This is a genomic window from Kitasatospora hibisci (assembly GCF_043950205.1).
In the GTDB taxonomy this organism is placed as follows: domain Bacteria; phylum Actinomycetota; class Actinomycetes; order Streptomycetales; family Streptomycetaceae; genus Kitasatospora; species Kitasatospora hibisci.
Genome location: NZ_CP171642.1, coordinates 4,541,082 through 4,765,685 on the forward strand (window position 1 = coordinate 4,541,082; position 224,604 = coordinate 4,765,685).

At 72.7% G+C, this 224,604-nt stretch carries 213 protein-coding genes, 3 tRNA genes and 4 pseudogenes (2 of these 220 running past the window's edge); 153 read left to right on the plus strand and 67 right to left on the minus strand.

The genetic code is table 11. From position 1 onward, the window contains the following. The 11 genes and pseudogenes from ACF9IK_RS19650 to ACF9IK_RS19695 all read left to right on the plus strand — a co-directional run. A protein-coding gene (locus ACF9IK_RS19650) for an ABC transporter ATP-binding protein (protein ID WP_395295486.1) crosses the window boundary here: on the plus strand, positions 1-180 show its 3' end. It extends 1,617 nt beyond the left edge of the window; 180 of the gene's 1,797 nt are visible here — the last part of the coding sequence; its start codon lies off the left edge, out of view; it ends in the stop codon at positions 178-180. 214 nt (positions 181-394) lie between these two features. Further along, positions 395-1,309, plus strand: coding sequence for a chlorinating enzyme (locus ACF9IK_RS19655; protein WP_395295487.1), 915 nt, complete (start codon positions 395-397; stop codon positions 1,307-1,309). Next, positions 1,309-1,590 (plus strand): hypothetical protein, encoded by a 282-nt coding sequence (locus ACF9IK_RS19660; protein ID WP_395295488.1) that lies wholly within the window; start codon positions 1,309-1,311, stop codon positions 1,588-1,590. The genes ACF9IK_RS19655 and ACF9IK_RS19660 overlap by 1 nt, the downstream gene beginning before the upstream one ends. A gap of 61 nt (positions 1,591-1,651) precedes the next feature. Continuing rightward, the gene (locus ACF9IK_RS19665; protein ID WP_395295489.1) at positions 1,652-2,584 is read left to right on the plus strand and encodes a hypothetical protein; all 933 of its coding nucleotides are present in this window, start codon (positions 1,652-1,654) and stop codon (positions 2,582-2,584) included. Further along, positions 2,581-4,899 carry a non-ribosomal peptide synthetase gene (locus ACF9IK_RS19670; protein WP_395295490.1) on the plus strand — a complete coding sequence of 773 codons (2,319 nt, stop codon included), beginning with the start codon at positions 2,581-2,583 and terminating at the stop codon, positions 4,897-4,899. Before ACF9IK_RS19665 ends, ACF9IK_RS19670 begins: the two co-directional genes overlap by 4 nt. Before the next feature lie 17 nt (positions 4,900-4,916). Beyond that, positions 4,917-6,323 (plus strand): FAD-binding oxidoreductase, encoded by a 1,407-nt coding sequence (locus ACF9IK_RS19675; RefSeq protein WP_395295491.1) that lies wholly within the window; start codon positions 4,917-4,919, stop codon positions 6,321-6,323. Continuing rightward, entirely contained in the window at positions 6,320-7,210 is an 891-nt protein-coding gene (locus tag ACF9IK_RS19680; protein WP_395295492.1) for an LLM class flavin-dependent oxidoreductase, read from the plus strand. The genes ACF9IK_RS19675 and ACF9IK_RS19680 overlap by 4 nt, the downstream gene beginning before the upstream one ends. 70 nt (positions 7,211-7,280) lie before the next feature. Then, positions 7,281-8,138 (plus strand): aspartyl/asparaginyl beta-hydroxylase domain-containing protein, encoded by an 858-nt coding sequence (locus ACF9IK_RS19685; protein ID WP_395295493.1) that lies wholly within the window; start codon positions 7,281-7,283, stop codon positions 8,136-8,138. 178 nt (positions 8,139-8,316) lie between these two features. Continuing rightward, positions 8,317-8,856, plus strand: coding sequence for a hypothetical protein (locus ACF9IK_RS19690; protein WP_395295494.1), 540 nt, complete (start codon positions 8,317-8,319; stop codon positions 8,854-8,856). Positions 8,857-9,021: 165 nt separating this feature from the next. Then, a pseudogene (locus tag ACF9IK_RS37055) lies at positions 9,022-9,245 on the plus strand (IS630 family transposase); the annotation flags it as partial. 87 nt (positions 9,246-9,332) lie between these two features. After that, positions 9,333-11,009, plus strand: coding sequence for an Eco57I restriction-modification methylase domain-containing protein (locus tag ACF9IK_RS19695; protein WP_395295495.1), 1,677 nt, complete (start codon positions 9,333-9,335; stop codon positions 11,007-11,009). Positions 11,010-11,113: 104 nt separating this feature from the next. On the opposite strand, the gene ACF9IK_RS19700 is transcribed toward ACF9IK_RS19695, so the two are convergent. Beyond that, positions 11,114-11,788, minus strand: coding sequence for a PaeR7I family type II restriction endonuclease (locus tag ACF9IK_RS19700; protein ID WP_395295496.1), 675 nt, complete (start codon positions 11,786-11,788; stop codon positions 11,114-11,116). 247 nt (positions 11,789-12,035) lie between these two features. Between ACF9IK_RS19700 and ACF9IK_RS19705 the strand changes: the two genes are divergently transcribed. Beyond that, complete coding sequence (locus tag ACF9IK_RS19705; RefSeq protein ID WP_395295497.1) at positions 12,036-12,800, plus strand: thioesterase II family protein; 765 nt, start codon at positions 12,036-12,038, stop codon at positions 12,798-12,800. Positions 12,801-12,897: 97 nt separating this feature from the next. Here the strand turns inward: ACF9IK_RS19705 and ACF9IK_RS19710 are convergent, their stop codons facing one another. Further along, positions 12,898-14,412: an MFS transporter gene (locus tag ACF9IK_RS19710; RefSeq protein WP_395295498.1), complete on the minus strand. Its 1,515-nt coding sequence runs from the start codon at positions 14,410-14,412 to the stop codon at positions 12,898-12,900. Between the two features lie 127 nt (positions 14,413-14,539). Here ACF9IK_RS19710 and ACF9IK_RS19715 point away from each other — a divergent pair, with 127 nt between their 5' ends. The 6 genes from ACF9IK_RS19715 (at position 14,540) to ACF9IK_RS19740 (ending at position 30,633) form a co-directional block, all read left to right on the plus strand. Further along, a complete protein-coding gene (locus tag ACF9IK_RS19715) occupies positions 14,540-15,559 on the plus strand; it encodes an Lrp/AsnC family transcriptional regulator (RefSeq protein WP_395295499.1) in 1,020 nt (339 codons plus the stop codon). 235 nt (positions 15,560-15,794) lie between these two features. After that, positions 15,795-16,604, plus strand: a complete 810-nt coding sequence (locus ACF9IK_RS19720; RefSeq protein ID WP_395298619.1) for a sterol desaturase family protein — start codon at positions 15,795-15,797, stop codon at positions 16,602-16,604. Positions 16,605-16,867: 263 nt separating this feature from the next. Next, positions 16,868-26,497 (plus strand): amino acid adenylation domain-containing protein, encoded by a 9,630-nt coding sequence (locus ACF9IK_RS19725; RefSeq protein WP_395295500.1) that lies wholly within the window; start codon positions 16,868-16,870, stop codon positions 26,495-26,497. After that, a complete protein-coding gene (locus ACF9IK_RS19730) occupies positions 26,487-27,770 on the plus strand; it encodes a cytochrome P450 (RefSeq protein WP_395295501.1) in 1,284 nt (427 codons plus the stop codon). Before ACF9IK_RS19725 ends, ACF9IK_RS19730 begins: the two co-directional genes overlap by 11 nt. A 101-nt stretch (positions 27,771-27,871) precedes the next feature. Beyond that, positions 27,872-29,578 (plus strand): phytoene desaturase family protein, encoded by a 1,707-nt coding sequence (locus ACF9IK_RS19735; RefSeq protein ID WP_395295502.1) that lies wholly within the window; start codon positions 27,872-27,874, stop codon positions 29,576-29,578. After that, positions 29,575-30,633, plus strand: coding sequence for an MDR family NADP-dependent oxidoreductase (locus ACF9IK_RS19740; protein WP_395295503.1), 1,059 nt, complete (start codon positions 29,575-29,577; stop codon positions 30,631-30,633). Before ACF9IK_RS19735 ends, ACF9IK_RS19740 begins: the two co-directional genes overlap by 4 nt. A 163-nt stretch (positions 30,634-30,796) precedes the next feature. Here the strand turns inward: ACF9IK_RS19740 and ACF9IK_RS19745 are convergent, their stop codons facing one another. Together ACF9IK_RS19745 and ACF9IK_RS19750 are read right to left on the minus strand one after the other, a co-directional pair. After that, the gene (locus tag ACF9IK_RS19745) at positions 30,797-31,372 is read right to left on the minus strand and encodes a TrmH family RNA methyltransferase (RefSeq protein ID WP_395295504.1); all 576 of its coding nucleotides are present in this window, start codon (positions 31,370-31,372) and stop codon (positions 30,797-30,799) included. Next, a complete protein-coding gene (locus tag ACF9IK_RS19750) occupies positions 31,369-32,010 on the minus strand; it encodes a class I SAM-dependent methyltransferase (protein WP_395295505.1) in 642 nt (213 codons plus the stop codon). The genes ACF9IK_RS19745 and ACF9IK_RS19750 overlap by 4 nt, the downstream gene beginning before the upstream one ends. A 248-nt stretch (positions 32,011-32,258) precedes the next feature. Between ACF9IK_RS19750 and ACF9IK_RS19755 the strand changes: the two genes are divergently transcribed. After that, positions 32,259-32,453, plus strand: a complete 195-nt coding sequence (locus tag ACF9IK_RS19755; RefSeq protein ID WP_395295506.1) for a hypothetical protein — start codon at positions 32,259-32,261, stop codon at positions 32,451-32,453. Between the two features lie 65 nt (positions 32,454-32,518). Here the strand turns inward: ACF9IK_RS19755 and ACF9IK_RS19760 are convergent, their stop codons facing one another. Both ACF9IK_RS19760 and ACF9IK_RS19765 read right to left on the minus strand, forming a co-directional pair. Further along, complete coding sequence (locus tag ACF9IK_RS19760) at positions 32,519-35,041, minus strand: lysylphosphatidylglycerol synthase domain-containing protein (RefSeq protein WP_395295507.1); 2,523 nt, start codon at positions 35,039-35,041, stop codon at positions 32,519-32,521. 99 nt (positions 35,042-35,140) lie between these two features. Further along, on the minus strand, positions 35,141-35,902 hold the full coding sequence (locus ACF9IK_RS19765) for an SDR family oxidoreductase (protein ID WP_395295508.1): 762 nt from the start codon (positions 35,900-35,902) through the stop codon (positions 35,141-35,143). 251 nt (positions 35,903-36,153) lie between these two features. Here ACF9IK_RS19765 and ACF9IK_RS19770 point away from each other — a divergent pair. The 4 genes and pseudogenes from ACF9IK_RS19770 to ACF9IK_RS19785 all read left to right on the plus strand — a co-directional run. Further along, positions 36,154-36,294: pseudogene (locus ACF9IK_RS19770) on the plus strand (transcriptional regulator); the annotation flags it as partial. A 193-nt stretch (positions 36,295-36,487) separates the two neighbouring features. Beyond that, positions 36,488-36,754, plus strand: coding sequence for a UBP-type zinc finger domain-containing protein (locus ACF9IK_RS19775; protein WP_395295509.1), 267 nt, complete (start codon positions 36,488-36,490; stop codon positions 36,752-36,754). 116 nt (positions 36,755-36,870) lie between these two features. Beyond that, positions 36,871-37,137 (plus strand): hypothetical protein, encoded by a 267-nt coding sequence (locus tag ACF9IK_RS19780; protein ID WP_395295510.1) that lies wholly within the window; start codon positions 36,871-36,873, stop codon positions 37,135-37,137. A 671-nt stretch (positions 37,138-37,808) separates the two neighbouring features. After that, a complete protein-coding gene (locus ACF9IK_RS19785) occupies positions 37,809-38,792 on the plus strand; it encodes a sigma-70 family RNA polymerase sigma factor (protein ID WP_395295511.1) in 984 nt (327 codons plus the stop codon). Here ACF9IK_RS19785 and ACF9IK_RS19790 read toward each other — a convergent pair. Next, the gene (locus tag ACF9IK_RS19790) at positions 38,700-39,161 is read right to left on the minus strand and encodes a hypothetical protein (protein ID WP_395295512.1); all 462 of its coding nucleotides are present in this window, start codon (positions 39,159-39,161) and stop codon (positions 38,700-38,702) included. The two genes, ACF9IK_RS19785 and ACF9IK_RS19790, sit on opposite strands and share 93 nt — an antisense overlap. Before the next feature lie 148 nt (positions 39,162-39,309). Between ACF9IK_RS19790 and ACF9IK_RS19795 the strand changes: the two genes are divergently transcribed. The 4 genes from ACF9IK_RS19795 to ACF9IK_RS19810 all read left to right on the plus strand — a co-directional run bounded on the left by ACF9IK_RS19795 (position 39,310) and on the right by ACF9IK_RS19810 (position 41,638). Beyond that, complete coding sequence (locus ACF9IK_RS19795; protein ID WP_395295513.1) at positions 39,310-39,747, plus strand: SRPBCC family protein; 438 nt, start codon at positions 39,310-39,312, stop codon at positions 39,745-39,747. A gap of 122 nt (positions 39,748-39,869) precedes the next feature. After that, positions 39,870-40,367, plus strand: a complete 498-nt coding sequence (locus ACF9IK_RS19800; RefSeq protein WP_395295514.1) for a MarR family winged helix-turn-helix transcriptional regulator — start codon at positions 39,870-39,872, stop codon at positions 40,365-40,367. A gap of 125 nt (positions 40,368-40,492) precedes the next feature. Then, positions 40,493-40,948: a hypothetical protein gene (locus tag ACF9IK_RS19805; RefSeq protein WP_395295515.1), complete on the plus strand. Its 456-nt coding sequence runs from the start codon at positions 40,493-40,495 to the stop codon at positions 40,946-40,948. A gap of 198 nt (positions 40,949-41,146) precedes the next feature. Continuing rightward, positions 41,147-41,638 carry an NUDIX domain-containing protein gene (locus ACF9IK_RS19810; RefSeq protein ID WP_395295516.1) on the plus strand — a complete coding sequence of 164 codons (492 nt, stop codon included), beginning with the start codon at positions 41,147-41,149 and terminating at the stop codon, positions 41,636-41,638. Between the two features lie 62 nt (positions 41,639-41,700). Here ACF9IK_RS19810 and ACF9IK_RS19815 read toward each other — a convergent pair whose 3' ends face one another. From ACF9IK_RS19815 to ACF9IK_RS19825, 3 genes are all read right to left on the minus strand, one after another. Then, positions 41,701-42,438, minus strand: coding sequence for a tyrosine-protein phosphatase (locus tag ACF9IK_RS19815; protein WP_395295517.1), 738 nt, complete (start codon positions 42,436-42,438; stop codon positions 41,701-41,703). 159 nt (positions 42,439-42,597) lie between these two features. Continuing rightward, positions 42,598-43,317, minus strand: a complete 720-nt coding sequence (locus tag ACF9IK_RS19820; protein WP_395295518.1) for a VC0807 family protein — start codon at positions 43,315-43,317, stop codon at positions 42,598-42,600. Between the two features lie 261 nt (positions 43,318-43,578). Further along, complete coding sequence (locus ACF9IK_RS19825; protein ID WP_395295519.1) at positions 43,579-44,274, minus strand: hypothetical protein; 696 nt, start codon at positions 44,272-44,274, stop codon at positions 43,579-43,581. 433 nt (positions 44,275-44,707) lie between these two features. On the opposite strand from ACF9IK_RS19825, the gene ACF9IK_RS19830 reads away from it, so the two are divergent. The 5 genes from ACF9IK_RS19830 to ACF9IK_RS19850 all read left to right on the plus strand — a co-directional run bounded on the left by ACF9IK_RS19830 (position 44,708) and on the right by ACF9IK_RS19850 (position 51,654). Continuing rightward, positions 44,708-45,604, plus strand: coding sequence for an RNA polymerase sigma factor (locus ACF9IK_RS19830; RefSeq protein ID WP_395298620.1), 897 nt, complete (start codon positions 44,708-44,710; stop codon positions 45,602-45,604). Further along, on the plus strand, positions 45,601-46,695 hold the full coding sequence (locus ACF9IK_RS19835) for a hypothetical protein (RefSeq protein WP_395295520.1): 1,095 nt from the start codon (positions 45,601-45,603) through the stop codon (positions 46,693-46,695). The genes ACF9IK_RS19830 and ACF9IK_RS19835 overlap by 4 nt, the downstream gene beginning before the upstream one ends. A gap of 310 nt (positions 46,696-47,005) precedes the next feature. Next, a complete protein-coding gene (locus tag ACF9IK_RS19840) occupies positions 47,006-47,611 on the plus strand; it encodes a hypothetical protein (RefSeq protein WP_395295521.1) in 606 nt (201 codons plus the stop codon). Positions 47,612-47,731: 120 nt separating this feature from the next. Further along, entirely contained in the window at positions 47,732-50,032 is a 2,301-nt protein-coding gene (locus ACF9IK_RS19845; protein WP_395295522.1) for a bifunctional polysaccharide deacetylase/glycosyltransferase family 2 protein, read from the plus strand. A 14-nt stretch (positions 50,033-50,046) separates the two neighbouring features. After that, on the plus strand, positions 50,047-51,654 hold the full coding sequence (locus ACF9IK_RS19850) for a protein kinase domain-containing protein (RefSeq protein WP_395295523.1): 1,608 nt from the start codon (positions 50,047-50,049) through the stop codon (positions 51,652-51,654). A 40-nt stretch (positions 51,655-51,694) separates the two neighbouring features. On the opposite strand, the gene ACF9IK_RS19855 is transcribed toward ACF9IK_RS19850, so the two are convergent. Then, complete coding sequence (locus ACF9IK_RS19855; protein ID WP_395295524.1) at positions 51,695-52,240, minus strand: potassium channel family protein; 546 nt, start codon at positions 52,238-52,240, stop codon at positions 51,695-51,697. 209 nt (positions 52,241-52,449) lie between these two features. Further along, positions 52,450-52,749, minus strand: a complete 300-nt coding sequence (gene tatA / locus ACF9IK_RS19860) for a Sec-independent protein translocase subunit TatA (RefSeq protein ID WP_395298621.1) — start codon at positions 52,747-52,749, stop codon at positions 52,450-52,452. A 269-nt stretch (positions 52,750-53,018) separates the two neighbouring features. On the opposite strand from tatA, the gene ACF9IK_RS19865 reads away from it, so the two are divergent. After that, on the plus strand, positions 53,019-53,873 hold the full coding sequence (locus ACF9IK_RS19865; protein ID WP_395295525.1) for a DUF3626 domain-containing protein: 855 nt from the start codon (positions 53,019-53,021) through the stop codon (positions 53,871-53,873). Here the strand turns inward: ACF9IK_RS19865 and ACF9IK_RS19870 are convergent. Together ACF9IK_RS19870 and ACF9IK_RS19875 are read right to left on the minus strand one after the other, a co-directional pair. Then, on the minus strand, positions 53,870-54,508 hold the full coding sequence (locus ACF9IK_RS19870; protein ID WP_395295526.1) for a class I SAM-dependent methyltransferase: 639 nt from the start codon (positions 54,506-54,508) through the stop codon (positions 53,870-53,872). The genes ACF9IK_RS19865 and ACF9IK_RS19870 overlap by 4 nt on opposite strands. A 148-nt stretch (positions 54,509-54,656) precedes the next feature. Next, on the minus strand, positions 54,657-56,237 hold the full coding sequence (locus ACF9IK_RS19875; protein WP_395295527.1) for an MFS transporter: 1,581 nt from the start codon (positions 56,235-56,237) through the stop codon (positions 54,657-54,659). 109 nt (positions 56,238-56,346) lie between these two features. On the opposite strand from ACF9IK_RS19875, the gene ACF9IK_RS19880 reads away from it, so the two are divergent. After that, positions 56,347-56,937, plus strand: coding sequence for a TetR/AcrR family transcriptional regulator (locus tag ACF9IK_RS19880; RefSeq protein ID WP_395295528.1), 591 nt, complete (start codon positions 56,347-56,349; stop codon positions 56,935-56,937). On the opposite strand, the gene ACF9IK_RS19885 is transcribed toward ACF9IK_RS19880, so the two are convergent. Beyond that, on the minus strand, positions 56,927-57,244 hold the full coding sequence (locus ACF9IK_RS19885; protein WP_395295529.1) for a cupin: 318 nt from the start codon (positions 57,242-57,244) through the stop codon (positions 56,927-56,929). The genes ACF9IK_RS19880 and ACF9IK_RS19885 overlap by 11 nt on opposite strands. A gap of 127 nt (positions 57,245-57,371) precedes the next feature. Between ACF9IK_RS19885 and ACF9IK_RS19890 the strand changes: the two genes are divergently transcribed. Continuing rightward, complete coding sequence (locus ACF9IK_RS19890) at positions 57,372-57,641, plus strand: hypothetical protein (protein ID WP_395295530.1); 270 nt, start codon at positions 57,372-57,374, stop codon at positions 57,639-57,641. 164 nt (positions 57,642-57,805) lie between these two features. Here ACF9IK_RS19890 and ACF9IK_RS19895 read toward each other — a convergent pair whose 3' ends face one another. Continuing rightward, positions 57,806-58,963 (minus strand): acyl-CoA dehydrogenase family protein, encoded by a 1,158-nt coding sequence (locus ACF9IK_RS19895; RefSeq protein WP_395295531.1) that lies wholly within the window; start codon positions 58,961-58,963, stop codon positions 57,806-57,808. A gap of 264 nt (positions 58,964-59,227) precedes the next feature. Between ACF9IK_RS19895 and ACF9IK_RS19900 the strand changes: the two genes are divergently transcribed. Continuing rightward, positions 59,228-60,427, plus strand: coding sequence for a TetR/AcrR family transcriptional regulator (locus ACF9IK_RS19900; protein ID WP_395295532.1), 1,200 nt, complete (start codon positions 59,228-59,230; stop codon positions 60,425-60,427). 86 nt (positions 60,428-60,513) lie between these two features. Here the strand turns inward: ACF9IK_RS19900 and ACF9IK_RS19905 are convergent, their stop codons facing one another. After that, positions 60,514-60,834, minus strand: coding sequence for a hypothetical protein (locus tag ACF9IK_RS19905; RefSeq protein WP_395295533.1), 321 nt, complete (start codon positions 60,832-60,834; stop codon positions 60,514-60,516). A 342-nt stretch (positions 60,835-61,176) separates the two neighbouring features. On the opposite strand from ACF9IK_RS19905, the gene ACF9IK_RS19910 reads away from it, so the two are divergent. From ACF9IK_RS19910 to ACF9IK_RS19940, 7 genes and pseudogenes are all read left to right on the plus strand, one after another. Continuing rightward, a complete protein-coding gene (locus ACF9IK_RS19910; protein ID WP_395295534.1) occupies positions 61,177-63,141 on the plus strand; it encodes an ATP-binding protein in 1,965 nt (654 codons plus the stop codon). Between the two features lie 104 nt (positions 63,142-63,245). Beyond that, positions 63,246-65,603: a hypothetical protein gene (locus ACF9IK_RS19915; protein ID WP_395295535.1), complete on the plus strand. Its 2,358-nt coding sequence runs from the start codon at positions 63,246-63,248 to the stop codon at positions 65,601-65,603. Positions 65,604-65,608: 5 nt separating this feature from the next. Next, positions 65,609-65,857: pseudogene (locus tag ACF9IK_RS19920) on the plus strand (hypothetical protein); the annotation flags it as partial. Between the two features lie 158 nt (positions 65,858-66,015). Further along, positions 66,016-67,914 carry a threonine/serine ThrE exporter family protein gene (locus ACF9IK_RS19925; RefSeq protein ID WP_395295536.1) on the plus strand — a complete coding sequence of 633 codons (1,899 nt, stop codon included), beginning with the start codon at positions 66,016-66,018 and terminating at the stop codon, positions 67,912-67,914. Positions 67,915-68,011: 97 nt separating this feature from the next. Continuing rightward, complete coding sequence (locus ACF9IK_RS19930) at positions 68,012-69,112, plus strand: hypothetical protein (protein WP_395295537.1); 1,101 nt, start codon at positions 68,012-68,014, stop codon at positions 69,110-69,112. Between the two features lie 303 nt (positions 69,113-69,415). Then, positions 69,416-70,735, plus strand: a complete 1,320-nt coding sequence (locus ACF9IK_RS19935; protein ID WP_395295538.1) for a C40 family peptidase — start codon at positions 69,416-69,418, stop codon at positions 70,733-70,735. A 164-nt stretch (positions 70,736-70,899) separates the two neighbouring features. Then, the gene (locus ACF9IK_RS19940) at positions 70,900-72,204 is read left to right on the plus strand and encodes a GNAT family N-acetyltransferase (RefSeq protein WP_395295539.1); all 1,305 of its coding nucleotides are present in this window, start codon (positions 70,900-70,902) and stop codon (positions 72,202-72,204) included. Between the two features lie 123 nt (positions 72,205-72,327). Here the strand turns inward: ACF9IK_RS19940 and ACF9IK_RS19945 are convergent, their stop codons facing one another. After that, complete coding sequence (locus tag ACF9IK_RS19945) at positions 72,328-72,834, minus strand: TetR family transcriptional regulator C-terminal domain-containing protein (RefSeq protein ID WP_395295540.1); 507 nt, start codon at positions 72,832-72,834, stop codon at positions 72,328-72,330. 67 nt (positions 72,835-72,901) lie between these two features. On the opposite strand from ACF9IK_RS19945, the gene ACF9IK_RS19950 reads away from it, so the two are divergent. From ACF9IK_RS19950 to ACF9IK_RS20170, 45 genes are all read left to right on the plus strand, one after another. Continuing rightward, entirely contained in the window at positions 72,902-74,803 is a 1,902-nt protein-coding gene (locus tag ACF9IK_RS19950; RefSeq protein WP_395295541.1) for a recombinase family protein, read from the plus strand. Positions 74,804-75,253: 450 nt separating this feature from the next. Next, positions 75,254-75,325 (plus strand) — tRNA-Glu (locus ACF9IK_RS19955). Between the two features lie 29 nt (positions 75,326-75,354). Next, positions 75,355-75,429 (plus strand) — tRNA-Leu (locus tag ACF9IK_RS19960). Positions 75,430-75,581: 152 nt separating this feature from the next. Next, a complete protein-coding gene (locus ACF9IK_RS19965; protein WP_395295542.1) occupies positions 75,582-75,713 on the plus strand; it encodes a hypothetical protein in 132 nt (43 codons plus the stop codon). A gap of 610 nt (positions 75,714-76,323) precedes the next feature. After that, positions 76,324-76,770, plus strand: coding sequence for a hypothetical protein (locus ACF9IK_RS19970; protein ID WP_051741654.1), 447 nt, complete (start codon positions 76,324-76,326; stop codon positions 76,768-76,770). Continuing rightward, positions 76,770-78,407 (plus strand): terminase, encoded by a 1,638-nt coding sequence (locus tag ACF9IK_RS19975; protein ID WP_395295543.1) that lies wholly within the window; start codon positions 76,770-76,772, stop codon positions 78,405-78,407. Before ACF9IK_RS19970 ends, ACF9IK_RS19975 begins: the two co-directional genes overlap by 1 nt. 31 nt (positions 78,408-78,438) lie before the next feature. After that, positions 78,439-79,815: a phage portal protein gene (locus ACF9IK_RS19980; RefSeq protein ID WP_395295544.1), complete on the plus strand. Its 1,377-nt coding sequence runs from the start codon at positions 78,439-78,441 to the stop codon at positions 79,813-79,815. Then, positions 79,812-80,597: a hypothetical protein gene (locus ACF9IK_RS19985; protein ID WP_395295545.1), complete on the plus strand. Its 786-nt coding sequence runs from the start codon at positions 79,812-79,814 to the stop codon at positions 80,595-80,597. The genes ACF9IK_RS19980 and ACF9IK_RS19985 overlap by 4 nt, the downstream gene beginning before the upstream one ends. Continuing rightward, a complete protein-coding gene (locus ACF9IK_RS19990; protein WP_395295546.1) occupies positions 80,575-81,090 on the plus strand; it encodes a capsid assembly scaffolding protein Gp46 family protein in 516 nt (171 codons plus the stop codon). The genes ACF9IK_RS19985 and ACF9IK_RS19990 overlap by 23 nt, the downstream gene beginning before the upstream one ends. 18 nt (positions 81,091-81,108) lie before the next feature. After that, on the plus strand, positions 81,109-81,993 hold the full coding sequence (locus ACF9IK_RS19995; RefSeq protein WP_395295547.1) for a P22 phage major capsid protein family protein: 885 nt from the start codon (positions 81,109-81,111) through the stop codon (positions 81,991-81,993). Between the two features lie 81 nt (positions 81,994-82,074). Beyond that, positions 82,075-82,452, plus strand: coding sequence for a hypothetical protein (locus tag ACF9IK_RS20000; protein ID WP_395295548.1), 378 nt, complete (start codon positions 82,075-82,077; stop codon positions 82,450-82,452). Further along, the gene (locus tag ACF9IK_RS20005; protein WP_395295549.1) at positions 82,440-82,796 is read left to right on the plus strand and encodes a hypothetical protein; all 357 of its coding nucleotides are present in this window, start codon (positions 82,440-82,442) and stop codon (positions 82,794-82,796) included. The genes ACF9IK_RS20000 and ACF9IK_RS20005 overlap by 13 nt, the downstream gene beginning before the upstream one ends. Then, complete coding sequence (locus tag ACF9IK_RS20010; protein WP_395295550.1) at positions 82,789-83,097, plus strand: hypothetical protein; 309 nt, start codon at positions 82,789-82,791, stop codon at positions 83,095-83,097. The genes ACF9IK_RS20005 and ACF9IK_RS20010 overlap by 8 nt, the downstream gene beginning before the upstream one ends. Beyond that, the gene (locus ACF9IK_RS20015; protein ID WP_395295551.1) at positions 83,098-83,478 is read left to right on the plus strand and encodes a hypothetical protein; all 381 of its coding nucleotides are present in this window, start codon (positions 83,098-83,100) and stop codon (positions 83,476-83,478) included. Positions 83,479-83,500: 22 nt separating this feature from the next. Next, on the plus strand, positions 83,501-84,076 hold the full coding sequence (locus ACF9IK_RS20020; protein WP_073924556.1) for a hypothetical protein: 576 nt from the start codon (positions 83,501-83,503) through the stop codon (positions 84,074-84,076). 120 nt (positions 84,077-84,196) lie between these two features. Next, positions 84,197-84,499 carry a hypothetical protein gene (locus tag ACF9IK_RS20025; protein ID WP_395295552.1) on the plus strand — a complete coding sequence of 101 codons (303 nt, stop codon included), beginning with the start codon at positions 84,197-84,199 and terminating at the stop codon, positions 84,497-84,499. A gap of 497 nt (positions 84,500-84,996) precedes the next feature. After that, positions 84,997-87,489, plus strand: a complete 2,493-nt coding sequence (locus ACF9IK_RS20030; protein ID WP_395295553.1) for a phage tail tape measure protein — start codon at positions 84,997-84,999, stop codon at positions 87,487-87,489. A 10-nt stretch (positions 87,490-87,499) separates the two neighbouring features. Beyond that, positions 87,500-88,711, plus strand: a complete 1,212-nt coding sequence (locus ACF9IK_RS20035; RefSeq protein ID WP_395298622.1) for a phage distal tail protein — start codon at positions 87,500-87,502, stop codon at positions 88,709-88,711. A gap of 13 nt (positions 88,712-88,724) precedes the next feature. After that, positions 88,725-89,828: a hypothetical protein gene (locus ACF9IK_RS20040; RefSeq protein ID WP_395295554.1), complete on the plus strand. Its 1,104-nt coding sequence runs from the start codon at positions 88,725-88,727 to the stop codon at positions 89,826-89,828. A 7-nt stretch (positions 89,829-89,835) separates the two neighbouring features. Beyond that, a complete protein-coding gene (locus tag ACF9IK_RS20045; protein WP_395295555.1) occupies positions 89,836-90,942 on the plus strand; it encodes a hypothetical protein in 1,107 nt (368 codons plus the stop codon). Beyond that, entirely contained in the window at positions 90,929-91,429 is a 501-nt protein-coding gene (locus ACF9IK_RS20050) for a hypothetical protein (protein WP_395295556.1), read from the plus strand. The genes ACF9IK_RS20045 and ACF9IK_RS20050 overlap by 14 nt, the downstream gene beginning before the upstream one ends. Before the next feature lie 9 nt (positions 91,430-91,438). Next, positions 91,439-91,717, plus strand: a complete 279-nt coding sequence (locus tag ACF9IK_RS20055) for a hypothetical protein (RefSeq protein ID WP_395295557.1) — start codon at positions 91,439-91,441, stop codon at positions 91,715-91,717. A 91-nt stretch (positions 91,718-91,808) separates the two neighbouring features. Then, positions 91,809-92,801: a LysM peptidoglycan-binding domain-containing protein gene (locus tag ACF9IK_RS20060; RefSeq protein ID WP_395295558.1), complete on the plus strand. Its 993-nt coding sequence runs from the start codon at positions 91,809-91,811 to the stop codon at positions 92,799-92,801. Between the two features lie 12 nt (positions 92,802-92,813). After that, entirely contained in the window at positions 92,814-93,056 is a 243-nt protein-coding gene (locus ACF9IK_RS20065) for a hypothetical protein (RefSeq protein ID WP_395295559.1), read from the plus strand. A 47-nt stretch (positions 93,057-93,103) separates the two neighbouring features. Continuing rightward, positions 93,104-93,349 (plus strand): hypothetical protein, encoded by a 246-nt coding sequence (locus tag ACF9IK_RS20070; protein WP_395295560.1) that lies wholly within the window; start codon positions 93,104-93,106, stop codon positions 93,347-93,349. Positions 93,350-93,396: 47 nt separating this feature from the next. Then, positions 93,397-93,948: a hypothetical protein gene (locus ACF9IK_RS20075; RefSeq protein ID WP_395295561.1), complete on the plus strand. Its 552-nt coding sequence runs from the start codon at positions 93,397-93,399 to the stop codon at positions 93,946-93,948. A gap of 209 nt (positions 93,949-94,157) precedes the next feature. Beyond that, on the plus strand, positions 94,158-95,648 hold the full coding sequence (locus ACF9IK_RS20080; RefSeq protein ID WP_395295562.1) for a hypothetical protein: 1,491 nt from the start codon (positions 94,158-94,160) through the stop codon (positions 95,646-95,648). A gap of 71 nt (positions 95,649-95,719) precedes the next feature. Continuing rightward, positions 95,720-95,938: a hypothetical protein gene (locus ACF9IK_RS20085; protein WP_395295563.1), complete on the plus strand. Its 219-nt coding sequence runs from the start codon at positions 95,720-95,722 to the stop codon at positions 95,936-95,938. A 201-nt stretch (positions 95,939-96,139) separates the two neighbouring features. After that, entirely contained in the window at positions 96,140-96,931 is a 792-nt protein-coding gene (locus tag ACF9IK_RS20090) for a hypothetical protein (RefSeq protein ID WP_395295564.1), read from the plus strand. Positions 96,932-97,076: 145 nt separating this feature from the next. Then, positions 97,077-97,793, plus strand: coding sequence for a hypothetical protein (locus ACF9IK_RS20095; RefSeq protein WP_073924542.1), 717 nt, complete (start codon positions 97,077-97,079; stop codon positions 97,791-97,793). Positions 97,794-97,882: 89 nt separating this feature from the next. Further along, positions 97,883-98,149 carry a hypothetical protein gene (locus ACF9IK_RS20100; protein WP_043471110.1) on the plus strand — a complete coding sequence of 89 codons (267 nt, stop codon included), beginning with the start codon at positions 97,883-97,885 and terminating at the stop codon, positions 98,147-98,149. Positions 98,150-98,152: 3 nt separating this feature from the next. Continuing rightward, entirely contained in the window at positions 98,153-98,347 is a 195-nt protein-coding gene (locus tag ACF9IK_RS20105) for a hypothetical protein (protein ID WP_395295565.1), read from the plus strand. Continuing rightward, the gene (locus ACF9IK_RS20110) at positions 98,337-98,468 is read left to right on the plus strand and encodes a hypothetical protein (protein ID WP_395295566.1); all 132 of its coding nucleotides are present in this window, start codon (positions 98,337-98,339) and stop codon (positions 98,466-98,468) included. The genes ACF9IK_RS20105 and ACF9IK_RS20110 overlap by 11 nt, the downstream gene beginning before the upstream one ends. After that, a complete protein-coding gene (locus tag ACF9IK_RS20115; RefSeq protein WP_199881513.1) occupies positions 98,465-98,614 on the plus strand; it encodes a hypothetical protein in 150 nt (49 codons plus the stop codon). The genes ACF9IK_RS20110 and ACF9IK_RS20115 overlap by 4 nt, the downstream gene beginning before the upstream one ends. Before the next feature lie 169 nt (positions 98,615-98,783). Beyond that, on the plus strand, positions 98,784-99,008 hold the full coding sequence (locus tag ACF9IK_RS20120; RefSeq protein ID WP_395295567.1) for a hypothetical protein: 225 nt from the start codon (positions 98,784-98,786) through the stop codon (positions 99,006-99,008). A gap of 13 nt (positions 99,009-99,021) precedes the next feature. Continuing rightward, a complete protein-coding gene (locus ACF9IK_RS20125; RefSeq protein WP_395295568.1) occupies positions 99,022-101,505 on the plus strand; it encodes a phage/plasmid primase, P4 family in 2,484 nt (827 codons plus the stop codon). A gap of 14 nt (positions 101,506-101,519) precedes the next feature. Next, the gene (locus ACF9IK_RS20130; RefSeq protein ID WP_395295569.1) at positions 101,520-103,370 is read left to right on the plus strand and encodes a DNA polymerase; all 1,851 of its coding nucleotides are present in this window, start codon (positions 101,520-101,522) and stop codon (positions 103,368-103,370) included. After that, positions 103,367-103,666, plus strand: coding sequence for an HNH endonuclease (locus ACF9IK_RS20135; RefSeq protein WP_395295570.1), 300 nt, complete (start codon positions 103,367-103,369; stop codon positions 103,664-103,666). The genes ACF9IK_RS20130 and ACF9IK_RS20135 overlap by 4 nt, the downstream gene beginning before the upstream one ends. A 254-nt stretch (positions 103,667-103,920) precedes the next feature. Next, positions 103,921-104,379: a hypothetical protein gene (locus ACF9IK_RS20140; RefSeq protein ID WP_395295571.1), complete on the plus strand. Its 459-nt coding sequence runs from the start codon at positions 103,921-103,923 to the stop codon at positions 104,377-104,379. Positions 104,380-104,659: 280 nt separating this feature from the next. Beyond that, positions 104,660-105,598 carry a sigma-70 family RNA polymerase sigma factor gene (locus ACF9IK_RS20145; protein WP_395295572.1) on the plus strand — a complete coding sequence of 313 codons (939 nt, stop codon included), beginning with the start codon at positions 104,660-104,662 and terminating at the stop codon, positions 105,596-105,598. A gap of 29 nt (positions 105,599-105,627) precedes the next feature. After that, entirely contained in the window at positions 105,628-105,756 is a 129-nt protein-coding gene (locus ACF9IK_RS20150; RefSeq protein WP_286158205.1) for a hypothetical protein, read from the plus strand. Between the two features lie 28 nt (positions 105,757-105,784). Next, a complete protein-coding gene (locus tag ACF9IK_RS20155) occupies positions 105,785-106,135 on the plus strand; it encodes a hypothetical protein (protein WP_073924534.1) in 351 nt (116 codons plus the stop codon). A gap of 13 nt (positions 106,136-106,148) precedes the next feature. Further along, positions 106,149-106,616: a hypothetical protein gene (locus ACF9IK_RS20160; protein WP_395295573.1), complete on the plus strand. Its 468-nt coding sequence runs from the start codon at positions 106,149-106,151 to the stop codon at positions 106,614-106,616. 93 nt (positions 106,617-106,709) lie between these two features. Next, entirely contained in the window at positions 106,710-106,907 is a 198-nt protein-coding gene (locus tag ACF9IK_RS20165) for a hypothetical protein (protein ID WP_395295574.1), read from the plus strand. 553 nt (positions 106,908-107,460) lie between these two features. Next, positions 107,461-107,679, plus strand: coding sequence for a hypothetical protein (locus tag ACF9IK_RS20170; protein WP_395295575.1), 219 nt, complete (start codon positions 107,461-107,463; stop codon positions 107,677-107,679). A 64-nt stretch (positions 107,680-107,743) separates the two neighbouring features. On the opposite strand, the gene ACF9IK_RS20175 is transcribed toward ACF9IK_RS20170, so the two are convergent. Both ACF9IK_RS20175 and ACF9IK_RS20180 read right to left on the minus strand, forming a co-directional pair. Next, entirely contained in the window at positions 107,744-107,956 is a 213-nt protein-coding gene (locus ACF9IK_RS20175) for a DUF397 domain-containing protein (protein WP_395295576.1), read from the minus strand. After that, positions 107,953-108,783, minus strand: coding sequence for a helix-turn-helix domain-containing protein (locus tag ACF9IK_RS20180; protein ID WP_395295577.1), 831 nt, complete (start codon positions 108,781-108,783; stop codon positions 107,953-107,955). Before ACF9IK_RS20180 ends, ACF9IK_RS20175 begins: the two co-directional genes overlap by 4 nt. Before the next feature lie 107 nt (positions 108,784-108,890). Here ACF9IK_RS20180 and ACF9IK_RS20185 point away from each other — a divergent pair, with 107 nt between their 5' ends. The 5 genes from ACF9IK_RS20185 (at position 108,891) to ACF9IK_RS20205 (ending at position 112,243) form a co-directional block, all read left to right on the plus strand. Beyond that, the gene (locus ACF9IK_RS20185; RefSeq protein ID WP_395295578.1) at positions 108,891-109,133 is read left to right on the plus strand and encodes a hypothetical protein; all 243 of its coding nucleotides are present in this window, start codon (positions 108,891-108,893) and stop codon (positions 109,131-109,133) included. Positions 109,134-109,364: 231 nt separating this feature from the next. Beyond that, positions 109,365-109,562: a hypothetical protein gene (locus tag ACF9IK_RS20190; protein ID WP_395295579.1), complete on the plus strand. Its 198-nt coding sequence runs from the start codon at positions 109,365-109,367 to the stop codon at positions 109,560-109,562. 535 nt (positions 109,563-110,097) lie between these two features. Beyond that, the gene (locus ACF9IK_RS20195; protein ID WP_395295580.1) at positions 110,098-111,219 is read left to right on the plus strand and encodes a radical SAM protein; all 1,122 of its coding nucleotides are present in this window, start codon (positions 110,098-110,100) and stop codon (positions 111,217-111,219) included. Further along, positions 111,216-111,347: a hypothetical protein gene (locus ACF9IK_RS20200; RefSeq protein ID WP_395295581.1), complete on the plus strand. Its 132-nt coding sequence runs from the start codon at positions 111,216-111,218 to the stop codon at positions 111,345-111,347. Before ACF9IK_RS20195 ends, ACF9IK_RS20200 begins: the two co-directional genes overlap by 4 nt. 92 nt (positions 111,348-111,439) lie before the next feature. After that, on the plus strand, positions 111,440-112,243 hold the full coding sequence (locus tag ACF9IK_RS20205; protein WP_395295582.1) for an aminoglycoside phosphotransferase: 804 nt from the start codon (positions 111,440-111,442) through the stop codon (positions 112,241-112,243). Positions 112,244-112,299: 56 nt separating this feature from the next. On the opposite strand, the gene ACF9IK_RS20210 is transcribed toward ACF9IK_RS20205, so the two are convergent. Together ACF9IK_RS20210 and ACF9IK_RS20215 are read right to left on the minus strand one after the other, a co-directional pair. Further along, positions 112,300-113,046 (minus strand): TetR/AcrR family transcriptional regulator, encoded by a 747-nt coding sequence (locus tag ACF9IK_RS20210; RefSeq protein WP_395295583.1) that lies wholly within the window; start codon positions 113,044-113,046, stop codon positions 112,300-112,302. Positions 113,047-113,327: 281 nt separating this feature from the next. After that, positions 113,328-113,507, minus strand: a pseudogene (locus tag ACF9IK_RS20215) (helix-turn-helix domain-containing protein); the annotation flags it as partial. A 380-nt stretch (positions 113,508-113,887) separates the two neighbouring features. Here ACF9IK_RS20215 and ACF9IK_RS20220 point away from each other — a divergent pair. Continuing rightward, positions 113,888-114,427: a GNAT family N-acetyltransferase gene (locus ACF9IK_RS20220; protein ID WP_395295584.1), complete on the plus strand. Its 540-nt coding sequence runs from the start codon at positions 113,888-113,890 to the stop codon at positions 114,425-114,427. Here ACF9IK_RS20220 and ACF9IK_RS20225 read toward each other — a convergent pair. Then, positions 114,412-114,897, minus strand: coding sequence for an Appr-1-p processing protein (locus ACF9IK_RS20225; RefSeq protein ID WP_395295585.1), 486 nt, complete (start codon positions 114,895-114,897; stop codon positions 114,412-114,414). The genes ACF9IK_RS20220 and ACF9IK_RS20225 overlap by 16 nt on opposite strands. Before the next feature lie 10 nt (positions 114,898-114,907). After that, positions 114,908-116,200: an MFS transporter gene (locus ACF9IK_RS20230; RefSeq protein ID WP_395295586.1), complete on the minus strand. Its 1,293-nt coding sequence runs from the start codon at positions 116,198-116,200 to the stop codon at positions 114,908-114,910. Between the two features lie 112 nt (positions 116,201-116,312). On the opposite strand from ACF9IK_RS20230, the gene ACF9IK_RS20235 reads away from it, so the two are divergent. Next, on the plus strand, positions 116,313-117,278 hold the full coding sequence (locus ACF9IK_RS20235) for a LysR family transcriptional regulator (protein ID WP_395295587.1): 966 nt from the start codon (positions 116,313-116,315) through the stop codon (positions 117,276-117,278). 226 nt (positions 117,279-117,504) lie between these two features. On the opposite strand, the gene ACF9IK_RS20240 is transcribed toward ACF9IK_RS20235, so the two are convergent. After that, on the minus strand, positions 117,505-118,116 hold the full coding sequence (locus tag ACF9IK_RS20240) for a YceI family protein (protein WP_395295588.1): 612 nt from the start codon (positions 118,114-118,116) through the stop codon (positions 117,505-117,507). Between the two features lie 202 nt (positions 118,117-118,318). Here ACF9IK_RS20240 and ACF9IK_RS20245 point away from each other — a divergent pair, with 202 nt between their 5' ends. After that, entirely contained in the window at positions 118,319-119,425 is a 1,107-nt protein-coding gene (locus tag ACF9IK_RS20245) for a MerR family transcriptional regulator (protein WP_395295589.1), read from the plus strand. A 157-nt stretch (positions 119,426-119,582) separates the two neighbouring features. Here ACF9IK_RS20245 and ACF9IK_RS20250 read toward each other — a convergent pair whose 3' ends face one another. From ACF9IK_RS20250 to ACF9IK_RS20260, 3 genes are all read right to left on the minus strand, one after another. Continuing rightward, the gene (locus ACF9IK_RS20250; protein ID WP_395295590.1) at positions 119,583-119,933 is read right to left on the minus strand and encodes a hypothetical protein; all 351 of its coding nucleotides are present in this window, start codon (positions 119,931-119,933) and stop codon (positions 119,583-119,585) included. A 134-nt stretch (positions 119,934-120,067) separates the two neighbouring features. Beyond that, on the minus strand, positions 120,068-120,436 hold the full coding sequence (locus ACF9IK_RS20255; protein WP_395295591.1) for a hypothetical protein: 369 nt from the start codon (positions 120,434-120,436) through the stop codon (positions 120,068-120,070). A 22-nt stretch (positions 120,437-120,458) separates the two neighbouring features. Continuing rightward, positions 120,459-120,920 (minus strand): DUF2199 domain-containing protein, encoded by a 462-nt coding sequence (locus tag ACF9IK_RS20260; protein ID WP_395298623.1) that lies wholly within the window; start codon positions 120,918-120,920, stop codon positions 120,459-120,461. Positions 120,921-121,210: 290 nt separating this feature from the next. Between ACF9IK_RS20260 and ACF9IK_RS20265 the strand changes: the two genes are divergently transcribed. From ACF9IK_RS20265 to ACF9IK_RS20275, 3 genes are all read left to right on the plus strand, one after another. Then, positions 121,211-121,627, plus strand: a complete 417-nt coding sequence (locus ACF9IK_RS20265; RefSeq protein WP_395295592.1) for a helix-turn-helix domain-containing protein — start codon at positions 121,211-121,213, stop codon at positions 121,625-121,627. Between the two features lie 17 nt (positions 121,628-121,644). Further along, on the plus strand, positions 121,645-122,202 hold the full coding sequence (locus ACF9IK_RS20270) for a hypothetical protein (protein ID WP_395295593.1): 558 nt from the start codon (positions 121,645-121,647) through the stop codon (positions 122,200-122,202). 149 nt (positions 122,203-122,351) lie between these two features. Continuing rightward, on the plus strand, positions 122,352-122,687 hold the full coding sequence (locus ACF9IK_RS20275; RefSeq protein WP_395295594.1) for a DUF2516 family protein: 336 nt from the start codon (positions 122,352-122,354) through the stop codon (positions 122,685-122,687). A gap of 160 nt (positions 122,688-122,847) precedes the next feature. Here the strand turns inward: ACF9IK_RS20275 and ACF9IK_RS20280 are convergent, their stop codons facing one another. Then, positions 122,848-124,308, minus strand: coding sequence for a PP2C family protein-serine/threonine phosphatase (locus tag ACF9IK_RS20280; RefSeq protein WP_395295595.1), 1,461 nt, complete (start codon positions 124,306-124,308; stop codon positions 122,848-122,850). 238 nt (positions 124,309-124,546) lie between these two features. On the opposite strand from ACF9IK_RS20280, the gene ACF9IK_RS20285 reads away from it, so the two are divergent. Further along, positions 124,547-125,113, plus strand: coding sequence for an O-acetyl-ADP-ribose deacetylase (locus ACF9IK_RS20285; RefSeq protein WP_395295596.1), 567 nt, complete (start codon positions 124,547-124,549; stop codon positions 125,111-125,113). 192 nt (positions 125,114-125,305) lie between these two features. On the opposite strand, the gene ACF9IK_RS20290 is transcribed toward ACF9IK_RS20285, so the two are convergent. Beyond that, positions 125,306-126,136 carry a class I SAM-dependent methyltransferase gene (locus tag ACF9IK_RS20290; protein ID WP_395295597.1) on the minus strand — a complete coding sequence of 277 codons (831 nt, stop codon included), beginning with the start codon at positions 126,134-126,136 and terminating at the stop codon, positions 125,306-125,308. Between the two features lie 401 nt (positions 126,137-126,537). Here ACF9IK_RS20290 and mshA point away from each other — a divergent pair, with 401 nt between their 5' ends. Continuing rightward, the gene (gene mshA, locus ACF9IK_RS20295; RefSeq protein ID WP_395298624.1) at positions 126,538-127,863 is read left to right on the plus strand and encodes a D-inositol-3-phosphate glycosyltransferase; all 1,326 of its coding nucleotides are present in this window, start codon (positions 126,538-126,540) and stop codon (positions 127,861-127,863) included. A gap of 123 nt (positions 127,864-127,986) precedes the next feature. Then, positions 127,987-128,520 (plus strand): YbjN domain-containing protein, encoded by a 534-nt coding sequence (locus ACF9IK_RS20300; RefSeq protein WP_395295598.1) that lies wholly within the window; start codon positions 127,987-127,989, stop codon positions 128,518-128,520. 34 nt (positions 128,521-128,554) lie between these two features. Here ACF9IK_RS20300 and ACF9IK_RS20305 read toward each other — a convergent pair whose 3' ends face one another. Continuing rightward, entirely contained in the window at positions 128,555-129,865 is a 1,311-nt protein-coding gene (locus ACF9IK_RS20305) for an MDR family MFS transporter (protein ID WP_395295599.1), read from the minus strand. Positions 129,866-130,011: 146 nt separating this feature from the next. Between ACF9IK_RS20305 and ACF9IK_RS20310 the strand changes: the two genes are divergently transcribed. The 3 genes from ACF9IK_RS20310 to ACF9IK_RS20320 all read left to right on the plus strand — a co-directional run bounded on the left by ACF9IK_RS20310 (position 130,012) and on the right by ACF9IK_RS20320 (position 133,069). Beyond that, positions 130,012-130,770: a phosphoglyceromutase gene (locus tag ACF9IK_RS20310; RefSeq protein WP_395295600.1), complete on the plus strand. Its 759-nt coding sequence runs from the start codon at positions 130,012-130,014 to the stop codon at positions 130,768-130,770. A 620-nt stretch (positions 130,771-131,390) separates the two neighbouring features. Further along, complete coding sequence (locus ACF9IK_RS20315) at positions 131,391-132,089, plus strand: DUF1062 domain-containing protein (RefSeq protein WP_395295601.1); 699 nt, start codon at positions 131,391-131,393, stop codon at positions 132,087-132,089. A gap of 392 nt (positions 132,090-132,481) precedes the next feature. Next, complete coding sequence (locus ACF9IK_RS20320) at positions 132,482-133,069, plus strand: lytic polysaccharide monooxygenase (RefSeq protein WP_395295602.1); 588 nt, start codon at positions 132,482-132,484, stop codon at positions 133,067-133,069. Between the two features lie 129 nt (positions 133,070-133,198). Here the strand turns inward: ACF9IK_RS20320 and ACF9IK_RS20325 are convergent, their stop codons facing one another. Together ACF9IK_RS20325 and phoU are read right to left on the minus strand one after the other, a co-directional pair. Then, complete coding sequence (locus ACF9IK_RS20325; RefSeq protein ID WP_238863610.1) at positions 133,199-133,375, minus strand: hypothetical protein; 177 nt, start codon at positions 133,373-133,375, stop codon at positions 133,199-133,201. A gap of 293 nt (positions 133,376-133,668) precedes the next feature. Further along, positions 133,669-134,355, minus strand: a complete 687-nt coding sequence (gene phoU, locus ACF9IK_RS20330) for a phosphate signaling complex protein PhoU (RefSeq protein WP_395295603.1) — start codon at positions 134,353-134,355, stop codon at positions 133,669-133,671. Between the two features lie 306 nt (positions 134,356-134,661). Between phoU and ACF9IK_RS20335 the strand changes: the two genes are divergently transcribed. Next, positions 134,662-135,948 (plus strand): sensor histidine kinase, encoded by a 1,287-nt coding sequence (locus tag ACF9IK_RS20335; protein WP_395295604.1) that lies wholly within the window; start codon positions 134,662-134,664, stop codon positions 135,946-135,948. Positions 135,949-135,950: 2 nt separating this feature from the next. Continuing rightward, entirely contained in the window at positions 135,951-136,643 is a 693-nt protein-coding gene (locus ACF9IK_RS20340; protein WP_395295605.1) for a response regulator, read from the plus strand. A 190-nt stretch (positions 136,644-136,833) separates the two neighbouring features. Here the strand turns inward: ACF9IK_RS20340 and ACF9IK_RS20345 are convergent, their stop codons facing one another. Then, positions 136,834-137,523 carry a DUF461 domain-containing protein gene (locus tag ACF9IK_RS20345; protein ID WP_395295606.1) on the minus strand — a complete coding sequence of 230 codons (690 nt, stop codon included), beginning with the start codon at positions 137,521-137,523 and terminating at the stop codon, positions 136,834-136,836. 414 nt (positions 137,524-137,937) lie between these two features. Here ACF9IK_RS20345 and ACF9IK_RS20350 point away from each other — a divergent pair, with 414 nt between their 5' ends. From ACF9IK_RS20350 to ACF9IK_RS20380, 7 genes are all read left to right on the plus strand, one after another. Continuing rightward, on the plus strand, positions 137,938-138,420 hold the full coding sequence (locus ACF9IK_RS20350; protein ID WP_030244332.1) for a CarD family transcriptional regulator: 483 nt from the start codon (positions 137,938-137,940) through the stop codon (positions 138,418-138,420). A 272-nt stretch (positions 138,421-138,692) separates the two neighbouring features. After that, the gene (ispD, locus tag ACF9IK_RS20355) at positions 138,693-139,442 is read left to right on the plus strand and encodes a 2-C-methyl-D-erythritol 4-phosphate cytidylyltransferase (RefSeq protein WP_395298625.1); all 750 of its coding nucleotides are present in this window, start codon (positions 138,693-138,695) and stop codon (positions 139,440-139,442) included. Further along, the gene (gene ispF, locus ACF9IK_RS20360) at positions 139,432-139,923 is read left to right on the plus strand and encodes a 2-C-methyl-D-erythritol 2,4-cyclodiphosphate synthase (RefSeq protein WP_395295607.1); all 492 of its coding nucleotides are present in this window, start codon (positions 139,432-139,434) and stop codon (positions 139,921-139,923) included. Before ispD ends, ispF begins: the two co-directional genes overlap by 11 nt. Before the next feature lie 157 nt (positions 139,924-140,080). Further along, complete coding sequence (locus tag ACF9IK_RS20365; RefSeq protein WP_395295608.1) at positions 140,081-140,476, plus strand: PPOX class F420-dependent oxidoreductase; 396 nt, start codon at positions 140,081-140,083, stop codon at positions 140,474-140,476. Positions 140,477-140,605: 129 nt separating this feature from the next. Further along, the gene (cysS, locus tag ACF9IK_RS20370) at positions 140,606-142,000 is read left to right on the plus strand and encodes a cysteine--tRNA ligase (RefSeq protein ID WP_395295609.1); all 1,395 of its coding nucleotides are present in this window, start codon (positions 140,606-140,608) and stop codon (positions 141,998-142,000) included. Between the two features lie 147 nt (positions 142,001-142,147). Continuing rightward, entirely contained in the window at positions 142,148-143,143 is a 996-nt protein-coding gene (gene rlmB / locus ACF9IK_RS20375; RefSeq protein WP_395295610.1) for a 23S rRNA (guanosine(2251)-2'-O)-methyltransferase RlmB, read from the plus strand. 186 nt (positions 143,144-143,329) lie between these two features. Beyond that, on the plus strand, positions 143,330-145,072 hold the full coding sequence (locus ACF9IK_RS20380; protein WP_395295611.1) for a DoxX family protein: 1,743 nt from the start codon (positions 143,330-143,332) through the stop codon (positions 145,070-145,072). Positions 145,073-145,330: 258 nt separating this feature from the next. Here the strand turns inward: ACF9IK_RS20380 and ACF9IK_RS20385 are convergent, their stop codons facing one another. The 3 genes from ACF9IK_RS20385 to ACF9IK_RS20395 all read right to left on the minus strand — a co-directional run bounded on the left by ACF9IK_RS20385 (position 145,331) and on the right by ACF9IK_RS20395 (position 147,855). Then, positions 145,331-146,110, minus strand: coding sequence for a nucleotidyltransferase family protein (locus ACF9IK_RS20385; protein WP_395295612.1), 780 nt, complete (start codon positions 146,108-146,110; stop codon positions 145,331-145,333). Positions 146,111-146,146: 36 nt separating this feature from the next. Next, positions 146,147-146,587, minus strand: a complete 441-nt coding sequence (locus ACF9IK_RS20390) for a hypothetical protein (RefSeq protein WP_395295613.1) — start codon at positions 146,585-146,587, stop codon at positions 146,147-146,149. Positions 146,588-146,763: 176 nt separating this feature from the next. Continuing rightward, the gene (locus ACF9IK_RS20395; protein ID WP_395295614.1) at positions 146,764-147,855 is read right to left on the minus strand and encodes an ABC transporter ATP-binding protein; all 1,092 of its coding nucleotides are present in this window, start codon (positions 147,853-147,855) and stop codon (positions 146,764-146,766) included. 292 nt (positions 147,856-148,147) lie between these two features. Between ACF9IK_RS20395 and ACF9IK_RS20400 the strand changes: the two genes are divergently transcribed. From ACF9IK_RS20400 to ACF9IK_RS20420, 5 genes are all read left to right on the plus strand, one after another. Beyond that, positions 148,148-148,221: transfer RNA gene (locus tag ACF9IK_RS20400), tRNA-Thr, on the plus strand. A gap of 193 nt (positions 148,222-148,414) precedes the next feature. Next, positions 148,415-148,789: a type II toxin-antitoxin system RelE/ParE family toxin gene (locus ACF9IK_RS20405; RefSeq protein WP_395295615.1), complete on the plus strand. Its 375-nt coding sequence runs from the start codon at positions 148,415-148,417 to the stop codon at positions 148,787-148,789. Next, on the plus strand, positions 148,786-149,130 hold the full coding sequence (locus ACF9IK_RS20410; RefSeq protein ID WP_395295616.1) for a helix-turn-helix domain-containing protein: 345 nt from the start codon (positions 148,786-148,788) through the stop codon (positions 149,128-149,130). The genes ACF9IK_RS20405 and ACF9IK_RS20410 overlap by 4 nt, the downstream gene beginning before the upstream one ends. 869 nt (positions 149,131-149,999) lie before the next feature. Beyond that, positions 150,000-150,383 (plus strand): transposase, encoded by a 384-nt coding sequence (locus ACF9IK_RS20415; RefSeq protein ID WP_395295430.1) that lies wholly within the window; start codon positions 150,000-150,002, stop codon positions 150,381-150,383. 20 nt (positions 150,384-150,403) lie between these two features. Next, positions 150,404-151,408, plus strand: a complete 1,005-nt coding sequence (locus ACF9IK_RS20420) for an IS3 family transposase (RefSeq protein WP_395292217.1) — start codon at positions 150,404-150,406, stop codon at positions 151,406-151,408. Positions 151,409-151,410: 2 nt separating this feature from the next. Here ACF9IK_RS20420 and ACF9IK_RS20425 read toward each other — a convergent pair whose 3' ends face one another. Further along, positions 151,411-151,779, minus strand: coding sequence for a hypothetical protein (locus ACF9IK_RS20425; RefSeq protein WP_395295617.1), 369 nt, complete (start codon positions 151,777-151,779; stop codon positions 151,411-151,413). A gap of 110 nt (positions 151,780-151,889) precedes the next feature. Here ACF9IK_RS20425 and ACF9IK_RS20430 point away from each other — a divergent pair, with 110 nt between their 5' ends. Next, complete coding sequence (locus tag ACF9IK_RS20430) at positions 151,890-152,318, plus strand: hypothetical protein (protein WP_395295618.1); 429 nt, start codon at positions 151,890-151,892, stop codon at positions 152,316-152,318. Here ACF9IK_RS20430 and ACF9IK_RS20435 read toward each other — a convergent pair. Continuing rightward, entirely contained in the window at positions 152,313-153,317 is a 1,005-nt protein-coding gene (locus ACF9IK_RS20435; RefSeq protein ID WP_395292217.1) for an IS3 family transposase, read from the minus strand. The genes ACF9IK_RS20430 and ACF9IK_RS20435 overlap by 6 nt on opposite strands. Before the next feature lie 20 nt (positions 153,318-153,337). Then, on the minus strand, positions 153,338-153,721 hold the full coding sequence (locus ACF9IK_RS20440) for a transposase (protein ID WP_395295430.1): 384 nt from the start codon (positions 153,719-153,721) through the stop codon (positions 153,338-153,340). A gap of 101 nt (positions 153,722-153,822) precedes the next feature. Here ACF9IK_RS20440 and ACF9IK_RS20445 point away from each other — a divergent pair, with 101 nt between their 5' ends. The 3 genes from ACF9IK_RS20445 to ACF9IK_RS20455 all read left to right on the plus strand — a co-directional run bounded on the left by ACF9IK_RS20445 (position 153,823) and on the right by ACF9IK_RS20455 (position 155,955). Further along, the gene (locus ACF9IK_RS20445; protein ID WP_395295619.1) at positions 153,823-154,794 is read left to right on the plus strand and encodes an MFS transporter; all 972 of its coding nucleotides are present in this window, start codon (positions 153,823-153,825) and stop codon (positions 154,792-154,794) included. A 129-nt stretch (positions 154,795-154,923) separates the two neighbouring features. Continuing rightward, positions 154,924-155,157 (plus strand): hypothetical protein, encoded by a 234-nt coding sequence (locus ACF9IK_RS20450; RefSeq protein ID WP_395295620.1) that lies wholly within the window; start codon positions 154,924-154,926, stop codon positions 155,155-155,157. A 267-nt stretch (positions 155,158-155,424) separates the two neighbouring features. Continuing rightward, positions 155,425-155,955 carry a methylated-DNA--[protein]-cysteine S-methyltransferase gene (locus tag ACF9IK_RS20455; RefSeq protein ID WP_395295621.1) on the plus strand — a complete coding sequence of 177 codons (531 nt, stop codon included), beginning with the start codon at positions 155,425-155,427 and terminating at the stop codon, positions 155,953-155,955. 86 nt (positions 155,956-156,041) lie between these two features. Here ACF9IK_RS20455 and ACF9IK_RS20460 read toward each other — a convergent pair whose 3' ends face one another. Further along, the gene (locus ACF9IK_RS20460; RefSeq protein WP_395295622.1) at positions 156,042-157,106 is read right to left on the minus strand and encodes an ATP-grasp domain-containing protein; all 1,065 of its coding nucleotides are present in this window, start codon (positions 157,104-157,106) and stop codon (positions 156,042-156,044) included. A 395-nt stretch (positions 157,107-157,501) separates the two neighbouring features. Between ACF9IK_RS20460 and ACF9IK_RS20465 the strand changes: the two genes are divergently transcribed. Continuing rightward, positions 157,502-158,923 (plus strand): family 2B encapsulin nanocompartment shell protein, encoded by a 1,422-nt coding sequence (locus tag ACF9IK_RS20465; RefSeq protein WP_395295623.1) that lies wholly within the window; start codon positions 157,502-157,504, stop codon positions 158,921-158,923. Between the two features lie 86 nt (positions 158,924-159,009). Continuing rightward, positions 159,010-160,059, plus strand: coding sequence for a family 2 encapsulin nanocompartment cargo protein polyprenyl transferase (locus tag ACF9IK_RS20470; protein ID WP_395295624.1), 1,050 nt, complete (start codon positions 159,010-159,012; stop codon positions 160,057-160,059). Positions 160,060-160,289: 230 nt separating this feature from the next. Here ACF9IK_RS20470 and ACF9IK_RS20475 read toward each other — a convergent pair whose 3' ends face one another. Next, positions 160,290-161,345, minus strand: coding sequence for an NAD-dependent epimerase/dehydratase family protein (locus tag ACF9IK_RS20475; RefSeq protein ID WP_395295625.1), 1,056 nt, complete (start codon positions 161,343-161,345; stop codon positions 160,290-160,292). Positions 161,346-161,662: 317 nt separating this feature from the next. On the opposite strand from ACF9IK_RS20475, the gene ACF9IK_RS20480 reads away from it, so the two are divergent. Both ACF9IK_RS20480 and ACF9IK_RS20485 read left to right on the plus strand, forming a co-directional pair. Then, positions 161,663-163,051, plus strand: coding sequence for a DUF1254 domain-containing protein (locus ACF9IK_RS20480; protein ID WP_395295626.1), 1,389 nt, complete (start codon positions 161,663-161,665; stop codon positions 163,049-163,051). A gap of 76 nt (positions 163,052-163,127) precedes the next feature. Continuing rightward, on the plus strand, positions 163,128-164,462 hold the full coding sequence (locus ACF9IK_RS20485) for a DUF1254 domain-containing protein (RefSeq protein WP_395295627.1): 1,335 nt from the start codon (positions 163,128-163,130) through the stop codon (positions 164,460-164,462). A gap of 93 nt (positions 164,463-164,555) precedes the next feature. Here the strand turns inward: ACF9IK_RS20485 and ACF9IK_RS20490 are convergent, their stop codons facing one another. After that, positions 164,556-166,601, minus strand: a complete 2,046-nt coding sequence (locus ACF9IK_RS20490) for a BACON domain-containing protein (protein WP_395295628.1) — start codon at positions 166,599-166,601, stop codon at positions 164,556-164,558. A 231-nt stretch (positions 166,602-166,832) separates the two neighbouring features. Here ACF9IK_RS20490 and radA point away from each other — a divergent pair, with 231 nt between their 5' ends. Together radA and disA are read left to right on the plus strand one after the other, a co-directional pair. Then, positions 166,833-168,341 carry a DNA repair protein RadA gene (gene radA, locus ACF9IK_RS20495; protein ID WP_395295629.1) on the plus strand — a complete coding sequence of 503 codons (1,509 nt, stop codon included), beginning with the start codon at positions 166,833-166,835 and terminating at the stop codon, positions 168,339-168,341. Between the two features lie 139 nt (positions 168,342-168,480). After that, complete coding sequence (disA, locus tag ACF9IK_RS20500; protein WP_395295630.1) at positions 168,481-169,587, plus strand: DNA integrity scanning diadenylate cyclase DisA; 1,107 nt, start codon at positions 168,481-168,483, stop codon at positions 169,585-169,587. Positions 169,588-169,800: 213 nt separating this feature from the next. Here disA and ACF9IK_RS20505 read toward each other — a convergent pair whose 3' ends face one another. Further along, positions 169,801-170,709, minus strand: coding sequence for a hypothetical protein (locus ACF9IK_RS20505; protein ID WP_395295631.1), 909 nt, complete (start codon positions 170,707-170,709; stop codon positions 169,801-169,803). A 181-nt stretch (positions 170,710-170,890) separates the two neighbouring features. On the opposite strand from ACF9IK_RS20505, the gene ACF9IK_RS20510 reads away from it, so the two are divergent. Then, positions 170,891-171,853, plus strand: coding sequence for an A/G-specific adenine glycosylase (locus ACF9IK_RS20510; protein WP_395295632.1), 963 nt, complete (start codon positions 170,891-170,893; stop codon positions 171,851-171,853). A gap of 185 nt (positions 171,854-172,038) precedes the next feature. Here ACF9IK_RS20510 and ACF9IK_RS20515 read toward each other — a convergent pair whose 3' ends face one another. Continuing rightward, positions 172,039-173,655: an MDR family MFS transporter gene (locus ACF9IK_RS20515; protein ID WP_395295633.1), complete on the minus strand. Its 1,617-nt coding sequence runs from the start codon at positions 173,653-173,655 to the stop codon at positions 172,039-172,041. A 229-nt stretch (positions 173,656-173,884) separates the two neighbouring features. Between ACF9IK_RS20515 and ACF9IK_RS20520 the strand changes: the two genes are divergently transcribed. After that, positions 173,885-174,514, plus strand: coding sequence for a TetR/AcrR family transcriptional regulator (locus ACF9IK_RS20520; protein ID WP_395295634.1), 630 nt, complete (start codon positions 173,885-173,887; stop codon positions 174,512-174,514). Between the two features lie 123 nt (positions 174,515-174,637). Here ACF9IK_RS20520 and ACF9IK_RS20525 read toward each other — a convergent pair whose 3' ends face one another. Further along, on the minus strand, positions 174,638-175,576 hold the full coding sequence (locus ACF9IK_RS20525; protein ID WP_395295635.1) for a M23 family metallopeptidase: 939 nt from the start codon (positions 175,574-175,576) through the stop codon (positions 174,638-174,640). Between the two features lie 417 nt (positions 175,577-175,993). Between ACF9IK_RS20525 and ACF9IK_RS20530 the strand changes: the two genes are divergently transcribed. Continuing rightward, positions 175,994-177,160 (plus strand): threonine aldolase family protein, encoded by a 1,167-nt coding sequence (locus ACF9IK_RS20530; protein WP_395295636.1) that lies wholly within the window; start codon positions 175,994-175,996, stop codon positions 177,158-177,160. Positions 177,161-177,298: 138 nt separating this feature from the next. Here ACF9IK_RS20530 and ACF9IK_RS20535 read toward each other — a convergent pair whose 3' ends face one another. From ACF9IK_RS20535 to ACF9IK_RS20610, 16 genes are all read right to left on the minus strand, one after another. Next, on the minus strand, positions 177,299-179,650 hold the full coding sequence (locus ACF9IK_RS20535; protein WP_395295637.1) for an immune inhibitor A domain-containing protein: 2,352 nt from the start codon (positions 179,648-179,650) through the stop codon (positions 177,299-177,301). A gap of 352 nt (positions 179,651-180,002) precedes the next feature. Continuing rightward, complete coding sequence (locus ACF9IK_RS20540) at positions 180,003-182,522, minus strand: ATP-dependent Clp protease ATP-binding subunit (RefSeq protein WP_238863651.1); 2,520 nt, start codon at positions 182,520-182,522, stop codon at positions 180,003-180,005. Between the two features lie 683 nt (positions 182,523-183,205). Then, a complete protein-coding gene (locus tag ACF9IK_RS20545; protein ID WP_238863652.1) occupies positions 183,206-183,556 on the minus strand; it encodes a histone-like nucleoid-structuring protein Lsr2 in 351 nt (116 codons plus the stop codon). Positions 183,557-183,648: 92 nt separating this feature from the next. Beyond that, positions 183,649-184,185, minus strand: a complete 537-nt coding sequence (locus tag ACF9IK_RS20550) for an amino-acid N-acetyltransferase (protein WP_395295638.1) — start codon at positions 184,183-184,185, stop codon at positions 183,649-183,651. Between the two features lie 9 nt (positions 184,186-184,194). Further along, positions 184,195-184,635, minus strand: coding sequence for a BlaI/MecI/CopY family transcriptional regulator (locus tag ACF9IK_RS20555; protein ID WP_395295639.1), 441 nt, complete (start codon positions 184,633-184,635; stop codon positions 184,195-184,197). Between the two features lie 120 nt (positions 184,636-184,755). Further along, complete coding sequence (locus ACF9IK_RS20560) at positions 184,756-184,878, minus strand: hypothetical protein (RefSeq protein WP_395295640.1); 123 nt, start codon at positions 184,876-184,878, stop codon at positions 184,756-184,758. Positions 184,879-184,882: 4 nt separating this feature from the next. Then, a complete protein-coding gene (lysX, locus tag ACF9IK_RS20565; RefSeq protein ID WP_428846385.1) occupies positions 184,883-186,391 on the minus strand; it encodes a bifunctional lysylphosphatidylglycerol synthetase/lysine--tRNA ligase LysX in 1,509 nt (502 codons plus the stop codon). A 226-nt stretch (positions 186,392-186,617) separates the two neighbouring features. After that, positions 186,618-187,352: a hypothetical protein gene (locus ACF9IK_RS20570; protein WP_395295642.1), complete on the minus strand. Its 735-nt coding sequence runs from the start codon at positions 187,350-187,352 to the stop codon at positions 186,618-186,620. A 461-nt stretch (positions 187,353-187,813) separates the two neighbouring features. Continuing rightward, entirely contained in the window at positions 187,814-188,599 is a 786-nt protein-coding gene (locus ACF9IK_RS20575) for a type III pantothenate kinase (RefSeq protein WP_238863656.1), read from the minus strand. 35 nt (positions 188,600-188,634) lie between these two features. Then, positions 188,635-189,594 (minus strand): carboxylating nicotinate-nucleotide diphosphorylase, encoded by a 960-nt coding sequence (gene nadC, locus ACF9IK_RS20580; RefSeq protein ID WP_395295643.1) that lies wholly within the window; start codon positions 189,592-189,594, stop codon positions 188,635-188,637. A gap of 4 nt (positions 189,595-189,598) precedes the next feature. Beyond that, a complete protein-coding gene (locus tag ACF9IK_RS20585; RefSeq protein ID WP_395295644.1) occupies positions 189,599-191,272 on the minus strand; it encodes an L-aspartate oxidase in 1,674 nt (557 codons plus the stop codon). 17 nt (positions 191,273-191,289) lie between these two features. Continuing rightward, complete coding sequence (panD, locus tag ACF9IK_RS20590) at positions 191,290-191,736, minus strand: aspartate 1-decarboxylase (protein ID WP_395295645.1); 447 nt, start codon at positions 191,734-191,736, stop codon at positions 191,290-191,292. Positions 191,737-191,857: 121 nt separating this feature from the next. Then, positions 191,858-192,763 (minus strand): pantoate--beta-alanine ligase, encoded by a 906-nt coding sequence (gene panC / locus ACF9IK_RS20595; RefSeq protein WP_395295646.1) that lies wholly within the window; start codon positions 192,761-192,763, stop codon positions 191,858-191,860. Further along, positions 192,763-193,620, minus strand: coding sequence for a Rossmann-like and DUF2520 domain-containing protein (locus ACF9IK_RS20600; protein ID WP_395298626.1), 858 nt, complete (start codon positions 193,618-193,620; stop codon positions 192,763-192,765). The genes panC and ACF9IK_RS20600 overlap by 1 nt, the downstream gene beginning before the upstream one ends. Positions 193,621-193,854: 234 nt before the next feature. Then, on the minus strand, positions 193,855-194,544 hold the full coding sequence (locus tag ACF9IK_RS20605; protein ID WP_395295647.1) for a response regulator: 690 nt from the start codon (positions 194,542-194,544) through the stop codon (positions 193,855-193,857). Between the two features lie 44 nt (positions 194,545-194,588). Then, entirely contained in the window at positions 194,589-195,812 is a 1,224-nt protein-coding gene (locus ACF9IK_RS20610; protein ID WP_428846373.1) for a sensor histidine kinase, read from the minus strand. 138 nt (positions 195,813-195,950) lie between these two features. Between ACF9IK_RS20610 and ACF9IK_RS20615 the strand changes: the two genes are divergently transcribed. Both ACF9IK_RS20615 and ACF9IK_RS20620 read left to right on the plus strand, forming a co-directional pair. Beyond that, a complete protein-coding gene (locus ACF9IK_RS20615; protein WP_395298628.1) occupies positions 195,951-196,958 on the plus strand; it encodes an SAM-dependent methyltransferase in 1,008 nt (335 codons plus the stop codon). Beyond that, a complete protein-coding gene (locus ACF9IK_RS20620) occupies positions 196,955-198,124 on the plus strand; it encodes an NADH-quinone oxidoreductase subunit D (protein WP_395295648.1) in 1,170 nt (389 codons plus the stop codon). Before ACF9IK_RS20615 ends, ACF9IK_RS20620 begins: the two co-directional genes overlap by 4 nt. Positions 198,125-198,169: 45 nt before the next feature. Here ACF9IK_RS20620 and ACF9IK_RS20625 read toward each other — a convergent pair whose 3' ends face one another. Next, the gene (locus ACF9IK_RS20625) at positions 198,170-198,982 is read right to left on the minus strand and encodes a hypothetical protein (RefSeq protein ID WP_395298629.1); all 813 of its coding nucleotides are present in this window, start codon (positions 198,980-198,982) and stop codon (positions 198,170-198,172) included. 257 nt (positions 198,983-199,239) lie between these two features. Here ACF9IK_RS20625 and ACF9IK_RS20630 point away from each other — a divergent pair, with 257 nt between their 5' ends. The 9 genes from ACF9IK_RS20630 to ACF9IK_RS20670 all read left to right on the plus strand — a co-directional run bounded on the left by ACF9IK_RS20630 (position 199,240) and on the right by ACF9IK_RS20670 (position 211,568). Further along, complete coding sequence (locus ACF9IK_RS20630) at positions 199,240-199,641, plus strand: hypothetical protein (RefSeq protein ID WP_395295649.1); 402 nt, start codon at positions 199,240-199,242, stop codon at positions 199,639-199,641. Positions 199,642-199,781: 140 nt separating this feature from the next. Continuing rightward, positions 199,782-202,751, plus strand: a complete 2,970-nt coding sequence (locus tag ACF9IK_RS20635; RefSeq protein ID WP_395295650.1) for a toxin glutamine deamidase domain-containing protein — start codon at positions 199,782-199,784, stop codon at positions 202,749-202,751. A 211-nt stretch (positions 202,752-202,962) separates the two neighbouring features. Next, complete coding sequence (locus ACF9IK_RS20640; RefSeq protein WP_395295651.1) at positions 202,963-204,342, plus strand: SUKH-4 family immunity protein; 1,380 nt, start codon at positions 202,963-202,965, stop codon at positions 204,340-204,342. Positions 204,343-204,579: 237 nt separating this feature from the next. After that, a complete protein-coding gene (locus ACF9IK_RS20645; RefSeq protein ID WP_395295652.1) occupies positions 204,580-205,446 on the plus strand; it encodes a glycerophosphodiester phosphodiesterase in 867 nt (288 codons plus the stop codon). A gap of 105 nt (positions 205,447-205,551) precedes the next feature. After that, on the plus strand, positions 205,552-206,514 hold the full coding sequence (locus ACF9IK_RS20650) for a Ppx/GppA family phosphatase (RefSeq protein WP_395295653.1): 963 nt from the start codon (positions 205,552-205,554) through the stop codon (positions 206,512-206,514). A gap of 773 nt (positions 206,515-207,287) precedes the next feature. After that, a complete protein-coding gene (locus ACF9IK_RS20655) occupies positions 207,288-208,091 on the plus strand; it encodes a sugar phosphate isomerase/epimerase family protein (RefSeq protein ID WP_395298630.1) in 804 nt (267 codons plus the stop codon). Between the two features lie 28 nt (positions 208,092-208,119). Beyond that, positions 208,120-208,890 carry a class I SAM-dependent methyltransferase gene (locus tag ACF9IK_RS20660; RefSeq protein WP_395295654.1) on the plus strand — a complete coding sequence of 257 codons (771 nt, stop codon included), beginning with the start codon at positions 208,120-208,122 and terminating at the stop codon, positions 208,888-208,890. 151 nt (positions 208,891-209,041) lie between these two features. Further along, a complete protein-coding gene (gene ilvD / locus ACF9IK_RS20665) occupies positions 209,042-210,886 on the plus strand; it encodes a dihydroxy-acid dehydratase (protein ID WP_395295655.1) in 1,845 nt (614 codons plus the stop codon). Between the two features lie 154 nt (positions 210,887-211,040). Beyond that, the gene (locus ACF9IK_RS20670) at positions 211,041-211,568 is read left to right on the plus strand and encodes a hypothetical protein (protein WP_395295656.1); all 528 of its coding nucleotides are present in this window, start codon (positions 211,041-211,043) and stop codon (positions 211,566-211,568) included. Between the two features lie 282 nt (positions 211,569-211,850). On the opposite strand, the gene ACF9IK_RS20675 is transcribed toward ACF9IK_RS20670, so the two are convergent. Next, entirely contained in the window at positions 211,851-212,285 is a 435-nt protein-coding gene (locus ACF9IK_RS20675; protein ID WP_345328948.1) for a hypothetical protein, read from the minus strand. A gap of 214 nt (positions 212,286-212,499) precedes the next feature. On the opposite strand from ACF9IK_RS20675, the gene proC reads away from it, so the two are divergent. The 8 genes from proC to ACF9IK_RS20715 all read left to right on the plus strand — a co-directional run bounded on the left by proC (position 212,500) and on the right by ACF9IK_RS20715 (position 219,786). Next, positions 212,500-213,327: a pyrroline-5-carboxylate reductase gene (gene proC / locus ACF9IK_RS20680; protein ID WP_395295657.1), complete on the plus strand. Its 828-nt coding sequence runs from the start codon at positions 212,500-212,502 to the stop codon at positions 213,325-213,327. Positions 213,328-213,336: 9 nt separating this feature from the next. Next, positions 213,337-213,990, plus strand: coding sequence for an HAD family hydrolase (locus ACF9IK_RS20685; protein ID WP_395295658.1), 654 nt, complete (start codon positions 213,337-213,339; stop codon positions 213,988-213,990). 124 nt (positions 213,991-214,114) lie between these two features. Next, positions 214,115-215,344, plus strand: coding sequence for an MFS transporter (locus tag ACF9IK_RS20690; protein ID WP_395295659.1), 1,230 nt, complete (start codon positions 214,115-214,117; stop codon positions 215,342-215,344). 171 nt (positions 215,345-215,515) lie between these two features. Next, positions 215,516-216,712 (plus strand): acetoin utilization protein AcuC, encoded by a 1,197-nt coding sequence (locus ACF9IK_RS20695; RefSeq protein ID WP_395295660.1) that lies wholly within the window; start codon positions 215,516-215,518, stop codon positions 216,710-216,712. Between the two features lie 249 nt (positions 216,713-216,961). Further along, positions 216,962-217,171 (plus strand): helix-turn-helix domain-containing protein, encoded by a 210-nt coding sequence (locus ACF9IK_RS20700; protein WP_148644250.1) that lies wholly within the window; start codon positions 216,962-216,964, stop codon positions 217,169-217,171. Positions 217,172-217,359: 188 nt separating this feature from the next. Continuing rightward, entirely contained in the window at positions 217,360-217,458 is a 99-nt protein-coding gene (locus tag ACF9IK_RS20705) for a 30S ribosomal protein bS22 (protein WP_003948845.1), read from the plus strand. 193 nt (positions 217,459-217,651) lie between these two features. Next, complete coding sequence (locus ACF9IK_RS20710; protein ID WP_395295661.1) at positions 217,652-218,779, plus strand: NAD-dependent epimerase/dehydratase family protein; 1,128 nt, start codon at positions 217,652-217,654, stop codon at positions 218,777-218,779. Then, complete coding sequence (locus ACF9IK_RS20715; protein WP_395295662.1) at positions 218,776-219,786, plus strand: lysophospholipid acyltransferase family protein; 1,011 nt, start codon at positions 218,776-218,778, stop codon at positions 219,784-219,786. Before ACF9IK_RS20710 ends, ACF9IK_RS20715 begins: the two co-directional genes overlap by 4 nt. 120 nt (positions 219,787-219,906) lie before the next feature. On the opposite strand, the gene ACF9IK_RS20720 is transcribed toward ACF9IK_RS20715, so the two are convergent. The 3 genes from ACF9IK_RS20720 to ACF9IK_RS20730 form a co-directional block, all read right to left on the minus strand. Next, positions 219,907-221,229, minus strand: coding sequence for a DUF5667 domain-containing protein (locus ACF9IK_RS20720; protein ID WP_395295663.1), 1,323 nt, complete (start codon positions 221,227-221,229; stop codon positions 219,907-219,909). A gap of 301 nt (positions 221,230-221,530) precedes the next feature. Beyond that, a complete protein-coding gene (locus ACF9IK_RS20725; RefSeq protein ID WP_395298631.1) occupies positions 221,531-222,313 on the minus strand; it encodes an ECF subfamily RNA polymerase sigma factor, BldN family in 783 nt (260 codons plus the stop codon). Positions 222,314-222,946: 633 nt separating this feature from the next. Next, entirely contained in the window at positions 222,947-223,957 is a 1,011-nt protein-coding gene (locus tag ACF9IK_RS20730; RefSeq protein WP_395295664.1) for an HAD family hydrolase, read from the minus strand. Positions 223,958-224,097: 140 nt separating this feature from the next. Between ACF9IK_RS20730 and ACF9IK_RS20735 the strand changes: the two genes are divergently transcribed. Together ACF9IK_RS20735 and ACF9IK_RS20740 are read left to right on the plus strand one after the other, a co-directional pair. Further along, on the plus strand, positions 224,098-224,382 hold the full coding sequence (locus tag ACF9IK_RS20735) for a glutaredoxin family protein (RefSeq protein ID WP_395295665.1): 285 nt from the start codon (positions 224,098-224,100) through the stop codon (positions 224,380-224,382). A gap of 189 nt (positions 224,383-224,571) precedes the next feature. Next, on the plus strand, positions 224,572-224,604 hold the start of the coding sequence (locus ACF9IK_RS20740; RefSeq protein WP_395295666.1) for a 3'-5' exonuclease. It continues 903 nt past the right edge of the window; the window shows 33 of its 936 coding nt (coding positions 1-33); its start codon is at positions 224,572-224,574; its stop codon lies off the right edge, out of view.

Below are 224,604 nucleotides of genomic sequence, written 5' to 3' on the forward strand. Positions count from 1 at the left end.
ACCTCGGTGACCGTCGCGCACCGGCTGGCCGTCGCCGAGCTGGCCGACGAGGTGATGGTGCTCGAGGGCGGCCGGCTGGTGGAGCGTGGCCGGCACGGGGAGCTGCTCGACGCGGGCGGCGTGTACGCCGGGCTCTACCGCAACTGGCGACAGGCCACCATCGACAGCGCCCCCGCCTGACGGCACGTCGGCACGGCTGCACGGCACCCGTCCGCCGGGCGACCGTGCCCGAACAGCCAAGGCCGACGGTGACCTCGGCAACCGCCGCAGACCCCCGTTCTGGTGACAAGACGCGCCGCTCCGGCCCGCATACGGTGGGTCCGATCGGCCCCGCATTCCTCCCTGCTTTCAGGTGGCTCACACCGGCAGGAATCGTTGGCGAAAGGAAAAGAAGGTGGCTGAAAGCACCAGCGGAACGGCAAACCAAGGCTTGACGGCCGAGCAGGTGAAGTTCTTCCAGGAGAACGGTTTCATCGGACCTTTCGACCTCTACGAGGAGGACGAAGCCAAGCTCCTCTGGAACCAGGCCATGATCGAGATGGTCACGTCCCAGAACAAGCCGCACGACTCGGCCATCATCAACTACGACCGCCACCTGGACTGCGACACCCTGTCCCGGCACATCGCCCACCCCACGGTCGTGCACAAGCTGCGCAGCCTGATGGACCAGGACATCATCTGCTGGAAGACGAACATCTTCGAGAAGCAGCCGGGTGAGCAGGGAACCGGGTGGCACCAGGTCGAGGCGTTCACCGTCTTCGAGTCGGAGACGGTCGCCTACCCCTCGCTGCGCTACACCGAGGAGAGCACCGCGGCCACGCAGGAACTGACCGTGTGGACGGCGTTCTCCGACGCGGACGAGGAGCACGGCTGCCTCCGGTTCATCCCGGGCAGCCACAAGCAGTGGTACTACGACGAGACCAAGCCGATGTCGCGGAACGTGGAGAGCAAGTCCCACGACTTCTTCGGGTACGACTACTCGGAGCTGCAGCTCGACAAGGACTGGGACCCGGACGCCGGCGAGATCGTCACCATGCCGATGAAGCCGGGGCAGTTCGTCATCTTCCTGGCCAAGTGCATCCACGGCTCGCTGCCGAACGTCAGCGACTCCAAGCGGCTCGGGCTCGCCACCCGGTACGTGTCGCCGTCCGTCCGGGTCTACGAGCACATCGACAGCCTCAGCGGGTTCGGTGACGCGATCAGCCTCGACTACCACGGCAGCGTCCTGGTCTCCGGCGAGGACCGGTGGGGCCACAACCGCATCCACGCCGAGAACCTGAACGGCTTCCCGTTCCCGAAGGTCGGCTGATGAGCACCGACGAGTACCGCCGCAAGTTCGCCGACTTCCTCGCCACGCAGCCGATGACCAGCGACATCACGTACGAGCAGGTGGCTCGGGCGAAGACGCGCGACGAACTGGGAATCAGCTCGCTCAACATGGTCCTGGTCCTCGTGAACTACATCGAAAAGTTCACGAACAACACCGTGACCATGCGCCCTGAATGGGTCTCCCTGCTGGGCGACGTCGACGGCATCCTCTCCGTGCTCCGTCAGATCGACGCGAGTTCGGTGGTACCGAATCGGGCCTGACGCCCGCGAAGCAGAGGCCGGCGCCGGCATTACCCCATCCGCTCGGTAGATCGAAGGAACCATGATCTCGGATCTCGAAAATGTCGGCATCGGCTCGTTCGCGTGCGCCTTCGGCGACCTGGAGAACAAGCCGGAGAACATACCCGATTTCGACGACCTCTGGCAGACCGTGTCGTTCGGCACGGACTTCACCGAAATGGGCTGCACCACCTACCGGAAGATGTCCGGGCCGGTGCAGGACTACGTCGTGGACGCCGTGCGCCGGACCCTGCGGGACTCCGGCGCCGGCGCCGCGGACGTCGACCATCTCGTCATAGCGACCAGCGACCCGACCCTCGCCCTGTTGCCGTCCGACTTCGCGGAGCGGGTGCTGATCGCCCTGGGGCTGGACGACTGCGTCCCGCACCTCATGTCCTACCAGCGGTGCTGCAGTTCGCTGTCCGCGCTGCGGCACAGCCGGGACCTGTTCGCCGATCCGGACGTGACGCACGTGGTCATGGTCGCCCTGGACTTCGTGCCGGTCGACCGCGACCGGATCCTGCCCTACGCCGTGTTCGGTGACGCGGCGGTCAGCTGCGTGCTGACCCGGAACGAACCCGGGCTGGTGCGGCTGTCCGGCTCCGCCGTCAAGGCGGACCCGGAAGGGCTGCGCGGTCGCGACACGTTCGCCTCCCGCAAGACCGTCGCCGACCGTGCGCTGGCCGCCGTCCTGCGTGACGGCGGGCGGGAGCTCGGGCAGGTGACCAAGGTGTTCGCGGCCAACCTGCACAAGCCGCTGACCATGTTCAACGCGAGCGCGGTCGGCCTGTCGCCGGACCGGCTGCACTTCGCCGAGACGCTCTCCGCCTACGGGCACTGCGGCAACGCCGACTGGATGATCAACCTGGTCGACTACCACGAGCGAGTCGGCATCCGCAGCGGGCAGACGTATCTGGCGCAGTCCCTGGCGCCGGGGTTCTACGCCTGCGCGCTCCTGGAAGGGACCGCGCCGTGACCGGGCTGTTGTCCAGGACGGACTGCATCGGGCCGGTCACCGTGCCGGCCGACGTGACGCGCACTCTGCACTCGCTCTCCACGGCGGCAGGGGTCGACGATTTCGTCGCTCTGTCGATCTGTGCGGGCGTGCTGGCCGAACGGCTGCCGCGCCCCGGCACGGACCTCCGCGTCCGGGTCACCCGGCAGGAACTCGACGCGGTCCTGCCGCGGTCCGGTGCGCCGGACCCGGCGATGAGCTTCCGCGACGCGCTGCGGCAGGCCGCCCGGTCCGAGGCCGCCGCCACGGCGGAGACGGGCGACGCCCCGGCCGCCGTGACGATCCTGATCTCCCGGGACGGCCGGAACCTGTACGTCGAATCCATGACCGATTCGTCCGACGTCCCCTCCACGGAGGCGTGGGCACAGGCGTTCCTGCAGCTGCTCATCGGCATGACGGACGACCCGGACGCACCGATGCTCAGCCATCCGCTGGTCGGCCCGGAGGAACGCGAGCGCATCCGGCAAGGCCTCAACCCGTACCGGGATCCGAAGATCCGGTACCGCACGATGGCGGCGCCGTTCGAGGAGCAGGCCGAATGCACCCCGGACCTGGTCGCCCTGCAGGACGAGGACGGCACCACCGTCACCTACCGCGAGCTGAACGAGCGCGCGAACCGGCTGGCCCATCACCTGCGGGGGCTCGGCGCCCTCCCCGGCACCCGGATCGGGATCTGCCTGCAGCGCGGTATCCACCAGGTCGTCGCGATCTACGCCGCGGTCAAGACCGGCGCCACCTACGTTCCCCTCGACGCCGACCTGCCGGACCAGCGCATCGCTCTGATCCTGGCGGACTCGGAGCCCGGGCTGGTGCTGACCGATGCGGTCTGCCGCGACCACCTGCCCGAGGGCCCGTGGGAGATCCATGACGTGGGCACCGAGCAGGCCGGGTCGGGCCAGCCGGTGACGAATCCCGTCCTCGACGACGGCCCGGGGCTGGTGCACATCCTCTACACCTCGGGGACCACGGGCCGCCCCAAGGGTGTGGTCTCCCGGACGGCCGGCACCCTGGCCAACCTCTTCTGGATGCAGCGGCAGTACCCGTTCCACGCCGCTGAGACGGCGCTGTTCAAGGCATCCCCGGGATTCGACATCTCGATCTGGGAGCTCTTCTGGCCGCTCTACCACGGTGCCCGTCTCGTGATCTGCCGGCCCGGCGGCGAGCGGGACCCCCGGCATCTGGCCCGGCTCGCCCGGGACCACGGCGTGTCGCAGATCTTCCTGGTGCCGACGATGATGACGGCCTTCCTGGAGGAGATGTCCCAGGCCGGTTCCGAGGCACTGAGGTGGGTGGTGTGCGGGGGCGAGCCGATGAGCCCGCGGATCCCCGAGGCGTTCGCCGCAGTGCTGCCCGGCAGCAGCCTGGTCAACGCCTTCGGCCCGACCGAGGCCGGGCCGGTCACCGACAACATCGTTGACCCGGACTCGACCGGAGGGTCCGTTCCGGTGGGCCGGCCCGCCGACAACTTCCGGCTGACCGTGCTGGACGCCAACCTCGATCTCGTGCCGATCGGCACACCCGGTGAGGCGTACATCAGCGGTCAGGTCGGCCTGTCGGACGGGTACTGGCGGCAGCCCGCCCAGACCGCCGAACGATTCGTCGCGGACCCCTACGGGCCACCGGGATCGCGGATGTACCGCACCGGTGACCTCTGCCGCTACCGCGCGGACGGCACACTGGAGCACCTCGGCCGGATCGACCGGCAGGTGAAGATCCGCGGGCTGCGGATCGAGCCGGGGGAGGTCGAGTCGGTGCTGGCCGCGCACCCCGCGGTCGGCGACTGCGCGGTGATCGCGCACGGGCAGCCGCTCCGCCTGCTCGCCTTCGTCGTGCCCGCCGGCCAGGGCTCCGCCACCGACCTGGACCCGGCGGCGGTCCTTGAGCACGCGGCCGGGCTCCTGCCCGCGCAGATGCGGCCGGACCGGGTCGTGCCGGTCGACTACCTCCCGGCGACGGTGAACGGCAAGATCGACCAGGGCGAGCTGATCAGGATCTGGCAGGAGCTGGCCGAGCGGGAACGTCCGGTCGAGCCGCCTGCGGACGCGCTGGAAGCGGCCCTGGTCCAGATCTACCAGCGGGTCCTCGGCCGGTCCCCGATCAGCGTGTTGGACACGTTCCTCCAGGTCGGAGGCCACTCGCTGCTCACCTTCCGGCTGCTCGACGAGTGCAAGGCAACCCTGCGGGCCGAACCCGACATGACCCAGCTGCTGCACGGCACGCTGCGCGACGTCGCCGAGACGATCCGCAAGACGACAATCCCGTCACCTCGGGACTAGGACGGAGGACGAAGGCTTTGGACAGTCTCACGACCGGCGACTCGGAGAAGCTCGCCGACGCGCTGAGCGGCGATCTCATCACCGCCGCCGATCCGCGGTACGACGAGGCCCGCAAGGTCTGGAACGGAGACATCGACCGGCGTCCCCTGCTGATCGCGCGATGCGCGGACGTGGCGGACGTGACCGCGGTCGTCACCTTCGCATCCGAGCGCGGACTGCCCATCGCGGTGCGCGGCGGTGGGCACAGCGTGGCCGGCCAAGGGGTCTGCGACGGCGGCGTGGTCATCGACCTGTCCCGGATGCGCGCGGTCGAGATCGACCCGGAACGCCGGCTGGCCCATGTGCAGGGCGGAGCCCTCTGGCAGGACGTCGACCGGGCCAGCCAGGTGCACGGGCTGGCCACGACCGGCGGCATCGTCAGCGAGACCGGCGTCGGCGGTCTCGCCCTGGGCGGCGGGATCGGCCACCTCATGCGCCGCTGCGGGCTCACCGTGGACAACCTGGTGGAGGCCGACCTGGTGACCGCGGACGGCAACTGCCTCCGGGTGGACGCCACCACCGACCCGGAGCTGCTGTGGGGCCTGCGCGGCGGGGGCGGCAACTTCGGGACCGTGGTGCGGTTCGGCTTCCGGCTGCACGAGATCGGACCGACCGTCCTGGCCGGGATGGTCATCCATCCGCTGGACGTCGCAACGGAGTTCCTGACCGTGTACCGCGACCTGATCGCGGACGCTCCGGACGAGCTCGGGACGATCCTCAACCTCCGGCTGTGCCCGCCGTTGGAGACCGTCCCCGAACGGCTGCACGGTTCTCCGGTCGTGGCCCTCAACGTGTGCTGGTCCGGTGACCTCGAGGAGGGGCTGGCGTTCCTGCGTCCGTTGCGCGAGTTCGGGAGTCCGCTGCTCGACACGGTCGGTCCGATGCCGTACGTCGAACTGCAGCAGACGGTCGACACCACCTCCCCGCCCGGCAAGCACTACTACTGGCGGTCGGTGGACTTCGGGGAGCTCAGCGACCAGGTCATCGCGACCGTCGTCGAGCACGCGTCGCGGATCACCTCGCCGCTGGCGGCCGTGCCGATCTACCACCTCGGCGGGGCGGTCGGCCGGGTGCCGGCCACGGACACCGCCTTCGGTTCCCGGCACGCCGGTCACAACATCAACATGTTCGGCGCGTGGGAGCCCGGTCAGGACGACCGTGAGCGTCACGTCCAGTGGGTCCGGGACTTCAGCGACGCGATGGCGCCGTACGCGGTCGGGCAGTACGTCAACTTCCTCAACGACGAGGGGGGCGACGGCGTACGCGCGGCCTACGGGGAGAGGTGGCGGCGCCTGGTCGCGCTCAAGCGGCGGGTCGACCCGCAGAACCTCTTCCGCTACAACTTCAACATCGATCCCGGCCGTCCGGGCGAGGGGGACGCATGAAATTCGGCATCATGATCGTCCCGGAGGACCGCTGGCAGACGGCGCGGCTGAAGTGGCGCCAGGCCGAGCAGATGGGATTCGATCACGCCTGGACCTACGACCACCTCAACTGGCGTGCGTTCCGCGCCAAGGAGTGGTTCACCATGGTTCCGACGCTGACCGCGGCGGCCGTGGAGACCGAGCGGATCGGGATCGGCGCGCTGGTCTCCTCGCCGAACCTGCGGCACCCGGTGAACCTGGCCAAGGACGTCACCACCATCGACGACATCTCGGGCGGCCGTCTCATCCTCGGCCTCGGCGCCGGCGCGGCGGGTTTCGATTCCACCATGACCCGCCGGAACCCGTGGAGCCGGCGGGAGCGGACCGAGCGGTTCGCCGAGTACGTCGAGCTCACCGACCAGCTCCTGACCCAGCCGGTGACCACGTTCGACGGCCGCTACTACCTGGCGGACGAGGTGCACTCCCAGCCCCTGTGCCGGCAGGAGCCCCGCGTCCCGTTCGCGATCGCCGCGTCCGGGCCCCGTGGCATGCGCGTAGTGGCCCGGCACGCGTCGACCTGGGTCACCACGGGCGAACCCAACCTGTTCGCGAGCGCTCCGTACGAGCAGGCCCTCCCCGTCCTGCGCCGGCAGGTGGAGGCACTGGAAGAGGCATGCGTGGAGATCGGCCGTGACCCGTCCACCCTGTCCCGGCTGCTGGTCACCGGGCCCACCGTCGGCGGCGTCCTCGATTCGCCGGCAGCGTTCTTCGACGCGGCGGGCAGATTTGCCGAGGTCGGAATAACGGACCTCGTCGTGCAATGGCCGCGGCCGGACGAGCCTTTCCAGGGCAAGGTGGAAGTCCTGGAGAAGATCGGGGAGGACCTGGATCGTCACCGGGCCGTGTGACTCCGCCCAGAAGTAGACATCCACCGTTCCAGGGAAATGACGATTTCGACTGAGAAGGGCGCTTGATCCGGTGCGAACCCATTATGTAGGGGACATCCGTCTCGACGAGTCCCGCCTGGCGAAGGATCTTGACCAGATCGACTCCATTCCGTGGTCCGAGGCATACAGTGATTACGTTTTCGGCGGCGCGTGGAAGAGCTGCATGCTCTGGGCGCGGGGCGGGATATCCGGCGACGGTGTGGTCACCCATTACGACCACGATCAGCCCGCGGCCTTCTCCGAGCTCGCCGACAAGCTGCCCTATCTGCGGGAACTGATCGCGAACACGGCCGACCTGGACCGGCTGAACTTCGTGCGCCTGGCGAAGGTGCAGAACAGCGTGATCATCCCGCATCGAGACCTCCTGGAGCTCAGCGAGCTCGCCGACGAGACCCGCAACGCCCACCGGATGCACATCCCCCTTGTCACCAACGAGGACTGCTTCTTCAACGAAGGCGACACCGTTTACCGTATGCGTAAGGGCGAGGTGTGGTTCCTCGACGCTTCGGAGATCCACTCGGTGGCGGTGCTCTCCTCGCAGGAGCGGGTGCACCTGATGTTCGACTTCGTCGACGTGCCGTCCGCGAAGCCGTTGACCACGGTCGAGGGTGCGGGCCCGGACGTCGGCATTCCGGCCGGCCGGACAGTGGAGCGACCGCCGCTCACCGGCGCCGACCGCGCCAACCTGATGGGGCTTGCGGACGTGCTGACGCTGGAGACGGTCAACGAAATCTTCAGCATTGTCATCAAAAAGCATTTCCGGTACGACGGGGGTGTGAATTTCGTCTGGAACACCATGATCGATATTGCGCGCGCCGCCGAGGATCCGGCCGTCCTCTCGCACGTCGAGGAACTCCGTCGCCACTACACCCTGGAACGGTCGGCCTGACGGTCCTCGGCTGTTCGGGGTGGGCCCCTTTGGTCCTGGACAGTTCCAGGTCGGTAGTACGTGGGTTGCCTGGGCGGTGCGGCTGGTGCATCGAGCGGAGCAGCGCGCCTTGCGCACGACGTGTCAGGGCTTGAGAAAGGCGAAGGCGCGTTCGCCGGGGGAAGGAAAGAGGTTGAATATGTCGCCAAAGATCGAACGCAGGTTCCTGGTCCCCGCCGGTTGGCCGGCTGCTGCGGCGCAGCAGACGCTCGAACTGATGCAAGGGTATGTCCCTGTCGAAGGTGCGGACGGAGAGATGCGTGTCCGTGCTTCTGGCGACAGCTATCTTCTCGCTCTCGAAACCGGGCGGGGTCTCGCCCGGGAAGAAGTGGAGATCGGCATAACCGAGGGCGTCTTCCAGGCCCTCTGGGAGCTGACTGGCGGACGGCGAGTGCAGAAGAAGAGGTCCTCCGTCGCCCATGGCGGAGGCGTCATCGAGGTGGACGAGTTCGCGGGAGTTCACGCAGGGCTCACGCTGGCCGAGGTGAGGTTTGCCAGCGAGGCCGACGCGCGAGTCTTCGTCGCACCGTCGTGGTTCGGCCAAGAGGTCACCGACGACGTGCGCTTCAAGAGCGCCTGCCTTGCCGAACACGGGATGGACCTCGTCCGGTCGTATTCCGTGAGCCATCGGTCCGTCGGCTTCGGCGCCGCAAGAGAGGAACGGTTCATGTCCCTGTAGTGGTGCAGCCCGACCATTCCGGTCTCTGCCCTGGGAGTAGATCTCGTCCATGCTGCCTGCGGGTAGGCAGCGGCGGGGGAAGGCGATCCATGCGTCGTGCATCTCGATGCGCACGGCGGTGGTGAGACGTTCGATGACGTCGGGGGCGGGGAGGATCCGGACGACCTCGTCTCCGAGGGTGAAGCCGGGCAGCCGACGAGGCCGCCGCGTGTCCGTGCCAGGACCTGGGGCCGGCTCGGCTGCACCCGGTCGTGCGGGTGCGCGGCCGGGGATCCGGCCGCGACTCCACGGCGGGGCTGAGCTGCTTCAGGCCCGGCCGGCGGTCCCGGATGCTCTACGGCTTCCACGTCCACCGCGGCCGCAAGGGCGAGAAGAAGGGCGTGACCTGGCCGCCGTGAGTTTCTCTGCTGGAAATCGTCGCCACCAGTGAGGCTCGTGCGGGGCGGCCGCCGAGGTGCCCGCTGTAGGGTCAAACCGTGGCAACTCTCGCGCTCTCCGACATCGACAAGCAGACTCTCCCGGAGGTTCCCGGGGAAGCTGTCGAGCACGGCGAGGTCTTCACTCGGCGCTGGGTAGTCGAGCTCATCCTCGATCTGCTCGGGTACACGTCGAACCGAGACCTCGCGGAGCTGAAAGTCGTAGAGCCTGCCTGTGGTGCGGGAGCGTTTCTCGGCGTGATCGCTTCGCGGATCAGTGCCTCATGTCGATCCCACGGTCGCCCTGTCACTGATGCGGTGAACGCGGTCCAGGCCTTCGACCTGCTTGCGCGGAACGTGGCCGAGAGCCGTGCGCTGGTCGAGGAGCAGCTCCGTGATGACGGCTGGGAGCTCCATGACGCTCGGAGAGTCGCTTCGAGTTGGGTGCGGCAGGGCGACTACCTTCTCCAGGCCGACTCCGAGCATCGCGCGGATTTCGTCGTGGGCAATCCCCCCTACATCAGGCTTGAGGATGTACCTGATGACCGGATGGACGCTTACCGCGCTGCCTGCTCCACCATGGGTGGCCGGGCCGACATCTACATCGGCTTCTACGAGGTGGCCCTTCGGAGTCTGCGGGCGGGTGGCCGGCTGGGCTTCATCTGTGCGGACCGCTGGATGAGGAACCAATACGGCCGCAAGCTGCGCCAGCTCGTGACGCGGGAGTTCAGCATGGACCTGGCCTTGGTGATGCACGACGTGGACGCCTTCCAGGAACAGGTCTCGGCCTACCCCGCGATCACGGTCATTTCCCGCCAGGCACAGGCGGGAGCAGTAGCTGCCGACACGACGCGTGCGTTCGGCGAGGCAGAAGCACGCGAGTTCCTTTCCTGGTACGAGTCCGAGGAGCGGCGGCCGGTCGCTGGGGCGGCGTTCCAGGCTGCGCCTCTGCCGCACTGGTTCCCCGGTGAGGACTCCTGGCCGGCGGCCTCACCTGCTCGGCTCGCTGTCCTCGAAGACCTGGGCGACCGGTTTGGCCTGCTGGAGGACGTGACCACGGGCACGCGCGTCGGCATCGGCATCGCCACCGGTGCGGACAAGGTCTTCATTACTGATGATCCCGAACTGGTTGAGCCGGACCGTCTCCTGCCCTTGGCCATGGTCCGAGACACCACGAGCGGATCTATCGACTGGAGCGGTTCCCGCCTGGTCAACCCGTGGAACTCCCGGGGTGAGCTCGTTGACCTCGCTGCCTTCCCGAGGCTCGCAGCCTACCTCCGGCAGCACAGCGGCGCCCTGCGCAAGCGGTACGTGGCGGTCAAGCAGCCGGACCGCTGGTACAAGACCATCGACAAGGTCGACCAGGGACTGGCGAGTCGGCCGAAGCTTCTCCTCCCCGACATGAAACTGACGATCCATCCGGTGCTCGATGAAGGGAAGTTGTACCCTCACCACAACCTGTACTTCATCGTCTCGGACGTCTGGGACATGCGCGTGCTCGGCGGCCTGCTCCTCTCCAAGGTGGCCGAGGCGTTCGTGGAGGCATACGCAGTCAAGATGCGAGGGGGGACCCTCCGCTTCCAGGCGCAGTACCTCCGCAAGATCCGCGTGCCAGACCCGGCAGACATCGCCGAGGAGGACCGAGCTGCCCTGGCAGACGCCTTCCGCAAGAGGGACGTGAAGGCGGCCACCGCGGCCGCGTTGCGCGTCTACGGGCTTACCGAGCTTCCCGATTAGGAGGACCCGGCCTTGACGGTCGGCCTGAGCCGGTCGACAGTCTCGACTGGCGGCACTTCTCGGCTGCCACAAGCGCTCGGATCACCTACCTGCAGGAGCCGGCGCTACTCCTTCAGCATCGCCTTCACTACCTTGACGCGCCCCTCGATGGCTGCGCGAAGGACACTCTCCGTTGCGGTTGCCAGGGGCTCCAGGTAACTGACGTCACCGTCTACACGCTTCGTCGTGATGAACCAGCCTGCATCGTAGACGCGCTCGCCGATGAAGCGCTGGATCATCTCCTGGTACCGCCGGTTGTAGGAAAGCCCCTCGAAGGCGGGGTCGGTCGGGAACAACGCTCGGGTTTCCTTCCCTTCCTTCTCCGTCTCGGCGGTCTCCTGCAGGACGAACACGTAGCCGAGCCACGGTGGTACCTGCCCGAACGGGCTCTGCTCGTTCTTCCGCTGGGCGGCTTCGATGTCGGTGGCACTTCCCAGCGCCTCCTCGAAGCGGTTGTTGAAGTTCTTCCCGACGCTACCGACCTGGGACTTGAACTCGAACGCGGCGACCAGCACGTCCTTGTACTTCACCACCAGGTCCCACTGCTTGCGGACGCGGTAGTAGCCAGGCAGGTAGGGCTGTCCGGTCTTGATGCACTCCTCGGGGATCCCGCAGTCGATGAAGAGGCGCTTCACCAGGGCTTCGAGGGGCTTCATGTGCTTGTTTCCCTGGGTTGACCTCTGGCGGTCCCGCACCGACCAGAAGCCCTCGACCGCGTGCTGGATGTCCTGGACGCCCACGCCGTATCTCTCTTTCGTCAGAAGCGTGGCGGGACCTCCCGCCTGGCGACATTCTGCGCGATGGGTCTGACATCTCGTCTGCAGTTGTGTGCGGGTGGCCGAAGGACGTGGCTCGGGCCTTCGGTGTCTTCGGGTGGGGTGGTTGACGGGTTTGGGGATCTTGCTGTCGGGGGACCGCGGGTGGGGTTTGAATGGGGGCGGGGCGGGGTGCCCCGGACGGTGAGGGGATGGGGGATGGGGGATGGGGATGGAGCGCAGCAGTCTCTGGGTGCGGCGGTTCCAGCCGGCACCGGAGGCCGGGTCGCAGCTGGTGTGCCTGCCGCACGCGGGTGGCTCGGCGGGGTACTTCCTGTCCGTGGCCCGGGCGATGCCGGCTGCGGTGGACGTGCTCGCGGTGCAGTATCCGGGCCGTCAGGACCGGGCGGGGGAGGCGTGCGTCGAGGACGTGCACGAGCTCGCCGACCTGGTGGTGGAGGAGCTGAGGCCCTGGGCGGACCGGCCGTTCACGCTGTTCGGGCACAGCCTGGGGGCGTCGCTGGCGTTCGAGGTGGCGGTGCGGATGGAGCGCGAGGGCATGGGGCTGCTGGGGGTGGTGGCCTCCGGGCGGCGGGCGCCGTCGCGGCCGCGTGCGGCGGAGCGGGACGTGCACCGGCTGGACGACGCGGCGCTGATCCGGGACATGGTGCGGCTGAACGGGACGGACCCGGCGCTGCTGCGGGACCCGGAGATCCTGGCGATGGTGCTGCCGTCGGTGCGCGGCGACTACAAGGCGGCCGAGACGTACCGGAGCCGGCCGGGGAGCGACTCGATCACGCGGCCGATCCTGGCCCTGGTGGGGGACGCGGACCCGCAGGTGACCGAGGAGGAGGCGGCGGCCTGGGCCGGGCACACCACGGGCGGGTTCTCGCTGCGGACCTTCTCCGGTGGGCACTTCTTCCTCGACGAACACGTGTCGTCGGTGATCTGGGCGATCAGCGAGTTCGTCGCCGGTCAGCAGTCGGCGGTCGGGTAGCGGCCGTCGGGTGGGGGGCGGTCGGGTGGGCCGGTAGCCGCGCCGCCCGTCCGCCCCTGAGGGAGGGCGGACGGGCGGCGGGTGGTCCGGTGCGGGCTCAGGCGGTTCGCTGGTGCTCGGCGGCCGCGCCGTTGCGGGCCGGGGCCGGGGCCTGGTGGTTGCCGGTGCGCGGGCGCGGGCGCAGCAGGACGGCCACCAGGGCGGCGCCGGCCAGGGCGGTGAGGGCCGCGGCCAGCAGGGTGTGGTCCAGCGCCGTGGCGAAGGCGGTCCGGACCAGCGCCTCCGGGGTGTCCGCCGGGATCCGGCCGGTGCTCAGGGCCCGGGCGCCGGCCTCGGGGTCCGGGACGGCGGGGGCGTCGGCGAGGCCGCTGCGCAGGCCATGGTGCAGGACCAGACCGAACACCGCGATGCCGAGGGCCTGGCCGAGCTGGCGGAAGGTGTTGAGTGCGCCGCCGGCCATGCCGCCGCGTTCCCGGGGAACGGCTGCCATCGCGCTCGACGCCAGGACCGGGCTGACCGCGCCGACGCCGAGGCCGGCGACCGCCAGACCGGGCAGCAGCGCGCCCCAGCCCGACGAGCCGTCCAGGGTGCACTGGAGCAGCCCGCCGACGCCGATCACGGCCAGGCCGCCGCCGAGCGGCACCGCGGCCGGGAGCGTCGACAGCCGGCGGCCGGCCACCGCGGAGACCGCGAAGGCGACGGCGCTCATCGGCAGCATGACGAGGCCGGCGGCCAGCGGGCCCTGCCCGAGCACCGACTGCAGCCAGAGCGAGCTGTAGGGGAGGCAGGAGAAGGCGGCGGCGGAGTAGAAGAGGCCGCACAGCATGACGCCGGTGAAGGACGGGTTGCGCAGCAGCGCCAGCTCCAGCAGCGGGTGCGCGCTGCGCGCCTCGACCAGGACGAAGGCGGCGAGCGAGACGACGGCGGCCGTGGCAAGCGCGAGGACCGGGGCGGAGGTCCAGCCGTCGGTGCCGCCCCGGATCAGCATCAGGACCAGCGTGCCGGCGGCCGCGGTGAACGTGACGGTGCCGGGCAGGTCGATCCGGCGGGCGTGCGGGTCGCGGGACTCGGGCAGCGTGCGCAGGGCGAGCGCCACGGCGGCGACGCTGACCGGGAGGTTGACCAGGAAGATCGACCGCCAGCCCAGGTACTCGGTCAGCACGCCACCGACCACCGGGCCGGTGGCGGCCGCGGCGCCGCTGACGGCCCCCCAGACGCCGAAGGCCACGCCGCGGTCGCGGCCCTGGTAGGCGAGGTTGAGCAGGGCCATCGCGGTGGCGGACATCGCCGCCCCGCCGCCGGCCTGGACCACCCGGGCGGCGATCAGCACCGCACCGTTCGGCGCCAGGCCGCAGGCCAGCGAGGCGAGGGCGAAGACCGTCAGCCCGGCGATGTAGACGCGGCGGCGGCCGCGCCGGTCGGCCAGTGCGCCGAGGCCCAGCATCAGGGCCGCCAGGGCGAGGGCGTAGCCGTCCAGGACCCATTGGAGCCCGGCGAAGTCCATCCCCAGCCCGGTGCCGATGTCCGGCAGCGCCACGATCACGATGCTGACGTCGGTCAGCAGCATGAAGACCCCCAGGCTGACCGCGACCAGCGGCCACCACTTGCTCATCCCGTACTCCTCCGTCCGATGCCCGGTCCGGACGGCCGAGGCTCCGTCACTTTGCGCCGCGGGCGGGTGGTTGCGCCGCTCGGCGGGATCGATGTGACGGAATCCGACACTGAGTACCATCCTGCTGGTGGATACCCTGACTCTGGACGGGCTGGACCGGGGGCTGCTGCACGCCCTGCACGTGGACGGCCGGGCGCCGTTCCGGCGGATCGCGGAGGTCCTCGGGGTGTCCGACCAGACGGTGGCCCGGCGCTACCACCGGCTGCGTGCCGACGACGGGGTTCGGGTCGTGGGGCGGACCAGGGCCCGGATGCTCGGGGAGGTCGACTGGCTCACGCGGGTCCGCTGCGTGCCGGACGCGGCGGGGGCGATCGCGGAGGCTCTGGCCCGCAGACCGGAGACGTCCTGGGTGAGCCTGCTGTCGGGCGGCGGAGAGATCATCTGCAACACCCGCTCGCCCGCCCGGCCGGACCGGGAGGAGCTGCTGCTGGGGAGGCTGCCGAGGACCCCGCAGGTGCTCTCGGTCAGCGCGCACTACCTGCTGCGGACCTTCGTCGGCGGGACGTCGGCGTGGAGCGGGCGGACCTCGGCGCTGAGCGCCGCGCAGGTGGCCCGGCTGCGGGCCGGGGCGGGGGACGGGCCGGCGGGGTCGGCCGCGTCGGTGCCCGACGCCTCCGTGCCGGCTGGGCGGCCCGCGCCGGTGGTGCTCGACGGGCTGGACCGAGGGCTGCTGGCGGCGCTGGCGGTGGACGGGCGGACGCCGCTGTCCGAGCTCGCCTCCCGGACCGGGGGATCGGAGGCGACGGTGCGACGGCGGCTCGCCGCGCTGACCCGGTCCGGGCTGCTCCACTTCGACGTGGACGTGCAGCCCCGGCTGCTCGGCTTCGAGGTCGAGGCGTTCTGCTGGCTGACCGTGCACCCCGGGCGGCTGACGGCCGTCGCGCAGGCGGTGGCGGACCACCCGGAGGTGGGGTTCGCCGCGGCGACCACCGGGCCGACCAACCTGGCGGCGGGCCTGGTCTGCCGGGACATCGAGGCGTTCTACGACTACCTGACGGACCGGTTGGGCGGGCTGGACGGGGTCGTCACCCTGGAATCGGCGCCGGTGGTCCGCAGCGTGAAACGAGCGGGTCTGCTGATCAGATGATCCGCGAAATTCCCGCGGATTCCGCGCCGACTTGACCGGATGGTTTGTCTACCTATTATCTGACAAGGCTTGCCCCCTTGTATTCCCCTCTCAAATTCCCCGCATCCCTTTCGGGTGCCGTTAGTATCGGAACGATCGCTTTCGGTGATCCGACCGGGCCGCGAAGGGGGCAGCCGTGAGTGGGCAGGTGCAAGCCGTGCTGCGCCATGTCGCATACCCGACCCTGCTGGTCGTCATGGTGTCGATATCGTTCTCCGCACTGCGCTGGCGCTGGGACCTCGGGCGGGTCGCCCAGCTCTTTCTGCTCGGAACCATCGGGTATCTGGTCGTCCTGGAATGGCTGATCCCGTACGAAGTCGACTGGCGTCCGAATCCGGGCGAATGGGGCTGGTACGGGGTCTACTTCCTGCTGACGATGATCGGCGGGGCACTCGCGCAGGTCCCGGTGGCCGCCGCCGTGGCGTGGTTGGCGCCGCCGCGTCCGGCTTTGCCCCTCTGGGCGGAGATCCCGGCCGCTCTGCTGCTGGGTTCGCTGGCCAACTACCTGATGCACCGCTGGAGCCATGCCAACCCGTGGCTCTGGCGCCTGCACGGGGTGCACCACGTACCCGAGAAGGTCAACGTCGCCAACAACGGGGTCAACCACGTCGTCGACGTGCTGGTCACCCAAGGGGCGGTCCAGCTCTCGCTGGCACTTGCGGGCTTCTCGGCCGAGTCGGTGTTCGTGGTGGGGCTGTTCGTCGTCGCCCAGGGCTACTTCGTGCACGCCAACATCGACGTCCGGATCGGTGTGCTCAACCACGTCCTCGCCGGTCCGGAGCAGCACCGGCTGCACCACAGCGTCGACCTGGCAGAGGCCGGCCACTACGGCTCCGACCTCTCGGTCTGGGACCACGTCTTCGGCAGCTTCACCTGGCGCCCGGGCCGTCGGCCGGTCGCGGTGGGGATGCAGGACCCGTCCGACTTCCCCCGGACCGGAGAGGTGATCGCCAGTCACCTCCAGGCCTGGCGGCGGCCGGTGCGGGCCGAGGACTCCCCTGCCTGACCGGTGACCGCTCCGGTGCCCCGTCCGTCCGATGCCGTCCGTCCGATGCCGTCCGTCCGATGCCGTCCCTCCGAAGCCTGACGCTCACGGCCCGACCTGTTCGCCGACCCAGCCCGCCCTCGGCCCGCCCCGGCCTCGGCCTCCCCCCGTGGCCGGCCCGGCTTCCGGTACGCCCGGAACCGGTGCACGGCCGCCGTCCCCATGCCCGCGCGGCCGTCCCACGCCCGTGCCGCGCGCGAACGCAGCGACACAAGGACTCGACCATGACGGATGCACTCCTCGCCGCAGCGCCCGATCCCGCCGATCCCCCCGCCCCGGCAGGCCCTGTCCGCACCGCCTCGGCCACCCACACCTCCACCCGCACCTCCACCCGCACCGCCGGCCACGACCGCCGTGCGCCCTCGACCGCCGACGGTCCGGAGCGGGTGGCGATCATCGGCATCGGCTGCCGCTTCCCGGGCGGCGCCTGCGACCACCGCTCGTTCTGGCAGAACCTGGTCGACGGCAAGGACTGCCTCACGCCCACCCCGCGCAGCCGGTACGACGTGGCCACCCTGGGCAGCCGGGACGCGTCGAAGCCCGGCCGGCTGGTCGGCGGCCGGGGCGGCTACATCGACGGGTTCGACGAGTTCGACCCGGCGTTCTTCGGGATCAGCGGTCGCGAGGCCGACCACATGGACCCCCAGCAGCGGAAGCTGTTGGAGGTGGCCTGGGAGGCGCTGGAGGACGGCGGGCAGAAGCCGGCCGAGCTGGCTGGCCGCGATGTCGGCGTCTACGTGGGCGCGTTCACCCTCGACTACAAGATCACCCAGTTCTCGGACCTCTCGTTCGAGACCCTGGCCGCACACACCGCCACCGGCACGATGATGACGATGGTGTCGAACCGGATCTCGCACTGCTTCGACTTCCGCGGCCCCAGCGTCTCCGTCGACACCGCCTGCAGTTCCTCGCTGGTCGCCGTCCACCTCGCCGTCCAGAGCCTGCTGCGCGGCGAGAGCGACCTCGCGCTGGCGGGCGGCACCCTGTTGCACATCGCGCCGCAGTACACCGTCGCCGAGACCAAGGGCGGCTTCCTCTCCCCGGAGGGGCGCTCGCGCACCTTCGACGCCGCGGCCGACGGCTACGTCCGGGCCGAGGGCGTCGCCGTCGTCGCGCTCAAGCGGCTCTCCGAGGCGCTGCGCGACGGCGACCCGATCCACGCGGTCGTGATCGGCAGCGGGGTCAACCAGGACGGCCGCACCAACGGCATCACTGTGCCGAACCCGGACGCCCAGGTCAGCCTGATCGAGCGGGTCTGCGCCCAGGCCGGCATCGCCCCGGGGAGCCTGCAGTACGTGGAGGCGCACGGCACCTCCACCCCGGTCGGTGACCCGATCGAGGCGAACGCACTGGCCCGGGCGCTCGCCGTCGGCCGCCGCCCCGGCGACACGTGCTACGTGGGCTCGGTCAAGACCAACATCGGGCACACCGAGTCGGCATCCGGGCTGGCCGGGCTGATCAAGACGGCGCTGGCGCTCAAGCACCGGCTGATTCCCCCGCACATCAACCTGGAGCGGCTCAACCCGGCGATCGACCCGGCCGCGCTGCCGTACGAGATCCCGCTCGAACCCACGCCCTGGCCCGAGCACCGGGGCCCGGCCCGGGCGGGCGTGAACTCCTTCGGCTTCGGCGGCACCAACGCCCACGTCCTGCTGGAGGCCGCCCCCGAGCCGGCCTCCACGGCCGGCGTCCCGCTGCCGGCCCAGGCCGTCGCACCGCTCCCCGCCCCGACCGTGCTCCCGCTCACCGCCCGGGAGGCCGCCGCCCTTCCCGAGCTCGCCGCCGGCATCCGGGCCGAGCTGGCCGGCGTCCGCGGTGGCACTCCCGCGAGCCCGGCCGACCTCGGCCACACCCTGGCCCACCGCCGCCAGCACCTGGACGCCCGCCTCTCCGTCGTCTACGACTCCCGGGCCTCCCTGGACGAGGCGCTCGGCGCGTATCTGCGCGGCGAGCCGCACCCCCGGGTGCTGACCGACCGGCGCCGGGAGCCCCGGCACCGCCGGACGGCCTGGGTCTTCACCGGTATGGGCCCGCAGTGGTGGGGGATGGGCCGGCAGCTGTTCGCGACCGAGCCGGTCTACCGCGAGGCGGTCGAGGCCTGCGCCGAGCACCTGGCCGAGCTGACCGGATGGTCCCTGCTGGAGGAGCTGGCCGCCGCCGAGGGACGGTCGCGGATGGCCGAGACCTGGCTCGCCCAGCCCGCCAACTTCGCCGTCCAGGTGGGCCTGGCCGCGCTCTGGCGCAGCCGCGGTCTGCGCCCGGACGCCGTGGTCGGGCACTCCACCGGCGAGGTCGCCGCCTTCCACGAGGCCGGGGTCTACGACCTGGCCGACGCCGTCAAGGTGGTGGTGCACCGCAGCCGGCTCCAGCAGCGACTGGCCGGCACCGGCGGCATGCTCGCCGTCGCCCTCTCCGAGGCCGAGGCGGTCCGCCGGCTCCGCCGGTACGGCGACGCGGTCTCGGTGGCGGCGGTCAACAGCCCGACCTCACTCACCCTCGCGGGGGATGAGGAGGTGCTGGCGGCGCTGGCGGACGGGTTCGCCGCCGAGCAGGTCTTCGTCCGGCGGCTGACCGTCGACGTGCCGTACCACAGCGCCCGGATGGAGCTGATCAAGGACGAGCTGCTGGAGTCGCTGGCCGACCTCAAGGCCCGCCCCGCCCAGGTGCCGCTCCACCTGACCGCCCGTGAGGGCACCGCGCACGGCACCGAGCTGGACGCCGGGTACTGGTGGCACAACGTCCGCGACAGCGTCCGGTTCCAGCAGGCGGTGGAACGGCTGGCCGACGACGGCCTCGGCGTCTTCCTGGAGATCGGCCCGCACCCGGTGCTGGGCCGTGCGATCCAGGAGACGGTGGCGGCCCGGACCGCGCCGCCGGCGGCCCGCGCGGCCCCGGAGACGGCGGTGGACCGCCCGGCCGGGGCCGACCGCCCGGAGGTGCGGACGCTGCCCTCGATCCGCCGCCGGGAGGACGAGCGGGTCGTCTTCACCGCCTCGCTGGCCGCCCTGCACAACCTGGGCGCCGAGGTGGACTGGTCGGTGCTGCAGCCCGCCGGACGGCCGGTGCCGCTGCCGCGCTATCCGTTCCGCCGGGACAGGCACTGGGTCGAGCCGCGGTCGGTCGAGCAGGTACGCCGGGGCCGACTGGACCATCCGCTGCTCGGCCGCCGCCTGGTCGGCGCCGAACCGGCCTGGGAGGCCCGGCTGGACGTCGAGGCGCTGCCCTACCTGGAGGACCACCGGATCCAGGGCAGCGTGCTCTTCCCCGCCGCCGGGTACCTGGAGATGGCCGTCCAGGCCGTCCGGGCGCTGACCGGCGGTACCGACGCCGCGCTGGCCGGGATCGAGCTCCGCAGGGCACTCTTCCTGCCCGACGGCGAGAGCCGGGCCGTCCGGCTCTCGCTCTCCGCCGAGAACGGCGCCTTCACCGTCGCCACCCTCACCGGCGAGGAACGCACCGTGCACGCCACCGGCAGCGTCCGGCCCGGCCAGCGAAGGCGCCGTCACGGGCACCGGCTGGACGCCGAGCGGATCCGCGCCCGCGCCGTCCGCCGGCTGGCCGGCCCGGACTGCTACACCGAGCTGGCCGCCCTCGGCTACCACTACGGCCCCGCGTTCCGGGGCATCGAGGAGGTCTGGATCGGGCCCGGCGAGGCGCTGGCCGTGGTCCGCCCGACGGCCGCGGTCGCCGGGCAGGGCACCGGCCACCACGTCCACCCCGTGCTGATGGACGCCTTCTTCCAGACCCTGCTGGCACCGCAGCTGCTGGTGGCGGCGCCCGGCGGCACCGGCATCAAACTGCCGCTGGCCATCGACGAGGTGCGGCTGGAGGCGATCGGCGAGCGCCCGCTGCTGGTGCACGCCACCGTCACCCGCGACGCGGGCGCCGAACTCGTCGGCGACGTCGCCGTCCACGACGAGCACGGCGTCCCGCTCGGCGGGATCACCGGATTCCGGGCCGCGGACGTGGACGCCGCCGCCACAGCGGTCGGCCTCGCGACGATCGACGGCTGGCTCGCCGAGCCGGTCTGGACCGAGTTGCCGGACGAGCCGGACGCCCCCGACCTGCTGGCCGAACACCCCGACCACTGGCTGGTGTTCGCCGACGGCGGGGGCGTGGCCGACGCCCTCGCGGCCCGGATCGCCGCGCGCGGTGGCAGCTGCCAACCGGTCCGCCCGGGCCCCGACTACCACCCCGCCGACGACGGCCGCCCCGCCGTCGTCGAGCCCGGCTCCGCCGCGGACCTCCGCCGGCTGCTGGCCGACCGGCGGGCCTCCGGCGCCCCCGACCCGGCCGCCGTGGTCCACCTCTGGAACCTCGACCGGCCGGAGCTGGAGGCGGCCGACCACGCCGCCGTGGCCGGCCACACCGGCGCGGGCGCGTACAGCCTGGTCGCACTGGCCGCACTCCTGGCCGCCGAACTGCCCGACGCCCGGCTGCACATCGTCACCCGCTCGGCACAGGCCACCGCCTCGGGCGAGCCGGTCGAGCCGCTCGGTGCCCCGGCCTGGGGCATCGGCCGGGTGCTGCGTCACCAGGAGCTGCCCGGCCACCTCGGCAAGCTGGTCGACCTCGGCCCGGCCGCAGCTCCGACCGGTCCCACCGGCACCGCCACCGCGTCCACCCCCGCCGCCCCCGCCACTGCCGACGAGGAGGCAGCCGCGCTGCTGCGCGAGTTCGCCCGCGCCGACGAGGCCGAGATCGCGCTCCGCTCCGGCCGCCGGCTGACCGCCCGGCTGCGCCCCGCCGAGGGCCTGACCGGCCCGCTGCCCCCCAACCTCCGGCCGGACGGCAGCTACCTGGTGACCGGCGCCTTCGGCGCGCTCGGCAGGCTGCTCTGCCGCACCCTCGTCCGCCGGGGTGCCCGCCGGCTGATCCTGGTCGGCCGCAGCCCGGTACCGCCGCGTGAGCAGTGGCGCGGGCTCGACCCGGACACCCCTGCCGGACAGGCCGTCGCGTTCCTGCGCGAGCTGGAGGCGCTCGGCGCCGAGCCGCTCCCGGCCGTGCTGGACGTCACCGACGAACGGGCGCTGACCGACTGGCTCGCCGAGCACCGCGCGCTCGGCCGTCCGCCGGTCCGCGGCGTCTTCCACCTGGCCGGGCAGGTCCGGGACACCCTGGTGCCGGAGCTGGACCGCGAGGTCTTCGACGCCGTCCACGGGCCCAAGGTGCTCGGCGCCTTCGCCCTGCACCGCTGCCTGGCGGACGAACCGCTCGACCACTTCGTGCTCTTCGCCTCGATCGCCTCCCTGCTCACCACCGCCGGCCAGGCCAACTACGCCGCCGGCAACGCCTTCCTGGACGCGCTGGCGCACCACCGCCGCGCCCTCGGCCTGCCGGCGCTCAGCCTGGACTGGGGCCCGTGGGCCACCGGGATGATCGAGGAGCTCGGCCTGATCGACCACTACCGCAACAGCCGCGGCATGAGCTCGCTCGCACCCGAGACCGGGATGGCCGTGCTGGAGCGGGTGCTCGGCCAGGACCGGGCCCAGCTGCTGGTCGCCACGGTGGTGGACTGGCCGGTCTTCCTCTCCTGGTACCCGGCACCGCCGCCGCTGGTCGCCGACCTCGCCGCGGCCGCCCGGGAGAACGCCCCGGAGCCGCGGCGGAGCAGCCTGCTGGAGACGCTGCGGGCGGTGGGCGAGGAGGAGCGCCTGGCGCTGCTCACCGAGCGGTTCACCGCGCTGGCCGCGGTCGTGCTGCGGATGCCCGCCGACCGGATCCGGCCCGGCTGCGGCCTCAGCGGGCTCGGCCTGGACTCGCTGCTCGCGATGGAGCTGCGGGCCCGGCTCAACACCGAGCTCGGCACCGCGCCTCCGGTGGTGGCGCTGCTCTCCGGGGCGCCGGTGGCCGAGCTGGTGGCGCAGCTGTACGAGGGCCTGGCCGAGCTGCTCGACGTCGCCGGCTGCGGCGCCGGGCCGGCCGGGGTGGAGCGGTACGAGGACGAGTCGGCGTACCCGCTGACGCAGAACCAGCAGGCGCTCTGGTTCCTCAAACAGCTCAACCCGGACGGCTTCGCGTACAACATCGGCGGCGCGGTCGAGGTCCGGGTGGAACTGGAGCCGGAGCTGATGGCAGCGGCGTTCCGGGCGATGGTCGAGCGCCACCCGAGCCTGCGGGCCAACTTCGTGCTCGACGGCGGCCGGCCCGTGCAGCGGATCTCGCCCGCGGTCGAGCCGGACTTCGGGGTCTTCGACGTCGAGGGCCTGGAATGGGCCGACGTCCACGCCCTGATCGTGCGCGAGTACCGCAGGCCGTACGACCTGGAGCGCGATCCGCTGGTGCGGTTCCGGTTGTTCCGGCGGGGGCCGGCCCGTTGGGTGATCATGAAGGCCGTCCACCACATCATCTCGGACGCGATCTCCACCTTCACCTTCATCGAGGAGCTGCTCGCGGTCTACGAGGGCCTGCGGCAGGGGCGGGCGCCCGAGCTGCCCCCGGTCGGGGCCCGCTACCTGGACTTCCTCAACCGGCAGAACGCGTTCCTGGCCGGCCGCGAGGCGTCGCGGATGCTGGAGTACTGGCGTTCGCACCTGCCCGCGGAGGTGCCGGTCCTGGAGCTGCCCACCGACCGGCCGCGGCCGGCGGTGCAGACGAACAACGGCGCCTCCGAGTTCTTCGTCCTGGACGAGGAGCTGAGTGCCCGGGTGCACGAGCTGGCCCGCGCGCACAACGTCACCGTCTTCATGGTGCTGCTCAGCGCCTACTACCTGCTGCTGCACGCCTGTTCGGGCCAGGACGACATCATCGTCGGCAGCCCGGTGACGGGCCGGACGGACGAGGAGTTCGGCTCGGTCTACGGATACTTCGTCAACCCGTTGCCGCTGCACGTCTCGCTGGCCGGCGCGCCGACGGTGGCCGAGCTGTTGGCGCGGGTGCGCACCACGGTGCTGGGCGGGCTGGACCACCAGGAGTACCCGTTCGTGCTGCTGGTGGAGAAGCTCGGGCTGCAGCACGACCCGAGCCGTTCGGCGGTGTTCCAGGCGATGTTCATCCTGCTGCACCACAAGGTGGCCGCCGGGAAGTACGGCTACCGCCTGGAGTACATCGAACTCCCGGAAGAGGAGGGGCAGTTCGATCTGACCCTGTCCGCCTACGAGGACGAGGCGGAGCGCCGGTTCCACTGCGTCCTCAAGTACAACACCGACCTCTTCCTCCCGGCGACGGCGGCCCGGCTGGCCGGCTACTACGTCAACCTGCTGGCGGGGCTGACGGGGGCGGGCGCCGAGCAGCCGGCCACCGGGCTGGAGCCGCTCGACCGCGGCGAGCGGGCCGTGGTGCTCCAGCGGTGGAGCGGGGCCGATCGGCGGGTGGCGCACGAGGAGCCGGTGCACGAGCTGATCCTGCGCGCGGCCGCCGTCGCCCCGGAGGCCTGCGCGGTCGTCACGCCGGCGGAGTCCGGCCGTGCGGCCGTGCGGCTGGGCTACGGCGAGCTGGCGCGGCGCTCCGGCCGGGCGGCCGCCCGGCTGCGGGCGCTCGGCGCCGGGCCGGGCGCGGTGGTGGCGCTCTGCCTGGAGAAGTCGCCGGAGCTGATCACCGTGCTGCTGGCGGTGCTCCGGACCGGCGCCGCCTACCTGCCGCTCGACCCGGCCGACCCGGCCGACCGGCTGGCGTACGTGGTGGAGCAGGTCGGCGCGGTGCTCCTGGTCGGCGACGACGCCGAGCGGCTCGCCGGGCTGCCGCTCCGGCTGGTCGGTACCGGCGACCTGCTGGACGGGAACGCCGGGACAGGCGCCGATGCCGCTCCCACCCCGGACGCCGCTCCCGCCTTCACCGACCGGCCGGTCGACCCGGAGTCCCCGGCCTACGTCATCCACACCTCCGGCTCGACCGGCCGTCCGAAGGCCGTCGCGGTCTCGCACGCCAACCTCGCCTCCGCCTACCAGGCCTGGCGCACCGAGTACCGGCTGGAGAGCGAGGCGCGGGTCCACCTCCAGATGGCCGGTCCGTCCTTCGACGTGTTCACGGGGGACGTGGTCCGCGCGCTCTGCTCGGGCGGCACCCTGGTGCTGGCCGGCCGGGAGCTGATGTTCGACACCGCCCGGCTCCTCGACGTGATGCGGGCCGAGCGGGTGGACGCCGGCGAGTTCGTTCCGGCAGTGGTGCGGACGGTGGTCGGCCACTGCGAACGGTCCGGCCTGCGGCTGGACTTCATGCGGCTGCTGGTGGTCGGTTCGGACGTCTGGAAGGTGGAGGAGTACCAGCGGCTGCGCGCGCTCTGCGGTCCGCGGACCAGGCTGGTCAACTCGTACGGCCTGACCGAGGCCACCATCGACAGCGCGTACTTCGAGGGCCCCGTCGAGGCGCTGGAGCCCGGCCGGATGGTCCCGATCGGGCGGCCGTTCCCGAACACCGCTCTCTACCTGTTGGACGACCGGGGCCGACCGGTCCCGCCGGGTGTGCCGGGGGAGCTGTGGATCGGCGGTTCCGGGGTCGCGCTCGGTTACGTCGGCGACCCGGAGCAGACCGCGCGGAGGTTCGTCAGCCTGCCGCTCGGCGGGGCCGACGGCACCGAGCCGGTCCGGCTCTACCGCACCGGCGACCTCGCCCGCTGGGACGCCGGGGGCGGGGTGCACCTGCTCGGCCGGGCCGACTCGCAGGTCAAGCTGCGCGGTCACCGGATCGAGCTCGGCGAGATCGAGAGCCGGCTCGCCGCCTGGCCGGGGCTGGCCGAGGCGGTGGTCACCCTCCGGGCCGACCGGGGCGGCGACAAGGTGCTCTGCGCCTACTGCGTCCCGGCGGCCGGGCGGACGCTGGACCGCCGGGAGCTCCGCCGCCACCTGGCCGGCTACCTGCCGACCTTCATGATCCCCACGCACATCACCGAGCTGCCGGCGCTGCCGCTCACCGCCAACGGCAAGGTGGACTTCGCCGCGCTGCCCGCGCCCCGGGCGGCGGAGACGGAGCGGGCCGCGGAGCCTCCGGCCACCCTCTACGAGGTGCGGATGGCCGAGCACTGGCGGGCGTTGCTCGGCGTCGACGGCCTCGGCCTCCAGCACGACTTCTTCGAGTGCGGGGGCAGCTCGATCAGGCTGATCGAGCTGATCCACGGACTGCGGACCGAGTTCAACGTCAGCGTCCCGGTCAGCCTGCTCTTCAAGGCCACCACCCTGCACGGGATGGCCCGGACGCTGGAGCAGGTCGTCACCGGCCGGATCGAGGGCGGCCAGCCGTACCTCTGGTTCAACCAGGAGCAGCAGCAGACGCTGTTCTGCTTCCCGCCGGCCGGCGGGCACGGGCTGGTCTACCGGCAGTTCGCGGCGCACCTGCCGGAGTACCGGATGGTCGCCTTCAACTACCTCGCGGGGGACGACAAGGTCGCCCGCTACGCGGACCTCGTCGAGGCCGTCGATCCGGAGGGGCCGTGCGCGCTGCTCGGCTACTCGCTCGGCGGCAACCTCGCCTTCGAGGTGGCCAAGGAACTGGAGCGGCGCGGCCGGGCGGTGCCCCATGTGGTGATCATGGACTCGCACCGGATCCCGGAGTGCTACACCCTCCGGGACGAGCACGTGCAGGCCTTCGAGCGCGAGCTGGCCGAGCACCTCCAGCGGCACACCGGCTCGGCCGCCGTCGCCCGGGAGACCAGCGAACAGGCCCGGGACTACTTGCGGTTCTGCAGCCGGACACCCAACCTCGGGGTGATCGCGGCACCGATCAGCGTGATCTCCGACGACGCCGCGGCGGCCCGCTACGCGGCCGGGGAACGCGGCGCCTGGCACGGCAGCTCGGCGACCGGGGCGGCGGTGTTCCAGGGATTCGGCGCCCATGCCGAGATGCTCGACGGCGCGCACAGCGCCCGCAACGCCGGGCTGGCGCGGTCGATCCTCGCCGGGGGTGCTGTCGATGCGTCCTGAGAGCGGCATCGGCTCCGCCGTCCCCGTCCCCGGCCCCGTCCCCGGCCCCGTCCCCGGCCCCGCACGAGAGGTGGACCCCGCCATGCTCCGGCAGCACCCGCCGCTGTCCTACCCCTTCGAGTCGGTCGGGCTCGAACTCCACCCCCGGTACGCCGGGTTGCGGGAGCGTCCGCTGGCCCGCGTCCGGCTGCCGTACGGCGACGGGGCGTGGCTGGCCACCCGCTACGAGGACGTGCGCACCGTGCTGGCCGACCGGCGCTTCAGCCTGGCCGAGGCGATGGGCCGGGACCAGCCCCGGATGCGCCCGGTCGCCCGCACCGGCGCCGGCCTGTTCTCCACCGAGCCGCCCGAACACACCCGGCTGCGCTCGCTGGTCGCCCGGGAGTTCAGCGCCCGCCGGGTCGAGCGGCTGCGTGACCGGGCCCGCGAGCTGGCCGGTGAGCTGGTCGACGCCTTCGTCGCGGCCGGCCGACCGGCGGACCTGGTCGCGGACTTCGCCATCCCGATGCCGACCACCATCATCTGCGAGGTGCTCGGCATCCCCGCCGAGGACCACCGGAGACTCTGGGCCTGGGCCGAGACGGTGCTCTCCGCCGTCACCCCCGGCGAGGTGCTGGCCGTCGAGGGCCGGGCGTTCATCGAGTACCTGGCCGGTGTGCTGGACCTGCGCGGACGCGAGCCCGGTCCGGACCTGCTGACCGTGCTGGTCCGGGCCTGCCGCGAGGAGGGGCTGATCACGGAGGAGGAACTGCTCTCGATCGGCTGCGACCTGCTGATCGCCGGCTTCGTCTCCACCACCAACCAGATCGGCAACTTCTTTCACCAACTCCTGGTCAATCCAGCCGAGTTGCAGCGACTGCGGAGGCGGCCCGAGCTGATCCCGAAGGCGGTCGAGGAACTGATGCGCTACGTGCCGCTGCTCACCGGGTTCAGCCTGCCCCGGTACGCCACGGCCGACGTCGATCTGGGCGGCGTGACCGTCCGGGCGGGCGAGGCGGTGATGATCGCCACCGCCGCCGCCAACCGCGATCCGGAGGTGTTCGAGGAGCCGGAGCGCCTCGTCCTGGACCGTCCGGACAATCCGCACGTCGGCTTCGGCCACGGCGTGCACTACTGCATCGGCGCCCACCTGGCCCGGCTGGAGCTCCAGGTGGCGATCGAGACGGTGCTGGACCGGCTTCCCGGCCTGCGGCTGGCCGTCCCGGAGAGCCGGCTGCGCTGGAAGGAGGACGCCATGGTGAACGGCCTGCAGGCGCTTCCGGTCGCCTGGTGAGCACCCCGCCGGAGACGCACCTACGCGACCACGCAACGGCAACGACGAGGAAGGCCAGGGAATTGGCACGGGACAAGGCGCCAGAACGCCGACGGGAATCGATGATCATCATCGGTGGCGGCCTGGGCGGGCTCTCCACCGGCTGCTACGCCCGGATGAACGGCTACCGCACCCGGATCTTCGAGATGCACGAGATCCCCGGCGGCTCCTGCACCGGCTGGGACCGCAGCGACTTCACCTTCGACTGGTGCATCAGCTGGCTGCTCGGCAACGGGCCGGGCAACGAGATGTACCAGATCTGGCTGGAGCTCGGCGCGCTCCAGGGCAAGGAGATGCGGCACTTCGACGTGTTCAACGTCGTCCGGGGCCGGGACGGCCGGGAGGTCCGGTTCTACTCCGACCCGGACCGGCTGGAGTCCCACCTCCTGGGCATCTCCCCGGTCGACGCCGTCCCGATCCGGGAGTTCTGCGACGGCATCCGGACCTTCCAGAAGGCGCTGGCGGTGTACCCGTTCCTCAAGCCGGTGGGGCTGATGCGCCGGGCCGAGCGCTGGCGGATGCTCGCCTCGTTCCTCCCTTACCTCGGCACCATCCGCAGGTCGATCGGCGTGCTGATGACCGACTACGCGCTGCGGTTCCGCGACCCGCTGCTGCGCGAGGCGTTCAACTTCATCCTTTACGAGAAGCACCCGGCCTTCCCGGTGCTGCCGTTCTACTTCCAGCTCGCCTCGCACGCCAACCGGGCCGCCGGGGTGCCGGAGGGCGGTTCACTGGCGCTGGCCCGCTCGATCGAGCAGCGCTACCTCGGGCTCGGCGGCGAGGTGACGTACAACGCCAGGGTCGAGGAGATCCTGGTCGAGGAGGACCGGGCGGTGGGCGTGCGGCTGAGCGACGGCCGCGAGTTCCGGGCCGACATCGTGGTCTCCGCCGCCGACGGCCACACCACGGTGATGAAGCTGCTCAAGGGCCGCTACCTCAACGACACCTACCGGCGGCTCTACACCTCGCTGATCGACGAACCGGGCCAGCTGTCGCCCGGCTACGTCTCGCTCTTCCTCGGCCTGCGCCGACCGTTCCCGACGGGCGACCCGTGCACCACCTACCTGCTCTCCGAGCGGGAGACCGCCGACCTCACCGGTATCCGTTGCCCCAGCATGAACGTGCAGTTCCGCACCCGGCACTACCCGGAGCTGGCGCCCCGGGACTCCACCGTGGTGTTCGCCACCTACTTCTCGGACATCGCCCCCTGGCGGGCGCTGCACCGGGGCCCGGAGCAGTCCTCGCGGGTGCGGCGGGGCGAGGAGCTGCACACCCTGCCGGTCAAGCACGGCCGGGAGTACACCGAGGCCAAGCGCCGGGTCCGCAACGGGATCGTCGCCTTCCTGGACGAGCGGTTCCCCGGCTTCGCCGGGGCGGTGGCCGTCGCGGACGTCTCCACCCCGCTCACCCAGGTCCGCTACACCGGCGTCTACGACGGCGCCTTCCCGGGCTGGAACCCGTTCGTCGAGGGCGCCGAGACGATGGAGAAGGAGATCAAGCGGCACGGCCCGGTGCTTCCCGGGCTGTCGGACTTCTACCTCTCCGGGGTCTGGGCCACCATCGGTGGCCTGATCCGGGCCGCCGCGGCCGGCCGGCACGTGATGCAGTTCGTCTGCCGGGACGACGGGCTGGAGTTCACCGCCTCGGTCGACCTCGGCTCGCCGCCGCCGACCCATCTCCTCCTCCCGGCCGACCCGCCGGCGCAACAGGCCGAGCTCGTCGAGGAGATCCCGTCCACCAGCACCGTCTCGACGGGGGCCCCGGCATGAAGATCGAGAAGTGGGTGGTCCGCGAGCACCTCGACGGGGTGCCGGACGTCAACCGGATCTACCGCAAGGCCGTGGAGGACGTCGAGGTCCGGCTCCGCCCGGACGAGATGCTCTTCCGCACCCGGTACGTCTCGGTGGACCCCTACCAGAACGGCCTGGCGCTGGAGACGCCGGTCGGCGACCACATGGGGGCCGACTCGATCATGGAGGTGGTGGAGGCCGGGCCGGAGGCCGCCTTCGGGGTCGGGGACCTGGTCCAGGGCTTCGGCGGCTGGCGCAGCCACGTCGTCCACAACGGGGCCGAGGAGCTGTGGCGGACCGGGGCCTTCCCGATGGTCTTCCCCGCCTACCGGCGGCTCGATCCGGCCTGCTACGACGAGCGGCTGCCGCTCTCCACGGCGCTCGGCATCATGGGCGCGCCGGGCATGACGGCCTGGGGCACGATGACCAGGTTCCTGGAGGTCCGCCCCGGGGACACGGTGGTGATCAGCGGCGCCTCCGGTTCGATCGGGACCCTGGTGGCCCAGCTGGCCCGGCTCGCGGGTGCCGGCCGGGTGGTCGGCACCACCGCGTCGCCCGGCAAGGCCGGGTACCTGCGGGAGCTGGGCTTCGACGAGGTGGTGTTGTACGACCAGGCGGACGACGCGGAGACGGTCCGCCGGGAGCTGCTCGCCGCCGCCCCGGACGGGGTCGACCGCTACTTCGACAACCTCGGAGGGACGGTCACCGACGCGGTGTTCACCATGCTCAACGTGGACAGCCGGGTGGCGGTCTGCTGGCAGTGGGCGACCACCGTGAACGGCGAGCTCACCGGGCCCCGGCTGCTGCCGTACATCATGTTCCCGCGCACCACCGTCCGCGGGATCTTCGCGCAGGAGTGGTTCACCGAGCCGCTGCTGGCCGAGATGCACCGGGACCTCGGCGGCCTGGTCCGCGAGGGCCGGATCCGCTACCACCAGACCGTGCACAAGGGCTTCGACGAGATTCCCAGGGCCTACCGGAGCCTCTACCTGGACCGCGAGGCCAACCGTGGCAAGGTGCTGGTCGAGGTCTGATCTGAGCGGTCGAGCGGCGTCCGGCCGGGCGGAAGGGGCACGGAACAGCCCCCACCGGCCGGTCGGTCGTCCTCACCGGTCACCCGTCACCGGCCGCAGGTCACCTGTCACCCGTCACCCGTCACCGGCCGCAGGTCACCCGGCGCAGGTCACCCGGCGCCGGTCACTCGTCGTCGAAGTCCGGGCCGCCGTCGGCGTCGCCGTCCGGGGTGCCGCTGATCGCGTAGCCCTGGCGGCGCGCCTCGTAGCAGGCCACCGTCGCGGCGGCCGAGACGTTCAGCGAGCCGACCCTGCCCAGCTGCGGGACGAACACCACCTGGTCGCAGAGGCCCAGCGCCTCGGGCGTGATGCCGCGGTCCTCGTGGCCCAGCACGAACGCGACCGCCGGGGTCAGCCGGGCGGCGAACATCGGCACCGCCTCGTCCGCCAGCTCCAGGCCGACCACCTTGAAGGCGTCCGCCTTGGCGGCGGCCACCGCCTCGCCGACGGTGGCGAAGTGCTCGACCTTGAGGTACTTGTCGGTGCCCATCGCGGCCTTCTGCGCGCCGGCCGAGCGCACCGACGGGGTGTCGCCGGTGAGGTACAGCTTCTCGGCACCCATCGCGGCGGCGGTCCGGACGACCGAGCCGACGTTGAACGGCGACTGCAGGTTCTCCAGGATCAGCGCGAGCCGGAACTCGTTGCTGCGCCGCCACGAGCGGTGCAGCCGCTTCAGTTCGGTCCCGCGGAGCTGCTTCACGTCGTCGTACCTCGTCCACTCTCGGGGCCCTCGCCCTCCGGGCGGGGCCGCGCTTCCAGAATCCGGAACCCGTTGACCGACGTGACCCGGGTGGTCGGGTAGCCCTGCTCGTTGAGCCACTTCTGCAACGAGTCCGAGCCCAGGTTCTTCTGCACCACCAGGAACGCCGAACCGTCCGGGGTGAGCCGGCCGAGCCACTGGTGCAGCAGCCGGCGCAGGGCGGCCTTGCCGATCCGGATCGGCGGGTTGGAGTAGATCGCCGCGAACCGCTGGTCCGCCGGAACGTCCTCCGGCAGTGCCGCCTGCACGTTGCCCAGCCCGAGCCCCTCCGCGTTGAGCCGGACCAGCTCCAGCGCGCGGGTGTTGACGTCCACCGCCCAGACCGGCAGCCGCTTGCGACGGGTCGCCCAGGTCAGCGCGATCGGGCCGTAGCCGCAGCCGACGTCCAGGATCGGGCCGCGGACCCGCGGCGGCGGTGCGTGCTCCAGCAGGATCCGGGTGCCCGGGTCGAGCCGGCTGCGGGAGAACACCCCGCTGTCGGTGGTCAGTTCCAGGGTGAGGTCCGGGAGGGTCACCGTGATCGGGCGGCGGTCGCTCTCGACCTCGGGTGCACCGGTGAAGTAGTGCGAGCCGGACATGATTTCCCCGTCGTTCGTAAGGGCCTCGGGGCCACCGGGTGGGTGTGGGTAAGCCCTGTTGGTACGGCACTGATCGTACCCCCGGGCGGCCCGGCCCCCGGATTCCGTCCGGTTGCCCCGGGGCCGTCGGGCGGGCCCGGCAACACGCCGGGCGGCCGTCGGCGCATCGCGCCGGGGCAGCGGTCGGCGGATACTTCCAGTACCCGGGGCGGGCCCGTGGGAGCCTCCGAGCAGCAAGGACGGATGCCATGCCGCAGAATCACGAGGACTACCTGGACGAGGTCGCCGAGGTGGTGGAGTCGGACGAGGAGCCCGAGGAGGGCGACGAGTACGACGAGCTGGCCGAGCGCCGCGCGCTCGGGGCGGACCCGGCCACCGAGGTCGCCGACGTCGCCGAGCAGAGCCGGATCGTCCAGCTGGACGAGGACGAGTACCGCGAGTAGTCACGGGAGGCCCCGCCGCAGCCGCGGGCGGGCGCGGCAGCCGTGCCGGTCGTGCCGGCCGTCCGCTACAGCGCGCCGCGCCGTTGCAGCCAGGTGAAGGCGGCCCATCCCGGCAGCACCGGCAGGACCAGCGTCAGCAGGCGGTAGAGCGCCACGGCTGCCAGTGCGCCGCCCTCCTCCATCGACGCGGAGTGCTCCAGCAGCGTCACCAGCGCGCTGTCGACGGCGCCGGCCCCACCCGGAGTCGGCGCCGCGTTGCCGACCGCGTTGCCGATCAGGAAGACCACCGCGACCGCGGCGAAGGCCGGCTCCCGCCCGACCGCCCGGGAACAGCAGTACAGAGAGGCGACCAGGCAGAGCGAGACCAGCAGTTGGCCGGCGACCCCGACCGCCAGCCGCCCCGGACTGCGCAGCAGCTCCACCAGCCGGGGCAGCACCTCGGAGGTCAGCGGCCGCAGGCGGGCTGCCAGCCAGCGGCGGGCCGGTGGCACCGCCGACACCAGGGCCAGCAGCACGCCCGCCCCGACCAGCCCGCCCACCACGGCGGGCAGCGCGTCCAGCTCCGAGCCGCCGGGCTCCATGCCCATCAGGTAGACGAACGCCCCGAGCTGCAGCAGGTGCAGCACCAGCCCGAAGAGCTGGCCGACGCCCACGCTGGACAGCGCCTGGGCGGTCGGGATGCCGGCCCGCTGCAGGAACCGGGTGTTCAGGGCCACCCCGCCGACGCCGCCGGGCGAGACCAGCTTCACGAAGGAGCCGGCGACCTGCGCGTACACCGCGTTGCGGAAGTCCAGCCGCTCGGGGACGAAACCGACGAAGCCCATCGCGGCCGTGACGTGGCTGGTGGCGGCGGCCAGCAGGGCCAGCACCAGCCAGAGCGGGTCGGCGTCGGCGACGGCGGCGATCGGGTTCTGCTCGGTCGCGAAGAGCTGCGGCAGCAGCAGCCAGCCGGCCACCACACCGCCGCCGACGGCGAGCAGGGTCCGCGGCCGCAGCCGCTCCACCTTGACCGCCCGGACCGGCGCCTGCGGCTGCGTGCGCAGGACCTCGGCGCGGATGGCGTCCAGCAGCTCCGCCGGCGGCGCGGGGGCGGTCGCCGGCTGCGGCTGCTCCGCCGCGGCGGCCCGGGCGGCCGCGGCCGCCCGCCGGAGCTCCCGCCGGGTGGTGCCGGCGAGCGCGATCGGCTGGAGCAGCGGGAGGGCGGCGCCGACGGTGTCCGCGCCGAGGACGGCCACGGCGGTGCGCACCGCGCGCTCGGCCCCGGTGCGCAGGGCGAACGTGGCGAGCAGTTGGGCGGTGTCGCAGCGCAGCACCAGGTCGCTCGCGGCGATGTCGCCGTCGGCGAGGTCCACGAGGTGCACCGCGCCGTCGTCGTCCACCAGCAGCGCGGAGGGGACCAGTGCCCGGTGCGAGATCTCCCGTCGGTGCAGCAGCGCGAGCTGGGACCACGCGTCGGTGAGCAGCGCGTCGGTCAGCTCCTCGTCGGGCACCCGGTCGAGGGTGCGGCCGGGCAGGTACTCGTAGGCGACCAGCGCGGTGTCGCGGCCGAGCTCGGCGGTGGCGGCGATCCGGCGGGTGCGGACGCCGGCCGCGACGGCCGCGTACGAGACCAGCGCCTCGTGCTCCAGCCCGGTGCGCAACGAGCGCAGCGCCCGGGGGTGCGGGGCGGTGCGCAGCCGCATCCGGCGCCAGGCGCGCTGGACCAGGGCGGCGGTGACGGCCTGCCGGTCGAGCAGCTGGACGTCGAGGTCGGGACGGCCGGGTTCCTGGGTGACCAGGTAGCGGTCCGGGCCGGCGGGCCGGGCGGCGACCGGGCGCAGCCCGGCCTCGCGCAGGCTGCGCATGAGCTGCGCCGGCCTCGGCCGCGGGTCGGGGGTGCCGACGGCGTAGCTGGTGCCGTGCGCGGCGGTCCAGCCGATCAGCAGTCCGAGCAGCAGGGCGGTGGGGGTGGCGTACCCGGCGGCCAGGCCGGCGAGGGCGGAGGCCGCGAGGGTGAGCCGGGGGAGCCGGCGCTCGCGGGCGCCGGAGGCGGTCAGGAAGGCGAGCACCGGGGCGAGGTAGCCGTAGACCGGTTCGGTGTGCGCCAGGCCGCCGCCGGGCAGCCGTTGGGTGAGCGCGGCGACCAGGGTCGGGGACGCCGCCTCGTCGACCCAGAGGTCGAGCGCGAGCGAGATCCCGTAGGCCACGACGGCGGCCAGCAGCCCGTCGGAGAGGTGCTGGAGGGTGCGCCGGCGGTCGGCCGCGGCCGAGGTCAGCCGGCGGGCCGCGGAGTAGGCGGGGACCAGCAGCAGGGCGGCGGTGGTCAGGCCCCCGGCGAGTCCGGCCAGGGTGCGAGGGACCAGTTCGGCCGCCTGGGCGACGTCGCTGGCGATGCCGGAGGTGGTGGCCCGGGCGTAGTCGGCGAGCAGCAGGGTCAGCGTGATCGCGGCGACACCGGCCAGCAGCCGGATCAGTGCCACCGGCTGGCGGACCCGGCCGGTGGCGGCCGGGCCGGGCACCCCTTGCCCGCCGGGCCCGCTCGGCCCGGGTATGCCGCCGGACCGGGCACCGCCCGTGTCGCTGTCCACTCTCCCCGTCACGATCGCCACGGTTGGCATGCTCCCACGGCACGGCCCGGGCGCGGCGGAGAACCCTCGGCCCGGGCCGGCGCACCGGGCGGCACCGGGCACCCAGGCCTGCCGGCCCGGTCAGGCCTGCCGAGTGGGCAGGGCGACCAGGTGGCGCAGGTTGACGTGCCGGGGCCGGGTGACGGTGTAGCCGATCAGGTCCGCGATGTCGTCGGCGGTCAGGGCCGGGATCACGGCGAACATCCCGCCGAGCTGCTCGCGCAGCACCGGGTTGTCGATGTGTCCGCCGAGCTCGGTGTCGGTCAGTCCGGGCTCGATCGCGCTGACCCGGACGTCGCGCGGGCCGAACTCGGTGCGGAGCGCGGTGGAGAGCTGGGTCAGCGCGGCCTTGGTCGCGCCGTAGACGGCGTAGTCGGGGAAGGCGACGTGCGAGGCGATCGAGGAGACGTTGACCAGGTCGGCCGGGCGGCCCCCGGCGGCGGCCTCGGTGAGGTCGCCGGCGAAGGCGCGGACGATCCGCAGCGCACCGGTGAGGTTGGTGTCGATCATGCGCGTCCACTCGTCGATCCGGCCGTCGGCGACGGGGTTGGGCAGCATCACACCGGCGTTGTTGACCACCAGGTCGACCGGTCCGAACGCGTCGTGGACGGCCTCGACGGCGGCGTCCACCGAGGCCTGGTCGGTGATGTCGGCGGTGACGGCGAGCGCCCGCCCGCCGGCGGCGCCGATCTCGGCGGCCAGCGCGTCCAGCCGCTCGGTGCGGCGGGCGAGCAGTGCGACCCGGGCCCCGGCGGCGCCGAGCAGGCGGGCGGTGGCCTCGCCCATGCCGCTGGCGGCTCCGGTGACGACGGCGGTGCGGGTGGCGAGGGCGGGGTAGCTCATCGGGTGCTCCTGTTCGGGTGCTGCCGGCGGTCGGGGACGCCGGGCGGGCTCGGTCGGTGCGGGCCGCCGCGGGGGGTCCCGCCGGGCCGTGGCGGGCCCGGCGGGAACCACTCTGTTCGCGCCGCGCACGGGCGCCCAGGGCTGCGTCCGACCCGGGACGGCGCAACCCGGGACGGCGCAACCCGGGAAAGGCCATCCTGGGAAAGCCGTTACCACCCTCGCCCGGGTCGTCCCGGTCTGCGCTGCCCGGCGTGGAGAACACCGTGGGGGACGTCCTCCGTCCGCGCCGGTCCCGGATCCGGCCCGAGGAGGTCGGCCTGACCACGCACGGCCGCCGCCGGGTGCAGGGACTGCGCCGCGAGGAGCTCGCCCAGCTCGCCCAGCTCGCGCTGCTCGCCCTGCCGGCGAGCTGGCGCGCCGACGGCGGGCCCGGCGACCCGCGTGCCGAGGGCACGCGGGCCGGGGCGGCGCGGGCCGGGGCGGCGCGGACCGGAGGAGCAGGGGCCCCGGGCGGGCCGGTGGCGCACTGACCGGCGGGGCGTGTCTTGGCCCCGCGGGCCGGGGCGCCGTCACTACCCTGCGTCCATGAGCGCCTGCGAAGACCTCACCGCGGCACCCCTGGACATCGACCCCCTCCCGCCGGCCGACGGCTGCGCCGACTGCCTGGCCCAGGGGCGCCGGGACTGGGTGCACCTGCGCATCTGCCTGGACTGCGGCCACATCGGCTGCTGCGACTTCTCGCCGCAGCGGCACGCCACCGCGCACTTCCACAACAGCTCCCACCCGGTGATCCGCTCCTACGAGCCGGGGGAGGACTGGCGCTGGTGCTACGTGCACGAGGTCATGGGCTGAGCCCCGACCGGGTGGGCGGACCCAGGTGTAACCCGGCCGGAATCCGGACATAACGCCCGTGCGGCCCTCCCGGCCGACGCTTGTCCGGGCCGGAGACCGCCGAAGGGAGGCCCACGATGGCCAAGTCGATGCCGAGCAGCACCAAGCTCCGCCGGGGAACCCAGGACCTGCTGGAACGGCGGGGCATGGCGACGAGCCCGAGACCGCTCCCACCGCGGCTGCGGACCGGCACCCCGTCCTCCGCCGGTGCATCCTCGGGTGGATCCGCCTTCCGCCACGGCGGGCGCGACGTCGAGGTGGCGGCCATGCACTCCGCTCCCGCGATGCACGCCGAGCTCAAGGGCCACCGCCACCGCGGAGCGGAGAAGCACTCCGCGCACTAGGGTCCGGCGGGCGTCCCGTCCGCGCCCGCCCGCCCGGCGGGACCGGACCGGCCCGCGCGGCGGACCCGATCCCCGGGGGCGGGAGCCGATGACCGGCTCCCGCCCCTCACGCATGCTCGGCGACCGGCCCGGGGCCGTCTCGGGGTCGGCCGGGGGACGGCCGGTGGACGGGCGGGGGACCGTCCTGGACGGCCGGGGCGCCCGGCTCCCGCAGACCCGTTCCCAAGGGCGATCACCGCCCTTCGGGCGAGAGCTAGTTGGAGCTTTGGACGGTGAACACCCCGCCGTTCCCGGTCCGCACGCCACCGCCTTCCCCGACGCGCCCGGCCCGGACGGCGGACGGGTGGGCGTCACCGAGCAGAGCCCCTGGCCCCCGGGGGGCATGATCTCCGCCGCCGCCGACCCGGACCGGTTCATGACCGCACCGCCGCACGGCCGGCTGCTGCCGCCGACCCGGCAGGCGGTGCCCTTCCGCGTCCCGGACGTGCCCGCCGACCGGGACGAGAGCCGCGAGGTCGGCCCGACGGCCGGTCACACCTGCTTCGGCCGGGGCCTGACGAGCGCCACCGTGCGCACGGGGCCCGGAGTCCGCGCCCTCGGCAGGCCGGGTGTCGGTTCCCCGCGGTACGGTCGGCTCGATCGTTGGCGGTGGGTGGACACGGGGGCGCGCGATGGCCGATCTGATGACCGGGGTGGAGGAGCCGCTGGAGCTCCGGCTGGAGCGGTACCGGAGGGAACTGACCGGCTACTGCTACCGGATGCTCGGCTCGGTCTTCGAGGCGGAGGACGCGGTCCAGGAGACGATGGTCCGCGCGTGGCGCGGCCACCAGGGCTTCGAGGGGCGGGCCGCGCTGCGCTCCTGGCTCTACCGGATCGCGACCAACGTCTGCCTGGACGCGCTGAACGGCCGCAACAACCGGGCCCGTCCGATGGACCTGGCCGGCCCGTCCACCGTGGCCACCGCGAGCGAGGCCCAGCGGTCCGAGGTGTTCTGGATCGGGCCCGCGCCGGACGGCCGGGTCCTGCCCGAGACGGGGGACCCGGCCGAGGTGGCCGCCCAGCGGGAGTCGGTGCGGCTGGCCTTCGTCTCCGTCCTGCAGCGGCTGGCGCCGAGGCAGCGGGCGGTGCTGATCCTGCGCGAGGTGCTCGGCTGGAAGGCCGCCGAGGTCGCCGAGCTGCTGGGTGTCACCGTGGCCTCGGTCAACAGTGCGCTGCAGCGCGCCCGCGCGGTGCTGGCCGCGGACGCCGCGGCCTCCCGTCCCGCGCCGGCGCTGGACGACGACCACCGGGCACTGCTGGCCCGCTACGTCACGGCCTTCGAGGCGTACGACATGGACGGTCTCGCGGCCCTGCTGCACGAGGACGTCACGCTCAACATGCCGCCGTACGAGATGTGGCTGCAGGGGCGGGGCGAGATCCGCGCGTGGATGCTCGGTCCGGGCTGCGGTTGCCGGGGTTCGCGGCTGGTGCCGGTGGAGGCCAACGGCAGTCCGGCCTTCGGGCAGTACCGCCCGAGCCCGGAGGGCGGCCACGAGCCGTGGGCGCTCATCGTGCTGGAGGTGTCAGAGGGTCGGATCACCGGGCTCACCAACTTCCTCGACACCGACACGGTGTTCCCGCTCTTCGGGCTGCCGCCCCGGCTGGACGCCGAGTAGGGCGGGGTCCGCGCCGAGCGGGTCGCACCGGGGCGGGGCGTGCGTCGCGCCGACCGGATCGTCGTCCGGGTCCACCGGCAGCACTCCGGCGAGGCCGGCGAACGCGAGCAGCTCCCGCAGCGGGCCGCTCGCGTTCCTCAGCACCACCCGGACGCCGTGCCGGGCGGCGGCGAGCCGGAGCCGGGCGAGCGCGTCGACGACGGCCAGGTCGGCGGCGTCCGGGCCGGCGGCGGGCAGGGCGCCGAGGTCGCAGGCCAGCCGCGGTTCACGGGTCGGGTGCGGGGCGCGGGGTGGCGCCGGGGCGGGCATCGACGGTGTCCGGGCGGGGGCCGGCTCCGGGGCGGGGGGTGTCTCTCGGTAGGTGTCCACGGAGGTCAGACCGGCTCGGTGGGCGCGGCTCATCGGCCCGCCGGGAGATTCGCCGAAGAATTCCTCCGGGGAGCGATGAGTTCCGGCCGCGCTCCCGGTCCAACCCTGTGAGAGCGACACACCGAAACGCGAGCGCGAGGAACACACCATGACCGAGAACCCCGGTGAGCTGACCGTCACCCGCGAGCTGCCCGGCACCGCGGCCGCCGCCTTCCGGGCCTACCTCGACCCGGAGCAGTTCGTCCGCTTCTGGGGCCCGGCCGGCATCCACGTCCCGCTGGACACCGTGACGATCGAGCCGCGGGTCGGCGGGCGCTACGACAGCACGATGGTCGTCGACGCCACCGGCGAGCGGTACCCGATGAAGGCCGAGGTCGTCGAGCTCCGCGAGGGCGAGCTGCTGGCCGTCGTCGAGGCGAGCACCGGGATGCGCTCCACGCTGACCTTCCGGGACCTCGGCGACGCCCGCACCGAGGTGGTCCTGCACCAGACCGACGTGCCGGACCGGTACAACGGCCCGGACGCCGTGGCCGGCCTCAACTCCAGCTTCGACCGCCTGGCCGAGCACCTGGCCGGCCGGGGCTGATCCGCGGCGTTCGCGGGGTGCGCTCCGGCCGGCCCGGGCCGGGTGCACCCCGCCGGGGACTGGAGTGGCGAAGTCCGCGAAAATAGTAGCCATGGCAACAGTAGCCATGTACTGTATTCGTCATGAGTGAGAACGTGATTCCGCAGAAGGGCCCGACGCCGGGCTTCCTGGTCTGGCGGCTGTCGACGCGGTGGCGCACCGCCGTCGACCGGGCGCTGGCGCCGCTGGGGCTGACCCACGCGCAGTACACGCTGCTCGGTTCCCTGCACGGGATGCACCGGTCCGGGCAGCGGCCGAGCCAGCGCCGGCTGGCCGACCACACCGGGCTGGAAGCGCTCTACGTGTCCAAGATCGCCCGGTCGCTGGAGGCTTCGGGCCTGATCGAGCGGACTCCGGACCCGGCCGACACCCGCGCGGTCCGGCTCTCGCTCACCACCGAGGGGGAGCAGGCCGCCCGCCGCGCGGTCGCCACCGTCCAGCTGCTGCTCGACCGGCTGCTCGCGCCGCTCGGCGGCCTGGACGGGGAGCGGACCGCGGCGTTCGCGGCCGAGCTGACCGCACTGCTCGACGTCCCGCTGGACGTCGCGCTCGACATCCCGCTCGACGACCAGCTCGGCTGACCGTCCCGCCGGACGTGTCACCGGACTGCACTGCCCGTCTGCACTGCCGAGCCGCGCCATCGGCCACCCGAACCGCCCAGCGCGCCTGCTCGACGACCTGCTGGATCTGCTGAAGGAGTGATCTCATGTCCACCTCTGTCGCCGTCCTCAACGGCCGGACCATCGGCCTTGCCCACTACGCCACCCGCGCCGTGGCGGAGACCGTGTTCGAAAGCCTCGGTCTGACCTTCCACCAGGAGGTCGCGATCAACGGCCTCGGCGAGCAGCCGGAGGGCGTCGCCACCCGCGACCACCTGATCACCCGGCTCACCGCCGGGCTGAAGATCGACGACGCGGCCGCCGCCGCAGTGATCGAGCAGTTGCTCGACGCCGGCCTGGCGACCGCCTCGGGAGGCGACGGCGACCCGGCCGTCCTCGCCCTCACCGACGCCGGGCGCGAGCTGCACGGCCGGATCCAGGACGGGGTGAAGCGGATCGTGGCCCAGATCTACGGGGACCTTCCCGCCGAGGACCTGGCCGTCGCCGCCCGCGTCCTGACCGTCGTCACCGAGCGCGCCAACGCCATCCTGGCCGAGGCCTGACAGCCGCGGGTCGGCGCCCGCCCCGGCACGGGTCCTGTCCCTGTCCCGTGTGCCCCTGCCCCGTGCGCCCGTCCGGCCGAGCTGTGCCGGGCGGGCGCGGGCGTGCCGCCGTCCGGCCGACGGGAGGCGGAGCCGGATGGCAGAGTGGGCGCGGAGGAGTGGGCGCGGAGACCCGTTCCGCATCGGAGGAGGACCGTCGTGTCGGCTGAGCCGTTGAAGTCCCGGGAGGAGTGGCTGGCGTCCCTGCCGCGGATCTATGCGGCGGCCGGCTGCGTGCTGCGCGACGAGTCGGGTCGGATCCTGATCGTGAAGGCGGGCTACCGCGAGCACTGGCAGTTCCCCGGCGGGACGATCGACCTCGGTGAGGGGCCGGCCGAGTGCGCGGCGCGCGAGCTGGAGGAGGAGACCGGCATCGTCCGGTCGGCGGGCGACCTGCTCGCCATCTCCTGGACCCATGCGTCCGGTGAACTCGACCACCCCGCCGAGCACTTCCTCTTCGACTTCGGCACCGTCCCGGACGGCACCCCGGTGACCGTCCCGGTCGGCGAGCTCGACGACCACTGCTGGGCCACTGATCAGGAAGCGCTCGAACTCCTCGGCCCGGCCCGCTCGTTGCGGCTCCGGGCGGCGATGGAGGCCGCCGTCGACGGGCGGGTTCGGATCGTCACCACCCACGTGTCCGGCTTCTGAGTGCCGGTGCGGGCCCCGGCTGCCCGGGGCGGCCGCGCGGCGCCCAGGGTGCGCGGCGGGCGTCAGTCGCCGAGCAGCCGGGCGCGGACGGCGGCGAGGTCGGCCGGGTCGACGCCGGCGGCGCGCAGGTAGCCGGTCGGCTCGAAGCCGTCGAGGGCGGCGAACAGGGCGGCCTCGGCGGTGGTCCCGGCGTCGGCCAGCACCGCGTCGATCCGGCGGTACTGGTCCGGCAGGCCCAGCATGCCGTACAGCGGGCGGACGTTGGGGGCGCTGAGCAGGTAGTCGGCGACGATCTCGGTGGGCTCCACACCGGCGAGGGCGAGCAGCACCAGGGCGGCCAGGCCGGTGCGGTCGCGGCCGGCGCCGCAGTGCACGACCAGCCCGCCGGGCCGGGCGCCGGCGACGGCGGTGACCAGTTCGGCGGCGGCGTGCGGGCAGTGGTCCAGGTAGGGGCGGAACGCGAGCGGGGTGCCGTCCAGCTCTCCGTAGGTCTCCCACCAGGCGGAGCCGGCCAGTTCGTCCAGCGGGACGCGGACCAGCTCGACTCCCTCGGGCAGCGGGAGGAGCGGCTTGTACTCGGCGATGTCGCGCAGGTCGACGACGGTGCGTATGCCGTGGTCGAGGAGGGCGTCCCAGCCCTCGGCGGTGAGACGGTCCAGGTTGTCGGCCCGGACGACGGCGCGGTGGGCGGTGCGTGCGCCGTCGATGGTCGGGAGCCCGCCGAGGTCGCGGACGTTCAGGCAACCGTCCCAGACCAGGGTGCGGTCCTCGGTGGTGGTCAGCGCGTCCGTCCGGCTCATCGGGTTCCCCGTTCTCGTCGGGGGTCCGTTACCCCCTCGTTATAGAGAGGACTCCCGGGCCGTCCCGATGGTTCCTCGGCGTCGCCGGCCGTTCGACGGGCCGTCAGCGGATCTTCGTGGGCGGATGGACCGGGCCGGGCGTTCCGGCCTGCACGTCTCTCAGCGCTCGGTGGGGCGGGCGGCCTCGGCGCGGACCAGCTTCTCCATCGGGTCGGCGGCGATCTGGCCGAGCACGGCACCGGCGGCGATCGCACCGACCAGGAAGACCGTGGAGAGCCAGGCCATGGTGGAGACCGGCAGGGTGAACGCGCCGACCACCCGGGCCACGCACTCGGTCAGCAGGGCGGTGCCCCAGATGGTGGAGAAGAGCCGCTCGTGGCGGCGGAAGCTGCGCGAGCTTGCCGCCCGGCCGCCGGCCAGCCGGTGCCAGGCGTCGGAGCGTGCCCGGTCGCCCTTGGTGAGGAAGGGCATCAGCGCCGAGGACATCAGCGGCCGGCCGAGCAGCACGGAGCCGAGGATCGCCAGCGCGATGGTGGCGCTCAGCGCGCCGTCCTTGGCCAGCATCAGCCGGGCGTCGCCGGTGACGGTGGTGAGCGCCAGTCCGACCACGTTGACGCCCAGCATCATCGAGGCCCACAGGTTGAGCCTCCGCTCGCGGAGCAGGCCGACGGTGGTCCGGACGGCCGGGATGGCGCCGCTCCACGCGAGCGCGGCGAACTCGCTCATGCCGAAGGCGGAATGCAGCAGGTAGTAGCCGGCCAGCGGGGCGGCGACGTCGAGGACGAGCGGGCGGAGGGCGGAGGCCGGGGCGTTCGGCGCCTTCGCGGCGGCGGCCGGAGCGGTGGCGGTGACGGCGGGGGCGCTGAGGGTCTGGCTCACGGTGGGTCCTCCCCGGACTGGGCGGTCGGTCGCGGGCCCGGTGCCCGCGTCGTGCCTCCAGTCTTCCGGCCCGACCCTCCGTCAGAGCAGTGTCGTCCGTTGCGGGATCCGCATGACAGTTGTCACGGTCCGCGTCATGACAGCACCTCCGAGCTGCGGCTTCTCCGTCGGCGCGCGCGGTCCGGGGGCACGCCGTCGGGGTGCGCGCCCCGGGCCGCGGCAGCGCGCCCGCGGGCAGGATGCACGGAGCGGAACCGGGGTTCAGGACGGGAACGACCAGAGCTCGCGGCCGAGGGTGTCCAGGCAGCGCACCGTGTCGAAGCGGTCGTCCCCGGCCGAGCGGAAGCCGCGGGCGACGCCGTGCAGTACGGTCCGCGCGACCGCGTCCGCCCCGCTCCAGGCCCCGGCCAGGACGAGGTGCCCGTCGACCAGCTCGGCCCGCTGGATCCGTGCCACCGCGGCACCCAACAGGACGGCGTTGACCTGCTCCAGCTCGGCGGGGGAGAGGTAGGTCTCCCCGCCGCCGGTGCGGTCCCGCTCGATCCGGCGCAGCAGTTCGGGCAGGCCGTAGTGGCGGACGGCGGAGACCGAGTCGTCCAGCGCGACCCGCCAGCGGGGGCCGGGCAGCACCTCCCACCAGACCTCCTCGCCGACCGGCAGCACGTCGCCGATCCGGGCCCGCCAGACCTCGATGCCGTAGCCGGCGCGGGGGTCCGGGCGCAGGCCGGGGAGGGCCGCCGCGGCCCAGTCCGCCTTGCGCACCAGGCTGAGGCCGAAGGTGTAGCGCACCCGGTCGTCGAGGCCCGGCCCGATCTGCTCGACCAGGCCGAGCAGTGCCCAGTGGGTCCGGTCGGGGAGGCTGAAGGTACGGCGCCACCCGGCGAGGCCCAGGGCGCGCAGGGCCGGCGCGAGGTGGTCGCGCAGTCCCTTCGCGTAGAGCTCGCGGGAGGTCGTCATCGTGGTTCCGGTCGTGGTGAGGGGTGGCGTACGGGGCGGCGGCGGTCGCGGGCCCGTGCCGGGTCGGTGCCGGGCTTTCGCCGGGCGTGCCGGTGGAGGGCGCAGGCTACCGGTGCCCACGGGTCCGGCCGGCCGGCGGTACGGGCCGGCCGTGGCGGTGAGGCCGGCACGGGTCCGCGGGTTCGGTCCGGACGGCCCGGCCGCTCTCCCCAGGGTAGGCAGCAGGCCGGCTGCGAGGCCGTGGGCGAGGCCTGCCGGCTGCCGGACCCGAGGCCCCTGACCTGCGGTGCTCGGTCCGGACGGCCGAAGGTCCGGCCGACCCCCGGGCGGCCTGTCGAGGAGTCCGGCATCGTACCCGGGGCCGGGCCGACGAGCGGGCACCGGAGCCCCCGATCGCCCCGGCGGGTCCGACCGGCCACCCGGATGGCGCATGATGTGGCGGGTGCAGAGTGCAGAGCGCCCGGGAGCGGGCACCGACAGCCCAGTCGGCCGGTCCGGACCGGTACCGACGTCCGGTCCACCACCCGGTCCACCGTCCGCCCGGCCCCCGGGTGCCGCCCCGACCGACCTGACCGCCGCCGTCCGAGCGGCACAGGACGGCGACGAGGAGGCGTTCCGGCTGCTGTTCCGCAGCGTGCAGCCGGGCCTGATCCGCTACCTCCGGGTGCTGATCGGCGGCCGGCCCGAGGACGCCCAGGACGCCGAGGACATCGCCTCCGAGGCCTGGCTCCAGATCGCCCGCGACCTGCCGTCCTTCACCGGCGACGGGGACGGCTTCCGCGGCTGGGCCGCCACCATCGGCCGCAACCGGGCCCTCGACCACCTGCGGGCCAAACGCCGCAGACCGGTCGCGGACCTCCCGTTCGAGTACCTGGGCGAGCTGGCCGCGGGGGACGACACGGCGGGCGCGGCGATGGCCGCCGTCGGCACGGCGGACGCGCTGGCGCTGATCTCCCGGCTGCCGCACGACCAGGCCGAGGCCGTGTTGCTGCGGGTGGTGATGGAGCTCGACGCGGAGAGCGCCGCGAGGGTGCTCGGCAAGCGGGCGGGGACGGTGCGGATGGCCGCGCACCGGGGGCTGCGGCGGCTGGCCAAGCTGCTGGAGCAGCCCTTCGCGTCCGGGGTCGGGATACCGGCGCAGCCCACGGCGCAGCAGGCTGCCCGACGGGCGGCCTCGACCACGGTGCAGCAGCCGACCGGGCAGCCGGTGCCGCACCAGCCGGGCCGGGTCGGACGGGGTGCCCGGCGGGGCTCCGGAAAGTCCGGCGAAGAAATTTCTTCGCAGGGTGTGACAGAACGCAGGGCCGCGACGCTGAAGGACATGAGATGAGCACCAACCGATCCCGTCGGATCGACCGCGACACGGCCGAGCAACTGCTTGGCGGTGCCGTGGGCGGCCCGTCGGCCGGGCAGGACGCCTCACTCACCGGACCGGACGTCGGTACCGGGTCGACCGGACTGCCCGAGGGCGGGCCGGTGGACCGGGTGGCCCGTGTCCTGGCCGCTGCCTCCGCCCCGGCGGTGGCGGAGGAGCTCTCCGGCGAGGAGGCGGCGCTGGCCGCGTTCCGGGAGGCCCGTCTCGCGTCCGTCCCTGCTGCACCCACACCCGTCCGGAGACGATCGATGGCAACCGCCGCGCTGGCCAGGGCCTTCAGCACGAAGGCCGTCGCCGTCGTGCTCGGCGCCACCGCGCTCGGCGGGGTGGCGGTCGCGGCCGGTACGGGCAACCTGCCGTCGGCGCTCGGCGGCGGCTCCGAGGGCCGGGGCCGGATGCCGGCCGTCCCCGCGGCCACCGGGACGTCCGTACCGGGGACCGAGTCCGGCGCGTCGGGCGGCTCCTCGGCCGCGCGGCGGCCCTTCGGCGACCCCTCGGCCACCGGCGGGCCTTCCACCGGGGCGGGCAGGCAGTCCGCGCCGGGTGCACCGTCCTCGACCCCGGCCAACGGGGAGACCAAGGGCGGTTCGAACGGCCTGGCCTCGCTCTGCCGCGGCTTCACCGACCGGACGGGCAAGGGCGAGCGCCCGCGCCTGGTCACGGCGGACCCGCAGTTCGCCGCGCTGGTCGCGGAGGCCGGGGGCCCGGACAAGGTGGAGGGGTACTGCGCGAACGTCCTCCGGCGCGCCGGCGAGGACGAGCACGGGAACTCCTCCCAGTCGTCCGGCGGCACCTCCGGCAACGGGGGCAACGGCACCGGCGGCGGCCAGAACGGCAACCAGAACGGCGGCCAGAACGGCGGCCAGAACGGCAACCAGAACGGTGACGGCGGCAAGACCTCCGGCTCCGGAGGTTCGGGCGGCTCCGGCGGGAACGGCGGCAAGGCCACCGGTACCCCCGCGCTGTCCCCGCTGCCGACGCTCACCGACCCGCAGCCGAAGCCCGACCACACCGACAAACCCGCCGAAGCCTCACCCAAGAGGTGACCCGAGACTCCGGATGGGCGGCGAGCGAATCCCCCCGGGCCCGCCGCCCATCCGGGAACGCACCACCGCAGTGCCCGCTCCACCCGCAGGCCGTACGACCCGCAGGACCCGCAGTAGCTCCACCACCCGAAGACCCCGGGTGGCCGGTCGGCTCCCCCGTGCCCACCGTCCACCCGGCCGGCCCCGGCCGGACCGCAGGCGCACCCCCCGGACGCGCCGCGGTCCGGACGGGACCGGAACCGTCGGCCCGTCCGCCCCGCAGTCGGGCGGGCCGACGGCCCGCGCGACCAGAACAGACCTGGACCCGACCGTGACCGTCACCTGGTACGACCACGAGCCGGCGGCCGGGGATCCGCTGCCCGGTTCCCCGGCCGCCACCCCTTCCCAGCAGGCCGCCGAGACCGCCGCCGCCCCGGTGTTCGTGGACTCCTCCGGCCGCCGCCAGCGGCGGGTCCGCCGCCTCGGCCTGCTGCTCGCCGTGCCCGCCGCCGGCTACCTGGTGCTGGTGGCCAGCACGATGCTGGGCGGGCCGAGCGTGAGCGCGCCGTTCCTGCCGCTGCCGCCCGCCCCGAGCGCCGCCCCGCCCGGGCCGGCCGCCGAGACCCCGTCCGAGGTGCCGACGATCCCCGGCACGCCCGGACCGGACAGCGTCCAGCCGGGCCCGGCCCAGTCGGCGACGGCCGGCCACCGGGACGCCCCGACGACTGCCGGCCGGCCCTCCGCCCCGGCGCCGTCCGCCCCGTCGTCCGCCCCGCCCTCCGCGGGGCCGTCCGTACCCGCCACGCCCGGCGGCAACGGCAACGGCAACGGCGGCGGGAACGCCACCGCGACCCCGGGCCACGGCCGGCCCACCGACGCGCCGGGCAACTCGGGCAACGGGGGCGGCAAGTCCGGCAAGCCGTCCCCGACCCCGTGACCCGCCAACCGCCCTGCTGACCCCGCCACCGGGCCAGCCCCGCCACCGTCCTGCTGCAGGCTCCACCTCTGGCCCTCACCTTTCCGGGCCCCGCCCCGGCCCTTCCGAAAGCACCCCACCGTGAGCCCCTCCCGCCGCCGCAGAACCGGCAGTCCCGGCCCCGCCAGCGTCCCGCCCGCCGCCCGCCGCGGCCGCCGGGGCGTCGTCCGCCAGGGCCCGCTGCGCACCCACTGGCTGCTGCTGACCGCCCTGCTGTTCACCCTGGCGGCCGCCCTGCTGTTGCAGGGCTACACCCAGCACCTCTACGACCACCGCCCCGACCCGGCCGCCCGGCCGGCGGGCTCGGCCACGGTCCCCGAGCAGGTCCGGAGCGGCGGACCGGTGATCGACGCGGCCGGTGCCGAGCCGCGGACCGCCGCGCCGCGCCCCGGCACCGTCGCGCTCACCTTCGACGACGGCCCCGACCCACGCTGGACCGCCGAGGTCCTGGACACCCTGCGCCGCAACGGCGTGCACGCCACCTTCTTCGTGGTCGGCACCGAGGCGGCCGCCCATCCCGACCTGGTCCGCCGGATCGTCGCCGAGGGCCACCAGCTCGGCGTGCACACCTTCACCCACGCCGACCTCGGCGCCCAGCCTCCCTGGCGCCGCTCGCTGGAACTGCGCGAGACCCAGCTCGCGCTGGCCGGCGCCGCCGGGGTGACCAGCTCACTGCTGCGCCCGCCGTACTCGTCCACCGCCGACGTGCTGGACGACTCCGGCTGGGCCGCCGTCCAGCAGGCCGGCCGCGAGGGCTATCTGACCGTGCTCACCACCCATGACAGTGAGGACTGGCGCCGCCCCGGCGTGGACGAGATCACCGACGCGGCCACCGCAGGGCGGGGTGACGAGGGCCGGATCGTCCTGCTGCACGACGGCGGCGGCAACCGCTGGCAGACCGTCGCCGCGCTGGACGCACTGCTGCCGCGGCTGAAGGCGCGGGGCTTCCGCTTCACCACGGTCAGCGAGTCGGTGGGCCTGCCGGATCCGGTCCGGCGGGCGACCTGGACCGAGCACTGGCAGGGCCTCGCGCTGATCCGCGTGCTGCAGGCCGGGGACTGGACCCTCACGGTGCTGGGCTGGCTGCTGTACGCGGCGGGCGCGGTCAGCGTGCTGCGCGCGGTGATCGTGCCGGTCGCCGCCCGGCGGCACAAGCGGCTGCGTCGCCGGCGGAACGCCTGGGGGCCGCCGGTCACCGAGCCGGTCTCCGTGATCGTGCCCGCCTACAACGAGTCGGCCGGCATCGAGGCCGCCGTCCGCTCGCTGCTCGCGTCCGACCACCCGGTCGAGATCATCGTGGTCGACGACGGTTCCACCGACGGGACCGCCGACCTGGTCGAGTCGTTGGGCCTGCCGTACGTCCGGGTGATCCGGCAGGCCAACGCGGGCAAGCCGGCCGCCCTCAACACCGGTATCGCCGCCGCCCGGGCCGAGCTGCTGGTGATGGTCGACGGTGACACCGTCTTCGAGCCGGACGCCGTCCGGATGCTGGTCCAGCCCTTCGCCGACCCGGCCGTCGGCGCCGTCTCCGGCAACGCCAAGGTGGTCAACCGGGGCGGGCTGCTCGGCCGCTGGCAGCACATCGAGTACGTGGTCGGCTTCAACCTGGACCGCCGGCTCTTCGACCTCGCCGAGTGCATGCCCACCGTCCCCGGCGCGGTCGGCGCCTTCCGCCGCTCGGCGGTGCTGGCCGTCGGCGGCGTCGGCGACGAGACGCTGGCCGAGGACACCGACCTCACCATGGCGCTCTGCCGGGACGGCTGGCGGGTCGTCTACGAAGAGCGGGCCAAGGCCTGGACGGAGGCCCCCGCGTCCCTGAGCGCGCTGTGGCGGCAGCGCTACCGCTGGTGCTACGGCACCCTGCAGGCGATGTGGAAGCACCGGGGCGCGCTGCGCCAGGGCGGGCAGGCGGGCAAGCTGGGCCGCCGCGGCCTCGGCTATCTGCTGGTGTTCCAGGTGCTGCTGCCGCTGCTCGCCCCGGTGGTGGACGTCTTCGCGCTGTACGGGCTGGCCTTCCTCGACCCGGTCCGGATCGTCGGCCTCTGGCTCGCGTTCCTGCTGGTCCAACTGCTGATGGCGGTCTATGCCTTCCGCCTCGACCGCGAGCGGCTCGGTCCGCTCTGGAGCCTCCCGCTGCAGCAGTTCGTCTACCGGCAGCTGATGTACCTGGTGGTGATCCAGTCGGTGTTCACCGCGCTGGCCGGCTCCCGGCTGCGGTGGCAGCGGATGCAGCGCTACGGCAGCCTGCGGGTGCCCGCGGGCCCGGCCGCCGCCGACGGTCCCCCGGAGCCGGTCGGCGCCGGCGTGGGCGGCCCCGAGGCGCCCGGAGGCTATCGTGCACAGGTGCACGAGGCGGTCCGGGGCCCCGGACAGGGCACGTGAGGGAGGCGGTTGGCGTGATCGGACGGGCGCTCAACGGGCGTTATGAACTCGTCGAGATACTCGGCGTCGGAGGCATGGCCACCGTCTACCGCGGGGTGGACCACGTGCTGGGCCGCCAGGTGGCCGTCAAGGTCCTGAACGGGGGCCTCGCCGACGACCCGCGCTTCGCCGAGCGGTTCGGCCGGGAGGCGCAGCACGCCGCGATGCTGGTCCACCCGAGGATCGTCATGGTCTTCGACTCGGGCGTGGACCAGGGCTCGCCCTACATCGTCATGGAGCTGGTGCAGGGCCGCTCGCTGGCCGCCGTGCTGGCGCAGCAGCCGGGCCTGCCGGTGGAGCGGGCGGTCGGGATCGCGGCGGCGGTCTGCGAGGCGCTGGCCGTCGCGCACGGAGCGGGCCTGGTGCACCGTGACATCAAGCCCGGCAACATCATGATCACGGACGACGGCGGGGTGAAGGTCGTCGACTTCGGCATCGCCCGGGCCGGCTCCTCCAGCAACCTCACCCAGACCGCGTCCGTCCTCGGCACCGCGGCCTACCTCTCGCCCGAACAGGCCACCGCCTCCGCGCTGGACGGGCGCACCGACCTGTACGCGGTCGGCTGCGTGCTCACCGAGATGCTCACCGGCGCCACCCCGTTCACCGCCGAGACCCCGGTGGCGATCGCGTTCAAGCACGTCAGCGAGCAGCCGCTGCCGCCGTCCGCCCGCCGGGCCGGCGTGTCGCCCGCCCTGGACGCGGCCGTGCTGCGGCTGCTCGCCAAGAACCCCGCCGACCGGCCGTCCGACGCGGCCGCCGCCCGGGCCGAACTGCTCGCCTGCGTGCCCGGGCTGGCGGTCGTGGACCCGACCTCCGAGCTGCTCGCCACCACGGCGCAGCCCACCCAGGCGCTGCCGCCGGTCCCGCCCGGGCTCGCCGCCCAGCAGCACACCACCCTGCTCCCGCCGCAGCCGGCCGCGGCCACCTCGGTGATGGCGCCGGTGCCGGTCGCGCCGCCCGGGTACGCCGGGCCCGGGGGCGGTCCGGCAGGCTTCGGCTCCGCCGGGTACGGCTCCTCGGGCTTCGAGCCGCAGGCCCGGGAGAGCCGCCGCAAGCCGCTGGTCCTCGGCGCGCTCGGCCTGGCCGGCATCGCGGGCGCCGCGATGCTCGCGCTCACCGCCTTCGACGACCCGGGTACCCCGACCGCCCCGGCTGGCAGAACGGGGCAGGCCGTCGCGGCCCCGCCGAGCCCGACCGCCGCGCCGTCGACCCTCACGCCGTCGACCGCCGCGTCCACCACCCCGGCCGCGACGCCCACCGCGGTCCCCTCGACGACCCCGCCGCGCAACCAGGGTCCGGCCGTCCAGCTCAACGCCCTGCGGCAGGCCGTCGCGCAGACCCAGGTCGGCAAGGAGCGCGACCGCCAGATCGACCTGCTGCACACCCTGGACGACGCGGCCGCCCGTCTCAACCAGGGTCAGCCGGACGACGCAGCGCAGGAGCTGAAGGGCGCCCAGCGGATCGTGCGGGACCTGGCGAAGAAGCGCGCCGTCGACGGCCAGACCTCCCAGAACTGGAACTCCCGCCTCAGCGCCCTGATCACCTCGCTCAACGCCGCCGCCGACCGCGACGACACCGGGTGACCGTCCCGCGGTGGGCCCGGCGAGGCCGGTGGCGGACGGCCTAGCCGTCCCCGGGGTGCCGCCGCCGGGCACGGCTCTCCACCCCGGTGCGGATCTGGCGGCTCAGCACCCCGGCGGCGGCCGCCAGGAAGACGAAGTTGTACGCGATCTGCAGCATCACCACCAGCCGCGGCGCCTGCCCCGCCGGGGTGATGTCGCCGTACCCGACCGTGGACATGGTCACGATGGTGAAGTAGAGCGCGTCGAGTCGGCTCTCCAGGCCGACGAACTCGTCCGGCCTCGCGCTGAGCACGTAGTAGGTGGCGGCGAAGATGGTCATCGCGAGGCAGATCAGGAAGACCAGCCAGACCCCCGGGTGACGACCGGTGCCGCGCACCACGTCGCTCATCCGTGCCATCAGCAGTGCGCTCAGCACGACCAGCGCGGCCGTGAAGACCGTCCAGCTGAGGAGCGGGCGGTCCGCGCCGAGGCGGCGCAGCGGGATGGTGAAGTACACGACCATCAGCAGCGTGAACGAACCCAGGAGCAGGAGCCAGGCCCGCTTGTCGATCCGGGTCCGGGACGGCGGCGGCTGATTCGAGGACATCCCGCCCAGGTTGGGGCCGTCGGGCGGCGGCCGCCCGACGGGCTGGTCCGTCCGGCGGAGCCGCCCGCCCCGCGTCCGGGCCCGCGGGGCGGTCGACGCCGGGCTGACCGCCCATCAGGGCGGTCCGGGGAACGGGCCCGAGCGGCGTGGACGGCCCGGAGTGCGACGGAGCCCCCCGCTGCCCGGCAGCGGGGGGCTCCGTCGAGGGCTCAGGCCGTGGTGGCGGACCGGGGGGTCTCCGTGGCCTTGGTCACAGTGGTCGGCGTCACGGCCTGGCGGGCCTGGTCGGCGGCGGGCTGCTGGGGCGCGGCAGTGGCCTGCGCGGCGCCCTGGGCGGCGTCGGCGGCGGGGGCCTCGTCCTCGCGCAGGGCCTTCGTCTCGGCCTTGAGGATGCGCATGGACTTGCCGAGGCCGCGGGCCATCTCCGGCAGCTTCTTCGATCCGAACAGCAGGACAACGACAGCCAGCACCACCAGGAGGTGCCAGGGCTCAAGACCGTTCCGCAGCATCCTGGCCACCGGTCCCTTCTTGTCTAGAGTCACAGGAGGGCAAAGCGCCCGACCCGGCCAGTATGCCTGGCCCCGGCGGCGAACGTATACACCGGCCGGGAAACGCTGGTCAAAAACCAGATGTTGCCGGGGCGGACGGCCGGTAGTGGTGTAGACCACATGTGCCGTGCGCCCCGGTCCGGTCCGTCGGGGGCGGGGTGTGTCCGGTCCGGACGGTCACCGGCGGAAAACGGGTGCGGAGCCGGGCCCCGCTCCGCGACACTGCGGTGATGAGCATCGACACGTCCCGGGCCCCGCAGGAACACGCCCTGCAACACGTCGCCGCGCTGTCCTCCGGTCCGCCGCTGGCCCCCGGCCTGCAGGTCACCCTCAACTTCCACCCCGACCGGGAGTCCGGCGGCCGGTCGATCCTGGAGTCGCTCGCCGCCGACGGCGTCTACCGCTCCCAGTTCGTCACCGGCACCAGCAACGGCGGCCTCACCGCCCACCCCGGCGGCGACCGCTGGCGCTGGGAGAGCCGCATCTTCGGCGGCGCGTACGACGGGGCGCCGGCGGATGAACGCCCGGTGTACGGGGCGCTCGACTACCGCCGCAGGCCGCTCGGCGGCGCCCCGCGTTTCGGGTCCGCGTTCTTCCGGCTGGCCGTGCCCGTCCTCGACCGGACCACGTTCTGCTATCCGGACAGCTTCCTGGAGCCCTCGGACTTCGGGGTCGCCGAGCGGATGGCGCTGATCGAGGTCGCCGAGGCAGACGTGGCGGCGGACGCCCTGGACGACTACATCGAGGCCCAGGTGCACGGCCCGGTCCGGCTGGACCGGGACGTCGAGGCGCTGGTGCTCGACCCGAGCCACCGCGGCACCCCGGTCGAGGAGCAGGCCCGCCGGCTGCCCTGCCCGGTCGAGTGGCACTCCGGCGTGCGGCTCTCCGTCGAGGAGTTGCGCCGTCACCCGGACTACCGCGGGCCCGAGTACGTCGCGCTGGGCGAGGCGGTCGCCGAGGCCGGGCGGCTGGACCCGCGCATCCTCGGCGACGCCGCCCGCCGCGGTCGCCACGACCCCCAGGACCTCAAGCGGGTCTGGCACTGCCTCGCCCGCTTCGGGTCGCCTGCGGAGGACGGGGTCTAAGGTCGCCGGGCCAGCAGGTAGCCGCGGTGGGTCTCCGCCTCGTGCGGGCGGGGTGCCCGCTGCATGCGGGCCTCCACCGTGAATCCGGCCTCCGCCAGCTGCCCGGCGACGGCGTCCTGGTCCAGGAAGTGGAAGTCGACGTCCACCGCGTGGCCCCACCACTCCTCCAGCCGGCGCACCTCGGCGCCGAGGTGGAAGGAGACCAGCAGGACGCCGCCGGGCCGGAGCACCCGCCGCATCTCCGCGAAGGCGGGCTTCAGCTCGTGCGGTTCGAGGTGGATCACCGAGTAGAGCGCCACCGCGGCGGCGAACTCGCCGTCCGCGGCCGGCAGGCGCAGCAGGTCCCCCTCCCGGAACTCGACCGCGGGGTGCTCCCGCCGGGCGACCGCCACCATGCCCGGCGACAGGTCGATCCCGACCACCTCCGCCCCGTGCTCCGCCAGCCACGCCGCCACGTGACCGGGACCGCAGCCGAGGTCCGCCACCGGACCGCCCGCGGCCTCCTCCAGTACCGCCCCGAGCAGCGCCCGGTCCACCGGCTTGTCCGCCAGCTCGTCCCCGATCCGCTCCCGGTAGTCCTCCGCGACGGTGTCGTAACTCGTCCTAGCCCGAACGTGGTTGATGTTGTCGTCCATGGCGGCAGGGTGCCATGCGGCAGCCGTCCGCCGCTCGCGTGTTTTCGATCCGTGGCCGACCGCGCCGACGGGAGGGGCGAGAGCCCCCACCCGGTTGCCGGACAGGGGCTCGTGATGCCGCGCAGGTGAGCGGGGCCCGGGCCCGGGGTCAACCGGCGGCCGGTTCGGTGGCGGCCGGTTCGGTGGCGGCCGGCTCGGTGACGGTCGGCTCGACGGTGCGGGCCGGGAGGTGGGACATCAGGCGGTGGGCGAGGCCGGCGGCGCCGAGGGTGAAGACCAGCCCGACCACCGCGGCGACGTGCAGGCCGTCGGTGAAGGCGGTGCGGGCGGTCTCCAGCAGCTCGGCGCCGAGCCGGCCGGGCAGCTGGGCGGCGACGGCGACCGCGCCGCCCAGGGTGTCCTGCGCGGTGCGGGCGAGCTCGCCGTCCACGCCCTGCGGGAGGCCGCCGTCCAGCTGCGAGCGGTAGACGGCCGCGCCGGCCGCCCCCAGCAGGGCGATGCCGAGCGAGCTGCCGAGCTCGACCGCGGTCTCCGAGGTGGCCGAGGCGGCCCCGGCCCGCTCGGCCGGGGCGGAGGAGACCACCAGCTCCGCGGTCAGCGTCATGGTGCCGACCGTGCCGGCGGCCAGCACGCCCGCCGCAGTGAGCACGAGGGCGAGCGGGGAGTGGGCTCCGACCCGGGTCATCATCGCGAAGCCGGTCGCGCCGACCAGGAAACCGCCGGCCATCATCACCGCCGGGCGGACCTTCCCGGCGAGCGCCGATCCGGCACCGACCGCCGCGAACACGCCGACGCTCGGCACGAGCGCCCAGAGCGAGGCGGTCAGCGGGCTCATGCCCTTGACCAGCTGCAGGTACTGCGAGGTGAAGAGGGTGAAGCCCATCATCGCGAACATCGCCACCGTGTTGACGCTGATCGCCCCGCTGAAGGCGCGGATCCGGAAGAGGGAGAGGTCCAGCAGCGGTGCGGCGGCGGTGCGCTGGCGCAGGACGAAGGCCCCGGCGAAGAACAGGCCGACCGGGAGGGCGAGCCCGGCGAGCAGGCTCCAGCCGTTCACCGAGAGCGTCTTGACGCCGTAGACCAGCGGCAGGATCGCGGCCAGCGAGAGGCCGGCGCCGAGCAGGTCGAAGCCGCCGCGCCGCGGAGAGCGGTACTCGGGGAGCAGCACCGGGGCGGCGAGCAGGACCAGCGCCATCACCGGGACGGCGAGCAGGAAGACCGAGCCCCACCAGAAGTGGTCCAGCAGCAGGCCGCCGGCGACCGGGCCGAGGCTGGCGCCGGCGGTGAGGGCGCCTCCCCACGCGCCGAGGGCGGCCTGGCGCTGCCTGGGGTCGTGGAACATGTTGCGGATCAGCGCGAGCGTCGAGGGCATCACGGTGGCCCCGGCGGCGCCCAGCACCGCGCGGGCGGCGATCAGCTGCCCGGGGCCGTCCGCGTAGGCGGCCAGCAGGGAGGCACCGATGAAGCCGGCGGCACCGGTCATCAGCAGCTTCCGACGGCCGATCCGGTCACCCAGAGCGCCCATCGTGATGAGCAGGCCCGCCAGTAGGAACGAGTAGACGTCCATGATCCACAGTTGCTGGGTGCCGCTGGGCGCCAGCGTGGTGGAGATGAACGGGACGGCGAAGAAGAGCACGCCCATGTCCATGGAGAGGACGAGGGTCGGGAGCAGGAGGACGACCAGGCCGGTCCATTCGCGACGGCCTGCGCGGCCGGTGGTTGCGGTCATGGCGAAGACGGTACGGAGGTGTAAGACGTTTGTCTAGCACGTTCGTCTAAATCGTGAGTGTGAGACGTAAGTGCAAGACATTTGTCCAGTTCTTCCGTAGGATCACGGCATGGGAAATCGCGAAGACCTGATGTCCGGCGCCAAGCGCTGCCTCTACGAGAAGGGCTACGGGCGCACCACGGCTCGTGACATCGCCACCGCATCGGGCGTCAGCCTGGCCGCGATCGGCTACCACTTCGGCTCCAAGGAGGCGCTGCTCAACGCGGCGATGATCGAGGCCATCGGGGAGATGGGGGAGTCCCTCGCCCGGGTGGTCTCCGCCGCGAACCAGGCGTCCGGGGAGCCGGAGGAGCGGTTCGTCGCCGTGTGGGAGGGTCTCAAGGGCGTGTTCGTCGAGCACCGGGGCCTCTGGGCCGCCCAGTTCGAGGCGATCACGCAGGTCGCGCACGCACCGGAGCTGGCCCAGGCCTTCGCCGAGGCGCAGAAGGAGGGGCGCCTCGGCCTCGCCGCGCTGTTCCAGGGGCTGCCCGAGGTGCCGGACACCGAGGAGGAGGTCGCCCGCGGCATGTTCTACCAGGCACTGATGGTCGGCTTCGCCGCGCAGTGGCTGGCGGCACCCGAACTTGCGCCCAGCGGGCAGGAGTTCCTGCGGGGGCTGCGGCTGGTCAGCGACGGAGTGCTGAGGCCCGCTACGCGGTGACCGCCGTCAGCAGCACCACCGAGTCGACGTGGGCCAGCAGCCCGTGCCGCTCCTGGGGGACGGGGTGCAGCTGGCCCGCCGAGAGCTCCTGGAGGTGCCCGGCGACGGTGAGCGCCACCCGGCCGCGCAGCACCAGGAGGGAGGCGGCGGCCGGGGCGTTGTGCTCGTCCAACGAGGTGCCCGCGGTCAGCGCGATCACGGTCTGCCGCAGGACGCCGTCGTGCAGCACCAGGTGGGCGCTTCGCCCGTGCGGGCTCTCGGCGGCCAGGGCCGCGTGCTCCACGGCGAGCTGTTCGAGATCGACCATCGCGTGCCCTCCTCGGCCTGCCGGGCCGTCGCGGCGGCCCCTCCGGCCAGCGTCCCGGACGTACCCGGGTCGCGCACCCGGAGTCGCTCGGCGTGCGGTGGCCGCCGACTGCACCGATGGTGGATGCATGGCGACCAACCAGAATTTCTTCAGCGGGTTCCAGGTCAATCGATCGCTGCTGGCCGGTGGCGCGGTCCTCACGGGCGTCGGCGCGGTGCTCGGGATGGCCGGTGCGGCGATGGTGTGTGCGGCGCTGGCCACGGCCGGCCGCAGTTGGGTGCGGAGCATGGACATGCCTCCGACGAAGGCCGTGGCCCAGCGGGCACTGCACGAGGCGAAGGTGGCCTCGGCCGCCGGCTGGGAGGCCTGGCGGACCGAGCACGCCTCGCCGAACTGACCGGGCCGCGACGGGCCGCCGTGGGGGTGCGGCCCGCCGCGCCCGGAGTCATGGAGGTGCGCACCGGAGACCCGGTGCGCATCCCGGCTGCTGCGGCCTCGTTCGGCCGCCGGCCCCGGCCCGGCCCGCCGGCCCCGGCCCGGCCCGGCAGTCCCGCCCTGGCCCTACAGCCCGAGCGACTTGGCGACGATGCTGCGCATCACCTCGCTGGTGCCGCCGTAGATCCGGAACACCCGGTTGTCGGTGTAGAGGCGGGCGATCGGGTACTCCAGGATGTAGCCGTACCCGCCGTGCAGCTGCAGGCACTTGTCGATCACGCCGGACGCCGACTCGGTGCAGAACAGCTTCACCGCCGCCGCGTCCGCGACGGTCAGCCCGCCGTGCTGGTACAGCTCCAGCGCCCGGTCGACCATCGACTGCTGGGCGACCACCTGGGCCTCGCAGTCGGCCAGCGTGAACTTGGTGTTCTGGAACTCGGCCACCGCCTGGCCGAAGACCTTGCGTTCCTTGACGTACTGGACCGCGAACCGGACCGCCGCGGCCGAGGCAGCGTAGGCGCCGACCGCGATCGCGAGCCGTTCCTGCACCAGGTTGTGGGTCAGGTAGGTGAAGGCCCGGCCCTCCTCGCCGAGCAGGTTCTCCACCGGCACCTTGACGTCGCTGAACGCGAGTTCGGCGGTGTCCGAGGTGCGCAGGCCGATCTTCTGCAGCTTGCGGCCGACGCTGTAGCCGTCCGACGCGGTGTCCACGCAGAGGATGGAGAGGCCGGCCCGGCGGTTCTGCGGGTCGTACGGGGAGGTCCGGCAGACCACCAGGACCAGGTCGGCGAGCACGCCGCCGGTGATGAAGGTCTTGGCGCCGTTGAGGACGTAATGGGTGCCGTCCTCGGAGAGCCGTGCGGTGGTGGAGATGCCCGCGAGGTCGGAGCCGGCGCCCGGCTCGGTCATCGCGATGGCGGTCATGATGTCGCCGGAGACGAACCCGGGCAGCCAGCGGCGCTTCTGCTCCTCGGTCGCGTACTCCAGCAGGTACGGCAGCACCAGGCCGGTGTGCACGCCGGAGGAGCCGAAGGAGACGCCCGCGCGGGCGGTCTCCTCGGCGATGACCGCCTGGTACTTGAAGCCGCTCTCGCCGGCGCCGCCGTACTCCTCCGGCACCTCGATGCCGTAGACGCCGAGCTCGCCGAGCTTGCGGTAGAAGTCGCGCGGCGGGTGGCCGTCGGCCTCCCAGCTCTCGTAGACCGGGACGACCTCGCGGGCGATGAAGTCCCGGATGGTCTCCCGGAACGCCTCGTGGTCCTCGGTGAAGACGGTGCGGCGCACGGTGGCGCTCCCTTCGGTGGGGCCGGGCGGGCCGGGCCGGCCCGGGCTGAAGCGGGGTTCGGCCAGGTGATCGCCCCACAAGTTAATCCCGGGTAGCTTCCACTGTCCAGGGTCGGCGGGGGTGCGTCCGGGCCCGCGATCCGGCCCGGGGGCGCTCCCTCGGGCCTCGGCCCGGCCGGTGCTCGGCCGGTGCTCGGCCGCGAGTGAATCGTTGCTAGCCTACGGTCGGCAGATCGGACGGGACGGGAACGAGGGAGCGCCGGCATGGTGGTACGGCGGCCGCCCGCACGGTCCAGGCAGGCACAGATCCTCGTCGTGGCCGCCGACCGGTTCCACCGCGTCGGGTACCACCAGGTCTCGATGACGGACGTCGCCGCCGGGGTCGGCGTCACCGCCCCCGCCCTCTACCGGCACTTCCGCGGCAAGCCGGAACTCCTCGACCGGGCCGTCCGGGTGGGCCTGGACGAGCTGGCCGCGGGGCTTCGCGCCGCCGACTCCACGGCCGCCGTGGGGGCGGCGCTGGCCGCCGTCGCGGTCGGACACCGGTCGCTCGGCACGCTGGTTCAGCGCGACGCCCGGCTGCTGCCGCCGGACCGGCGGGCCGCGCTCCGCCGCGAGCTGCGCGCGGACGCGGCGCTGATGGCCGGTGCGCTCCGCGCCGAGCGGCCCGAACTGGCCCGTCCGGACGCCGGGTTGCTCTGCTGGTCGGCGCTCTCCGCCTGCGCCGGCCTGTCCTACCAGTCGGCCGCTCCGCAGCCGCGCCGGGCCGAGCGGCTGCTCGGCGAGCTGGTCGCGGCGGTGTTCGCGGTCTCCCTGGACGGCACCCGGACCGATCCCGAACCGGCCGTCGTGGCGGCCGTGGTGACCCCGCAGCCGCGCCGGGAGGAGCTGCTCGCGGCGGCGGTGCGGCTCTTCCACCGGCGCGGGTTCGACAACGTCAGCACCGACCAACTCGGCGCCGCCGTGGGCATTTCCGGCCCCAGCGTGTACCGGCACTTCGAGAGCAAGCAGCAGCTGCTGGCCGCCTCGCTGGTGCGCAGCCGGGAGCGGCTCTGGCACGAGGTGGAGGGAGCGATCGCCGCCGCGGCCGGGCCGTCGGCGGCGCTGGAGGCCGGTCTGGCGGCCTACGTGGGCTTCGCCCGGCGCAACAGCGACTACCTGGGCGCGATGCTGAGCGAGACCGAACGGCTGGCCGCACCGGACCGCCGTGCCGCGGTGGACTTCCGGCGCGACTTCCTGCGGACCTGGGTCGAGCTGCTCCGCCTGGTCCGGCCGGAGTACGACGCGGTGGAGGCCCGGATCCGGGTGCACGCGCTGTTCGCGCTGGTCAACGACGGGGTGCGGAACCGGCCGTACAGCACCCGGCCGGACCTCGGCGACTGCCTGCGGCGGATCGGCCGGGCCGTCCTGGGGGTGGCGGCCGGGCAGGCCCCCGTCCGGCAGCGGGGTGGCGCCCGCCCGTGAACGGCGGGGGCCGGGTGCCCGCCCCGCGCTGGTGGGGCGGGCACCCGGCCCGGACGGCTCTCGGAGGAGGCTGTCGCCGGAACCGGCTAGCTCATGACCGGGTAGAAGACGTCGGCCGCGAGGTTGCCGTTGCCCTGCAGGGCGCCGATGTCGCCCGCGTTGCCGGTCACGGCCAGGCCGTTGTTCTGGTTGCCGGAGCCGGAGCCGGTGGCGGTCTGCTGGGTGTTGACCACGTTTCCGACGACTCCGCCGATCACGTTGTTGGAGCCGGTGTTGCTCACCACGCTGCTGTCGGAGAGGTGGTCGGCTCCGGCGCCGTTGTCGGCGTGGGCGGTGGCGGCACCGACGCCGACGAGGAGGAGGGCTCCGAGGGCGGTGACGGCGGCGGCTGCGCGGATACGGGACACGCTGGTCTCCCTGAAGGTGGAGTGCGAATGGTGGCGCGGTCCGGAGTGGCCGCTCCGGAGCGCCGTTGCCTGACGTCGCCCGACCAGCATTCACCAGCACCGTGGACGAACTCCACCGAATGGGTGGCAATTCCCCCGATGGAGTCATGAATACGGTATGTCCGATCTGCCGGATGTGGCCGTCCGGGGCCCCGTTCAGCGTCAAGTCCCTTTTGAAGGGCAATCGTTGGTGAACTGCCCGGGGCCGTTCGAAGGACCGTGGCTGTCAATGTGGGGTTGACCGAACCCCCCTGGTCAGAAAGAAATGGTCGCCGGATAGTCGCACTGGCACACTGGGGACCCATGTCTGAAGGTCTCCCGCCCGAGTCCGTGCCCGCCGAGGATCTGCGTACGACCGAGGTCGATCTCGGCGGACTGGTGAACGTCCTCGCCACCCACCTCTACTCCACCCCGCTGGTCGCCCTGCGGGAGCTGGTCCAGAACGCCCACGACTCGCACACCCGGCGCCTGTTGGAGGACCCGGACGGCGACCACCGCCCGCTGATCCGGGTCCGGGCCGACGGCGCCCGGCGCACCGTCGCCATCGAGGACACCGGCGCGGGCCTGACCGAGCCGGAGATCCACGCCTACCTCGCCACCGTCGGCACCGGCTACACCCGCATGCTGCGCGAACTCACCGGCAGCCAGGAGCTGATCGGCGCCTTCGGACTCGGCTTCCTCTCCGCCTTCTCGGTCGCCGACGAGGTCACCGTCACCACCACCTCGCACCGCGAGCCGGGCGCCGGCCACCGCTACCGCAGCCGCGGCGGCGAGCAGTACGGCGTCGAGCCGGCCGCCGCCCGGCCCGGCGGCGGCACCGTGGTCGAGCTGGCCCTGAAGACCGAGCACGCCCACCTCGCCGACGAGGACGCGCTGCGGGAGGTGCTCGGACGGTACTGCGTGCTGCTGCCGATCCCGGTCTTCGTCGGCGACGACGAGCAGCCGGTCAACGCCGTCCCGGTGCCCTGGCGGCAGGCGCTCGGCGGCGACCCGTACGCCGCCCGGATGCGCTTCGCGGCCGCCTTCGGCCGCCGCTTCGAGCCGCTCACCGCCTTCCCGGTGGCGCCGGTCGAGGGCGGCGCCCAGGGCGGTGGCAGCGACGCGGTCGGCCTGCTCTGGGTCCAGGACGGCGCGACCTACGGCAGCAGCGACAACCGCGACCTGGCCGTCTACCTGCGCGGCATGCTGCTCGCCGAGGACGCCCGTGACCTGCTGCCCAGTTGGGCCGGGTTCATCGGCGGCGTGGTCGAGTCCAACCGGCTCACCCCCACCGCCAGCCGCGAGGACCTCCAGCGCGACGAGCACTACCGCGCGCTCCAGCGGCAGCTCGCCGACGCCGTGGTCGAGGGGCTCTACGAGACCGCCCGACTGCGGCCCGCCGTCTGGCGGCGCATCCTGGCCCGGCACGGCCAGGACCTGCTCGGCGCCGCGCTCTGCGACGACCGCCTGTTCACCCTGCTCGCCGACGACGTCCCGGTGCCCACCTCGCAGGGCGACCTGACCGCGGGGGCGCTGCGCGCGGCCGGCACGGGCGCGGTGCACGTCGCGCTCGGCAGCGGCGGCGGGTTCGAGGAGATGCTCTACCGGGCGATGCAGGTGCCGATCGCCCGCGGCGACCGCTACGCCGTCCTGCCGTTCCTGCGCCGCTACGCGCAGCTGCGCGGCTGCCGGATCGTCGAGCTGGGCAGCGAGAGCGGCAACCGCGAGCTGTTCCGCGATCCGGAGCGCCCGCTGCCCGCGCAGGAGTACGCCTGGCTGGCCGGCGCGCTGGCCGACCCGGGCGAGCAGCTCGTCCCGGCCCGGTTCGACCCGCCCGGCCTTCCGCTGGTGCTGGTCCCCGACCGCGAGGCCGAGCTGAAGGCCCGGATCGAGGACGACCAGGCGGACGCCCGGATTCCGTCCGCCGCGCTGCGACTGGCCAGGTCGTTCACCGCCCGCACGGACGGCGAGGTGAAGGCGCGGCTCTACCTGAACCTGTCCTGTCCGGCCGTCCGGGACCTGCTGACCGCCTACCGGGCGGGACACACCGGCAGCGCCACCGCCGCCGGGCTGCTCCGCTCGATCAAGGTCGTCATGGCGGCGGCCTCGGCGGGTGCCTCCGGCGGCGACCTCACCACCGCCCTGGCCGGCATCGGCACCGCGGTCTCCGCGCTCACCGCGGCCGTCCCGGCCGGTCTGGACGCGGTCCCGGACAGCCCGGACGGGCTCGACGGGCTCGACGAGTTCAAGGGACCCGACGGGTCCGGTGGCCGCGGCGCGGGGGCCTGAGCGATGACCCCGCCGACGGCCGACGGACCGAACGGACTGTCAGCGGTCCTTGTCACACTGACCACCAGCACAGCGCACGACCCGCAGGGGGAGACGGAAACGGTATGAGCACCGACATCTGGGCCTGGGTGCACGACGCCCACCAGCAGCTGGCCGAGGCCGGCCACCGGCGGCTGGCCGACGCCATCTACGAGCTCCCCGGCCACGCCAACGAAGGGCGCAACGAGCAGCTCGACGCCGTCTACCCGGAGGCGGTCGCCGCCGCCCGGGCGCTCGGCCTGCCGTGGGTCGAGGTCTACCTGCGGCACTGGCGGATGCAGAACCTGCTGAACCGGCGCCACCAGGGCGAGCAGGCGCTGCCCGAGGCGGTCGACCTGCTGGAGTTCGCGCACCGCGAGGAGACCGCCGGCTGTCCGCAGTCGGTCTGCGTGGTGCAGGACTTCGCGATCTGCCACGCCCGGGTCGACGGCCCCGGATACGTCCCGGAGCGGCTCGCGGTGCTGAGCGAGACGCTGGAGCGGATCGAGCCCGCCCGGGCCTGCTTCGACTGCCTCTCCCGGGAGTACTCGGACGCGCTGGAGGACGACGGACGCCCGGCAGAGGCGCTCGCCCACCTGGACACCGCGGCGGCCCGGATCCGGTCGGCCGGCGAGCAGCTCTCGCTGCACTTCCACCACTCCCGGGCCGGCACGCTGCACCTGCTCGGCCGGCACGAGGAGGTGCTGGCCCTGCTGGACACCGCCGAACAGGCCGAGCGGGCCCGGGGCCGGGAGATCGACGAGAGCGACCGGCGCTGGGGCGCCCTGCTGCGGTCCCGCGCGCTCGCCTCGCTGGGCCGCACCGAGGAGGCGCTCGCCCTGCTGCCGGACCTGGCCGAGGCCGAGCGGCACGCCGACCTGCGGGCGGCCTGGACCACGACGGTCGAGCTGCTGGTCGCGGCGGGCGCCCGGGAGAACGACGCCGAGCTGGGCGCGGCGCTGGCCGGCTGGGTCGGTTACCTGGACGGCACCGGCTCGCACCGCCCCTGCGTCGACCTGCTGCTGGCCGCCGGGCGGCTGGCGCTGGCCCGCGGGGCCCGGACGATCGCGCTGACCCTGGCCGCCACCGGCGGGCGCAAGCTGGCCGACCTGCGCCGCACCGAGGGCGTCGCCGAGCAGGTGGCGGCGCTGCGCGCGGCCGCCGAGGCGCTGCCCGCCCCGGAGCTGCCCGTCCCGCCGGCCGAGCTGCCGGCGTACCTCGCCGAGACGGGCGTTCCCTTCGAGACCGGCGCCGACCTGCTCTCCGTCGCCCTGGACCGGTACCGGGGTGAGCCGTCCGGCGCCACCGTACTGGCGCTGAACCTGGCCGGGGTGCTGGGCGGCCTCGGCCACGCCCGGGCCGCCGCCGACCTGCTCTGGGCGCGGCTGGACGCCGATCCGGGCAGCGAGGACCTGGTCGGCATGCTGGGCGGTGTCCTGATCGAGGCCGGGGACGCCGAGGGCGTCGGCCGGCTGGCCGACCGGCTCGCCGTGAGCAGTCCCTCCGACGCCCACTGGGTCCGGGCCCGCTGGGCCGCCGCCCGGTCCCGCTGGGCCGAGGCGGTCGAGCACTGCGAGGCGATCCTGGCCGAGCAGCCGGACCGGATCAACACCCGCCGGCTGGCCGGCGGCGCCGCCACCGAGCTCGGCGACCACGCCGCCGCGCAGCGGTTCTACCAGGAGATCCTGGTGCACGCGCTGCCGCCCGAGGAAGCCCCGGAGGCCGAGGCGCACCGAACGGTCCGGGAGCCCGACCTCTGGCACCTGATCACCGCGGCCACCGCCAACCGGGACTGGGCCGTGGTGCGCTCCACCGGCGCCCGGCTCGGCATCGAGTTCGACGAGGCCGAGGGGCCGGTGGACGAGGAGTGGCAGCTGGTCACCGTCCGGGCCACCCGCACCAACGGTGCCACCGCGGACCTCCCGGCCGTCCGGACCGGCCCGGCCACCGCCCGCATCCTTCCGGTGCTCGGCGACGATCTGACGCTCAACCACGGCGACGTGGTGGTCTTCGCCCCGGCGCTGCTGGAGGAGCCGCCGGCCGGGGACGCTCCTGAGGAGGAGCGCCGGCGCTGGCGCCCGGTGTTCGGGCTGCTGACCCTGCTCGACCCGGCCGGCTACACCACCTACTGGATCGACGGCGCCTGGCCGGGCGACGACGCCTGGGCCGGGTTCCGCGAGGAGCTGAGCCGGATCGGCTACGGGGTGTGGGCGTACAGCGGGGAGCAGTACAGCATCACCGACCCGGCCGAGGAGGACGGCGTCCTGCCCGGTGTCTACGCCGCGCTGGGGGTGCCGCCCACCGCCTCGGCGGCCGAGGCGGACGCGCTGCTGCACCGGCTGACCGGCTCCTGGACGCACCCGCTGGCCTGGCCCGATCTGGCCGAGGCGGCGGGCGCGGACACCGCCCGGCACAAGGGGATCGTCGAGCGGTACGGGCTGTAGCGGCGCTGGCGGCGGCTCCGGAGCGGCTCGGCAGCGGCCGCTCCGGGCCCGGGGCCGGCCTCGCCCTCGGCCCGTCCTGGCTCGATCCGACGCACCTGATCTCCACCTTCGGGCTGCTCGGCATCCCGGCCGTCGTCTTTGCCGAGTCCGGCCTGCTGATCGGCTTCTTCCTCCCCGGGGACTCGCTGCTCTTCACCACCGGCCTGCTGGTGGCCGGCGGCACCTACCTGCACCAGCCGCTCCGGCTGGTCTGCGCCCCGGCCGCCGGCCGCCACCGCGCCGGGTAGGCGCCCGCCGGCGCCGCCGCCCGCCGCGGCGTACATGTGCATCGGGCTGTTCGATCAGGCAAGGTGTAAGCGGAATCGAACGGTGACCGGGAGCCCGGCGCCATCAGGGGCGGCAAGGAGCGGAAGTGCCGAAGCGGGGCCGACCGGGCGGAGGCAGGCGGGCCAGGGGCGGCCGGGGGGAGCGGCGGAACGGGCCGGCGCCGCAGGCACCGTCGGTCCACCCCTCCGACGCGCCGCCCACCGAGGGCCTGCTCGGCCACCCCGCGCCGGCCGCCGAGCCCGCCACGGTGATCCCGTTCGCGCCGCCCGTCCCGGAGACCAGGGGTCTGCTGGCGCCGGAGCACGAGGAGGACGACGCCCTGGCGCCGTCCGCGACTGCCGGGACCGCGGAGACCGCCGGGACCGCGCCCCTCGACGGCGTGCCCGCCGGGCCGGAGGACGCCGTGGCGGCGGCCGCGGGGGCCGCCCGGGGAGCCGCGACCGCCGCCCCCGAGCAGCGCCGGCGGTCGGTCGCCGAGGACACCCTGACCCCCGAGGAGTGGCAGGCCGCCGGCTACACCCCGCCGCTCGGCGTCCCCGTCCCCACCCTCAAGGCCGGTGCCCCCGGCGAGGCCCCCTGGCCGGACCGGATGCGCACCCTGCTGCGCACCCCGATGTCCGAGCGCCCCGCCTTCGAGCGCACCGCCCGCGACCTCCACCCCTCCGCCGCCCGCAACGTGCCGCGCATCCTCGACCTGACGCTCCGGATCGGCGAGCTGCTGCTGGCCAGCGGCGAGGCCGCCGAGGACGTCGAGGCCGCCATGCTCGGCATCGCCCACGCCTACCGGCTGGACCGCTGCGAGCCGCAGGTCACCTTCACCCTGATCGGCATCTCGCACCAGCCCTCGCTGGTCGAGCCGCCGGTCACCGCGGACCGCGTGGTGCGCCGCCGGACCTCCGACTACACCCGGCTCAACGCGGTGTACGGGCTGGTCGCCGACATCACGGCGGAGAAGGTCACCGTCAACGACGCGTACCGCCGGCTCGCCGTGATCCGCCGCAACCGGCACCCGTACCCGGCCTGGCTGCTCGCACTGAACACCGGCCTGCTGGCCGGCGCGGCCACCTTCCTGGTCGGCGGGCAGATCGACGACAAGGCCTGGCTGGTCTTCGCCAGCGCCTTCATCGCGGCCGCCCTCGGAGACCGGCTGGCCTCGCTGATCGCCCGGCGCGGCCTGCCGGAGTTCTACCAGTTCGTGGCGGCCGCGATGCCCGCGGCGGCCTCCGGCATCATCCTCTCCTTCAACGACTGGGGCCTGCGCGGCTCGGTGGTGATCACGGGTGGGCTGTTCGCGCTGCTCCCCGGGCGCGCCCTGGTCGCCGCCGTCCAGGACGGCCTGACCGGCTTCTACATCACCGCCGCCGCCCGCCTGCTCGAAGTGATCTACCTGGTGGCGGGCATCGTGATCGGCGTGATGCTGATCCTCTACCTCGGGGTCGGCTACAACGCGAAGCTCAAACCGGACGAGAGCCTGGTCGGGGTGAGCTACCCGCCGGTCCAGATGATCGCCGCACTGGTGCTGACGCTGGCCTTCGCGATGCTGCTGCAGACGGACCGCCGCACGCTCGCCCTGGTCACCCTCAACAGCGGCATCGGCTGGTCCAGTTACGGCGTGCTGGTCTACAACGCCGGCATCTCGCCGATCGTCGCCACCGGTGTGGCGGCCGGACTGGTCGGCCTCTTCGGCCAGCTGATGGCCCGCTACCGCAACGGCTCCGCGCTGCCGTACGTCACCGCGGCGATCGGTCCGCTGATGCCCGGTTCGGCGCTGTACCTCGGCATGCTCGCGTTCGCCCAGGGCCACTCCGGCGGCGGGCTGGTCCAGATCACCCGGGCCGCCGCGATCGCCATGGCGCTGGCGATCGGCGTGAACCTCGGGGGAGAGATCGCCCGGCTGTTCATGAAGCTGCCGGCCAGTGCCGAGCTGCCCTCGCCGGCCCCGGCCGTGCCGCGGCGCGCGGCCAAGCGGACCCGCGGCTTCTGAACCGCCGCCGGCCCGGCCGGGAGTCGTTGGACCGGTGTTGGCCTCCGGGCCATGTCGCGTCAGGCAGGACGCAGGACCAGGAACGAAGGTAAGACCCATGACCACACTGCTGGACGGCTATCGCGACCACATCGTCGCCACGCACAAGCAACCGCTGTTCCTGCTGCTGGTCGGGTTCACCACCTCCTTCGTCTTCATCCGGTTCAGCGTGCGGATGATCAGGGCCAAGGTGCGCTGGTGGCCGGGCAACGTCACCCCGGGGGGGCTGCACATCCACCACATGGTGTTCGGCCTGGGCTTCCTGCTGGCCGGCGGCATCGGCGTGTTCGCGACGTACGGCGGCCGGCCCTGGATCGACCTCTTCGGGCTTCTGTTCGGGATCGGCTGCGGCCTGGTGCTGGACGAGTTCGCGCTGATCCTGCACCTCGACGACGTCTACTGGAGCGAGCAGGGCCGCAAGTCGGTGGACGCGGTGATCTTCGGCATCCTCTTCACCGGCCTGCTGCTCATCGGCTACGTGCCGCTCGGCGCGGAGCCCAGCGGGGGGACCAGGTGGGGGCTGGTCACGGTGATCTCGGTGAACGCGGTGGCCATGGTGATCACCCTGCTCAAGGGCAAGATGTGGACCGGCCTGCTCGGCATCATGGTGCCCGGCATCTCCTGGATCGGCGCGATCCGGCTGGCCCGACCGAGCAGTCCCTGGGCGCGCTGGCGGTACGCCACCCGCCCGCGCCGCCGGGCCCGGGCGCTCCGGCGCGAGCGCCGGCTGCACCGGCGTGCGGACCTCGCCCGCACCTGGCTCTTCGACCTGATCGCCGGCGCCCCGGACAAGGTCCCGGTGAACCACCCGGCCGCCCACCGGGTCGCCGAGCGGATGGCCGCCCGGGCCACCGCCCACCTCGACGCACACGCGGCCCGAGCCCTGGCCCGGCGCTCCGCGCGGCTGGCCGACCGCCGCTCCGCGGCCGCCTCCGGGGCGGGCTCCGCCCCGGAGGCCGGCCGCCACGGGTACCCGTCGGGGCCGGCCGGGCCCGCTGCGGCGGGACGCGAGCCCGGCGCCAGGGGGCAGGCCCAGCAGCGCCGGCGGACCGTCCGGGCCGGCCGCAGCCGCAGCTACGCCGCCCGCCCGACCGGCCTGGAGCCCCGGCCCGACCGTCACCCCCACCTCCGGACGCACACCCGCAGGATCCGGCGGTAGTCCGGATGCCCGGTGCGTCCGGCCGGAGTCGAGGCCCGGTCGGATCGCCGGTGACAGGTGCGGGCCGGCCGGGTATCGAGGGCGGGACAGCGGGACGGCTGGAGCCCGGGTGCCGGTCGGATCATCCGACAGCTCACCCGCCCGGCCCGCGCGGGCTTCGGACGGGAAGGCCGCCCGGCTTGAGAACATGGCGACGCGTAACCGAATTGTCACGTGAAGGACTGTTTCGCCCGAATGCTTCTCGTCCTCGGGCGGACCGGTCCTCGACCGGAGAAGGTCCGAGACCCGAGAAGGGGATGTCCCGTGGCGCGCAGGCTCCTGCCGACCCTGCTGTTCTCCCTCACCGCACTGTTCGGGCTGCTCCCCGCCGCCGCGGCCGCCCCGGTCGGGCCGGACGCGGCCGCGGGCGCCGCTCCGGCCGATGCCCCCGCCGCGCAGCCGTTCCCCTCGGCCGAGGAGGTCGCCCGTGCCCGCGCCGAGGCCGACCGCCGAGCCGCATCGGTCGCCGTCATCGAGGCCGGGCTCACCGTCGCCAAGGCCGAACTCGACCGGGTCGGCCGGGCCGCCGAGCAGGCCGTCGAGGTCTACAACGGCGCCCGGCTCGCCCTGGCCCGGGCCCGCGCCGAGGAGGGCGCGGCGACCGGCCGGGCCGCCGCCGCCGAGACCGAGCGGGCCGAGGCCGCCGAGGAAGCTGCCGAGCTCGCCGCCGAAACGTACCGTCAGGGCACCTCGGCGGAGCTCTCCGCGATCAACGCCCTGTTCGGCGCCCACGGTCCGCGCGAGGCCGGCGACCAGGCGGCGGCGGTCGGCGTGGCCAGCGAACGCACCCGGCAGATCCTGGACACGGCCACCGCGACGGCGGCCGCCGCGGGCCGCGCAGCGGCCGAGGCCCGGGCGGCCGCCGAGGCCGCCGCCCGGGCCGAGGCCGAGGTCGGCGCGGCCCGGGAGCGGGCCCAGGCGCGGTTGGTCGGCCAGCAGAGCCAGGCGGTGGCCGTCGGCCGGCGGCGCGAGCAGCTGCTGACCGACCTCGCAGCCGCCCGCCACACCACCGTCACGCTGGAGCGGCAGCGGCGTGAGGCGTTGGAGGCGATCGCCGCCCGCGAGGCCGAGGCCGCTGCCCGGGCCGCTGCCGAGAGGGCCGCCGCAGAGCAGGCGGCGGCCGAGGCCGCTGCCGCCGAGGCGGCCCGCGCCGCGGCCGACGGACCCGCCGCGTCTGCCGGGGGCGTCACCGGTCCGCCGCCGGGCCGCCCGTGGTCCGCGGAGGGCGCGGCCGCCGCGGTCGCCTACGCCCGGGCCGCGATCGGCCTGCCCTACGTCTGGGGCGGCGAGGGCCCGGGCGGTTACGACTGCTCGGGGCTGACCATGATGGCCTGGCGCCAGGGCGGCCGGCAGCTCAACCACTTCGCCGCCGACCAGTACGCGCAGAGCACCCCGATCGGCTACCGCGAACTGCGCCCCGGCGACCTGGTCTTCTGGACGGACACCGGCCGCGCCGCCGACATCCACCACGTCGGCCTCTACATCGGTGACGACCAGATGATCGAGGCCCCGCGCCCCGGTATGCCGATCAAGCAGGCCAGCCTCTGGATCATGGGCACCCCGGACTTCTACGCCCGCCCTTAGGCCCTGCCCGGCCCTGCCCGGCCCCTGGCGCCGCGGGGCCGCCGGCCCCTGGTCGTCGGGCCCGCGCCGGGCCGTTCGGCGCACCGCACCGGCCGCGCGCCGGCGCCGACCGGTACCGGATAAATGGGATGCCCGCTTCCGGGGGCCCGCCGTACCGTGGGCGAATGGGCAACGATGCGAACGGCGGGCCCCGTGATCCGGGGAGCGGCCGACTGGACGAGGGCACCGGCGCGGTCGAGATCCGGGCGATCGCCGAGGACGAGATCGAGCCGTGGGACAGGGCGCTGTCCCTGGGGTTCCTGCGCCCGCACGTGGAGAGCGCCGCCGACTACCGGCGCCTGCAGTGGGAGCCCGGCCGGCTGCTCGCGGCCGTCGACGACGGGCGCTTCGTCGCCACCTTCCGGAGTTTCGACGTCGAGCTGACCGTCCCCGGCGGGGCCGTCGTCCCGGCGAACGCCATCACCTCCGTCACCGTGAGCGCCACCCACCGCCGGCGCGGTCTGCTCCGCCGGATGATGTCGGCCGACCTCGCCGGCGCCCGCGCACGCGGGGCGGCCGTGGCGATCCTGATCGCCGCCGAGTACAACATCTACGGCCGGTACGGCTTCGGCCCGGCCACCCGCGGCCACGGCTGGAACATCGACCTGCAGCGCACCCGCGGCCTGCGGGCGGGCCTGCCCACCGTGCCGGGCGGGCGGATCGACTTCGCCACCATGGCCGAGATGCGCAAGCTCGGCCCCGAGCTGCACGATCGCTGGCGGCTCACCCAGCCCGGTGCGCTCGCCCGCGACGAGCTCTGGTGGAAGCGCCAGACCGGTGAGATCAAGGTGCCGGGCTTCGACTGGAAGGAACCGTTCGCCGCCCTCCACCGGGACGCCGAGGGCACCGTGACCGGCGCGGTGGTCTACAAGGTCGACGACAACTGGGACGGCAGCTACCCGAACTGCACCCTCACCGTCCTCGACTTCCTGGCCCTCGACCCGGCCACCGCCCGCGCGCTGTGGCGGTTCGTGTTCTCCGTCGACTGGGTGCGCAAGGTCGTGGTCGAGAACCTCGGCCCGGACGACCCGCTGCCGTTGCTGCTGGACGACCCGCGTGCCGCCACCCCGTACGCCGAGAACGCCGACTTCACGTGGGTGCGGGTACTGGACGTCGAGGCCGCCTTCAACGCGCGGACGTACGGCGCACCCGGCCGGATCGTCCTGGAGGTGGAGGACGGTGAAGGCTGGGCCGCCGGCCGCTGGGCCGTCGAGGTGGCGCCCGACGGCACCGGCCGCTGCACCCGGACCACCGACGGGGCCGACCTCGCGCTGACCGTCTCCCAGCTCGGCGCGCTGTACCTGGGCGGGGAGACCGTCCCGCGGCTCGCCGCCGCGGGCCTGGTGACCGAGCTGCGCCCGGGCGCCGCGGCCGCCGCCGACCTGCTGCTGCGCACACCGCTGGCCGGCTGGAACCCGGACGGCTTCTGAGCCCGCCTCGTCGGGGTCGACGCTGCGGCGTCGCCCCGCCGACGGGTGCTGCGCCGACGGGTGCGGCGCCGGACCCGCTGCCCGTGGCGCCGGACCGGGCAGCGGGTCCGGGCCGTCCGGGCGCTACCTGACGGCCGTCTTGCCGATGGTGGGCAGGATGAAGTCCTGGATGAGGCCCTTGGCGTCCCGGACTATCGGCCGGAACACCCGGTAGCGCGAGAGGTTGATGACCCGTGCGGCCATGGGTGTCGACCGCCGGACGAACTCCCGCGTCCGCTCGGTGTCCGGGGTCCGGTCGAAGACCCAGTAGAGCACCACGACCATGAGGTGCAGCCAGAGCACGTCGGGCAGCAGCTCCACCAGCTCGGTGTCCAGCTTCGGCGCGAGCTCGGAGCCCTCCAGCACGTCGCGGAAGAGCTGTACGGCGGTGGCCCGTGCCGGGTGGGAGTCGTTGGAGAACGGGCTCAGCGAGCTGCTCGGGTCGGCGGCGGTGCGGAAGAACTGCGCGGCGAACTCGTGGTACGGGGCGGCGGTGTCGAGCCAGGAGGCGAGGGCGATCTCCAACCGCTCCGCGAAGTCCCGGGTGTGCGCCATGCGGTTCCTGGCGTCCGCCGCGTGCTCGTACGTCATGCGGTCGTAGAACCCCTGGATCAGGAATTCCTTACTACTCCAACAGAGGTCTAGTACGGTCCTGACCATGGGAAACACCGAAACCAAGGCGCTGCACTGCCCCGCCGAGTGGGTAGAGATGATCGAACGGGCCATGTCTCAGGCCCTGCCCGCGCCCCGAATAGCCGGGCCCGACACCGTGCGAGTCGGCCTGATGATCCGCCAGTCCAAGGCCCGCGAGTACGAGATGCGGAAGAACCCGGACGGCACCGTAACCAAGGTGCGCAGCGACAACAGCCCCCGGGCGCAGCTTGACGGGGCGCTGCACCTGGTGAAGGCCCCGACTCACGCCGGCTGGCATGTGGCCCCGGAGCACGTGTTCGCCGACATCGGCGTGTCCGGGTGGGCCCCTGGTGTGAAGCGGCCCGGGTACGACGGAATGATGGAGGCCGTCACGAGTGGACTCCTGGACGTCGTAATCGTCTGGTCCCTGTCCCGGCTGTCCCGCAAGGGCGCGCTTGATGTCCTGTCGGTCATTGACGTTTTCGCCAAGCATGGCGTGCGGTTGGTTTCTGTCACCGAGCCGTGGCTTGACACCGACCCCAATAACCCGGTCGGTCAGGCGATTTTGGGTCTGACGGCCGCCCTGGCGGCGCAGGAATCCAACCAGAAATCGGTGTACATTACTGCGGCGCTGGACCAGATTCGCCAGCGTGGCGGCCACGTTTCCGGTATGGCGCCGTACGGACTTGAAATCGACCGCATCCTTGTCGACGGGGTAAAGGTCGGAAAGCTCAAGCCGAAGTTCGGGGATGAGGAAAATGCGCTTCCCAGTGATCACGTTCTGGACATCATCAATTACCGCCGTTTCAAGAGGATGACCGAGGACGAAATCTGCCTCAAGCTCAAGGAGCGGGGAATTAAGACTTCTCGCGGTAAAGAGGATTGGAACCGGCAGGCGGTTTATAAGATCCTCCGCGACCCTCGGTATGCCGGGTACTCCATTGAGCCCACGACGAAGATAGAAACGGACGAGGACGGGAACAAGAAGCGGACCCCGACCACATTCCTGCCTCAGATCATGTATGGGCCTGATGGGGAACCGGTGATGTTGCATGAGGGAATCATCACCCCCGAGGAATGGTGGGAGTTGCAGGAACTGATGGGCCGGGACGCTAAGAGCGTCACGCGTCGCAAGGAGCGGGACGGCGACGACTGGGTTGGTGTCTTCACCCGGCAGCGCATCCTCACCTGCCATGTGTGTGGGCGCCCCATGCAGAGCAACCCGGGCAGCGGCAAGAACAAGTACCCGTTCTATACCTGCAACACGGGCCCTGGAGGCCCCAAGGGGGCGGGGAAGCACAGCCAGGGCGTTACGGCCCGCCAGGTTGAGGAGCACCTGCCCCGTATGGCCTTCCAGCGCCTCTACGGCATGGACCAGACCGACCCCGAGGACCAGGCGTTCATCTCCACCGTGGCTCGCCGGTTTGCGGCCCAGGCCGATGGCGGTGAAAAGGCGGGCAAGCTCAAGGCGGCCAAGAAGGAACTTGAGCACGTACAGGGGGCGCTGACCAACCTTGCGGCGGACCGAGAGGCGGGTGTCTACACGGGCCCGACGATGGAAAAGCAGTACCGCGCTTCCGTGAAGCGCCTCACGGCTTCTGAGGTCCGGCTGATCAGCAAGATTGACCACCTTGAGGCCGAGCTAAACGGGCCGGTCGAATTGCCGTCCGAATGGTTCTCGGCGGAGCGCCAAGCCGACCCAATCGGCAAGGATTCCGCCTGGTCCAAGTGGGATTTGGACACACGCCGCGACTTCGTGGCCATGATGCTGGACAAGGTGGAGGTCAAGCCTGTCGGGCGCAAGGGCAACCACATGCCGGTGGTGGATCGTCTCGAAGTCTTCTGGGCTGGAACCTGTGAGGACGAGGACGAGGCGGACGAGGAGGGGCAGGTAGCGGACGAGATGGAGCAGGTAGAGGCCGTGTAAGCGCCTGACCGGTGGCCCGGATCGCAGAGCAAAATCTGTGATCCGGGCCACTTCCCTGTCCGGGCCCGGCCGGTGGCCGAAGCGGACGGCGCGAGCGGCTCCCAAGCGCAGAGTCACCACAGGTCACAGGAGGTGAGAATAAGGGCTGTAGAGATGTATTGATGTAGCTATGAACAACATCTAGCAACCACCCTAAGAGAGTCCGGCTTGTGTCCTCTGTGGGGCAAACCCGGAACCCCTTGCAGAACAGCATTCGTGCACGCGGCCCGCCCGCGCCGAGCCTTTACCACCCCCCATTAATCTCTCTGTAAGCGGGAAACGCGCGTGCGCGCAGTAACGCATGCGGCACCCTTTCCCGATCAGCCCCCGCCCGCTTCCTTGGGCGCTCCCTGCGGTAAGTCGCGTCTCTCCGGCGCACGCCGGTTGAGCGCTCGCCAGGGCGGGGGTTTTGGTGCCCTCGGCTAACGGTTAGGCCGCCCGCCTCTCACGCGGGTAGTGGGGGTTCGAATCCCCCGGGCACCGCATCGCAGTGTGAGATCTCACCCTGCCCTGTCCCGGTAGTCCAACCCGGCAGAGACGACGGCCTTAGACGCCGTGCGATGGGGGTTCGAATCCCTCTCGGGACACCCGTAGGAGGAACCCCTTGCCCGGTACGTCCGGACGCCCTGGCGTGTCCGTGGTGAAGCCCTCGGCCCCCAAGCCCGTACAGCCCAAGCCTGCCCCGCCTCGGGTCGCTGCACCGCCCATCGTGGTCGTGCCTCACCCCGTGGTGGTCCCCGTGGTCAGCGCCCCTGTGGTGCACCACCACGAGCCTGGCCGGCTGTCGGGGTGGGACGTGCTCGGCATGGTCCTGGCTATGGCCCTGGTGGTCACCGTGCTGTGGCTGGTCGCCCGTCGGTGGTGGGACTGAGTGCCCGGCTGGCAGGGCAGTGACCGGGCCAAGCGACTGCCCCGTGACTGGGCCACCCGCCGCCGGTTCGTGATGGACCGGGCAGGCTGGCGCTGTCAGTGGATACGCACCGACACGGGCGGACGCTGCCCCGAGCTGGCAACGGACTGCGACCACATCACCCCTGGCGACAACCACGACGTGGCCAACTTGCAAGCCCTGTGCGGCTATCACCACTCGGTGAAGTCCGGGCGCGAGGGCCGTGCGGGCAGTGACGCGGACCGGGCCCCTGGTGGCCGATGGTCACGGATGCGTGAGCTTCCGAAGCATCCCGGTTACGCAGGGTAGTGGGGGAGGACTCCCCTCCCTTCCTCCCCTATCGCTACGCCATAGCAGGAACCGGCCCGGCTACGGGTCTGGGACTTCCGATCTGATCTTTCGGTAACCCGCTGTGACCTGGCCTTTCGGCTGGTTGCCCCGGGTGACCCACGCGCGCGTGCACGTAACGCGCGCACGTGAGCGGCCCTCTGGCGGGCGTACAGCGCCCCCGGGCGGGATTCCTCGGCCGGGCCCCTCAACGGGCCGCAGACGGCCGTACAGGACTCCGCCCGCACCCAAGGAAGGGGGCCGCATGGCTGGCTTCGGGCCCCCGCCCAAGACCAACGCCCGCAGGACCAACGCCGACACGTTCGACCAGGACGTTGCCGAGGTCACCGCGGAATCCGTCGCCGCTCCCGAACTCCCCACGCCCAAGCGCTGGTTGTCGGCCACCCGGACGTGGTGGACCACCTGGTCCACCGCACCGCAGGCCGCCGTGTTCGTCGGGACCGACTGGCAACGGCTGGTCATGCTGCTGCCGCTGGTCGACGGCTACCACCGCGAGAAGGACCCACTCCGCGCCGCCAAGCTGCTGGCCGAGATCCGGCAGAACGAACAGTCCCTCGGTGCAACGCACTTGGACCGACTCCGCGCCCGCATCAAGGTCGCCGGCTCGGCCGAGGGCCCCGGCGAAGCCGTGGGCCAGGGCGCCGAGGTCATCGACCTGGCGGACTACGCCGCCATGTTCGGGGGCGCCTAGTGCAGACCGGCAACCTGCCCTCGGGCCTGCCCGAGCGCACCCTTGGCTGGCACATCATCGCCTGGTGTTCCCGGTACATCCGCCAGCCGGACGGCGAACACGCGGGCCGACCTTGGCAGTTCACGCGCGAACAGGTCACGTTCGTGCTCTGGTTCTACGCGCTGGACGACGCCGGGAAATTCGCGTACCGCCGTGCGATCCTCCGCCGCTCCAAGGGCTGGGGTAAAAGTCCCCTCTTGGCTGCCTTGGCCATCGTGGAATTCATCGGCCCGTGCCGACCCGACCCCGGACGATTCGTCCGTGACCCGTTCGGGAATCTCCACCCCGCTGGCCGGGCCGAGAACGCCCCGCACGTCCAGATGGCCGCTGTTTCCGTACAGCAGGCATACAACACCATGGACGCCGTACGCGGAATGTTGGTCGAATCTCCGGCCGTCCGGGATTACAACCTGGATGTCGGCAAGACCGTAATTCAATTCGCTGATGGCAGGCCCGGAAAGATCGAGCCGGTAACGGCTTCGAGTGCATCCCTTGAGGGTGCCAGGCCGACATTCGTTGTCGCGGACGAAATCCATCACTGGACGAAGTCCACCGGCGGGTTCGCCATGGCCCGAGTGCTTTCCCGAAATCTCGGGAAAAGGCCCGGCGGTATGGCGCGCATGGTCATGACGACCAACGCCCATGCCCCGGGTGAGAACTCGGTGGGCGAGCAGGAATACGACGCGTTCATTGACATCAAGATGGGCAAGGCCCGTCGGACCAATGACGTTCTGTACGACTGCCGCGAGGCGCCGCCGGATGTCGACCTGGCCGACGCGGACCAGCTCCGCGAGGCCCTGCGGGTCGCGTACGGGGATTCGACGTGGGTCGACCTCGGCCGAGTCATGGCCGAGATCTACGACCCCACGTCCGACCCCTCGGAGATGCGCCGCTTCTACCTCAACCATGTGGTCGCCAGTAGCGATTCGTGGTTGGACCCGGCCGAGGTGGACGCCGTGGTCCTGGCCGGCCTCGGTGGTGCCCCGGAGCCTGGCGCCCTGGTGGCGCTTGGTTTCGACGGGAGCAAGAGCGACGACGCTACCGCCCTGGTGGGTGTCGACGTGGAGACCGGCCACGCGTGGGTTGTGGGCGTCTGGGAACGCCCGGACGGCCCCGACGCGATCGGCTGGGAGGTTCCCCGGCCCGACGTGGACAAGGCCGTCCGCGACACGTTCGAGAACTTCGACGTGGTGGCGTTCAACGCCGATGTCGCGTTCTGGGAAAGCTACGTCGACCAGTGGGCCGAGGACTTCCGGGAGCACCTTTTCACCAAGGCCAGCCCCAAGCACTCGGTCGCATTCGACATGCGCAACCGGCTGCGGGATTTCACCCGGGCCGCCGAGGCGACACACGCCGCCATTGTCGAGGGTGCCCTTTCCATTGAGGACCACCCGTCGCTGATCCGGCATCTCAAGAATGCCAGGCGCCGGCCGAACAACTACGGCATCGGATTCGGCAAGCAGTCCCGTGAATCGCCCCACAAGGTGGACGCCGCGGCTGCTTTTGTCCTGGCCCGAGAAGCCCGACGTACGGCCCTTGAGGCCGGAGTCATTGAAAAGAGGGCCCGAAAGGCGCCCGGCACGTTCGTGAGTTTCTAGGGAGTTTCACCTTTTGGCGGGAGCACTTGACATGCTGCCCGGTGCTCTCGCCATTCGATCGGCGGAGTCTGCCCGGGTTCAGCGAATAGCAAGCGCCCTGCGTGGCGAATTCCGCGAGTCGTACATGCCCAAGACGTACGACCGCGAATACAAGGTAATGCGGGAGCGGGCCATTGCGAATTGGCTCCCCCTGGTGGTCGACGTGACCGCCGAGAACCTGTTCGTGGAGGGGTTCCGGCGCCCGGACTCGGGCGACGACCTGTCCGTCTGGGACATCTGGCAGGCCAACCGCTTGCAGATGCACCAGACCGTGGTGCACCGCAGCGCGCTGGCCTATGGCGTCAGCTACGTCACGGTCCGGCCCGGCGACCCGTTCCCGGTCATCCAGTCGGCGCCGTCGACCAGTTGGACCGTGCACTACGCCGAGCCCGGCGACGAGTGGCCCCTGTGGGCCCTGCGCCGGATGCGTTCGGTGCAGATGTCCGACGACTCGGACGGCACGCTGTTCGAGCTGTGGGACGACGCCACGGTGACGTTCGTTCGGGTGCCCGGCGACGGGTCCAGCCTGGACGACCCCTCGGCCGTCGAGATCCACGAACCGCCGGTCGCCCACGGCCTCGGTGTCTGCCCGGTCGTTCGTTTCGTCAACCGTCTGCCGATGGACGACGGCGCGGTCCCGGTCGGTGAAGTCGAACCGCTGATCCCGATTCAGGAGCGCTTGAACGAGACGACCCTTGGTCTGCTCATGGCGCAGAACTACAGCGCGTTCCGGCAGCGTTGGGCCACCGGCCTGGCGATCCCGCGTGACCCGGCCACCGGCCAGGCCGTCGAACCGTTCTCCGCCGCCGTGAACCGGCTGTGGATGACGGACAGTCCCACCGCGCAGTTCGGGGAGTTCGGCCAGACCGACCTGTCCGGGTTCCTCAACTCGATTGAGGCCGGGGTCCGGGGCATGGCCGCCATCGCCCAGGTGCCCGTGCACACGCTGCTGGGCTCCCTGGTGAACCTGTCAGCCGAGGCCCTGACGGCTGCTCAGGACGGTTTGCGGCACAAGGTGGATGAACGTCGGACCCTGTTCGGGGAGTCGTGGGCGCAGGTGCTCCGCCTGGCCGCAGCAGCAGCCGGCGACCTGGCCACCGCCGAGGACACGTCCGCCCGCATCGTGTGGCGTGACACCGAGTCCCGGTCCCTTCCCGCCACCGTGGACGGCCTCGGCAAGGCCGCGCAGATGCTCGGCATTCCCCCCGAGGGCCTGTGGTCGCGCATCCCCGGCGTCACTGCTGCGGACATCGCGTACTGGCGAACCCTCAAGGACAACGCCGCCGTCGCCGGGGCCATGGCCCAGTTCTTCACCGGTTCCCCGGGCGTGGACGGGCCTGTCCCGGCCGCGCAGGGCCTGGCCGCATGACGGCCGCCACCGAGCTGGCGCAGGCCCTCACGCGGGCGCACGGCGCCGCACAGGGCGGACTCGTCTCGGGCGCCCTACGGCGTGTCCTCACGTTGTGGGGCGTCCTGGACATCGAGAACCTGGACGACTCGTTCGCCGAGTATCTGCGCCTGGCGGAACCGGTGTTGGCCGAGGCCAAACACAACTCGGCCAAGGCAGCGGCGGGTTACTACGACATGCTGCGGGCCGCCGAGGGCGTCCCCGGGACCAGCCAGGCCGGGCGCTTCCTGGCCGACCTGGTGACCTCGGGAGAGATGGAACTCACCCTTGGGCCGATCGGCCCGACCTACATCCGCAAGGCCATGGCGGACGGCATGACCTTCGAGCAGGCCGCCCGCGCCGCGTGGGTCAAGCAGTCCGGCCAGATGTCACACAGCATCCTCGGCGGCTCCCGGGACACCCTCGCCCACCGCATCGAACGGGACGACCGCGCCATTGGATTCCAACGCGCCCCGTTCGACCGGAATTGCTGCGCGTTCTGCGGCGTCCTGGCCAGCCGGGGCGCTGTCTACAAGGCCCGGGGCGCCGCCATCACGGCGAAGAACGGCAAGCGGTACCACACGCATTGCCGCTGCCAGCCGCAGCCCGTGTTCCGGGCCGGTACGCCGCTGTCCGACGCGGGCCAGCGATTCCACAAGCTCTACGCCGACCACGGCGACATCAACGAAGTCCGCCGCCACCTGGACGGCCGGACGACCAAGAACGAAGCGGAGAAACCGAGTGGCGGAAGCGCCGACGACTGAGACCACCCCGGCCCCCGAGGCGACCGCCACCGAGCCCACCCCGGCCCCCGCGCCGGCTGCCCTCTCGGCCCCGGCCGTGTCGGCCGCCGAGCTGGACACCTACCGGGCTGCCGTCGCCGAGCTCAAGGCCCTCAAGGACGCCCAGCTCAGCGAGCAGGAGCGCGCCCAGCAGGCCGCCAAGGACGCCGCCGACCGGGCCGCCGCAGCAGAGGCCGAGCTTGCCGACCTGCGGGCCGCGCAGACGCGCGCCAAGGTCGCCGCCGAGCACGGCCTACCGGCCGCCCTGGCGGACCGCCTCAAGGGCGCCACCGCCGAGGAGCTGGCCGCCGACGCCAAGGCCCTGGCCGACCTGCTCAAGGGCGCCGCGACCGCCAACCTGCGGACCCGCCCCACCCCGACCGTTCCGACCGGCGGCGCCGTCGACACCGGCACCACGGGCGACATCGACCCCATGAAGCTGGCGGCCACCGTGCTGGCCCGCCGCCTCGGCTAAGAAAGGCCCTAACTCCCTTTGGCTGACCACGCTTTCAACCTGGCCAAGGTCTACTCCAAGGCAGCTATCCCGCTGCTCAAGGAACAGCTCGTCCTAGGCCGTCTCGTCTTCCGTGACGCCGAGCGCGATTTCGTCGGCGGTGTCGGCACCGTCGTGAACATCAAGAAGCCCGGCACGCTGCTCGCGCGAGAGACCACGCTCAAGAACAAGGTGCCCATCACCACGGACACCGTGGATGAGGGCACCGAGCCGGTCACCATCGACCGCCACGTCTACTCGGCCGTCGACCTCACCGAGGAGGACGCCAACCTCAACGTCGAAGACTACGCGAGTCAGATCCTTGACCCGCAGGTGCAGGCCGTCGCCGACAAGGTCGAGGCGAACCTTGCCACCGAGATGAACAAGGTTCCGGCGGGCGCCGGTTCCCTGCTCATCGACGCCGCGAACCCGTCCAGCGCCTACAAGGCGATCAAGGACGCGGGCATCGCGTTCGACAAGCGGAAGATCAACCGCACCGGCCGCATCCTGGTCGTCTCCCCGGACATCCTGTCCGTGCTTCTGGAGGACGACAAGATCATCCGTCTGGACGCTGCGGGTGAGGGCGGCGCCCTGCGGGATGCCAACATCGGCCGTCTGTCCGGCTGGAACCTGTTCCTGTCCAACCAGATCAACGGCGCGATCGGCTTCACCAGGGAGGCGTTCGCGCTGGTCGTCCGCGCACCGCGCAAGCCCGAGGGTGCGACCTTTGCCGCCACGGCCGACGGCCAGGGCTACGCGCTGCGGTACCTGCGGGACTACAACAGCGACACCCTGACGGACCGTTCCGTGGTGTCCACCCTCATGGGTGTCAGCACCCTGGACAGCAGCCGCGCCATCGGTCTGAAGCTCAAGCCCGCCGCGTAACACCCCCGGGGGTCAGTGTGAGATCTCACGCTGGCCCCCGCCGAGTTGGGCGGAGGGCCCCTGTACGCAACCGCTGACGACGTGTCGGCCCGCCGTCCCGTTCCCATCGGGGACGCCGAGCGGGCCCGGGTGGCGATCCTCTGCGAGGACGCGTCCGCCCTGATCCTGGCCGAGGCTGGCACCCCGCTGCCCGAGGCCGCCCTACCGGTCGCCAAGGTGCTGGCTGTGCGCATGGTCGGCCGGGCGCTGGACAACCCTGGCGGGTTCACCGCCGAGACCATCGGCAGCTACAGCTACCAGCGCGACGCCTCGGCGTCCGCCGGCCTCGGCCTCACCGAGGACGAACGCGCCCAACTCCGGCGCCTGGTGGGCCTGCCGCAGACCGCCAGTCCCAAGCTCGGCCTCGGCTACGACCGGGCCGACCGGCGAACCGTCACGGATGTGGGGTGGCCGGACTGATACCGCCGTCCCTGCTGCCGCACCGCGCGCTGGTCGAGCGGCCCACCCGCAGGACGGACCGGTACGGCGCGTCCGTGGACGACTGGTCCACGTCGACCCGCGCCGAGTACCCCGCGTGGATCGAGGACCAGGGCGCCGAGCTGTTCGGCCGCCCCGCCCCCGGCGGGTATCGCACAAGCCTGCTGGTCCTTCCCCCGGACGCCGACCTGTCCCTGTCCGACCGCATCACGGTCGACGGCCAGACGTACCAACTCGCCCGCCCCGCACGGCTGGTGAGGACCGCCGTAGGGCCCCACCACGTCGAGGCCGAGCTGACCAACTACGAGGGGGTCAAGCGTGTCTGACGTGCGCGTGGAGATCGACGCCGCATCCCTGGACGCTATCGCCCAGGACCCCGAGATCCTGGCCGTTCTGGTCCGCAAGGCCCAGGAGGTCAAGGCCAAGGCCGTGGCCATCGCGCCGCGCCAATCCGGCGACTACGCGGGCAAGTTCAAACTCCGCTCCGGAGTGAATAACGGCAAGGCGTTCGCGCAGGTCGCCAACACCGACCCCGCCGCGAACGTCATCGAACTCGGCGCTCGGGGCGGCAAGAACCCCAAACACCGTGTACTCGGCCGGGCCTTGCAGTCCATCCGGGAGGACTAGTTGATCGTCTTCCCCGACGCCGAGGCCCTGGCGCTGGCCCACCTGCGGGCCGCCCTGCCCACCCTGCGGTGCGGCACCGAGCTGCCCGCCGTCGCGGACGGCCGCATGTTCCTGGTGGTCGGCCGGACGGGCGGGTCCATGACCTGGCCCGTACTCGACACCGCCGCCCTTGACCTTGAGGTGTGGGGCCCCGACCGGGCCGAGGCGCACGACGCCCTACAGGCCGCCCTAGGTGCCCTGTTGGCACTCGACCGCCAGCCCGGCCCCATCGCCTCCGTGCGGGTGACTTCCGCCCCGCAGTACGCCCCCGACGCCATCACCGGCGAACCGCGCTGGCTGGCGTCCATCGACCTTGCCACGCGGGCGACCCGATCGGAGTAACCCCCTGCCCAGCACCACCCCGATGTTCCAGCCCGAGCTAACCCGTGTCGCTACCGGGGGCGCCCTCTACAAGGCGCCGCTCGGCACCCCTCTCCCCGCCGCAGGCGTGGCCACCGACCTGACCAAGTGGACCAGCCTCGGCACCTTCACCGACGACGGCGTGTCCCATGAATTTTCCGAGGACACCGACGAGATCACGTCCTGGCAGAACGGCGTAGTGCGGACCCTGGTCAAGGGCCGCAAGCTGACCCTCAAGGTGTCCGCCCTGGAGTCCAGCAAGGCCGTCCTGGAGACCTTCTACGGCTCCGCCCTGACGGCCGGTGGAGACTCCAAGTCCGGTGTCCTGGACATCAAGGCGACCGTCAGCCGGCCCCGTGAGACGTACCTGTTCGAGTGGCAGGACGCCGTAGGCCAGATGTGGCGCCTGTACATCGCCGTCGGCCAGGTCAGCGACGTGGAATCGCCCAGCTTCAAGAACACCGAAGCCGTCACGTGGGGGTTCACCCTCTCCGCCCTCGGCAACGCCGGTTCCCTGGCGCAGTGGCAGATCACGGACGCACCGGTCCTCACTGCGGCCGGGATCACCGTCACCCCGTAACGGGGGTGGCCCCAACTCCCCGAGGCGGCCCCGTGATGCGGGTCCGGGGCCCCTCGGGGGCAGTGTGAGATCTCACGCTGCCGACCCGCAACGACCCGCAGCACCACAGGAGATACCTACTTGAGCAAGCCCAACGGCGCCCGCTACCGCCTGGCCACCCTGCGGCAGAACGCCGCCGCCCGCCTCGGCGGCGACACCATCGAGTTCGAGACCCCGGACGGCGCCGAGTTCGCCATCCCCGCCCCCGGATTCTGGGACGACGACGTGAAGCTGTGCATCAAGGCCGGTGACGACGTGGGCATGGCCCGCGCCCTACTCGCCGACCGCTACGAGGAGTTCCGCCAGGCCGGTGGCCGCGCGGACGACCTCGGCCTACTGTTCCGCGCCTACGCCGAGGGCCAGGACTCCACCGTGGGGGAATAACGGCGCTCGCCGACTACCTCACCGAGCACTACCCGGACCTGGACGCGGACTTCCGGCGCCTGTACCGGTTCGACCTGCACGCGGACGTGGGCACCCACGCCCTGACGTGGGGCCGCTTCCGGGACCTGCTGGCACGGTTGCCCGCCGACTCCTGCCACGTGCGGGCGCTCTCGGGTGAGGACGTGGGCGAGTGGACCCTTGACCGCCACCTGTTGGCATCTCAGATCGACCACATGCGGTCGACCAATTGGCTTATCGGCGCCCTTCTAGTGGCGCTCGGAGGGGCGAGGAAGAATCCCGTTCCCGAACCGTCTCCCGTTCCCCGCCCCGGGGTGGAGGCGAAGAAGCCGAACGAAAGTAGGGGATTCATGGCGCTGGCTGCCCGAATGGGCCAGCGTCCGCTAATTCGATAGGTGGTGCGCGTGCCCGGTCGGGGTAATGCAATTCGGGCCGGGTCCGCTTACGTTGATATCCGCGCGGGTGACACATCGAATTTGGTGAGCGGTGTCACCGATGCCGCGCGGGAGGCTGGAAACCGGGCCAGCAATGAGCTTGAGTCCACGATTGGTGAGGCTCCCGGAGGAAAGTCCGGTCAGGGGTTCGCCGCCGGTTTCGGCGGAAAGCTCAAGGCCGGAATAGCCGGGGCCGCACTGGCAGCCGGCGCCCTGCTCGCACAGGGCATCGGGGACGCGCTGGAACACGGCGCGATAAAGAGCCGACTCCAAGCCCAGCTAGGCACCACCAACGAGGCCGCGGCCTCGGCCGGAAAGCTCGCTGGAAAGCTCTACTCAAAGGGTGTCACCGAGGATTTCCAGACGGCCGCCGACACCATCAAGGCCGTAATGCAGTCCGGTATTGCCCCGCCGGGCGCGACGAACGACCAGCTACAGGCCATCTCCACCAAGGTGGCCGATGTCGCCGGGGTCTTCGACCAGGACCTTGGCGGGGTCACGAACGCGGTTTCGCAGATGCTGCGGACCGGTCTGGCGCCGAATGCCGAGGCCGCCCTTGATGTTCTGACCAAGGGATTTCAGAACGGCACGAACAAAGCCGACGATCTCGTTGACACGTTCAACGAATACGGCGTCCAGTTCCAAAAGCTCGGCCTTGACGGACCGGCCGCCCTCGGCCTGATATCGCAGGCCGTTCAAGCGGGCGCGCGGGATTCAGACGTAGCGGCCGATGCGCTCAAGGAATTCAGCATCCGGGCAATTGACGGAAGCACCACTACGGCCGCCGGATTCAAGGCCATCGGCTTGGACGCCGAGGACATGGCCGCCAAGATCGGCCAGGGCGGAAAGACGGCCAGCGACGGCCTTGCCCTGACGCTCCAAAAGCTCAAGGAAATACCCGATCCCGTCGCCCGGTCACAGGCCGCCGTAGCACTTTTCGGAACTCAGAGCGAAGACCTCGGGGCCGCGCTTTACGCGATGGACCCGAGCAATGCCGTTGCTGCACTCGGGGAAGTCGGCGGCGCCGCCGAGAAGATGGGCAACGCCCTTCGGGACAATGCCCAAAGCAAGATCGAGGTTTTCAAGCGCAGCATTTCCGAGGGCGTCACGAACGCCGTCGGCGGCTACCTGATCCCGTGGGTTGAGCGTGGCGCCTCGGTCGTCGGGTCCGTCCTCGGCCCGGCCTTCACCAAGGGCCGGGAGGTCGCCACCGAGCTGTTCAGCGGCATCGGTTCCGGCTCCGGGATCGTGTCCGAGGTCGGCGGCAAGCTGTCGTCCCTGGCGGACACGGCCAAGGTCTATGTCCTGCCCGCCGTGCAGGGCCTCGGGGACGTGGTGGTCGGTAAGTTGCTGCCCGCGTACCAGTCCGTCGCCTCGGCGGTCGCCTCGGGTTTTCTGCCGCTGTTCCGCACCGTCGGCAGCATCCTGACGGACACCGTGTTCCCCGCCGTGATGCGGGTGTACGGCGCCGTCTACGAGAACTTGACGCCCATCGTGTCGGCTGCCGCCGACGTGATCCGCCAGTACGTCGCCCCCGGCGTCCAGATGCTCGGCGAGAAGCTGACCGAGGTCTACACCAAGGCGCAGCCGGTGATCTCGGTCATCGTGACCGTCACGGAGACCGTCGCCAAGTTCGCCGCGCGCCTGCTCGGCGAGGTCATCCCGCCCGTCCTGCGCTTCGCGGGCGAAGTGCTCGGGAACCTGTTCAACGCCCTTGGTACTGCCATCGGTTGGGTCGGCAACGTCATTGACTGGCTGGTCCGTCTCGGCCGTGGCGTGTCCGATGCGGCGGGATCTGTCGGCCGGTTCGCCGGCTCTGTCCGCGACCACTTCGAGAGCTTCAAGTCCGCTGTGTCGAACGGCTGTTCCGAGGCCGTCTCGTACGTGACCGGCTTGCCGGGACGGTTCGTCAGCGGCTTGTCCAGTCTCGGCAGCTACCTGGCGCGGGCCGGACGCGACGGCTTCAACGACATGAAGGGCGCCGTAACGGACGGCGCGGGCAAGGTCGTTGAGGAAGCCAAGGCCCTGCCCGGCAAGATCTCAACCGGGATCGGCAACCTGGGATCGCTGCTGGTCGGCGAGGGCCGCCACGTGGTCGAGGGCCTGTGGCAGGGCATCCAGAACGCCGGTGGCTGGATCAAGGACAAGGTGTCCGGGTTCGTCAGCTCCGTGATCCCCGGCCCCATCAAGGACGCCCTCGGCATCCACTCCCCGTCCCGCGTCACCGCCGAACTTGGCATGTGGGCAGGCCGGGGCCTGGTGGTCGGCCTTGAGGCCACCGCCCCCGAGATGCGCCGCACCGCCGAGGGATACGCCCTCGGCATGGCCGACGCCCTCACCACCGGCCCCCGCGCCGTTCCGGCCCTGGCGGTCGGCACCGCCCCCGCCCTGGCGCGCGACGCCATCGCCCCCACCGAGGGGGCCAGCGTCAGATCTAACGCTGCCGGGGCCGGGGTCACGGTCAACGTCCGCACCGACGCGGACCCCTACGAGATCGGCCGGGCCATCGCGTGGGACACCCGATACGGAGGGAGGTAACCGCTTGGCAGTGGCCGCCCCGGTCATCACCCTGACCGGCGTCACTGAATCAACCGTCACCATCACCATCACGGCGCCCGTGGCGGGGGCAACCCGCTACGCGGCCCGGGTGGTCGCCCTCACTGGCGCCCCCGTCGCCCACGACAGCGTGACAAGCCAGTTCACGGGCACCAAGGCCCTGACGCTCGGCAACGACTCGGCGGGCAACGCTGCGGACTACCCGCTGAATGCGGGCACCATCTACCGCGCCGAGGCCAAGGCCGGGGACGCCACCACGTGGGGGCCGTGGTCGGCGCAGGTGGAGTTCACCACCACCGGCAACCCGCCCCCGCCCGTGCAACTCCCCACGCCCGAGACCGGCGTCACGATGTCGTTCGCCGCCGAGTCGTGGACGGCCCACTACGGTGGCGTCCTGCTCGGCGGCCCCTCGGCCATCGTGCTGCAAGAGGTCACCGGACTGCTGGACGCCCCCGAAGTGCGCGGCACCGACCGGGCCCTGTTGCAGCGCAACGGCCTGGCGACCGGCACGGACTACCTCGGCGGACGCATCGTCCACCTGGCGTTCGTCGTCCTGGACGGCCCCAAGAACGTCGAGGACACCCTTGCGGCGTTCCAACCCGGCGGCCCGTTGAAGCCCTTCCGGTTCTCCTTTCCCGGCGTCGCCGGGGGCGCTGGCCGGCTGCTGGCCAAGGTCCGCAAACGGGATGTCCGCCTGGACCAGTCGTACGCCTACGGGGGCGTCCGGGTGGCCGTCGAACTCTTCTGCCCGGATCCGCTGTTGTACTCGGACACCGAGGCCACGACCCCGGTCCTGCCGGTCACACCGCGCGGGTCCGTGAAGGTGTTCCCGCTCAAGTTCCCGTTCGGGTTCATGAAGGCGGGCGCCATCGGCATGTCCGCCCCGATCCCTATCACCGTGGCGGGCAACACCCCGACCTGGCCCACCTTCACCGTCACCGGTCCCGTGTCGTCACCGAGCATCATCAACCGGTCCACGTCCGAACGCCTCACGGTGCAGATCGACGTACCGCCCCGCGAGGTGCTGACCATCGACACCCGCAGCCGCACCGTCCTGTTGAACGGGGCGAGCCGCTACGGGAACCTCACCGCGGATTCCCGGTGGTTCCCTTTCCGCCCCGGCGTCAACGATCTGATCCTTGACGACCTGTTGGGCGACAAGTCCCGTTCCGCAGTGGCGCGCTGGCGCTCTGCTTGGCTCTGAAAGAGGTACCCGCTTGCCTGGCGGACTCCGCGCCCCGCTCTACCTCAACAAGGGGGAGTACAACCCCGCCGACTTCCGGGCGATGCTCACCGACGTACGCGGCACCACCGTGGGCGTCGTCCCCGGGGCCACCGCCGACGGCCTCAAGGTCAGTGCGGTGTCCGGCAGTTCGGCCCGCGTGGCGGTAGCCGGCGGCCGGGCCTGGATTCCGGCCAGCACCACGGGCGTACGCAACCCCCGTGAGTGCTTCTACGTCGAACTGCCCGCCCCGGGTGTCGCGTTCAACCTGGCGACCCCGAGCGCCAGCGCCGACCGCTGGGACCTGATCGTTGCCCGGGTGTCCACCGACACCGACGCAACGGCGTTCGCCGAGGTGCCCCTTGCGAGCTTCGTGCCCGGGGACCTGACCGCCGGATGGACCCTGGACATCGTCAAGGGCACCGACGGCGGCGCCGTTCCTGCCGTGCCGTTCGACAGCTACCTGATCCTGGCCAAGGTCAAGGTCCGCAAGGGCTCAACGTCCCTGTCTGCCGCCGATGTCGAGGACGTGCGGTACACCAGCGCGGGCCAGGGCGACACCACCACCCTGGCGCCCATCCGTACGGCCCCCGGACAGGGCGTCGCCGCCGTGGCGGGCAGCCAGGCCCGGGGCGGACTCATCTACGCCACCGACGAGGACAGGTTGTACGTCAAGGGCGCCACGGACGCCCGGCCGGTGACCTACCGGCCCACCGTGTTCATGAGCTGCACCGGCAAGGGCGCCACCGGCTGGTGGGGCGCCGACGCCCCCGGTGGTGGCAACGGCCGCATGATCATGTTCGACGGCCCGGCCGTGCCGTACGACCGGATCGGCATCCTGTCGTACCAGATGCGCTACTCCTGCCCGCCCGGCCGCGAAGGCTGGACCTCGGCGTGGGTCCTGTCCAACGGCGTGTTCCAGTGGGAGAGCATGCGCAGCTACATGAACGCGGGCGGCGTCCACGCCGGTACCGCCCAGGTACAGATCCCCAAGAACACCGCGCTGGCCGTCTACATCTACCTGTACAGCCAGGGCGGTAGCCACCAGTTCGACGAGTGGCAGAGCAACGGCCAGATGACCGTGATCCCCGCCGAGTAGGAGGCCCTTGCAGTACCGCGTCATCTTCGCCGAGTTCCTGTCCGGCCAGGTCTGGGGCGAACTGCCCTTCTCCGATATCCAGTTCACGCGCACGCTCAACGCCCCCGGCGCTGCCACCATCAAGGTCCCCCTCGCAGCCGGCCCCCTGGACTTTCAGGTCCTCCAACCGTGGCGGGTCCTGGTCTACATCCAGCGGGACGAACAAGTCCTGTGGGGCGGCCCGCTGGTGTCCTACGGCGTCGACCTCGGGGCCGAGGAAGTCACCCTGTCGTGCCTCGGCCTGTGGGCCTACTACCGCCGACGGGTCATCAACTACACCAGCACCCACGCCCAGCGTGACCAAGCGCTGATCGTCCGGACCCTGCTGCGCGACTTCGGCGACGGGACGGGCGCCTACCCCTGGAACACCGGCCCCAAGGCCCTGACCCTGGACGACTCGTTCACCACGGGCATCCTGCGGGACCGGACGTACTGGCGCCACGAGTGGAAGAACCTCGGCCAGGCCGTCGAGGACATGGCCGCCGTGGCGAACGGGTTCGACTTCCGCATTGACCCCGCCTGGTCCGCCGGGCGCCTGATCAACCGGTTCGTCATGACCTACCCGACGACCGGCGAACCCACGTCCGTGGTCCTGGAGCACGGCGCCACCTGCGATGTCACCGCGTTCACCGTGGACGGCTCGAACATCGCCACCGAGGCCACCGCCACCGGGGCCGGGGACGCCGAAGCCCAGCTAGTGACGTGGTGGTACGACCTTGAGCACGAGAGCGACGCCAGCCGGCGAATCCCGCGCCTGGCCACCGTCCAGTCACGCACCGACGTAACCGACACGAACACCCTGTCCGGGTACGCCCAGCAGGCGATCAGCGAAGGCTCAACCGCCCTGGTGGTACCGGCCGTTCGCCTGTACCCCGACCAGTACCCCACCACCGGGGACCTGGCCGTCGGCCAGCTGGTCCAAGTGCGCGCCAGCGTCGCCGGGTGGGCCGCCGTGAACGACACATACAAGATCACCGAAATCACGACCCGCGTCGACAGCAGCGGCGAAGACACCGCGCTGACGCTCGCGCCCAAGGGGGTGTTCGACCGTGTCGGCAGCTATGCACGGCCCTAGCCTCGCCGCCGACCTGGCCGCCCTGCGGGGCCGCCTGGACCGACTGGAGCGCACCCCCGGCCGAGGCGCCCGGGATGAACCCTGCCCGGTCAACTCCTACCCCTGGTGGCCCGGCGGATCGACCTTCAGCAAGGTGCTTGAGTTCCCCATCGGGGGCGTCAACAACCCGGTCATCCGCTGTGAGTTCTACTACCAACTCGGCGGCACGGGCGTGGTCGAGTTCCGCCTACGGGACTTCAGCTCGAACGCCACGACCACCGCCTACGCGGCAGGCATCGGCGGAAACCACCGCTTGCGCTGCGACTGGCTGTATCCCATGGGCGACGGGTTCGCCCGACAGGCCACCACGTGGCGGCGCGTCGAGGTACAGGCCCGGGTAGCCAGCGGTTCGCCAACCCTCTACGTCTGGCCCGGAATCACCGTCGGAACACAGCTCTCCGTGGCCACCAGCGCCAGCGTCGCAGGGTTCTACACCATCGACCCGTAAGGGGGCCCCGTGGCCGACGGCCATTCGTACACCCTGACCATCGTTCTCCCGGACGCCGACGTACGCGCGATCACCGCCTATTTCACCGGCGTTGACCCCGGCATCGCCGACGAATCCGCCGTGACCCGCGCGGGAGGGGAAGCCCTGCGCGCTGCCGAGCAGGCCGTCACGGCACTGCTGCGGCGGGTCGCCGACTACCGCCCCCTGGCCGCCTCGGTTACCGTGCAGAACCCCACCACCGACCCCAACCCCGTCGTGCCGCTCACCGGACCGGCCGACCCTTCCTGACCACACCCCGCCGAGGGCCAGCGTTAGATCTGACGCTGGCCCTTTCGCATGCCCCGAGAGGACCAGAACCCTGGCTACTGGCAACGACCTTGTGCGCGTCGCGTCCGCCGACATCGGCTACCGCGAGGGCCCCAACAACGATTCCAAGTACGGCCGCGCCTACGGCCTCAACTTCAATCCGTACTGCGCAATGGCGGTTTCCCTGTGGGGCCAGGCCATCGGCGAGCGAAGCGCCGTCGGCTGGTTCGCCTACTGCCCGAGCTGGGTCAACTGGTACCGCCAGCGCGGACAGTGGCTCGGCCGCAACGCCTCGGTCGTCCCGGGCGACATCGTGTTCTTCAGTTGGGACGGCGGACCCACCGCCGACCATGTGGGCGTGGTCCGTGCCGCCTCCACCGGCTCCGCCGACGTGCTGACCGTCGAGGCCAACACGTCGTCCGGTCAGGCCGGTTCGCAGAGCAACGGGGACGGCGTGTACGCCCGGACCCGCTCCCGCGCGTACATTCTCGGCTTCGGCCGCCCGGCCTACTCCGGCGGCGCCTCGGCGACCACCGGCCGCCACCGCATCACCAAGGGCCAGACCCTCGGCGGGATCGCCGCCGCCCTCGGCGTCTCGGTCGCCGCGCTGCTCGGCCTCAACCCGGACATCAAGGACCCCAACGTCGTCCGTGAGGGCCAGGAGATCAACGTTCCGGTCAAGCCGACTGCCCCGGGTGGCGGCAACTCGACCACGGGCGGGGGCACTTCCGCCCCGGGCCCGGCTCCGACCCCGCAGCCGGCCCCCGGCCCGACCCCCAAGCCGCCCAAGCCGAGCGCTGGCCGCTACGTCCCCCCGGCCTACCCGAACGGCATCGCGCCGAACAAGGCCCGGCCCTCGGCCCGACAGCTACAGGCCGCACTCAAGGCGACCGGCTACATGCCCAAGTCCGTTGCAGCGGCGGACAACTACGGCCCCAAGACACAGTCCGCGGTGGCCAAGTGGCTGGACGCGAACCCGGCCTACAAGGAGCGCGGCAAGCGCTACGACCCGTCGATCGGCCCCAAGGGCTGGTCCGCCCTGTTCCGCCAGGCGTACGGCAAGTAAGGACGTGACACCTTGACCGACCAGCCCGATTCCCTCGGCGTCCACATCTCCCCGAGGGAGATCTACGACCAGATCGTTGGCATGCGCGAGGACGTGCGCGGCCTCACGCAGACCAGCGAGTCCGTCCGCGCCGAGCTGGCCGACCACGAGGAACGCCTACGCCAGATCGAACGCTGGCGCTACGCCGTCCCGGCCACCGTCGTCATGGGCCTCGGATCCGCCGTGGCCGAGGCCATCCGCATCGCATCCAAGTAGGGAGCACCACACTGAAGTTCACCGACACCATCAAGGCCAACCCGGTCATGGTCCGCGCCGTCATCGTCGCCGGCCTCTCCGCCCTCGGCGCGTTCGTGCCCGAGCTGGCGGGCATCGAGGGCAACGAGACCGTCATCGGCCTGGCGGTCGCCGCCGTCGCCCTGGTCCTGGGCCGAGGCGCCCACAACCGGGTCACCCCCACGCACGTGGCCGACGCCCGCGAGGAGGCGGCCCTTGTCGCCGGAATGGCAGCCCGCCGGGACGTGCTCGGCGACCCCGAGGCCAAGGCTTAACCACCCCCCATCTCCTCCCGTGGCAGACAACCACGGGAGGCAGCAGCATGCGCGGGATCGGAATCATCGGCCGGGCCAGGACCGGCAAGGACACCCTCGGCGAACGCCTGGTGAGCAAGCACGGGTTCGCGCGTGTCGCGTTCGCCGACAGCCTCAAGGGGGCAGTCCTGCGGGCCAATCCACTGTTCTCCCTGGACGGGCGGCACGGCCGGGCCCGTATCGCCGACTACGTGGAAGAGTTCGGGTGGGAGCACGCCAAGACCAACCCCGAGGTGCGCCGCACCTTGCAGGCGTTCGGCCAGAGCATCCGCGACATCGACTCTGGGTTCTGGATTCGCGCCGCCATGCGCCAGGCGCGCAACCTCGGCAAGACCGGGCGCCCGATCGCCATCACGGACGTGCGATACAAGAACGAGGCCACCGCCCTTGAGGCGGCCGGGTTCGTGCTGGTCCACCTCCACCGGCCCGGAGTCACCCGCCTGTCCCACGAGTCCGAGGGTGCCCTTGGGCCCGAGGACGCCCACGTGGCCATCACCAACGACGGCACCCTTGCCGAGCTCCACGCCAAGGCCGACGACATCGCCAGCCGCATGCCGTGACACCCGCCCCCGTGGCGCACCCCTGACCGGGTGTGCTGCGGGGGCTTTTTCGCGTTCGGGCCCAGCGTGAGATCTAACGCTGCCACCATGGGGAACCGGTCCGCACAGATGACCGAGCAGAGTTAGTTGACTAACGCTGCCTGGGTGGTGCAAGATCAGAGCACGCCGCCGGACGGACCGGGGCAAACCGAAGGAAATGGGGAGGAACCATGGCACTCGACATGGCGACCGTTCGCACCGCGAAGAACGCCGGATACCAGGTGGGTACGGTCGGTACGGGCAAGACGCCGCACGCGATCTACTTCGAGAACGAGCGTCAGGAGATCGAGACGCTGTGCACCGGCAAGGAGGCCGCGCCGCTGCGTAAGGCCAAGCTTGCCGACGCGCTGTGCCGTGCCTGTGGCAGGAAGCTGGCCGCCCTCGCCGAGGCGACCCCGGCCGAGGACGCCAAGGCCGAGCAGCCCACCGAGGCCGAGGCCAAGCCGAAGCGCCGCCGGGCCGCCAAGAAGGCCGAGGCCGCCCCCGTGGTCACCGAGCAGGCCCCGGCCGAGTTCGAGGGCCTGTTCCCGGCTGAGGACGCCGCCGTGGCCGAGCAGCCGGCCGAGGACGCCCCGGCCGAGCGCATCACCCCCAGCGCCCTGCGGAACGCCTGGTACGGCTACGAGAACCCGGGGGTGGCCATCACCCGCGCCGACATCACTGAGATGCTGGCCGACGTGATGGACCTTGAGTACGACGCCGACGGCGACCCGGCCGAGCACGTGTGGGACCAGCTGGCCGAGCTGGTCAACACGGCCGGTGAGGCGGGCGCGGACAAGTCCGGCCAGCCGATGGACTCGGACAACCTTCCGGCGGCGTACGACCCCGAGAGCCTGCCGACGGTTGTACTGACCAGCGTCACGGACCCCGACCCCGAGAGCACCGAGACCCCCCTTGAGGGCAAGGTCACGTCCCACGTCGAGAGCTACCGCAGCATCAAGGCCGTGGTCGACCTGGTGACCGAGGGCGCCAGCCTGGCCAAGCGGGTGGTCAGCGCGTCCAAGAAGGCCGAGGCCGGTCCGAAGCAGCTCGCCATCATGCAGCACAAGATCAAGCTTGAGATCCCCCGCGACGGCGACGGCTGGCCGGACCTCATGGTCCAGCAGCAGCGCACCCGGGACGCGCTGGCCGACATGTGGGCGGAGGCCGGTCTCAAGGTCGTCAAGCCCGCCGCCGGTGAGGAGATGGACCCGGCGTCCAAGGCCGCTCACAAGGTGCGGGGCGCGACCCGGGCGCACGGCAACGACGTGCGAGTTCTGTACCTGCGCGGCGTGATGGACGACGAGGAGCAGCGCGCCAAGTTCCCCGGCGCTGAGACCACGGAAGCCCTGTTCGAGGGATACGGCATCGTGAACGAGACGACCGCCGAGAAGCGGGAGCGCCAGGCCGCCGAGAAGGCGGGCAGGGCAGCGGCCCCGGCCGAGTCGGACAGTGGCGACACCGAGGGTGCCGAGGACGGGGGAGAGCAGCCCACTCCCACCGAGCCGTCCCGGGACGGCGTGGCGATGCTCGCCAGCATCCGGGCGGCGCTTGCCTCGGTCGACCTGGCAACGGTGGAGCCCAAGGCGGGGGCGGACCCGCTGGTGGAGCTGTGGGCGATCCGTGACCGGGTGGCCGAGCTGATCGGCCAGGTCGTCCCCGCCGAGAGCGACGCCGAGTAGTCCGGACACCAACAGGCCCCCATCTACCATGACGGTAGGTGGGGGCCTGTTGCTTTACGAGAGGACCCCTGGTGACCGAGCGGCGCCGCGTGATGCTGGACCTGACACGGGATGACCTGACCGGCGCGTTGCACTGCGTTCGCCTCGGCGCCGAGCAGTGGGACGACCTGGCCCACGATCCGGCCGTCCCGGAGTACCGCCGAGAGCTGGCCGAGGTGATGGCCGACAGCGCCCGTGAGCTGGCCGAGAGGCTGCGCCGAGCGTGGGCCGAGGGGTTCCCGGTCCCGTAGGCCCCGTACGGCCGTTCTAGCCCCCGTCGCGCCCCTTCCCGGGCGGGCGGGGGCTTTCGCGTGCCCGAGCTGCTGGCCGCCGCCGTTCCGCGGGCGACCGCGTGACCACGCTCGGTGATCCCGGCCCGGCGCCGGCTGGCCCCTTGACCGGCCCCCATCCATCCCCGTGCAAGGCAATCAGCGCCAACCACGGGAGAGTCTTTGGCCACCATTTCGACCATCATGCGCGGGGGTTCCCGCCTGTACGTGAACCCCGAAACCCGCATCAAGGTGCCCGGCGTCACGTCCATCATCGGCATGCTTCCGCAGGACTTCCTGCGCTACTGGGAAGCCAAGATGGTGGCCGAGGCCGCCGTCAACAACATCGGCTCCCTGGTGGGCCTGGTCCTCAACGACCAGGCCGGGGCGGTCGACTACCTCAAGGGCGCCGCCCGCCGCTACACCCGCCAGCGCGCGGACATCGGCTCTGCCGCTCACGACGTGTTCGAGCGGCTGGCCAGGGGCGAGGACGTGCGCCGCGTCGGCCCCGACATCGAGCCGTACCGCCGCCACTTCTCCGAGTTCCTGGACAAGGTGCAGCCCGAGTTCCTGCGGCTGGAAGACATCGCGTGGAGCGACCAGCACGCCTACGCGGGCAGTTTCGACGCCATCGCCAAGGTGGACGGCGAACTGTGCGTCCTGGACTGGAAGACCAGCAAGGCGACGTACCCCAACGTCTCGTTGCAGCTCACCGCCTACGCCAGGGCGGACAAGATCGTGGACGCCGAGGGCATCGAACACCCCATGCCCGAGATCAACGCCGGGGCCGTCCTGCACGTCACCCCCGAGGCATGGGCCCTCAAGCCCGTTGAGGTCTCGGACCGGGTGTTCGACCACTTCCTTGCCCTGCGCCAGACGTTCCAGTGGGACCGCGAGATCAGCAAGGAAGTGCTCGGCAAGCCCGTGGCGTCCGGTGGCGCCCTGGTGACCGGCACCGAGCGACGCGCCAAGTAGCCCGCCCCGCAGGGCCTTTACCGGCCCCCATCAACCCCAATGAGCCGGGGAGCGGCGCGGCAGAGGGCCAGCCGGCCCCGTGGACACGCGCCGCCCCTCGGTGACCAACTCCGCACCCCCAAGCACCACTTAGGAGCACCACCGCTTGTCGACCCTTGCCATTTTCGACACCGACCCCGACGCCCGCCCCAAGGCGAAGTTCACCAGCGACATCGTGGGCAAGTTCCGGTCCGGCATGCTCAACAGCCTCAACCGTCCGGTGTCGCTGCCCAACTGGCGCGTCACGACCGGCGACCCGGACGTTGCCGACACCGTGGCGTCCGCCCTCGGCGGCGAGTCCGAGACGTGGGACACCTCGGGTGAGGACATCTACCAGGTACTCACCGAGTCCCCCTCGGTGGACATCATCGTGGACAACGGCGACGCCATCGACAGCCGCCTGATCCTGTGGGGCCGCTCCGGTCCCATCCACGAGTGCAACGGCGCCGTGTTCCTCGGCCCCGAGGAGGACCAGGGCCAGCCGTGCGGCTGCCCGCCGATGCTGGCCGACCGCAAGGCGTGGGCCAAGTCGGGCCGAGGCCCGGCCCCGTCCATCTCGCTGACCTTCCGCCTGGCCAGTGATCCGCTGCTGGGCAAGTTCAAGTTCACGTCCAGCTCTTGGGAGCTGGCCAAGGTCGCCCACGAGTACGCCGAGGCCCTGGACAAGGTCGGCGGTCCGGCCGTCGTCCGCCTGACCCTGGAACTGGTCGAGTTCCAGACCTCGGCCGGTCAGGACGTGGCGTTCCGCAAGCCCGTCCTCAAGGTCCTCAAGCCGTACGACGGCGACGCCGAGCGCTCGGACCTGTCCCGCGTCGGTTTCTAACGCACCACCAGTGTGAGATCTCACGCTGCCCAAGGGGGCGGGTCGCCATGACCCGCCCCCTTTCCCATGCCCGTGCAAGGAGAGAGCACTTGGCCAAGAGTCCAGCCACCGACATAGCCGGAGTCCCGATCACCCCCGGCGCCGTGATCGTCTACGCCGCCCGCCTCAACAACCGGGTGCGCCTCGCCGAGGGCGTCGTCACCCGCGTGTCCAGCGCCCTGGTGGGCGGGCGCGTCGTCCCGTTCCTGCGCGTGCGCCCAACCGGCAACGAGAGCGGGTTCGTTAAGCGCCGCTGCATGCGCGAGGTGAACATCACGACCGAGCACGTGGCCGTGACCGTCCCCCCGGGCCGGTGACCCGTGATCTTCCGCGTAACCCCCGAACAGTGCCCACCCCTCGGTGACCTGCGCACCGCCGGAGTGGGCGACAACATCGTGATCTACGACGACGCGCGCAGCCGCGCCGACTTCTCCCGCGTACTGGACGCCGCCGTGGTCGGCGCAACCCGGGGTGCCCTGCTGCTGGTCGAGGGCGTGATCCCCGATGGACCGTGAAGCGTTCGGCACCGCCCTGCGGTTCCTGCTCGGCGCCGAGGCCGTCCTACTCGCCCTGCTGCTCACCCTCGGCATCCATGCCCTGGTCACCACCCTGCGGGACCGAAAGGGGCGCCCATGACAGTGAGTTGGACCGTCCTGACCGCCAACCTGCTGGCCCTGGTTGCCCTGGCCGGCTGCGCCCTGGTGCTGCTCGGCGTGTTCTGTCTGCTGCTGGCCGAGGGCCTGGCGGCCGTCCGCGACGCCTGGCGGTCGCGTGGCCAATGAGTCCAAGCGCAAGGGCACGGCCTGGGAAACCACGGTCCGCGACTTCATCAATGACTCAACTGGCAAGTATCTACCGCCAGTTGAGGGAGAGTCGCGCCAGTTCGCCGATTCCGCGGACCCGCACAACTGCAAGCGCCAGACACAGCAAGGCCGGTACGACGTAGGCGACTTGCACGCCTGGCCCGTGGTGATCGAGTGCAAGGCCGAGAAGCGCATCACGTTGCCCGAGTACGTCCGCCAGGCCAATGCCGAGGCCGTGAACGCGGGCATGCCGTTCGGCGTCGCCGTGATCAAGGCGCCCCGCAAGAACGTCAAGGACGGATACGTCGTCACCGACCTGGCCACCTTCGTCCGCATCCTCCGCGCCCTGCGGGAGGCCCCACCCAACCCCTAGGAGAGACACCCCCATGGACATGGACAGCCTGGTCACCCGCCTCGGCGGGGGCGACTTCGAGACCGTGCCGGACGGCGTGGTCGTGCGCTGCCCGGCCCACAACGACAGCCGCCCGTCCCTGCTGCTGGTCCACCACCAGGGCGGCACGGTCGGCATCCACTGCCGAGCCGGCTGCCCGACCTCGGCCGTCCTCACCGCCGCCCGGCTGTCCATGTCCGACCTGTTCAACGTCGCCCCCGGAACCGTGGTCGACTCCGCCCCGGCCGAACGGCCCGACCTGGTGTCCGGCGCCCCCGTCGCCGCCCTGGCCCACTACGTGGACGCCGCCTCGGCCCGCCTGTTCGACTACTCCGCCGAATGGGCCGCCGCCGCCCGCGCCTACCTGGCCGACCGGTTCGGCGTCGGCGACGAACTGGCCGCTGAGCTGGAACTTGGCGTGGACGACGCCTCGGACGCCATACCCGCGTTCGCCTACCTGCCCGCCGCGTACACCCGCTACCCCCGCCTGGTCGTCCCCCTGCGCAACTTCAACGGCCTGCCCAAGGGCCTGCAAGGCCGAGACCTCACAGGCCGCTGCCCCAAGCGCTGGCTCTCCCTGGCGAACCCCACAGGGATGCGCTGGACGGCCTACGGCGTTCTGCCCGCCGCCTCGGACGTGGTGATCATCACCGAGGGCCCCGGCGACGGCCTCACCGCCCGCGCGGCCGGGTACGGCGCCGTCGTGATCCGGGGCGCGTCGTTGGCCGCCTCACCCGAGCTGGCCGCCGAGTTGGCCGAGGGCCTGGCCGGTCGCCGCGTCCTGGTGTCGTCCGACCGGGACGCCGCCGGGTACCGCTTCGCCGCCGCCATCGCCCTGGCCCTGCGCCCGTACGGGTTCGACGTTCACCACCTGGTCCCGCCCGCCTCGGGCATGGACCTGACCGACTGGCGGGCCGCCGCCGTCGACCAGTTCGTCCAACAGCTCGGCGCCGCCGTCGACTCGGCGCTACCGGTGTCGACGGCCGAGGGGCACGCCGAGCTGGACGCCCACCTTGGCACCGCCATGCCCTCGGAGGACGAGGCCGTCCACGCCCTGTCCGTCCTGGAACGGACCATGGAGCGCTACGGGGCCAGCGACGTTCTGAATGCCCACGCATTGGTGGCATGGTCGGACGGCCGAATTCGATACGCCCCGGGCCTCGGATTCCACGTCTGGAACGGGCGCGTTTGGGAGCGCGACGACGAGGTGAAAGTCCGCCAGCTCATCCATTCGATGGGGGCAGCGCTCACCGTGGCCGCCGCAAAGCGCCGCGAGGACCGCAAGGAACAGGGCTTGGAGCCCGAAAAGGACTGCCCGATCGGTCGCGCGGCGAAAGGTTTCACCATGAGCCGGCGAATCGAAGATCTCATGCGGGAACTGCGTTCCGTGCCCTCGGTATTCGTGAACTCCGACGACTTTGACAACCGGCCCGAGCTGCTTTCCTTCCGGAACGGCGTCGTGAACCTGCGGACCGGCATCCTGCGGGAACACCGGAAAACCGACCTGCTGACCGTCTGTCTGCCCTACGACTACCGGCCCGAGGCCGAATGCAAGCGCTGGCTCCGGTTCCTCTCCGAGATCTTCCCGGCCCATCAGGAACTCAAGGACTACATCCGCCGACTGGTCGGCTACGGCATTACCGGATCGGTCGCCGAACAGTGCTTCGCCGTCCTTTACGGAAAAGGCGCGAACGGAAAATCCGTATTCACGGACACGCTGTCTGAAATCTTCTCCGGCATCTCCAAGACAACGCCTTTCGCCACCTTCGAGGAACGCACCGGAGGCGGCGGCATCCCGAATGACATCGCCTCGTTGAGGGGATCACGCCTGGTCATGGCCTCGGAAGGCGAGGCCGGCAAGCCGCTGAGCGAGGCGACCATCAAGCGGGTGACCGGAAAGGACAAGGTAGCCGCACGGTTCTTGCGCCGTGAATTCTTCGAGTTCAAGCCGACATTTCTCATCCTGCTTGCGACCAACCACAAGCCCCCATTCAAGGGTCAGGACGACGGCCTTTGGCGCCGCGTGAAAATGATTCCGTTCGCCCGGTTCTTCGCCCCGCACGAACGGGACTACAACCTCTCTGCGGACCTGCTCGCCGAGGCCGAAGGAATCATTGCGTGGGCAGTCCGAGGCGCCGTCGAATGGCACGCCAGCGGATTGCAGGACCCGCCGGTCGTACAGGACTCGACCCGGAACTACCGGGAAACGTCGGACGCCCTTTTCGGCTTCTACCCGGGCACTCTCGTACCCGCCACGGAAAACGACCACATCCGGGGAAGCGACGCATTCAGCGCGTATCTCCAGTGGTGCGAGGCGGAAAACCTCCAGTACCGCGAGCGCTGGACCCGACGCGCTTTCTACACCGCCATGGAAGAACGGGGCGTCCCCCGTAAGCGACTCAGTTTCGGAATGGCACTGGTCGGCGTGAAGCTCGCCGAATCCACGCCAGCCGGCCCCGGCATCTTCGGGGGCGAATAGCAAGGAGAAACACATTGCGGGTCCACCCGTACCGGATCGCCGGTCAGCCGGTAGAAATCCGTGTTGTCGAGACGGCGGAGGACCTGGCCAAGTTCGACGCCTGGTGCACGGCCAAGGCCGAGGCCGAGGCCGTCGTCGGGTTCGACACCGAAACCTCGGGCCTGGACGTGTTCTCGCCCGGCTACCGCTTGAGGCTCTGCCAGTTCGGCGACCTCACCACCGCATGGGTCCTGCCGGTCGAGTACGGCGGCCAGTTCGCCGCCGCCGCCCGCAAGTGGCTGCTCCGCCTGCCGCAACTCACCATCCACAACGCACCGTTCGACTGGTTGGTCTGTGACACGCACCTCGGGGTGAGCCTTGAGGATCTGTACCCGCGCACCGTGGACACCAAGATCCTGGCCACGCTGGTGGACCCCCGCCAGCCCCAAGAAGGCGGCATCGGTACCGGCCTCAAGCCCTTGTCCGCGCACTGGATCGACCCGGCCGCCCCGGATACCCAAGGGGACCTCACGGCCACGTTCCGGGCGCTCAAGCTCACCAAGGCGAACGGCTGGGCCCGAATACCCCTCACGCACCCAACGTACGAGCTGTACGCGGGACTTGACGTCATCCTCGGGTCCTGGCTGCTGGAAGTGATGCGCCGGGTGCATCGAGAGCTGGACATCCGGCCCAAGCTGGTGGAGTACGAACACCGACTCGCGTTCATCTGCGCCGTGATGCAGCGCCGCGGAATGGTCCTGGACGTGGAGTACGTCCGCGAGCTTGACGAACAACTCCTGGCCGAAGCCGAGGAGTTCGCCCTACTCGCTGCGCGGTTCGGCGTCGACAACATCAACTCGACCACGCAGGTGGCGGACGCCCTGGGGGCCATGGGCGAGAAGCTGACCGACCGCACCGCCGGGGGACAGCTCCGCGTCGACAAGGCCGTCCTCCTGGCCCTGGCCGACCGTGACCTGTCGTGGGACCGGCTGGACCTGCGCCAGCCCAACCCCCTGGCCGAGGCCATCGTCAGGGCCAAGAGGGCGTCCAAGTGGAGATCCGCCTACGCCTCAACATTCCTGGAAACCATGGACGTTCGCGGACGCGTCCACTGCGACATCCGGCACCAGCAGGCCCGGACAGGACGTATGTCCATCTCCCGGCCGGCTCTCCAGACGCTCCCGTCCGGGAACTGGACGATCCGCCGCGCGCTGCTCGCCGATCCCGGCGAAGTGGTCGTTGCGGTGGACTTCACCGCCGTGGAGATGCGCGTGTTGGCGGCCCTGGCGGACGTGAAGAAGATGAAGGCCGCCATCAAGGCCGGGGCCGATCTCCACGACTACACGGCCGAGTTGGTCTATGGTCCCGGGTTCACCCAGGATCACCGCCGACTGGCCAAGGGCGTGGGCCTGGCCACGATCTACGGTGGTGGCGCAGAAACCATCCACCGCCAGACCGGCGCCCCGCTGGACGAAATCCAGCACGCCCGCAAGACGTATGGGCGCGTCTACCCCGAGATCAAGCGGGCGTCCAACGCCTGGCAGCGTGAGGCGTTCGCCAACAACATGGTGTTGGTCTCCCCGGTCGGGCGCCGGTTGCCACTGGACCGGGACAGGACGTACGCGGCGGTCAACTACATGTGCCAGTCGACGGCCCGCGATCTGTTGGGCCAGGCTCTGATCAACATTCAGGACGCTGGCGCGCTGGACCTGTTGCGCCTGCCGATCCACGACGAGGTGGTCCTATCCGCTCCCAAGGCCGAGGCCGAGGAAGTTCGCCGTACCGTCGAAAAGGCCATGACCATGGACCTGTTCGGGGTACGGATCGACGCCAAGGGCAAGGTCGGCGGGAGAAGTTGGGGAACCCTGTACGGCGCGGCAGCGTGACCGGGGCCGAGGACTACCGGACCCTGGCCCGCCGACGGACCAAGGTCCCCCCGACCGTGACCCCCGAGGCCCTGGCCGACTGGTGGGACGACCTCGGCGCGTACGCCTGTGTCGCCTGCTGGGGGCCACCCGACCACGCCGACCACATCCAACCCTTGGCCCGAGGGGGTGAGCACAGCGTCTACAACCTGCTGCCGCTGTGCTCACCCTGCAACCTGGCCAAGTCGGACCGTGACCCGTGGGAGTGGCTACGGGCGGACGTGCTCGGCACCCGTTGCGGGCAGTGTCAGATCTAACGCTGCCCGCACCGGTCCTTGGGCGCGATCGCCCGGCACCTCGGGTCGCTCGGCGGGCACTGTCACCAGCACGTTCTAGGATTCCTTAAGGTGCCACCAGGCCATCACTCAGTGTAGCCATTGGTGGTTCGACGTGCCGAAATAACGCTTGTTCAGATTCGAACCGCATGCTTACGTTCTCTCTCGAACGACTGAACGAATTTGGGGGGTGACTCTCTGTGTCCCAGCTTGGCCGCGTCACGCCTTGGGGCCGTATGGCTGTGCGCGCTACCCGCACCACGCTACTGCGGCGCCTCGGCGCGTTCTTCCTTGACGCCGCCACTCGCGTGCTGGAGACCGTCCGGCGTGACGCTGGCCGGGCCCGCATCGGCCGGGACGTGATGTTCGCCGCCGTGCGCGTGTACCTGCGCTTCACTCTGTCCAGCTACCCCATGGCGGCCCGCGTCCTGGTGGCCGAGGCCATCGTCAGCGCGGCCCGTTCGGGTGAGGCCCACGCCGCCGCCGAGCTGGTCCGGGTTCGCCGGCTGACCGGCGCCCTGGCCATCCTCAACGTGTTGGCCGTCTTGCCCTTCCGCGTCGCCGCCCGCACCGTGGCCGTGGCCCGCGCGACCGCCCGCCTGCTGCGGGCCTGTGTGGCGATCCTCGCCCACGCGCTAAGCCAGCGCGGTTCCCTGCCCTCCGGTCGGTCGACGGCGGGCACGGCGGCGTTCTAGCGCCTCTCCTGGCCCCCGTTCGTCCGGCGACCCCGGACGGGCGGGGGCTTTCGCATATCTAGGCACCGGTCGGCGCAGCCATAGCGCGCGCCGCGCCGCCATCTGGCCTGCCCAAATTCCTTAACTCCCCTTTCGCGCGGGGGACTTAGCTCGGCGCGTGCACGGCCTCCGACTGCCGTTCTGCACCCCAAGCCCTGGCATGTCCATGCCCTTTCGGGGCCCTTTACCGGCCCCCATCAACCCCCGCGACTCAGCCACCGCACCACGGAGCCAAGCCGCGATGACGCACGCCCTGACCTGCCCGAACACCCCCGCCGACGCCGACGACCTGGCCGCCACCGTGGCCGCCGCGCAGGCTGGCGACCCCCACGCCGTCGAGGCCGTCCTTGCCCGCCTTGAGGGCGCCGTCATCGCCCTGGCCCACCAGCGCGCCGAGCGCACCGCCAACGGGATGGCACACCGCGACGACATGGCGCAGGAAGGACGGATGGCCATCCTGGGGGCCCTCAAGGACTACTCTCCGCAGCCGGGCGCCACCTTCACCACGTACGCCATGACCCGCATCAAGAACGCCATCTCTCAGGCCGCATGGCAGGAGACGACGCCCGGCGTCGACCAGCGCGACGCCCGAACCTACCTCGCCGCTCTGCGGGAGGCCGACGGCGACCACGACGCCGCCGAGGCCCTTGTCAGGACGCTGCCGGACACCAAGCACCGCCTCTCGCGGGAGTCCGCCCGTGCGGCCCGCCTGGCGTTCGCCCCGCCGGTCGCACTCGACACCATGACCCACGACGACGCCGAGGCCGCGCAGCGAGAGTTCAAGTTCCGGGGCGACCGGGTGAAGTCGCCGCAGGACCGATGGGCCGAGCGCCAGGGCAAGGCTGACGCCTCCCTCGGCCTGGTCCGCGACGACGTGGCCCACGACCAGCACACCCGCGCCGCCCTGGTGAACCGGGTGCTACTGCCCAAGCTGTCGCCCACCCAGCGCCAGGTGATCGACCACACGTATGGCACCTCGGGCGCCGCCTGGCTGGTCAAGGTGTCCGCCATCGGCATGCGCGGGGCGGACGTGACCCCCGACCTTGAGGCGATAGCGGGGGAGATCGGCACCACCACGGCCGCTGTGAAGGCCCACAAGTCGGCTGGCCTGGCCAAACTCCGGCGCAGCTACGGGGACTTCGAGGACGCCCTTGCCACCGCGGAATCCATCGCCGCCTAAACCGCCCCTCCGCACACGGGAGTTGAACCGTGCCTCGCTACATGACCCCCGAGGACGCCGCCCTAGCCGGCGCGAGCGTGCTCGACCTGGCCGAGGACCCGACCGGCCCGACATGGGCCGCCGACCTACTCGACCCCACCGACGACGACCAGCGCTAGATCTAACACTGCAACAGGAGAGAACCCCATGTCCGTCAAGCTCAACACCCGCACCGTCACCACCATGAACGCCAAGTCCGGCCGCATCACCCTGGTTGCCCCGGAGGGGGACAACAGCGGCGTACTGCTGGCCGCTGCCGCGAACACCCGCCTTGAGCCGGAGCACATGCAGGCACTCGCCGCGTGGCTGACCGCCGAGGCGAACCGGATCACCTCCGAGGCGATGCGCAAGCGCCTTGAGGCCGAGGAGGACGCGAAGGCCGAGGCCGAGCGCAAGCGTGCCGAGACCGAGCGCCAGCGCACCGAGGCGGCCCGGCGTGCGCGTGCCGACATCATCCGCAGCCTTGAGGGCCGGACCGGTCCGTCCTGGCGCTTCTGAGAGGAGCCCGACCGTGAACCTGCCCGAACGCACCGAGTACCGGTTCGAGGACCATCACGTCAACGGGGACGCCCTGGTCCTCAAGGTCGACAAGGACGGGGACGTACTGATCACCACACACGAGGGCGGGGGAGCGGTCGGCGGGTTCTACCTGCGGCCCGAGGACGTGGACACCCTGGCCGTGGCGGTCCGCCGCCTCGGTCGGACCGGCGCCGCTCACCGCGCAGCAGCCACCGCCCTGCCCGGCCCTGCCGATATACCCCCCGTCGACCCCCGTACACCCGAAATGGTCGAGGCCGAAGAATGGGCGGACAAAGCGGCCCGCCGGGCGACCTTCGCCGAGTCCATGATGCCCGCCCCGGGCACCGAGGACCGGGAGCGAGCCTTTATCCGCGCAACTGAAATGCTCGGCCCGTCCGCCTCGGCGGAAAGTCGAATGGAAATGGCGCGATATCTACTCGGGAAAAGCCGTTGGACCTAGCGCCCAGCGCAGCCGGCCCCCGTCTCTCCGCGTGAGGGGCGGGGGCCATTTCGTCGTTTCAGGGTGAGATCTCACACTGCCCAAGAGGGGACCATGCGAACCGCCAAGCCTGCCGCAAGTCTTGCAATCGGCGATGTGATCGGCACCACGGCGCGACCCGTCGTGCTGGCCGTCCAATTCGAGCGCCGAGATGACAAGCGGGTCGTCCTGCTCCGATTCGACAGCACGCCAGGATGGCATCCGTACGCCCCTGGCCAGGTGTTTTATGTATGGGAGCGTGCCCATTTCTGAGTCTGACGGGGTGGCCCGCTACGCCGCCTGAATGATCGGTTTCAAGTTCGAACCACCTGCATGTTAGCTTTCGGTCGTCGCGTCACCGAGGCAAGGGGGGACACCCGTGGTTGCGCTGACGACCGAAGAAATTTCGGTTCTCCTTACGGCGTACGCGGAAATGCCGGACATTCTGGAGATAGGGCCGGAATATCCGGTCATGCTCTCACTCGTATGTAAAAGGCTGGCGATAATCGACACCGAACCGGATCAAAATGGAGTGCGGACCACCCGACTACTCCTGAGCCCCCGCGGCCGTGCCGAAGCGATTCGCCGAGTCAGTAATGCGAATGTGAAAGGTAGAGCAATGGCCGCGTAAAGCCCTATCAATTCAAAATGAGCCCTCGGCCTAAATGGTCGGGGGCTCATTTTGCGTTGGGTGCATAGTCCGACTGCCACCCGGCCGTTGCTGGCGTGCTAGCACGCTGTTACGTTGGCGGCCATGACTCAGCGAAAGCGGCGGGGGGCCGACGGGGTAGCACCCGGCCGGAGAGACTTCGAGAGGGCACGGGCGATGATCGCCAGCCTGTCCCTGCGGGAACTGTGTACCGAGTGGCTGGACGGGCAGATGGCGCCGTCCGCGACCCTTGAGGACTGGCTAGTCGAGGACATGGCACGACGCTGCGGCCAGGCCGCCGTGAGCGACTGGCAGGCCGCCATGCGGGCGGCCGGGAAGCCCGTCGACCCCTACCCGTTCCTGGAGCCGGCCGAGGGCCAGGGAGACACGGAGTAGGCCCTCAGACAGAAGAACCCCCGACCGCTCCGGACGGGGGTTCTTTTGTGCTTCGTGCGGCGGCTCACACGTCGCCGAACTTGCCGTCCGCCGCCGCCTGGACGAACGAGGCCCACGCCTCGGCGGAGAACATGAGCTTGGGGCCCTCGGGGTCCTTGGAGTCCCGGACGGGCATCACGCCGGGGAAGCCGGGGGCGACTTCGATGCAGTCGCCGCCGTTGTTGCTGTACGACGACTTGACCCAGGAAACGCCAGTCAGGTCTACAGGGTCGGTCATGGCTGAAGTTCCTTTCGAACCTTACGGATCAGTGCCAGGGATGCCGCTGTGGGCAGCGCTTCCACCAGTAGCTGATCGTACTCTCTCTCCCACCCGGCGACCGTTGTGCGCGACCGCTCAAGATGGCCCTTGGCTGTTGATTCTGCGTACCCCACGACCGAGTGGTCCGGCAGGTTCAACAGAACCACCGGCAGAGTGAAGGGGAGGTTCTCGCCGATACCGAAGGGGGCCATCTGGATGGTGATGTTCGGTCGCCCAGCCAAGTCCTCAAGGTGGCGAAGTTGCTCGGCCATGACCCGCAGACCGCCGACTGTGCGCAGTAGTGCCCCCTCTTCGATCACTGCGTGAACCATTGGCGGCGTCTTCTGATCCAGGATCTCCTGCCGCAGAGCCAGGTATTCGGTTCGCTCGTCTGCCTCGGCCTGGCTGATCGCGCCGCGCCTTACGGACGCCTGTGCCAGCGCTCTGGCGTACGCGGGAGTCTGGAACAAGCCGGGCACGATGACCAGACCTACGGTCCGCAGACGGCGACACCTGGCCTCGGCATCGGCGAACTCTGCGAAGCCCTCAAGGAGCGCCGCACGGGTGCAGCGTCGCCAGAGTTCGTAGAACTTCTGTCCTGTTTCGAACACCTCATCGGCCTTCACAGCCAGCGGCCTTGTTGCGGAACGCTTAGCTCTTTCGACGTACGAGACGTGTGCGGGGGAGTACCCCAGGCGTTCGGCCGCCACCACCTGAGACCAGCGCCTAGCCCGCCGTGACCTGCGCAGTTCCTCGCCGAACCGCACCTGCGGAGATGACTGATCGTCAAGGACGGTTTCATTCATGACCGGTAGGTCCCTTCACACGACATTGCTGTTAAGGGCAAAACCCTGGCGATCGTACGGCTAGCTGCCGATGCTGGGTAGTAGCTCGACTACGGAAGGGAGCGGACGTGGCCACCAGACAGCGTGTGTACGTCCCCAAGGTTGGCGAGGTGGTCAAGGACCGCGCCATCGGCGTCGAAGGCGTCTACATGGGCCAGCACAACGGAGAGGCCCACCTGCGCCCGCGGGGCGGTGGAATCGAGTGGACCACGAAGCCCGCCAGTGTCGAACGGGTCGGCGAAAAACCGGAGTTGATTGAAGTTCAGGTGCCGTCGCGGCCCCGGCCCACCACGGCCGGCGACGCCGCATGACCACCGAGGCCGGGCCGGTCTGTCCCGGCCGGGACTGCGAGACACGCACCGAGCTGGTGGGCAAGGGCACCGAGACAGCACAGCCCTGGGAATGCCCGGTATGCGGCAGGTTCGGTGTCCTGTGGCCCGCCGAGTATGCCGAGAAGCACAACGAATCCCAAGTCCAGTACTTCGGCCGCCGCAACCTGCGGCGCCACCGCGAGAGGAAGCCCGACAGTGGAGCACTACCCGTTGCCGCCCCGGAAGGCGTGGAAGCTCGGTAAATGCTTCTGCTGCGACCGGTGGACCCTGGTAGCGGCAGGGGCCAGCTACGGCCCCGACGCCATGTCGCTGCCGCTCTGCCGGGTGGGCTTCGAGCGGGCCGAGCGAAAGCGCCACCGCGCCAAACTGCGGGCAACCATGGGCCAGGCCGAGGTGATCGCAGCGTGAGATCACACAGCCGACTCGCGTTCCTCGGTCGAACCGCGCGAAGCCTGGTCCGTGAGCCTCGGATCACGTGGGCGTGGATCTGGGGCGCTTACATCCAGCTCTCGCCCGTCGTGCTCGCCGTTAGCCCCAAGCGGCGCCAGGCCGTCAGGGCAGTGGAACGCATCCGTGCCGAGGACCGGTATTTCCGCGAGACGTGCCAGGCACTCACCCGGGATATGTTGCGGCGCGAACTCGACAGTCCGGACCGGGATTCCTCGGTCATCCTCGGCCTGCTCCGCACGATCCTGGACGACCACAGCCCCCACCGACGGCGCCGGGTGGACCGACCGCCCAACCGGCCCAACTAGCCCCCGCGAGAGGCCCGGAAAGGGCGTCCTCGGCCTCTCGTGGGCCCCACGGCCCTGCCCCGACCGAATCCCCCCGGCGGGACGGGCAGGGCCGCCACAGACCCCCGCCCCAGCCGAGCTGGGGTTCGACCGGGACGGGCACCACCGACCAAGTACAGCCCTGCGCACAGCCAAGGAGGCAAGGCACGGTGTACGACCTGATAGCGGCCCCTTTCGTGGGCTCGCATGTGCTACTGCGGCCGGGCCGCCGAGAAGCGATCAAGCTGCCCGAGAAGCGGTTCCGGGAACTGGGACTCGCCAGCGCGCGCGGTGAGATGTGTCCCCCGTGGCTGCTGTCCGCCGCGAAGGCCCGATGGAGCGCAGATCTGCCCGTGCGCCGGGTCGCCGAGTCGGTGCTGATCCGGCGGCCCTCGGTGTTCGGACACAGCCGGGCCAGTTGGGAACTCAACCTTGGGTGCGACTTCGGCTGTGATCACTGCTTCCTGGGAGAGCGGCCGTTCGCGGGCCTGGACGAGGCAGGGAAGCACGGTCTGTTGCGGACCCTGCGGGATGCTGGTGTCCTCTGGCTCCAGATGACCGGGGGCGAACCCCTGATCGACCGGGACTTCCCCGGCGCCGCGCGGCTCGCTCACGACCTCGGAATGATGATCGAGGTCCAGACGAACGGGTCGAGGCTGTCCCGGCCGGAGATCCTGGACGTGCTGACCTCCGTCCGCCCGCACCGGGTCGCCGTGTCCCTGTACGGCGCCACGCAAGAAACGTTCGACGGCTTCACCCACAGCCGTGGCGCGTTCAAGCGCGTCACCACCGGACTGGCCGCCGCCGTCGAGGCGGGGTTGCCCGTGCGCCTGTCGCTGATCATCACGGCGAAAACCGCACACGAGCAGGAACGCATGCGCGGCATGGCCGATGACCTCGGCGTGCCGTACATCGAGTACACCCAGATGTCCCCGACGATCTACGGCGGGGGCCAGACACTCGAATCTCAGAGCGCCGCCCACCTCAAGCCGCTCGGGCGGTTCGAGGGCTGCAACGCCGGTCACACCTTCCTGCACGTCGACCCGCACGGCCGAGCGTCCATCTGCAAGGTCGCCCGCGACGAACAGGTTGACCTGATGACCGAAGGAGTCCAAGGACTCTCCCGCCTCGGCGTGATTGCCGACGGCCTCATGCTTCGCACCGGTGGCTGTGCCGGCTGCCAGCTCTCCGAGAAATGCTCGGTGTGCAGGCCGCTGGCCAAGCGCTACCAGGAGGCGAAGGCACCACTCAGGAACTACTGCCAACACGGACAGAAGGAGAGTGCAGCATGACCGCTGTCATGGTCGAGATGAGCCCCACCCGCACCGAGGAGGACGACGAGCTGTCGTTCATCGACGACGCCGAGGCGTTCGGCGCCGACGCGCTGCCCGGGTGCAACGACGACAACCCGTACCGGTAACCCGGCAGTAGCGTGACGTGTCCCCGGGCAGGCTCCCAGCGTTCAACCTGGGGCCCGCCCGGGGGCCTACCACGACCGACGAACGGACGACCGTGACCACACCCCGAATCCCGTACGCCGACCTGCCCGTTACGGCGCGCAGGGCCGTCGAAGTACACACAGGCCCGCCCCTGAAAGTCGAGTCGGAGGCCGAGGGCTTCAACAGCGAAATCGCCGCCCGCCTCATCTCGCAGACCGGCGAGTACTACGTGAAGGGGCTCCGGGCAGATCACCGCCGGGTATGGACGCAGGCCCGAGAGGCCGAGGTGAACCCGTACGTGCGGGAAATCGCCCCGGCCCTGGTAGGCCGAGTGGAGTCCGGCGGGTGGGACATGCTGATCTTCGAAGCGGTCGACGGGCACCACGCCGACTACCGTCCCGACTCGCCCGACCTACCGGAGGTCGTTGACGTGCTGCGGCGCCTGTCGGCTATCCCCTGCCCGCCGATCGAACTTCGATACGCCGAGCAGCGCCTAGCCCGGTATGCCGCCTGGCCGGAAGATCTCGATCATTTCGCCGGGGACGCGTTGCTCCACACCGACTGGCATAACACGAACGTTCTCGTGACCGACCAGGGCGCCCAGCTCGTTGACTGGGCCTGGGCTACAAAGGGCGCCCCGTGGCTGGACGCCGGGTATTGGGTGATCTGGTTGATCGCATCCGGGCACGACCCCGTCTCGGCTGAGGAATGGGCCTCCCGCGTCCCCACGTGGCAGGCGGCCCCTGCCCTCGGGATCGACGCGTTCGCCGTCGCCAACGCCAACATGTGGGACGAGATCGGCGAACAGGACCCCGACCCGTGGACGGTTCGTATGGTCGGCGCCGCACGCCGGTGGCGAGACCACCGGAAGGCGTAACCGGTCCCCCCCCGGCCACCCGTTCTCATTCCCGTGACGAGTGGCCGGGGCTTCGCCTATTTGATCGCAGCCTTTCCTATGGTCGGCAGGATGAAGTCCTGGATCAGTCCCTTGGCGTCCCGCACAATTGGACGGAACACCCGGTAGCGGGACAAGTTGATGACCCGCGCCGCCATGGGGGTAGACCTGCGGACAAATTCCCGGGTCCGCTCCGTGTCCTCGGTGCGGTCAAAAACCCAGTAGAGCACCACGACCATAAGGTGTAGCCAGAGGACATCCGGCAGTAGCTCGACCAATTCGGCGTCCAGCTTCGGAGCCAACTCGGAGCCAGCGAGCACGTCGCGGAACAGCTCGACGGCGGTAGCTCGCGCCGGGTGCGACTCGTCGGAGAACGGGCTCAGCGAGCTGGTCGGGTCGGCGGCCGTGCGGAAGAACTGCGCGGCGAACTCGTGGTACGGCGCGGCGGTGTCGAGCCAGGATGCAATAGCAATTTCCAAGCGCTCCGCGAAATCGCGGGTTTCCGCCATTCTACTTCTTGCATCCGCGGCATGGTCATAAGTCATCCGGTCATAGAATCCCTGAATTAGGAACTCTTTTCCGGCGAAATAGTAGTACGCGTTCCCGACTGAGATTCCCGCCTCCGCCGCAATGGCGCGCATCGTGGTTTTTTCGTATCCGCGTTCCTGGAAAAGCCGCATGGCCGTTTCGAGGATGAGGGCGCGGGTCTGCTCGCTCTTGTCCGTCTTGGGCAGGGCACGCCCGCCCGGAAGCTCGGGGGCGCCAGTCTCGTTCGGCTTGTCCACGCTGGCCGACCCTACCGGGCCGGGGTCGGCGAAACCCCGTCCTGCGTAAGCCCTGGGCGGTAGCCTGCCCTCATGATCAAGATGGATGCGGAAGCCGCTGTTGCCCTGCTGGCTGGCCAGGGAATCCCGTGCACGGCAGGGCCGCGCGACCTGACGATGCCGGACGGGGCGTGGTGGATCTTCGGGGGGCCGAACCCGGCAGCGCCGCAGGACTGGACAGACCTCGGGCGCCGACTGCTGGCGGCCACGCAGGCCGAACCCGTACTAGACCTGACCTGCAATTCTTTGGCGGAGAAGTAGTAGTAGGCGTTGCCGACGGAGACGCCCGCCTCGGCGGCGATGGCCCGCATGGTGGTCTTCTCGTAGCCGCGTTCCTGGAACAGCCGCATGGCCGTCTCCAGGATCATGGCCCGGGTCTGCTCGCTCTTGTCCGTCTTCGGCTGGGCCCGCCCACCGGGCAGCTCGGACGCCGCGGGGGCGCCGGCCGGGAGGCCGTCGTCGCCGCTCGCCGTGGGCACGTCGCCGGAGCGCGCCGGGCCCCGCCGGGGCTTGCGCCCGCCGCCCGCCGCCGGACGGCCCCGGGGCTCCTCCGGCGTGCCGTCCGGGCCGGTGGCCCCGCTCGTACCGCTCGTTCCGCTCGTTGCTGCCAGCTCGTCCACGCCCCGAGCCTAGTCGGACTGCTCAGCTCCAACCGGTGTCGGTGCGCACGGCACCGGATGCCCCCTCCGCATCCGGTACCGCAGCGCCGCCCCCGTGCCTTTCGAACGTGTTCAAAAGCATGCCATGACTCTAGGGGGAGGGCTGAACATGCTCAAGTCAGTTCCTGTGGGAGGCTCGTCACATGAACGCCACCATTCGGCGCGGCAGCGTGCACGATGCCGAGGCCGTCGCCGGCCTCCACGCGCTCAGCTGGCGCACCGCCTACGTCGGCATCGTCCCGGAGCAGGCGCTCGGCGACGGGCTCTCCGAGGAACGCCGCGCTCTCTGGGAACTGCGGCTGGCCGCCGAGTACGGCGAGCCGGCGAACACCCCCGAGCTGCTGATCGCCGAACAGGCCGGCAGCGCCGTCGGCTTCGCCTACCTGGTGCCGCAGGCGGACGGGCGGATCCTGCTGGACAACCTGCACGTCGAGCCCGGCCGTACCGGCGGCGGGATCGGCCGCGCGCTGCTGGGCGCGGCCCGCTCGCACGTCGCGCGGCAGCACCCCGGCGCGGACCTCTACCTGGAGGTGCTGTGCGACAACACCCGGGCGGTCGCGTTCTACGAGCGCGAGGGCGGCCTGCGCACGGCGGAGCAGGAGGGCTTCTTCCCCGGGGGGTTCGTACTCCCCGAGTACGAGTACACCTGGACGGCGGCCGATCGGGATCAGTCGACGTCGTAGACCGTCACCGGCACGCCGCGGTCCACCAGACGGCTCGTCACCAGGGGTTCGACCCGATCCCACCGCCCGCCGGCCAGACCGCAGCCGATCCGCGGCATGTGGACCGAGGCCCCGAGCAGGAGCGCCTCCTCGGCCAGGGCGGCCAGCGCGGTGGCGATCGCTTCGTAGCGCACCGGCGCGCCTGTCGAGCGGCCGGTCCGGATGCCGCGCTGGCCGACCATGTTGGCCACCCAGACATAGCGCTCCACCTGCACCAGCTGGACCGCGCCGAGGCCGAAGTCGTTCCGCGCGCGATCCCGGTGCCACCGCCGGTACGCCGCCTCCGGCTCGGCCCAGCGCCGCGACAACGCCAGAACGAAGCCCTTGCCCCAGCCGCCGAGGTCGTTGCAGACGTGCGCGATCACCTTCACGCCCTTGCCCTGGGGCGCGGTGGCGTCTCCGCGCAGGTACTGCAGGGTTGCGGTCTCCATGCCCGACAGCCTAGTGAACGGTACTGACACGCTGTTCGGGGTCGCGGCCCGCGGCCACCGTTCCCGCGGCCGCCGTTCTCGGGGGCGCGGTCGACGGGCGGAGGTGGCGGCGGCCGGCGAGGGCGATCAGCAGGGCGAGCGCGGCGGCACCGGCAGGCAGGAGGTAGCCGGTGCCCGGCGCGGTGTGCTCGGCCACCGCGCCGCCCAGCGCCGCTCCGCCCGAGACGCCCACCACGATGCCGGAGACCGTCACCGCCATGCCCTCGTTCAGCTGTGCCTGCGGCAGGAGGTCCTGGACCAGCGTCATACCGGTGACCATGGTCGGTGCGGTGCCCGTGCCGGCCGTGAACAGGGCCGCCCCGAGCAGCGCGAGCCCCGGGTCGCCCAGCCCGGCTCCGCCCGTGACGGCGGCGAGCGGCAGCAGCAGGACCACGGCCATGGTCGCGACGCCGAGCAGGAACCGCACCCCCGGTGCGCGACGCGGTCGGCGCAGCCCGAAGGCCAGCCCGGCCGCGCACGAGCCGGCCGCTACCAGCCCCAGCAGGAGGCCCGCCAGCGGCTTCCGGCCGAGCGCGTCGGTGTAGGCGACCGTGGTCACCTCCATCGCCCCGAAGACGAGGCCGGTGGCGAGGAAGGTCAGCAGCAGCACCCGCAGACCGGGCACGCGCAGCGGCGAGCCGGGCCGGGCGGCCGCACGGGCGGGTGCCGCGACCGGTGGCTCGGTCCGGCGCCGGCTCGCGAACAGCAGCGCACCGGCGGCGCCGAGCGTTCCCGCGGTGACCAGCCCGGCCTCCGGGGCCACCGCGGTGCAGAGCAGCATCGCGAGCACCGGCCCGGTCGTGAAGCAGAGCTCGTCCAGCGCCTGCTCGAAGGAGTTGGCCAGGTGGCGCAGCTCCGGGTCGGCCCGGTAGAGGTGTGCCCAGCGGGCTCGCGCCATCCCGCCGAGGTTCGGGGCCGCCGCGGCCGCCGCCCAGCAGGCGTACAGCGTCCAGTCGGGCGCGCCGGCCCGGACGCAGAGCAGCAGGCCGGTGATCGGCAGGGCGTTGTACAGCGCGGCCGGGACGGTGACGCGCGCCTGGCCGTGACGGTCGACCAGCCGGCCGATCAGCGGCAGGCCGATCGCCCCGGTGGCCAGCCCGACCGCCGAGACGGCGCCCGCGAGCGCGTAGGAGCCGCGCCGTTCGGCGAGCAGCACCACCAGCGAGACGCCGGTCATCGACATGGCGAGCCGGCCGAGCAGACCGGCCAGGGTGAAGGCGGCGGTGCCGGGCAGGGCGAAGAGCCGACGGTACGAGGACAGCATGGAACTCCGAGGAAGGGACCGGTGGGTGTGGTCCCAGCTTCGGACCGTCACCCGGCGGCGGTCCAACACCGGTTCCGTCGCATCGACAACACGGTGTTGTTAATCTGCCGCCATGCCCGCCGACCTGCACCCCCGCCTGCTCCGCGGCTTCGCCATGACGGCCGAGACCCTGCACTTCGGCCGGGCCGCCGAGCGTCTGCACGTCGCCCAGCAGGCGCTCAGCCGGGACGTCCGGACACTGGAGCGGCTGCTCGGCGACGCGCTCTTCACCCGGACCACCCGCAACGTCGAACTCACCCCGGCCGGACAGCGGTTGCTGCCGAAGGCCCGGCAACTGCTGGCGCTGCACGACGAGATCGTGGCCGGCGAGGCGGCGCGGCCCCTGCTGATGGACCTCAACAGCGACGTCAGCGGGCCGGACCTGACCGGGGACCGGGTGCTCGAACGGGCCCGTGCCGCCTGGCCGGAGGGGGAGCTGCTGGCCCGCTTCCACGGTGGGCTCGCAGCGGCGGCCGCCGCGTTGGTGGACCACCGGCTGGACGTCTCGTTCGGCCGCTTCGCCGGTCTCGCGGCCGGGCTGCAGGCCCAACTGGTCCAGGTTCCGGTCCGGTTGGAGCGGGTTTCGGTGATGATGACGGCCGACCACCCGCTGGCCGACCGTGCGGTGCTGAGGCTCGCGGACCTGGTCGGCCATCCGGTCGACATCTGCGCCGGCAACCCGGCCACGACCGAGTGGGCGGACCTCGGCGTCCGGCTGCTGCGCGAGCACGGCCTGGTTCCGGCCGCACCGCACGTGCCGCCGGTGGGGGTGGACGAGACCGTCCGCTACATGGCCCGGCATCGCGATCCGATGCTGACCACCGTGGGCGGGCTGGTGATGCCCGGGGTGGTGAACCTGCCGCTGGTGGAGCCGGTGCCGCTGACCCTGCTCAGCCTGGTGCACCGGCCGGACCTTCGTCACCCCGGGCTGACCGCACTGGTGACGGCCGCCGCCGAGCTCGGCGCGGAGGAGAGGTGGTTGCGGCGTCCGGCGGGCAGCTGGCTGCCTGTGGCCGACGCCGCACTGCTGGCGCGTTAGCCGCTCTGCGGTCGGCCGGGGCCTCGGACGGCCCCGCGGGTGGGCTGTCGGCGTCGCCGGAACGGAACGGCCGTGCGCGCCGTGGTCGTTGCGGCCGGAAACGACCCGCCCCTGCCGCTCGGGGGTCGGCAGGGGCGGGTCGTGTGCGGGGCGGTCGTGGCGTGGACCGCCGGGACACCGGGTGGACCGGTGCCCGGTGTGACGGGGGCGGCCGAGGGCGGCCGGTTCAGGACGCCCGGACGGCGGAGATGTCGAAGCTGAGCCTGACCTTCTCGCCGATCAGCACGCCGCCGGTCTCCAGAGCGGCGTTGTAGGTGAGGCCCCAGTCGGTGCGGTCCAGCACGGCCGTGCCCTCGAAGCCGACCCGCTCGGCCCCGTAGGCGTCGGTGGCGCTGCCGGTGTAGTCGAGGTCGAGGACGATCGGACGGGTGGTGTCCTTGATGGTCAGCTCGCCGGTCATCCGGTAGGTGTCGCCGCGCAGGCGCTCCGCGGAGGTGCTGTGGAAGCGGATCTCCGGGTAGGTCTCGGCGGCGAAGAAGTCGCCGGTGCGCAGGTGCTCGTCGCGCTGGGTCTGGTTGGTGTCGATGCTCGCGACCTTGATCACCAGCTCGGCGCTGGAGTTGCCGGGCTCGGCACCGTCCAGGCTCAGCTTGCCGTCGTACTCGGTGAAGCGGCCCTTGACGTTCGTGACCATCGCGTGGCGCACCGAGAAGCCGACCTCGCTGTGGGTGGTGTCGATGGCCCAGTCGCCGGAGAGGTGGGACAGGTCCGGCCCGGCGGGCGCCTCGGCGACGGCGGTGGTGGTCGCGGCGGTCTTGGTGCGGTTGAACAGGCCCATGGCTCCTCCTCGGGTTCGAAGCCAATTGTTTAGGCTTCAACTTGTTGGCTCCACTGTAGGGCGGTTTCGTTAAAACTTCAACCATGGTGACCCCGGCGCCACGGAATCCACCCGTACGGCGGGGCGGGTGCCCCGGTACCGTCGAGCCCGGTCCGGCCGCCCGGCTTGACCCTCGACCTGGTCGAGGCACCACGCTTCCGGCGTGGAGAGCGACCTGCGCAGCATCGGTGAACTGGCCCGCGAGAGCGGCCTCGGCGTCAGCGCGCTGCGGTTCTACGACGACGCCGGCGTCCTCGGCCCCGCCTGGGTCGATCCGCGCACCGGCTATCGCTGGTACGGGCCCGGTCAGCTCGCCGACGCCCGGCTGCTCTGCCGGCTGCGGCGGGTGGGCCTGCCGCTGGCCGACATCCGGGCCGTGCTGGGTGCGGCACCGGGTTCCGGGGCTGCCCACCGGGTGGTCGACGCGCACCTGCGCCGGCTGGAGGACGGCCTCGCCGACGCCCGCCGGGAGCTCTCCCTGATCCGCGACCTGATCGACCAGAGGGAGAGCCCGATGACCACCGCCCCCACCACGCACGACCTCACGGTTCCGGCTCGCGAGCTGGCCGCCGCCCTGGAAGCCGTCCGCTTCGCGGTCTCCGGCGACCCCGAACTGCCCATGCTCTCGGGGGTGCTGTTCGACCTCGACGGCGGGCTGCTGCGGCTGGTCGCCACCGACCGGTACCGGATGGCGCTGGCCGAACTGCCGGTGTCGGGCGGGCGGTCGCCGGAGGCCTCGGTCGCCGCGCTGGTGCCGACCGCACTGGTCGACGCGCTCCGCGCACTGCTCGGCTCGGGCGGCGACCGGGCCCGGCTGACCCTGGGCGGCGGCCTGGTCCGGGCCGAGACCGGCGGCCACCGGATCGAGGGCGCGACGCTCGACCACGACTACCCGGACTACCGCTCGCTGGTCCGGCTCGACCCGGTGCACCGGGTCGGTGTACCCGCCGCCGACCTGCGTGAGGCCGTCGAAACCGGCGCCACCCGCACCCTGCCCTCGGGCCCGCACGGTGCCGCCTGCGAGGCCACCGTGCTCGCCTTCGGCCCGGACGGCCGGCTCGCCGTCGCCGCCGAGGGTGCCGAGCCGGACCCGGGCGGCCTCCGGGTGGCGGTCAACCGCGACTTCCTCCTGGACGCCGTCCGGGCCGGCGCCTCCGAGCAGCTCGTGCTGGAGATAGGTGGCCCGATCGCCCCGCTGGCCGTGCGGACGGAGGGGCGGGCCGGCACCTTCTCGATCCTGATGCCGATCCGGGTCCCGGACGCCGTGTGATCACACGGCGGTCGCCCGGGGCCGGTCCTCGGTGGCGGGCGCGGGGAGTCCGGAGGGGTTCGAGGCGGCCCGGGCGGCACGCGCGCCCGTAGCGGAGCCGGGGCTGCCCGCCCTGCTCGCCGAGGTCTGGCTCCGCATCGCCGAAGCCGCCGGACGGTCAGCGGTCCGCCCCCGTCGCCGCGTCGAACAGGGGCCAGCCGTCGGCCTCGGCGGTGCCGCGGTCCGGCACCTCCAGTCCCTGCGCCCGCGCCTCGTCGAGCAGCTGCCGGACCGCGCCGGGAAGGTGCAGGTTGAGCGCCCCGCCCCGATCGTCGGCCACCTGCCCGGAGTGCAGGAATCCGTCGGGGACGAACCGCCCGGGCCCGGGGCGGAACACGATCCGCAGCGTTCCCCCGCCCTCCCGGTGCACCGTGAGCACCTCCCGGCAGTCGGGGTGCCGGTGGTGCACCGACCAGAGCCGGACGTCCCCGTCGATGACCGTCCGCCGCAACCGCCGCTTGCGCCCCATCCCCGGACGGTACCCGGCCGTCCCGTTCCCCGCCCCGGTCGCGGCTGTCCTGTCTCAGTGAAGGTGAACCACGGTGAGGCTGTGACCAGCGATGGTTCAGATCGAGTGGGACGCGGTGTTGGCGGTCGTCTCACTCAACCTGTCACCTGAGAGCCCTGCGTTGCTTCGCGCTCGGCTGTGAAGTCGTCGAGGAGTTGGAAGAGGACCTTGATCGCCTGCTTCTCGTCCTCGGGTGGTAGGTCCGAGATGTTGTCCCAGCCGTCTGGGAGCGCGATGTGCAGTACCTGGCCGGGCCAGGCGTGACTGCACTCGCGGCCTCGGCGGGCGACGAGCCATTCGTGCCAGCCGGCGAGCCCGTGTCCGCCATGACGGACGGCGTGCTGGTCGTAGCCGGTCAGGAACGCGGTCAGCAGGTGGAATGAGGTCCTGCCGACGAACATGCCGGGACGTCGGCCGACGCAGGCGAAGTACTCGCGTTCGCTTATCTCCGAGAGCTGCTTCATGCCCCTCCCGAGCCGGTCATGGTCACGAGCCGCCGTTGGTGGAGTGAAGAACGGCCTCGGCAATCTCGCGCACGCGATCCCGGGTGATGCCGGTCCTCTGTTCGGCGGCGAGGGGGTGGTCGGTGGGTTCGAGCTCGACGAGGGGGCGCTGACCGATGGGCCTGGTGCGGAGGTGGGTCTTCAGGTTGATGGTGCTGGGCGCATAGATGGGAAGCTCGGTGGTCAGCCAGCCGAAGTACGGCTTCTCGGATTCACGCCCTGGTGTCTCCCAGAGGTCTGCGGCGCGGGAGAAGTTCTCGCGGCTCAGGGAGACCCAGACGCCCCAGGAGAACACGTCGCTGCTGCCGATGACCGGTATCTCGATCAGACCCTTGACGAAGTAGTGCTGCGCTTTGATGACGCACTGATCCGACGAGAGCAGGCAGTCGGGGGCCTCGTCGAAGCTCGGGTCCCAGACGTAGGGGGCCATCGTCGAGTAGTTCATCGGCAGCTCTGCGTGGTGCTCGCCGCAGCACGAGCAAGTGAATCCGAGATCACTGGTCATGGGCGAAAGCCCAATGATCAGACACGACATCCTTCAGGGCAGTGTGTCCCGTCTTCAGCTTGGCCGAGGTCAACTGAGGCACGCGGCCAGTTGGTGCAGATCGACTGAGACTGGCTCAGCTTCACTGAGACGGGACACCGGTCGCGGCTCGGCCGACCGCTCGGCGCTGCGTGTTTGCTGCTGCTAGCGGCGTGCTTGCTTTTGCAAGCAGTGTGGTGCAGGGTGGTCGCATGGCCTCACTGAACGTCGGCTCGCTGGGCGAGTACATCCGCGAGCAGCGTCGCAACGCGCAGTACTCGTTGCGGCAGCTGGCGGAGGCCGCCGGCGTGTCCAACCCCTACCTCAGCCAGATCGAGCGGGGGCTGCGCAAGCCGAGCGCGGAGATCCTCCAGCAGATCGCCAAGGCGCTGCGGATCTCGGCGGAGACGCTGTACGTCCAGGCCGGGATCCTGGAGGAGCGGCGGGGTGAGGGCCTCGAACTGCGGGCCTCGATCCTGGCCGATCCGCTGATCAACGAGCAGCAGAAGCAGGCGCTGCTCGCGGTCTACGACGCCTTCCTCAAGGAGAACGCCGCCCGCAAGGACTCGGACGCGGCGCCCGACGACCACGCCGACGGCGGCCCGGCGGCCGCCGGCCCGGCAACCTAGACCACGGGAGACCGGCCATGCCGATGGCGGACGAGATCAAGAAGACCCTGAGCGACCCGACCCCGTTCTACGCCCTCGCCGGCGCGGGTGACCTCGCCTACGAGAAGCTGCGCGAGGTTCCCGGCAAGGTCGAGGCGCTGGCCGCGGACCGCAAGGGCGCGCAGGAGAAGGCCGCGGCCCGGTTCCAGGAGGCGCAGACCCGGCTGGTCGAGGCGCAGGCCAAGGTCGCCGGCAGCGTGACCACCCTGCCCGGCGACCTCAAGGAACTGCAGGAGAGGGCGCAGTCCTTCGCCCTCCAGCAGGTCGGCCGCGCGGTCGACCTGGCGGTGAAGGCCAAGGAGGCCTACGACGAGCTCGCCGAGCGTGGCCGGGGCGTCGTCGACCGGGGCCGTCCCGGCGATGCGGTGGAGTCCGCCGAGACCGAGCGGGTCGACGTCGAGCTGGTCGAGGACGAGCCCGTCGACGCCGAACTCGTGGAGGACCCTGCCGAGGCCGACGCGGCCGGCAACGACGCGGGGGCCGCCGAGCAGCCGGCCGCGAAGAAGTCCGCGAAGGGCCGGAAGGCCGCCGAGTAGCATCCGCCCACCGTGCCGCGGCCGGGGTTGGACCCGGGCCGACCGGGGCACATCTGTTGACCCCGGATCGTTGACACCGTGGCGGGCGGATCGCCGTGCCACGATGGGTGGCAGCCGGGGTGCCGAGCCGAGACACAGAGGAGGCCGCGATGGGCGGAGTGGGCCAGGTTCTGGTCCTGGACTACTTGAACCCGTTCTGGTGGCTGGCCGTGGCCATTCTGGGGTTCAAGCTGTTCGCGCTGGTCGACGCGGCCACCCGACGCGAGGACGCCTACCGGGCGGCGGACAAGAAGACCAAGGGGTTCTGGCTGGCCCTCCTCGGGATCGCGTTCGGCCTGGACCTGCTGTTCGGCTTGGGCTTCCTGACGCTGGCGGGTCTGGTCGCGGCCATCGTCTACATGGTGGACGTGCGCCCGGCGATCCGGGCGCTGACCAACCGGGGCGGCCGGAACGACCGGAACATCGGTCCCTACGGCCCCTGGTAGACCGGCCGGGCCGATCGGTGCCGGATCTCCGGTGCCGGGCCTCGTTGCCGGATCCCCGGTGCCGGGCCGATGTGCACCGGACACGATCGAAGGGGTGAGCCCCGGTGCTCGCGGGACCGATCCGCGAGCACCGGGGCTCACCCTGTCTCCGCTGCCCGCGTCAGCCCAGGATCAGCTGGACCGGGTTGCGCTCCAGCAGCAGCACGGCGACGTCGTCGGTCAGCGCGCCGCCGTTCAGCTCCTCGACCTCGGCGATCGCACTGTCCACGAGCCGGCCCCTGGTCAGCCCGGCGGCCAGGTGGTCACCGACGAGGTCCGCCAGCCCGTCCTGGCCGAGTCTGCGCGACCCGGCGCCGACACGGCCCTCGATCAGGCCGTCGGTGTAGAGCAGCAGTCGCCAGCCGGGGCGCAGTTCGAGTCGGTGCGCGGGCCAGACGGCGTCGCAGTCGTCGCAGGGGAGGAGGCCGAGCGCCGGGCCGGCCAGGTCTGCCGGCAGCATGACCGGCTTGTGGTCCGAGCCGAGCAGCAGGGGTGCGGGGTGGCCCGCGAGGTAGAGCCGGGCGGTCTCGACGGCGCCCAGCTCGTCGAGCCGGCCGGTGGCCTCGCGGGGCTCGATGACCAGCATGCAGAGCGTCGCGAAGATCTCGTCGCTGCGCCGCTCGTGCTCCAGGACGTGCTGGAGGGTGGTGAGCAGGGCTTCGCCGGTGAGTCCGGCGAAGACCAGGGTGCGCCACGCTATCCGGAGCGCCACCCCGAGCGCGGCCTCGTCCGGGCCGTGGCCGCAGACGTCGCCGATCACCACGTGGACGGTCCCGTCGTCGGTGCGGACGGCGTCGTAGAAGTCGCCGCCGAGCAGGGCGCGGCGGCGGCCGGGGCGGTAGCGCCGGGTGAAGGAGAGCCCGGCGCCGTCCAGCAGCGGGGTGGGCAGCAGATGGCGCTGCAGGCGGGCGTTCTCCTGGCCGCGGAGCTCGGCCTCGACCAGCCGGCGCTGGGACTCGTCGGCGCGCTTGCGCTCGACCGCGTAGCGCAGGGCGCGGGCCAGCAGCGGGCCGTCCGTCTCGTGCTTGATCAGGAAGTCCTGGGCTCCGGCGGCCACGGCGGCGGCGCCCAGCTCGGCCCCGGCGGCGTCGGTGAGCACCACGACGGCGGTGTGCGGCGCGCGGCGGAGCAGTTCGTGCAGGCCCTCCAGGCCGTCGGAGGCGTCGGAGGGGTGCGGCAGGTCGGCCGGGGCGGCGAGGTCGAGCAGGACGCAGCTGAAGTCGGTGCTGCGCGGCCGGCCGCGCCGGGCCGCGGCGGAGGCGGGTGCCAGCAGTTCGGAGGCCTGCTCCAGGCCGCGGGCCCAGTGGATCTCGATGGGGGCGCCACTGTCGGCCACCGCCGCCTTGAGGAGTTGGGCGTCGGAGGCGTCGTCCTCGATCACCAGCAGCTTGAGCGGTGCGGCGGAGGGGGCGGTGCGGGGGCCGGAGGCGGCGGCCGAGGCGTCGGACCGGGGGTGGGGTATCGGGGCGGGCGCCGTGGCCGGAGCGGCGGACCGGGCGCGGGCGCGGTCGGCGAGGGCGCCGTCGACGGCGCCCGGCAGGTCTGCGGCACCAGGTGCCCGCCCGTCTCCCGTTGCGGGCATCGGCTGATCCTCCCTTTCCCCGCATGCGTAACGGTCGGCGATCGTCCGCAGTGCCCGCCTGGCACCCTGCGTCGGGGAACTTCTCGCGACCATAACGTGATCTCCGGGGATTTCTCTGGCCGACCGGCGGCGTTGTGGCTATTGCCATGCCGGCGGGTGGTGTGGCGGACGGAACGGGAACGGCGGTCGGAGCCCGGCACGGGCGGGGTGCGGACCGACGGGAAGGGCGGACGCGGTGGTGACGCGGATCACCCTGGTCGAGGGTGACATCACGGAACAGCAGGTGGACGTGGTGGTGAACGCCGCCAACTCCTCTCTTCTGGGCGGCGGTGGCGTGGACGGTGCGATCCACCGCAAGGGCGGGCCGCAGATCCTGGAGGAGTGCCGCAGGCTCCGGGCGTCGCACTGGGGGCGCGGACTGCCGACCGGGCGGGCGGTGGCGACCACGGCCGGGCGGCTTCCGGCCCGCTGGGTGGTGCACACCGTGGGGCCGGTCTACTGGGAGGACGAGTACGAGGACAGGGCGGGGCAGCTGGCCTCCTGCTACCGCGAGTCGCTCCGGGTGGCGGCGGAGCTGGGCGCGCGCACGGTGGCCTTCCCGGCCGTGTCGGCCGGGGTGTACGGGTGGCCGCTGGATGACGCGGCCCGGATCGCGCTCGGCACCGTCGCGGCGACGGTCGCCGGGCCGGCCCGAGAGCTGACGGAGGTGCGGTTCGTGCTGTTCGGCACGGCGGCGTACGGGACGTTCGAGCAGGTGTGGCTGGGGATGGGGGGCGAGCAGGAGGGGCGGCAGGGGCAGGACTGAGGGCGGATCGGGACGCCCCCATGGTGGCGTGACGAGGCGTCAACACGCCAGAGATATTCGATAACTCGTTCGAGTGAATCCCCGGGATCGCTCACCTGGCCTGCGAAGGCGAGGACGGGACGGGCGGGCCGGCCGGCCGGGGTCGCCGGACGGGATCCCCGCCCGACGGAGCGGCGCGCCCGCCGCTCGGTCCTACGGTGCGAGCGCCGCCCAGGGAACGGTGACCTCGCCCTGCCGCCACCGGCCGCGTGCGTCCACCAGCGGCCAGGAGCCCGCCAGCGCGGTGCAGGCCGCGACCCAGCGCTGCCGGGCGCCGAACGCCCCGTAGGGGGCGGCCGCGGCCCAGGCCCGGTCGAAGTCGGCGAGGAAGGCGTGCACCGGCCGGCCCGGCACGTTGTGGTGGATCAGCGCCTTCGGCAGGCGTTCGGCCAGGTCGGAGGGATGCCCGAGACCGCCGAGGCGGGCCGCGAAGGTGACCGTCCGCGGGCCCTCCGGGCCGAGCGCGACCCAGACGTGCCGGCGCCCGATCTCGTCGCAGGTCCCCTCGACCAGCAGGCCGTCCGGCGCCAGCCGGTCGCAGAGCCGCTCCCAGACCCCCGCCACGGCGGCCTCCTCGTACTGCCGCAGCACATTGGCTGCGCGGATCAGCTGGGCGGGTGCGCCGCCGTCCAGCGGGACCTCGAAGCCGCCGCGCCGGAACGAGAGCAGCGGCGGATCGGCGTACGGCGCCGCGGCGGCGACCCGCTCCGGCTCGATCTCGATCCCCACCACCCGGACGTCCGCCCGCACCGACCTCAGCCGCCCGGCCAGCTCGACCGCCGTCCAGGGCGCGGCGCCGTAACCGAGGTCGACGGCCACCGGCGGCCGGTCGGCCGAGCGCAGCACCGGGCCGAGCGCGTGGGCGATCCAGCGGTCCATCCGGCGCAGCCGGTTGGTGTTGGTGGTGCCGCGGGTCACGGTGCCCACCGGTCGGCCCGCCCGCCCGCGGGCCTGCGCGGTCGAGGAGTCGAAGGTCGCGGCCATGCCCAGAAGCGTACGCGGCCGCGCGGACCACCCGGGCGGCCGTTCCGGCCCGCCCGCCCGCCCGGTCCCGCGGCCGCCCGGCCGACCCCGGGGCGCGGCCGACCGCCGCCGTCGCCCATCTCATCGCCCGGGGCGATCTCATCGCCCCGGGCGGGAATGCCGGTCGATGACCGCGTGGTTGGCACACTGGTGGTGATGTGCGCCCGGACGGGACGTGCGGACACCGCGGTGCGGCGATGCGGCGTGGGCGGCAGCGTCACACCGGACAGCAGGCAGCGCAGCAGGACAGCAGGCAGCAGGGCAGTGGGCAGCGCTGCCCAGACGGGCAGCACAGAGGAGGCTTCAGCCAGGTGATCCAGCACCCCGTCCGTTCGGTACGCCGTGCCCAGCCGGCCGCGCCCGTGCGCGGCCGGATCCAGTCGCTGGTGGGGGGCCGCCAGCGCAGGCCGCGCCGGATAGCCATGCTCAGCGTCCACACCTCCCCGCTGCACCAGCCCGGCACCGGTGACGCCGGCGGCATGAACGTCTACATCGTCGAGCTGGCCAAGCGCCTCGCCGCGCTCGACATCGAGGTCGAGATCTTCACCCGCGCGATCTGCTCGGACGACGCGCCCGCCGTCGAGCTGGCCCCCGGCGTACTGGTCCGCCACGTGACGGCCGGCCCCTACGAGGGTCTGGTCAAGGAGGACCTCCCGGCCCAGCTCTGCGCCTTCACCCACGGCGTGCTCCGCACCGAGGCCGGCCACCGTCCCGGCCACTACGACCTGGTGCACTCGCACTACTGGCTGTCCGGCCAGGTCGGCTGGCTGGCCGCCCAGCGCTGGGGCGTGCCGCTGGTGCACACCATGCACACCATGGCGAAGGTCAAGAACGCCGCGCTGGCCGAGGGCGACACCCCCGAGCCGGCCGCCCGGGTGATCGGCGAGACGCAGGTGGTCGAGGCCGCCGACCGGCTGATCGCCAACACCACCGAGGAGGCCGCCGAGCTGGCCCGCCACTACGCGGCCCGGCCGGACCAGCTGGCCGTCGTCCACCCGGGCGTCAACCTGGACGTCTTCCGCCCGGCCGCCCCCGCAGCGCGCGCCGCGGCCCGGGCGGCGCTCGGCCTGCCGGCGGACGCCGCGGTGCTGCTCTTCGCCGGCCGGATCCAGCCGCTGAAGGCGCCGGACGTGCTGCTGCGCGCCGTCGCGGTGCTGCTGGAGCGCCGGCCCGAGCTGCGCGAGCGGCTGGTGGTACCGGTGGTCGGCGGCCCGTCCGGCACCGGCCTGGCGAAGCCGGAGAGCCTGCACAAGCTGGCCGCCCAGCTGGGCATCTGCGACGTGGTCCGGTTCCACCCGCCGGTGGGCCAGGCCCGCCTGGCCGACTGGTACCGCGCGGCGACGGCGCTGGTGATGCCCTCGTACAGCGAGTCCTTCGGACTGGTCGCGCTGGAGGCGCAGGCCTGCGGCACCCCGGTGGTGGCGGCCGCGGTCGGCGGGCTGCCGGTCGCGGTCCGGGACGGCGCGACCGGCACGCTGGTCCACGGCCACGACCCGGTGGCCTGGTCCCTCGCGCTGGAGCCGTACGTCACCGATCCGGGCCTGGTCGCCGAGCGGGGCGCGGCGGCCGCCCGGCACGCGGCGGCCTTCGGCTGGGACACCGCCGCGGCGACCACCGCCGAGGTGTACGCGGGAAGCCTCGCCCGCCCGGCCGGCCTGCGCACCGGCCCCCTGCGCCGCCTGGTCTGACCCGCACCGGGGGCCGGTCGCGGACCGCGCCGGTGCCCGGCTTCCGGTGCCGGGCGGGCGCGCCCGCGGTCGGTCCGGGTCCGCTGCTGCGCGCCACCGGTACCGCCGAGTAACGTCACCCCCATGGCAATCCGCACCAAGGACGAGGCCCTGCCCCTCCTGCGCACCGCCCTGGACGACGCCGGGGTGGCCTGGGAGCCGGCCACCGCCGACCCGTACACGCTGGTGGCGACCCTCCCGGGCACCCGCAAGCTGAGCACCACCTGCGCCCTGCGGGTCGGCGACCACACCCTGTCGGTGAACGCCTTCGTGATCCGCCGGCCCGACGAGAACCACGAGGCGGTCTACCGCTGGCTGCTGGAGCGCAACACCCGCCTGTACGGTGTCGCCTACGCCATCGACAGGCTCGGTGACGTCTACCTGGCCGGCCGGCTGCCGCTGGAGGCGCTCACCCCGGACGCCGTCGACCGGCTGCTCGGGACGGTGCTGGACAACGCCGACGAGCCGTTCAACACCCTGCTGGAGCTGGGCTTCGCGTCCGCCATCCGCCGTGAGTGGGAGTGGCGGACCAAGCGCGGCGAGTCCACCCGCAACCTGTCCGCCTTCTCCCACCTGGCCGCGCCCGGCGAGGCGGCCGCGGCTCCGGCCGCCGAGTAGCGGTGCGCCGGGTCCGGGCAGGGGCGGTGCCCGGTCAGGACCGGGCAGGGGCGGGCCCCGGCCCGGCGTCCGCCGGCTCCGCTGCTCCGGCCGCCGCACCGGGCTCCGCCTCCGCCCCGGCAGCTTCCGTCGCCGGGCCGGGCCGTCGGCCGAGCAGCGCGTACCCGGCCGCCGCCACGGTGCCGCAGACCCCGCACGCGCCCCACATCACCGCCCCGCCGGCCCGCTCCAGCAGGACCCCGCCGACGGCCGGGCCGAGGAACGAGGCGAGCGACCACGAGAGCGAGTAGACGCCCTGGTAGCGGCCGCGGGCGTGGGTCGGTGACAGCTCGGCGACCAGGCCCATCATGGTCGGCGCGTTGAGGATCTCGCCGATCGTCCACACCGCGACGGTGAAGGCGAAGAACCACGCCGAGGAACCGGCAAGCGCGGTCAGCCCGAAGCCCCATCCGATGAACAGCGCGCTGGCGATCAGCAGCGCCGTCCTGCTGCGGCCCTCCATCCACCGGGTGAGCGGGATCTGCAGCACCACGATCAGCAGACCGTTGAGGCCGATCACCAGGCCGTACTCGGTGGAGCTGATCCCTGCCCGGCCCATGTCCACGGCGAGCGTGGTGCTGCCCTGCTGGGCGACGAGGGCGAGCAGCAGGTTGAGCCCCACCACCGCCATGAATCGGGCGTCGGCGAACACCGTGCCGAGGCCGGTCGAAGGCTCCCCGGCCCGGGCGGCCGGGGCGTCCGGCCTGGTCTCGGGGATCCGGACGAAGATCACCACGGCGCAGACGAGCGTGGAGAGCGCGTCCAGCAGGAAGAGCGTGAGGTAGCCCCGGGTGGCGATCAGGCCGGCGACGGCCGCTGAGAGCCCGAACCCGATGTTGATCGCCCAGTAGTTCAGCGAGTAGGCGCGGACCCGGTCCGCCGCGGGCACGATGTCCGCGATGATCGCCGAGGTGGCCGGTCGGGTCGCGTTGTTGCAGAGGCCGACCAGGAAGGCCACCACGGCGATCGCCACCGGGCCGTCGGCGAAGCCGAGCACCGCGGTGAACAGCGCCGTGCCCAGCTGGGCCGTGACCAGCGTCGGCCGCCGCCCGATCCGGTCGGTCAGCACGCCGGCGCCGACCGATGCGATCGCCGAGCCGAGGCCGAACAGTGAGGCGACAAGGCCCGCGTACGAGGCCGAGTACCCGCGGTCGGCGGTCAGGTAGAGCGCGAGGAAGGTGACGACGAACCCGCCCAGGCGGTTGATGAGCGTCGACGTCCAGAGCCACCAGAACTGGCGCGGCAGCCCGCTCACGGCCTCGACCACTGCTCTCCGGGCACCGGCGGGGACGGGCAGCACGGGCATGTGGGGGCTCCCTGGGCAGCAGGTGTCCGCTGGACGGCGGGCCGCGTCCGTCCAGCGGTGAGTAAGTGGTGCAGCGGCGATGCGTAGATTACACAGCCAGGTGGGGGCCCACCAGCCGTTTTCGGGGCTCCACTAAGCTGGGGGCCATGGCTGACACGACGTACCGACTCATCCTGCTCCGCCACGGCGAGAGCCAGTGGAACCAGAAGAACCTGTTCACCGGTTGGGTCGACGTCGACCTCAACGAGAAGGGCGAGAAGGAGGCCGCCCGCGGCGGTGAGCTCCTCGCCGCCGAGGGCCTGTTCCCCGACGTCGTGCACACGTCGCTGCTGCGCCGCGCCATCCGCACCTCGCAGATCGCCCTGGACAAGGCCGACCGCCACTGGATCCCGGTCAGCCGCAGCTGGCGTCTGAACGAGCGGCACTACGGTGCTCTGCAGGGCAAGGACAAGGCCCAGACCCTGGCCGAGTTCGGCGAGGAGCAGTTCCAGCTCTGGCGCCGTTCCTACGACACCCCGCCGCCGGTGCTGGCCGACGACGCCGAGTACTCGCAGGCCGGCGACGCCCGCTACGCGGACATCCCGAGCGAGCTGCGCCCGCGCACCGAGTGCCTGAAGGACGTCGTCGAGCGGATGCTCCCGTACTGGTACGACGCCATCGTCCCGGACCTCGCCGCCGGCCGGACCGTCCTGGTCACCGCCCACGGCAACAGCCTGCGTGCGCTGGTCAAGCACCTCGACGGCATCTCCGACGAGGCCATCGCCGGCCTCAACATCCCGACCGGTATCCCGCTGCTCTACGAGCTGGACGCCGACTTCAAGCCGGTCGCCCAGGGCGGCCGCTACCTCGACCCGGAGGCCGCCGCGGCGGCCATCGAGGCGGTCAAGAACCAGGGCAAGAAGTAACCCGCTTGCCGAAACGGCTCCTCACCTGCGCGTTCGGCGCCGGTGAGGGGCCGTTTTCATTCTCGGGCCGTCTGTGGGCCGTCAGCCTTCGTGATCACGGGTCCTGAAGAGCCCCTCGACCGTCTTCCGGGCCCGGTGCCGCTGTCCGGCACCAGGCGGGCGTGCACCCGGTGCGTCGGCCACCGGCCGGGGGAGGGGGCGCACCGAGGCGTCCCGCCCTTCGGCGGGGCGAAGACCGGGCTTGCCGGGGCCGAGCTTGAGTCGGTGGGTGACGTGCACCGTGCCCGCCGCGAAGTCCAGCGCATCCACGGCCGAACCGAGGACTCGACCTGCCGCGGCCGGTAGCCCGCGCCTGCCTCCGCTGCGTCCCCGACGGCAGCCGACCGACGCCCGCTCCTCCGAAATTCGGTTGCCGCGGGCTTCCGCCTCGATCATGATCGCCCGCATGGACTTTTGATGACTGCCACGTAGTACGTACCTGTCGCGCGATCGACCTCGGAGCCTGACGACCCGGCCCCGGGGTGATCGGTTGCGCCCCTCGTGAGCATCCGTCAGAGAGCGGGAGCCGCCGAGCGATTTCGGCCTGCCCTCCTGCTGAGTCCTGAAAGCAACCACCACACATGAATACCGACCGCAAGGCCCTGTGGGCCGTGCGTCAGTCCGCCCTGCCCACCGTCGTCCGGCCCTGCCCGGACTGCCCCGGCATGCGGCACCGCGCCTCGGGGAAGATCCGTGTCAACGCGAACGGCAAGCTGCTCGACGTCTGGCTTCTGCTGAGCTGTGCGTCGTGCGATCGCACGTCGAAGGTGCCCGTCCACGAGCGTGCCCACGTCTCGACGCTGGAGCCGGCCCGGCTGGTGGCGTACGAGATCAACGACCCCACTGCGGTGCGGGAGTTGGTGATGAGCGCGTCGCTCGCGGCGAAGAACCGGTACCGGCTCGACTGGGCCGGCACCTGGGAGCTGGAGACCCGCATGCCGCTGTACGCGCTCGACGATCCGAGCCCGCTCTCGATATCGGTGGGCTTCGAGCTGCCCGCGCCGGTCCGGGTGGAGCGGCTGCTCCAACTCGGTCTCGGGCTGAGCCGTGCCGAGGTACGCCGTCTGGTCGCGGACGGGCGGATCCGCCTGCCGTTCGCGCCGGACGCCAAGGCGCACCAGGACTTCGAACTCACCATCCACGGACCCGGGTCCGTCGACGCGGCGAAGTACGCGAAGGCCGTCGACCTGCCGACCGGCGAACGCGCCGCCCCGGCCCGGATCGGGCCGCCGCCCGCATCCGGCGGGGTGCTGCCGCGTCGGGCATCGGCGTACGCCTAGTTCGGGCCGCCCGCGGGCCGTCCGGGGTCGGCCAAGGGCGGACGGCGATGGCACGGTCGACGCCCCGGCCCGAGGTCGGCGCCCTTTGAGCGGCCCCGCGCAATCGGCAGGCCGCCCCAGGGCGGGACGTAGCCCGCCTGCCGGAACGGCCCCACTCCCCGCTGGCGGGGAGTGGGGCCCTCGTCCTTCAACTCCGTTGTGTCGCAACACCGTTCGCGCTCGCAAGAGTGGTTCAGACCATTGACGGCCAGCGGTGCCGGCTCCTACCGTGTGAGCACCGACCCGGCGCAGGCATGCCAACGATCTCCCCTCGGATCGAACCGGCCGCCGCACCCCCACGCGCGCGCGTCTGTGCCCGGCGCACTCTCCACCCACCCCCACGGAGGAGCACCATGCGCACACGTCATGTCTTCGGAGCAGTGGTGGCGGCGGTCGCCGTCCCGCTCACGCTTGCCCTGCCGGCCCAGTCCCACGGTTACATCTCGACCCCGCCCAGCCGGGCCGCGCTCTGCGCCGCCGGCACGGTCGCCAAGTGCGGTGAGATCCGGTGGGAGCCGCAGAGCGTCGAGGGGCCGAAGGGCTTCCCGGGCAGAGGGCCGGCCGACGGCGCCATCTGCGCCGGCGGCAACGGCCGGTTCGCCGAGCTGGACGACCCGCGCGGCGGCGGCTGGCCCACCACCAAGGTGTCGGCCGGCCAGCGGTTGACCTTCACTTGGAGGTTCACCGCCCGGCACGCGACCACGAACTTCAAGTACTACCTCACCAAGCCCGGCTACGACGCCACCCAGAAGGTCACCCGGGCCAACCTGGAGCTCACGCCGTTCCTGACCGTCCCCTACAACGGCACCCAGGTCCCGAGCACGCTCAGCCACACGGCGACCGTCCCCGGCGGCCGGACCGGGCACCAGGTGGTCGTCGCTGTCTGGGAGATCGCGGACACCGGCAACGCCTTCTACTCCTGCACCGACGTCCGGTTCTGAGCGGACCCCCGCTCTGAAGGTGTCCGGTGCCGAGTGGCGCCGGTCCGGTGGTCTGCGGGCACACCGGGGCGCACGACCGTCTCACACGGCGGCCGTGCACCCCGGGGATCCGTCGGGTTCCGGGCGGCCTCAGTGCCCGCAGCAGCCGCCGTCGGCGCCGCCGCACTGGCACGGTGCGCCGGACTGGCAGCCGCAGCCACAGCCCGGACCGCAGCCGCAGCCGGCGGCGAGGACGGGCAGCAGCTTCGGGGCGGTCGGCTCGACGGTGTCGGTGGCCGGTGCCGGTCGAGTCGGGTTTGCCTTCATCGCGCTGGACCCTCCCTTGTGACGGGCACACGTCGGTGCCCACGCCATCGAGTGAAGCCGCCGATCGGAGGGAGCGTCAACAGGCGCGCAGTGGTGGGGTCTCGGGGTCGGCGTGCTCCCCCGCCACCCCGGTGTGAGGTTTACTCACCCCTCGGGGTGAGCACCTCCGCGCGGGAGCCCGGCACGGGACCGGGCCCAGGCACGAACCCGGCGCCGATCCCCGGCGCCGATCCCCGAGAACGGGGCCGCGGGGCGGCCGCCGTGTACGGCGCCCGCCCCGCGGCCGTACGCGGTCAGTCGCGGACGGACTCGGCCGCCTCGGCGGCGGCCACGAACTCTGCGACGTGCTCGCCGGTCACCAGGTACACCACGCGCTTGGCGACCGAGACCGCGTGGTCGGCGAAGCGCTCGTAGTAGCGGCCGACCAGCGTGACGTCCACGGCGGTCTCGATGCCGTGGTGCCACCGCTCGTCGATCAGGTGGGAGAAGAGCTCCCGGTGCAGCGCGTCGATCGCGTCGTCGTCCTGCTCCAGCTCCAGCGCCTTGTCGACGTCCTTGGTGGCGATCACCAGGGCGGCCTTGGCCACCAGGCGCTGGGCGAGCTGGCCCATCTCCAGGAGGGTCGCGTGCAGGTCGCGCGGCACCGCGGACTCGGGGTAGCGCAGCCGCGCGACCTTGGCCACGTGCCGGGCGAGGTCGCCGCAGCGCTCCAGGTCGGCGCTCATCCGCAGCGAGGTGACGACGATGCGCAGATCGGTGGCGACCGGCTGCTGGCGGGCGAGCAGGTCGATCGCCCGGTTCTCCAGCTCGTGGTGCAGCTCGTTGATCTTCTCGTCGGAGGCGATCACGCTCTCCGCCAGCGCCAGGTCAGCGTCGAGGAGTGCGGTGGTGGCCCGGCCCAGCGCCGAGCCTGCCAGCCGGGCCATCTCGACCAGGCTGTCGCCGATCGAGTCGAGTTCCTCGTGGTACGCGTCGCGCATGCTCTCTCCTCAGAAGCTGTGTCGGTGGCGGTGCCGACCGGTCAGCCGGTACGACCGCGGGTACGGCGTACGGGCGACCGCTGCTGGTGGCGCGAATGCTACGCGCGCACCCGGGCGGCGGACCTCTGTTCGACCCGCTGCCCACTCCCACACGGGCTGCGTGGCCAACTCTCGGCCGTCCGGGCGACCACGCACGGCCGGTCCGGTGAATCGGTAGCCACGTGGAGGTGAATTCTCGGCAACGCGAGGCCGATGCCTTGATCCGACCCTTGGGGAGCGCCTGTGCTGTGCGCTTAGGCTTTCGGTATGGACGTGAACGTGGCCGCCGCCGCTGCCTGCGCCATAGCCGGGCTCGGCGTCGGCCTCACGGCCTCCATCGCCTTCCGTTGGAGCGAGCGCGAACAGGCCAGGGGCAGGTACGGCAGCACCAGCGGCAGGAACCGGCAGCAGACTCTGGGCGGCACCGCCCAGGAGCCCCCGCTGCCCCCGGGAGTCGACACCGTGCTCTCGGTGCTGCGCTCCTGCGCGGTCGTGCTCGGTGAGGGCGACGAGGTGGTCAAGGCCAGCTCCGCCGCCTACGCGATGGGCCTGGTCCGCGGCGGCGCGGTGGCCGTCGACCAGCTGCTCGCACTGGCCCGCTCCACCCGGCGGGACGGCGAGATCCGCCAGGTCGAGCTGGAGCTGCCCCGCCCGGGCGCGGCCCGCGCCGCCGAGCCGCTCGCGGTGTCGGTCCGGGTCGCCCCGCTGGGCTCGCGGTTGGTCCTGGTCCTGGTCGAGGACCAGACCGAGCGCCGTCGGGTCGAGGCGGTCCGCCGCGACTTCGTGGCCAACGTCAGCCACGAGCTCAAGACCCCGGTCGGCGCGCTCTCGCTGCTCTCCGAGGCGGTCGCGGACGCGGCCGACGACCCGGAGGCCGTCCAGCGCTTCGCCGGCCGGATGCAGATCGAGGCGACCAGGCTGGCCAGCCTGGTCCAGGAGATCATCGACCTCTCCCGGGTCCAGGACGACCGCCTGATGACCGACCCGGAGCCGGTCGCGGTGGACGAGCTGATCGCCGAGGCCATCGACCGCTGCCGCCAGCAGGCCGCGGCGAAGCAGATCCTGATCTCGGCCGGCGGCATCGCCGGCCTCTACCTGCACGGCAATCGCGGCCAGCTGGCCGCGGCCCTCGGCAACCTGGTCGAGAACGCCGTGAACTACAGCCCGCCGCGCACCCGGGTCGCGATCGCCACCCGCCGGATCTCCAGCGCCGCCGCCCTCGGCGAGGCGGACGGCGAGCTGATCGAGATCTCGGTGACCGACCAGGGCATAGGCATCTCCGAGAAGGACCGCGAGCGGGTCTTCGAACGCTTCTACCGCGTCGACCCGGCCCGCTCCCGGCAGACCGGCGGCACCGGCCTCGGCCTCTCCATCGTCAAGCACGTGGCCGCCTCGCACGGCGGCACCGTGTCGGTGTGGAGCGTCGAGGGCCAGGGCTCCACCTTCACCCTCCGCCTGCCCGCCGGGCAGGCACCCGCGGATCTCACGCCCCCGGCCGGGGACGCCGCGGAACCCCTGTCAGAGACAACCCCCCAGCTTGCCCCGGAGGCCTGATCGTGACCCGTGTACTGGTGGTCGAGGACGAGGAGTCGTTCAGTGACGCCCTCTCGTACATGCTCCGCAAGGAGGGCTTCGAGGTGGCCATCGCCGCCACCGGCCCCGACGCCCTGGAGCAGTTCGAGCGGAACGGCGCCGACCTCGTCCTGCTCGACCTGATGCTGCCGGGACTGCCCGGCACCGAGGTCTGCCGCCAGCTCCGGGTGCGCTCCAACGTGCCGGTGATCATGGTCACCGCCAAGGACAGCGAGATCGACAAGGTGGTCGGTCTGGAGATAGGTGCCGACGACTACGTCACCAAGCCCTACTCCACCCGTGAGCTGGTCGCCCGGATCCGCGCGGTGTTGCGGCGCCGCGGCGAGGCCGAGGGCCCCGGTGAAGGCGGCGGCCCGGGAGCCCTGGAGGCCGGCCCGGTCCGGATGGACGTCGACCGGCACGTGGTGACGGTGGACGGCGCCAAGGTCGACCTGCCGCTCAAGGAGTTCGACCTGCTGGAGATGCTGCTCCGCAACGCGGGTCGGGTGCTCACCCGGATGCAGCTGATCGACCGGGTCTGGGGCGCGGACTACGTCGGCGACACCAAGACCCTGGACGTCCACGTGAAGCGTCTGCGGGCGAAGATCGAGCCGGACCCGGGCGCGCCGCGCTACCTGGTGACGGTCCGCGGCCTCGGCTACAAGTTCGAGCCGTAGGCCGGGTCGGGTCCGTGGGCCGAGTCGTGGGTCGGGCCCCGCTGGCGGGGCCCGACCCACGGCCCCGACGAAGGCCCCTGGAAACCGCCGCTGGCGGTTTCCAGGGGCCTTCGTCGTCGTTCTCGCCGCGGGCGCGGTGTCGCCCGGGCCGCCGCGGCCGCTCGGGACCGGGGTCGGCTGGGACCGGGGGTCAGTGGGTCCCGGCGGCCGGGGTGGCGGAGCCGGTCGCGGTCGCGGCACCCGCGGGGGTGGCCGCACCGGTGGCGGGGGCGGTCGCGGTACCGGTGGCGGTCGCACCGGCGGCGGGGGCGGTCGCGGTGCCGGCGGCGGCCGGCGAGGCGGCCTTGGTGGGCACGGCCGCCGGGCTGGCGCTCGGGCCGAATCCCTCGTAGAGGCCCCGGCTCGGGCTGACCGAGGCCTCGGCCTGCACCGACTGGCCGTTCTTGAACGTGAACGTGGTCGTCACGAAGCCGCCGACGCTCACGGCGGCCGAGGGGATCTGGGCGGACGGGTTGCCGGCGCCGCCGATCGCCACCGCCCCGTTGGCCGGGATCACGATGCCGGTCAGCGGGGCGCCCTTGTCGTCGACGAACGCGGCGTTGGCGTTGCCCACGGTGAGGGACTGCAGCTCGGCGGGCAGCGCGCCGGTGTTGCTGATGTTCACCGTCACGTTGGCGGGGCCGGTGTGCTCGCCGGAGCTCTCGTCACCCGTGACGACGACGATGTTGTTCATGCGGAGGTCGGTGCCGATCGTCGCCGAGGCGTTGTCGGGCTTGATCTCCAGGGTCTCCGCGGTGTTGCCGGCCGAGCAGGCCGACAGCGAGGCGATGGCGAGGGCGGCGATGGCGGCGATGCTGCCGACTCGAAGGCTGCGGCTCACGGCGGCGGCTTCTCCTAGGTCACGTGTCGGTTGGTCAGGTCTCAGATTATCGACCCTGCTTATGCGCTCCTCACGGGGTGGTCCCCGTGTCGCCCGCCGGGTCGTGGCCTGGCGCCCGTACGGCCGCACGTCGGCGTGTTCAGATCAAGAGAGACCAAGATCGGATCACGATCGGGAAACGGCCCGATAAACGGTGAAATCCCAAGATCAAATCACGGTTTCGGGAGCGTTGCCGCAGGTTTCGGCGAGTGCCGGAACCGCCTCCGACCTGCGGGAAGCCCGCCTCGAACACCGGTCGCAGCACGTCATGGGGGTCCTTGTCAAGCCCCGAGACCTGCCCTGACCTGCGAAAACGCCCTTCGGGTGCGCCGTGGGGCGTGTTATTCTGGAAAGCCACGGAAGGGGTCCTGTCACATGACGTTCAAGGTTGGCGACACGGTGGTCTACCCCCATCACGGGGCCGCGCTGATCGAGGCCATCGAAATTCGCCAGATCAAAGGTGTGGACAAGACCTACCTGGTGCTCAAGGTGCAGCAGGGAGACCTGACGCTCCGCGTGCCCGCCGAGAACGCGGAGTTCGTCGGCGTGCGCGATGTAGTCGGCCAGGAGGGTCTGGACCGGGTCTTCGAGGTGCTGCGCGCACCGTACACCGAAGAGCCGACCAACTGGTCCCGTCGCTACAAGGCGAACCTCGAAAAGCTCGCCTCGGGTGACGTTATCAAGGTCGCCGAGGTTGTGCGCGATCTCTGGCGTCGCGAGCGCGAGCGCGGTCTGTCGGCCGGCGAGAAGCGCATGCTCGCCAAGGCGCGCCAGATCCTGGTCAGCGAGCTCGCGCTGGCCGAGAACACCAACGAGGACAAGGCGGAGACGCTGCTCGACGAGGTGCTGGCCTCGTAGGGCAGGCGGGCTTCCGCCCACCGCACACAGCGCCCGATGCCGGCGCGCCGCTCACCGGACCGTACGTCCGCGAGTGGTGCAGTGGCACTTCGGGCGCTGAGGCGTGTCCGGACGACGCCCCCTCACCCGAGCCGGCCGGCGCTGGCCGCATGACCGTTTCCGCGCGTTCCGTGCTGCGTGTTCTGTGGGCGGGAGGCCGGTGGTGCTCACGGAAGAGGCCCGCGCCCGTCGTACACGCCATGGCCATACCCACTTCGCCGAAGGAGTGAAACCTGAACGCCACAGCAGCAGTCGCAGCAGCAGTGGTGCCCGCCGCCGGACGCGGCGAGCGGCTGGGGCCCGGCGCCCCCAAGGCCCTGCGGGAACTGGGCGGCGTGCCGCTCCTGGTGCACGCCGTCCGCGCGCTCGCCCGCAGCCGTGCGGTCGGCCTGGTCGTGGTGGCCGCGCCGGCCGACGGCGTGTCCGAGGTGGTCGGGCTGCTCGACAGCCACGGCCTGGACGGCAAGGACGTCCGCGTGGTGGCCGGCGGGGCGACCCGTCAGGAGTCGGTCCGGCTCGGCCTGGCCGCCATCCCGCCCGACGTGGAGATCGTCCTGGTGCACGACGCGGCCCGCCCGCTCGTTCCGGTCGAGGTGGTGGACGCGGTCGCGGCCGCCGTCCGGGCCGGGGCCGAGGCGGTGGTGCCGGCCGTGCCGCTGGCCGACACCGTCAAGCGGGTCGAGCCGAACCGGGGCGGCCCCGAGCCGGTGCTGGACACACCCGACCGGTCCACCCTGCGGGCCGTCCAGACGCCGCAGGGCTTCCGCCGGGAGACCCTGGCCGAGGTGCACGAGAAGGCGCTGACCGAGGAGGCCGCCGGCGGCCTGCCGCCGGTCACCGACGACGCCGGCCTGGTGGAGCGCTTCGGCGGCCGGGTCGTGGTGGTACCCGGCCACGAGGAGGCGTTCAAGGTGACCCGTCCGCTGGACCTCGTGCTCGCCGAGGCCGTGCTCGCCCGAAGGAGGGCCTCCGATGGCTACTGATCCGATCCTGCCCCGGGTGGGCATCGGCACCGACGTGCACGCCTTCGAGGCCGGCCGCCCGCTCTGGGTGGCCGGGCTGGAGTGGCCGGGCGCCGAGTACGGCCTGGCCGGGCACTCGGACGCCGACGTGGCCGCGCACGCCTCCTGCGACGCGTTGTTCTCGGCCGCCGGGATCGGCGACCTCGGGGCGCACTTCGGCACCGACCGGCCCGAGTGGTCCGGTGCCTCCGGCGTCACCCTGCTCAAGGAGGCGGCCCGGCTGGTCCGCGAGGCCGGCTTCGAGATCGGCAACGTCTCGGTCCAGGTGATCGGCGTGCGGCCGAAGATCGGCAAGCGCCGGGACGAGGCACAGGCCGCGCTCTCGGCGGCGGTCGGCGCGCCGGTGTCGGTCTCCGGCACCACCACCGACGGCCTCGGCCTCACCGGCCGGGCCGAGGGACTGGCGGCGATCGCCACCGCCCTGGTGTACGAGCGGCGCTGACCCGGCGGCCCGCGGGGGCCGCGGTGGTCCGGTCCGGGAATTCACGGGTGTTGACGGGTGTTCAGAACGGCGTGTCGGAGCGGGAGTCGCTACCGTTCGGTGCGGGCCCGCTCGGCGGGCCCGCCCGTCTCCGCCGCTTGACGAGAAGAGGTCCCCGATGGCCGAACACCTCTCCGACCGGGCCAAGGCCCTGATCGACGGCAAGAGCTTCGCCGTGGTCTCGACGATCCAGCCCGACGGCAGCCCGCAGTCCTCCGTGGTCTGGGTGAAGCGGGACGGCGAGGACGTCCTCTTCTCCACCGTGGAGGGCCGCCGCAAGCACCTCAACATGGTCCGGGACCCGCGGATCTCCCTGGTGGTCAACCCGCCGGACAGCCCGTACACCTACACGGAGGTGCGCGGCTCGGTCACCTTCACCCGGGAAGGCGGCAAGGAGCTGATCGACGAGCTGGCGCACAAGTACCGCGGCGAGGAGATCTACCGCTTCGACGGCCCCGAGGACGTGCGGGTGGTGGTGCGGCTCACCCCGCGCAAGGTGGTCGGCAACCTCTGAGCCGGGGCCCCCGCCCGCCCGCGCGAGGGGCCGCGCCGGCCGGGGCGCGGAACAGAAAACCGGGCTGCGGCGGTATTGACATTCCGGAATGTCGCGGGGCACCCCCTGCCGCCCACTACGCTTGACGCTGTGAGCATTCGCCTGTACGACACCAGCACCCGCCAGGTACGCGACTTCGTCCCGCTTGTACCGGGTTGTGTCTCGATCTACCTGTGCGGCGCTACCGTCCAGTCGGCGCCACACATCGGGCACATCCGGTCCGGGCTCAACTTCGACATCATGCAGCGGTGGTTCGCCCACCGCGGTTACCGGGTGACCTTCGTCCGGAACGTCACCGACATCGACGACAAGGTGATCGCCAAGGAGCGCGAGCTCGGCACGCCCTGGTGGCAGATCGCGTACGCCAACGAGCGGGCCTTCAACGACGGCTACACGGCGCTGGGCTGCCTGCCGCCGACCGTAGAGCCGCGGGCCACCGGGCACGTCCCCGAGATGATCGAGATGATGCAGGCGCTCATCGCCAAGGGGCACGCCTACGCGGCCGACGGCAACGTCTACTTCGACGTGAAGTCCTACCCCGAGTACCTCGAACTCTCCAACCAGAAGCTGGAGAACCTGCGTCAGCCCGAGGGCGAGGGCGAGACCGGCAAGCGCGACCCGCGCGACTTCGCCATGTGGAAGGCGGCCAAGCCGGGCGAGCCCAGCTGGAACACCCCCTGGGGCGCCGGCCGTCCGGGCTGGCACCTGGAGTGCTCGGCGATGGCGCACAAGTACCTCGGCCGGGCCTTCGACATCCACGGCGGCGGGATCGACCTGATCTTCCCGCACCACGAGAACGAGATCGCCCAGTCGAAGGCGTACGGCGACGACTTCGCCAACTTCTGGGTGCACAACGCCTGGGTCACCATGAGCGGCGAGAAGATGAGCAAGTCGCTCGGCAACTCGGTGCTGGTCTCCGAGATGGTCGAGCGCTGGCGTCCGCTGGTGCTCCGGTACTACCTGGCCGCCCCGCACTACCGCTCGACCATCGAGTACAGCGAGGAGTCGCTGCGCGAGGCCGAGGTCGGCTTCGGCCGGATCGAGGGTTTCGTCCAGCGCGTGGTCGAGCTCTGCGGCCCGGTCGAGGCTGCCGCCGAGGTGCCGCCGGCCTTCGCCGAGGCGATGGACGACGACCTGGGTGTGCCGCAGGCCCTGGCCATCGTGCACACCGCCGTCCGCCAGGGCAACAGCGCCCTGACCGCGGACGACAAGGAGAACGCGGTGGCGCGTCTGGCCGAGGTCCGTGCGATGCTCGGAGTACTGGGTCTGGACCCGCTCGACCCGCACTGGGCCGGGACGGCGCGCGGCGAGGGCCTGCACGGTGTGGTCGACGCGCTGGTCCGGATGGTCCTGGAGCAGCGGCAGGCCGCCCGGTCCCGCAAGGACTTCGCCACCGCGGACGCGATCCGCGACCAGCTCGGCGAGGCCGGGCTGGCCATCGAGGACACCCCGTCCGGCCCGCGCTGGACGATCAACAGCCAGTAACCCCCTCGGCGCTCAGCGTACGAAGGGGTGAGGGTGGGCCGTACCGGACCGGTGCGGCCCTCCCGCATGACGGAGCGCATGCCGTCGGCGGTCCCGGGTCCCACCGGGCGGCCGGCCATGCCGGACAGACAGACAGGAAGTACAGCCATGGCCGGCAACAGCCAGCGCAGGAACCGCCGCAACCCCGGATCGAAGAAGGGCGCGTCTGTCGGTACCGGCGGGCACAGCCGGAAGGCGCTCCAGGGCAAGGGCCCGACCCCGCCCGGTGAGGCGCGCAAGGGCCACCCGAAGCAGCGGGCCGCCAACGCCGCGATCAAGCGCGAGCGGGACGCCAAGGCCCGGGCCGGCATGCGCCGGGCCGGTGGCGGCGGCCGGGGCGGCCGCGGCGGCGCCGGCGCCGCCGAGCTGGTGTTCGGCCGCAACTCGGTGGTCGAGGCCCTGCAGGGCGACGTGCCGGCCAACGCGCTGTACGTCCAGCAGTTCATCGACACCGACGACCGGGTCCGCGACGCCTTCCAGGCCGCCAACGACCGCGGCATCCCGCTGATGGAGGCCCCGCGCCCGCAGCTGGACCAGATGACCGGCGGCATGAACCACCAGGGCCTGGTGCTGCAGGTCCCGCCGTACGAGTACGCGCACCCCGAGGACCTGCTGGAGGAGGCGGCCGACGCGGGCCAGGACGCGCTGATCGTGGCGCTGGACGGGGTCACCGACTCGCGCAACCTGGGCGCCGTGGTCCGCTCCGCCGCCGCCTTCGGCGCGCACGGCGTGGTCATCCCCGAGCGCCGGGCGGCCGGCATGACCGCCGGTGCCTGGAAGACCTCCTCCGGTGCCGCGGCGCGGCTGCCCGTCGCCCGGGCCACCAACCTGACCCGGACGCTGGAGGCCTACCAGAAGGCCGGCCTGATGGTGGTCGGCCTGGCCGCCGACGGCGAGGCCGAGATCGGCGACCTGGAGGCGCTGACCGGTCCGGTGGTCATCGTCGCGGGCAGTGAGGGCAAGGGCCTGTCCCGGCTGGTCTCGGAGACCTGCGACCTGCGGGTGCGGATCCCGATGTCCGGTCTCACCGAGTCGCTGAACGCCGGTGTCGCCGCGGGCGTGGTGCTGTACGAGGCCGCGCGGCTGCGCTCCAGGGTGGGCTGACCCCACAGGCACATCGGCCGGGCGCGGCGCAGCCGGTCTTTCGTTTTGGCCGCGCTCCGTCCGCAATTCGGGTGAAAGCGATCGGGCTCGACCGGGCTCGATCGCTTTATTCATGATCACTTCAAGTAGGTGTCGGACATCCACCCGGGAGAGTGTCCTAACCGGGTGTCACCCGGTTAGACGGGTGTGGACACCAGAACACCTCGGCGCCCCCTCCTGGGCGGCGGCAGCACCGGGATAGACGCGGGCCCCGGCCTCAACACCGTCAAGGTGCCGTCCGACCCCGCGCGCCTCAGCAGCACCCAGGCGAGCTTCCGGCTCCGGCTCGGCGCCCCGGTGGCGCCGCTGATCGAGGCCCCGGCCGGACTGCTTTCCACCGGCGCCGCGTTCGGCGACCCGTACGCCTCGCAGGGCCTGATCCGCCGTCCGCTGGTCACCCCGCAGGTCGTCGTGCCCGCCGCGGCCGTCCCCGCGTTCGCCGGGGTGGGCGGCGCGGGCGCACCGCGCCGCAAGGGCCGGGTCACCGCCGTCACCTGGACCGGCCAGGCGCCCCCCGGGGACCTGGCGGCCACCCGGCTGTTGGAGGCCGTCCGGCTCACCGGCGTGCCCGCCCCGGCGGGGGTCGGCGGGCGCGGCGGCTCCTCGGCCGACGAGGACACCCGGGTGATCCCCTCGTACGCGGGTGCCCGGACCGTCCCGAGGCAGCCCCGCGAAGGCGCCGGGACGGCCACCGAGGCCGGTGTCGGCCCCGTCGGTGCACCGCAGGGCTGGACGCCCAGCGGCGAGCTGCCCGAGGTCTCCGCGGCCTCCGCGGAGGGGAAGCAGGCCTGGTACCCGGGCCGCCGGGTCGACCTGGGCCTGGTGCTGCTGCCGCTGCGCGCCGTGCTCGGCTCGCTCTCGGTCTACGCCGGGTTCAGCAAGCTCTGCGACCCGGTGTACTTCGACGGCGGCGAGCGCGGTTCGATGATGCGCTGGCTCGCCTCGCTGCACCCCTGGAAGGCCGCCGAGCCGCTGCTGGCCTTCGCCATGGCGCACCCGGTGGGCGCGGGCCTGGTGGTGTCGTTCACCGAGATCGTGGTCGGCGTGCTGACCGTCCTCGGCCTCTGGCAGCGGGTCGCGGCCGGGGTGGCGATGCTGCTCTCCGCCGCGCTGCTGTTCACCGTCAGCTGGCGGGCGGTGCCGGTCTACGACACCCCCGACCTGATCTTCCTGGCGGCGTGGAGCCCGCTGCTGATCGCCGGGGCACCGTTCGCCTCCCTGGACGGACGGCTCAACCTGGAGGCCTGGCGCCGGTACGGCTCCGGGGCCCCGGCGGCCCTGCGGCGGCGGGTGCTGCGCCGCGGCGCGGTGGTCACCGCGGTGGTGGTCGGCCTGACCCTGTTGCTCGGCTCGATGCTGGGCGCGGCGGTCCGGACCGGCAGCCGGCCGCACCCCGCGCCGGCCAGGCCGGCCACCGACTACGGCACGCCGGTCTGGCCGAGCGGCGGTCCGTCGGTCGCCCCCGGCGGGCAGGGCCCGTCCACCTCGCCCTCGCACGCACCCTCGCGGCCGGCCTCGTCCACACCGAGCGCGTCCGCCCCGGCCTCGCCGTCCGCGGCGCCGTCGACGCCGCCGAAGGCCGCGTCGGCGAGCCCGAGCGGAAGGGCGCGCTCGACGAAGCCGGAGAGCGCCGCAGGCTCGGCCCCGGCCGCGGCGCCCTCGGCCGCCGCACCGGCCGCGGGCTCGTCGACCGCACAGCGCAGTACGCCGGCGGGCGGGGCGGGGACGGCGCCGAAGCCGAGCCAGAGCAGCGGCTCCGGGGGCGGTTCGGGCTCTGGCTCCGGCTCGGGTTCGGGGCTGCTGGGCGGGGTGCTGGGCAGCGGTCCGCTGTCCGAGCTCTCCAGCGGCGGCACGCGCGGCTCGCGGCCGGGAGTGCCGGTGTCGACCTGATGCACGGCGGTGGGCGGGGGCCCGGGCGGGCCTGCCGGTGCGGGCCTGCCCGGGCCCGGGTCCGGTTGAGGCCCGGCCCGGGGCCGTACGGTCCGAGCGGGGCCGGACGCCCGCAGCGGCAGGTCCCCGCTCACGGCGGAACGAGTGGGCCGGGTGCTCCGTGGGGGAGCACCCGGCCCACTGTCGTGTGGGGCGGGGGCCGCCGGGGTCTGCGGCCCGACGGCCCGCCGCAGGTGGTCCGGCGGAGGCCTCCCGCGGCTACGCCGGCGGCCGGCCGGCCCCCGAGGCGAGCTCCTTGGCCGCCTCGGTGAGGTCCTTCGCGGTGTCGATGGCGCGCCAGTACACGCCCTGCGGCAGTTGGTACCCGGCCAGCTTCTTGCTGCGGGCCAGCTGCGGGAAGGTCGTCCGCTCGTGGTCGCCGACGTCCGGCAGCAGCTCGGTGAACTCCGGCCCGAACACGTAGAGGCCGGCGTTGATGAGGAACGGCGAGGGCGGGGCCTCGATGAAGTCGAGGACGTTGCCGAACTGGTCCGTCTCCACCGCGCCCCAGGGGATCCGCGGTCGGGCCAGCGCGAGCGTCGCGACGGCGTCCCGCTCGCGGTGGAAGGCGGCCATGTCGCGCAGGCTGAACCTGGTCCAGATGTCGCCGTTGGTGGCGTACCAGGGCTCGTCCGGCCGGGGCAGCGCCCTGGCCGCGTACTTGAGCCCGCCGCCGCGTCCGAGCGGCTCCGCCTCGACGACCGTACGGACCCGCAGCGGCAGTTCGGCCTTGTCGAGCCACTCCTGCAGCACGTCGGCCAGGTGCCCGCAGGAGATCACCACGTCGGTGACGCCCTCGGCGGCGAGCCAGGCCAGCTGGTGCCCGAGGATCGGGGTGCCCGTTCCCGGGATCTCGACCAGCGGCTTCGGCCGGTCGTCCGTGTAGGGACGCAGCCGGGAGCCCTGGCCGCCGGCCAGGATGACGGCCTGGGTGATGACGGGCTGCTGCTGCGCCGCGGATGGCTGTGGGGCCGGCGGGGGCGTGGTGTCAGCGCTCATGCCTGCACAATAGGCGCGCACGCCGCCCGGCGGGCGTCAGCCGGCGGCACCCGCGGCGAAGGAACCGTCACAGACCGGGCGGGCGAAGGACCGTGCACGCTTGGCGTCGCCCTGGTACTTGCGCACGGCCGCCTTGCCCAGCTCGGTGGCGAGCGTGCTGCAGTACGGCGTCAGCTCCGGCTGCTCGCGCATCGAGCGCTCCAGCAGGTCCAGCGCGGTGCCCGGGTTGTGCGCGCGCAGTTCGTCCAGCAGCGCGACGCGGAGGGCGTCCTGCGGGGCGAGCCCGTCCGGCGCCTTGCCGGCGGACGTCCGACCGATGCCGGCGCCGTCCTCGCTGGAGGCCGCCACGACCTGCTGGTCCAGCCCGGTGGGCGGAGCCCACGGCACCCTGGTCACGGCGAGGGTGCCGGTGGTGACGAGGACCACGGGCAGGGTGAGGGCGATGGTCTGGCCGATGCGGCGAACTAGCTGCTTCACGCTCAGGAGCGTAGCGGCGAGTGGGGGGAGGATCGCGCTCCGTTACACCATCGAGTGACAGGGTGTCCCGGTTCGTCCCTGCACCGTGTTGACGACGGCGGAGCCCCGCCGGACCGCGTGGTCCGACGGGGCTCCGTCCCGGTGCTGCCGTGGGCGGCCCGTCGCCCGCGGCGCGCTCAGCTGCTCAGGCGGGCACCGGTGGTGGTGGAGAACACGTGGGTCTCGCCGGCGGTCGGCACGACGTGGATCGTCTCGCCGCGGGCCGGGATCTGACGGCCGTGCACGCGGACGACCAGGTCCCGGTCCTCGCCGCCGATCTTGGTGGTGCCGTAGACGAAGCCGTCCGAGCCGAGCTCCTCGACCACGTTGACGGTCACGGCGACACCCTCGATGCCACCGCCCGCGACGATCTCGAAGTGCTCCGGTCGGATGCCGACCGTCACGGTCTTGTCGCTGCCGGCGCCCGCCAGGTCCTCGCGGGAGATGTTGACGACCGAGCCGCCGAACTTCACGCCGCCGTCCACCAGCGGCACCTCGACCAGGTTCATGGCCGGCGAACCGATGAAGCCGGCCACGAAGAGGTTGGCGGGCTTGTCGTACATGTTGCGCGGGGTGTCTACCTGCTGCAGCACGCCGCCCTTGAGCACCGCGACCCGGTCGCCCATGGTGAGCGCCTCGGTCTGGTCGTGCGTGACGTAGACGGTGGTGATGCCCAGCCGGCGCTGCAGGCCCGCGATCTGGGTACGGGTCGAGACGCGGAGCTTGGCGTCGAGGTTCGACAGCGGCTCGTCCATCAGGAAGACCTGCGGCTCGCGGACGATCGCGCGGCCCATGGCGACGCGCTGGCGCTGACCGCCGGAGAGCGCCTTCGGCTTGCGGTCCAGGTACTCGGTGAGGTCGAGGATCTTCGCGGCCTCTTCGACCTTGGTGCGGATCTCGCTCTTGTTGACGCCCGCGATCTTGAGCCCGAAGCCCATGTTCTCCGCCACGGTCATGTGCGGGTAGAGCGCGTAGTTCTGGAACACCATCGCGATGTCCCGGTCCTTCGGCGGCAGGTGGGTGACGTCGCGGTCGCCGATGCGGATGGCGCCGCTGTTGACGTCCTCCAGACCGGCCAGCATCCGCAGGCTGGTCGACTTGCCGCAGCCCGAGGGGCCGACCAGGACGAGGAACTCGCCGTCCGCGATCTCCAGGTCCAGCGCGTCCACCGACGGCTTGTCGGCGCCGGGGTAGACCCGGGTCGCTTTGTCGTACGTCACAGAAGCCATGACTGAGCTCTCCTTCACCGGCAGGAACGTGCCGGACGATCCGAGTAAAGGGTGGATGTCGTGCCGCCGGCCCGCCCAGTGGTCTGAACCACCGCACAAGCCGACTCCCGGCGACGCTACCTGCGACCACGCCGCTTGTCAGCCCCCGGACCGTTCGATTTCGGCATCGGTTGCGTCACGCCCGCCTCATCCCAGCCACCCCGCCCATCCCCCGGATATGCCGCCCCCGTCCCGGCCCCGCCCGGTAGACTGCCCCCGGTGCCGCCGTGACCACGTCGCGGACGGTCACCATGCCTCCTTAGCTCAGCTGGCCAGAGCACCGCTCTTGTAAAGCGGGGGTCGTCGGTTCGAACCCGACAGGGGGCTCTGAGTACCACCCCGGATGAGCTGCAGCTTCGGCCTTCCGGGGGCTTGATCACCGGCCTCGGGCGACTCGTCCGGGGCCGTTTTGCGTGAGCGGGGACGCGAAAGTCCGGCGCCGACCGCACGATCGGCGAGTGCAGGCCTGATGCAAGTATGGCTTGCGCCTAATATTAGGCGTGGGATATATTGGTCTGTCGTGGGCTGGGAGATCATTCTTCACAACGACGTTGAGGCCTGGTTCCTCGACCTCTCCAAGAACGACCCGGTGTCGGCGGACCAGGTCGCTGACGCCATCAATACCCTGGAGGTCGAAGGGCCCACGCTGGGCCGTCCGCTGGTGGATCGGATTCAAGGCTCCCGCCACCACAACATGAAGGAGCTGCGTCCCGGATCGTCGGGCGGATCGGAGCTGCGGCTGCTATTCGCCTTCGATCCAGTCCGGCGGGCGATCATCCTCGTCGCTGGAGACAAGGCCCGTGCATGGACGCAGTGGTACCGCGCCAACATCCCGGTCGCTGATGCGCGATACGACGAGCACCTGGAGACCATGGAGGAGGAAGGTCCCGCATGAGCAGCAAGAACTTCACCAGTTGGACCGATACCAAGGTCAAGGCCCGTGAGCTTCGTGAGGCTGCGGGCACTCAGCGCACGCTGGTCGAGGAAGCCGCGGCTCTCGAGCACCTGCGTGCCGAAGTCCGCGCCTATCGCCTTGCCGAGGTCCGCAAGTCCCAACACCTCACTCAGGTGGAAGTGGCTGCGGCTATGGGGGTTGGGCAGCCCCGTGTCTCCCAGATTGAGCGGGGAGACCTCGACATCGCCGAACTGCCGACGCTGCGCAAGTACATCGAGGCCCTTGGCGGGCAACTGCGAGTCGTTGCCGACTTCGGAGACACCTCTCTCAATCTCTGTTGAGGACATGCCTGACGGCGACCCCGCGGTGGGTATGGCCCCATCTCGACGGAGCTCGCTCGCGTGAGCGGATGGCGTGGCAGCGAGCTGGCGGGGTTGGACGAGGCAACCTGCTGCGCGGCGCTGGCCTGCGGGATCAGCACCGCGCAGCAGCAGGCATTACGAACTGTCAGGATCGGGGCGGTGCTTGTAAAGCGGGGGTCGTCGGTTCGAACCCGACAGGGGGCTCTCGGCACCACCCGGATGGGCGGCAGCTTCGGCCTTCCGGGGGCTTGATCACCGGCCTCGGATGTCCGGGGCCGTTTGCGTGAGCGACGCGATGGCTTGCGGGGCGGTGCCGCCCCGGTTCGTTCGGATCGGCCAGTCGGTGTGGTGACTGGTATGGCAACGAAGAAGTGCACGGTGACGCTGCCGGAGGAACTGGCGGAGGAGGTCCGCGCCGAGGCGGGTTCAGTCGGACGTCGCGCAGGCCATCGCGCGTCAGCGCGAGCGGGACCACCTGCACGAGTTCGTCGGCTGGTGGGAAGGCGAGCACGGTGAGGTGACCGGCGCGGAGCTGGTGGCCGCCGAGGCGGAGAGGCTCTCGCTCAACGGCGACACGCGGAGCGCAAGGCTCGTTCGGTGCCTCATCGCAAGGCGGGCTGATGTCCGAGCTCGTGTAGGTGCTCGACAGCGAGGGCTTGTCTCAAGCCGTTCTTGGGCACCGTGCGATGGGCGCCCGGTTGAAGGACGCGGATCGCTCCGGTATCCGGGTCGTGACCACGTCGGTGACGCTCATCGAGGCCTACCGCGGCCCTCTCTGTCAGCCTTGGGTGAGACGTCCCGCTTTGTCGGGTTAGCCTGAGAGGGCCCGAGTAGGAGTTCCACCCCTGATGACCAGCACCAAGCCGTCCGCGTCCGACCCGGCTCCCCGGCCGAAGCGCCGCACCTTCACGCCCGAGTACAAGCTGCGGATCGTCGCCGAGTACGACGCCGCGCCCGAGGGCGAGAAGGGCGCGGTCCTGCGCCGCGAGCGCCTCTACCACTCCCACGTCACCGAGTGGCGGGCCGCGCGCGACGCCGGGGCCCTGGAGAACCTGGTCGACCGCCGCACGAGCCCGGCCCGCCCGAAGAAGTCCGCCACCGAGGCGGAGAACGAGAAGCTGCGCCGCCAGGTGGAACGGCTGGAGAGGGAGCTCGCCCGGAACAAGGCCGCGCTGGAGGTCCTGGGAAAAGCGTCGGCGCTCTTGGAAATGATCTCCGAGAGCGCGGACTGACGCACGCCGCCGACCCCGTCGTGGACGAGGCGTTCACCGCCATCGAACACCAGTTGGGCACCACGGCCGCGTGCCGGCTGACCGGCCGCTCCCGGGCCACCCACTACCGCAGACTGAAACCGCCACCCCCGCGCAAGCCCAGGTCCCCGCAGGTCCAACCCTCCGCCCTGACGGCCGAAGAGCGTGACGCGGTCCTGAAGTTGATGAACAGCCCCGAGTACGCCGAACTGCCACCCGCGCAGATCTGGGCCCGCGAACTGGACACCGGGCGCTACCACTGCTCGGTCTCCACGATGTACCGGATCCTGCGCGAGCGCGGCCAGTCCGGTGAGCGCCGCCGCCAGGCCACCCACCCGGCCAAGACGGTGCCCGAACTGGTCGCCGACGGCCCCTCCCAGGTCTTCACCTGGGACATCACCAAAGCGGCCGGCCCCCGCAAGGGCATCTGGTACCACGCCTACGTCATCATCGACATCTTCAGCCGCTACATCGTCGGCCACACCGTCGAGGCGGCCGAATCAGCCGAACGAGCCGAGGAGCTGATCCGCGAGACCATCGCACGCAACGGCATCGTCCCCGAGACCGTGCACGCCGACCGGGGCACCTCGATGACCTCCAAGAAAGTCTCCCAGCTGCTGATCGACCTCGGCGTCACCAGGAGCCACTCGCGCCCCAAGGTCTCCAACGACAACCCCTACAGCGAGGCCCAGTTCAAGACCACCAAGTACATGTCCGACTACCCCGAGCGATTCGACTCCCTCGCCCACGCCCGCGAATGGTTCGACGCCTTCATCGCGTACTACAACCACGAACACCGGCACTCGGGCATCGGACTTCACACACCCGCCAGCGTCCACTTCGGCACCGCCGAGGAGATCCGCGACCAGCGGGCCATCACCCTCTCCGAGGCCTACGCGCGCCACCCCGAACGCTTCGGCCGCCGCCCCAGACCACCCGAGATCCCGAAGACGGCATGGATCAACGACCCCGCCAAGCGCAGCCAACCCGCACCACAAACCTCATAGCATCACGACCGTCTCACTGGACTTGAAATCTTCCGGGTGGAGATCCAGCCCTGGGCGAGCCACCAGGCGGCGGCCGCACGCAGGGTGGAGACTTCGCGGTTGAGGGTGCGCGTGCCGGACGTGGCGGCGCGGTGGGCGGCGGCGGCCTGGAGACGGGCGGGGGCGTCGGGGCGGTCGAGCAGGGCGAGCGGGAGGACCGGGGGGCGGGCGCGGCGCCGCTCGGGACCGGTGGGGGCTGGTCGGTCGGCGAGTGCCCAGGCCCAGGTGTCGAGGGCGATCCGGTAGACGCGGCGGGAGCCGGTGCCGAGGCCTGAGGCGGCCAGGTAGCGCTCGACCGCGACCGCGTACTCGACGGGGGGCCTCATGGTCATCGGAGCTCGCTTTCCGCAGTAAATGATGGGTGGAGGGCGAATTGAGCATAGCCGGATAGCGCAGTAAATAGCAGGTGAGAGGAGGTTGCAGGGAGAATTTACTGCGGTAGGTGGCTTGGCTGCAGGAATTGACCCTAATGGGCTCAGGTTTTCCGGCCGGAAGTCTTGAAAGCGGCTTCGGGGCGCGGGCAGACTTGCCGCCCATGGCAGTGGATGTGGACCTGGTTCCCGCCCGCCGGACGCGGCTGCGCAGCCGCCTCTCCGTGCTGGGCGAACACGATTTCCGGTGGTTCTTCGTCGGCTACGCGACCTCCCTTTTCGGCTCCTCGATGGCGCCGGTCGCGGTGGCCTTCGCGGTGCTCGACGATGGTGGGGGCGGCACCGACCTGGGGTGGGTGATGGCGGCCAGGGTCCTGCCGATCGTGCTGGTGATGCCGGCCGGCGGGGTGGTCGCGGACCGGCTGGGCAGCCGGCGGGTGATGCTGGCCGCGGACGTGCCGGAAGATTTCAAGTCCAGTGAGACGGTCGTGATGCTATGAGGTTTGTGGTGCGGGTTGGCTGCGCTTGGCGGGGTCGTTGATCCATGCCGTCTTCGGGATCTCGGGTGGTCTGGGGCGGCGGCCGAAGCGTTCGGGGTGGCGCGCGTAGGCCTCGGAGAGGGTGATGGCCCGCTGGTCGCGGATCTCCTCGGCGGTGCCGAAGTGGACGCTGGCGGGTGTGTGAAGTCCGATGCCCGAGTGCCGGTGTTCGTGGTTGTAGTACGCGATGAAGGCGTCGAACCATTCGCGGGCGTGGGCGAGGGAGTCGAATCGCTCGGGGTAGTCGGACATGTACTTGGTGGTCTTGAACTGGGCCTCGCTGTAGGGGTTGTCGTTGGAGACCTTGGGGCGCGAGTGGCTCCTGGTGACGCCGAGGTCGATCAGCAGCTGGGAGACTTTCTTGGAGGTCATCGAGGTGCCCCGGTCGGCGTGCACGGTCTCGGGGACGATGCCGTTGCGTGCGATGGTCTCGCGGATCAGCTCCTCGGCTCGTTCGGCTGATTCGGCCGCCTCGACGGTGTGGCCGACGATGTAGCGGCTGAAGATGTCGATGATGACGTAGGCGTGGTACCAGATGCCCTTGCGGGGGCCGGCCGCTTTGGTGATGTCCCAGGTGAAGACCTGGGAGGGGCCGTCGGCGACCAGTTCGGGCACCGTCTTGGCCGGGTGGGTGGCCTGGCGGCGGCGCTCACCGGACTGGCCGCGCTCGCGCAGGATCCGGTACATCGTGGAGACCGAGCAGTGGTAGCGCCCGGTGTCCAGTTCGCGGGCCCAGATCTGCGCGGGTGGCAGTTCGGCGTACTCGGGGCTGTTCATCAACTTCAGGACCGCGTCACGCTCTTCGGCCGTCAGGGCGGAGGGTTGGACCTGCGGGGACCTGGGCTTGCGCGGGGGTGGCGGTTTCAGTCTGCGGTAGTGGGTGGCCCGGGAGCGGCCGGTCAGCCGGCACGCGGCCGTGGTGCCCAACTGGTGTTCGATGGCGGTGAACGCCTCGTCCACGACGGGGTCGGCGGCGTGCGTCAGTCCGCGCTCTCGGAGATCATTTCCAAGAGCGCCGACGCTTTTCCCAGGACCTCCAGCGCGGCCTTGTTCCGGGCGAGCTCCCTCTCCAGCCGTTCCACCTGGCGGCGCAGCTTCTCGTTCTCCGCCTCGGTGGCGGACTTCTTCGGGCGGGCCGGGCTCGTGCGGCGGTCGACCAGGTTCTCCAGGGCCCCGGCGTCGCGCGCGGCCCGCCACTCGGTGACGTGGGAGTGGTAGAGGCGCTCGCGGCGCAGGACCGCGCCCTTCTCGCCCTCGGGCGCGGCGTCGTACTCGGCGACGATCCGCAGCTTGTACTCGGGCGTGAAGGTGCGGCGCTTCGGCCGGGGAGCCGGGTCGGACGCGGACGGCTTGGTGCTGGTCATCAGGGGTGGAACTCCTACTCGGGCCCTCTCAGGCTAACCCGACAAAGCGGGACGTCTCACCCAAGGCTGACAGAGAGGGGCTGCGCTGCGGGGTGCAGGGGGTGTTCGCGGTCGCGCTGGCCTCCGGGCACGCGCCGGTGTGGGCGATGGTGGGGCTGGTCGCGCTCTGGGGGCTCGGTGAGGGGGTGTTCCTGCCCGCGCTGGGGGCGCTGGTGCCCGGGTTGGTCGCGCGGAAGGAGTCCCTTGCGGACGCTATCGCCCTGCTGGGGTTGGCCCGTTCGGTCTCCACGGTGGCCGGTCCGGCGCTCGCGGGGGTGCTGGTGGCGTGGTCCGGGCCGGCGTCCGTCCTGCTGGTCGACGCCGTCACGTACGGGGTCGGTGCGCTGGCGCTGGGTCGGCTCGGGGTGCCCGGGCCGGCGGAACCGGGTGCGTCGAACTCGATGCCGGCGGATCTGCGCGAGGGGTGGTCGGAGTTCCGGTCGCGGACGTGGCTCTGGGTCACCACGGTGCAGATGGCCTTCTTCAACCTGCTGGTCTGGGCGCCGTTCCTGGTGCTCGGGCCGTTGACCGCGCAGCGCGAGCTCGGCGGGGCGCGCGCCTGGGGCCTGGTGATGGCTGCGTACGGGGTCGGCGCGGTGCTGGGCGGTCTGCTGATGCTGGGCCGCCGGCCCGCGCGGCCGCTCGCGGTCGCCACGGTGGCGACCCTCGGCTGGGCGCTGCCCTCCGCGGCGCTCGCGGCGGGCGCGCCGCTGCTCTGGACGGCCGCGGCGGCACTGGTGGCCGGGCTCGGGTCGGCGGTCTGCGGGGCGCTGTACGAAACCACGATGCAACGCTGGGTGCCCGGTGACGTCCTGGCCCGGGTCACCGCCTTCGGCGGGCTGGGCGCCTTCGTCCTCGGCCCGCTCGGGCTGGCGGCGGCCGGTCCGCTGGCCGAGCGGGTCGGGGCGGGTACCGTGCTGGCCTTCGGGGCCCTCTGGCAACTCGTCTCCGGTGTCACGGTGTTGGCGGTGCGCGAGGTGCGCTGCGCGAGCTGGGACCCACCCGGGCGGGCGAGTGGCGGTGGAGCCGGCTGAGCCGGGGAACGCCGGGGGAGCGGGGCCGGGGGCCTCCCGGCGGGTGCGACTCCGGCGCACCGGGAGAGCACCGTGGGCGGGCCGGTCGTACGGTGGAGGGAGTGCGGGGGTGAACGGAGGAGGTCGGCCATGCCTGGTTCTCTCACCATCAGCCACCACGAGGCGTCCGTCGCCGTGGAGCACGCCGATGCCAAGCGACTCGCCACGATGCTTGAGGAACTCGCCTATCTGCTGGAGATCCCCGGGCCGAACCGGATCAACGACGCACAGCTCGTGGCCCTCTGCGAGGGCCGGGCGCCCGACCGGGCCGAGCTGGTGCACTGGTCGCGGGAGCTCGCCACGGAAATGAAGGGGCGGCTCTAGGGCAGGACCGTCGGGTCGGTCCCCGGGCGAGGACGTGCTCCGGACGGACCGGTGCCGGACCGCTGTGAGACGTACGATGGCGCGCGGGGCGGGTGGTCCTCGCGCGCCTTCCGGGTGCCGGCGCGGCCGGCGGCCGGTCCGGCGGAGGAGGGCGGGGGCCCGCGGATGTCGCAGTCGGGGTCGATGGAGCGGACCGGAGCGTCGACGTCGTCCGGAGCGGCCACGCCGTCCGGAGCGCGACCGGGCGGCGCGCCCCGGCCGGGCGGGATGTCCTGGCTGAGGGTGGAGACGCCGCTGCCGAGCGGGCCGATGCACATCGCCGTGACGCCGCTGGGCGTGGTGGCCGGGGGCTACCTGGGGGACGAGGCCGGTGAGCTGCCGCGCTGCACGGACGAGGCGAAGATCGCCGCGGTGAAGACGCGGATCGGCGACTACCTGGCCGGGCGGAGCCGGGAGCCGGGACTTCCGATCGACTGGAGCCTGAGCACCGGTCCGCACCGGACGGTGCTGCAGACCCTGCTCCGCGAGGTGCCCTACGGTCGGACCATCACCTACGGTGAACTGGCCGCCCGCAGTGGGGTGTTCGAGGGAGTGGCGGAGCCCGGGCTGGCCGCCCGGACGGTCGGGCAGATGATGGCCGCCAATCCCGTGCCGCTGTTGGTGCCGTGCCACCGGGTGGTGGCGGCGGACGGGATCGGCGGCTTCGGCGGCGGCCGGGTGGGCATCGAGGTGAAGCGCTGGCTGCTCACCCTGGAGGGGGTGCTGGAACCGACGCTGGACTGGAACGGCCCGCTGTAGCAGGTGCGTCGGGCCCGCAGTGGCGGCCGGAGCGGCCGGGACCTGACCGGACCCCGCCCCGAAGGCCCCCCGAAGGTCGCCGTCGCTCAGTGCACGAGCTCCACCGGGGTGAGGCCGAGGCCGAACGGGACCTCGCGCGGCAGCACCGGCTGGATGCCGGCGACCAGCGTGTACTCGATCCCGGCCAGTTCCTCGGGCCAGTCGGTGTCGGGCCGCTCGCCGAGCGCCAACTGCACCGCATTCCACGGCAGATTGAGCCCGCACAGGCGCAGTTGGTGCAGACCGCCGGAGGGCCGGGTGTTGACGTCGATGACGATCGGCTCCCCGGCGAGGTGGCGGAACTGCACGTTGGAGAGGAAGGCCATCCCGGTGGACTCGACCACCCGGCGGGCCGGTTCCAGATACCTCGGTGCGGTGGTGAAGCTGCGGCGGCGCCGGTGCTTGCTGCGTCCGACGGCGGCGAGCAGGGTGCCGTCGCGGTCGGCGAGGCAGTCCACCGAGACCTCGGGCCCGTCCAGGAAGGGCATCACCAGCAGGTCGGCGGGTTCGTCGGAGGCGTCCAGTGCGGCGGCCACCTGCTCGACCTGGACCCGGCTGTCCCAGCCGGCCAGCCGGTGCAGGCCGAACGGTTCGCGGGTGAGCACCCGGAAGCCCTCGCCGCCGGCGCCGGAGACCGGCTTGAGGCAGGCGGTGAGGCCGGCGGCCTCGATCCGGTCGACGGCGGCGAGCAGGTCGGCGGCGCTGCGCACCTGCCACCAGGGCGGGGTGGGCAGGCCGGCGGCGGCCAGCGCCGCGTAGCCGTCCGCCTTGCTGTCGAAGGCGGCGATCGCGGTCGCGGGCGGGCAGGCGAGGGCGGTGCCGATCGCCTCGAACTCCTGGTGGTGCAGGGATATCGCGAGCTGGTTGAGGCGGGGCAGGAAGACGTCGACGGAGTGGCGGGCGCAGTAGTCGAGCGCGTAGGCGACGTAGGCGTCCGGGGTCAGGCCACCCGGTTCCAGAGCGGCGTGGTCGGCGGCGGCCAGGACGGGGGAGTCGGCGTCGACATGGGTGGCGTGGACCAGGACGGGGCGCGGGGCGGCGCGCAGTTGTTCGATGAAGAAGACGTTCTCGGCGTAGGTGCGGTTGAGCCAGACACGTACGGGGGCGCTCATGAAGGCCTACCAGGGCAGGGGTGAACGAGGGGAGGGCCATCCGGTGCGACCACACACGTCAACCGGCCCCGTGGCCCTTTGAGGTGGCACCTTAGCGGCCCCACGCAGGGTCGCGCACCGGGGGTGCCCGCGGGGTTGCGGGGGCGCGGGGCCGTTCGGCGGGGTCGTGGCGGGCCGGTCGCGCCGCAGTCCGTCCGGCCGGGCGTTCGACGACCGAACGGCAGGCTGGTTCCGAGTATTCGAATTCTTATCGAATTAATATCGATCAGGTGATCTAGTCGTCCTATTTGTTCGGCTATCCCGACCACTCGAAAGAGTGATTGCGGCGGACCTCCGAATGGCCTCACCATGATTGTTGCAAGGCGACACTTCACCGGGTATGCGAAGGGCTCCCTATGTCGACCGAAACCACCGTCGGTATTCCTGCGCCCGGCGGTCAGCCGCAGGTCCAGCAGCAGAGTCTCAGCACGGAGGGTGCGCGGAATCTCGCGACGACCACCAAGTCCGCGCCGCAGATGCAGGGCATCAGCCCGCGCTGGCTGCTCCGGATGCTGCCGTGGGTCGAGGTGTCCGGCGGCACGTACCGGGTGAACCGTCGCCTGCGCTACTCGGTCGGCCGTGGCCGGGTGGGCTTCGTCCAGACCGGGGCCGAGGTGCGGATCGTCCCGCCGAGTCTGCGCGAGATCCCGGTGCTGCGCGGCTTCGAGGACGACGCCGTGCTGGAGGAGCTGGCCGGCCGCTTCGTCCGACGGGACTTCGCCGCCGGTGACGTGCTGGTTGCGGCCGGGGCGCCGAGCGACGAGGTCTTCGTCATCGCGTACGGCAAGCTCGACCGACTGGGGTCCGGCAAGTACGGCGAGGAGGCGGTCGTCGGCACCCTGGCCGACGGCGACCACCTGGGCGACGAGGCGCTCCGGAGCGAGGGCGTCTGGCCGTACACCGTGCGGGCCGCCACCGCGGGCACCGTACTGGCGCTCCCCCGGTCCTCGTTCCAGGCGCTCGCGAACCGCTCCGAGGCCCTGCAACTCCAGATCACGGACTATCGGGCCGGTTTCGAGCAGGCGCAGAACAAGCACGGGGAGGCGGCGATCGGCCTCTCGGCCGGCCACCACGGCGAGTACGAGCTGCCCGGCGCCTTCGTGGACTACGAGCTGAAGCCGCGCGAGTACGAGCTGAGCGTCGCGCAGACCGTGCTCAAGGTGCACAGTCGGGTCGCCGATCTCTACAACCAGCCGATGAACCAGACCGAGCACCAGCTGCGGCTGACCATCGAGGCGCTGCGGGAGCGCCAGGAGCACGAGCTGATCAACAACCCGGAGTTCGGCCTGCTGCGGAACGCCGAGTACGACCAGCGGATCCAGACCCACTCCGGGCCGCCCACCCCGGACGACATGGACGAGCTGCTGAGCCGTCGGCGCAGCACCAAGATGTTCCTCGCCCACCCGCGAGCCATCGCCGCCTTCGGCCGCGAGTGCAGCCGCCGCGGCCTCTACCCGGACACCGTCGAGGTGCAGGGGCGGCAGGTCTTCGGCTGGCGCGGGGTGCCGGTGTTCCCGTGCAACAAGATCCCGATCGCCGACGGTCACAGCAGCTCGATCATCGCGATGCGTACCGGCGAGGACAACCAGGGCGTCATCGGCCTGCACCAGACCGGGATCCCCGACGAATTCGAGCCGAGCCTCTCGGTCCGGTTCATGGGGATCGACGAGAAGGCCATCATTTCCTATCTGGTCAGCGCGTACTACTCCGCAGCCATTCTGGTGCCCGACGCCGTCGGTGTCCTCGAAAACGTCAACGTCGCCCAGCGTCGCGACTGACCGGGGCCGGTCGGCCACGGCCCTGCCCGGCCGGGCGGAATCGGCCGGCCGGACAGCGCCGGCCACCTCATGAGGGGGAGGAATTCATGGGAACTTTCACATTGGAGCGCGATCACCGCGAGGGGAACGAGGCGGCGGACGTGCTCGCCCGCGCCCGTGGCTTGGTGGACCCGGTGTTGCGCGCCGCCGTCGACTCACTGCCCGGTTCGATGCGCAAGGTCGCGGGCTACCACTTCGGCTGGTGGGAGGCGGACGGATCGCCCGTGACCGCCCCCTCCGGAAAGGCCATCAGACCGGCGATGGTCCTGGCGGCCACCCAGGCCCTCGGTGGCAGCCCGGGCTCGGCCACCGCGGCGGCGGCAGCCGTCGAGCTGGTCCACAACTTCACGCTGCTCCACGACGACGTCATCGACCGCGACGAGACCAGGCGTCACCGGCCCACCGCCTGGAGAGTGTTCGGTACCACCGAGGCGATCCTGGCCGGTGACGCCATGCACTCGCTGGCCCTGCGCCTGCTCGCGGCGGACCCGCATCCGGCCGCGCAGGGCTCGATCCGCCGGCTGACCGACTGCGTGGTCGAGCTCTGCGAGGGCCAGCAGATCGACTGCGCCTTCGAGCAGCGCAGTGACGTTTCGCTCGCCGAGTGCCTGGCGATGGCGGAGGCCAAGACCGGCGCGCTGCTCGGCGCCGCCTGCGCGATCGGCGGATGGTACGCGGGCGCCTCCGAGGAGGCCGCCCAGGCGCTGGACGCCTTCGGCCGCGAGATCGGCCTGGCGTTCCAGCTCATCGACGACCTGATCGGGATCTGGGGTGACCCGGCCGTCACCGGCAAGCCGGTCGGTGCGGACTTGGTGGCGCGCAAGAAGTCGCTGCCAGTGGTGGCGGCGCTAGGCTCCGGGACGGCCGAAGGCCGGGTCCTGGCCGAGCTGTACGCGCTCGAACGGGTGCTCAGCCCGGAGGAGTTGCGTCGCTGTGCGGCCGCCGTCGAGGGCGCGGGTGGGCGCGGCTGGGCGCAGGGGGAGTCCTGCGAGCGGATGGCGGCGGCGCTCGCCCAGCTGGCCGTCGCGGTGCCCGTGCCCTCCGCGGCCGACGACCTTCTCGCCCTCGCGGAGCTGGTCACCCGGCGCAGCCACTGACGGGGAGCCCGGGTCCGCGAGCGCCGGCCCGGGAACCTCGGCCCGGGAACGTCGGGCCGTGAGCCCGGGCCGCGAACACCGGCCCGGGCCTCCCGTCCGAGGGATCGCCCGCCGCACCCGCTGCGCGCAGCGGTTGCACCCGCTGCGCGTACGGTTGCACCCGCTGCGCGTACGGCTGCAACCGCTGGGCGTGCGACCGCGCCCGCCACCCGGCGCCTACGTCCGTCGCGCTACGCCAGGACGGCGAGCAGGCGCTGCTCCTTGGCCGGGACGATTCCCTGCCGGACGTGGGCGTCCATGCGCCCCTTGAGGCCGTCGTCGTCGGTGTCCTCGGCAGGCCCACGCTGTTGGAGCCAGAGCCAGGTGTCGCGCGCGGTCTCGGCGAACGGCCGACACCGCAGACCGGCCGCCCGAGCCCGGGAGGTGTCGGCAAGCCAGACGGCTGCGAAGTCCGGCCCCGCGGGCGCCCAGAGCGGGAGTTCGCTCCACGGCCGGACGCTGTCCGGCCCCTCGGCGAGCAGCAGGCCGTCCTCGACCCAGACCAGCTCGGCGGGTGCACCACCGCCCACCGGTGTGCCGACCACGTCCCGACAGGTGAGTAGGAATTCCCCGAAGGTGACGTTCCCCGGCGGGGCCGTGGTGATGTAGCGCCCGGCGTGCCCGGCGGTCAGCGCATCGAGGCCGAAGGTCGCGAAGTCGCGCACGTCGATGACCTGCATGGCCCGGGTCGGATCGCCCGGCGCCAGCACCCGACCGCCGCGGGCCATCCGCTCCAGCCACCAGGGCAGGCGGCCCCCGTTCTCGTGTGGGCCGATCAGCAGTCCGCTGTTGAGGATCAGCGCCCGCTCGGCGCCGAAGTGCTCCAGTACCGCACGCTCGCAGCCGGCCTTGAGGGCGTTGTCGAACGGCTGGTCGGGTGGGGTGTCGGCGGGGCACGGGCGCAGCGGGGAGTCCTCGTCGACCACCTGGGCCGGCCAGCCGGTGAAGGCGTGGACGGAGGACACGAGGGTGTAGTGGTCGGCGTGTTCGCGCAGCAGGCGGGCGGAGGTCGCGGCCTGGGCGGGCTGCTGGGCCGAGGTGTCCACGACGGCGTCCCAGTGCTGCCGCTGGACCAGCCGCGCCAGGTCGTCGGCGCGGTCGCGGTCGCCCCGGACCGGCTCGACACCGGGCAGGTCGTCATGGGAACGGCCGCGGTTGAACGTGGTCACCTCGTGGCCCCGCGCGAGGGCCTCGGTCGCGAAGGCCCGCCCCAGGAACGACGATCCACCGAGCAGGAGGATTCTCATACCGGCAAGGCTTCCTGCCCCGAGCCGTCCGCACACACCGATTCGCTGTCGGCAGAGGCACCGCGCGGCCCGGCGTGCAGCCCGGTGTCCGGCCCGCTGTGCAGCCCGGGCGTACGGCCCGCGGTAGGGCGCCGGCGTGCAGCCCCGGCCTCGCCGACAGGGCGCGCCCGTCCCGTACGGGCGGTGAACCCGCCGCCCGCGTCCGAGGTGCTGATCGAATCCCGTCCGCATAGCATCCCCGTGTACCTGTATGTCCGAATTGCGACCGATGTCTGCGAGCGAGGCTCGGGCATCCAGCCCCAGGGGAGTGCGTCAGCATGGTCAACCCGGCACTCGTGGACCCGGCCACCATCCGCGCGACCGCCGCCGAGGCCTGGGTCCGCGGCTATCCCGTCCTGCAGAACTACCGCACCCTCTATGCACAGGCTGTGGACGACGCCGACCCGAAGTACGCCGGCGGCTTCGGCGTCTTCCGGCACGAGCAGCGGCAGCCGTTCGCACCGGCCGGTGGCGACGTCGTCGCCCCGGACCTCGTCGCCCCGGACCTCGTCGCCCCGGAGGTCCCCGCCCCGGGTGTCCCCGCTCCGGACGAAGACACCCCCTGCTCCTGGGCCTGGCTGGACCTGCGGGCCGAGCCCTGGGTGGTGTCCGTCCCCGCCGCGGACCGCTACTACGTCCTCCCGGTGCACGAACTCGACACCGTGTATGCGGGGTTCATCGGTGCCCGGGCCACCGGTCAGGAGGCCGGCGACCACCTGGTGGCGGGTCCCGGCTGGCAGGGGGAGGTCCCGGCGGGCATCACCGGCGTCATTCGCACCGCGAGCGAGCTGGTCGGCATCGTCGGCCGCACCCACCTGGCCGACACCTCGCCGGCGGCGGTCTCGGAGCTGAGGGCGATCCAGCAGCAGTACCGGCTGCGCCCGCTGCACGAGTACGCCGGCACCCCCGCGCCGGAGCCGGCCCCGCACCCGGTCTGGCCGGTCTGGCGCGACGAGGTGCTGGACACCATCGAGTTCTTCTCCTTCCTGGACTTCCTGCTCGGCTTCTTCCCGGCCCTCCCCGCCGAGGCCGACCTGCGCGGCCGCCTCACCGACCTCGGTGTCGACGGTCGCGGCGAGTTCGAGCCGGCCGCCCTGCCGATCCAGGTCCGCGCCGAGATCGAGCACGGCATCGCCGACGGCCGCGCCGAACTGGAGCGGGCCGCCGAGCGGGCCGCCGACTCGTCCGGCCTCTTCGGCACCCGCGACCGGCTCGGCACCGCCTACCTGAAACAGGCGGTCGGCGCGGTGAAGGGGCTGTACGGGCTGCCCGAGGAGGAGGTCTGGTACGGCGGCTGGACGGTCGACAGCGAGGGCAGCGGCCCGCCGAACGCCAGCGACCGCGACTACGTGCTGCGGTTCGCCCCGGACCGGTTGCCGCCCGCGCGGTTCTTCTGGTCGGTCACCATGTACGCGCTGCCGGGGCGCCGGCTGGTCGACAACACCCTCGACCGGTACACGATCGGCGACCTCACCCCCGGGCTGGTCCACGACCCGGACGGCGGCCTCACCCTCTACCTCCAGCACAAGCGGCCCGCCGACGCCCAGCACTCGGCCAACTGGCTGCCGGCGCCGGACGGGCCGTTCGCACCGGCCCTGCGGGTCTACGGCCCGGCCGCGCAGGTGCTGGACGGCCGCTGGACGCCACCCCCGCTCACGCCCCGCTGAGCCCGCCGCCCAGCCCCGCCCCGCGCCGGGGCGCCGCCCGCCGCCCACCCCCACCAGGACCCGAGAAGGACCCCCGATGACCCAGCCCGAGCTGGAGGCCCTGGCCGCCGACGCCTACGTCTACGGCTACCCCCTGGTCTCCGACCTCACCATGGTCGAGCGCTTCACCGGGGGCGGCATGGGCACCCTGCCGGCGGCTCCGTTCAACCGGCTGAGCCACGCCACCCGGCTGGCCGAGCCGGGCGACCCCTTCGTCTCCGTCAACAACGACAGCGTCTACTCGATCGCCCAGCTCGACCTCTCCGAGGGCCCGCAGGTGCTGCACGTCCCGGACGCCGCCGGGGCGTACTACGTGCTGCAGTTCGTCGACGCCTGGACCGACAACTTCGCCTACGTCGGCAGCCGGGCCACCGGCACCGCTGAGCAGACCTGGCTGATCGTCCCGCCGAACTGGCACGGCGACCCGCCGGACCCCGGCCGCGTCATCGTCTCGCCCACCACGATCGCCAGCATCGTCGGCCGCTTCGCCTGCACCGGCCCGGACGACCTGCCCCGGGTCCAGGCGCTCCAGGAGGCGCTGACGCTGAGCCCGCTGGAGCCCGGCGGGCTGGTCGCGGGGTTGCCCGAGCCGGATCCGGACGTCCCCGAGCGGCTGGCCTTCTTCGAACGGCTCCGGGTCTGGATGGCGGCCTTCCCGCCGGCCGGTCCGGACGTCGAGTACCAGCGGCGGTTCGCCCCGCTGGGCCTGCTCGATCCGGACCCCTCGCCCTTCCGGGCCGCCGCGCCCGAGTGGACCGCCGCCCTGCTCAAGGGGCTGGCGGCGGGCCGGGAGCGCGTCGAGGACGCCACCCGGCCGCCCGAGGACCACCCGGCCGGCGAGTGGCGGTCGGGGCTGCACCTCTTTGACTTCAACACCGACTACCTGGGCCCCGGCACGATCGACGACCCCGAGTGGCGCATCCCCGACCGCCGGGCCGCTTACCTCAGCCGGGCCGCCGCCGCCCGCGCCGGGCTCTGGGGCAACCACGCGTACGAGGCGGTGTTCGCGATGACCTACGACGACGCCGACGGCCGCCCGCTGAGCGGTGCCCACGCGTACACGCTGCGCTTCGACGAGCCCCCGCCGGCCGAGGCCTTCTGGTCCCTCACCATGTACGGCCTGCCGGACTACTACCTGGTCGCCAACCCGATCGAGCGCTACGCGATCGGGGACCGCACCCCCGGCCTGGTGTACGGCGACGACGGCTCGCTGACCCTCCTGCTCCAGCACGAGCCGCCCGCCGACCCGGCCGCGGCGGCGAACTGGCTGCCCACCCCGGAAGGCGGCTTCCGTCCGATCATCCGGCTCTACCAGCCGAAAGAGGCCGTGCTCGACGGCACCTACCGCGTGCCGCCGATCCGCCGGCTCTGACCGCGGTCTTCGGTCCTTCACCCCCACCCCCCAGCACGCGGCACCGACCTCGGCCGCCGGTACGCCACCGGCGCTCCCGTGCCCGGCCAGGCCTCAGCGCGACGGTGCCGGCGCACCGGAGGCGCCCGCCGGGGCCGACGCCGGCGCAGACCTCGGCGGGGACGCCGACGCTCCCGGGGCGGACGGCGCCCCGGACGGTCCCGGCGAGGCCGAAGAGGCGCTCGGACTCGGCGCCGGCGACGACGGCGCGGCCGTGGGCGACGCCGGTCCGCCCGTCGGTGCAGGCGAGCCGGGCGAGCCGGGCGAAGCGGTGGAGCCGGGCGTGGGCGAGTCGGACGGCCCCGCCGTCGGTCCACCTCCGCCGGGCGAGCCGCCGGTCGGCCCCCCGCCGGCCGGGGTGCCCGGCGGGGTCCCGCCGGGTGACGGCCGGCCCGACTCCGTCGGGCTCTCGGTCGGCTCGACCGGCGTCGCACCGCCACGGCGGTGCGGGCCGCCCTCCAGGGTGACCACCGCCTGTGAGGGCGGCAGCGCGATCCGGGCGGTCCACGGCGTGGTCGGCGCGAGGTCGTCGTCGACGCTGACGATGACGGTGATCCGCTGGCCCGGCGCGAGCGTCCCGGCGTCCCGGCTGAGGCGGAGCCAGGCGGCGTCCGCCACCGCGTGCCAGCGGATCTCCGTGGTGCCGGAGTTGGTGAGGGTGAGCACGGTCCGGTTGCCGTACTCGCCGGCCTCGACGGTCAGCAGCCCGGCCGGGGCCGGGGTGTCCGGGCCCCGCCCGGAGCCGGCGCCTCCGCCCGGTCCGGTTGCGGGGGCCGGCGCCGCGACCAGGGTGGGACTGCCGAGCGGGGTCGCGCCGTGCACGGGCACCGGGACGGCCGGCCCCAGCAACCCAGGCAGCAACGTTTCTTCATTCGCCGGCCCGGCCCAGGCCAGCTCCAGCCCGGGCACCGGCCCGCCGTCCCCCTCTCCGCCGGCGCCCGGCCCGTTCGGACCCACCGGCCCGCCCGGACCGGGCCCGCCGTCCGGTCGGTGTCCGGCGGACCGCCCGTCGTCATCGACCCGGACCGTGGAGACCGCCGCGGCCGTGCCCGGACCGCCGCCGCCCCGGTGCCCGGCCCAGAGCGCGACCACCGGCGCGGCCAGGACCGCCGCGAGCACCCCCGTGGTCACCACCCGCCGCCGCACCGCGAGCCCGCGGCCCGCGTCGGGCGCGCGGTGACGCGGGAACCCGCTCTGGTCGAACCGCAGGCACGGCTCGACCACCGGTACCGGACCGGCCGCGCGCCGCCCCGTCGGTGCCCCGGCCGCGTGCGGCAGGAAGTGCACGCTGCCGGTGCCCCCGTTCCCGGCCCCGGCCGACGGCGGCGCGGGCGCGGTCGGCGCGCTGAGCACCGGGAGCCCGGAGAGGCCGACGGTGCCCGCCGACACCTCGTCGGCCACCCGCTCGGCGGTGCCCCGACAGGTCGGGCAGTCGACCACGTGCCGCACCAGCTCGCGGCGCAGGGCCGGGCCGAGCACCCAGTCCCGCCAGCTCTCCGCGCCGGCCCCGCCGAGCCGGTCCAGCTCGGGGCAGCTGCCGACGCCGAGCACCAGCAGCGCCGCCCTGGTCCGGCCGACCTCGGCCTCCGCCGAGGCGAGCAGCGCCCGGACGGCGTCGAACGGGAGGCCCAGCACGGCGGCCACCTCGATCGGGGTCAGCCGGTGGCGCACCGACAGCTCCAGCGCCTCGCGCTGCTCGGGGCCGGTGCCGGCCGCCTCGGGCCACGCGAGCGAGGCCAGTTCACGCCGCCGCCGCGCGGCCTCCGTCTCGGACACGCCGCCCCGGGCCGCGACCGCCGCACCCCCGGCCGTCGCACCCCCGACCCCGGCCACCCCGGCCGGGCCCGCTCCGCTGCCGGCGCCGTCCTCCAGACGGCGGAGGCAGCAGTAGCGCGCCAGCGAGTACAGCCAGGCCCGCACCAGTCCGGGCTCGGCGAGCCGCGCCCCGTGCCGCACCGCCAGCTCACGGACCTCGCGCAGGGCGGCGGCGGCCGCGTCGTGCTCGCACAGCACCGAGAGGCAGTAGGTGAACAGCCCGTCCACCTGCCGGTCGTACGCCGCGAGCACGGGGCCGTGCGGCGCTTCAGCCTTCGTCGTCACGTGTCCGACGGTAGAGAGCGGGGACGCGGGATCCGGGCTGTTCCCTGCTGTTGTACTTCTTTCGGGTAACAACATCGCCCGTTCGTTCACCGGCGGACCCCGCCGCCGCTGACGCCGCCGCCGCTGACGCCGCCGCCGCTGACGCCGCCGGGCCGCCGCCTGCCCAGAGCACCGCCGGTCCTCGGCCGTCGCGGCGCCCGCGTTGTCGTACCCAGGCGCTACGGTGACCGCATGGCTGCCCGTTCCAAGACCACCGCCAAGCCGCGCCCGGCGTACCGCTGCACCGAGTGCGGCAACCAGCTGCCCAAATGGGTCGGCCGCTGCCCCGAGTGCAACGCCTGGGGCACCGTCGAGGAGTACGGCGCGGTGCCGATCCGGACGACGGCCGCCGGGCCGGTCAGCGCGCCGGCCCGCCCGATCGCGCAGGTCGACGGCCAGGTGGCGACGGCCCGCTCCACCGGCGTGCCCGAGCTGGACCGGGTGCTCGGCGGCGGTCTGGTCCCCGGCGCCGTGGTGCTGCTGGCCGGCGAGCCGGGCGTCGGCAAGTCCACCCTGCTGCTCGACGTCGCGGCCAAGGCGGCCAGCGCGCAGCACCGCACGCTCTACGTCACCGGCGAGGAGTCGGCGGGGCAGGTCCGGCTGCGCGCGGACCGGATCAACGCGCTCTCCGAGCACCTCTACCTGGCCGCGGAGTCCGACCTCGGGGCCGTCCTCGGCCACATCGAGGCGGTCAATCCCGGCCTGCTGATCCTGGACTCGGTGCAGACCATCGCCTCCGCCGAGCTGGACGGCGCCCCCGGCGGTCCGGCGCAGGTCCGCGAGGTGGCGAACGCGTTGATCCGGGCGTCCAAGGAGCGCGGCATGGCCACCCTGCTGGTCGGCCACGTCACCAAGGACGGCCAGATCGCCGGCCCGCGTCTGCTGGAGCACCTGGTGGACGTGGTGCTGAGCTTCGAGGGGGACCGGCACGCCCGGCTGCGGCTCATCCGCGGGGTCAAGAACCGGTACGGCGCCACCGACGAGGTGGGCTGCTTCGAGCTGCACGACGAGGGCATCGCCGGTCTGGCGGACCCGTCCGGCCTCTTCCTGACCAGGCGTGACAAGCCCGTTCCGGGCACCTGCCTGACCGTCACCCTGGAGGGCAAGCGCCCGCTGGTCGCCGAGGTGCAGGCGCTGATGGTGGACTCGCAGATCCCGTCCCCGCGCCGGACGACCTCCGGTCTGGAGTCGCCCCGGATCGCGATGATCCTGGCCGTGGTCGAGCGGCACGGCGGGGTCAAGCTCGGCAAGCAGGACATCTACACCGCGACGGTCGGCGGGGTGAAGCTGAGCGAGCCCTCGGCCGACCTCGCGGTCGCCCTCGCCGTGGCCAGCTCCTCCTCCGACACCCCGCTGCCGAGCAACCTGGTGGCGATCGGCGAGGTCGGCCTGGCGGGCGAGGTCCGGCGGGTGACGGGTGTGCAGCGGCGGCTGACCGAGGCGCACCGGCTGGGCTTCACCCACGCGCTGGTCCCGCCGGACCCGGGCAAGGTGCCGGCCGGCATGAAGGTGGTCGAGGTGGCGGACATCGGAGAGGCACTGCGGGCCATCCCGGGCCGTCGCCGTCCCGCGAAGCCGCGGAGTGAGGCCGCGTCGGCGCCGCCCACCCCGCGCCGGGCCGCCGCGCCGGCCCCCGTCGCCGCCTACCCGGAGGAGCTGATGGAGGGGTGGGAGCCGCTCGACTCCGACGAACTGCGCTGACCCAAGCCCTGTCGATGCCGGTCGCAGTTAGACTTCCCCTGTCTCATTGGTGATAGGGCAGTACTAAGCGACAGAGCAACAGACCGTAGGCCGGCGCACCGCGTGAGGCGCGCGGTACGGGGTCGACCGGAGGAGTCACGTGGCAGCCAGCGACCGGGCGGACAAGTCCTCCCGCGAGGAGGCCCTGCTGCGGGCCTCCCTCACCGCCATCGCCCCCGGCACGGGGCTGCGTGACGGCCTGGAACGGGTGCTGCGGGCCAACACCGGCGGTCTGATCGTGCTCGGGTTCGACAAGACGGTCGAGTCGATCTGCACCGGCGGCTTCGTCCTGGACGTGGAGTTCACCGCGACCAGGCTGCGCGAGCTGTGCAAGCTCGACGGCGCCGTCGTGCTGGACAAGGACATCACCAAGATCGTCCGGGCCGGGGTCCACCTGATGCCGGACTCGACCATCCCCACCGACGAGACCGGCACCCGCCACCGCACCGCGGAGCGGGTCAACCGGCAGACCGGTTTCCCGGTGGTGGCGGTCTCGCACTCGATGCGGCTGATCGCGATGTACGTCAACGGCACCCGCCGGGTGCTGGAGGACTCCACCACCGTCCTCTCCCGGGCCAACCAGGCGCTGGCCACCCTGGAGCGCTACAAGCTCCGCCTGGACGAGGTGGCCGGCACGCTCTCCGCGCTGGAGATCGAGGACCTGGTGACGGTCCGGGACGTCACCGCGGTGGCGCAGCGGCTGGAGATGGTCCGGCTGATCGCCACCGAGATCGCCGGCTACGTGCTGGAGCTCGGGATCGACGGCCGACTGCTCTCGCTGCAGCTGGACGAGCTGATCGCGGGCGTGGAGCCGGAGCGCGAGCTGGTCGCCCGGGACTACTTCCCGGAGCGGGCCGCGAAGAAGGGCCGGACGGTCGCCGAGGTGCTGGCGGACCTGGAGGCGCTGACCCACGCCGAGCTGCTGGACCTGCAGACCGTCGCCAAGGCACTCGGCTACTCGGGCACGCCGGAGTCGCTGGATTCGGCGGTCTCGCCGCGCGGCTACCGGCTGCTGGCCAAGATCCCGCGGCTGCCCAACACGGTGATAGAGCGGCTGGTCGAGCACTTCGGCGGCCTGCAGAAGCTGCTGGCGGCCAGCATCGACGATCTGCAGACGGTCGAGGGCGTCGGCGAGACCAGGGCCCGCTCGGTCCGCGAGGGTCTCTCCCGCCTCGCCGAATCGTCCATCCTGGAGCGGTACGTCTGACGTCGGCGCCGGGAGCGCCCGGTGCCGACGAGCACCTGCCGGGACGGCCCCGGGGATCCACGGATCCCCGGGGCCGTCCGCCTTCCCGGGTCCGGGACCTCGTCGCTCGCGCCACCGGGCCGGGCCCGCCCGGAGAACGCCGACGCCCCGGCGCGGGAACCGGCCGGGGCGAACGGGACGACGAGGTGCGGTGCGGCCGGGGCTGAGGAGCGGTCAGCTCTCCAGGCGGATCGAGGAGCGTGCCGAGGCCTGGCCCCCGGAGAGGCCGGTGAGCTCGGCGACCACAAGGTAGTTCCCGGCGGGCGCGGGGGCCGGGTCGGCGGTGGCGCACTGCGGCTTGCTGCGGACGCGGTCCCAGGTGAAGGTCTCGGTCAGGCTGCCGTTCGCCGGGATCTGCACCCAGCTGCTGCCCCGGTCCTGCGGGCAGTCGCCGGAGGACCAGACGCGGTCGCCGTTGCTCGCCGTCACGGTGATGGCGGAGGCCGTGCGGCCGAGGTCCACCCGGCAGTTGGTGCCGGAGGCGTTGTGCACGGTCAGCGCCAGCTTCGGCTTGTCCTTGGGCTGGTAGGCGTTCTGGGCGCCGGCCAGCTCCAGCGTCACCTGGGAGGAGACGCAGACCGGCAGCGCCATCACCTCGGAGGTGTTCACGGGGGGAGTCCCGGCGGTGCCACCGGCACCGCCGCCCGTGCCGCCGGCGGCCCCGCCGGCACCGCCCGCCGCCGCGCCGCCTGCCGCTGTGCCGCCGGCCGCCGCACCGCCACCGGTGGTCGCCGGGTTGGCGCCACCGCCGGTGGTGCCGCCGGTGCTGAGGCTGACGTCGCCGCCGCCGGAGCCGGAGACCGCCCCGCCGCCCGTGCTGCCGCCACCGCTCCCGCTGCTGCCGGGCCGCGAGTTGTTCGCGGGGCCGCTGGGCGAGGCGCCGGGCGTGATCGCCTGGGCGGGGGTCTGGGACGGCGCGGCCTGCGCGGCCTTGCCCGCCGATCCGTCGTCACCGCCGCCCTGATCGGACATCATCCAGTAGACCAGGGCGATGACCGCGGCGACGGCGACGGCGACGACGAGGCGTCGGCGCCAGTAGATCGAGGCCGGCAGCGGTCCGACGGGTTGACGGAGAGAGGGCACGCCCAAACTCTACGAGACAGTGTGTGCCCCTTGACGCACCAACACCGCACAGTCGCCCCTTCCTTCACATGATCCGCCGTTTGCGCCGTTCGGGCGAGGCCGATCGGGGGTTTTCGGGTGCGATGCGGACCTCTGGGTTCCGCTTCGGTCGGCCGGGTCGGCATGGGAGGATCGAAGGGCCATGGCTGCCACCACCGTCACCCCCGCCGTCCCCCGCCCCGCCGCCGCCGGCCCGGCCGGGGCGGACTCCGTCGCCGTCCCGCTCGCGCTGCCGCTGCCGGTGCTGCACTCGACCGTCCTCGGCTGGTACGAGGCCAACGCCCGCGACCTGCCCTGGCGGACCCCCGAGGCCACGCCCTGGGCGGTGATGGTGAGCGAGTTCATGCTCCAGCAGACCCCGGTGAAGCGGGTGCTGCCCGCCTGGGCGGCGTGGCTGGAGCGCTGGCCCACCCCGGCCGACCTGGCCGCCGAGGCGCCCGGTGAGGCGGTCCGGATGTGGGGGCGGCTGGGTTACCCGCGGCGCGCCCTGCGGCTGCACGCGGCCGCGGTGGCGATCACCGAGGAACACGGCGGCGGGGTTCCGGACGACCACGCGACGCTGCTCTCGCTGCCCGGCGTGGGCGAGTACACCGCGGCCGCCGTGGCGTCCTTCGCCTTCCGCCAGCGCCACGTGGTGCTGGACACCAACGTCCGCCGGGTCTTCGCCCGGGCGGTGACCGGGGTGGAGTACCCGGCGCAGGCCACCACGGCGGCCGAGCGCCGGACGGCGACCGCGCTGCTGCCCGCGGACGCCGAGACGGCCGCGACCTGGGCGGTCGCGGTGATGGAGCTGGGCGCGCTGGTCTGCACGGCCCGTGGGCCGGAGTGCGGCGACTGCCCGCTCTTCACCGCCTGCGTCTGGCAGCGGGCCGGCTGCCCGCCCTACGAGGGCCCGGCGCGGCGCGGCCAGTCGTACGAGGGCACCGACCGGCAGGTGCGCGGGAAGCTTCTCGCGGTGCTGCGGGCCGAGCACGGCACGGTGGAGCAGGCCCGGCTGGACGCCGTCTGGCCGGATCCGGTGCAGCGGGCCCGGGCGCTGGACGGTCTGGTCGCCGACGGCCTGGTGGAGCCCGTGGAGCAGGGCGTCTACCGGCTCCCGCAGTAGCCCGGATCCGGCGGCGGGGCGCCCACCCGGGCCCCGCACGGCACGGCGCTGCACGGCACGGCGCTGCACGGCACGGCGCAGCGCGGGCGCACCCCGGCAACCGTGACCGGCGGCCCCGTGACCGGAGACCCCGGAGAACGCGGATCCCCCCTCCCGAGGCGGAAGGGGGGATCTCCGGGCCGGCGTCAGATCGCGACGGCCTCGGCGTTGGGCTCGGCGGCCTTGCCGCCGTCGCCGTCCTTCGGCGGGGCACCGGCGCCCCGAAGCGGGACCTCGCGCATGAAGACCGCGGCGGCGACCGCGATCACGGCGACCGCGGCACCCCAGAGGAAGACGGTGTGCATGCCGTTGGCCACCGCGTGGTGGTAGGCGTCCTGGACCGGGGCGGGCAGCGCCCTGAGTGCGGCCGGGCTCAGCTGGCTCGGGTCGCCCTTGCCACCGCCGTTCGCGGCCGCCTCGCCGAGCCGCTCCTTCATGGTCTCGGTGACCCGGCTGTTGAACAGCGCGCCGAACAGCGCGACGCCGAACGAGCCGCCGATGGTGCGGAACAGGGTGGCGGTGGAGCTGGCCACGCCCATGTCCTTGATCTCGACGCTGTTCTGTGCGACCAGCATGGTGATCTGCATCAGGAAGCCCATGCCCGCACCGAGCACGACCATCCAGCAGGCGGAGGTGAAGCTGCTGGTCTCGGTGCCCATGGTGGAGAGCAGGACCATGCCGCCCGTCATCACGATCGTGCCGATGATCGGGTAGATCCGGTACTTGCCGGTCTTGGTCACCGCCTGGCCGACGGCCAGCGAGATGACCAGCATGCCGAACATCATCGGCATCAGCAGCAGGCCCGAGTTGGTGGCCGAGGCGCCCTGGACGGTCTGCTGGTAGAGCGGCAGGAAGACGGTCGCACCGAACATCACGAAGCCGACGATGAAGCCGATCAGTGAGACCAGGGTGAAGTTCAGGTTCCTGAACAGGTCGAGCGGGAGCATCGGCTCCTGGACCCGCTGCTCGACGTAGCAGAAGGCGATCAGGGTAGCGGCGGCCAGTGCGGCCAGGCCCAGGATCTGCTTGGAGCCCCAGGCGTACTCCTGGCCGCCCCAGGTGGTGATCAGGGTGAGCGCGGTGATGCCGGTGGTGAGCAGGATCGCGCCGACGTAGTCGATCCGGGCCTTGGTGGTGACCTTCGGCAGCTTCAGGGTGACGATCACGACGGCGAGCGCGACCACGCCGAGCGGCAGGTTGATGTAGAAGGTCCAGTGCCAGCTCAGGTGGTCGGTGATGAAGCCGCCGACCAGCGGGCCGCCGATGGTGGCGAGCGCCATCACCGCGGCGAACATGCCCTGGTACTTGCCGCGGTCGCGCGGCGGGACCAGCGCACCCATGATCGACATCACGCCGACCATCAGACCGCCGGCGCCCAGGCCCTGCAGCGCGCGGAAGCCGATCAGCTCGTTCATGTTCTGCGAGAGACCGGAGAGGGCCGAGCCCGCCAGGAAGATCACGATCGAGGTGAGGAAGGTGCCCTTGCGGCCGTAGAGGTCGCCGAGCTTGCCCCAGATCGGGGTGGAGGCGGCTGTGGCCAGCGTGTAGGAGGTCACCACCCAGGACAGGTGCTCGGCGCCGCCGAGGTCGCCGACGATCGTGGGCATCGCGGTGCCGACGATCAGGTTGTCGAGCATGGCCAGCAGCATGGTGACGACCAGGCCGATCATGACCAGGCGGATCTCGCGGGGGGAGCGGACGGGCTCCTCCTCCTCGGCGGCCTTCTTCTCCGGTGCCGGGTCGGCGGCCTTCGGTTGTGACATGGGGGGTGTCTCCCGGACTGGATCGGACGGTCGGGCTGGCCGCTTGCTCGGCCTACTTACTTGTCGCCCGGCTAGTTTTGTGGACCGTCGGCACGGTAAGTTGTCCACTAGCCGGTCGTCAAGCCAGTTTCTCCGACGGCCCCCCGGGCAGGGAGAATGTGGCCGGGGGGCGGGCATCGGAAGCGAGGCCCGGCCAACGCAGCACTCCGACCGACGCATGAGGCAGGCCATGGGTACGACGCACAACCCGCGCAGCGACACCCGGGCCCGCATCATCGCGGTCGCGCTGGAGCTGTTCTCCGAGCAGGGCTACGAGCAGACCTCGCTGCGCGAGATCGCCGACCGGCTCGGCGTGACCAAGGCGGCGCTGTACTACCACTTCAAGACCAAGGACGACATCGTCCACGGCATCGTCGAGGGCATGGCCGCGCCGATCGACGAGACCATCGCGTGGGGCCGGACGCAGCCCTGGTCGCCCGGACTGCGGGACGAGCTGATCCGGCGGTTCGCTGCCGGGATGTCCGAGCGGGCACCGCTGCTGCGCTTCTTCCACGAGAACCAGCCCGCGCTTCGCGACTCGCCCGCCGGGCTGGAGTTCCGCGATCGCATGATCGCGATGGTCCGCCTGGTGCACGGCCCGGACGCCACCTTCGAGGACCGGCTGCGTGCCGCGATGTCGCTGTTCACCATCAACTCGGCGCTCTTCCTGCTCAAGCAGGACACCACCGAGTGCGAGGCCGAGGGGCACACCGGCGGTGCCCCGGTGAAGGTGGCCACGCTGGAGGAGGCGATGGGGGCCGCCCAGCGGGTGGCGCTGGAGATCGGCGGTCTGATCGACCGCCCCGCGGCAGCCCTCTGACACCGGCCCACCCGCCGACACCCGCCGATACCCGCCGACATCCGGCGGGCCCCGACCGCCGCCGCGCACGCCGAAGGGCGGCCGGATCGGCGACCCGGCCGCCCCGAGGGCCCCTTGCGGTTCTCAGAACCCGGTGACCCCGTGCCCGGAGAGGTAGGCGATCGGGTTGATCACCGCGCCGTAGCGGTTGCTGGAGCGGATCTCGAAGTGCAGGTGGGGCCCGGTCGAGTTGCCGGTGCTCCCGGACCGGCCGATCTGCTCGGCCGCCGACACCTTCTCGCCCTTCGACACCGAGATCGACGACATGTGCGCGTACTGCGCGTACCGGCCGTCGGCGAGCCGGAGCACGACCTCCTTGCCGTAGGCGCCGTCCCAGCCGGCCGAGACCACGGTGGCGTTGCCGACGGCCAGCAGCGGGGTGCCCGGGGCGACCGCGAAGTCCACCCCGGTGTGGTAGCCGGCCGCGTACTCGGGGTTGGCCACGCCGTACGGGTTGCTGGTCGGCGCGCCCGGCACGGGCGCGGACCACTCGGGGGCGGGCGCCGGTTCGGGGGCGGGCTCCGGGGCCGGCGCGGGCTCCGGCGCGGGCGCGGGCTCCGGTTCGGCCGGCGGGGCCTGGTCCTGGGAGGCCGCCGGGGCGGCGGGCGGCTCGGCGGCCTGGAGGTTGGCGGCGACCGCCACGTACTCCTGGGCCGACTCCTGGTCGTGCGCCAGCTTGTACGGGCTCGGACCGGCCACCTGGACCACGCCCGCGACGGGCGCCGCGCCCTGCGGGGCGGTGAACACCGAGCTGCCGGGAGTCGTGGGTATGACCGTCTGCGCCGCGGCGCTGCCGGGGGCGGCGACCAGCAGGGCGCCGGACAGTATCACCGCGCTGGCGCCGACCGCGGTGGCGGCGCGGTGCCGGGTGGCCCGCAGCGGGCCCTCGGCCAGCGTGTGCCGCGGGGCGGTGAGTGCGCGCAGCGGGGCGGCGTGGGTGCGGACGGCGTGGCCGAGCCGGGGCTGCCAGGCCGCCGCCTGGGTCGCCGCGCGGGCGGCGAGGCGGCGAAGGGCCGGCCCCATGGGCGGGACGGAAGACATTGGGAGCTCAACCTCACGGACGTACGGGGACAGCACAACGAGCCCGTTCGGGCGTGCTGAGCGGGGGACCACTCAGGTGTAACCGTCACCGAGCGGAGTCCCAAACGGTGTGACCTACTACGGCGTGTAGTCAGCGTTGCGCCGAAGATTCAAGCTGACGGAGTAACGATCATTCGATCGGGTAGTCCGTTCGGGGTCGAGGGCTCCCCGAGGCCCTCCGCCGCCCCTACTACGGCCGCTCGTACCGCCCGCGGCTCCTGTGACCAGTGCCACCCGGCACCGGGGTTTGCGGCCCGTCCTGGCCCCGCGGAGCCGCCCCACGAGGCCCCTGGGCGAGCCGACGGCGCTCGCGGCGCCCGCACCGCTGACCGGAGGCCCCCGCTGCGGGACCATCGACGCATGTATCCCAACAGGAGCGAATCCACCGAGGGCGGCCGGGGCAGCAGCCTCCAGGACCGCCGCTACGCTGCGCTGCGCGGCTGCGAGCGGCTGCTCTCCGGCGCCCGGCCGCGGAGCATGCGCGAGCGGCTCGCCGACCTGGCCGAGGACGCCGGCGGCGTGTACGACCTGGACCGGCGGCCGGACATGTACGGCGACGGCGTGGTCCGCGCCCTGGAGCGCAGGGTCGCGGAGCTGCTCGGCACCGAGGACGCGGCCTTCTTCCCGACCGGCACCATGGCCCAGCAGGTCGCGCTGCGGATCCACGCCGAGGCGGCCGGCCTGTGGACGGTCGCGACGCACCCGCTGGGCCACACCGAGCAGTACGAGCGGCAGGCGCTCTCCGCGCTGAGCGGTCTGCGCAGCGTCTGGCCCACGGTCGCGCCCCGCCTGCCGACCGTGGCCGAGCTGCGCGCCTTCGACGAGCCGTACGCGGCGATGATCGTGGAGCTGCCGCTGCGCGAGGCCGGGTTCGTGCTGCCGTCCTGGGACGACCTGCTGGCGGTGGCCGCGGTGGTCCGGGAGGAACAGGGCGCCGCGCTGCACCTGGACGGGGCCCGGATCTGGGAGTCGGCGGTGCACTTCGGCCGCCCGCTGCCGGAGGTCGCCGCGCAGGCCGACTCGGTCTACGTCTCCTTCTACAAGACCCTGGGCGGGATCAGCGGCGCCGCGCTGGCCGGCCGGGAGGGCTTCGTCCGGACCGCCAAGGCCTGGCGGCACCGCTACGGCGGGCAGCTCTTCCAGCAGTGGCCCTCGGCGCTCTCCGCACTGGCCGGGCTGGACCGCGAACTGCCCCGGCTGACGGGGTACGTGACGCACGCCAAGGCGATCGCGGCGGTCCTCGCCGAGGGGTTCGCGGCGGTTCCGGGCGCTCGGGTCCACCCGGCCCCGCCGCACACCCACCAGTTCCGGCTCTGGCTCCCGTACACCCCGGAGGAGCTGGACACGGTGGGGCTGCGGCTGGTGGAGGAGACCGGGGCGGCGCTGTTCGGCGCCTGGCGGGAGCAGGGGCTGCCGGGACTGTCGATGACCGAGGTGACGGTGGCGGCCGACGCGCTGGAGTGGACGCAGGGGGACGTCGCGGAGGCGGTGGCGGCCTTCGTCGCGCTGCTGCCGGGCCGCGGGTAGGGCCGGCTCCGGGCTGCCGGGCTCCGGGCTGCCGGGCCGCCCGGAAAGGCGTCCGGCCCGCCCCCGCGGGTGCGGGGGCGGGCCGGACGGTGCATCAGAGGCGCCTGGTCAGAGGCTGATCGTCACTGCTCGGTTCGATCAGTTGTCGACCGGACGGACCCGGATCCAGGTCTCCAGGTAGTTCGAGGACTCGTTCTCGACCTCGATGCTGGTGCCCGTCTTCGGGACGATGACGCTGCTGTACGGGTTGTCCTTCGACCAGTACGACTTCAGGTCGCTGAACTCGTCGATGCCCTTGGCCTTCGGGACGATGGTCTCGACGCCGTTCTTGTGCAGCGACAGGCCGTCGACCCGGCGCGAGCCGAAGGTCGAGTCGTAGCCCTGGATGCGCGAGCGCATCAGGCTGCCGTCGGACCACTTCATCGGGGTCGGGTGCGAGTCGATCGGGAGGACCAGACCCGAGCCCGGGTGGTTGGTGACGTTGTTGTCGCTCTGCGACTCGTCCCACAGCCAGATCAGCAGACCGGCCTGGTAGGGGTAGTGCTCCACCCAGCTCGGCTTGGCGGCGCCGAAGCCGAAGTTGTACGGGCCGACCTGGAGGGTCCGGTCGTACGAGACGTACTGGCGGTTCTCGGCGATGTAGTACTGGTTGTAGTCGTTCGAGAACTTGCCGGTGATCCGGGAGAAGCCGTTGGCGGTCCAGCCGTTGTCACCGTTCTCGGCGCCGTCGGTGAAGACGGTGGCGCCGTCGGCGGTGATGGCGACGTCGTCCAGGGCCAGGCCCTTGAGGTGCAGACCGCCGTCGGTGGTGTAGTGGAAGCGGACCTTGACGGCCTTGCCGGCGTAGGCGTCCAGCGAGTAGGCCAGGTCGCCCCACTGACCGCCGGAGTTGCCGGTCAGACCGGCCTTGTCGGCGGCGTTCTTCGGGATGGCGACGCCGTTGAAGGTGCCTTCCAGGGCGGTCCAGTTGGCGCCGCCGTCGGTCGAGACCTCGGCGTAGCCGTAGTCGAAGTCCTGCTCGATGTCGTACCAGGCCTTCGCCTTGAGCGAGGCCGAGGTCTTGCCGGTCAGGTCGACGTCACGGGTCAGCGAGACGTTCAGGTCGTCGGCGCTGCCGCTCCACCACTCGTTCGCACCGGCGAACGGGGTGTTGATCTCGGTGGTGACGGTCTTCTTCGGCAGGTCGACGACCAGCGCCTGCGGCAGCTTGGTGTTGAACTCGACCGGGCCGATGTGGTGGGTCGACTCGGTGCCGGCCTTGGCCTTGTCGAACTTCAGCCAGCCGAGCTTGAGCTTGCTCCAGGCGTCGAGGTCGTTCGGCATGTCGCCGATCGAGTTCTTGCCCTCGCCCAGCCAGGAGCCGGAGGACATCAGCGACCAGAAGCCGACCGAGTTGTCGATCCCGCTGCCCGAGGTGTCGTAGAGGTCCGGCAGACCGAGGTCGTGGCCGTACTCGTGGGCGAAGACACCGAGGCCGCCGTTCTCGGGCTGCATGGTGTAGTCGCCGATCCAGATGCCGGTGTCGCCGACCGGGGTGCCGCCGAGCAGGTTGCCGGTCGGGCCGGTCGAACCCTGCTGGGAGCCGTAGACGTACGAGCGGTGGGCCCAGAGCGCGTCGCTGCCCTGCTTGCCGCCGCCGGCCGACTGGTCCTCACCGGCGTGCACGATCTGGAAGTGGTCGATGTAACCGTCGGGCTCGTTGAAGTTGCCGTCGTGGTCGTAGTCGTACCGGTCCCACTGGTCGTACTGCGCGATGGTGGCCTTGATCTGAGCGTCCGTCTGGCCCTTGGCCTTCTGGTCGGCGACCCAGGCGTTGATGCCGTCGCGGATGAGGTCCTGCGCGTTGGCGCAGACGTGCTGGCCGCAGTAGTCCGAGCCGTAGCGGGCCTCGTTCCACGGCACCTTGACCCAGTCGGTGACCTGGCCGTCGACCGAGTAGCGACCCGAGGACTGCTTCTCGTAGTAGGTCTTCAGCGAGTCCTGGGTCTTGCTGAAGTACATGTCCTGGTAGTGCTGCTGGTTGTAGTCAGCCTGCCAGAGCGTCGAGTTGTTGGTGGCCGCGTCGGGCTGCTCGATCTGGTTGTGCGCCGGACCGGGGGTGCCGCCGTACTTGACCTTGCCGTCCGGGGTCTTCGTGGTGGTGTCCACCTGGTCGCTGAAGTCGACCAGGATGGTGAAGATCTTGTCCGTGCGCTCGCGGGCCAGCTCGACGTACTTGTCCTTGCCCAGCTTGATGCTGGTGCTGCCGCCGTGCTGCTCGATCTTCGCGGTACCGGCGAGCAACTGCTCGGTGGCGGCCTTCTGCTCGGCCTCGACCTTGGCGGTCAGCGGGCCCGGAATGTTGTGTTCAGTGCTGACCTGAACAGCATCGGCCGGGTCCTGCGGAACCGGAGCGGAACCGGCCGCGACGGCCGTGCCCGGGAGCAGACCCGCGCCGAGCGCGGCTATGACCGCCGTGGCCGAGACGGCCGCAGCGGCTTTCCTGGTCATCTTCAACGTTGTGACGTCCTCCCCAAACCGGACCGGCTCTTGGCCTCCCGGTAAACCAATGAAAGACAGGTGGAGGACATTTGATCCAAGCGTGGACGGAAAAGATAGACCTTGACCGTGACATGGCCACAGCGCTATGCTCCGCGACTTCCTATCAGATGACGAGGCGTCAACAGCATTGTCATTAATGCTGACAGTTGAGCCGATCGTATTCGCACGACCCCCTGATGAGGCCTCCGACCTGCGGCTTCGTGGGCAGGATCACAGGTTTCGCGACGTCGCGTAAAACGGTCTGAGCCCCCGGCGCGAACGCCGGGGGCTCAGACCGATTGCTGTTGTCTGTTAAATGTTGCTACTTCGTCAGGTCCGGACCCGACGAGGCGACAGCGGCCGGAGTGTCCGCGACCGCGGACTTCTCCTCACCGCGGAAGGTGAAGGTGGCCTCCTTGCCCTCACCCTCGACATCGACGACCACGATGTGGCCGGCCCGCAGCTCGCCGAAGAGGATCTTCTCGGAGAGGTGGTCCTCGATCTCGCGCTGGATGGTGCGGCGAAGCGGACGGGCGCCCAGGATCGGGTCGTAGCCGCGCTTGGCCAGCAGCTTCTTGGCCTCGACGCTGAGCTCCAGGCCCATGTCCTTGTCCTTGAGCCGCTCGTCCACCTTGGCGATCATCAGGTCGACGATCTGGATGATGTCGTCCTCGGACAGCTGGTGGAAGACCACGATGTCGTCGACGCGGTTCAGGAACTCGGGACGGAAGTGCTGCTTGAGCTCCTCGCCGACCTTCGCCTTCATCCGCTCGTACCCGGTCTGGGTGTCGCCCTGGGCCGCGAAGCCCAGGTTGAAGCCCTTGGAGATGTCCCGGGTGCCGAGGTTGGTCGTCATGATGATGACGGTGTTCTTGAAGTCGACCACGCGGCCCTGGGAATCGGTCAGGCGACCGTCCTCCAGGATCTGCAGCAGCGAGTTGAAGATGTCCGGGTGAGCCTTCTCGACCTCGTCGAAGAGGACGACCGAGAACGGCTTGCGGCGGACCTTCTCGGTCAGCTGGCCGCCCTCCTCGTAGCCCACGTAGCCGGGGGGCGAACCGAAGAGCCGGGAGACGGTGTGCTTCTCGGAGAACTCGGACATGTCGAGCGCGATCAGCGCGTCCTCGTCGCCGAAGAGGAACTCCGCCAGCGTCTTGGAGAGCTCGGTCTTACCGACGCCGGACGGGCCGGCGAAGATGAACGAGCCGCCGGGGCGCTTCGGGTCCTTGAGGCCCGCACGGGTGCGCCGGATGGCCTGGGAGAGCGCCTTGATGGCGTCCTTCTGGCCGATGACGCGCTTGTGCAGCTCGTCCTCCATGCGCAGCAGGCGGGAGGTCTCCTCCTCGGTCAGCTTGAAGACCGGGATGCCGGTCGCGGTGGCCAGGACCTCGGCGATGAGCTCCTCGTTGACCTCCGCGACGACGTCCATGTCGCCGGCCTTCCACTCCTTCTCGCGCTTGGCCTTGGCCTGCAGGAGCTGCTTCTCGTCGTCACGCAGGGACGCGGCCTTCTCGAAGTCCTGCGCGTCGATCGCGCTCTCCTTCTCGCGGCGCACGTCGGCGATCTTCTCGTCGAACTCGCGCAGGTCCGGCGGCGCGGTCATCCGGCGGATGCGCATCCGGGAGCCGGCCTCGTCGATCAGGTCGATCGCCTTGTCCGGGAGGAAGCGGTCGGAGATGTACCGGTCGGCCAGGGTGGCGGCGGCGACCAGGGCGGAGTCCGTGATGGAGACCCGGTGGTGGGCCTCGTAGCGGTCCCGCAGACCCTTGAGGATCTCGATGGTGTGCGGCAGCGAGGGCTCCGCGACCTGGATCGGCTGGAAGCGGCGCTCCAGCGCGGCGTCCTTCTCCAGGTGCTTGCGGTACTCGTCCAGGGTGGTGGCACCGATGGTCTGCAGCTCGCCGCGGGCCAGCATCGGCTTCAGGATGCTGGCGGCGTCGATGGCACCCTCGGCGGCACCCGCACCGACCAGGGTGTGCAGCTCGTCGATGAACAGGATGATGTCGCCGCGGGTGCGGATCTCCTTGAGCACCTTCTTCAGGCGCTCCTCGAAGTCGCCGCGGTAGCGCGAGCCGGCCACCAGGGCGCCGAGGTCCAGCGTGTAGAGCTGCTTGTCCTTGAGCGTCTCCGGGACCTCGCCCTTGACGATCGCCTGGGCCAGGCCCTCGACCACGGCGGTCTTGCCGACGCCCGGCTCACCGATCAGCACGGGGTTGTTCTTGGTGCGGCGGGACAGCACCTGCATGACCCGCTCGATCTCCTTCTCGCGCCCGATCACCGGGTCGAGCTTGGCCTCGCGGGCGGCCTGCGTGAGGTTGCGGCCGAACTGGTCGAGGACCAGGGAGGTGGACGGGGTGCCCTCGGCGGGCCCGCCGGCCGTGGCCGACTCCTTGCCGCCACCGGTCTGGTAGCCGGAGAGCAGCTGGATGACCTGCTGGCGCACCCGGTTGAGGTCGGCGCCCAGCTTCACCAGGACCTGGGCGGCGACGCCCTCGCCCTCGCGGATCAGGCCGAGCAGGATGTGCTCGGTGCCGATGTAGTTGTGGCCGAGCTGCAGGGCCTCCCGGAGCGACAGCTCCAGGACCTTCTTCGCCCGGGGGGTGAAGGGAATGTGACCGGACGGGGCCTGCTGGCCCTGGCCGATGATCTCCTCGACCTGCTGGCGAACGGCCTCAAGAGAAATCCCGAGGCTCTCCAGGGCCTTAGCGGCGACACCCTCACCCTCGTGGATCAGACCCAGGAGGATGTGCTCGGTGCCGATGTAGTTGTGGTTGAGCATCCGGGCTTCTTCCTGAGCCAGGACGACAACCCGCCGCGCGCGGTCGGTGAACCTCTCGAACATCGTTTATCGCTCCTCAGAGCGGTCGGGCAGTTCGGGGTCGGTCCCCGCCCTGTCCTTCCGCATGCTAGTCCCGCTCAGCGGCGCGGCCCACGGATTCACTCCCCGGTACGGGAGCGACATGCTGCGCGACCAGCCGACACCAATCCCAACCTGATGCTGGGAGACGGTGTTCCCACAGGTGGGCCGGATGCACCAGATACCGCTACGCCATCGGCGAACAACGCCGGCCTCGGCGGATCCGGGCGGCCTGCGGTCGGTCGCGCGTACTGCCCCGGTCGGGGTGGTCGGACCCCGTCCACCTGCATTCATACCCGGTATCGGGGCGGTTCTCGCGCAGTTTCCGCGGTGGCGGTGTTCGCCTGGCGAGAAGTCGGCCGGCGGTGACGGCGGTTCAGCTGCGGCCGCTGCGGCCGCTGCGGCCGGTAGGCCGTACCGGTGGTGTCGGCGTTACCGCTCCGTCCCTCCAGCGTTGCACAGCTCGTGACTGTTCCGCCGCCCGAGCCGATGCCCGAGCCGACGGTCGCAGCGGTGCCCGGAGGGGCACCCCCGCCCGGGCCGGCGGCCGCCCGGCCGCGTGCCGCGGGGCGCGGAGGAGACTCCTCCGCGCCCCGTGCGTGTGGCCGGGAGGCCGCGGGACCCCCACTGGGCCCCGCACCCGCTCCGGCGGTCCGCCGGCGCCGGGATCAGGACGCGTTGGCCTTCTCGTAGGCCTCGCGGACGTTGCTCGGCACCCGGCCGCGGTCGTTGACCTCCAGGCCCTGCTCCTTGGCCCACGCGCGGATCTTGGCGGTGTCCGGAGCACTGCCGGACGGCCGCGGAGCCGCGCTGCGGCCCGGGCGGCGGGCGCCGGCCAGCCGGCCGCTCTGCTTGCGGCCCTTCTCCACGTACGGCGCCAGCAGACCACGGAGCTTGTCCGCGTTGGCGCTCTTCAGGTCGATCTCGTAGGCAACGCCGTCGAGCGCGAACGTCACCGTCTCGTCCGCCGAACCACCGTCGAGATCGTCTTCAAGAATGACCTGCACCCTCTGTGCCACGGGCTTCCCTTTCCGCTAAACGACCCATTGCCTAAGGAAAGGAAAGCGCCTTTCCGCGGAAAACACAAACCCCTGCCCCGTCCCGGGGGCGGTCACAGGTGCAGCAGCATGCGCGAGTTGCCCAGAGTGTTGGGCTTCACCCGCTCCAGGTCGAGGAACTCCGCGACACCTTCATCGTACGAGCGGAGAAGTTCTTCATAGACATCCGTAGCGATCGCCGCCGGGTCTGTCGTACCATCATCGGTTTCCTGGAGCTCGCCGATCTCGACGAAACCGTGTTTCGCGAAGAAGGACACCTCGAACGTCAAGCAGAAAATCCGACGGACGCCCAGCCAGCGCGCGGTCTGCAGCAGCTTCTCCAGCAGGAGGTGTCCGACCCCGTGTCCGCGGCAGGACGGATCGACCGCGAGCGTGCGGACCTCGGCGAGGTCCTCCCACATGACGTGCAGTGCTCCGCAGGCCACGACCGCGCCGTTGTCGTCGCGTTCAGCGACCCAGAACTCCTGGACCGACTCGAACAGTGTGACCGTCGGCTTGTCGAGCAGAATGCCGTCGCGCGAGTACGCGTCGATGAGCCCGCGCACCGCCCGCACGTCCGTGGTCCGCGCCCGGCGGATGGTGACCTCCATGCCGGGACGTTATCGCGCCGGCCCCTCCCCGGTCTCCCCGGTATCCGGCGCGGGCCCGGCGGAATCCGCCAACGGCGCCGGATCGGTCGGGAACAGAGCCGCCACCCGCAACGCGTCGCGCAGCGCCTCCCGTTGCTCGGGCGACATCAGGCCGAAGAAGTGCACCAGGGCCGCCGCGGGATTGTCGCTGGTCGCCCACGCGTCGTTCATCAGGGCCGCGGTGTAGGCCTCGCGGGACGAGACCGGTTCATATCGATAGGCCCGCCCGGCGCGCTCCCGGCGCAGCCAGCCCTTTCTGTGGAGCTTGTCCAGGACGGTCATCACCGTGGTGTACGCGATATCGCGTTCCGACTGCAGATCCAGGAGAACCTCGCGAACCGTGACCGGTCGGTTCCACTGCCACACCCGGGTCATGATGGCGTTCTCAAGTTCGCCGAGTTGCCGGACCATAGTGCGGCCAGGATAGGGAGTGAATGGGGCAAATCTTGTGAAGTGCCGCCAAACCGGCGCGCCGCCACCCCCGGGAATCGGGAATGGCGGCGCGCGGCTGCTCGCGGGCGGCTGACGGTGTCAGTCGACCAGGTCCTCCTTGGCCTTCTGGGCTCCGCCCTGGGTGCGGATGATGGCCCGCACCAGGAAGCCGAAGAAGACCGCCATGACCAGCGGCGGGACGATCGCGCTGACGTAGTCCATCAGGTCACTCCTCCTCTGTCTTCTCCGCCGCGGCGGCGGACGCCTTGGGTTCCGGCTTCACCAGCGGGAAGAGCACGGTCTCCCGGATGTTCTTGCCGGTCAGCAGCATGATCAGGCGGTCCACCCCGAGGCCGAGGCCGCCGGTGGGCGGCATGGCGTACTCGAGGGCCCGCAGGAAGTCCTCGTCGAGCTGCATCGCCTCGACGTCGCCGCCGGCCGCCAGCAGGGACTGCGCGGTCAGGCGGGCGCGCTGCTCGACCGGGTCGATCAGCTCGGAGTAGGCGGTGCCGATCTCGGTGCCGAAGATCACCAGGTCCCACTTCTCGGCCACGCCCGGGATCGAGCGGTGCTGGCGGGTCAGCGGGGAGACCTCGGTCGGGTAGTCCTTGATGAAGGTCGGCCGGACGGCGTTCTCCTCCAGGAGGCGCTCGACCATCTCCAGCACGATCTGGCCGTGGCCCCACTCCTTCTCGAAGGGGATGCCGTGCTCGGCGGCCAGCTTGCGGAGCTCCTCGACGCCGGTCTCCGGGGTGACCTCGGTGCCCAGGTGCTCGGAGATGCCCGGGTAGACGCTGACCTCGGCCCACGGCTCGGCCAGGTCGATCTCGTGCTCCACGCCGTGCGGGTCCAGCCCCTTGATCACCGTGGTGCCCAGCGCGTCCCGGGCGGCGTTGATGATGGTGGCCCGGATCAGCTCGGCCTGGGTGTCGTAGTCGCCGTAGGCCTCGTACGACTCCAGCGAGGTGAACTCCGGGTTGTGGGTGGAGTCCGCACCCTCGTTGCGGAAGTTGCGGTTGATCTCGAAGACCTTCTCCGCGCCGCCGACCACGAGCCGCTTGAGGTAGAGCTCGGGGGCGATCCGCATGAAGAGGTCGATGTCGTACGCGTTGATGTGCGTCTTGAACGGGCGGGCGTTGGCGCCGCCGTGCACCGGCTGCAGCATCGGGGTCTCGACCTCGATGTAGCCGCGCTCCTCGTAGGTGCGGCGGATCGAGCGGACCACCTTGGAGCGCAGGTACAGGATCTCGCGGGCCTCGGGGTTGACGATCAGGTCGACGTACCGCTGGCGGACCCGGGCCTCCGGGTCGGTCAGGCCCTTGTGCTTGTCCGGCAGCGGGCGCAGGCACTTGGCGGTGAGCGCCCAGTCGTCCACCATCACCGACAGCTCGCCGCGGCGGGAGGTGATCACCTCGCCCTCGACGCCGACCTGGTCGCCGAGGTCGATGTCGGACTTCCAGGCCGCCAGTCGCTCCTCGCCCAGCTTGTCCAGGGAGAGCATCACCTGGAGGTCGGCGGTGCCGTCGCGCAGGGTGGCGAAGCAGAGCTTGCCGCCGGTGCGGGAGAGGATCACCCGGCCGGTGATGCCGACCCGCTCGCCGGTCGCGGTGTCCGGCGCCAGGTCCGGGTGCTTGGCACGGAGGTCCGCGATGGTGCTGGTCCGGGGGAATCCGACCGGGTACGGGTCGACACCGGCGGCCCGCAGCCGGTCCAGCTTCTCGCGCCGGACGCGCATCTGCTCGGGAAGGTCGTCGGTCGCGGGGAGGGGGCTCTGATCGCTCACCCCACCAGGGTAGCCAGCCCGTGGTGGTGCTCCGCCACGGGATATCCGTGCCGCGCGCTCCGGCCGGTCGGGGGCGCGGTGGCCGGGCCGCGCGCGGCCCGGCGCCGGGGAACGTCCGAGGGGGAGACCGCGGTGCGGTCTCCCCCTCGGGGTGCGGGCGGGGTGCGGGCGGGTGCGGTCAGCCGGTGCCGGTGGCCAGCTCCAGCTCCTCACCCGCGGCGGGCGGCGCGGGCCGGGCCGGGGGCTTGGGCCGGCGGCCGAACAGCTCGGCCGGGGTGGGCATCCGGTGCGGCCGGGGCGTCGTCGTGGGAGCGGCCTGCTTCGCGGCGGCGGCGGGCTCGGTGCTGCTCATCGGGATCCGTCCTCCAACAGGGGTGGGGAGACTGCTCGGGGGTGCGGCGGGGCTCGGTACGGCGACGAGGTGGCGCTGGCCGGTGGTGAGGGCGAGCCGCTCGCGGACGGCCGCCTCGGCCAGTGCGTGGCAGCGTCCGGCCAGCCGCGAGCGGCGGGACCGTTCGTGCTGGCCGCACGGCTGGCGGGTCAGCCCGCGCAGCGCGGTGAGGTCCTCGGGCCCGGGGAGGTAGCCGTCGGTCACGGCCTCCTCCAGCCGTTCCAGGTACCCGGAGGCGCTGCCGGGCAGCGCCTCCCGGTAGCGGGCGAGGTCGGCGAGCAGGAAGGCGCGGAGTCGGCCGCCCTCCTGGACGGCCTCGTCGATCGCCTCGGTCAGGCGGAGGGCGTCCTGCACGTCCTCGGCCCACAGTTCGGCGCCGGTGCCGTTGAACGGCAGCCGGTCGGGACCCTGGAGGTGGACGGGGACGGCGGGGTGGAGGGCTTGGGCGAGGGCGCGGCGCAGCACGCGGACTTCGTCGGCGCTGAAGGCCATGCCGCCGCGCGATCCGTGTGGCGTAGGCATGCGCTGACACTACGTGAGGAATATCCGATTTGTCGGTAACGTCGCGCCGATGCCCCACGTTTGGCCCGGTGAATGTCCTGTGGACGAAGCGTCCGCCGCCACGGGGGCGCCTGCGTCAGTGGCGGAGGGCTTCGGCCGCCTGGACCCCGGGCTGCGCGGCAGGCCGGGTAGGCGCCGGCCGGCAGGCCGGTGGCGAGGCCGGCGGCCGGCGCGGCGGCCGCCGCCGGCGGGTCCAGGACCGGGGTCCAGGCGCGGGCCACCGCCACCTCCAGCACGGTGAGCACCCCGGGCGAGGTGCCGGGCGGGCCGGGCGAGGCCGACCCGGCGGCGCGGTCCGCCGGCCGCCGGGCGGCGGCCCACCGTGCTCGGCCGCGAACATCGTCGACCGGGCGTCAGATCGCGCGAAGGGCGGGGCGTCCGGCCGTCGGGGGCGGGGCCCGGGAGCGGCCCGCCGCGGCGTGTCAGCTCGGGCGGTTGCGCTCGTAGACCAGGCGCAGGCCGATCAGGGTCAGCCAGGGCTCGTGGACGTCGATGCTGCCGGCCTCGCCGAGCACCAGCGGGGCCAGGCCGCCGGTGGCGATGACCTGGACGTCGTCCGGGTCCTTGGCGAGCTCGCGGGCCATCCGGTCGACCAGGCCGTCGACCTGCCCGGCGAAGCCGTAGAGGATGCCGGACTGCATGCCCTCGACGGTGTTCTTGCCGATCACGTTGCGCGGCCGGGCCAGCTCGATCTTGCGCAGCTGGGCGCCGCGGGCGCCGAGCGCCTCCACCGAGATCTCGATGCCGGGGGAGATCGCCCCGCCGACGTAGTCGCCGCGCGCGTTGATCGCGTCGAAGGTGGTCGCGGTGCCGAAGTCGACCACGATGCACGGGCCGCCGTAGAGGTGGTTGGCGGCCAGCGCGTTGACGATCCGGTCCGCGCCGACCTCCTTGGGGTTGTCCATCAGGACGTGCACCCCCGTCTTCACCCCGGGCTCCACGATCACCGCGGGGACGTCGCCGTAGTAGCGGCGGGTCACCTCGCGGAACTCGTGGAGCACCGAGGGGACGGACGAGCAGATCGCCAGGCCCTCCACCGCGGCCTCGTTGACCGCGGTGTGCGAGCCCATCAGCCCCTGCAGGAGCACCGCCAGCTCGTCGGCCGTGCGGCGCGGATCGGTGGAGATCCGCCAGTGCTCGACCACGTCCTCGCCGTCGAACAGGCCGAGCGTGGTCTGGGTGTTGCCGACGTCGATGGTGAGAAGCATGAGGTGCTTTCTGCGTGAGGGGTGATCAGTACTGATCAGGCGCGCAGGTCCAGGCCGATGTCCAGGATCGGCGAGGAGTGCGTGAGCGCGCCCACGGCCAGGTAGTCGACACCAGTCTGGGCGACCTCGCGCGCGCTGGCCAGGGTCAGGCCGCCGGACGCCTCCAGCTTGGCCCGGCCGGCCACCAGGTCCACGGCCTCCTTCAGCCGGGGGACGGTGAAGTTGTCCAGCAGGATGAGGTCCGCCCCGGCCTCCAGCACCGGCGGGATCTGCTCCAGGGTGTCCACCTCGACCTCGACCGGCAGGTCGGGGTAGGCCGCCCGGACGGCCCGGAACGCCTCGGCGACGCCGCCGGCCGCGACCACGTGGTTGTCCTTCACCAGGGCCGCGTCGGAGAGCGCCATCCGGTGGTTGGCGCCGCCGCCGCAGCGGACCGCGTACTTCTGCAGCGCCCGAAGGCCCGGGGTGGTCTTGCGGGTGTCGCGGACGACGGCGCCGGTGCCGGCCAGGGCGTCGGCCCAGGCCCGGGTGGCGGTGGCGATGCCGGAGAGGTGGCAGAGCAGGTTGAGCGCGCTGCGCTCGGCGGTGAGCAGGTCGCGGGTGCGGCCGCGGACCGAGAGCAGCACCTGGCCGGCCTCGACCCGGTCGCCGTCCCGGACGTGGCGCTCGACCTCGAACTCCTCCTCGCAGACCAGCGAGACGACGGCCTCGGCGATCCGCAGGCCGGCCACCACGCCGCCCTCGCGGGCGGTGAAGTCGGCGGTGGCGACCGCGTCGGCGGGCACGGTGGCGACCGAGGTGACGTCCTCGCCGCCGGCGAGGTCCTCGGCCAGCGCCAGGGTGGCGACGTCCTCGACCTCGACCGGGTCCAGCCCGGCCTCCTCCAGGAGCTCGGCGAGCTGCGGGTCCAGGCCGGTCTCGTAGCCCTCGCCGTCGCCGCAGGCGCAGCCGTCGCCGCAGCCGGCCATCGGGAGTTCCTCGTGGGAGTGGGTCATGGTTCTACTGCTCCTCAGGGGTGCTGACAAGATCGCCGGAGGCGGTGAGGGTGGTGATCAGGTGGCGCTGCCAGCGGGCGTCGTCCCGCTCGGGGAAGTCCTCGCGCCAGTGGCAGCCGCGGGTCTCGTCACGCTGGGCGGCGGCGGCGACCAGGGCGGCGGCGACCAGCAGCAGGTTGGCGGCCTCCCAGGTCTCCACCCGTGGGTCGGCCGGCTTCTCCTCCGCCACGTGCGTGTAGGCCGTCCCGGTGAGCAGCGCGAGCCCGGCGGCGGTGTCGGCCATCGAGGCGGCCGAGCGCAGGACGCCGGCGCCGCGCGACATCAGCCGCTGGATCTCGGCCCGCGCCTCGGGGGCGGGCAGCGGGACCGGGCGGGCGGCGCGTGCCGCGGCCACGTCCACCGCCCGCTCGGGCAGGTCGCCCGCCCGGTGCCGGGCGGCCAGGTCGTCGGCGATCCGCTCGGCGAAGACCAGGCCCTCCAGCAGCGAGTTGGACGCCAGCCGGTTGGCGCCGTGCACGCCGGTGCAGGCGACCTCGCCGCAGGCGTACAGGCCGGGGACGGTGGTGCGCCCGGACAGGTCGGTGCGGATGCCGCCGGAGGCGTAGTGCGCCGCCGGGGCGACCGGGATCGGCTCGGTGACCGGGTCGATGCCGTGCGCGCGGCAGGAGGCGAGGATGGTCGGGAACCGGCGCTCCCACATCTCGGCGCCGAAGTGCCGCCCGTCCAGGTACATGTGCTCGGCGCCCTGGAGCTGCATCTGCCGGGTGATGGCCTTGGCGACGATGTCGCGCGGGGCCAGCTCGGCCAGCTCGTGCTGCCCGAGCATGAAGCGGGTGCCGCCGGCGTCGACCAGGTGCGCGCCCTCGCCGCGGACCGCCTCGGAGACCAGCGGCTGCTGGCCCTCGGCGTCCGGGCCGAGCCAGAGCACGGTCGGGTGGAACTGGACGAACTCCAGGTCGGTGACCTCGGCGCCGGCCCGCAGCGCGAGCGCCACGCCGTCGCCGGTGGATACCGCCGGGTTGGTCGTGGCGGAGAAGACCTGGCCCATGCCGCCGGTGGCGAGCACCACCGCGCGGGCGCGGATGGCACCGACGCCGTCGCGCTGGCCCTCGCCCATCACGTGCAGGGTGAGGCCGGCCGCGTTCCCGTCGGCGTCCGTGAGCAGGTCGAGCACGAGGGCGTGCTCGATCAGCTCGATGCCCGGGTCCGAGCGGACCGCCGAGACCAGGGCGCGGGAGATCTCGGCGCCGGTGGCGTCGCCGCCGGCGTGTGCTATCCGGCGGCGGTGGTGGCCGCCCTCGCGGGTGAGCAGGATCTCGCCCGCGGCGTCGCGGTCGAACGCGGCGCCGGTGGCGATCAGCCGGCGGACGGCGTCCGGGCCCTCGGTGACGAGGGTGCGCACGGCGTCCTCGTCGCAGAGGCCCGCGCCGGCCACCAGGGTGTCGTCCAGGTGCTGCTCGGGGGTGTCGCCCTCGCCCAGGGCGGCGGCGATGCCGCCCTGGGCCCAGCGGGTGGACCCGTCGTCCAGCATCGCCTTGGTGACCACCATGACCCGCAGGCCGGCCCGGCGGGCGTTGAGGGCGACGGTGAGACCGGCCACCCCGGAGCCGACCACGACGACGTCGGTGGCGGTCGTCCAGCCGGGGGCGGGGGCGGTGAGGCGGTGGGTGACGGGCATGTCGGTCAGTGGCTCCTTCAGCGCGCGGCGGTCGTGGCCGCGTCGTGGCCACCGTACGCTCGGTCGCCGCGGAGCAGTCCGGTGCCCTCCCCGGCCTCGGCCGGGTCGCCGCCCGTGCCGGTGATCCGGTTGTGCCCGTCCACGAAGACGACCTTCGGCTCGTAGCCCTTGGCCTCGGCGGTGTCCATCTGCCCGTAGGCGATGAGTATGACGAGGTCGCCGGGGTGGACCAGGCGCGCGGCGGCGCCGTTGATGCCGATCACGCCGGAGCCGCGCGGGCCGGCGATGGTGTAGGTCTCCAGCCGGGCGCCGTTGTTGATGTCGACGATGTGGACCAGCTCGCCGGGGAGCAGGTCCGCGGCGTCGAGCAGGTCCTCGTCCACCGTGACGGAGCCGACGTAGTGCAGGTCGGCCTGGGTCACGGTGGCCCGGTGGATCTTGGACTTGAGCATGGTGCGGAGCATGGGGTCACGCCTCCTGTGAGTGCATGCCTGGAAGGGGAGCTGCCGAACGTGGGCTTGAGCTGTGGACGGGCCCCTGCCGGCCGCCGCCCGGCGGACGATCCGGTGCCCGTCCCCCGTCCGCCTAGCGGCAGATGAGGTGGACGTTGTCGATCAGGCGGGTGGTGCCCACCGTCGCGGCGACGGCCAGCACCGCCTCGCCCTGGAAGTCGTCCGGCGCCTCGGTGAAGTCGTGCGGATCGATCAGGGCGAGGTAGTCAAGGGTGACACCCTCCGCGCCGTCCAGGACCGCCGCAGCGGCCTCGCGCACGGCCTTGGGGCCCTGCGCGGCCACGTCGCGGCCGGCGAACAGCGCCTTGGACAGGGCGAGCGCGTGCGCGCGGTCCTCGGCGGACAGGTAGCGGTTGCGCGAGGACAGCGCCAGGCCGTCCTCCTCGCGGACGGTCGGCACGCCGACCACCTCGACGTCGAAGTCCAGGTCGGCCACCATCCGGCGGACGAGCGCCAGCTGCTGGGCGTCCTTCTCGCCGAAGAGGGCGAAGTCGGGGTCGGTGATGTGCAGCAGCTTGGCGACCACGGTCAGCACGCCGTCGAAGTGGCCCGGCCGGGTGGTGCCCTCGAACCGCTCGCCCATCGGGCCGGCCGCCAGGCGGACCTGAGGCCGACCGTTCGGGTAGACCTCGTCGACGGACGGCGCGAAGACCACGTCGGCGCCGTTCTCCTCGGCCAGCCGGACGTCCTCGTCCAGGCTGCGCGGGTAACGCTCCAGGTCCTCGCCGGCGCCGAACTGCAGCGGGTTGACGAAGACGGTGACCGCGACCCGGCCGTCGCGGCCCACCTGCCGGCGGGCGGCCCGGATCAGCGCGGCGTGGCCCTCGTGGAGCGCGCCCATGGTCATCACGACCGCGTTGTCCACCGGCTGCTCGTCCGGCCAGAACGCGGCCTCGAAGTCGTCGACGGTGTGCGTGACCACGGCCCGGTGGACCTTCGGGGCGCGCTGGGCCTTGCCCGGCTGCTTGCCGCGTGCCATCAGTGGTTCTCCTCGTTCAGTACGTCCAGCAGTGCCGCCGCCGACGCTTCGTCGATCGTCCCGTGCGCGAGCGCCCGCTGGGCGGTGGCGCGGGCCATCGCCCGGTAGGCGGCCGGGATGTCCGGGGACACCGTACTGAGCTGCGCCAGGTGGCGCCGCACGGTTCCCGCGTCGCCCCGGGCGACCGGGCCGGTGAGGGCCGCGTCGCCGGAGCGCAGGCTGTTGTCCAGGGCGGCGCCGAGCAGCGGGCCGAGCAGCCGGCCGGGCTCGCAGACCCCGGCGGTGCGCAGCAGCTCCAGCGCCTGCGCGACCAGGGTGACCAGGTGGTTCGCGCCGTGGGCGAGGGCCGTGTGGTAGAGCGGCCGGACGTCCTCCGGGACCCACTCGGGCTCGCCGCCCATCTCCACCACGAGTGCCTCGGCGACCGGGCGCAGCTCCTCCGGCGCGGTCACCCCGAACGGGCAGCCGGCCAGCCGGGCCAGGTCGACCGAGGTGCCGGTGAAGGTCATCGCGGGGTGCAGGGCCAGCGGCAGCGCCCCGGCCCGGGTGGCGGGCTCCAGGACGGCGACGCCGTGCGCGCCGGAGGTGTGCACGACCAGCTGGCCGGGGCGGACGGCGCCGGTCGAGGCCAGGCCGGCCACCAGGTCGGCCAGCGCGTCGTCCGGGACGGTCAGCAGGACCAGGTCGGCGGCGGCCAGCACCTGCGGCGGGGTGACGACCCGCACGCCGGGCAGCAGCGCCTCGGCACGCCGGCGGGAGGTCGCGGAGACCCCGGAGGCGGCGACCACCCGGTGCCCGGCCAGCTGCAGGGCGGCGCCCAGCGCCGGGCCGACCCGGCCGGTGCCGACCACGCCCACGGCGAGCCGCGCCGGACGGTTGCCCGGGTCGGCCGGGTCGCCGAAGCCGTCGGCGAGCGGGGTGAAGTCGGCGCTGTCGCTTCGCTCGGTCACGGCTCGGCCCTGGTCCTCACTCTCCGTTCCGGTCCTCTTCGGGTACCGGACGCACCGGCCCATTCTACGGCCGGGCCGACGGGCCCCCGGGCGCCCCCGTCGCGGGGCCCAGGCCGGTCCGGAGAACGTTTCGAAGGAACGTCAGTCCGAGGCGCCGGCCCGGATCAGTCCCGCCTCGTAGGCCAGGACGACGGCCTGGACCCGGTCGCGCAGGCCGAGCTTGGCCAGGATCCGGCCGACGTGGGTCTTCACGGTGGCCTCGGAGAGCACCAGCCGGGCGGCGATCTCGCCGTTCGACAGGCCCTGGGCGACCAGCAGGAAGACCTCGCGCTCGCGCTCGGTGAGCGGGCCCAGCGGGTCCGGGCCGGGCAGGTGGTGCGGGGTGGGCAGCACCTCGGCGAAGCGGTCGATCATGCGCCGGGTGGTGGTCGGCGCGACCACCGCGTCCCCGCCGTGCACCGCGCGGATCGCGGCGACCAGCTCGGTCGGCGGCACGTCCTTGAGCAGGAAGCCGCTGGCGCCGGCCTTGAGCGCGGCGAAGGCGTACTCGTCCAGGTCGAAGGTGGTGAGGATGAGCACGTGCGGGGCGTCCGGCAGCGGGCTGCCGTCGTCGGCGAGGCAGATCCGGCGGGTGGCCTGTACGCCGTCCAGCCGGGGCATCCGGACGTCCATCAGGATCACGTCCACGGCCGTGTGCCGCAGCTTCTCCAGGGCCTGCGCGCCGTCGCCGGCCTCGGCGGCGATCTCGATGTCGCCCTGCGACTGCAGGATCATCCGGAAGCCGGTGCGCAGCAGCTCCTGGTCGTCGACGAGCATCACGCGGATGGTCAAGGGGGTCTCCTGGTTCGTGGGGAGCGGCGCGGTTCGGGCGCGGCTCAGTGGGCCGCCTTGAGCGGCAGGACGGCGCGGATCCGGAAGCCGCCGCCGGGGCGGGGCCCGATATCCAGGCTCCCGCTGACCATGCCGACCCGCTCGCGCATGCCGATCAGACCGTGGCCCAGGCCGTCGGTGCCGCCGGCGGCCAGCTGCTCGTCGGTGGTGCCACGGCCGTCGTCCTCGATCAGGACGGCCAGCTCGCGCTCGCCGAAGTCGACCGCGACCCGGGCGTGCACGTCCGGGCCGCCGTGCTTGCGGACGTTGGTCAGCGCCTCCTGGACGATCCGGTAGACGGTCAGCTCGACGCCGCGGGGCAGCTCGCGCGGGGTGCCGGAGGTGGCGAAGTCCACCGGGAGGCCGGCCGTGCGGACCTGCTCCAGCAGCTCGGGGAGCTCCTCGACGCCGGGCTGCGGCACGTACTCCTCGGCGTTGGTGTCGGAGGTGCGCAGGACGCCGAGCAGGCGGCGCATCTCCACCAGCGCCTGACGGCCGGTGGAGGCGATGGTGCCCAGCGCCTCCTTGGCCTGCTGCGGGGAGTTCTCCAGCACGTAGGCGGCGCCGTCGGCCTGGACGATCATGACCGAGACGTTGTGCGCGACCACGTCGTGCAGCTCGCGGGCGATCCGGGCGCGCTCGGCGGCGACCGCCACCTTGGCCTGGGCGTCGCGTTCGCGCTCCAGCCGGGCGGCGCGGTCCTCCAGCTCGACCAGGTAGGCGCGGCGTACCCGGGTGAGCCGGCCCCACGCCCAGCACAGGATGAACGGGGTCGACATCAGGGCGGAGATCAGCAGGAACTCCGCCGTGCTGCGGTGCTGCCCGTGCCAGATGCCCTCGTCGTCGGTGTAGCCGGACGGGAAGCGCGCCAGGGTCAGCGGCCCCGCCAGCAGGCTGCCGGCCAGGCAGAGCCGCGACGTCCAGGCCGTGCCGAAGGCGGCGCCGGTGTAGGCGAAGACCAGGTAGCCGAGGCTGGACGCGGCGACCGGGACGCCGAGTGCGACCTGCAGCAGCCCGACCCCGCCGGCCAGGTAGACGGTGAGGTCCGGCAGCTTGCGGCGGAACACCATCAGCAGCGGGATGACCAGGGCGATGACGTAGTGGACGCCGAGCCGCCAGCCCTCCGCGGAGGTGCTGTCGGGAAGGACGCTGAAGAAGAGCACCAGCGACGCCCAGGCGGAGTCGACCACCATGGGGTGACGGCGGAGCCAGGCGTTGAGTCGATGCACGTCTCAAGCCTAGGCAGTCGCGCAGCGTGTCCAGGTCCGCCGGGAGGGCGATCCGCCCTACTCCCTAGGTCGGAGATCACCTGTCGCCGGTTGGGAGGGCCGCCCCCGGGGCCGGTAGCGTCCCGCTTCGTGGATTGGATGCGGTGGCGGCCCGCCATGGAACAGGCCCTGTACGACCCGGACGGCGGCTTCTACCGCAGGCCGGAGGGGCCGGCCGGGCACTTCCGGACCTCGGTGCACGCCTCCCCGCTGTTCGCCCGCGCGGTGGCCCGGCTCCTGCGCGAGGTCGATACGGCCCTCGGCCGTCCGGAGGAGCTGTCCTTCGTGGACGTCGGGGCCGGCCGCGGCGAGCTGACGGCCGGCGTCCTGGCCGAGCTGCCGGCGGAGGTGCGGGACCGGCTGCGCCCGTACGCGGTGGAGCTGGCGGCCCGGCCGGACGCGCTGCCGGCCGGGGTCCTGTGGACGGACGAGGTGCCGCGCGGCGTCACCGGGCTGCTGTTCGCCAACGAGTGGCTGGACAACGTGCCGCTGGACACCGGCGAGGTCGACGACGACGGGGTGCTGCGCTACGTCGAGGTGGACACCGCGACCGGTGCGGAGCGCCTCGGCGACCGGGTGGCCGCCGCGGACGCGGCCTGGGCCGCCCGCTGGTGGCCGGCCGAACGGCCGGGCGACACCGTGGAGTTCGGCGGCCCCCGGGACGCCGCCTGGGCGCACGCGGTGGCCGGGCTGGAGCGCGGGCTGGCCGTCGCCGTCGACTACGGGCACACCGCCGGGCGCCGCCCGCCGCTCGCCACCCGGGCCGGATTCCGTTCCGGCCGCGAGGTGGCCCCGGTGCCGGACGGCTCCTGCGACGTCACCGCGCACGTGGCGCTGGACTCGATCGCGGCCCCCGCTCTCCACAGCCTGTGGACGACGCAGCGGGACGCGCTGCGCGCCCTCGGGGTGAGCGGCGCCCGCCCGTCGCTGGCGCTGGCCTCCACCGACCCGGTGGCCTACCTGCGGGCGCTCGGCGACGCGGGTGAGGGCGCCGAGCTGACCGATCCGGCAGGTCTGGGCGCCTTCGGCTGGCTCGCGCAGACCGTCCGCATGCCGGTACCGGCGAGCCTGGAGCCCCTGCCGGGATGGCAGACTCTGGGGTCATGAGGGAGACCACGGTCGGCATCGGGGCGGGAGCCGAGAACTTCACGGGCACGGCGGGCAGCACCGACATGGTGCTCAACATCGGCCCGCAGCACCCCGCGACGCACGGCGTGCTGCGGCTGCGGCTGGTGCTGGACGGCGAGCGCATCGTGACCGCGGAGCCGGTGATCGGCTACATGCACCGGGGCGCGGAGAAGCTCTTCGAGGCCCGCGACTACCGGCAGATCATCATGCTGGCCAACCGGCACGACTGGCTCTCGGCCTTCTCCAACGAGCTCGGCGTGGTGCTGGGCGTCGAGCGGATGCTCGGCATGGAGGTGCCGGAGCGGGCGGTCTGGATCCGCACCCTGCTCGCCGAGCTGAACCGGGTGCTCAACCACCTGATGTTCCTCGGCTCCTACCCGCTGGAGCTGGGCGGGATCACCCCGATCTTCCACGCCTTCTCCGGCCGCGAGGACCTCCAGCACGTGCTGGAGGAGGCCTCCGGCGGCCGGATGCACTACATGTTCAACCGGGTCGGCGGCCTCAAGGAGGACCTGCCGGCCGGCTGGCTCGGCCGGGTCCGCGCGGCGGTCGCCGTCGTCCGCTCCCAGCTGCCGGTCTTCGAGGACCTCGTCCTCGGCAACGAGATCTTCCGCGCCCGCACCGCCGGCGTCGGCGTGCTCACCGAGGAGCACGCCGAGGCGTACGGCGTCAGCGGCCCGATCGCGCGTGCCAGCGGGCTCGACTTCGACCTGCGCCGCGACGAGCCCTACCTGGCCTACGGCTCGGACGAGCTGCGCTCGGTGCTGACCGTGGTCACCCGCGAGGAGGGCGACTGCCTGGCCCGGTTCGAGTGCCTGCTGGAGCAGACGGTCAACTCGCTGGACCTCGCCGACGCCTGCCTCGACAAGCTCGCCACGCTGCCGCCCGGCCCGGTCAACCTGCGGCTGCCCAAGGTGCTCAAGGCACCCGAGGGCAGCACCTACGCCTGGACCGAGAACCCGCTCGGGGTCAACGGCTACTACCTGGTGTCGCGCGGGGACAAGACGCCCTGGCGGCTCAAGCTCCGCTCGGCGTCGTTCAACAACATCCAGGCGCTGACCGAGCTGCTGCCCGGCACCCTGGTCGCCGACATGGTGGCGATCCTCGGCTCGATGTTCTTCGTCGTCGGCGACATCGACAAGTAGCGGGCCGGGCCGCGCCGCCGGTGCCCGGCGGCGCTCCCGGAGCGGTCACTTCGCCTTCCGGTCGGCCTTCTTCGCCGGGTCGGCCGGGTGCGGGGCGAACCTGCGGTCGCCCTTGGCGGCGATCCGCTGCTCGCAGAGGCCCACCAGCACCTCGTACGCCGCCGCGCCCATCAGCTCGGTGAGTTCGGGGCGGTAGCTGACGTAGACCGGATCGGCGCCCTGGTGCGCCTCCGGGCTGCCGGTGCACCACCAGTGCAGGTCGTGACCGCCCGGACCCCAGCCCCGGCGGTCGTACTCGCCGATGGTGACCTGGAGGTAGCGGGTGTCGTCCGGGCGGTCGATCCAGTCGTAGGTGCGGCGGATCGGCAGCTGCCAGCAGACGTCCGGCTTCGTCTCCAGCGGCTCCCGGCCCTCCCTGAGCGCCAGTGCGTGCAGCGCACAGCCCGCGCCGCCGGCGAAGCCGGGGCTGTTCACGAAGATGCAGGCGCCGCCCACCCGGCGGGTCTGCCGGTCGCCGTCCTCGTCGAGCATGGTGATGCCGCCGTCGGTCCTGATCCGGCCCCCGGCGTCGGTGCCGTGCGTGAAGTTCTCCCAGAGCTCGGGGGTGAGCCGGGCGGCGTGGCCGGTCACCCGCTGCTCGTCCTCCTCGTCCGAGTAGTGCGCGCCGAGCGTGCAGCAGCCGTCCGACTCGCCCCGGCCCTCGCGGATGCCGTGGCAGCCCTGGCCGAAGATGCACGACCACCGGGAGGTCAGCCAGGTGAGGTCGCAGCGGAAGGCCTGCTCCTCGTCGTCGGGGTCGGTGAACTCGACCCAGGCGCGCGGGAAGTCGAGCGGGACCTCGGTGCGCAGGGTGGGCATGGCGAGGTCGACCGCGGTGGAACCGGCCTTGGACTTCTTCTTGGACGTTTCTGCTGCTGCCACCCGGCAAGGGTAGAGCCTCGGCGGAGGTGCGAACCGCCCGTGGCGTGGGCATTTGCGGCGATTTCACCGGGTGGTGGCCGGGCCGTACGGACGGTGACGGAGTGAAGGCGGGGTGAAGAGGTCGCCCGCGTGCTGCGGGGCGCCCCGGGGCTCGCCCTAGGATGGCGGCCGGTCCGCTACGGGGAGGTACGGGGATGGCCGGCGGCAGCGGCAGCGGGGGCGACGGAGGCGGCTCGTTCGTCCTCAAGCCATGGGAACTGCACGGTGAGGGGCGGGAGTTCGAGAAGATCTCGGCGGACTTCGGCAAGGCGGCCGGTGTCCTGGAACAGGGCCTCGCCGCACTCGGCGCGCCGTGGGGGCAGGACCGGCCGGGCAGCGGGTTCGCCGCCGCCTACCGGGAGGCGCAGGGCGGGCTGATCGGCGGCCTGCGCGGGCTGGCCGGCGGGCTCGGCCAGGTCGGGACCGGGCTGCACACCATGGCCGAGCGGACGGCCGACGCCGAGACCTCGGCCGCGGCCGGATTCGGTGGAGCCGCGCGCCCGGGCGCAACCCCGGTGCCCGCCCGGATCGTCCCCCACAAGGACGTGTCGGCCTGACGCCGGAACCGTCCGGCCTTTCCGCGCCGGCGGCCCGCTGAGGGAGCCGCACGGCGAAGTCCGCATCACGGACGTCCGCACGCCCGCTCTCCGCACCCCGGGGCCCGAGCCGGAGGTCCGCACGTCGAAGGGGGAAGCGCGTGTCCCGGAAGCTGCCCGAGGAACTGGCCCCGGTCCTGGCCCGGACCGGTCACCAGTGGCCGCAGGCCGACGAGGACGGCTTGCGCAAGGCGGCCGGGCTCTGGCGCGAGTTCGGGACGGAGGCCGAACGTCTCGGCAAGCGCGGCGGGGACTCCGCCAAGCGCGTCACCGCGGAGAACTCCGGCCGCGCGGTGGACGCCTTCGAGGCCTACTGGCGGGCGTTCCGCGGCAGCGGAAGGGGCCACCTGGACGACGCCCACTCCGCCGCCGGTCTGGTCGCCGGCGCCTTCGACCAGGCCGCCCGGGCCGTCGACTCCTGCAAGGCCGATGTCGTCGCCGCCCTCAACGAGCTGGCCGCCGAGCTGAAGCAGGCCGAGGAGCAGGCCGCCCGGGCCAAGGCCGCCGCCGCCCGGGTCGCCGACGCCACGGGGGGCGGGGACGCCGGGGGCGGGGTCTTCGGCGGGCTGCGGCGGAGCGCCAACGCCGTCGCGGAGGGGCTGCGGCAGACCGCCACCGAGACGGTCGCCGAGGCCACGGCGGCGCTGGCGGTCGAGGGCGCCCGGCTGAAGATCGGCGGGCTGCTGGACGAGCTCGGCCGCGCCATGAAGGACGCCCTCAGCACCGCGCTCAAGGAGCCCGCGGTGGTCGCGGTGCTGCGCCTCGGTCCCGGTGGCGGTCCCGACGGGGTGCGCCCGGCCTCGTTCACCGGCCCCGGCGGGGCCTTCGACCCGGTGGCCGCCGGACTGCCCGCCGTGCTCGGCGAGCCCGGCGTGCTGGGGGCCGGCGGCGGCGCCGGCCTGGCGGTGGTGCTCGGCAGGGACGGCAAGCCGCTGGTCGGCGAGGACGGCCGGCCCGTGGTCGGCGTGCCCGGCCTCGCGGTCAAGCTCGACGAGGCCGGCCGCCCGGTGCTGGACGAGCACGGTGACCCGGTCATCCTCCGGCCCGACGGCACTCCGGTGACGGACGCCGACGGGCTGCTCGTGGTCAAGGACGCGGCCGGCCGGCCCGTGGTCGGCGTGGAGGACCTCACGGTCGAGCTGGACGAGCACGGGCAGCCGCTGCTGGGCAAGGACGGCCGCCCGGTGGTGCTGGGCAAGGACGGCAAGGAGGTCGCCGGCCTCCCGTTGGCCGACCCGGCGGGCGGCGGCCGCGGCGGGCACCCGCTGGACGGCAAGCCCGGCGGCCCGCTCGCCGACGGCCCGGGCGCCGTGCTGCCGGGCACGCCCGGAGCCCCCGTCGCCCCGGGCCCGGTGGTGCGCGGGGCCGGACCGGACGACGTGGTGATCATGTCGACGCCGGACGGCGGCGGCCCCGGCGGCCCGTCCGGCGGAGGGCCGGAGCAGGCCGGCGACGGAGGGCGGGGACCGGTGCGGAGCGGGCCGGTGAACGGCGGCGACTGGTCGCCGCCCGCCCGCCCCGACGCACCCTCCCGCCCCGCCGGACCGGCGCACCACGGCGGGGACGGCGGCTCCGGCTCGGGTGGCAGCGGCTCGGTGGCGGCCGGCTGGTCGGGCCCGGCCGACGGCGACCACCAGAGGCCGGCCGCCCAGGCCCCGCACGGGGGTGGCGGCGGCCCGGTGACGGTCCGGACGGACTCCGTCCTCGCGCCGTCCGCGCCCCCGGCGGCGCCGGCCTGGTTCCCGTCCGGGCCGGACGCGCCGACGGGCGGCGGGCACGGCGGCCCGACCTCCGGCGGCTCCTCGTACAACGGGCCCTCCTACGGCGGCTCCTTCAACGTGCCGGGCGGCGGGTCCGGGCCGGTGGCCACCGGCCCGGTCGGCCCCGGCCCGCTGGTCGGCGGGCACCCCGGACACGCCGCGGGCCCCGCGGCCGCCGGACACGGACCGGCCCCGTTCGGCAGCGGCGTCGGCCCCGGCGGACCCGCCGGCGCCGCGGGCCCGGCCGGCCCGGTCGCCGTCCCCGGCGGCCCGGTCACCGGATCGGCCCCGGCCTCCGGAGCCGCCGGAACGCCCGGCGCGGCCGCCCCCGGCCAGCACGCGCAGACCGAGCCCCGGCCGGGCGCCGGCCCCCGCGCGACCACCGGAGCCCCGCATCCCGTCCCCGCACCCTTGCTCGTACCGCCCCCGGCGGCCCCGCCGGCGGCCGGCCCCGGGTTCGGCCCCGGCTTCGGCACCCCCCGTCCCGAGCTCCACCCCGGCGACCACCGGCGCCGCCCCGACGGCTCCCCGGTCGAGGGCGAGACCGGGCTCGCCTGGGCGGCCGTCCCGGTCGCCACCGCCCACGCGACGGCCCTGCAGCTCGCGCTGCGCGCCCGCCGCGGCACCACCGTGGACGAGCCGGTCGCCCGGCTGCGGACCATCGCCGACAGCCGTCCGTACGGCCTGCCCGGTGGGCTCGGCCCGGTCGACCCCGAGCACCAGCGCGAGAGCGAGCGCCGGGCGCCCCGGGACGGCGAGGGCCTGGCCCTGCGCCACCCCGACCCGGCGGCCGGCGGCTGGGCCGAGGTGGTCAACGACGGCGGCCACCGCGAGCCGGGCCGGGCCAACAACAGCCTGGAGATCGCGCTCTCCGCGGTCGAGACCTTCACCGGCCGGCCGACCTGCGCCGCCCCGCGCATCCCCACCGACGGCGACGCCGGCGAGCGCGGTGGCCGCGACCGCGCCGAGCGCGAACTCGGCGCGCCGTTCCGCGACCTCGGCGACGGCGGGCCGGCCTTCGGCCGCCTGGCCGAGGAGTTGAAGCGGGCCGGTCACGGCTCCCAGGCGGTGCTGCTCACCCTGGACGGCTTCGGCCGTCCGCACGCCTGGAACGCGGTGAACCACAAGGACGCCGTCACCTACCTGGACCACCAGGTCGGCCGCCTGGGCGGCGCGCCGCTGCACGACGCCGTCGGTGGGCTCTGGGCCATCGCCCTGGACCCCGACGGCCGTCCGCTCGACCTGGCCGGGCGCCGGTCCGGGGCGGTCCCGGCCCCGACCCCCGAGCCCGCTGTGGGCAACACCCCGTGACGACCCGTCCGACCACCGGTCGGGCGGCCGGGCGGGAACGGCTCGCGTCCCCCGCCCGCCGCCGGGTGACGCCGCGTCCGGCGGCCCCGGCCCGGCGCGGGCACCCCGGCGCCCGCGTGGCATCCTGTCTGCCGGTCCGCGGGGCCCCGGGGCGCCGTCCGGTGCCCGCCCGCCTCCTCCTCCCTCGCGCCGATGCAAGGAGCACCACCTCGTGACCACCCGCGCGCAGGCGATCGAGGCCGCGCACCGCTGGATCAACGGCGAGCTGCCCGGCGCCTCGGCCGACGGCTCGACCGGGGCGAGGCGGGTGCACTCCCACGAGTTCGACCTCGGCTGGGTGCTCTGGGCCGAGCCCCCGCCGGTGCGGGTGGACCCGTTGACCGGCGAGCGGCGCGCCCCCGAGGAGGTGGGCGCGGCCTGTGCGGTGGTGGACCGCGCGACCGGCCGCTTCACCGTCTGGCCCTCGGTGCCGGTGGACCAGGTGGTCACCCTCTACCGGGACTTCCTGGGTGCGGGTGCCCACGACCCCGGCCTGCCGCCGGCCACCGGCCGGGGCACCCGGGCCGAGCTGACCTACCGCGACGCCCTCGGCGGGCTGCGGTCGCTGGCGCTGCGCTCGGCGCCCGGCCTGCCGCACCCGGCTCTGCGCGGCTGGTGGTGGCTGCGCGAGCAGGGCGTGCGGGCCGAGGACGTGCTCGCCGTCCACACCGACCTGCGGCTGTCAGCGCTCCCCGGCGGCTACTGGGCCCATGCGCTGGCCGCCGAACTGCCCGGCGTCCGGGTCGGGTCCGACCTCCCGTACGGGCCGCGCTTCGACCACCGGGCGGCGGCGGTCCGCGCCCTGCCCGCGGACCCGGACGGCCCGGCCCGCAACCGGGTGCCGTTCCCGCGCGGAGCCGCGCCGAGCCCGGCCCGCCCGGACCGGCCTCAGCCGGACGCGGCCCGGCCGGCCGGGGAGCTGACGGCCGGGGAGCTGACGGCCGGGGAGCTGACAGACCGGGCGCTGGCCGACCGTTTGGTGGAGCGGTTCGGCGCCGGCGGCGTCCGGCGCTTCGACCCGGCGGACCTCACGCGCGCCGACCTGCCCGAGGCCACCGCCGGGGTGCTGCGGGACATCGGGGTGCCGGTGGCCGTCGAGGGCTTCTTCGGACTGCACCACCCGGGGCCGGACGCGATAGCCGACGGCACCCGGGCCGGCAGCGTGCTCCCGCCGCTGGCCGCCCATCTGGCGGAGACCGGGCGAGGCACCCGGGTGGCCGAGCGGGAGCGCTTGGCGCTGGCGCCGCAGCTGCTGCTCGGCACCGACGGCTGGGCGCTGATCACCGTGGACACCGCCTGCGGCGCCGTCCGCGCGGTCGACCCCGACTACGCCACCGTCCGGCACTGCAACGACGGCGCGGCGTCCTTCGTCCGCTGCCTGGCGCTGTTCGACGAGCGGCTGCCGGGTCTGCGCGGGCCCGACCGGCGGGCGGCCGGTGCCGCCGTGGACGCGCTGCAGCGCGGGCTGGCGGCGATCGACCCGACCGTCTTCGACGACCCGGAGAACTGGTGGGCCGTCATCGTCGAGCAGTTCTGGGACGGCCTGCTGTGAGCGCGGCCCCGGCCGGCCGGCCGGGGCACCGGCACCCGGCGGACGCCGGCTCGGCGGCGCGTCCGGGTGATCTGCGGTGCGTCGTGGCCGGGGCGCGCCGAGCGGCGGGCGCACGCTGAAGGAAACCGACCGTACTGTCGGGTTGTCAGATCATATTGACGATGCTTCGCCAACGCGTCGACCGTTCCCCGATCGCCGCACCCGCGGCCGTCCGAACCAGAGCTGGAGCCCCGCGCCGTGACCGTCTCGCCCCGAGCCGCCACCCACACGGCCGTGCTCGCCGCAGCCCTCGTCGTGCTGGCCGCGGGCTGCGCGGCCGCCCCCGGCCTGCGCGCCCGCCCGGCCGCCGCCCGGCCGGTCTGCGCCGGACCGGCGGTGATCGGTCACCGCGGATCGCCGCTCGACGCCCCCGAGAACACCATGGCCTCCTTCGAGACGGCCCTGCGGCAGGGTGCCGACTGGCTGGAGACCGACGTCCAGACCACCAAGGACGGCGTCCCGGTGCTGATGCACGACGCGACCGTCGACCGCACCACCAACGGCAGGGGCGCGGTCGCCGACCTCACCGCCGCCGAGGTGGCCGCCCTGCGGGTGACCGCCGGCCCCGGGCCGGACGAGCCGGTGCCGACCCTGGAACAGCTGCTCGACCGGCTCTCCGGCAGCAGCGTGACGCTGCTGATGGAGATCAAGTGGCAGCGGGCCGAGGACGTCACTCGGATCGCGCGGCTCGCCGCCGGCAGCCGCGCCCGCGTCTTCCTCTACTCCTTCTCCTCGGAGCACCTGCGGCAGGCCCACGCGGTCGCCCCCGACCTGCCGGTGGTGCTGATCCAGGGGGCCTCGTTCGCCGAGGACCCGGGCGACCTGCCGCTGCACGGCATCGCCCTGGACGCGACCCTGGCCACCGCCTCCCGGATCGCCGCCGAGCGCCGGGCCGGCCGCGAGGTCTACGTGTGGACGCTGGACGACGAGGACTCCTGGCAGCTGATGGCAGAGCGCTCCGCCGACGGCCTGATCACCGATGCCCCCGGCCGGGCCCGCCGCTGGGCCGACGCCAACTGCCGCACCGAGCCCCCGGCGGCCCCGCGCGGCGCCCGCGCGCACTGAGGGTGCCCTCCGGCGGGCCCGGGGCCGCGGGCCGACCGGGCGGACCAGCGCGAATACCGGAGTAGCCGATTTTCCGCCGGGGCGGATCGCGTAGCGTGGAGAGTTATGCGACTCGGTGTGCTCGACGTAGGTTCCAACACGGTCCACTTCCTGGTGGTGGACGCCCATCCCGGGGCCGCCCCGCTGCCCGCGTACTCGCACAAGGCCGAGCTGCGGCTGGCCGAACTCCTCGACGAGGCGGGAGGCATAAGCGAGCCGGGCGTGGCGAAGCTGATCGACATGGTCTCCTCGTCGCTGCGCGTGGCCGAGGACAAGGGCGTCGTCGACATACTGCCGTTCGCGACCTCCGCGGTTCGCGAGGCCGTCAACGGCGAGGAGGTGCTCGGCCGGGTCGCCGCCGAGACCGGCGTCGAGCTCCAGGTGCTCTCCGGGCAGGACGAGGCCCGGCTCACCTTCCTCGCCGTCCGCCGCTGGTTCGGCTGGTCCTCCGGTCGGCTGCTCAACCTCGACATCGGCGGCGGCTCGCTGGAGATCGCCTGCGGGCTGGACGAGCAGCCCGACGTCGCCTGCTCGCTGCCCCTCGGCGCCGGCCGGCTCACCGGCCGCTGGCTGCCCGGCGACATCGCCGACCCGGATCACCTGCGCGAACTCAGACGCCACATCCGCGCCGAGATGGCCACCGTCGTCGGTGAGATCTCCCGGCTCGGCCCGCCGGACCACGCCGTCGCCACCTCCAAGACCTTCAAGCAGCTGGCCCGGATGACCGGCGCGGCCCCCGCCGACGCAGGCCCGTACGCCGACCGGCGGCTCACCCGCAGCGGCCTCTCCGCCTGGCTGCCCCGGCTCTCCGGGATGACCGTCGCCGAACGGGCGCAGATCCCGGGTGTCTCCGAGGGCCGGGCCAAGCAGCTGCTGGCCGGCGCCCTGGTCGCCGACGCGGCGATGGACCTCTTCGGCCTGGAGGAGCTGGACATCTGCCCCTGGGCGCTGCGTGAGGGCATCATCCTGCGCCGCCTGGACGCCATGGACAGCCCCGCCGACCGCCGCAGGCCCGCCCTCACCACCTGAGGGCGGGCCCGAGGGCCGCTCCCCGTTCCGGGCGCGGTCCGCTTACGCTGTCTCCCGTGGCGCAACCAGCGGACGAGGACGGGACGCAGGAGAGCCGGGTACCCGGGGACGGGCAGCCGCGGCCGGACGGCCCGCGCCGCGCGCGCCGCACCGGCGGCCAGGACCGGGACGGCGGAGCGGCCGGCCGCCCCCGTGCCCTGGGCAAGGCCGTGCAGGCGGTCCAGGGCGTCCGTGCCGCCAGGACCGCGGCCGCCGGCACGGGCGAGCCCGCCCGGGACGGGGCCGGCGGGCCGGGCCCGGAGCAGGCGGCCACCGGGAAGCCCGCCGAGAGCGCCGCCGAGGCCGCGAAGCCCGCCAAGCGCGCCGCGAAGCCCGCGAAGACCGCCGCGAAGACCGCCGCCAAGGCGGCGGCCCGGGCCGCCGCCGCCAAGACCGCCGCCGCGGTGAAGCGCACCGCCCGTCCGTCCGGCCCGGAGTCGGAGGCCGAGCCGGAGACCGAGCCGAAGCCCGCCCCGAACGCCGACCCCGCGGCCGAGGCCAAGACCGCCCGCAGGAACGCGTGCAAGGCGGCCCGGCAGACCTCGGCCGCCACGTCCGCCGCCGCCCCCACCGCCGCCCGGCCCCCTCGGGAGAAGCGCACCGCCCGCGCAGCCGGCGCCGCCAAGGCCGCCGTCCAGTCCGTGCGGTCCGTCAAGGCCGCCCGCCAGGCCGCCGCCCGGACCGCCCCGCTGCTGCGCACCACCGACCGCCTCGTGCTGCCGTCGCACCCGTCCCTGCACATCCCCGACACCAAGGTCGCCCTCTCCACGGCCTCGGTCTACCCGGCCAACACCGCGGTCGGCTTCGAGCTGGCCGCCAAGCTCGGGTACGACGGCGTCGAGGTGATGGTCTGGAACGACCCGGTCAGCCAGGACACCGAGGCGCTGCGCCGGCTCTCCGACGCCCACGGAGTGCCGATCCTGGCCGTGCACGCGCCCTGCCTGCTGATCACCCAGCGGGTCTGGAGCACCGACCCGTGGACCAAGCTGGTCCGCGCCCGGGCCGCCGCCGAGAAGCTCGGGGCGAGCGCCGTGGTCGTGCACCCGCCGTTCCGCTGGCAGCGCCAGTACGCCCGCGAGTTCGTCGAGGGCATCGAGCGCATGGCGGGCGAGACCGAGGTCCGCTTCGCCGTCGAGAACATGTACCCGTGGCGCTACCGCGACCGCGAGATGCTGGCCTACGCCCCCGGCTGGGACGTCACGGACGAGGAGTACCGGCACTTCACCATCGACCTCTCGCACGCCGCCACCTCCCGGATCGACGCGCTCGCCATGGTCGAGCGGATGGGCGACCGGTTGGCCCACATCCACCTCGCCGACGGCAGCGGCTCCGGCAAGGACGAGCACCTGATCCCCGGCCGCGGCAAGCAGCCCTGCGCCGAGCTGCTGGAGCACCTCGCCCGGACCGGCTTCGACGGCCACGTGGTGCTGGAGGTCAACACCCGCCGCTCCGCGTCCCCCGCCGAACGCGAGGCCGACCTGGCCGAGGCGCTCGCCTTCACCCGGCTCCACCTGGCGACCCCGGCGCGCGTACGCTGAGTGCGAACTACCTTGCGGAGGGGGAGAAATGACGGAGCATCGGGACTACCGGGAGATCGCCGGGGCGTTCGGGTCGGTGGCGTCGGAGTACGACCGGGCGCGGCCGACCTACCCGGAGGAGCTGTTCGACGAGCTGGAGCGGCTGGCGGGCCGAGCGCTCAAGGGCGCCCGGGTGCTGGACGTCGGCGCCGGGACGGGCATCGCCACCCGCCTGCTGGCCGCGCGCGGTGCGGCCGTGGTCGGGGTGGAGCCGAACGACGGGATGGGTGCGCAGTTCCTGGCGAGCTGCCCCGGCCTGCCGCTGGTCCGGGGCAGCGGTGACGAGCTCCCGTTCCACGACGGCTCCGCGGACATCGTCACCTACGCCCAGGCCTTCCACTGGACCCACCCCGAGCGCTCGATCCCCGAGGCGATCCGGGTGCTGCGTCCCGGCGGCGCCCTCGCCGCCTTCTGGAACGTGAAGGACAGCAGCACGCCGTGGGTCCGGGCGATGGGTGAGCGGCTGGCGGTCGCGCTGCCGGGGACGTACCACGGCTACGGGGCCGTGAACGAGATCGCCGGCCACCTCGCCCCGTTCGGGCTGCGGAGCGGCACCGCCGTGCTCCGCTGGGAGCGCCGGGTCACCGTGGACCACGTGATCACCGACCTCACGTCCCGCTCCTACCTCGCCGCCCTCGCCCCCGAGCAGCGCGAGGCGCTGCTGGCAGTCGAGCGCGAGGCGCTGCTGGCGGAGTTCCCGGACGGCTGGGTGGTCGAGCCGTACGTGCTGGACCTCACCGTGGCGATCACCCCGAGCTGACGCGCCCGGGCGGGCCGGCGCCGCGTGCTGACCGCATCGCGGACGCGGCGCTCACCGCCCGGACGGCGGGCGTAGGCTCGACGGACACAGCGGTTCCGCACCCCCTCGTGCCGAGCGGGGCCGCCGGACAGCCCCGAAGGAGTGGAGCACAGTGCCCGAGCTGAGGTCCCGTACGGTCACCCACGGTCGCAACATGGCAGGCGCCCGGGCGCTTCTCCGGGCCGCCGGCGTAGCCCGCGAGGACTTCGGCAAGCCGATCATCGCGGTCGCCAACTCCTTCACCGAGTTCGTCCCCGGCCACACCCACCTCCAGCCGGTCGGCCGGATCGTCTCCGAGGCGATCAAGCAGGCGGGCGGCATCCCACGGGAGTTCAACACCATCGCGGTCGACGACGGCATCGCGATGGGCCACGGCGGCATGCTCTACTCGCTGCCCTCGCGCGACCTGATCGCCGACTCCGTGGAGTACATGGTCAACGCGCACTGCGCCGACGCCCTGATCTGCATCTCCAACTGCGACAAGATCACCCCGGGCATGCTGATGGCCGCGCTGCGGCTCGACATCCCGACCGTCTTCGTCTCCGGCGGCCCGATGGAGGCCGGAAAGGCCACCCTGGTCGACGGCACCGTCCGCAAGCTCGACCTGGTCGACGCGATCTCCCAGGCGGTGAACGAGAACGTCTCCGACGAGGACATCGCGATCATCGAGGAGAACGCCTGTCCGACCTGCGGATCCTGCTCGGGGATGTTCACCGCCAACTCGATGAACTGTCTGACCGAGGCGATCGGACTCTCGCTGCCGGGCAACGGCTCGGTGCTCGCCACCCACACCGCCCGCCGGGCGCTGTACGAGCGGGCCGGGCGGACCGTGGTCGAGATCGCCGACCGCCACTACGGTCAGGACGACCACTCGGTCCTGCCGCGCTCGATCGCCACCCGCGCCGCCTTCGAGAACGCCATGGCGCTGGACATCGCGATGGGCGGCTCCACCAACACGATCCTGCACCTGCTCGCCGCCGCCCAGGAGGCCGAGCTGGACTTCGACATGCGGGCCATCGACGCCATCTCCCGGAAGGTGCCCTGCCTCTCCAAGGTCGCGCCGAACGGCTCGTACTACATGGAGGACGTGCACCGGGCCGGCGGCATCCCCGCCATCCTCGGCGAGCTCTACCGCGGTGGGCTGCTCAACGAGGACGTGCACACCGTCCACTCCGACTCGCTCGCCGAGTGGCTCAAGACCTGGGACGTCCGCGGCGGCTCGCCGTCCGCCGAGGCCGTCGAGCTCTGGCACGCGGCCCCCGGCTGCGTCCGCTCCGCCGAGGCCTTCTCGCAGTCCGAGCGCTGGGAGTCCCTGGACACCGACGCCGCCGGGGGCTGCATCCGCAGCGTCGAGCACGCCTACTCGGTCGAGGGCGGCCTGGCCGTGCTCTACGGCAACCTCGCGGAGGACGGCTGCATCGTGAAGACGGCCGGCGTGGACGAGTCGATCTGGACCTTCAGCGGTCCGGCCGTCGTGGTCGAGTCGCAGGAGGACGCGGTCGACGCGATCCTCGCCAAGCGGGTCAAGGAGGGCGACGTCGTCGTCATCCGCTACGAGGGCCCCAAGGGCGGCCCGGGTATGCAGGAGATGCTCTACCCGACGTCCTTCCTCAAGGGCCGCGGCCTCGGCAAGGCCTGCGCGCTGGTCACCGACGGCCGCTTCTCCGGCGGCACCTCGGGCCTGTCGATCGGCCACGCCTCGCCGGAGGCGGCCTCCGGCGGCACGATCGCCCTGGTGGAGGACGGCGACGTCATCGCCATCGACATCCCCGGCCGGAAGATCTCCCTGGAGGTCTCCTTCGAGGAACTGCACGAGCGGCGGCTGAAGCTGGAGGCCGAGGGCGGCTACCGGCCGAAGAACCGCGACCGCCAGGTCAGCCAGGCCCTGCGCGCCTACGCCGCGATGGCCACCTCCGCCGACAAGGGCGCCGTCCGGGACGTCGGCAAGCTCGGCTGACACCCGGCGCCCGGTAGCCCCGGGAGGGGCCGTCCCGCCCGCCGGGACGGCCCCTCCGGCGCGCTCCGGCGGTATCGGGGGTTCCGCGCCCACCGTCCGCCGGTGGCCGCGGCCGTTCGCCGGTGTCGCGGGGCGCCGGGTGATAATCGGCCGTGTGACCGAGCACCCCGCCCCCGCCCCCACGCCCGCCGGCGCCCCCGAGCCGGAGCCGATCCGCTGGTTCGGCACCAGCTGGGTCGAGCGCGGCACCGACTACCGGCTGCGCCGGGTCGCCGTGCCGATCGGCGCCCTGCTGGCCGCCGCGGCCGCCGCGCTCGTGCTGCGCTTCGGCGTCGAGGGCATCCGGCTCTCCGACAACGGCGGCTTCCTCAACGGCCTGCTGGTCGCCGCCATCGCGATCTGCTCGCTGCTCGCCGCACTGCGCACCTGGAAGCAGCTCACCGAGGGCAAGGACCGGCTGACCGGCTGGATGGCCGAGGACAGGTCGCTCGGCGCGGTGTGGATCATCGGCGGGGTCGGCGCACTGCTCGCCTACTTCGTCCGCAGCCTGGTCGAGGCCCCCGGCGAGGCGGTCAGGCGCGCCGACTACGAGCGGGCCGCCGCCGCCCACCGGCGGCGGCAGTCCGCCCGCAGCGGCCGGCCGGCCGCCAAGGCGCCGGGCCGGGCCAAGCGCCGGCGCTGACCCGGGAGCGGCTGATCGCGTCGCGGCTGTCCCTGCCCGCCGGCTCCCCGGTGCGGTCGTACGGCTCCCGCGTCGGCCCGGTCGGATCCGGCCGGGGCGGTGCCCGTCCTGGTCACGGCCCCCGGTCGGGCACGGCTCCGGATCTTCGGCGATCGGCATCGCGCCAGTGCGTCGACGCGGTGTGACAGGGCGTCGACCGGGGGCGCACCAGGTGGTCAGCGTGTGCGTGTCGTGTGCGGATCACCCTCGGTGCTCCTCCCCGGACGCTCACCCACCCTCCGCTCACCCCTTGCCGCGGGCCTGCTTCACCGATCCGACCACGCCCGCGACCGCCAGCAGCACTCCGGCCGGCAGCAGCGAGAGGAAGAACGCGCCGATCAGGCTCGCGTCGCCGAGGATCGTCTGTGCCAGGGTGTTCAGCACCAGCAGGGCGCCGGCCGCCGGCATCGCCGACTGCCACGGGTGCTCGGCCGCCCACCTGCGCAGCCGCCGGTCCGCGGTGTCGCGGCGCAACTGGCCGCCCACCGTGCCGACCAGGAAGAAGAAGAACAGCGCCCAGCCGGCCGGGCCGGCCAGCATGCTCAGCGACCAGTCCCCGGTGACCAGATCGATCCCCAGGGCCGTCGCCCCCACCACCGCACCGACACCCGCGGCCGTCTTCCACGGGCCCACCGTCGCAGCGGCGACGGCGGCCTGCCGGTTCTCACGTCGGGACATCTCTCCGTGTGACATACCTCCACGGTGCGCCCGGAAGCCTCCCGGGGCCATAGGGGAGAACCCGGAGTTCGGCCCTTACGGGGCCGGGCCGCCGCCGGCCGCCCGCTGCCGTGGCGCCGGCGCAGGTCCGGGGCCCTTCCGCAGGGTGGACGGTCCCGCTGCGGCCGGGCGCGCGGTGCGAGGATGGCGGCAGGTACGGACGCGAGGAGCGGGCATGGGCAGCGCAGCGGCGCACGGGCAGAAGATCGCCTTCCTGGGCACGGGCAAGATCGGGGAGGCGCTGCTCTCCGGTCTGCTCCGGGCCGGCAAGAACCCGGCGGACGTCCTGGTGACCGCCCGCCGGCCCGAGCGGGCCACCGAACTGGCCGAGAAGTACGGCGTCGGCGTGGTGGGCAACACCGAGGCCGCCAAGCTCGCCGACACCCTGATCCTCGCGGTCAAGCCGCAGGACATGGGCACCCTGCTGGACGAGCTGGCGCCACACGTCGGCTCCGACCGGCTGGTGATCTCCGCGGCGGCGGGCATCCCCACCGCCTGGTTCGAGGCCCGACTGGCGGCCGGCACCCCGGTGGTCCGGGTGATGCCCAACACGCCCGTCCTGGTGGACGAGGGGATGAGCGTCATCTCCGGCGGCTCGCACGCCACCGAGGCGCACCTGGAGCGGGCCGAGGAGATCTTCCGCTCCGTCGGCAAGGCACTGCGGCTGCCCGAGTCCCAGCAGGACGCCGCCACCGCGCTCTCCGGCTCCGGCCCGGCCTACTTCTACTTCCTGGTGGAGGCGATGACCGACGCCGGCATCCTGCTCGGTCTGCCCCGGCACGTGGCGCACGACCTGATCGTGCAGTCGGCGATCGGTGCCTCGGTCATGCTGCGGGACTCCGGCGAGCACCCGGTGAAGCTGCGCGAGGCGGTCACCTCTCCGGCCGGCACCACCATCGCCGCCATCCGCGAGCTGGAGAACCACGGCGTCCGGGCCGCGCTTCTTGGCGCCCTGGAGGCGGCCCGCGACCGCTCCCGGGAGCTGGCCTCCGGCGGCAAGTAGGCTCCTCCGGTGTCCTACGAACTGGTGATCTTCGACAACGACGGCGTCCTGGTGGACAGTGAGCCGCTCTCCAACCGGGCGCTCGCCGAGTACCTCACCGAGCTCGGGTACCCGACGACCGTCGAGGACTCGTACCGGGACTTCATGGGGAGTGCCGCCCACCGGATCCACGACGTGATCGCCGAGCGGTACGACGGAGCGAAGCTGCCGGACGGTTTCGACGAGCTGTTCCACGCCCGGGTGTTCGCGGCCTTCGCCGAGGAGCTCACCGCCGTGCGCGGCGCGGAGACGCTGCTGAAGGAGCTCCGGCAGCGCTCCGTGCCGTACTGCCTGGCCTCCTCGGCGCACCACACGTGGATCCGCACCGCGCTCGACCTCACCGGCCTGCGCGGGCACCTCGCCGAGGAGCGGATCTTCAGTGCCCAGGACGTCGGCGTCGGCAAGCCCGCGCCCGACCTCTTCCTGCACGCCGCCCGCACTCTCGGGGCCGACCCGGCCCGCTGCCTGGTGCTGGAGGACAGCGTCAACGGCGTGCTGGCCGCCCGGGCCGCCGGGATGGACGTGTACGGCTACACCGCGCTCACCGATCCGGCCGAGCTGCTGGCGGCCGGTGCCACCGGGCTGATCGCCGACCTGGCCGAGGTGCCCGCGCTGCTCGGCTGAGCGGTCGCGGGGGCGGGCCCCCCCCCCCCCCCCGCGACCGCGCGTTGCGCAACCCCTCCCCAAAAGCGGCGGCACCGCCTACGCTCTCGCCAACATCGTCGTACCGGCCGGTAGCGAGGTCCGCATGAGTGCCGCGAGTACCGTGATCACGCCCCGCCTGCGCCAGGGCCGGGCGGCGCTCGCCGTGGGCTTCCTGCTGCAGGGCACCACCTTCGCGCTGCTGGTCACCTGCATCCCCGAACTGCAGGACCGGTACGGGCTGAGCGACGCGCTGCTGCCGGTATTCCTGGCCGCCGTGCCGATCCTGGCCGGCGTCGGGTCGATCGCCTCCGAGCAACTGGTCCGGCGGACCGGCGCGCGGGCGGTGCTGCGGGTCGTCCAGCCCGTGGTCTGCCTCACCCTGGCCGGTGTCGGCTTCGGTGACGAGCTCTGGCAACTCGCGCTCGCCCTGGGTGCGTTCGGCCTCCTGGTCGGCGCGCTGGACGCCAGTATGAACATGCTCGGGGTGGGCCTGCAGCACCACTACGGCCGCTCGGTCATGATCGGCTTCCATGCCGCGTTCAGCCTCGGCGGCATCCTCGGTGCGGCGCTGGCCGGCCTCGGCTCGCACTACGACGCCGGTCTGCCGGTGCTGTTCGGCACCGCGGCCGCCGTGATCGCCCCGCTCGCCGTGCTGGCCGGCACCCTCCCCCGGCCCTCGGCCGCGGGGACCCCCACCGCCGGGCCGGCCGAACCCGGCGACGTCGTCCGGGAGGCCGCCGAGGCCGCCGCCCGGTCGATCCCGTGGCGCCCGCTGCTGCCGCTCTGCCTGGCGATGGCCTTCGCGTACATCGCGGACGCCTCCGTCTCCAACTACAGCGTCAAGTACCTCACCGACGGCCTGCACAGCCCCGAGGACGTCGCCAAGCTCTCCTACCTCGGCTACATGGTGGCGATGCTGCTCGGCCGGGCCGTCGGGGACCGCGCGGTGCAGCACTGGGGCGCCGTCCCGGTGGTGAGGGCCGGGGCCGCGCTGGCCGCGCTGGGCTTCGCGGTGGCCGCCGCCGCGCCCGGGGCCTGGGCCGGGATCGCCGGGTTCACCGTCCTCGGCCTCGGCATCTGCGCGATCATCCCTCAGGTGTTCGCGGCCGGCGGGCGGCTCTTCCCGGCCGACTCGGACGCCGCCGTGGCCCGGCTCAACCTGTTCAACTACGCCGGCTTCCTGGTCGGTTCGCCGCTGGTCGGTGCGATCGCGGACGCCAGCTCGTACCGCTGGGCGCTGCTCGCGCCGATGCTGCTGGTCCTGGCGGTGCTGCCGCTGGCCGGCCGGTTCGCCCCGGCCCCCGCGCCCGTCCCGGTGCCGGCGGTGGCCTGACGCCGGGTCCGCGCCACCGCCGTCATCCCCGCCCCCGCGCAGGCGACAGCCGCGGCTCCCGCACCGGTACCCGCACGCGACGGACGGCCCGCTGGCAACGGCGACGGGGCGCGCGCCCGGCGGTGCGCCCCTGGCGGCCTTCCCACGGCCGCGACGCACTACGGTGGGGCCATGCCCGAAGCCGAGCGTGACACCCCCTGCGGCCTGCACCTCTTCTGGGACGAGGCGGTCACCGCCTACGACTTCGGTCCCGGCCACCCGATGGACCCGACCCGCCTGGCGCTCACCATGCGCCTGGTGGAGGCGCTTGGACTGGACGCCGGCCCGGGCGTGACCGTCCGGGCCGCACCGCCGGCCGGCGAGTCCACCCTCCACCTGGTGCACACCCGCGCCTACGTGGAGGCGGTCAAGTACGCCGCCGACCACCCCGACCAGTCGGACCGGCGGCACGGCCTCGGCACCGATGACAACTGGGGCTTCCCGGCCGTCCACTCCGCCTCCGCGCTGATCGCCGGCCAGTCGGTGGCCGCCGCCGAGGCCGTCTGGCGCGGCGAGACCCCGCACGCCGTCAACTTCGCCGGCGGCCTGCACCACGCCATGCCCGGCCGGGCCTCCGGCTTCTGCATCTACAACGACCCCGCGCTCGCCATCGCCCGGCTGCTCGAACTCGGCGCCGAGCGGGTCGCCTACGTCGACGTCGACGTCCACCACGGCGACGGCGTGCAGGAGGCGTTCTGGGACGACCCCCGGGTGCTCACCGTCTCGCTGCACGAGCACCCCGCCACGCTCTTCCCGCAGACCGGCTGGGCCACCGAGACCGGCGGGCCCAACGCCCCCGGCTCGGCGGCCAACCTGCCGCTGCCGGCCGGCACCGGAGACGCCGGCTGGCTGCGCGCCTTCCACGCGCTCGTCCCCGAACTGCTGGCGGCCTTCCGCCCGCAGGTCCTGGTCACCCAGCACGGCGCGGACACCCACCTGGCGGACCCGCTCGCCCACCTCGCCGTCACCGTGGACGCCCAGCGCCTGATCGCCGAGGAGTTGCACGGCCTCGCCCACCGGTACGCCGACGGCCGCTGGATCGCCCTCGGCGGGGGTGGCTACGCCGTGGTCGACGTCGTCCCGCGGAGCTGGACCCACCTGGTCGCCACCGCCGCCGGCAGACCCGTCGACCCGGCGGCCGAGACCCCGGGGTCATGGCGCGCCGAGGTCCTGCGGCGCACCGGCCGCCCGGCCCCGCCGCGGATGACCGACGGCGCCCGGCCGTCCTGGCGGGACTTCGACGCGGGTTACGATCCGGCCGACCGCCTCGATCAGGCGATCCTGGCCGCCCGCCGCGCCGTCCTGCCGCACCACGGCCTGCTGCCCTGACCCGCGCCGGTCCGGGCGGGCCGAACGCCGGCCCCCGGTTGTGAAGATGCCGGTCGGTGCGCACGCCCGCTAGTGCAGACCGCCTAGCGACTACGTACTGCAACAGTCCTATCTCTCACCGTACGAGGACTGCGCTTCCCCCTCTTCCCACTGGTACCACCCATAACTACTCTGGGGATACACGTGTGCCGGTGGAGTCACCGGAGGGGAAGCCGGTGCCTTGCACACGGGTAAGGGTCGGTGATGGTCATGAGTTCCGGCGAACGCCCCCTGCAGGAAGTCGTCTTCCTGACCGTGGCCGAGGTGGCCGCGGTCATGCGGGTGTCCAAGATGACGGTGTACCGGTTGGTGCACAGCGGAGAGCTGCCGGCCATCCGGGTCGGGCGGTCCTTCCGGGTGCCCCAGCAGGCGGTGCACGAGTACCTGAAGGAGTCCTACGTGCGGCTTGAGAGCGCGTAGGACCGGTCGACGGGGCGGGGTCACAGCCGGTGGCCCCCGCACCCGTTCGCCCCGGATTTCCCCCGAGTTCGCCGTTCCGGGGGAGCACGATTACGGCCCTGGCCGGACGGACGGTAGGCTAGGCCCTCCGTCAGTCGTATGGACTCCGTCTCTCACGGGCGCGAGTCTTAGTGAGCGAGGGTTGTTCCGTGGGCTCTGTCATCAAGAAGCGTCGCAAGCGTATGGCCAAGAAGAAGCACCGCAAGCTTCTGAAGAGGACCCGCGTGCAGCGTCGCAACAAGAAGTAAGCGCCCCCGGCCGCGCGCCTCGCGCGCCCGGCGCTTCCACCGCCCGCCCAGGCCTGCCGGCCTGGGCGGGCGGTGTCATTTCCGGGCGGCGTCACTTGCCCGCGGCGCCGGGCGGTGTCACTTCCCGGCCCGGCCGGGTGGCGCGGTACGGTGCACGCAGGGCCGTGGCGGCCGAGGAATGGGGTGCAGCACTGTGGGGATGGTCGTGCTCGTCACCGGCGTGTCCCGCCGGCTCGGCGCCCGGTTCGTCGCCGAGCTCCGACGCCGGCCCGGCGTCGACCTGGTGGTCGGCGTGGACGTGCAGCCGCCCCGGCTGCCGGTCGAGGAGCCGGCGGAGCCCGCCGCCCCGTACCGGTTCCAGCAGCTCGACCTGCGCCGGCCCGCGGTGGCCCGGGTGATCGCCGAGCACCGCGTCGACACCGTCGTCCACCTGGCGGTGAGCGCCACCGGCCTGGGCTCCACCAACCGCGCCGCCGTCAAGGAGTCCAACGTCATCGGCACCATGCAGCTGCTCGGTGCCTGCCAGAAGGCCCCGGGGGTGCGCCGGCTGGTGGTGAAGTCGACCACCGGCGTGTACGGCTCGGCACCGCGCGACCCGGCGGTGTTCACCGAGCGGACCCAGCCCAAGAACCTCCCGGGCGGCGGCTTCGCCAAGGACGCGGTCGAGGTCGAGGGCTACGTCCGCGGCTTCGCCCGGCGCCGCCCGGACGTCGCGGTCACCGTGCTGCGGTTCGCCAACATCGTCGGCCCCGGAGCGGACACCCCGCTCAGCGAGTACTTCGCACTGCCGGTGCTGCCCACCGTGCTCGGCTACGACCCGAGGCTGCAGTTCGTCCACGAGGACGACGCGCTCGCGGTCCTCGCCCGGGCGGCGGCCGAGCCGGAGCCCGGCACCGTCAACACCGGCACCTTCAACGTGGCGGGGGAGGGGGTGCTGCTGCTCTCCCAGTGCGCCCGCCGGCTCGGCCGGCCGACCCTGCCGCTGCTGCTGCCCGCGATCAGCTGGATGGCCGGGCTGGCCCGGCAGACCAGGATGGTCGACTTCTCCCCCGAGCAGCTGCGGCTCCTCACCCACGGCCGGGTGGTGGACACCACCGCGCTGCGCGACACCTTCGGCTACCGGCCGCGCTTCACCACCCCGGAGGCGTTCGCCGACTTCGCCGCCGCGCAGAGCACCGGGCTGCTGCCGCCCGAGCGGCTGACCGCCGTCACCGACCGGCTGGGCGCGCTGCTGGGGCCGGAGCGCACCCCGGGCGCCCACCCGGCGCGCCAGGCCCCCCCCGAACCGTCCCCGTCGACCCAGGAGCTGAACCCGCGATGAGTGCCGCAGCCGAGAACGCGCCGGGCGAGGCCAAGGTCATCCCGATCGAGTCCGCGCCGAGCTGGAGCGAGCCCGAGCGGCCCGCCGGCCTGGCCGACCGGCTCGCCGGGGCCGTCGGCGGGGCGCTGGCCGGGCCGCTCGGCCCGGCCGCCACCCGGCTGTTCGGCAAGGGCTGGGAGGGCCGGGCCGCCGACGGCCTCTCCTTCCTGCGCCGCCGGATCACCGGCGACTACGAGGTGGACGAGTTCGGCTTCGACCGGGAGCTCACCGAGGAGGTGCTGCTCGGGATGCTGCGGCCGCTCGCCGAGAAGTACTTCCGGGTCGAGGTGCGCGGGATCGAGAACATCCCGGCCGAGGGCGGCGCACTGCTGGTGGCCAACCACTCGGGGACGATCCCGCTGGACGCCCTGATGACGCAGGTCGTCATCCACGACCACCACCCCGCGCGGCGGTACCTGCGGATGCTCGCCGCCGACCTGGTGTTCGTGCTGCCCGGCGTCAACGAGCTGGCCCGCAAGGCCGGCCACACGCTCGCCTGCAACGAGGACGCCCAGGCGCTGCTGGAGCGCGGCGAGCTGGTCGGGGTCTGGCCGGAGGGCTTCAAGGGCATCGGCAAGCCGTTCTCCGAGCGGTACAAGCTCCAGCGGTTCGGGCGCGGGGGCTTCGTCTCCTCGGCGCTGCGGGCCCGGGTGCCGATCGTTCCCTGCGCGATCGTCGGGGCGGAGGAGACCTATCCGATGATCGGCAACTTCAAGACGCTGGCCCGGCTGCTCGGCCTGCCGTACGTGCCGATCACGCCGACCTTCCCGTGGCTCGGGCCGCTCGGTGCGGTGCCGCTGCCGACCAAGTGGATCATCCAGTTCGGCGAGCCGATCGCCACCGACCGGCACCCGGCGGAGGCGGCGGACGACCCGATGCTGGTCTTCGACCTGGCCGACGAGGTGCGGGAGACCATCCAGCACACGCTCTACAAGCTGCTGGTGCAGCGTCGGTCGGTCTTCTTCTGACGAACGGCCCGGCTCGCCCTGCCCGCCCGGCCCGCTGCGCAGCGGGCCGGGAACGGCGGAGGGGCCCGGCGAACGCTAGAAACCGCCACGTCGCCGGGCCCCTCCGCCTGCGTCGGCCCGTCAGCCGCCGAGGATCCGCAGGCCGGGCAGCAGCCCGGGGATCAGCGGAGGCACGTCGACGCCCTGCTGCGTGCCGCTGCCGTCACCGGTGGCCGCAGTCGGCGTGCCCGACGGCTGCGGGGCCTGCGCGGGCGCCGGGTCGGCGCTCGGCGAGGGCTTGGTGCCGGGGAGGCCACTGGTGAGGTCGTCCACCAGCCCGCCGACCGCGTCCGAGGCGCTGCTGGGCAGGCTGCTCGGCGCCGCTCCGCCGCCGGCCGCCGCACCGGCGCCGGGCGTGCTGGCCCCGGCGGACGGCGCCTGCTCGGTGCTGCCGGCCTTGCCGTTGCCGGCCGTGCCGCCGGATCCGCCGTTGCGGTCCGGTCCGGAGCCTGCGGCCGGGGTGCCGTCGACGGCCGGGGCCTCGGCCGGGCTGCCGCCGTCCGCCGGGCCGCCCGTCGCGCCGCCCGCCCCGGAGCCGGCCGGGCTGCCGCTCTTGGCGGGCGGCTGGGCCAGATGCAGGGGCGCGACGTCCTCGCTTATGTCGTCGAAGAGCTGGTCGACGAGGTGGGCCTGCGAGATCAGCTGGACCGGGAGCCTGCTCTGCAGCTCGGCCCAGTGGCCGTCCTCGTCCTGGGCGAAGCCGGCCAGCGTGCGCATCGGGTCGAGCGAGCCGTTGCTCCGGTAGACCGAGCGCAGCAGGTCGCGGCCCTTGAGGGCGTCGGCGTGCATGTCGTCCAGTGCCTTGCGGACCCGCTCGACGGTGCCCGGACTGAGTGCGGCCGCGTCCGACCGGCCGACCAGGCTCTTGGCCTCGCCGAGCCGGGTGGCGGCGTTGTCGAGCAGCAGCTCGCCGCGCTCGGTGTCCGAGCCGGCGAGGTCGAGCCGGAGCCCTTCGAGGCCGCGCTTCATGCCGTACAGCGTGTCCCCGGGAAGGGCGTTGGAGCTCGCGGCGGCCGCGCCGGCGAAGCTGCCCACGGCGAGGCCGGCGACCAGGCCGCCGATCGCGAACCGGCGGCTCCACCGGCCGCGCGGCGCCCCGCGGAGCGCCCGGTGCCTGCGCTGCCGGGGCACCACGGCGCCCGTCCCGCCGGCGAAGACCTGCTCGAACGCGGCCATCAGCTGGGCGCGTTGGACGATCCGGACATCCGCGTCCAGCGCCGGTCCCGGCAGTGCCCCTAGAGCGCCCGCCAGGTCGACCAGTTCGGCCGTCGCGGTCGAACCGGCGCCGATGGCGGCGGCGTTGGCCGATCCGGCCGCGGTGGCGCCGCGTTGCTCTGCCTGGTGGGCCTCCAGCGCCTCGGCGAAGGCCTTCGCCCGCCGGTGCTCCAGCACGTTTGCCGTCACGGGCCACACCTCCCTTCGTCGTTGTCGACACCCCGGCCTGCCGGACGGTTGCCTCGGCGGGCCAAAGCCACTCCATCGGGTGAGAGGTCGCAATTCGACTTGACCGTACGCCTGGTGGGGGCTTGCACGCTGGCCAACGAGTGGTGCGGGCGGTCGGTTACGCACGGCTGATCATCGGACCGACCGTTCACCCGGACGTGTCGGACCGGCACCGACGGTGACGGTCCTCGGGTTGTTCCGGCTATTCCACAGGGGGTTTCACCGGCGCTGCCGCCGGCCCCGGCCCCGGTCCTGGTACCGCTCACCGCGCGTCGGGCGGCAGGAGGCGGGCCAACGTCCGCACCGCGCGGTACTGGAGGGTCTTGATGGCGCCCTCGTTCTTGCCCATGATCCGGGCCGTCTCGGCGACCGAGAGGCCCTGCAGGAAGCGGAGGGTGACGCACTCCTGCTGCTGCGGGTTGAGCCGTCGGACGGCCTCCAGCAGGGCGGCGTTGGAGAGCGACTCCAGCACCGACTCCTCGGGGCTGCGCTCGCACTCGTTGGAGTCGAGCATCTCGCCGGTGGTGACCTCCAGCCGGAACCGGCTGGACTTGAAGTGGTCGGCCACCAGGTTGCGGGCGATGGTCACCAGCCAGGCGCCGAAGTCCCGGCCCTGCCAGGTGAAGGTGCCGATCCGGCGCAGCGCGCGCAGGAACGTCTCGCTGGTGAGGTCCTCGGCGGTGGCCCGGCTGCCGACCCGGTAGTAGATGTAGCGGTAGACGGTGTCCGCGTAGTGGTCGTACAGGCGGCCGAAGGCCTCGCTCTCCCCGGCCTGGGCCCGCTCGACCAGCTCCATGATCGGGTTGTGTTCGGTCTCGAATCCGGGGCTCGGGGCGGTCCGGGTGCGGCTGCGGCCGCCCGTGCCGGTCCCGGTCCGGCCGCGTGCGCCGGCGCCGGTGGAGCCGGCCGCGGTGGTGCGCAGCGCCAGGCCGGGGGGGTGGGTCGGCCCGTAGCCGATCGAGGCGCCGGCGGGGACCAGTTGGGGGGTGGTGGCGGCGAGCTGGCTGCGGAGCAGGGTGCGCAGCAGCTCCAGGCCGGTGGAGATCTGCCGGGCGGACGCCGGCCGGCCGCGGAGGCTGGTGCGGGAGCGCAGGGGCGCGGGCGACGGGCGGGAGGGTGCAGGCGCGTCGTTCCGGACGGGTGGGTACACGGGACTCCCAGAGGCAGAACTGTGGACGGATCACCTCCGCCTGCGCGGAGAGCACGCCGGCGCCGCCCGGTCGCGAGGGGCGGGTGGGTGACGTGCATCCAGGAGAGAATAACGCTTTGTGCAATGACAGCTACACCGTGTGGTCGAAGTGGTCGTTTGGGATCCGCATCGCCTGCATATTCGGCCGACACTGACCGAAGATGTCGTCGTTCATCCGGCTCAACGTGATCGAACGGGTGCGCTGGGTGACCAATTCGGTGGCCGGGCGGGCGGTTTCCCCGGGGTTGGCCTCGGTAACCCCCGACTTTCCCGGTCTGGCGAACGATCAGAACCGGTCGCCGGCTTGCAGGTTCGGTCATGGGGGTCGGGCCGGCCCGTGGAACGGGCGGATTCGCCCGTACGGGCGGGCTGGTCAGCGTGCGGATTGACGGACGGTCACTCCCGCAGGGGGTCCGGGCCGCCGCGCTCGGGCGGTGGCCCGCGGCGGTCCGGGAGCGGCCCGAGGCGGACCGGTGGGGGCCCGCCGCGTCAGGCGCGGTGCCGGCGGTGCAGCGCGACCCCGGCCGCCGCCGCACCCGCGGCCACGCCGAGCGCGGCCGCCGCCGGCAGGCCCACCCGGGCCGCCTTGCGTCCGGTCCGGAAGTCCCGCACCCGCCAGCCCTGCGCCCGGGCGTGCCGGCGCAGCGCGCCGTCCGGGTTCACCACGTACGGGTGGCCGACCAGTGAGAGCATCGGGATGTCGTTGGCCGAGTCGCTGTAGGCGGCGCAGCGGTCCAGGTCGAGCCGCTCGCGGCGGGCCAGCGACCGGACGGCGGCGGCCTTGGCCGGTCCGTGGAGCAGGTCCCCGACCAGCCGGCCGGTGTAGGCGCCGTCGTGGGCCTCGGCGACGGTACCGAGCGCGCCGGTCATGCCGAGCCGTCGGGCGATGATCCGGGCCACCTCCAGCGGGGCGGCCGTCACCAGCCAGACCCGCTGGCCGGCGTCCAGGTGCATCTGGACCAGGGCGCGGGTGCCGGGCCAGATCTTGTCCGCGACGACCTGCTCGAACACCTCCTCGCAGAGCGCTTCGAGGTCGGCGGTCCGCTTGCCGGCGACCAGGCCGAGCGCGGTGTGCTGGGCGTCGGCCATGTGGTCCGGGTCCTCGGCGCCGTGCAGCCGGAACCACGCCTGCTGCCAGGCGAACCGGGCGATGTCGCGGCGGGTGAGGAGGCCGTGGCGGTAGAGGCCGACGCCGAGGTAGAAGATCGCCGCGCCGCGCAGGATGGTGTTGTCGCAGTCGAAGAAGGCGGCGGCGCGCGGGTCGCCCGGCTCGGGCGTGTGGTTCCCGGCGGGCGCCTTGGGGGCCTTGCCGGCCCGTCCGGGCGCGGCGTCCCGGGCCGGGGTGCTCTGCTCGGCGGGCGCGGTCCACCGGCCGACGGGAGGGGCGCCCGGGTCGGCCTTCAGCGCGGCCTCCGCGGCCTCGGCCGCGGCCTCGCCCGCCAGGGCGGTCTGCGCGCTGGTGGGGCGCCTTGCCTGGGTGAGCCTTCGGAGCACGGCCATGGCATCGAGCATAGCCAGCCGGGCGTGGAGCGGCCGTGACGGCGGCGTGCCCGAGGAGTGAACAGCGCGCTGCCCGTCCGTGGCCGCCGCGAGCCCCCGGGCGGCGCCGGCGCGGGTGTAAGCAGGCGCACAATAGCCGGGTGAGTCCTCTGCTGCGACGTGACAAGAACCCGAGCCCGAAGCCGTCCGACCGGACCGTGACCCTGGTCGGCAAGCCGGGCTGCCACCTGTGCGACGACGCCCGGGAGGTGATCGTCCGGGTGGCCGGGGAACTGGGCGCGGCCTTCGAGGAGAAGGACATCACGCAGGACGAGGAGCTGTACCGCAAGTACTGGGAGCAGATCCCGGTGACCCTGGTCGACGGCCGCCAGCACGACTTCTGGCGGGTCGACGAGCGCCGGCTGCGGTCCGCCCTCGGCGCGTAGGGCCCGCCTCGGCCCCGGCCCGGCCGGCCGGGCGGGCGCACGGTACCGTCGACCCCCGCCGACCGGCGGGGGCGGTTCGCCGAATCGTTGTGAAGAATCGCGTGCACGGCCTGGGGCGCCCGGTGTTCGTCGGCTTACGATCGAACGCGTTTGCGCCCGTGGGGGGCTGAGCACGCGAGGAGTGCCGCCATGCTTCCCGGCCCGACACCAGGGACGCCCCTC

Excerpts from the sequence above, each read along its gene's own strand:
- ACF9IK_RS20515 (WP_395295633.1), bottom strand. The coding sequence starts at position 173,655 with ATGTCACAACCGAAGGCCGCCGACCCGGCACCGGAGAAGAAGGCCGCC.
- ACF9IK_RS20550 (WP_395295638.1), bottom strand. The coding sequence starts at position 184,185 with ATGGAGGTCACCATCCGCCGGGCGCGGACCACGGACGTGCGGGCGGTG.
- ACF9IK_RS20225 (WP_395295585.1), bottom strand. The coding sequence starts at position 114,897 with ATGGAGACCGCAACCCTGCAGTACCTGCGCGGAGACGCCACCGCGCCC.
- ACF9IK_RS20140 (WP_395295571.1), top strand. The coding sequence starts at position 103,921 with ATGGCTGTGCGCGCTACCCGCACCACGCTACTGCGGCGCCTCGGCGCG.
- ACF9IK_RS20630 (WP_395295649.1), top strand. The coding sequence starts at position 199,240 with ATGGCCGGCGGCAGCGGCAGCGGGGGCGACGGAGGCGGCTCGTTCGTC.
- ACF9IK_RS20570 (WP_395295642.1), bottom strand. The coding sequence starts at position 187,352 with ATGCCTACGCCACACGGATCGCGCGGCGGCATGGCCTTCAGCGCCGAC.
- ACF9IK_RS19885 (WP_395295529.1), bottom strand. The coding sequence starts at position 57,244 with ATGGTCGATCTCGAACAGCTCGCCGTGGAGCACGCGGCCCTGGCCGCC.
- ACF9IK_RS19825 (WP_395295519.1), bottom strand. The coding sequence starts at position 44,274 with ATGACGACCTCCCGCGAGCTCTACGCGAAGGGACTGCGCGACCACCTC.
- panC (WP_395295646.1), bottom strand. The coding sequence starts at position 192,763 with ATGGCACGCGGCAAGCAGCCGGGCAAGGCCCAGCGCGCCCCGAAGGTC.
- nadC (WP_395295643.1), bottom strand. The coding sequence starts at position 189,594 with ATGACCCACTCCCACGAGGAACTCCCGATGGCCGGCTGCGGCGACGGC.
- ACF9IK_RS19665 (WP_395295489.1), top strand. The coding sequence starts at position 1,652 with ATGATCTCGGATCTCGAAAATGTCGGCATCGGCTCGTTCGCGTGCGCC.
- ACF9IK_RS20520 (WP_395295634.1), top strand. The coding sequence starts at position 173,885 with ATGGGTACGACGCACAACCCGCGCAGCGACACCCGGGCCCGCATCATC.
- ACF9IK_RS19910 (WP_395295534.1), top strand. The coding sequence starts at position 61,177 with ATGTCTGAAGGTCTCCCGCCCGAGTCCGTGCCCGCCGAGGATCTGCGT.
- ACF9IK_RS20660 (WP_395295654.1), top strand. The coding sequence starts at position 208,120 with ATGACGGAGCATCGGGACTACCGGGAGATCGCCGGGGCGTTCGGGTCG.
- ACF9IK_RS20175 (WP_395295576.1), bottom strand. The coding sequence starts at position 107,956 with ATGACCGACCCTGTAGACCTGACTGGCGTTTCCTGGGTCAAGTCGTCG.
- rlmB (WP_395295610.1), top strand. The coding sequence starts at position 142,148 with ATGGCCGGCAACAGCCAGCGCAGGAACCGCCGCAACCCCGGATCGAAG.
- ACF9IK_RS20620 (WP_395295648.1), top strand. The coding sequence starts at position 196,955 with ATGAGGGAGACCACGGTCGGCATCGGGGCGGGAGCCGAGAACTTCACG.
- ACF9IK_RS20530 (WP_395295636.1), top strand. The coding sequence starts at position 175,994 with ATGTATCCCAACAGGAGCGAATCCACCGAGGGCGGCCGGGGCAGCAGC.
- ACF9IK_RS20555 (WP_395295639.1), bottom strand. The coding sequence starts at position 184,635 with ATGGTCCGGCAACTCGGCGAACTTGAGAACGCCATCATGACCCGGGTG.
- ACF9IK_RS20535 (WP_395295637.1), bottom strand. The coding sequence starts at position 179,650 with ATGACCAGGAAAGCCGCTGCGGCCGTCTCGGCCACGGCGGTCATAGCC.
- ACF9IK_RS19950 (WP_395295541.1), top strand. The coding sequence starts at position 72,902 with ATGGGAAACACCGAAACCAAGGCGCTGCACTGCCCCGCCGAGTGGGTA.
- ACF9IK_RS19970 (WP_051741654.1), top strand. The coding sequence starts at position 76,324 with ATGGCTGGCTTCGGGCCCCCGCCCAAGACCAACGCCCGCAGGACCAAC.
- ACF9IK_RS20110 (WP_395295566.1), top strand. The coding sequence starts at position 98,337 with ATGGACCGTGAAGCGTTCGGCACCGCCCTGCGGTTCCTGCTCGGCGCC.
- ACF9IK_RS20480 (WP_395295626.1), top strand. The coding sequence starts at position 161,663 with ATGGTCAACCCGGCACTCGTGGACCCGGCCACCATCCGCGCGACCGCC.
- ACF9IK_RS20250 (WP_395295590.1), bottom strand. The coding sequence starts at position 119,933 with ATGGGGCGCAAGCGGCGGTTGCGGCGGACGGTCATCGACGGGGACGTC.
- ACF9IK_RS19900 (WP_395295532.1), top strand. The coding sequence starts at position 59,228 with ATGGTGGTACGGCGGCCGCCCGCACGGTCCAGGCAGGCACAGATCCTC.
- ACF9IK_RS20730 (WP_395295664.1), bottom strand. The coding sequence starts at position 223,957 with ATGGCCGTGCTCCGAAGGCTCACCCAGGCAAGGCGCCCCACCAGCGCG.
- ACF9IK_RS19720 (WP_395298619.1), top strand. The coding sequence starts at position 15,795 with ATGGTGTCGATATCGTTCTCCGCACTGCGCTGGCGCTGGGACCTCGGG.
- ACF9IK_RS20715 (WP_395295662.1), top strand. The coding sequence starts at position 218,776 with ATGAGTGCCGCAGCCGAGAACGCGCCGGGCGAGGCCAAGGTCATCCCG.
- ACF9IK_RS19980 (WP_395295544.1), top strand. The coding sequence starts at position 78,439 with ATGCTGCCCGGTGCTCTCGCCATTCGATCGGCGGAGTCTGCCCGGGTT.
- ACF9IK_RS20310 (WP_395295600.1), top strand. The coding sequence starts at position 130,012 with ATGGCTGACACGACGTACCGACTCATCCTGCTCCGCCACGGCGAGAGC.
- ACF9IK_RS20650 (WP_395295653.1), top strand. The coding sequence starts at position 205,552 with ATGCGACTCGGTGTGCTCGACGTAGGTTCCAACACGGTCCACTTCCTG.
- ACF9IK_RS19880 (WP_395295528.1), top strand. The coding sequence starts at position 56,347 with ATGGGAAATCGCGAAGACCTGATGTCCGGCGCCAAGCGCTGCCTCTAC.
- ACF9IK_RS19835 (WP_395295520.1), top strand. The coding sequence starts at position 45,601 with ATGAGCACCAACCGATCCCGTCGGATCGACCGCGACACGGCCGAGCAA.
- ispF (WP_395295607.1), top strand. The coding sequence starts at position 139,432 with ATGGCTACTGATCCGATCCTGCCCCGGGTGGGCATCGGCACCGACGTG.
- ACF9IK_RS19750 (WP_395295505.1), bottom strand. The coding sequence starts at position 32,010 with ATGTCCGGCTCGCACTACTTCACCGGTGCACCCGAGGTCGAGAGCGAC.
- ACF9IK_RS20125 (WP_395295568.1), top strand. The coding sequence starts at position 99,022 with ATGGACATGGACAGCCTGGTCACCCGCCTCGGCGGGGGCGACTTCGAG.
- ACF9IK_RS20220 (WP_395295584.1), top strand. The coding sequence starts at position 113,888 with ATGAACGCCACCATTCGGCGCGGCAGCGTGCACGATGCCGAGGCCGTC.
- ACF9IK_RS20690 (WP_395295659.1), top strand. The coding sequence starts at position 214,115 with ATGAGTGCCGCGAGTACCGTGATCACGCCCCGCCTGCGCCAGGGCCGG.
- ACF9IK_RS19945 (WP_395295540.1), bottom strand. The coding sequence starts at position 72,834 with ATGACGTACGAGCACGCGGCGGACGCCAGGAACCGCATGGCGCACACC.
- ACF9IK_RS20165 (WP_395295574.1), top strand. The coding sequence starts at position 106,710 with ATGCGAACCGCCAAGCCTGCCGCAAGTCTTGCAATCGGCGATGTGATC.
- ACF9IK_RS19815 (WP_395295517.1), bottom strand. The coding sequence starts at position 42,438 with ATGAGCCGGACGGACGCGCTGACCACCACCGAGGACCGCACCCTGGTC.
- ACF9IK_RS20325 (WP_238863610.1), bottom strand. The coding sequence starts at position 133,375 with ATGAAGGCAAACCCGACTCGACCGGCACCGGCCACCGACACCGTCGAG.
- ACF9IK_RS20145 (WP_395295572.1), top strand. The coding sequence starts at position 104,660 with ATGACGCACGCCCTGACCTGCCCGAACACCCCCGCCGACGCCGACGAC.
- ACF9IK_RS19705 (WP_395295497.1), top strand. The coding sequence starts at position 12,036 with ATGGAGCGCAGCAGTCTCTGGGTGCGGCGGTTCCAGCCGGCACCGGAG.
- ACF9IK_RS20460 (WP_395295622.1), bottom strand. The coding sequence starts at position 157,106 with ATGAGCGCCCCCGTACGTGTCTGGCTCAACCGCACCTACGCCGAGAAC.
- ACF9IK_RS19710 (WP_395295498.1), bottom strand. The coding sequence starts at position 14,412 with ATGAGCAAGTGGTGGCCGCTGGTCGCGGTCAGCCTGGGGGTCTTCATG.
- ACF9IK_RS19740 (WP_395295503.1), top strand. The coding sequence starts at position 29,575 with ATGAAGATCGAGAAGTGGGTGGTCCGCGAGCACCTCGACGGGGTGCCG.
- proC (WP_395295657.1), top strand. The coding sequence starts at position 212,500 with ATGGGCAGCGCAGCGGCGCACGGGCAGAAGATCGCCTTCCTGGGCACG.
- ACF9IK_RS20170 (WP_395295575.1), top strand. The coding sequence starts at position 107,461 with ATGATCGCCAGCCTGTCCCTGCGGGAACTGTGTACCGAGTGGCTGGAC.
- ACF9IK_RS19730 (WP_395295501.1), top strand. The coding sequence starts at position 26,487 with ATGCGTCCTGAGAGCGGCATCGGCTCCGCCGTCCCCGTCCCCGGCCCC.
- ACF9IK_RS19875 (WP_395295527.1), bottom strand. The coding sequence starts at position 56,237 with ATGACCGCAACCACCGGCCGCGCAGGCCGTCGCGAATGGACCGGCCTG.
- ACF9IK_RS19930 (WP_395295537.1), top strand. The coding sequence starts at position 68,012 with ATGACCACACTGCTGGACGGCTATCGCGACCACATCGTCGCCACGCAC.
- ACF9IK_RS20235 (WP_395295587.1), top strand. The coding sequence starts at position 116,313 with ATGCCCGCCGACCTGCACCCCCGCCTGCTCCGCGGCTTCGCCATGACG.
- ACF9IK_RS20485 (WP_395295627.1), top strand. The coding sequence starts at position 163,128 with ATGACCCAGCCCGAGCTGGAGGCCCTGGCCGCCGACGCCTACGTCTAC.
- ACF9IK_RS20070 (WP_395295560.1), top strand. The coding sequence starts at position 93,104 with ATGGTCCGCGCCGTCATCGTCGCCGGCCTCTCCGCCCTCGGCGCGTTC.
- ACF9IK_RS19680 (WP_395295492.1), top strand. The coding sequence starts at position 6,320 with ATGAAATTCGGCATCATGATCGTCCCGGAGGACCGCTGGCAGACGGCG.
- ACF9IK_RS20080 (WP_395295562.1), top strand. The coding sequence starts at position 94,158 with ATGGCACTCGACATGGCGACCGTTCGCACCGCGAAGAACGCCGGATAC.
- ACF9IK_RS19915 (WP_395295535.1), top strand. The coding sequence starts at position 63,246 with ATGAGCACCGACATCTGGGCCTGGGTGCACGACGCCCACCAGCAGCTG.
- ACF9IK_RS20365 (WP_395295608.1), top strand. The coding sequence starts at position 140,081 with ATGGCCGAACACCTCTCCGACCGGGCCAAGGCCCTGATCGACGGCAAG.
- ACF9IK_RS19865 (WP_395295525.1), top strand. The coding sequence starts at position 53,019 with ATGAGCATCGACACGTCCCGGGCCCCGCAGGAACACGCCCTGCAACAC.
- ACF9IK_RS20525 (WP_395295635.1), bottom strand. The coding sequence starts at position 175,576 with ATGGGGCCGGCCCTTCGCCGCCTCGCCGCCCGCGCGGCGACCCAGGCG.
- ACF9IK_RS20275 (WP_395295594.1), top strand. The coding sequence starts at position 122,352 with ATGGGCGGAGTGGGCCAGGTTCTGGTCCTGGACTACTTGAACCCGTTC.
- panD (WP_395295645.1), bottom strand. The coding sequence starts at position 191,736 with ATGCTCCGCACCATGCTCAAGTCCAAGATCCACCGGGCCACCGTGACC.
- tatA (WP_395298621.1), bottom strand. The coding sequence starts at position 52,749 with ATGCTGCGGAACGGTCTTGAGCCCTGGCACCTCCTGGTGGTGCTGGCT.
- ACF9IK_RS20290 (WP_395295597.1), bottom strand. The coding sequence starts at position 126,136 with ATGGCCGCGACCTTCGACTCCTCGACCGCGCAGGCCCGCGGGCGGGCG.
- ACF9IK_RS19890 (WP_395295530.1), top strand. The coding sequence starts at position 57,372 with ATGGCGACCAACCAGAATTTCTTCAGCGGGTTCCAGGTCAATCGATCG.
- ACF9IK_RS20280 (WP_395295595.1), bottom strand. The coding sequence starts at position 124,308 with ATGCCCGCAACGGGAGACGGGCGGGCACCTGGTGCCGCAGACCTGCCG.
- ACF9IK_RS19690 (WP_395295494.1), top strand. The coding sequence starts at position 8,317 with ATGTCGCCAAAGATCGAACGCAGGTTCCTGGTCCCCGCCGGTTGGCCG.
- ACF9IK_RS20395 (WP_395295614.1), bottom strand. The coding sequence starts at position 147,855 with ATGGCTTCTGTGACGTACGACAAAGCGACCCGGGTCTACCCCGGCGCC.
- ACF9IK_RS20020 (WP_073924556.1), top strand. The coding sequence starts at position 83,501 with ATGTTCCAGCCCGAGCTAACCCGTGTCGCTACCGGGGGCGCCCTCTAC.
- ACF9IK_RS19870 (WP_395295526.1), bottom strand. The coding sequence starts at position 54,508 with ATGGACGACAACATCAACCACGTTCGGGCTAGGACGAGTTACGACACC.
- ACF9IK_RS20255 (WP_395295591.1), bottom strand. The coding sequence starts at position 120,436 with ATGAAGCAGCTCTCGGAGATAAGCGAACGCGAGTACTTCGCCTGCGTC.
- ACF9IK_RS20075 (WP_395295561.1), top strand. The coding sequence starts at position 93,397 with ATGCGCGGGATCGGAATCATCGGCCGGGCCAGGACCGGCAAGGACACC.
- ACF9IK_RS20350 (WP_030244332.1), top strand. The coding sequence starts at position 137,938 with ATGACGTTCAAGGTTGGCGACACGGTGGTCTACCCCCATCACGGGGCC.
- ACF9IK_RS20575 (WP_238863656.1), bottom strand. The coding sequence starts at position 188,599 with ATGCTTCTCACCATCGACGTCGGCAACACCCAGACCACGCTCGGCCTG.
- ACF9IK_RS20200 (WP_395295581.1), top strand. The coding sequence starts at position 111,216 with ATGACCGCTGTCATGGTCGAGATGAGCCCCACCCGCACCGAGGAGGAC.
- ACF9IK_RS19805 (WP_395295515.1), top strand. The coding sequence starts at position 40,493 with ATGTCCACCTCTGTCGCCGTCCTCAACGGCCGGACCATCGGCCTTGCC.
- radA (WP_395295629.1), top strand. The coding sequence starts at position 166,833 with ATGGCTGCCCGTTCCAAGACCACCGCCAAGCCGCGCCCGGCGTACCGC.
- ACF9IK_RS20050 (WP_395295556.1), top strand. The coding sequence starts at position 90,929 with ATGCACGGCCCTAGCCTCGCCGCCGACCTGGCCGCCCTGCGGGGCCGC.
- ACF9IK_RS20540 (WP_238863651.1), bottom strand. The coding sequence starts at position 182,522 with ATGTTCGAGAGGTTCACCGACCGCGCGCGGCGGGTTGTCGTCCTGGCT.
- ACF9IK_RS20320 (WP_395295602.1), top strand. The coding sequence starts at position 132,482 with ATGCGCACACGTCATGTCTTCGGAGCAGTGGTGGCGGCGGTCGCCGTC.
- phoU (WP_395295603.1), bottom strand. The coding sequence starts at position 134,355 with ATGCGCGACGCGTACCACGAGGAACTCGACTCGATCGGCGACAGCCTG.
- ACF9IK_RS20335 (WP_395295604.1), top strand. The coding sequence starts at position 134,662 with ATGGACGTGAACGTGGCCGCCGCCGCTGCCTGCGCCATAGCCGGGCTC.
- ACF9IK_RS20470 (WP_395295624.1), top strand. The coding sequence starts at position 159,010 with ATGGGAACTTTCACATTGGAGCGCGATCACCGCGAGGGGAACGAGGCG.
- ACF9IK_RS20700 (WP_148644250.1), top strand. The coding sequence starts at position 216,962 with ATGAGTTCCGGCGAACGCCCCCTGCAGGAAGTCGTCTTCCTGACCGTG.
- ACF9IK_RS19855 (WP_395295524.1), bottom strand. The coding sequence starts at position 52,240 with ATGTCCTCGAATCAGCCGCCGCCGTCCCGGACCCGGATCGACAAGCGG.
- ACF9IK_RS19785 (WP_395295511.1), top strand. The coding sequence starts at position 37,809 with ATGGCCGATCTGATGACCGGGGTGGAGGAGCCGCTGGAGCTCCGGCTG.
- ACF9IK_RS19765 (WP_395295508.1), bottom strand. The coding sequence starts at position 35,902 with ATGAGCTACCCCGCCCTCGCCACCCGCACCGCCGTCGTCACCGGAGCC.
- ACF9IK_RS20270 (WP_395295593.1), top strand. The coding sequence starts at position 121,645 with ATGCCGATGGCGGACGAGATCAAGAAGACCCTGAGCGACCCGACCCCG.
- ACF9IK_RS20475 (WP_395295625.1), bottom strand. The coding sequence starts at position 161,345 with ATGAGAATCCTCCTGCTCGGTGGATCGTCGTTCCTGGGGCGGGCCTTC.
- ACF9IK_RS20315 (WP_395295601.1), top strand. The coding sequence starts at position 131,391 with ATGAATACCGACCGCAAGGCCCTGTGGGCCGTGCGTCAGTCCGCCCTG.
- ACF9IK_RS20510 (WP_395295632.1), top strand. The coding sequence starts at position 170,891 with ATGGCTGCCACCACCGTCACCCCCGCCGTCCCCCGCCCCGCCGCCGCC.
- ACF9IK_RS20560 (WP_395295640.1), bottom strand. The coding sequence starts at position 184,878 with ATGGACTACGTCAGCGCGATCGTCCCGCCGCTGGTCATGGCGGTCTTC.
- ACF9IK_RS19735 (WP_395295502.1), top strand. The coding sequence starts at position 27,872 with ATGATCATCATCGGTGGCGGCCTGGGCGGGCTCTCCACCGGCTGCTAC.
- ACF9IK_RS20615 (WP_395298628.1), top strand. The coding sequence starts at position 195,951 with ATGCGGTGGCGGCCCGCCATGGAACAGGCCCTGTACGACCCGGACGGC.
- ACF9IK_RS20155 (WP_073924534.1), top strand. The coding sequence starts at position 105,785 with ATGTCCGTCAAGCTCAACACCCGCACCGTCACCACCATGAACGCCAAG.
- ACF9IK_RS20455 (WP_395295621.1), top strand. The coding sequence starts at position 155,425 with ATGTCCTGGCTGAGGGTGGAGACGCCGCTGCCGAGCGGGCCGATGCAC.
- ACF9IK_RS19800 (WP_395295514.1), top strand. The coding sequence starts at position 39,870 with ATGAGTGAGAACGTGATTCCGCAGAAGGGCCCGACGCCGGGCTTCCTG.
- ACF9IK_RS19780 (WP_395295510.1), top strand. The coding sequence starts at position 36,871 with ATGGCCAAGTCGATGCCGAGCAGCACCAAGCTCCGCCGGGGAACCCAG.
- ACF9IK_RS20180 (WP_395295577.1), bottom strand. The coding sequence starts at position 108,783 with ATGAATGAAACCGTCCTTGACGATCAGTCATCTCCGCAGGTGCGGTTC.
- ACF9IK_RS19725 (WP_395295500.1), top strand. The coding sequence starts at position 16,868 with ATGACGGATGCACTCCTCGCCGCAGCGCCCGATCCCGCCGATCCCCCC.
- ACF9IK_RS20260 (WP_395298623.1), bottom strand. The coding sequence starts at position 120,920 with ATGAACTACTCGACGATGGCCCCCTACGTCTGGGACCCGAGCTTCGAC.
- ACF9IK_RS20415 (WP_395295430.1), top strand. The coding sequence starts at position 150,000 with ATGACCAGCACCAAGCCGTCCGCGTCCGACCCGGCTCCCCGGCCGAAG.
- lysX (WP_428846385.1), bottom strand. The coding sequence starts at position 186,391 with ATGCGCGTCCGGCGCGAGAAGCTGGACCGGCTGCGGGCCGCCGGTGTC.
- ACF9IK_RS20385 (WP_395295612.1), bottom strand. The coding sequence starts at position 146,110 with ATGAGCGCTGACACCACGCCCCCGCCGGCCCCACAGCCATCCGCGGCG.
- ACF9IK_RS20410 (WP_395295616.1), top strand. The coding sequence starts at position 148,786 with ATGAGCAGCAAGAACTTCACCAGTTGGACCGATACCAAGGTCAAGGCC.
- ACF9IK_RS19830 (WP_395298620.1), top strand. The coding sequence starts at position 44,708 with ATGTGGCGGGTGCAGAGTGCAGAGCGCCCGGGAGCGGGCACCGACAGC.
- ACF9IK_RS20625 (WP_395298629.1), bottom strand. The coding sequence starts at position 198,982 with ATGCCCACCCTGCGCACCGAGGTCCCGCTCGACTTCCCGCGCGCCTGG.
- ACF9IK_RS19795 (WP_395295513.1), top strand. The coding sequence starts at position 39,310 with ATGACCGAGAACCCCGGTGAGCTGACCGTCACCCGCGAGCTGCCCGGC.
- ACF9IK_RS20450 (WP_395295620.1), top strand. The coding sequence starts at position 154,924 with ATGCCTGGTTCTCTCACCATCAGCCACCACGAGGCGTCCGTCGCCGTG.
- ACF9IK_RS20265 (WP_395295592.1), top strand. The coding sequence starts at position 121,211 with ATGGCCTCACTGAACGTCGGCTCGCTGGGCGAGTACATCCGCGAGCAG.
- ACF9IK_RS20675 (WP_345328948.1), bottom strand. The coding sequence starts at position 212,285 with ATGTCCCGACGTGAGAACCGGCAGGCCGCCGTCGCCGCTGCGACGGTG.
- ACF9IK_RS20305 (WP_395295599.1), bottom strand. The coding sequence starts at position 129,865 with ATGCCCGTGCTGCCCGTCCCCGCCGGTGCCCGGAGAGCAGTGGTCGAG.
- ACF9IK_RS19755 (WP_395295506.1), top strand. The coding sequence starts at position 32,259 with ATGCCGCAGAATCACGAGGACTACCTGGACGAGGTCGCCGAGGTGGTG.
- ACF9IK_RS20300 (WP_395295598.1), top strand. The coding sequence starts at position 127,987 with ATGGCAATCCGCACCAAGGACGAGGCCCTGCCCCTCCTGCGCACCGCC.
- ACF9IK_RS20585 (WP_395295644.1), bottom strand. The coding sequence starts at position 191,272 with ATGCCCGTCACCCACCGCCTCACCGCCCCCGCCCCCGGCTGGACGACC.
- ACF9IK_RS19660 (WP_395295488.1), top strand. The coding sequence starts at position 1,309 with ATGAGCACCGACGAGTACCGCCGCAAGTTCGCCGACTTCCTCGCCACG.
- ACF9IK_RS19940 (WP_395295539.1), top strand. The coding sequence starts at position 70,900 with ATGGGCAACGATGCGAACGGCGGGCCCCGTGATCCGGGGAGCGGCCGA.
- ACF9IK_RS19985 (WP_395295545.1), top strand. The coding sequence starts at position 79,812 with ATGACGGCCGCCACCGAGCTGGCGCAGGCCCTCACGCGGGCGCACGGC.
- ACF9IK_RS20440 (WP_395295430.1), bottom strand. The coding sequence starts at position 153,721 with ATGACCAGCACCAAGCCGTCCGCGTCCGACCCGGCTCCCCGGCCGAAG.
- ACF9IK_RS20240 (WP_395295588.1), bottom strand. The coding sequence starts at position 118,116 with ATGGGCCTGTTCAACCGCACCAAGACCGCCGCGACCACCACCGCCGTC.
- ACF9IK_RS19775 (WP_395295509.1), top strand. The coding sequence starts at position 36,488 with ATGAGCGCCTGCGAAGACCTCACCGCGGCACCCCTGGACATCGACCCC.
- ACF9IK_RS20230 (WP_395295586.1), bottom strand. The coding sequence starts at position 116,200 with ATGCTGTCCTCGTACCGTCGGCTCTTCGCCCTGCCCGGCACCGCCGCC.
- ACF9IK_RS20465 (WP_395295623.1), top strand. The coding sequence starts at position 157,502 with ATGTCGACCGAAACCACCGTCGGTATTCCTGCGCCCGGCGGTCAGCCG.
- ACF9IK_RS20425 (WP_395295617.1), bottom strand. The coding sequence starts at position 151,779 with ATGACCATGAGGCCCCCCGTCGAGTACGCGGTCGCGGTCGAGCGCTAC.
- ACF9IK_RS20695 (WP_395295660.1), top strand. The coding sequence starts at position 215,516 with ATGCCCGAAGCCGAGCGTGACACCCCCTGCGGCCTGCACCTCTTCTGG.
- ACF9IK_RS20115 (WP_199881513.1), top strand. The coding sequence starts at position 98,465 with ATGACAGTGAGTTGGACCGTCCTGACCGCCAACCTGCTGGCCCTGGTT.